Source organism: Shewanella sp. JNE2 (assembly GCF_023159115.1).
Taxonomy (GTDB): domain Bacteria; phylum Pseudomonadota; class Gammaproteobacteria; order Enterobacterales; family Shewanellaceae; genus Shewanella; species Shewanella putrefaciens.
Genome location: NZ_CP096169.1, coordinates 1,903,155 through 2,133,840, shown reverse-complemented (window position 1 = coordinate 2,133,840; position 230,686 = coordinate 1,903,155). Strand labels below are relative to the sequence as shown.

The following is a 230,686-nucleotide window of genomic DNA, read 5'->3' as shown; positions in this document are numbered from 1 at the left end:
GAACATACCTAAAAATAACAGGCTGCAAACGACAATCTTAAATAGCCGCCCGTGCTTGATAAGCCAAGGTAACTTTGCATGCTCCATACACTTCTCCTTGTTCACACGACCTAAAGTGTCAAGCGCGTCCCCACCAATCATTAAACTATTTCACGTAAACACATTTTTTGCTAGTGCATATAAAATTTATATAAAAGTATATTTTTAATTTCAATATATTATGGAATATTGGCTGTTGATAAGAGGTTAAGTGATTTGAGACGCTGAAATCCTCAGATGCAAAAAAGCCCCAACTATTGTTGAGGCTTGATGCTATTCCTACAGAATAATGGTACCCGAGGCTAGACTGCGCTTGTATTGAAAGTGGCACGCCTAGCGTGTCAGTCAAATCTAGCCAATGAAAAATTCATTAATCGCCAGAATGCAAAAAGCCCCGACTAATCTCGAGGCTTATCTACTATTCACTAAGAATAATGGTACCCGAGGCCAGACTTGAACTGGCACGCTGTTACCAGCGAGGGATTTTAAATCCCTTGTGTCTACCGATTCCACCACTCGGGCAAACTCTTCATATTAACAACGGGAATCGTGTCATTAATATTTTATATCTATGGAGGCGCGACCCGGAGTCGAACCGAGATCGACGGATTTGCAATCCGCAGCATAGCCATTCTGCCATCGCGCCATTATTCTAGCCAAAGACTAACTCAGCTTAAGTAGAATTAGACTTTTAGAATTTGGAGCGACATATCGGGTTCGAACCGATGACCTATACCTTGGCAAGGTATCGCTCTACCAACTGAGCTAATGTCGCCTTTTGTATCGCTGCTACATTGCCTTCAACATTCACAAAGGTATCGTCTATTAACCTTTATCAACTGAGCTAATGTCGCCTTTTGTATCGCTGCTATATTTGCCTTCAACATTGATAAAGGTATCGTCTGTTAACCTTTATCAACTGAGCTAATGTCGCCTTTACTTGTAAAAGTACCAGCTCTAAGGAATGAATATAAAGACCTTTCCCTTGACTGCGGATTGGCATTCTACCGATTTAGACCTCAGAGTCAATCAACAATTTTGAAATACTGCGCTAAGCCGCATCGTTTGCCCAATATTCACCCATAAACAAATTAGAACCATAATAGGAGGTGTTAATTTTCAGGATTATTTTTAGATGAGCTCTATGTAAAACAAAGCCCGTTAATGTGCGATAAATCTAAAAAATCAATCAAGCAGAAATAGAAAAGCAAAAGCGCCCAATCTGGGCGCTTCACTTAATCTCTGCATATCAATGTCGTGGTATACAACAGATGGGCAGCGTATTGATCAGTTTAACAGCAGTTAGGCTGGTAGAGACAGCGTGGTTAAACCTAACATGGTCTGCATCACACCGACCACTTGGCAGCTATAGCCAAATTCGTTGTCATACCATACGTATAGAATGGCGCGTTTACCTTCCGCGATAGTCGCTTGGGAATCAACCACACCAGCATAACGTGAACCGACTAAATCACTCGATACAATCTCAGTTGAATCAGTGTAATCGATTTGATTTTGCAGCGGTGATTGTAGCGCTGTATCTTTCAAGTACTCGTTTAGTTCATCTTTATTGGTTTCGGCATTTAGGTTCATGCTGATAATCGCCATAGACACGTTAGGCGTTGGCACGCGAATCGCGTTACCGGTTAACTTGCCTGCTAACACTGGTAAAGCTTTGGCAACGGCTTTGGCTGCACCCGTTTCAGTGATCACCATGTTTAAAGGTGCACTGCGACCACGGCGATCTGCAGTGTGATAGTTATCAATCAAGTTTTGATCGTTGGTATAAGAATGAATTGTCTCAACGTGACCATTCTCGATACCATATTTATCATTCACAGCTTTCAGTACTGGCGTAATTGCATTGGTGGTACAACTCGCCGCAGAAACAATAATGTCTTCTGGGGTAATGTCGCCTTCATTCACACCGTAAACGATATTCTTGATCACACCTTTTGCAGGGGCTGTTAGCAATACTTTGCTGGCACCAGGGCTCTTAAGGTGCAAACCAAGACCCGCTTCATCCTTCCAAATACCAGTGTTATCAACAACTAGGGCATCATTAATGTCGTATTTAGTGTAATCCACTTCATCAGGTGAATTCGCATAAATGACTTGGATATAAGTGCCGTTAGCGATAATCGCATTGTTCTCTTCGTCAACTTCCACAGAACCATTAAAGGGACCATGGACTGAATCACGACGTAATAAACTCGCGCGTTTTTCTAGATCGCCTTTCTTGCCGCCACGTAAAACGATAGCGCGTAACCTTAACTTATTGCTGCGACCTGTGCGTTCAATCAGCAAGCGTGCCAATAAGCGACCGATACGGCCAAAACCATAAAGCACGACGTCACGCGGCGCGACATCATCGGCATGGTCGATAGCATCGGCTAATTCTTTTGCCATATAGCTTTCAATTTCGCTGACATCAGTATGGTCGCGCCAGTAATTGACAGCGAGCTTACCAATATCCACTTTACATTGTTTAACTGCAAGTTTGCTCAAAGCTTGAACGAAGGGGAAACTCTCGCGTAAACGTAATTTTTCACCGACATGACGACGAACTAAACGGTGCGCTTTAATGATTTCAATCGTAGAAGCATTGAGTAACGGCTTACCATAGACCACGACTTCAACGCCTTGGTTACGATACAACTTGCCCAACAAAGGCTGCATTGCCTCTGCCATTTCAAAACGTTCTTGCCAACTTTGTAGGTGTTTATCAGCGCTCATTTACAGATCCTTTATCTCACTTTTCAATAAAATGTACTGAAAGGTTTGAGTAACATGACGAAAAGACCAATAATCTAATGTGGGTTTTAGGTAAAACCCTGTTTTGGTCGGCGCCATTGTAATGAAAGTCGCGCTTTGTTGCCAGTAAGATATTTTCTATAAATATGTAATTTTATTAGAAAATCTGCCATTTGGAGGGTGTTTTGCGTCAAAATCTAGTAATAATTACATCATTTACGCTCGGGATGAGCATTTTAGGTCTTTTCGGTTGCGATAATGGCCGAAATATCGCAATAATTTGTAAAAATAATCCTGAAATTTGTGCCGACTTGCATAAAGACAGTTGGTGTTTAGCTGAAAAAACGCAACTGATAAGAGATCGTTATACTTTAAAAGACACAACTCACCCCACAGGTAAACAGCTATATCTACAACTTACCTATCTTGAAGATTACAGTCGTTGTATCGAACTTGCCGCAGGTGTGCAGCATATCATCCACACAAGTCGTACTGCAGATAGAGCAAGAGCCTTTAGGTTAAGCACAGAGAATTTAACTCAACTTCAAGAACAAACGCGTGAACGGCAAGATCCTTTTATGTCCTACTACCAATGGACGCGTTTCGGTGATACCCAAGCACTAAACCGACTGCTAGAGCATGAAAATGCTGGCGAAGTGACTGACCCTTTTTTACTCGCGCAAATTGCCACCTATTACAGCAATCGAGATGCCATTAAATCGCAACAACTGTATCTTAAAATGCTCTCAGAAATTCAATACGATGACTTTGATGTGAATTGGCTATTAGGCTTAGCATCCACTTTTCGTCACACACAGCAGTTTGATAAAACTTACATGTTAACTAAGGCTAATTTACTCCTCACACAACAAAAATATTCAGAGGATAAGATGCTCGCCTTGCTCAGTAACAACAAAACGCTGGCAGCAAAACTGGATAAATATGCTCAAACACTCATAGATGCATTAAAAAATGGCAACTACTCAACAAGCTCAGTGCGAAAATGGCTAGAACCAGCCCCCCAAATCTTGCCAGCAGAAACAATAACCACAGAGCCAGTACCCGAAAAGTAACGCTCTATCGGATTGGCAAAATGTTTGCCATCTTGTAATTTTTTACCCAAATTGGGGGGTTAAAATGGTGATTCCGCGAGCAATGTAAAAAAATCACCTAAATTGTTAACCAAGTCTGCGGTAATACGCCGATTTAACTTGACGATAGCTGTCAGTTTGGTAATTTTACTACCAGTTGAATTTTATAATCACCAGAGGGATATGAGATGACTATCCGTGTAGCAATAAATGGCTATGGCCGTATCGGTAGAAACGTATTACGCGCTTTGTACGAAAGCGAAAAAGTATATCCAATCAAGATTGTCGCTATTAATGATTTAGGCGACGCTTCCATCAACGCTCACCTGACAAAATACGATTCTGTTCACGGTCGTTTCAATGCGAAAGTTGACCATGATGCCGAAGCTATTTATGTGAATGGCGATAAGATCCTCACTTTCCAAGAACGTGATCCTGCAAAACTGCCATGGGCAGAGCTACAGGTTGACGTGGTTTTCGAATGTACCGGTATCTTCACTTCTAAAGAAACCGTTCAACCACATTTAACCGCTGGCGCGAAGAAAGTCATTATTTCTGCTCCAGGTAAAAATGTGGATGCCACCGTAGTTTACGGTGTGAACAACAACGTGCTGACGTCAGACATGACAGTGATTTCAAATGCTTCTTGTACGACTAACTGTCTAGCCCCTTTCGCTAAGCCGTTAAATGACGAGATTGGTATCGAATCAGGTTTGATGACCACCATTCACGCTTATACCAACGATCAGCGTTTATCTGACGTGTACCATACAGATTTACGTCGTGCCCGTGCTGCGGCACTGTCAATGATCCCAACTAAAACGGGCGCAGCTGCTGCTGTCGGTTTGGTTGTACCTGAATTACAAGGTAAATTCGACGGTTTAGCGGTTCGTGTACCTACAGTTAACGTATCACTCGTGGATTTATCTTTCATCGCTGCCCGTGACACGACAGTTGAAGAAGTGAATGCTATTATTGAACGTGCTGCCAGCGTTGCGCCATTGAGCGAAGTGTTAGCAGTCAACAAAGAGCCATTGGTGTCTATCGACTTTAACCACAATGCGTTCTCTTCAAACTTTGATGCCACTCAAACCCGTGTGAACGGCCGTTTAGTGAAAGTGATGTCTTGGTATGATAACGAGTGGGGATTCAGTAACCGTATGTTAGATAACGCGGTTGCCCTGATGAACGCCAAATAAGTCAGCGTAAAGCAGTCTAGTCACTAGATTCCGCGTTACTAAATTAAGCCTCGCATTTGCGGGGCTTTTTATTGCCTTGTATTTGAGAGTTTATAACTGAAAGAAAAAATCCCCGTCATACATAATGACGAGGATCCTATTTCACGCTAGGGGAAATCTTAAGCGTTGCCCTTCACTTTCATATTCAGTGTTTTGGCGAAATCCAGCATACGCGTTAGCGGAATAAGCGCTTTCACTCTTAAGTCTTCATCCACAAAAATCTCATGGGTGGTTTTATCGCTGTCGGCGAGTGACGCTTCAATTGCCTGCAAACCGTTCATCGCCATCCAAGGACAGTGGGCGCAGCTCTTACAGGTGGCACCATTCCCCCCTGTTGGCGCTTCAATTAAGGTTTTACCTGGCGCGGCTTGCTGCATTTTATAGAAAATGCCGCGATCGGTTGCCACAATAAAACGCTCATTTGGCATGGTTTGCGCCGCTTTGATCAACTGACTGGTCGAGCCAACGGCATCGGCCATCGCCACCACACTGGCGGGAGACTCTGGATGCACTAAGATAGCCGCATCGGGGTAAACACTTTTCATATCACGCAGCGCGTTCGCTTTAAACTCGTCGTGAACGATACAATCGCCCTGCCACATCAACATTTCGGCGCCTGTCTGTTTGGCAATATAGCTGCCTAAATGACGATCGGGTCCCCAAATGATCTTTTTACCTTCGCTGTCTAAGTGCTCAACGATTTCAAGGGCAATACTTGAGGTCACCACCCAATCGGCGCGCGCTTTAACCGCAGCCGAGGTGTTGGCGTAAACCACCACAGTATGATCTGGGTGCGCATCACAAAAAGCGCTGAACTTATCGATTGGACAACCTAAATCCAATGAACAAGTCGCTTCAAGGGTCGGCATTAAAATGGTTTTTTCTGGGCTCAAAATCTTGGCGGTTTCGCCCATAAACTTGACCCCAGCAACGATTAAGGTTTTTGCGCTGTGATCGCGGCCAAAGCGCGCCATTTCTAAAGAGTCTGAAACGCAGCCGCCGGTTTCTTCGGCAAGGGCTTGGATTTCAGGATCGGTATAATAGTGGGCAACCAGAACGGCATCTTTTTCAATGAGCAGTTGCTTGATACGCGCCTTGTAATCGGCTTTTTGCGCATCGGACAAAGGCACTGGCTTAGGCGGAAACGGGTAATCAATGGTTTCTATTGTTGGAGCAAATGGGCTGGGGGCTAACTGACTCATAACACATCCATCAGGATAACTACGTTCGGGAATTATACGTAATCGGGATCAAAAGATTAACCCATTTGTGCAAAGCAAATAAAAAAGGACGCTTTTAGCGTCCTTTTAGTGTCAGTTATTCGTGCCAGTGGCTTAGCGCATCGCTAATAACATCTCTTGAGGCTGCTCAAGATACTGTTTCCACAGATTACAGAAGCGAGCAATCGTACCGCCATCGATCACTCTATGGTCACCTGACCAGCTAACTTGCATGATTTGGCGAGCTTCGACTTCCCCTTTCGCGTTAAAGCGCGGTAGGGTTTGCAACTTACCTAAGGCCACAATCGCCACCTCAGGTTTGTTGATAATTGGCGTCGCCACTGTGCCACCTAAAGCGCCAATATTAGAGATGGAAATCGTGCCGTCTTTCAGATCCGCTGGCGCCACGCGGCCGCTACGGGCTGCTTGGGTCAGACGGGTGATTTCTGCCGCAATTTCTAAGATGCTTTTGTCCTGCACATCTTTGATATTGGGCACCAAGAGGCCGACTTTAGAATCCACCGCCATGCCGATATTGTGACGCGCCTTGTAAGTCAGCTCAGTGCAATCCGCATTCACTTGGCTATTCATCACAGGGAATTGACCTATAGCCAGCGACATAGACTTCATAAAGAAAGGCATCATGGTCAGCTTCACTTCATCTGACGAATACTTCTCTTTCATGCTTTCACGCAGTGCAACTAAGTCAGTTAAATCAAACTCTTCGCAATAGGTGAAGTGCGGAATGCTCGACACAGATTCCACCATCATGCGTGCCATCACAGCTTTTACGCCGCGGATCGGCTCAACCGTGTCAGCGCGTTGAGTCACTGTAGATGTTGGAACTTGGGTTTGAGATGTTTGAGTCGCTTGAACTGGCGCCTCTTTTACCTGAGCCACACTTGGAGCAGAAACATTGCTCACGCCTTGTTGGAAGCGAGTGATATCTTCCTTATACACACGGCCGTGCTTTCCTGTGCCAGGTACTTGGCTCAAATCGATATCTAACGACCGCGCCATACGACGAACTGCGGGGCTGGCTAAGGCTTTACCTTGACGAGCAGGCTCTGCACTCACAGCCTGCGCTGCACCTGCCACATTGGCCACTGTATCTGTATTTGTTGTCGCCGCAGGTGTAGAAGCCGCCTGTTCAACTTCAATGGCAAATAAAGGCGCATGTACTTTAGCTAGCTGACCTTTGCGATAATGCAGTTTGGCAATTTTACCCGCTTTAATGGCTGGAATTTGCACCAGCGCTTTATCTGTCATCACGTCGGCAATCGGTTGATCTTCCTCAACCCAATCACCTTCACTCACCAACCATTCAACTAGCTCACATTCAACAATGCCTTCGCCGATATCCGGTAGTAAGAATTCTTCAATGCTGACAGATGAACTGGATGACGTGGTCGCGTTTGTTACTGCCACTGGCTCAGCAGCCTTTGCGATTGTCGCAGCTGCAGCAGGTTCAGCCGCAACAGATTCTTCACCTGCGATTTCGGCATCTTCAATTTGTACGGCATAAAGCGGCGCATGCACTTTCGCAATATCGCCCTTCGCGTAATACAGCTTAGTGACCACGCCCGCAAAAGGCGCAGGGATTTGCACTAAGGCTTTGTCTGTCATGACATCGGCAATCGGCTGATCTTCAACGACAGTGTCGCCTTCTTTCACCAGCCATTCAACGAGTTCACATTCAACAACGCCTTCACCAATGTCCGGCAAAATAAAATCTTTAATCATACCGGACTCCTAGAAGGTCACTGATGCTTTGATGGCTTCAAAGGTCTTAAGCGCATCGGGCATATATTCTTTTTCATGGACGAGTGGATACGGGGTATCTAAACCACAAACGCGGCTAATGGGCGACTCTAGATACAAGAAGCATTCTTGCTGAATCGTCGCCGCAATTTCACCGGCAAAACCACCGGTTAATGGCGCTTCATGGTTAACCAATAAACGTCCGGTCTTTTTGACAGAATCGGCAACGGTATCGATATCCCAGGGTGACAAGGTGCGTAAATCGATAACTTCGCAGGAGATCCCTTCTTTAGCGGCCATGTCGGCGGCTTTTTCAAGGATTTCCATTTGCGCACCCCACGCCACTAAGGTGATGTCTTTACCTTCGCGAACCACTTCAGCCTTGCCCAGTTCGATTTCATAATCGCCCGCTGGCACTTCGCCAACCGATGCGCGATATAAACGCTTAGGCTCAAAGAAGATCACCGGGTTTTTGTCACGGATTGACGCCAACAGCAGGCCTTTGGCTTGCTCAGGGTTGCGTGGTACCACGACTTTTAACCCCGGCGTCTGGATAAAATAGGCTTCGGGTGATTGCGAGTGATAATGTCCGCCCGCGATACCGCCGCCATAGGGCGTACGGAACACTAATCCACCGACATCGAACTCATTACCGCTGCGGTAGCGGAACTTAGCCGACTCGTTGACGATTTGATCGAACGCCGGAAAGATATAATCGGCGAATTGGATTTCAGCCACGGCAGTCATGCCATTTGAGGCTAAACCATTGGCAAAACCGGCAATACCTTGCTCTGTCAGCGGCGTATTAAAGCAGCGAGCGCGACCGAATTTTTCTTGAAGACCGGAAGTGGCGCGAAATACCCCGCCAAAGTGGCCCACATCTTCACCAAAAACGACCATGCGTTCATCGGCTTGCATGGCAATCGACAAGGCCTCATTGACGGCCTGTAACATATTCATTTCAGCCACGGCTTATAGTCTCCCTGCACTTTTTGGATAGGCTTGCGGATATTTTTTGATATGTTCTTTAAGATCGGCAAGTTGCTTTTTCAGCACTGGCGTCGGCTTGTCGTACACATCTTCAATAATTTCATCCAGCATAGGCACAGGAATTTTTTCAGCCACTTTTACCGCAGCCAATACTTCTTCACGATATTTCTCATGCAGTTTCACATCATCCGCTTCTGCCAACCAACCTTTGTTGATAAGCCATAATTTGAAGCGTTTAACCGGATCGTGTTGCTGCCACTTGGCTTCTTCATCTTTCGAGCGATAACCAGAGGGATCGTCTGAAGAAGAGTGCGCGCCGAGACGGTAAGTCATGGCTTCAATCAGCACAGGCGCATTATGCTCAATCGCATAGGCACGGGCTTGCTGGGTTGCCGCTAACACGGCCAACATGTCATTACCATCAACACGAATGGTGTGCATGCCATAACCCACACCGCGGCTAGCAATACCGTTACCGGCAAACTGCTCTTCGGTGGGCGTTGAAATGGCGTAGCCATTGTTACGACAGAAGAAAATCACTGGGCATTTCAGTACCGCGGCCATGTTTAGGCCAGCATGAAAATCCCCTTCCGATGCAGCGCCTTCGCCAAAATAACAAACCGCGACTTTGCGCTTACCTTGCATTTTTAAGCTGTAGCCCACACCAGTCGCCTGCGGGATTTGCGTGGCTAACGGTGACGAAATCGTTTGATAATGCAATGCCGCACTGCCGTAATGGATTGGCATTTGGCGACCTTTACCAAGATCTTTCTCGTTACTGAACATCTGATTCATAAACTGTTCAGTGGTAAAGCCGCGATAACGCAGCGCCGCATGCTCGCGATATTGCGCGAGGATCACATCTTCTTGATCGAGTGCGGCCACACTGCCGACAATCGCCGCTTCTTCACCCGTACAGGTCATGTAGAAGCTGATGCGCCCTTGACGCTGGGCGCCAAGCATACGTTCATCAAGTACCCGAGTGAATACACAGGTATCGTAAATTTTAGTGGCTAAGGTTTCATCTATCACAGGCAAAACCGCGGTTTCATAAGTGGTGCCGTCGGCTTGTAGAATTCGAAGGATAGGAATGTGTAGCGATGCCTTATCCAAGAAGCCGACACGGTGCACTGTATCAGTGTTGAGTGTTGCTTTGCTCATATTGTGCTCTTGTTATCTCATTACGCATCAAAGCGTTTTGATGCGTCTGTTTATACGAATATGCCCGATGAACATTACGTTAACGTAAACTACCTATCAACCATTGGCATAGCTCAAACCACAAGTTATCCCTGCCTCGCATGTATATATTGCTTTACAAGCCTAACGCACGTCCGCATTCACCGCAGGGATCAGGCAAATCACAGTGCGATTGCCAATAGGCACTTTGGCATTAGGGAACACGACAGACTCAAACTCATGTTCCACTTTAATTTCTTGCCCACCTTCCCGCGCTAATACAAAACCTTTCGGGAAAGATCTGAAGTTTTCGACATCGGTTGCGAAGGTAAATTCAAAATCATCGAAATGTTTATTGATGACGCGGCACACTTGGTACAAGTTAACCTTATCGGCATCAAATGCATCTAACTCCAACGGCTTAGCGGTGATTAAACGCATAAACATTTCATGTGCCGCAATAAAACGCGTCATGTCGTTCTGCCCCATCGGATACACTTTGCCAAGCTCAATGGTAAAGGCATCGGCGCCGTAGCGTTCAGAGGAAAAATAGCTGAAGGTCGTGGTCGGTTCGTGGTGGAAAAGTACTGTATCGACGCCGCTTGCGGCTAAAAACATAATTTGCTCGCCGCTAAAGGCGCGCCTTGGACGATAGGGATAGATAGCGAACTTTTCATGCTTCGAGGCGCGCATCGCCGTGTGCAGATCATAATGGATGCGCTGACGTCCATCGGCAACCGTAGTATAAAAACGATCGACATAGGCTTCGAGTTTTTTCGCGCGTACTCGCTCAGGGTTCACTAACCCTGGTGGATTGGAATGCTCACCACTAAACAGACGATTCATGTTTTCGTCAATAATCCGCGTACCGTTATTAATCGCTAATGGGTTACCAATGAGAAATAAAGTGCGCTGCTTTGCAATGATCTTTTGCTGTAAAAGTTGTTTAATTAAGCTATTGCAGAGTTCAATGGGCGCGGTCTCGTTACCGTGAACACCGCAGGAAAACACAATATCTTTTCCTTCATTCTGTATTGGTTCGAAAACAATAACACCGGTATCCCACACTTCCACTTGAGTATGATCGCCTAAGTTAAATGAAAATTCGCCATCGAACTGTTCAGGATGGGCTAAGGTGAGCGCTAAAAAATCCTTTGAATCTAACAGAGCTTGTAACACAGAATTCTCCTTATAATGGTGTGTTAAAAGTAAGCGCTAAGCGCTAAATAAACCTACAACACCTAAGCACTTAATACTCACCTTCAAAAGCGCTTCAATACTAACACAAGTTTTTCACCTATATCTCTGACATTCTTGTTGAACTACGCAGTTTTGGGGTAAAAATTTTGATTTCTCTTGAGAGAAATTAAGCATCGCACACCACAACAATTGCATAAAATTTTACAGCCATACTTGCTTTTAATCCTCTGTTTAATCACAATCCTTAGCCATCTAGACTTCTATTGGATTTAATTATGGCGTTAGCAACCTTTGGTGCCGGCTGTTTCTGGGGCGTAGAGTATTTTTTTAGACAAGTAAATGGCGTACTAAATGCCACCTGTGGGTATATGGGTGGCAATAATGCCGCCACTACTTATGAAGAAGTGAAAAAAGGTAAAACAGGCCATGCCGAAGTGGTGCAAGTGGAATTTGACCCTGCCCTTGTCAGTTATGAAGACTTGCTCGATGTATTTTGGAAAAACCACAATCCAACGAGTCTGAACATGCAAGGCGGAGATATTGGTACTCAGTACCGCAGCACCATTTTCTTCCACAACCGTGAACAAAAGGCCGCGGCAGAAGCCTCAAAGTTGGCTTTTGCCCGCTCGGGCCGTTGGGGATTACGCCATATAGTGACTGAAATAGTGCCACTGCAACAGTTCCATGTGGCTGAGGAATATCACCAAAATTATATTGATAAGAATAACTTACCCAGTTGCCATATCGAGTATTAATACGAGTTGGCCTTAAATCGGGCCAAATAAAAAACGCACTCACGGATTAACATGAGTGCGTTTTTTATCTCTGAAAAGCTCACTTAAGCGTTTAGTGCCTTATCAATTAATGCTTGTGCGTCTTTGATAATCTCAGCCAAATGCTGCTCACTGATAAAACTTTCGCCATAGATCTTAAATAAGGCTTCAGTGCCCGATGGACGCGCCGCAAACCAGCCATTCGCTGTGGTGACTTTGATACCACCAATGGCGGCATTATTGCCCGGTGCATGGGTTAACACGCTTTCGATTGTCTCACCCGCAAGCACTGTGGCATTTAAGGTCTCAGCATTGAGCAAAGCAAACTTGGCTTTGTTTTCAAGACTGATTGGGCTATCGATACGCTTATAGAAACTTTGACCAAATTGTTTTACTAACTCTTGGTGACGCTGACCAGGGGTTTTACCTGTCACCGCAAGGATCTCTGCTGCAAGTAACCCTAGAATAAAACCGTCTTTATCCGTGCACCAAGTAGTGCCATCTCGGCGTAAGAAGGCGGCGCCAGCACTCTCCTCTCCACCAAAGGCAATAGTCGCCTCAGCTAAACCATCGACAAACCATTTAAAGCCGACAGGCACCTCGAGTAATTTTTTGCCGTGGAAGGCGCAAATTTTGTCGATAAGCGCGCTTGATACCAGAGTCTTACCAATAGCTAAGCTATCGCTCCACAGGGGTCGGTGAGTCAGCAGGTAATCAATCGCCACTGCTAAATAATGGTTAGGATCCATTAAGCCCGTACCCGGGCAGACTATGCCATGACGATCATAATCGGGATCATTCCCAAGGCATAAATCAAAAGATTCTTTATGGGCGAGTAAACCAGCCATCGCATAGGGAGACGAGCAATCCATACGAATTTTGCCGTCTTTATCCAGTGGCATAAAGCTAAAACTCGGGTCGACTTTATCATTCACTAAGGTGATATCAATGCCGTAATGCTTAGCAATCGGTGCCCAATAATGGATACCCGAGCCACCTAATGGATCGACACCTAACTTAAGCTTCGCTTTCGCGATAGCTTGCATATCAATTACATTTTCTAGATCGGCCACATAGGGAGTGATTAAATCGATGGCATGCACATAGCCCGAAGTCAGCGCATCGACATAGGCGAGTTTATTCACGCCCTTAAGCTGCGTGCGAAGATAATCATTAGCTCGCGATTCAATCCAAGCCGTGATATTACCTTCGGCCGGTCCGCCATGGGGGGGATTGTATTTGATTCCACCATCCTGAGGCGGATTATGTGAGGGCGTGATAATAAGACCATCGCTAAGTGCCGCGCCGTTAAGATTAGCTTCGCGATTGGCACAAATGACCGCATGGGAAACCACTGGCGTTGGCGTAAATCCATCGTTTTGCTGGATGTGCACAGTGACTTTATTCGCGGCCAGCACTTCAATTGCCGATAAGTAGGCAGCAAAGGATAACGCATGGGTATCAATCCCAAGGATCAGCGGCCCATCGATATTTACCGATTGACGGTAGTCCACCACAGCTTGGGTAATCGCCCAAATATGCTGTTGGTTAAAACTGCCATTGAAGGCGCAGCCTCTGTGGCCTGATGTACCAAAAGTCACTCGCTGCTGCACATCATCCATATTGGGGGTTATGCTGTAATAATGGCTCATCAGTTTTGGAATATTCACCAGATCCATCTGACTTGCTATTTGTCCTGCCCGTTGATGTATTGCCACCTGATCCACTCCTACTGGAAAATAGCTTAAATTACTTGTAAAGGTTTTAAACACGCTGGGAAATAGCGTAGGCAACTTCAGCATCACAACCAAACTGTACCAATACCTCGACCAAAATCGCCTGTTTTTTGGCAGTATTATTATTTGTCGTCACCCAAAAACCGCTGCTGCCAATTTCCTTCGGATTGGCCGAAGGACTTGCTTTCAATAATTCTTCACGTGAGCGTGCAAAATAAAGTCGATCGCGCCCTTGGATCTGTAAAATTTGTGAAAATTGCGATTGGCTTTGCTGATATAAACTTTCAAGCAAAAATAAGAAACGGCCAACAGCCCCTTTTTGCTGGGCTAACTTATGCTCATCCACTAATTGTTTAAAATCGCTGACAGGAACTGACGACTCTATGACTGGTACTGACGTAACCAACGGTTTCTGTTCAACGGCTTCTAAACTGGGTTGGCTAATTGCCTGTGGCTCAACTTGTTCAATCGTATTCACGGATAGGCCGAGTAATCGACGCAGAATGTCAGAGGCGCTCTCACCAATACGTTCTGTTTTGCTGGCAATATGACGATAGAGCTCTTCATCCACTTCGATATATTTCATAACCTTTTTATCCTTTGTCATTCGTTAGGCCTAACCGAAAAATGTACCACAGGCGATCCACAAATAGGATCCTTGGGATCGCACCCAGTGTATCTATGTCTATCAATCTGATAAAGCATCATTAATCTAAAATTGTGCAAAATTGCACATCAAATTATCAGAATCGCGGCAATCGCTGAAAAAGCAACCAAGTTAGTTCGGCTTAACCACAAGACTTGTCAACCTCATCATATTAGGGGCACAATTCGCGTCTCGAAAAGCAAACCTCCCATAGGAAAACCCATGAATTATGTTTCCTCAGGTCAAGGACATGCGGTGCTAATAATCCATGGCCTGTTTGGTAATTTAGATAATCTCAAAGGCTTAGGCCAAGTGTTAGAAAGCCAGCACCAAGTGATCCGCGTTGATGTGCCCAACCATGGGTTAAGTGAGCATTGGGATCATATGGATTATCCTCGCCTTGCCCATGCCATGATAGATTTGCTCGATAACCTTGACATCGCTCACGCGCACATCATCGGCCACTCTATGGGCGGTAAAATCGCCATGGCCACGGCATTAGCCTTTCCAGAGCGCATTATCAGCATGGTCGCTGCCGATATTGCACCTGTCGCATATGAGCCTAGACACGATATTGTATTTGCTGCATTAGAAAGCCTGCCCTTAGAAGGCCATACCGACAGACGCTTTGCCCTAAACCACTTAATCAACCATGGTATTGATGAAGCCACTGCCCAATTTTTGCTGAAAAACTTGCAACGTACCGATACTGGATTTCGTTGGAAAATGAACTTAAGTGGTTTAAAAACCTGTTATCCAAACATTATTGGCTGGCATAATCAGCCACCGAACCCCGTGCTGAGCTATTCTGGCCCAAGTCTATTTATTCGTGGCGGTGATTCAAATTATGTCAATAGCGAACATAGGGGCGCGATTATGGCGCAATTCCCTACTGCACAAGCAAAAACACTTGAAGGTTGTGGACATTGGTTGCATGCCCAAAAACCTGCGATTTTTAATCGAATTGTGTCTGAATTTATTGACAAACAGGCAATGTAAATGACAAGGATTCTCAACTCAAATCATATAGCAGCCTTCACGTTGATGTGATATATTCGCGCCTCTTTTGGCCTTAGAACACTCTAGAGGACTAAGAAAGTATGTTATCTCAGTACATGGAACAAATTGAAACGATTGGCCTAAACCTGTTTTTTGCAGCGATATTTTTCTTTATCGGCATGGCTATCCATGATGTCCTCAAGCAAGGTAATGTGCCAAAATTTGGTCGATTTATTGTTTGGTTAGTGTTATTTCTCGGCTGCGCCGGGTTTATTGCAAAAGGTATTATCCAGATTACTTGGGAAGGCTCAGGGATCGGTTAAACAACAAGAACATGGCAAAAGAAGCAACTGATAGAACTACCATTGACCTTTTTGCCAATGAAAAGCGTCGGGGCCGCCCACGAAGCAATCCTCTGTCCCGTAGCCAGCAGTTAAAGGTCAATAAACGCAATCAGATCCAGCGGGATAAAGCCAAAGGATTAAAGCGAATAGAGTTAAAGGTGTCACAAGATTTGTATGACGCCTTGAATGAGCAGGCATTGGCCAGTAACATCAGCCGTAGCCAGTTAATCGAATTAATTCTTCAGCGACAAATTGAGTGCTGAATAATCGATAGCCGCAAGATTAACGTATAAGTGAACTAGACATTAAAGGATAGACAATGGCAACTGTAGGTCTTTTTTTCGGTAGCGACACAGGCAACACCGAAGCCGTCGCCAAAATGATCCAGAAAAAACTGGGTAAAAAAATGGTTGAGGTGAAAGATATCGCCAAGAGTACCAAAGAACAGATCGCAGAATATGACCTGCTGCTGTTCGGCATCCCAACCTGGTATTATGGCGAAGCACAATGTGATTGGGATGATTTCTTTCCTGAGCTTGAGCAAATTGATTTTACCGATAAACTGGTTGCGATTTTTGGTTGTGGTGACCAAGAAGACTATGCCGAGTATTTCCTTGATGCCATGGGCATGGTAGGCGATATTGTTCAAGCTCGCGGGGGGATTATCATTGGTCACTGGCCTACTGCAGGTTACAACTTTGAAGCATCCAAAGGTCAAGTTGATGATGACCATTTTATCGGTTTAGGTATCGACGAAGATCGTCAACCAGAGCTGACCGAAGAACGTGTTGACGCTTGGGTTAAACAAATTTACGAAGAAATGTGTTTAGCTGAATTAGAAGATTAATTCTGTTGATCATTTAAAGGAAGCGGCTTAAACGCCGCTTTTTTTATGCATCGATTTTCATGCATAAAAATTAGATTGTTTCATCGCGGGATAACGAAAAACCACACTCATGATCAAAACGCCCTGCTCCAATCATTGGGATATCTTTTGCACTGTTGTCGATAACTACGGTGATATCGGCGTCACTTGGCGTTTAGCCAAACAATTGGTGAATGAATATCAGCTCCCCGTCAATTTATGGGTTGACGATCTTGCAAGCTTCTCCCATATCTTACCGACACTCGATCCACGAAAGGCGATTCAAACTTTCAATGACGTGAATATTATTTATTGGATAGAGCCTTTACCTATAGCGTTTGTCGCAGGAAGTGTGCTCATAGAAGCCTTTGCCTGTGAATTACCCGAACAGGTAAAAGAACAGCTGGTTTATTTACATCAACATGCTCCCAAATCTGTACCTGTCTGGCTGAATTTAGAGTACCTAAGCGCTGAGGATTGGGTTGAAGGCTGCCATGGTTTGCCTTCATTACAAGCCAATGGTTTGAAGAAGTATTTCTACTTTCCTGGTTTTAGCGCCAAAACGGGTGGACTTATCTGCGAACAAGATTTATTTGCAAAGCGTGATGTATGGCAAGCTAACACTGCCAATAAATTGCAGCTCTTTACTGATTTAGGTCTTAAGGGCATTCAGGAACAAGACACAGTGATTAGCGTTTTTAGCTATGAGACCGAGGCGCTACCCGCATTATGTGAGTTATGGCAGCAATCGACAGTAAAAATCCATGCACTGATCCCAAAGGGGCGTAGCTTAAACAGTCTGACTCATTTGCTGCCCTGTGAAATTGCCGCGCTAGTGCCGGGTCAACAGGTAAATCATGGCAATTTAACCCTGCATATTTTACCTATGACAGATCAACATGGGTTTGATCGCCTGCTCTGGAGCTGTGATGTTAATATCGTACGCGGTGAAGATAGTTTTCTTCGGGCACAATGGGCTGCTAAACCTTTTATTTGGCACATTTATCCACAAGAAGATGACTATCACCTCATAAAATTAGGAGCTTTTATCCAACTTTACTGCGATAATCTGCTCCCTGAAATTGCACAAACTTGGACTAACTTGAATTTAGCATTCAACCAAGGATTGCAATCTGCCGTGGTAAATCATTGGCAAAACCTTAATCCAGTCAGTTTGCCCTTGTTGCAACATGCTAAACAATGGCCAATTGACGCAATAAATGCTGCAGATCTCGCAACTCGGCTAGTCCAATTCGTTAAAAAAAGCTAAGATGCTGCGCGAAAATAGAAAATCTACATATAGGAAATAGTGTAATGAAAACTGCTCATGAAATCCGTCCTGGTAACGTGATCATGTTAGATGGCAGCCCATGGGTTGTACAGAAAACTGAAACAACTCGTTCTGGCCGTAACGCTGCTATCGTTAAGTTAAAGTTAAAGAACTTACTGCTTAACTCTGGTACAGAAACCACTTTCAAAGGTGAAGATAAGTTAGAAGACATCGTATTAGATCGTCTGGATTGTACTTATTCTTACTTTGCTGATCCTATGTATGTATTTATGGATGCAGAATACAACCAATACGACGTAGAAGCTGAGAACTTAGGTGATGCAGCAGCTTATATCGTTGACGGTATGGAAGAAACTTGCCAAGTGACTTTCTATGATGGCAAAGCTATCTCTGTTGAAATGCCAACCACTATCGTACGTGAAGTGATCTACACTGAGCCTTCAGCTCGTGGCGATACTTCAGGTAAAGTGATGAAGCCAGCGACTATCACTGGCGGCGGCACAGTGAGTGTTGCTGACTTCGTGAAAGTAGGCGATAAAATTGAAATCGACACTCGTACTGGTGAATTCAAGAAGCGCGTTTAATCGCCCTTCCCGTTTACCAGACGTTAATAGCCAGTGCTTGCACTGGCTTTTTTTATACATTGGTTTTATCTTATTAGCGGCTTAATCTATCAAACTCGAACGCTGAATATTGCAGCCAAAGCATGCGTATTTGATGAGTTCCTAGCCTAGCAAAAGATAATATTCACAGCCTTGCTCACAACTATATATACTTGGCAAAATATTCACCTATGGCTTCACGGCTGTATTTATCCTCGCCTCGCCAATACTCAGCAAAAACCCAGTCATTTTTGCCCCTTCTGGGTCTATCATAGTGACTTGGCTTTAATACCCCCATACTGGCTAAAATTTCAATTAACATCTCTCTTTCTGTTTTGCTGGATTTAATAACCGTCGCTAAGCGTTTTTCAAGCGTACTTGGATAATCTTCTGGCGCTGAATTTTCAATTGTCTTCAAGATTTCCTTAAAGCAGAAAATATCATCAGAAGTGGGTTCAGGAATATCCGTATTGTTGAATTGCTCTAAGTCAAAGAGCATATAAAGGATATTACCATGACGCACACCACCCCATTTAATTCGTTCAAAATTAAGCACATTAAGATCAGTGTTAACATAAGCTTCTGCACCCACAACCCCGTATTGAACATCCTTACAAATACAACAAGTATAAGAATGGGATGTTGCTATCCCCTCTTTATAGGAAGTTCCAGAGATAACTGGTGTATATTGATGTGCGGGTATATGTTTAGCCATTGAGTATGAAGACAACGAAGATCTCAAATCCAATCGGCGAGAAGTCAAGCTACTTAAAAAACCTTTTGCTATTTGCGCTTTACTTATATTTGCAACCAAATCAACAATCGATGCAATGCATTCATCATGGGAAATTGAAATCGGCTCAAACATGAGTCCCTTTGACTTTGCATATTCGAAATCATCAGCATTTAAAACTCTGTCTTTTGAATCTATCCAGCCGTTTTTCCAGTAAGTGGAAAACAGTATTTTTTTCGCTTTCTTATCCATTCTCGATCCTATTACTCCCTTAATAAATAATACATTTGCTCATTGTTGTAGATCAGCACTCACATCTCTCACTCGCAGAGAGCAAAAATACAAACTAGGGTAAATGTTTGGGCAATATACTATATTTCTAGTTAGGCGTACGCATCAGAGTTAGCAAAATATAAAAAACCAGCCGTAGCTGGTTTTTATATTCAAAGAATCCACAAAATGTGTTTTAGGCTATCAATATAAAGCCCACAAAAGCAAGCACCGCTGCGATAAGCGCATAAGGTAACTGAGTCACAGCATGACTGACTAAGTTGCAACCAGACCCCTGTGCCGCTAACACAGTTGAATCCGAGTAAAAACACGCTTGACTACCAAATGAAGATGCAGATAAAAGTGCACCAATTACTAAGGGGATATCAGCTCCAACAGATTGAGCCAATGGCATAACAATTGGAATTGTCACTGCAAAAATTCCCCAGCTTGACCCTGTTGCAAATGCAAGTACAGACATAGAGAGGAATACCACCGCAGGTAACAGCGAAGGTGTCATAAAAGGACTTAATGCGGTAATCACATACTGTGGTAATAATAACTGATCACACACATCCTTAAACACAAATGCAGCAATTACAGTACCTATCGCTGGCAACATGCCCTTAAAACCATCAATCATTTGATCCATCATTTCTGACAATGGCATTAAACGCTGCACCGCATAATAAGGAAGTGTAAACACTAAAGTGGCCAGCAATCCCTTCCAGACGTCGATGTCAAAGTACACGGTAAAAGCAACTAATAACCCAATAGGCACTAAAAAATTATGTAGCTTGCCATGATTGTCTGCATGCTTAAATTCTTCTTCGATCGCTTTAACCGCATATTCATCTGAGGTCTGCACCTGTTCAAAATCGACTTGTTCTTGAGCGGGTTCGCCTTGTGCTGCACGTAACTGCGCCTTTTTCATTGGACCAATTGCTGGAACAATACCTAATACAACAAGTAGTACCATAGCAACAGCTAACCAAGCATAGAGCATGTAAGGAATGGCTTGCATATACACAGCAATCCCCTGACCTTGTGCTGCCACCCCATTATCAACCAGTAAACCACCGAAGAATACGGCCCAAGTCGATAAAGGCACTAACACGCACACAGGTGCCGCTGTAGAGTCCACAACATAAGCTAACATTTCTCGGGATACTTTAAACTTATCGGTCACGCGCTTCATGGTTTCACCCACGGTCAACGCATTAAGATAATCATCGATAAAAATAACGATACCGAGAATAAACGTCATAAAAAGCGATGATTTAGGGCCTTTGGCAAATTTCAATGCATTATGACCAAATGCTAAAGCACCACCAGTGCGCACTAAGAGTGCAATTAAAGCACCAAAACAACCACATACTAAAATTAACCAACCAATGGTTTCATCACCCATAACCTTAAGGGATGCACTGGCAAAATTATTTAACACTTCACTTGGGTCGAGTAGCAGCAAACCACTTACTGCACCGATGATCAGGGACAAAATGGGACGGCGTAACCAGATGGCTAACACCAATACCACCAAAGGTGGAATAAGACTTAACGCTGTCGGTTCAGACATGCACTTAGGTCCTCTAATTTAAGTCGCCTAAAAGGCAAAAGGTTTTAGAACAGCGCCTGAAATCACCTCGATACAGAGCGCCAAAACTGCTGCTTCATAATGACTAACCTTATAGAAAAACTCGCTAAAAGCGTGCAATCTAAAGTGACTTGCCAAAAACATCGCGCAGAAAATAAAGCGCATCGAATAATGAGTCAACAATAAATTTAACGAGATAGAAAATAATTTTAACGACCGCGAGCAATATCAACATAATATATTGACTTTAAACAACTTTAACTCTCTAGCAACTTAGACATATATGATTCTCTTAGCTTAATAAGCATTCAATAAATATGCCTATTTACCACAATAGTAATATGCAGCTTGTATAAGATCATTTTATCAAAAATCTGTGATTAAAAATCAATCATTAAGCTTGGGCTAATATGCACTTTTCCCCAGCAAGGATTTGGAACGGATCAGGCAACAAATAGCAAGCGATGATAGCATCACCAATGACACTCATTTTTGTAGAACACTTTATTAGTTGCGCGACGTTCATTACCAGAACGCGTAAAACGAGTTTTAATAGACACAGGCTTTAGCTAAATAATCCTATATTCACAAAAAATTCAGAATATAAAACTTGATACAATTTCATTAATTGACTGTTAAAGCATATTTAACTGATATATTTTTTAAAAAAATGTGCTCATCAAAGCCTTTCCCCCTTCCTTAACCCACTAAATTTCGTTATGGTGCGCTAACTTAAGCCAAAATTTTATGCATGTTCCGAGGTGTAAATGCGCCCTATCATCAAATCCAACAAACTGGATAGCGTTTGCTATGACATCCGTGGCCCAGTGCACAAGGAAGCCAGACGTTTAGAAGACGAGGGGCATCGAATCCTCAAACTCAACATTGGTAATCCAGCCCCCTTCGGTTTTGAAGCACCAGAGGAAATTGTGCGCGATGTGATCCTTAATTTACCCAGTGCCCAAGGCTACTGTGAGTCAAAAGGATTATTCTCTGCCCGCAAGGCTATCGTGCAGTATTATCAATCCCTAGGGATTTTTGGTGTTGATATCGAAGATATCTATATCGGTAATGGCGTTTCAGAACTCATTATGATGGCGATGCAAGGTTTGCTGAATACCGACGATGAGATCTTAATCCCCTCACCAGACTATCCTCTGTGGACTGCGGCGGCCAACCTCGCGGGCGGCAGAGCGGTACATTATCGCTGCGATGAAGAAGCAGACTGGTTCCCCGATCTCAACGACATTAAAAGCAAAATCTCATCACGTACCCGCGGCATAGTGCTGATTAACCCAAACAACCCAACGGGAGCGGTATACAGCAGAGAATTACTGCTGCAAGTGGTCGAGCTTTGCCGTCAACATGATCTGATCCTATTTGCCGATGAAATTTACGACAAAATTTTATACGATGAAGCCAAACATATTCCTGCAGCAGGTTTATCAGACGATATTTTAACTGTTACGTTTAACGGTTTATCAAAGGCTTATCGTGCAGCAGGATTTCGTGTCGGTTGGATGATGTTGTCTGGCAATCTTAAGGCTGCTAAAAGTTACATCGAAGGCTTAGAAATGCTGTCCTCGATGCGCCTTTGTGCAAACGTGCCCAATCAACATGCGATTCAAACCGCGCTTGGCGGTTACCAAAGCATTAACGAGCTTATTTTGCCTAATGGCCGCCTTACGGTTCAACGGGATGCTTGTTATGAATTGCTTAACCAAATCCCCGGCGTGAGCGTGAAAAAACCAAAGGGTGCACTCTATGCCTTCCCCAAATTGGATATGAAAAAATTCAATCTGCGAGATGATGAACGTTTAGTGCTGGATTTACTCAGGGAAAAGAAAATTCTGTTAGTCCATGGTAGCGCCTTTAACTGGCCAGAGCCCGACCATTTGCGAGTGGTTTTCTTACCCTATAAAGAAGATCTCAACAAAGCGCTGACCGAGTTTGGTGACTTCCTCGAAAACTATCGACAGTAGAATATCCCTTTAACGGTTTGAGTCATAAAGCGATCCAAGTGGTCGCTTTATTTTTAGCGATTTCGACAAATCCTCCACGCCCATGCTCACGTGTCATCCAAGGCTGTGATAATCTAAGACTTCATTAGCGTCAATACTGCCTATTATCTCAATATCTTCAATCGCAGTTTGCCGCCTTCCGATTTCACTCATTTGCAGGAAAACTATGAGTCACTTATTTGCCCGCTTTTATAACACGAATGAAGCTTATCTAACGCTGGCCTTCGAATAAATAGGAAAACTATGAGTCACTTATTTGCCCATTTAGCTCGCATGAAGCTTATCCAACGCTGGCCCTTGATGTACAACGTGCGTACTGAAAATGTCCAAGAACACTCGTTGCAGGTGGCCATGGTGGCCCATGCGTTGGTGATCATCAGTAATAAAAAGTTCGGTACGACGCTCTGCCCCCATCAAGCCACCAGTTTGGCGATTTTCCACGATGCCAGTGAAATTCTCACGGGTGACTTACCGACGCCAGTGAAATACTTCAATAAAGAAATTGAAGCCGAGTATAAAAAGATTGAGGCGATTGCCGAGCAGCGCATGTTAGATATGGTACCGGAGGAATTTAAAGAAGATTATCGTAGTCTGTTCATCAGCGATTACGCCGATCCCGTTTACAAGACCATAGTGAAATCCGCCGATACGCTGTGCGCCTATCTTAAATGCCTTGAAGAAAACCGCGCTGGCAACAGTGAATTCAATACCGCCCGCAAACGACTTGAAGACATGCTGGCGACGAATCCCGATCCCGCGGTACAGTATTTTATGAACTGCTTTGTACCCAGTTTCACTTTGAATTTAGACGAAATTAACAAGATGCTTTGATTTTCCACTCTCGCTAGGAATGCATATGACTTCAAGTGTTTGGCAAGAACGCCGCCATGGTGAAGATAAACAAAGGCGCTTTGATCACCGCAGCCCCTACCAAAGAGACAGGGCACGTATTCTCCACTCGGCCGCCTTTCGCCGCCTACAGGCCAAGACACAAGTGCTCGGCGTTGGCATGAATGACTTCTATCGTACCCGATTAACCCACTCACTCGAAGTCTCGCAAATTGGTACCGGCATAGCTGCTCAGCTCAGGCGCAAATATCCACAACATAAACAACTGCTTTGCTCTATGAGCTTATTAGAGTCCTTATGTTTAGCCCACGATATTGGTCATCCACCCTTCGGCCACGGTGGCGAAGTGGCATTAAATTACATGATGCGCGACCACGGCGGCTTTGAAGGCAATGGCCAAACTTTTCGAATTTTATCGAAACTTGAACCCTATACCTTAGATTTTGGCATGAACCTATGCCGCCGAACTATGCTCGGCATTTTGAAATACCCTGCGCCGTACTCGAAGCTATTTGTCGCGGGTGAACATAATGAAATCACCAACCATAGACAACTCAAGCCGTCACAATGGCCGCCGGTTAAGGGCATTTTCGATGATGATAACGACATTTTCGCTTGGGTGCTTGAGCCTTTATCTGAAGCAGACCGCAGTCGTTTTACATCGACGCAGGAAGGATCACACCCCGCCCTGCACCACTATCCGCATCTGCGCACTCAGTTTAAATCCTTCGATTGCTCGATTATGGAACTGGCAGATGATATCGCCTATGCGGTGCACGATCTCGAAGATGCGATTGTGATGGGCATAGTCACAGCGTCCCAGTGGCATCAAGATGTGGCGCCGACACTGACCAACAGCAGTGATGCGTGGATAAAACAAGAGCTTGCCGATATTGGCAATAAGCTATTTTCCCATGAGCATCACCTGCGTAAAGATGCCATAGGCACACTCGTTAATGGTTTTGTCACCGCCATTGTGATCTCAGAAGATGACGTGTTCGAAGAGCCATTATTACGCTTTAATGCGACCTTAGAGCCCGAATTTGCTATTGCGCTCAATGTGCTTAAGCAACTGGTTTATAAATACGTTATTCGTAAACCTGAGATCCAAATGCTCGAATATAAGGGCCAGCAAATTGTGATGGGGTTATTCGAAGCCTTCGCTTCCGATCCTGAGCGTTTACTACCGCTGAACACCCAAGTGCGTTGGCGAGAAAGCGAGCAACAAGGCTTGAACAGTCACAGAATATTAGCGGATTATATTTCAGGGATGACAGATGAGTTTGCAGGCAGACTATATAAGCAGTTGTTTAGCCCTAAAGCGGGCTCGAATGTGGAACTGAGCAAGGAAATGTAGACAAGTGCTCATTTCACAACTCGACTTTCTATAAGGCCAGACTGTTTGTAAATGCTCGTGTTACTGTAAAAAAACAGACTTTCTACAGAGTCTGCTATCGCAGCCGTTCTTTATCAAAATGCGAAAGATAAAAGACAAAAAACCACCTCGCGGTGGTTTTTTATTTTGTCACTATTTCAAGCTCGATTTATAAAGCGCCGATGGCATCTTTACAAAGTTGAGTGATACGAGCCCAATCGCCCTGTTCCATTGCATCCGTTGGCGCAATCCAACTACCACCAATACAATCGACGTTTTTCAGCGCTAAATAATCTTTATAGCTGCTTGGCGTAATGCCACCTGTTGGGCAAAAACGAATATCCGCTAATGGGCCCGAAAAGGCTTTCAGTGCATCCACACCACCCGAGGCTTCAGCTGGGAAGAATTTAAAGTGGGTATAACCAAGTGCCATTCCAGCCATCACCTCAGAAATACTAGCAACACCAGGGATCAAAGGAATGGGTCCCTGCATACCCGCTTTGAGCAGTTCAACCGTAGCACCCGGTGTAATAATAAACTGCGCGCCAGCGGCAATGGCCTGTTCGAGTTGAGTCTCATTTAAAATGGTTCCTGCACCGACTAAAGCCTCTGGTACTTCTTTGGCGATTTTAGTGATAGCTTCGAGTGCGCAAGGAGTACGCAAAGTCACTTCTAACACGCTAATGCCGCCGGCAACCAGTGCTTTAGCGAGTGGCACCGCATGTTCAATCTTGTTAATCACCATCACAGGAACAATAGGGCTGCGTTTAAAAATATCTTGTGGCTGTAGTGACCAGTTATTCTCAAGCATTGCGTTATTCTTCCTTTGTATTAATAAAGTTCATCGATGGCATTAGTACAACGCGCACCAGTTTCTGGACTACTTAGATTTGAACGTAGTGCACTAAATAACTCGCGGCCCATGCCATAACGTGAGCGATGTAAATCCACAATTCCCGCGGCTCTGGTGGCAAGTTCAGCTTCAGAGACAAGCAGGCTCAGTTCGCCTGTTAACGCATCGACACGGATCAAGTCGCCATCTTGGACTTTGGCAATTAAGCCGCCATCTAAGGCTTCTGGCGTTAAATGAATGGCCGCAGGGACTTTACCCGACGCACCAGACATACGACCGTCAGTCAACAGTGCGACTTTAAAGCCTTTGTCCTGAAGCGTTCCCAATAATGGGGTTAACTTGTGCAGTTCTGGCATACCGTTGGCTTTCGGGCCTTGACCTTTAACCACCACAACACAATCTCTATCCAAAGCGCCCGCTTTGAACAAAGCATCGAGTTTGTTTTGATCGTCAATCACCACCGCGGGCGCTTCAACAACACGATGTTGTTCTTGTACCGCTGACACTTTGATCACAGCGCGACCTAAGTTACCTTTGAGTAATTTCAAGCCACCGTTGCCTTGGAAAGGTGATGCGACTGACGTTAACACTTCAGTATCTAAGCTAGTCGTTGGACCATCGACCCAGCATAGTTCACCGTCGAGCAACCTTGGCTCTTGGGTATAACGGCGTAAACCAAAGCCCGCAACGGTATTCACATCTTCATGCAATAGACCCGCATCAAGCAATTCTTTGATTAAGTACGCCATACCACCTGCGGCGTGGAAATGATTGATATCAGCATGACCATTTGGATACACGCGTGCCACTAATGGCACGGCATCGGATAATTCAGAAAAATCATCCCAGTTCACGATAATACCAGCAGCGCGTGCCGCAGCGACAATATGCATCGTCAAGTTAGTTGAACCGCCTGTCGCTAATAGCGCGACTATGCCGTTAACCACAGACTTTTCGCTAACCACTTCGCCAATTGGGGTATATTGGGTGCCCATTTCGGTTAAACGACACACTTGCTTAGCCGCCATCTTATTTAACGCTTCGCGCAGTGGATCATCAGGATTAACAAATGACGAGCCAGGTAACTGCAGCCCCATCACTTCAAGCATCAGCTGATTCGAGTTTGCAGTACCGTAGAAAGTACAGGTTCCTGCACTGTGGTAAGACTGGGCTTCGGCTTCTAACAGTTGTGCGCGATCCACTTTACCTTGAGCAAATTGCTGACGAATACGGGCTTTTTCTTTGTTCGGGATACCTGATTTCATCGGCCCTGCGGGCACGAATAACATAGGTAAGTGACCAAAGCTGAGCGCACCGATAAGCAAGCCTGGAACGATTTTATCGCAAATGCCGAGCAGTAAAGCACCATCAAACATGTTGTGAGACAAGCCCACAGCCGTTGCCATCGCTATCACTTCGCGGCTCAGCAGGCTCAACTCCATACCGGGTTGACCCTGAGTCACACCATCACACATGGCCGGCACACCACCCGCCACTTGTGCAACACTGCCGACTTCCTGACAGGCTTTTTTAAGCAATTCAGGATAGCTTTCATAGGGTTGGTGGGCAGATAACATATCGTTAAATGCCGTCACTATGCCGATGTTCGCCTTATTCAATTGACGCAATGCATTTTTGTCGTCTGGTTTGCAGGCAGCAAAACCATGGGCTAAGTTGCCACAGCTCAATGAGCTACGGTGTACGCCATGATGACGGGCATCATTCAATGCGGCTAAATAACCTGCACGTGACGCTTTGCTACGGGCAATAATTCTGTCGGTAACAGCTTGAACTACCGAGTGTATTTCTACTGAGTGCATAGTGACTCCTTAAGCGCTCCAGAACACATCAACGGGCGTTTTACGCTGCGCTAATACGGCTCTGATAGGCATAGCATGGACATCATCACTTTCTAACGCTTGACGATATACGGATAATTTCTGTTCCCCGACCAAGTGCAGATAAATTTGTCTGCTGTTCAGAATCGCATTCTTAGAGAGCGTCATCCTGCCGTGGGGTGCTGTGGTGGGGTTCGTCGCCACGCACAGGTCTTGGGTTGTGAGCGCATGTTCAAGTTCGGCACTACAGGGAAACCAAGAACAAGTATGACCATCATTCCCCATGCCTAACACCACCACATCAAAAGGACGTGGGAAATTAGACAAGGACTCGGCGGCCATATCGGCGCCCGCTTCTGCGGTCGAAAACATATTTTTTAAACCGCGGAATTTAGCATTGGCTGCACGATGTTGTAACAAATGTTCACGCACAAGACGCTCATTTGATGCATGATCTTCCACATCAACCCAGCGCTCATCGGCAAGCGTGATATAAACATCACTCCAATCGATGGACTTCATACTCAATAGTTGAAATAACTTAAGCGGCGTTGAACCACCGGAAACCACTAAGCTCGCTTTTCCGCGGGCATCGACGGCTTCCTGTAGCTGACTTGCAATTTTGTTTGCAAGCTGTTGCTCTAACGCACTTGGTGTGTCGAATGATTTGAATACGGTTTCTTTAATCATCAACGTCTCCTACTCATCCCACGAACGGCCATCTTTGGTGATCAAAGCCACTGACGCAACAGGACCCCAAGTACCCGCAGGATAAGGTTTTGGTTTTTCGTTGCTTTGTTCCCACGATTGGATAATGCCATCCACCCAAGTCCATGCCTGCTCGACTTCGTCACGGCGAACAAATAGCGCTTGGTTGCCGAGCATAGCTTCAAGTAATAGACGCTCGTAGGCATCGGCGATACGTTCATTTTTAAAGGTATCGGAGAAACTCAAATCGAGTTTAGTGGTTTGTAGACGTTGTTTTTGCTCTAAACCTGGCACTTTGTTCATCATCTGGATTTCAACCCCTTCGTGGGGCTGTAGACGAATGGTTAACTTGTTCGGTGGCAGATTACGGTAGCTTGAGCGATATAAGTTATGGGGTGGGTTTTTGAAATACACCACAATTTCAGAGCTCTTAAACGGCATACGTTTGCCACTGCGTAAATAGAAAGGCACGCCCGCCCAACGCCAGTTATCGATATCGACTCGGATCGCCACGAAGGTTTCTGTGTGTGATTGAAGATTGGCACCTTCTTCTTCTAAATAACCCGGTACGGGGCTGCCCTTTAAGAAGCCTGCGCTGTACTGACCGCGTACGGTATTTTCATACACATTGTCTGAATTAATCGGACGCAGTGATTTAAGGACTTTAACTTTTTCATCACGGATACTGTCAGCGTCTAAGTTAACAGGTGGGTCCATGGCAACGAGCGTTAACACTTGCAGCAAATGGTTTTGGATCATGTCACGCATCTGACCCGCTTTGTCGAAGTAACCCCAACGGCCTTCGATGCCCACTTCTTCTGCGACAGTGATCTGGACGTGGTCAATCGTACGGTTGTCCCACTTAGAGGCAAATAAAGAGTTAGCAAAACGCAGTGCAATCAAGTTCTGTACGGTTTCTTTACCTAGGTAATGGTCGATACGGTAAACCTGACGTTCTTTGAAGTAAGCGGAAACTTGATCATTAATAACGCGGGAAGATTCTAAATCTGAGCCGATTGGCTTTTCGAGTACCACACGAGAGTCTGGGTGGATAAGATCTTGTTCATGCAGACAACGGCAAATATCGCCGAATATCGCTGGCGGTGTCGCAAAGTAACTGACCATAACTCGCTCTTCTGGTTTGAGCAAATCATGGAAGGCGCTGTATCCAGCAGAATCGGTAAAATTGGTGCCTATATAGTGGCAGCGTGACAAAAAACGTTGGAGAGTTTCTTCACAAAGGGATTCTTTGACAAAGGTGTTTAACGCAAGCGTGACTAATTCTCTAAATTCTTCCTGACTAAACTCGTCTTTCGCGACACCGATCACTTTCGTATCTTTATCGAGTAATTCAGCCTTATCTAACTGGTATAAAGAAGGTAACAACTTGCGTCGTGCCAAATCGCCTTTAGTACCAAAGAGTACGAAGTCACAAGCTTTGGCGCCTGATGTTGTTTTGCCCATTGCGTTACGCTCTCCTTTGTATGTCGTGTCTCTTCATGTCGCTGAAGAAATCCACATTTTGTTGTAATATAACAACAGAATTTATTAAATGCATCTATTTTTATCAATATTAACATTCTGGCTAACTAGGCACCTTGGGCACAAATCTGATATGCTTTTTGTGCTTAAATTACTGAAGGTAGTAAAATCTTATTTCAAAATTGTACTAAAAACTTACTACAAAGCATCGATTAGTGGAATAACAGGTTTGATCTAAGCCACTAAACAAAAATAAATAAAATTACATTCTCAATTTAGCGGACGTACGCGTATGAATACCCTAGAAAAGGTTCAAAAAAGCCTCACCCATTTCAGTAAATCAGAACGCAAAGTAGCAGAAGTGATCTTAGCATCACCACAAACAGCTATACATTCTAGCATCGCCACACTCGCTAAGATGGCAGATGTCAGTGAACCTACTGTGAATCGTTTCTGTCGCCGTTTAGATACGAAAGGCTTCCCTGATTTTAAGTTACATCTGGCTCAAAGTCTTGCGAACGGCACGCCTTATGTTAGCCGTCACGTTGAAGAAGATGACTCCACAGAGTCATATACAACAAAAATATTCGAATCTTCAATGGCTTCGCTTGATACTGCAAGGCAAAGTTTAGATGTTTCTGCGATAAACAAAGCCGTTGATATTCTGACTCAAGCTAAGACAATTTCCTTTTTTGGCCTAGGAGCATCCGCTTCAGTTGCCCATGATGCGCAAAATAAATTCTTCCGCTTTAATGTGCCTGTCATCTGTTTTGACGATGTTCTAATGCAACGCATGAGTTGTATCAACAGTAATGAAGGCGATGTAGTGGTATTGATTTCCCACACTGGCCGTACTAAGTCATTGATTGAAATAGCGCGTTTAGCAAGAGAAAACGGTGCCGCCGTTATTGGGATTACCGCGCGTAACTCGCCATTATCAATGGAATGTACCTTACCCGTAACCATGGAAGTCCCTGAAGATACCGATATGTATTTGCCCATGGCCTCGCGTTTAGCCCAATTGGTGACTATAGATGTATTGGCAACCGGTTTTACATTACGCCGTGGACCACGTTTCCGTGACAATCTAAAACGCGTTAAAGAAGTGCTAAAAGAGTCTCGTATCAATAAAGATCCGATACTGTAATTCACTTCCTATCCTAAAAATGGCTAGTGCGAATGTTCAGCCTAGCCATTTTTAGTGTAATTTTCAGCGATACCTCACAAAATTGAAACATAACTTTAGATCAATTTGTTTGTAACTTTACTACATAATTTGGAATGGCATGGTAATATAGTCTCAAGATTTTTTAACTTTAACGGAGTATCTTATGTTCCGCAGAACCAAAATCGTCACCACACTCGGCCCCGCCACTGATCGTGATGATAATCTACGTCGCATTATCGCGGCAGGTGCAAATGTTGTACGTCTTAACTTTTCCCACGGCTCCCCCGAAGATCATCTCAAACGAGCAACTCAAGCTCGTGAAATAGCAAAAGAATTAGGTGTTCATGTTGCTATTCTTGGTGACTTACAAGGACCTAAAATCCGCGTTTCTACTTTCAAAGACAACAAGAAAGTTCAGCTCAAACTCGGTCAAGCCTATGTTTTAGATGCTGAGCTCGCTAAAGGTGAAGGTGACGAGACCCAAGTCGGTATCGATTACAAGCAATTGCCAGACGACGTGACGGTCGGCGATATCCTGATGTTAGATGATGGCCGTGTTCAATTACGTGTTGAAGGTGTTGAAGGCCGTAAGGTTCACACCACAGTGACGGTTGCGGGTCCTTTATCAAACAATAAGGGGATTAATAAGCAAGGTGGTGGTTTATCTGCCGCGGCGCTGACCGAAAAAGATAAAGCAGACATTCTGACGGCCGCAATGATCCAAGTGGATTATTTAGCCGTGTCTTTCCCACGTAGTGGTGCTGATCTCGATTACGCCCGCGATCTTGCCCGTCAAGCAGGTTGTAATGCACTGATTGTTGCTAAAGTTGAACGTGCAGAAGCCGTTGCCACTGATGAAGCGATGGATGATGTGATCTTAGCGTCTGATGTTGTTATGGTTGCCCGTGGTGACTTAGGCGTTGAAATTGGTGATGCTGCACTCGTTGCAGTGCAAAAGAAACTTATCGCCCGTTCACGTCAACTCAACAAAATCGTCATTACAGCGACACAAATGATGGAGTCGATGATTTCAAGCCCAATGCCAACCCGCGCCGAAGTAATGGACGTGGCAAACGCAGTGCTCGACGGGACTGATGCCGTAATGTTATCAGCCGAAACCGCTGCGGGAGATTTTCCTGAAGAAACCGTTAAGGCGATGGCAAATGTGTGTGTCGGTGCAGAGTCTCACCCAAGTGTTAAAGTGTCTAAGCATAGATTAGATGCACGCTTTACTTCTGTGGAAGAGACCATTGCCCTATCGACTATGTATGCGGCAAACCATTTAGAAGGTGTTAAAGCGATTATCGCCTTAACCGAATCGGGTGCAACACCTCAGATGATGTCGCGCATCAGTTCTTCACTGCCCATCCTTGGTTTATCACGCCATGCGACAACACTCGCTAAGATGGCATTATATCGCGGTGTATTACCGATTTACTTTGATTCAACTATCTATCCAGCCGATCTATTAGCACAAAAAGCCTTAGAGTCACTGACAACCGCCGGTTATTTACAAAGCGGCGATTTAGTTTTGATGACCAAGGGCGATGCAATGGAAACTATCGGTGGCACTAACACTTGTAAGGTGTTGATTGTTGCTTAAGTTTCTTATCGTCACTAAAACAGTGTTAGAAAATTAGCCAATAAAAAACCACCTAATGAAGGCTGTCTTTTATACAGAAGTCCCTCATATGATATGAGGGATTTTTTTTGAACTAAATTCTTGGCTCACGATCAGATCTTTAACGGCTTTAATTGAGGCTCCCTGAGATGATAAAAAGCAATAATGATTGGGCTGAAGAACAATTTGGTCATGCTAAACTTGGTGACCCAAGAAGAACGGCTAGGCTCGTAAAAATGGCGTCAGACTTAGCTCAGCATCCCGGTAAGTCGGTAGTAAAATCGTCACCTTCACCAGCAAGTATGGAGGGCGCTTACCGGTTTATTCGAAACGATAATGTATCAGCAGACGATATTGCTGAAGCCGGTTTTCGTGCGACAGTCAATCAAGCCCACCGTTACCCCCTCCTTCTCGCTATTGAAGATACAACCACCTTAAGCTACAAGCATCGCTCTATTCGAGCGGACTTAGGACATGTGAACCAAGGTAATCGTTATCGAGGTCTGCTTGCCCATAGTATTTTGTTGTTTGCTCCTGAAACTCTTGACGTTGTTGGATTGATTGAACAACACAGATGGACCAGAGACATCAAGACTCGAGGTATCCGCCGTGAGAATTTAAAACGACCTTACGAAGAAAAAGAAGGTTATAAATGGGAAAGTGCATCACGTAATATGGCTGCACGTCTAGGAACCGCGATGGCTAACGTGATATCGGTTTGTGATCGTGAAGCCGACATCTACGATTATCTCCTTTACAAGATAGCGAACCAACAACGTTTTGTTGTGCGGTCAATGATGAGTCGTCATATAGAAGAAGGTTCAGATAAGCTTTATCATTTTGCATCAGAGCTTAACAGTGTGAAACAACGCCAAATCCAGATAGCTCAAAGGGGCGGTCGTAAAGCTCGAGAAGTCACGCTGGATGTTAAATATGCGGCAGTAACGTTAAAAACCCCGGCTAACAAAAAAGGCTCCCCCATTTCTCTGAACTATGTGGGTTGCTCCGAAGTCGGTGATGAAGAGAAGACGCTCAATTGGCATATTCTGACCAATGAGCCAGTAAACAGTGCCGAAGATGCTTTAAAAATTATCGGTTATTACGAGAAGCGCTGGCTGATTGAGGAGTATCATAAGGTCTGGAAAAGTGAAGGGACCGGAGTTGAAGACCTTCGAGTACAGAGCAAAGATAACTTAGATAGATTAGCGACTATTTATGCCTTTTTAGCGGTAAGGATCTTCCAATTGAAATTTGCCAATGAGCAAATCGAAGACATTAGCAGTGAGAAAATCTTGTCACCAAGAGCGTGGAAGTTACTTTGGCTTAAAAGAATAAAGACGCCACCTCCAGAGGAAGTACCCACTGCAAAATGGGCATATGAGCACCTGGCAAGGCTTGGTGGTTGGAAAGACAGTAAAAGAAATGGAAGAGCATCAGTAAAGACGCTCTGGGAAGGATGGCTCAAATTGCAAGCAATCCTTGAGGGTTACGAACTTGCTCTGTCTCTTGAACAGGACTTGTGATCAAGAGACAGCCTAATGAAGGTGGTTTTTTATATCTACAATCTACTTAAGAGAACAACTCTAACAGCTTATTAATAGTGCAACAGCGCAACTCGATTAAACTGTCTGACCTACCATATTTACAGGGTTTCAAAGTCATTCACATGAATAGCCGCCAGTCTCAACTTATCAGCATGCTGCAACTTTTGCTCTTCATCGGCGGTAATAACACCGGTTTCTAACGCCTTTGCAAACAAGACTAGATTCGGCACTTTTGCGGGTAACTCACCTGCACGCTGTGCTTTTTTCAACTTTTTGTAAATCTCTTTACAAGCATATTGCGCAACAAATGCCTGTTCAACTTCAGCAATGCCGCCCTTATCCCCTTCAAATTCCGGGCATAGGAAAGTAATACGCTCACGTGCAGGACCCGGCTTTAACATACCACTGGCTAATTCCGTTGCCATTTTATCGCTCGGTGCATTGAAGTGATTACCAAGCGGAAAGATTAAAGCACGAAGTAGCCATGACACTGGACGGTTAGGGAAGTTACGAATCGTATCTTCCAATGCTTTAGCCGCTAAGTGCAAGCGATTGGCCATCACATATCGTACCGCAGGCAAATCATCTTGCTGGCGACCATTATCTTCAAATAACTTCAAGGTCGCTGAACCTAAATATAACTGGCTAAGCACATCGCCCATACGTGCAGAAAGCATTTCTTTACGCTTTAAATCACCGCCCATGATCAACATGGATAAATCCGTCATTAAGGCTAAAGCCGATGAAATACGCGACATATCTTTATAATATTGCTTCGTTTCACCGCTGACAGGTGCATTACCGAAGACACTCCCCGTTAATGCATTAACCAAAGCACTAAAGGCATTGCGAGTGGCATAGCCCATATGTCCCATTAAGAGTGAATCGAAACGCTCTAAGGCTTCATGTTGATTTTCCATCGCTGCGGCTTCCATTTCGGCAAGCACGTAAGGATGGCAACGAGTCGCACCTTGACCAAAAATCATCAATGAGCGAGTTAGAATATTCGCGCCTTCCACTGTGATCGAAATTGGGTTGGACATATAAGGGTGACCTAAATAGTTTTTAGGTCCTAATTGAATGCCCTTGCCCGATTGAATATCCATGGCATCGTTCATTACAGAACGGCCTAATTCAGTCATATGGAACTTAGCTATTGCAGTCACAACTGAAGGTTTAACTTTAAGATCAATGCCCGTAGTCGTTAAACGCCTCGCCGCCTCTAATTGATAAGTGTTAGCAATAATACGTGCAAGCGCTTCTTGCACCCCTTCAAACTGGCCAATCGCCATACCAAACTGGTGGCGCACGTAGCTGTAAGCTGTAGTGGTTTTTGTCGCCATATGCCCCGAGGCTGTGGCTAATGCTGGCAGTGAGATACCACGGCCTGCCGATAAACACTCCACCAGCATACGCCAGCCTTTACCCGCAAAATCAGGGCCACCGATAATCCAGTCTAATGGAATAAATACGTCTTTACCTTGGGTAGTACCGTTCATAAACGCCATGCCCAGCGGATTATGGCGACGCCCTATAACGACACCAGGATGATCTGTTGGGATCAACGCACAGGTAATGCCTAGATTTTTCTTATCGCCAAGCAAACCTTCAGGATCACGCATTTGAAACGCTAACCCCAAAACGGTGGCTACTGGTGCCAGCGTGATATAACGCTTATCCCATGTGAGCTTAAGCCCAAGCATTTCCTCGCCGTTAAAAGTATCACGACACACAATACCCACATCAGGAATAGCGCCCGCATCACTGCCTGCTTCAGGGCCGGTTAATGCAAAACAAGGAATTTCATCACCTTTTGCTAAAGCAGGTAACCAACGTTCCTTCTGCTCGTTCGTACCATAGTGGGTTAGCAACTCTCCAGGACCTAAAGAGTTTGGCACCATTACAGTTACAGCTGCGCTCACGCTACGGCTGGCTAATTTGCTCACAATGGTCGAATTAGCATAGGCAGAAAACGCTTTACCACCGAATTTTTTCGGAATGATCAGCGCAAAGAAACCTTCTTTCTTAAAGTATTCCCATAACTCGGGCGGTAAATCTTTACGATTATGCACTATGTCGAAATCATCGATCATTGTCAGTGCTGTCATCACTTGATTATCGATAAAATCTTTTTCTTCCGCACTCAGCGTTGGCTTGCCATAGCTATGCAAGATATTCCAGTTAGGGTTACCACGAAATAACTCACCTTCCCACCAGACATCGCCCGCTTCCATTGCTTCACGTTCTGTATCGGATAATGGCGGTAATACTTTTTTAAAAAAGCTAAACACTGGCCGAGTAATAAATTGCATTCTGATATTTTTTACCGCAAACAGCACGACAATCGCTATCAGGGCAAGGATTATAATCGTCAACATAATCAAGACCTTTTATTGAGGTGAAACAGGGACTGACACACCAGCCGCCATATAAGGGATCACTTTACGGATAACCGCTTCGATATCGTTATGCTCGCCAAATTCAGCTTTCGCAATATCATTTAACGCATCAGCAGATGCCATAGTGAATACGATGGTGCCTAGGGTAAAGTGTAAGCGCCAAAACATTTCTGCGGGAGGAATATGTGGCGCACTTGCTGACACAGCACTCACAAAGGTATCTAAATGCTGACCATAGTGGGTCGTGATGAACCAACGTAGGTGCCCTTGACTTTCGATATAGCCACGCCCAAGTAACTGCAGAAAAATCGTCGTGCCTTCCGTTCGTAACTGATTAAGCTCTAACAGCGGCGCGACCAGCGACGATAAAATCTCTTCTAAAGTCGCTTGTGCAGGTATGGCATCTAAGCGTTTAATTTCTGTTGAAGCTGCAGGCATAAACACATCTAAATATCGAGCCAAAACAGCACGGATCAGTTCTTTTTTAGAACCAAAATGATAATTGACTGATGCAAGATTCACTTCCGCTTTGCTGGTAATAAGTCGCAAGGAGGTCTCAGAAAAGCCCCTTTCGGCGAACAGTTTTTCTGCGGCATCAAGTATTCTAGTTTTTGTATCGGATCGACTTGCCATTCCGTGACCTTGGATTAATTTAAAACACTCGTTTAAATTAAACATTGGCAAAGAGGATGTCAAACTAAAAATAATGAAATACCCCCATTGGCCTTAATAAGATCAAAGCACGTAAATTTTATTAATCCCAATGTTAAACAATATCTTTAGATATGGTGATTACCCATATTACTCTTAGCACAATGAACAGATTAATGGGTATAAGGTCAGTTTAGGTGTTTACTCTTCTCTGCCAGCAGTGAGCATGTTGACCAAAGGGAAAAATAAAGCGTTCATTAACGCCATCCCATCCCTTTGCGATTCGCTTCTCGATTCTCTAGTTTGAGTTGTTCCGATTTAGTCAGCATGACATATAAAGCTCCAGTCCCTCCCTGCTCTGTTTTGGCTGAGTGATAGGCTAAAACCATATCAAGTTGAGATAACCAATGGCAAACGGCTGATTTCAGCAAACCTGCGAAGGGCTTACTTTGATGTCCTTTCCCATGAATTAACATGACACAACGCTCACCGTGGTTCTGTGCCGCTAATAAATAATTCAGAACAGCGTTACGCGCCTGATGTAATCGATAAGCATGAACATCAAGTTCCATTTTTATCGGATATTGTCCAAGGCGTAAACGCTTAAACACCGCACCTTGTACTCCCTCTCGCTTAAATCCCACAACATCATCAGGGGCAAGAACTGGAATAAGACTTAAATCTAGAGGCATACAGGCCAAATAGGTCTCTCGCTGTAATATTTCGCGCCGTTGCAATTGCTCCGCAGTTAGCCCTGTTGGCTGTAAATTAACCACAGGTCTATCCCCTTTTAGTGGCACTACCCCAACCATTTCTTCAAAAAACAGCGCTGTTCCATCTTCGAGCATGGCAAGCACCTCCCGCTATATTGAGTTCAATGCACTTTTATTGTGCAGAAACACACTTTGTAAACATTCAAACCTTTAGTTCACAGTGCGCCTCCATTATAGTGGCGCCATGATTGTCAGATTAGAATAATGTAATGAGATTTTTGCTGCTAGCCCTGATATGCCTATTGTCGCCCCTAAGTTTGGCTAATCCAAATAAAAACCAATCGATTGAATCTGTAGATCGATTAATTAACGCCAATTATCCGCAATTTATCCAAGCATTTACCACATTAGACGCCGAAATTACCCGTGGGATTTATGCTGAAGATACGAGCTATCTTTCTGAAAGCCAAAGTAAAGAAATCTATTATGGCCGAGAAAATATTGTGGGTATTTATCAGAAGTTTTTCGATAAAATCAGGGCTAAAAAAGCACATATCGATGTCGATTTTCGTATTTTAAATCGCAAAATCGTGGATAATAGCGCCATAGATACTGGCTATTATCTAGTGCGGTTTTACCCCGCTGAGGAAACAGGTGAACCTGTGAGTGAATTTGCAGGCAAGTTTGCAATCGGTACTCAAAAAGTGGCAAAAGATCTTTGGCAAATAACACTAGATACTAATAATCGTGCAGAACCGAGTTTCTATCACAATGCCAAACCGGTGCCGAATTTATACTATGGCCGGCAATTTCCACCTTTGCCTGCTAACAACAAAAAAGTACCCAAGTCTTAATCGGTTACCACATAATTTATTATAAGTAATGACAATGAGCCCAGAATATATCTGCCCATGTGGTACGGGGAAATACTATCGAGACTGCTGCGAGCCACTGCACCTTGATAGCACTTTCGCCCATAGAGCGGAGCAACTCATGCGCTCTCGCTACAGCGCTTTTGCCTTGAAAAAATTTGATTACATAATCAAAACCCAGCACCCTGACTTTCTTGGAGGCCTTACCTTAGCCAACCTTAATCTAGGCCCTCACCCACACTGGCTTGGGCTAGATCTGATAGCGAGCGAAGAATTTGTCAATTCAACTGCACTAAAACAAGGTACAGTCACCTTCAAGGCTTGGTATAAACTTGAAGGTGAAATCGATGCAATCTATGAACATTCTGAATTTATTTGTCAGGATAGCCGTTGGTATTACACAAAGGGAGTACAAATGGCTGCCAAACTACCGAGTAGAAATGATCCTTGTATTTGCCATAGTGGTAAAAAATTCAAGCAATGCTGTTTGAATTCCCTCTAATTTGTCGGCATTAAGAATCTCTATAATGTGATTGTTGTTTTTATTGAGGTGATATTTATTGCCTAATTTATGCTACCAATGAACCAACATTCAATGTGTCAGTACAGAAGAACGATTTGCTGAAAGTAAAAATTGAGCAAATTCAGGTTCTCTCAGTGCAGGACTGTATAAATATCCCTGAGCCTGATGGCAGCAACTTTTTGCCAAAAAGGCCTCTTGTTCAATGGTTTCGACCCCTTCTGCCGTTAAAGAAATATTCAACGCATTCGCCATAGCGATAATCGCCGAAACAATTTCACGACTTTCACGACTAATGGTGAGATCGGAAATAAAGGAACGGTCAATTTTCAACTTACTAATGGGGAATTGCTTTAAGTAACGCATCGAGCTATAACCCGTCCCAAAATCATCAATAGCAAGTCCAACACCTAATTCAGCTAACTCTTGACATAATAACGTGGCATGACGGATATCCCCCATCAGCTCTGTTTCAGTAATTTCTAAGATTAAGGTTTTAGGCTTTAACCGATAACGGGTAAGTAATTGCCATACTTGTTCGTATAAATTACCGCTAAAGAACTGCCGTGCAGAGACGTTTACATGCATAGTCAGATCGGCATTATGATGCTGCCAAAGATTGAGTTGCCGACAAGCGGCCTCCAGTACCCAACTACCAATCGCATTGATCATTCCTGACTGCTCAGCAATATCAATAAAAGCACCGGGATATAGAACCCCTTTTTTGGGGTGATGCCAACGGATCAACGCTTCGGCACCGATATAGGTTTGTAATCCAAGATCCCTAAGCGGTTGGTAATAAAGTTCAAATTGACGTCCACGAATGGCACTGTGTAAATCACGCTCTATCTGTGCATCTTCCTTAAAAGCGCTGAACAAAGTGCTATTAAACACTTGAATCGAAGTACCTTTTTTCTTCTTAGCGTATTGCACTGCAATATCAGCACAGGTAAGTGGCGCAAATAAATTGGCAACGGAGGCAATATCCACCACCGCTAAAGCAGGTTTAGGTTCTATTTGCTCTCGACCGATTAACATTGGCGCTGATAGATGTTGATATAAACGGGTACTGAAATAATCAAGATCATAGACGGCATTATCATCCGTCAACAGCACCACAAACTCATCACTCCCTACACGGGCAATTTCCGTGGCTTTATTGATCTCAGAGAAATGTTTCAAACGGCGCGCAATTTCGATTAATAAACTATCACCATGTTCATGGCCATAGGTATCGTTAAAACGTTTAAAGCCGACAAGATCAACTAATAAGAGCAGCCCTTTACTGGTTCGCTCTAGCACTCGGTTAAAATGACTGCGGTTATGTAATCCCGTTAAACTACAACGCCAAGCAAGCCGCTCTAGTTCTATTTTGTAATTATGCTCATCCGTGCTTTCTTCACCGGACACTAAGGCGTAGTGATTTCCTCGTTCAGTAATAAATTGGCTAACCACATACTTAAGCCAATAATAACTGCCATCTGCACGGCGAAATTGTACTTCACCTTTTGCCTGCTCTCCCCTAAAGATTTGTGCAAGCGTTTCCTCTGCGAGTTGGGGATGTTGCTTAAAGAAGGTTAACTCTCGCAAATGACTACCAATGCTTTGCTCACGCGTTAGCCCAGTGATCTCACCATGTGCTTGATTCACATATTCCACTTTTTCAGTATGCAAATTGATCAACATACTCATTTGTTGGGATTGTTCTGTTGCACTGCGAAATAGGCTTAGCCGCTCTTCTTTATCATAAGCGTGTTTTGTGGCAAGGGTTAATGCAAGCTGATCGGCCATCTGACAAGCCAAATGTATCTCACTGTCATGCCAATGGGGTGTAACTTGGGTTCGTTCAATACAGAGAACACCTTCAAGATGTCCATTAATGCGAATTCCCACATCAAGGCAGGAAAATACTTGCCGAGGATTAAAATACACTTGGGATAGTTCACTCAGACGCGGATCGATCAACGTGTTACCCGCATCAATATGACGACGGGTTTTAAGTTCATATAAATAACGAGGGCACGCCTGCAATAATTTAGGTCTATGGATATCTTGCAACATCATAGCGCCAAATTGTGCTACGAGAGATTGACTTTGTTGATCTGGAGAGAACGTCCATACAGAAACTGAAGAAACCGTTAAATTCTGACACAACAACTCTGTCGCTAATTCTGCGGTCTTAGCAAAATCCCCCTGCTGTTTTGCAGTTGAATGCACTAAAGACTCTAATAAATGCTGATGCTGACGTCGCTTCACGCTGATCCCTACAAAACTTCGTGTTGGGTAACTGATTTTTAGCAACAATTAATGCACTTTTTAAAGCACATTAATTGAGCCAATTGAGAATTTTTATGTTGACGCAGATTACACTATCTCACTTAAACACAGCAACATGACGCACAATTTATTACAATTTTGGCAACATTGATGTCGAGCCTAATGCTTTTTAAAGACCATTTTCTAGCTGAAAGATCATTTTTTCCGCACTAACATCAAACACTAACTGTAAACTAACGCCCGTTTCAACCGTGACAAACTTCGCTTGTGTCTTGCCAAAGCGCGCTTTGGCACGCTCAGCCATGTTTTCAGCATCGTCTTTAGCTGATGCGCCCGTAAACTGTATTTCTAATACAATATCGTGTTCATCAATCACAGCGCCAATATCGACAAAACTACCGCAATCTGTGCATGTGTCATTTACGGTTGGGGATTGCGCAGCAATAATACCTTTCATTTTGTCTTCCTCTGAATTTGGAGTAATAACAATACCGTTCCACGACATCTGTCGTAAACACCGCTATCGAATAAGTTAAGGTAAAGTGGGTGGTAATTATAGATAATTCGAATCAGATTGACTCGGTTTTAGCTCACGCTTGTGACGTTTGAATCATTTGTCATCTCGAAAAATGGATTACAGCAGCTCAATTTACGCAATGGCTTGAAGAGGGATTAGATTTCGTTGAATGGCTAATTGATCAGCAAAGTGCATAAGTTCAATCTGAGGTGAAGTTAAGCGACCACGCTGACGCAATTGAGTGGTTAAATCACAATTACTCAGAGCTTCAGCCATCGCCGTAGGTTCAGCGCCACGGATAACTAACGCCTCAGGTTGCAAAGCCTGCTGTAGTTGAAATGCTCTTGCCCCTTGCGTGATAAACACTTGGCTATTATCAACAACAGGCTCAAATAAGGATAAATCTGCCAGTAAGGGCTGCTTAGGTGGTAACTCAAACTGTTGCTGTAATTTTTGAGCAGTATCAAGGTCTTTTTGCCATTGAAACTGCGCCATATCCCTCGCATCAACCGATAATAAAGACAACAGCAGCGCAAACTCACCTCGTCTGTTGTGCTCTATCGCCGCATTTAAGCGGGTGCCAATTTGGGCTTCGTTGACTAAAGGAACATCAATTTGCATAAAAAAACATCATTAAAACAATTCGTTGTTAGTTAATCGACCACTTGAGATATAACTTTAGGAATATTTTTAAGTTGGGTATTTACATGCAAAAGGTTTCTGACTACTATGGCCGCCGCAATTGAGGAGGGGTTCCCGAGTGGCCAAAGGGATCAGACTGTAAATCTGACGGCTCAGCCTTCGAAGGTTCGAATCCTTCTCCCTCCACCATTTGCGTTGAAAGCTAGTTGAGTGAGTTAGTAAAAGTTAAGTAAAAGATATTTGTGGAGGGGTTCCCGAGTGGCCAAAGGGATCAGACTGTAAATCTGACGGCTCAGCCTTCGAAGGTTCGAATCCTTCTCCCTCCACCATCTTATATTTACTCTCTGCATTCAATCGTTTCAAACTCGTTTTAACACTTAAATCAGGCCAAAATATTTAAGTGAATCTACAAAGTGTATAGAAAATCACGTGGAGGGGTTCCCGAGTGGCCAAAGGGATCAGACTGTAAATCTGACGGCTCAGCCTTCGAAGGTTCGAATCCTTCTCCCTCCACCATTTCTACGCATATTTTCTTTGAATCTCTTACTTCCTCTGTGATATCTTTCTGATTTATATCTATAAATACGATTTTAAAATATTTTTATTCCTTATTTAAATATTGCATTGTTACCTATCTGCAATTTCAATTGATAGCACCATAAAAATATCGCCCCATAAAATGAGGCGATATTTATCCTAACTTCGCCAAACCTTAGTCAATATCTAAATATTTGTGAGTTTGGATTGATAAGCGCCAATTACGGGCAATACACACTTTCATCGCCAGTTCGGTCGCTCTATGCTTTTGACTGATCGGCTGCAGGCAAATCGTTTTAGCCGAAATATCGATATCTTGCAGTAACTCATCAAGTTCATCGATGTGATTTTCAGTCGCGATAGGATGCTTAATCTCATTGGCGCGGTTTAGCGCCTGCGCTAATACCGGATAGCCCCCTTTCATGTTCACCTTGGGTGATACTGTCACCCAAGTGTTATCAGCACAATTCACTTCAAAGGTGCCGCTGGTTTCGATTTGAGTCGCAAAGCCTTGACTGTGCAAGGTCTCGGTTAATTCGCGTAAATCGTACATGCAAGGCTCACCGCCGGTGATCACAATATGACGCGCGGTAAACCCTTTGGCATTAAAAGCAGCAATCAAGCTATCCGCCGTATGTTCAGCCCAGCGTCCAATCGTACCATCCACGGTAATGACTTGCTCTGGCGAGACCTTATTAGCTTCAAGCACATCCCATGTCTGTTTCGTATCACACCAAGCACATCCCACAGGACAACCCTGCAAGCGGACAAATATGGCGGGCACTCCGGTAAAGACACCTTCACCTTGAATGGTTTCAAATACTTCGTTGACTGGGTAGTTCATGCTGGCGTTCCACTTTTCTGGGGCGGCATTTATAGTGGATTTTAGCTTGAGCTGCAAGTTTTTGCGCCAAAGCAGCCCATTTCACCAGTATCCCCAGAGTTTGCAAGCCCTATGGCCTGAGTTACACTAACGCTCTATTGATACCTGTTCTACGGTGAAGTGAAATCCTTTATGTCAACGAGCATATTGCAAAAAACATTCGAGTCAAAAACTGCCACATCCAAAGCCGTGGTTGTCTTCAGTGGCGGACAAGACTCAACAACCTGTCTTATTCAAGCCCTAACCCAGTACGATGAAGTACATGGGATCACCTTTGACTACGGCCAACGTCACCGCGAAGAAATTGAAGTCGCCAAATCCTTAGCAAAACGCTTGAAGATCACCAGCCATAAAGTCATGGATGTCACCTTACTCAATGAGTTAGCTATTTCAGCCCTCACCCGTGATGCGATACCTGTTTCACACGAGTTGATGGAAAATGGCCTGCCCAATACCTTCGTGCCCGGCCGTAATATTTTATTTTTAACGCTTGCAGGCATTTATGCCTATCAATTAGGCGCTGAGGCGATTATCACAGGCGTGTGTGAAACCGATTTTTCAGGCTACCCTGATTGTCGTAACGATTTTGTCAAAGCGATGGAATCCGCCTTAGTTCAAGGCATGGATAAACAACTAAAAATCATCACGCCTTTGATGTGGCTCAATAAGGCACAAACCTGGGCACTGGCGGATAAATATCAGCAACTCGATCTGGTTCGCCACCATACTCTCACCTGTTATAACGGTGTGATTGGCGATGGCTGCGGTGATTGCCCTGCCTGTCATCTTCGCAAACGTGGATTAGACGACTATCTACAGAATAAAGCGGCGGTTATGGCTGAGCTTGACGCTAGCGAGCCTAAAGCATGATACGCAGTCCCTATTGGGTCGCACTGATGGTGAGTCTTCTTTGTGCGGGTTTGTATGTCGCAGGCTTAGCAAGCCCTGCTGTCGATAACCTACTCGCCTATCGCCGCAGTGCCATTAGTGAGGGGGAATGGTGGCGATTAATCAGTGGAAATTTACTGCACACGAATCAATGGCATCTATTGATGAACCTTGCAGGGCTCTGGGTGGTGCTATTTTTGCACCATTTTCATTATCATCTCAAAGGCTTAAGTGCACTATTTTTCGTGTTATGTTTACTCGAAGGTATAGGCTTGTATTTAGGCTATCCGCAATTGCTTGGTTATGTCGGCTTAAGCGGTATGTTGCATGGCTTGTTCGCCTACGGCGCAGTGCAGGATATTGTCCGTAAGCTGCGCTCAGGCTATCTGCTGCTCGTTGGCGTTATCATCAAGGTCGGTTACGAACAGCTTTATGGTGCCAGCAATGATGTCACCGCCATGATAGGTGCGCGCGTAGCAACCGAGGCGCATTTGGTCGGCTTAATCTGCGGGCTGATTTGCGCTTTAGCGGTGTTTATTAAGCTTAAATTAGAACACTCGAAAGGCACCATTTAGCCCCCATCTGCGGATATTAAAAAGCCGTCGTAGCATGATTGCTAGACGGCTTTTTAATAATGTTAACCGCAATAATATCGCTACGCTTTGATCAACAATTCCCGCAGGTGCTTGACTTCATCACGCATTGCCGCCGCTTGTTCAAACTCTAAGTTGCGCGCATGTTCGTGCATCTTTTTCTCAAGTTGATCGATTTGATGGCTCAACTCTGCCGCATCGGCTTTATGGTAATGGGACTTAGGCTCAGCCACTTTGCCATACACAGCTTTACTGTCGCGGCCATCATCCACATCCATCACATCGGTAATACGCTTAACGACGCCTTTGGGGACTATACCGTTTTTCAAATTATGAGCACGTTGCTTCTCGCGGCGACGGTCAGTTTCCCCTATCGCTTTAGCCATTGAATTAGTGATGCGATCGGCATAGAGGATCACTTTACCATTGACGTTACGTGCAGCGCGGCCAATGGTTTGGATAAGCGAGCGTTCAGAGCGCAAGAAGCCCTCTTTATCAGCGTCTAAAATACACACCAATGACACTTCTGGCATATCTAAGCCCTCACGTAATAGGTTGATGCCGACCAACACATCAAACTTACCTAAGCGCAGATCGCGGATGATCTCAACCCGTTCAACAGTGTCTATGTCCGAATGCAGATAACGCACTTTTACCCCATGTTCGTCGAGGTATTCAGTCAAATCCTCCGACATGCGCTTTGTTAGTGTGGTGACTAACACCCGCTCATTGACCGCGACACGTTTGGCTATTTCAGATAATAAATCATCGACCTGTGTCGCCACAGGGCGTACTTCCAGCTCGGGATCGAGCAATCCTGTGGGCCGGACAACTTGTTCAGCTATCTCTCCTTCACTCTTTTCCAGCTCATAGAGGCTAGGCGTCGCCGACACATAAATCGTTTGCGGCATTAACTGCTCAAACTCTTCAAATTTGAGCGGCCGATTATCTAATGCCGATGGTAATCTAAAGCCATATTCCACTAAGGTGGTTTTACGGGAACGATCGCCTTTATACATAGCGCCAATTTGCGGCACAGTCACATGGGACTCATCAATAATGAGTAAACCATCGGCAGGTAAGTAGTCGAGCAAGGTTGGAGGCCCTTCCCCCGGTGCGCGGCCAGACAAATAGCGCGAGTAGTTTTCAATACCAGAGCAGTAGCCCAATTCGACCATCATCTCCACATCGTATTGCACCCGCTCATGGATCCGCTGGGCTTCAATCAGTTTATTATTATCCAGTAGATATTGTTTACGCTCCCGCAATTCCTCCTTAATTAACTCGGTTGCCTCAAGGATTTTTTCCCTTGGCGTGACATAGTGAGTCTTAGGGTAAACGGTTGTACGTGCAATACGTTTGATAATTTGCCCCGTTAAAGGGTCGAATTCACTTAAACGCTCAATTTCATCATCAAACAGCTCAACCCGAATTGCATAACGATCAGAATCTGCTGGAAAAATATCAATCACTTCACCACGCACGCGAAACGTACCGCGCTGCAATTCAATATCATTACGCGTATATTGCAGCTCACTAAGACGCTTTAACATATCGCGTTGTCCCAGACTGTCACCTTGGCGTAGATGCAACAACATTTTCAAGTAGGAATCGGGATCACCCAAACCATAAATAGCTGACACTGAGGCAATCAGCACTACATCTTTACGTTCTAATAAGGCTTTTGTGGCCGACAAACGCATCTGTTCAATGTGAGCATTAACAGAGGCATCCTTTTCAATAAAAGTATTTGATGCGGGCACATAGGCTTCAGGCTGGTAGTAATCGTAATAAGAGACAAAATACTCAACCGCATTATGGGGGAAAAACTCTTTCATCTCGCCATAAAGCTGCGCTGCCAAGGTTTTATTGGGCGCCATAATAATGGTTGGCCGTCCTAATTTGGCAATGACATTGGCAATCGTAAACGTCTTACCCGATCCCGTGACCCCAAGTAAGGTTTGGCAGGCAAGTCCCGACTCTAAACCATCAACTAACTTTGTAATGGCCGCAGGCTGATCGCCAGCGGGAGCAAATTGCGATTCAAGCTGAAAAACAGATTCTGACACGCGTACATATCCTTTTGGTTAGTCGAGTCATTCTAATCAAGTCGCGAACTAAGCTCCAGCACTTATCCAAATGACGTCACAATCCCAACACCCTCACTAACTTGCTAAGATGACAACTTGATGGAGAAAATATGAAACTTTTATACCACGATAACTCAGGGCTTTAAATGTCGATAAAATGCGCTAAAACTCAGTAGAAATGCCAATTTAATACACAAGAACGGGGTTTTACTATATTACAAAAATGCAACGACATTGAGTCTCGGTAAAAATCGCGATTGCTTTTGCTATCAATTTGATTTTATTGATCTAATTTTTTAACAACCAAAATGGTACAATTTAAGTCTTTCGCCCACAGCACAAGGCTTTGCCGCTTGTTTTTTCATACCGCCCACAGGGTTATCCACAGAATTTGTTGATAAGTCGAAATAACCTAGCGTCCATGCGGGATTGAGCCCTATTGGCTTGTTCAGCAACAGCAAAGCAACATTTGGTAATAAAATTACATTTGATAAATGTTGCCACTTTTCTAATTTCACAATCTGAAATGATGCCGACTTTATGCGATGCTACTACAGAGTATTAAAAGTCACTTCACTTAATACCCCGTTACTGTCACTCTGCATCGCCATAAGTTTGTTCGTTGCGTTTATTTACGCTTAAAGTCTACAAATCATCGCGGCAATAAGTGCTATCTTCCGAAAAGATAAGTTAATTATTCAGAAAAATGTCGATTTCTACACCACGATGCACATTAGATGAGCACTTAACAGCATAATTACACTTTTTTTAGTAACTCGAGTTGACTCATCCAACAGAGCGTTTTACTATGCGCTCCGTTCTCAACGAGTCAATATGACCGAGCGAAACGATTCCCCTGTAGTTCAGTCGGTAGAACGGCGGACTGTTAATCCGTATGTCACTGGTTCAAGTCCAGTCAGGGGAGCCATTATTTGCTGGTCGTAAAAATGAGTAAGAACAGGCAGTAAAGTAAAATGTAGATAAACGATTCCCCTGTAGTTCAGTCGGTAGAACGGCGGACTGTTAATCCGTATGTCACTGGTTCAAGTCCAGTCAGGGGAGCCAATTACGCTACTTATATTTTTTATTGCCGCTGCATTAAAATGATTCCCCTGTAGTTCAGTCGGTAGAACGGCGGACTGTTAATCCGTATGTCACTGGTTCAAGTCCAGTCAGGGGAGCCAATTTTAATCCTATAAAAGTCGATAGTCATATCGCACCCTCTACTCCCCTGTAGTTCAGTCGGTAGAACGGCGGACTGTTAATCCGTATGTCACTGGTTCAAGTCCAGTCAGGGGAGCCATTTACTTTAAATGATAAAAAGTCGATAGTCATATCGCATCCTCTACTCCCCTGTAGTTCAGTCGGTAGAACGGCGGACTGTTAATCCGTATGTCACTGGTTCAAGTCCAGTCAGGGGAGCCATTTACAGTAAACTATCAAAAGTCGTATCCCACTAAACCATTCATTCTTTACCTATCCACTCTCAGCAATTCGATTTTGTTTTAAATCAAATGCAGTTACACTGTGATCAGTTTGTTAAATAAAATAATGAGCATCTTCACACAGAGTATGGTGTTGAACAAAAACTCACCCAATAGACTGTTGCAAGACTCGCCTGAAGTGAGAGCGGATTTATATGACCATGTCAAAATCATATCCAGTCTTTTTATTACTGATCTTTTTAGCATTATTTGCCGGCGTTTTTCAAAATGAAAATAGCCAATTGCAAATCCAGCAGCAACAAGAGCTCGAACGCTTCAAAAGGGATTTAACGGCTTACTCCCAATGGCAAGGCAGTGGTAAAGATCTTTTTAACGCCTTATCAATCAAGTATCCATTTCAATTTTTTCAGTATATTAATGATACTGATGGTGAGCTAAATCATACCGAAGGTAGCCTGACATCTGACAATGCACATCCACTAGCTGGATTATTCTCCGTCGATTTATCACATACCCAGAAATTAGCCACAGGCCGATTGCAGGTCAAACTCAGTGCGAACGCACAAATAGCTCAATCTATCTCAAATACAGAAAAACTCGGGTTAATGTTGTTGCTGAGCTTCATCATTCTGCTGGCCATTTTTACGTTTTTAATGGCAAAACTCAAAACGTCGATTCAATATGCCGCCGATTATGTCTCACATATTTCCGATATGAGTTTTTCCGCACTCGCCGCCTCTAAACTCAATGGCGAATTAAATCCACTTAAGCAGGCATTAGAAGATTGCCGTCATCAGCTTAAAGTACAGCTTGACACTCTCACACAAGAAAATGAGAAACTGCATAAAGTCGCCTATCAGGATCCAATAACCGGCTTTGCTAGTCGGCCACGCTTCACGAATAAACTTGAAACCATCAATAATCCTGATATCCCTCAATTTGGATTGATGGTCATGGTTAAAGCAACCGAACTTGCCAATATCAATCAACACCAAGGACGTTCTGCGGGAGATGATTATTTAGCCCGAGTAGCCAACTGTATCCGTAAAACCTGTACTAAATACCCTGACGCACAATGTTACCGAGTGTCCAGCGCTGATTTTGCCGTATTTATACCAGATACAGTGCTTAAAGATGGGCCAAAATTTTTAGATGAGTTAAAAGTGTATCTTGATGAATATCAGCAAATGACCAAAACGGAATCTGTTGCTCATATAGGTTTAGTCCCCTATCAACAGGGTGTAGAGGCTATTCATTTACTGACTCTTGCCGATACGGCGGTCAGTATTGCACAAACATTGGGCCCTAATAGTTACCATATTCAAGAAAAACTCGATGGTAATGAACAATTTGGTGATGATCGTTGGAAACTTGCCATCCATGACTTAATTAGTCGTAAGGCTCTTAAATTCTATCAACAACCCATCCAACCCTGCCGCACTGAAGTCGAGGTTTACCGCGAACTGTTAGCCCGTTTTTATAACAGTGAAGGTAAGTTTCTGCCGACAACCACTGTGATTGCTATGGCTGAGCGCCATGGAATGAGCACAGAGTTAGATAAACTAGTGGTGATCAGTGCATTAAAGATGCTTAAGGAAAATCCAACCATCAATGGCAATTTTGGGGTAAACATTAGTGCTTTTTCAGCCCACCAAGAACTCTTTGCCGGGTGGCTAAAAGATATTTTAGGCAAACAAAAATATATTGCTTCTCGCTTAGTATTTGAGATTAACGAATCAGGTATGCAATCCAATTTAGGCGCAAGCCACAAGTTTGTGCGTTACGTGCATAGCGTGGGTTCTCGAGTCTCTATTGAGCGTTTTGGCATGAGCTTCACTTCTTTTAAATTCTTCAGTGAGGTACGCCCTGACTACATTAAGCTTGATGGTAGCTACACTTCAAATATCGATGAAGATACCAATAATAAATTTTTCGTGCGTATGATGGTCGACGTGGCAAGGCGAATAGGTATCAGAGTGATTGCAACCAGTGTTGAGCGACAAGAAGAAAAACTGACCCTAGAAAAACTCTTAGTCGATGGTCTTCAAGGCTATTATATTGCTCAGCCCCAAGCGATCACTAGCAGAGATCAAATTTAGTTAAGATATCGGTGAATTCATCAGCATTCTTTACAGTAAAGATGCTTAACCCTGCATTCTATATGTTGTTTATGCAAACGGAAAAGTCGATAATACGGCCAAGATCCGTTTAGACAAGTATAGAGATGACTGAATATCTCCTGTTGTTGATCAGCACTGTACTGGTCAACAATTTCGTTTTAGTGAAATTCTTAGGTTTATGTCCTTTCATGGGGGTCTCCAGTAAATTGGAGTCCGCTATTGGTATGTCTATGGCAACCACTTTTGTGTTGACCTTAGCCTCCATCCTCAGTTACCTAGTAAATCAATACTTATTATTGCCCTTTGATCTGAGCTACTTACGCACGATGAGTTTTATTTTAGTCATTGCTGTTGTAGTGCAATTTACTGAAATGGTGGTGCAAAAAACCAGTGCAGCCCTGCACCGAGCGTTGGGAATTTATCTGCCACTCATCACCACCAACTGTGCTGTATTGGGTGTCGCCCTGTTGAACGTGAACGAAAAGCACGATTTTATTCAATCGGCTATCTACGGTTTTGGTGCGGCGTTAGGCTTCTCATTAGTGTTAATCCTCTTCTCAGCTATGCGTGAACGATTAGCCGCAGCCGATGTGCCCCTACCTTTTAAGGGCGGCGCAATTGCCATGATTACCGCAGGTTTAATGTCCCTTGCCTTTATGGGATTCACAGGATTGGTTAAGTAGTATGTCCACCATTTTAATCGCTGTCATATTATTGACCCTGTTGGCATTGGTCTTTGGGGTATTACTCGGTTTTGCCGCCCTTAAATTTAAGGTTGAAGGTAACCCGATTGTCGATGAACTCGAAGCCATTCTGCCACAAACCCAATGTGGTCAATGTGGTTACCCAGGTTGTCGTCCTTATGCCCAGGCCATCGCCAATGGCGACAAAGTCAATAAATGCCCTCCAGGCGGCACAGCCACAATGGAGAAACTAGCCAATTTGATGGGTGTTGAGCCTGAGCCTCTCAATGCCGAAGCGCAATCACAGGTCAAAAAAGTAGCTTTTATTCGTGAGGATGAGTGTATTGGCTGCACTAAGTGTATTCAGGCCTGTCCCGTGGATGCCATTATCGGTGCAGGTAAATTAATGCATACCGTGCTCACCACAGATTGCACAGGTTGTGACCTCTGTGTTGAACCCTGCCCTGTCGATTGTATTGATATGATCCCCGTAACCCAAAATCTTAAAAATTGGAATTGGCGTTTAAATGCCATTCCAGTGACGCTGCTCCAAGAGACTGGGGATAACGAGACAATGTTAGAAGAGGACAAGCGGTGCTAACTTTATTAGATCAATTAGATAAAGGAACCCTTTGGCGCTCGCATGGTGGTATACACCCTCCAGAAGTCAAATTTCTCTCAAATGGCACTCCTATAGCAACACTGCCATTAGCAAAAACCTATTTAGTCCCTATACCTCAGGTGGGGGAAAATTGCACACTTGCGGTAAAGCTCGGCGATAAAGTGTTAAAAGGCACGCCATTAACTCAAGGCCCCTCTATTTGGCATTTACCTGTGCATGCGCCGACATCAGGTACTATCGTTGCTATTGAGCCAAGAGCCAGCAACCATGCCTCAGCCCTCCCCGTTAATACGTGCGTTATCGAAGCCGATGGGAAAGATACTTGGTGCGAATTAGCCTACAACGATCTCGATAGCCTAAGCCATCAGCAAATTATCGATAAAATACATCAAGCGGGTGTTGCGGGTATGGGCGGCGCGGCTTTTCCGAGTCATATCAAACTCAATCCCGCGAGCGAAATTGATTTAGTCATTATCAATGGTGTTGAGTGTGAGCCTTATATCAGCTCAGATGACAGATTAATGCGCGAATACAGCCAAGATATTCTGGCAGGTATTGGGATTATTTATCGGTTATTAACACCCAAACGTATCGTTATCGCCATTGAAGATAATAAGCCTGAAGCGATCAAGGCCATGCAAATGGCTGTAGCGCAAAGTGCGCTACCGAAAGGCAGTACTCGAGTTACCGTTATCCCCACCAAATATCCTTCGGGCGGTGAAAAACAGCTTATTCAGATTATTACTGGCCGTGAAGTGCCCTCTGGCGCTATTCCTGCCAAACTCGGTATCGTTGTCCATAACGTCGGCACAGCCTTTGCCATACATCAAGCCGTTGTCCAAAATAAACCGCTGGTTGAGCGCGTTGTCACAGTGACAGGTAAAAATGTGGGTAAACCTGGTAACTATTGGTTGCCAATTGGAACCCCCGTTGAGCATGTACTCATGCAAACCGAGTTTAAACCTGAAGCAGAGCAAAAGATCATCGTTGGTGGGCCTATGATGGGCCATGCACTACCGACCATTAATGTACCTATTTTAAAAGGTACTAACTGTATTTTGGTGCCGAGTAACCAAGAGATTGGGGTGACACCAGAGGAAAAAGCGTGTATTCGCTGCGGTGAGTGCGCCAATGTCTGCCCTGCACTGCTATTACCACAACAACTCTTTTGGCACGCAAAAGCCGAGGAATATGATAAGGCTGCCAGTTTTAACCTAAAAGATTGTATTGAATGTGGTTGCTGTAGTTATGTCTGCCCGAGTGATATTCCTTTAGTCGAATATTACCGTATTGCCAAATCAGCCTTAAAACAAACTGCCGATGAAAAGCAACAGGCAGAACGTGCCAAACACCGTTTTGAAGCACGTTTGGCTCGTCTAGAAGAAGAAAAACTCGCCCGCGAAGCCAAAGCAAAAGAAGCCGCAGAGCGTCGCCAGGCAACGATGACGGGCACAGATAAAAATGCCGTTGCTGAAGCGATGGCACGTATTGCAGCCAAAAAAGCCGCTGCGACGCAGGCACCCAGTGAGACTGCAATAGCCCCCACTGCCGTGGTCGAAGTACCAAGGGAAAAGGCAGCCGTTGCCGCAGCAATTGCCCGTGCCAAAGCCAAGAAAGCCGCCGCGGCCACAGCTTCTCAAGTTATTGATGATGAACCGGATTCATCTATGGAAACCGAGCAAGCCGAGCCTTTATCGCAAAAAGATAAAGTTGCGGCCGCCATTGCTCGGGCCAAAGCGAAAAAGGCGACGATGAAAGCCGGCTCGGATGTTAACGAGGATATTGATGCCGCTAAAGTCGACGCCGAAAAGCGGGTTACGGGATCCGCAGCTAGTACTGAGGTGGATGATAAAAAGGCCAAAATCGCCGCGGCCGTCGCCCGTGCTAAAGCCAAGAAAGCGGTCCAGCAAAGTGGCATCGTAAGCGAAGATCAAACGCCAGCGCCTCAAGCACCTGAGGATCAAGCGACAAAAACTCCAGTAGTGAATACGCCTGTCGCCGAGCGAGAGTCAAGCACTGTTACACCGAGTCCTGAGGATGATAAAAAAGCCAGAGTTGCGGCAGCCGTTGCCCGGGCTAAAGCCAAAAAAGCGGCCGCCCAAGCCGATTCGAGTGAGGTTGCTGAAGTTCAGCCAAAGCTAGAGGCAGAATCAGCTCAGCCAAGTGATACGCCGCTTAAGCCTGAACCCATTACTGAGCTTAGCTCAGAACTCAGCTCAGAGCCGAGTCATCAACTCAGTCCCGAAGATGAGAAAAAGGCTAAAATCGCTGCAGCCGTTGCCCGTGCAAAAGCGAAAAAAGCGGCAAGGGCCGTGGATGCGACAAGTGATTCAAATGAATAACATAATTAACATAAGAATCAGCAACTTAACGGTTAACGACTCAAGATTAGATAAAAGGGAACAGAATGGCGTTTAAAATAGCCTCATCACCCCATGTAACACGAAATCTGCATACTTCAACTGTGATGCAGCGGGTGATTTTATGTTTACTGCCAGGCCTTGTGGTGCAGTGCGCCTTTTTTGGTTGGGGCACGCTCGTTCAAGTACTACTAGCAATTATCGTCGCATTAAGTGCTGAAGCTGCGGTAATGAAACTGCGTCAGCGCAGTATCAAAGCCAGCTTAAGTGATAACAGTGCCATGCTGACCGCGATCTTGATTGGTGTGGCCATTCCCCCACTCGCCCCTTGGTGGATGATCGTTATCGGGACAGCTTTTGCTATCATCATCGTCAAACACCTTTACGGCGGTTTAGGCCATAACTTGTTTAATCCAGCCATGGCCGCTTATGTACTACTGCTAATTTCCTTTCCAGTGCAAATGACCACTTGGATCGCTCCAAGCACAGTTGCCATGCACTCGCCGAGTGTGCTTGATAGCTTGCAGCTTATCTTCAATATCGGTGCCAATGTGAATATGGACCAATTTCGCCTAAGCATTGACGGTGTTGCCATGGCAACACCGCTTGATACCCTAAAAACCGATTTATCCATGGGATTAACCCGCACAGAAAGTATGACAAAAGCCATTTTTGATGGCGCTACAGGTGTAGGTTGGTTTTGGGTCAATTTAGCTTATCTTGCTGGCGGTTTAGTGCTGCTCAAACTTAAGGCGATTCGCTGGCATATTAGCACTGGCGTATTAGCAGGGCTCTTTATCGCTTCGAGTGTCGGTTTTTTACTGTCACCCGATACTCAAGGCAGCCCATTATTCCATCTATTTTCTGGCGCGACCATGTTAGCGGCATTTTTTATTGCGACGGATCCTGTCACCGCCGCAACGAGTCCCCGTGGTCGAATTATCTTCGGGACGTTAATAGGTATATTGGTCTATATCATTCGCACTCAAGGTGGCTACCCTGATGCTTTCGCCTTTGCCGTATTACTGGCAAACCTTTGTGCTCCCTTTATTGACTATTACGTTCGTCCACGTAGCTATGGTCATTCAGCGGGCTAGGCCTTTGTGTTAAGCATCAAGTGACGCTTGAAGAAAGACTCTTGAGGAAAGAAATTGAATAATCCAATGATTAAAAATGGACTGTTACTCGCTCTGTTTGCCCTGCTCTGCACTGGCTTAGTCGCAGTGGTTAATGAACAGACCTTAGATAAAATTAAAGAGCAAGAACAGCAAGAATTGATGAAAGTGTTACATCAATTGATCCCAGATGACATCCACGACAATGAGCTCACTGCACAATGTACTTTGCTGCAGGATAGAGCGGCGTTAGGCACTGAAAATCCAATGCCTGCCTATATTGCAACCAATGCGGGTCAACCAGTTGCAATTGCGCTGGAGGCCATCGCTCCCGATGGTTATAACGGTAATATTAAACTGATTGTGGGGATAAACACCCAAGGTGAAGTCCTTGGTGTTCGCACCCTATCACACCAAGAAACGCCAGGACTTGGTGATAAAATCGATCTGCGTAAATCCGATTGGGTGATGCAATTTGTGGGTAAACGCCTGAACGCTGAGGATGACAAACAATGGCTGGTGAAAAAAGATGGCGGGGATTTCGATCAATTTACCGGCGCCACCATCACACCACGCGCCTATGTTAACGCGGTTAAGCGTGCAGTATGGTACTTTAACAATAACCAAGCACAAATTTTCAGTCAGCCACTGAATTGTGAGATAAAACATGACTAATTATCGCGAAATTGCTTGGCAAGGTCTGTGGAAAAATAACCCCGGCTTAGTACAACTATTAGGCCTATGCCCGCTCCTTGCTGTCACAGCAACCATAACCAATGCCCTAGGGCTAGGTGTAGCCACTATGTTAGTGCTAATAGGCTCTAATATTCTTGTGTCACTTGTACGCGACTATGTGCCTAAAGAAATCCGTATTCCCGTATTTGTAATGATCATCGCCGCGCTAGTCACCACAGTTCAGTTGCTCATCAATGCCTATGCCTATGGTCTGTATTTATCCCTTGGGATCTTCCTGCCGCTAATTGTAACGAACTGCATCATCATTGGCCGCGCCGAGGCCTTTGCCTCACGTAACAATGCCTTTAGCGCCGCCTTCGATGGTTTAATGATGGGGCTAGGGTTTACCTTAGTGCTCGCCGTTCTTGGGGCAACACGGGAATTATTAGGTCAAGGCACACTATTTGATGGCGCCGATCAATTGCTAGGCCCTTGGGCTAAATCCTTAACTATTCATGTATGGCAAGTGGATACCCCCTTTTTACTCGCTATGCTGCCACCCGGCGCTTTTATTGTGATGGGCTTATTGATTGCATTGAAGAATGTAATTGATAAAAAACTCAAAGAACACCAACCACAAGTCGCCACCGAGCCAAGTGTGACACGCGCACGGATCACTAAGGTCAGTTAACGAAGAATAGTGAATATGAATCAAGCAAAACGTATCCAGATCCTCACTCGTCTTCGTGATAACAATCCGAAACCCGAAACTGAGCTCAACTTTACTAGTCCTTTTGAGTTATTAGTCGCGGTAACCCTCTCAGCACAAGCGACCGATGTGAGCGTGAATAAGGCGACAGATAAACTGTTTCCTGTCGCCAATACTGCCCACAGCATTTATGCCTTAGGGGTTGAGGGATTAAAGGAATATATCAAGACCATTGGCCTTTATAACAACAAAGCCGTTAATGTGATCAAAGCCTGCGAAATCTTAATCGAGAAGTACAATGGTGAAGTGCCAGAAGATAGAGAAGCCCTTGAAGCACTACCTGGTGTGGGCCGAAAAACCGCGAACGTGGTGCTCAATACCGCCTTTGGCTGGCCAACCATTGCCGTAGATACTCATATTTTTCGTCTTGCCAATCGCACTAAATTTGCCCCCGGTAAAAACGTGGTCGAAGTAGAAGAACGGATGCTAAAAGTTGTGCCGGATGAGTTTAAAGTGGATGTACATCATTGGTTTATTCTGCACGGCCGCTACACATGCTTAGCACGAAAGCCACGCTGTGGCAGTTGCATTATTGAGGATTTGTGTGAGTTTAAAGAGAAGGTTTATCCCGAAGAATAAACCTATTGAACAGACAATCCCATTACACATGGAATTGTCTGTTTAAAATGCTAAATCAGCAACGCTTCCGGTATTGGCCACTTTGCCACGAGCCACTCCCCTTGCCATGTTTGAATAGAGATCCATAAACTATCACTCGATGACAGTTTTGCCCCCGCAATGGCATGCACATGTTGTCCATATTTACTGCCATGGAGCACACCATTTTCCCCTTGTTGTAGCTGGCTAATTGGTAATGCCTCAGGCCCAATATTGGCATAACCTTGTCGAATTAGCCCTGTCTCCCCTTTTTCAAAAATCAACATAAAATCCTTCACATATTCATCGTGATGTTGATAAGGAGCCTTCATATTCAATGGCATAGGCGCAATTTTAAACTCACCTAATTCCTGTGCCTGCCATGCGGGAGGAAAGTTCGGTGTTAATGATTGGTACAAGAATAAAAATGGCAAGACTAAGATCAATCCATTTAATTTATATTTATTCTTTTGCCAAAACAGTGCTCGATTAAACGCCATTAGCGAATCTCCCCTAACATATCGGCAGCTAAGTCATCAGATCCTGCTTTTTTAAAGGCTCTGACATGACGTAATCCCCACATCATAAAGCCCGTAATTGACATACCCGACAAAATTAAACCAAACACAAACCAAATAAACTTGGTCCAAATTCCCCCAATCGTGCCGTAGTGCAGCGGATCGGCAATGTGCATGATGGTTTGCATGCCCGTCATGGTTTCGGGTGATGATGCTTTCGCTATTTCCCCCGTCCAAGGATTAATACTCAGGCTATAGGAATGTTGGTCATAAAAAATATGATCACCACTACCGCTAAGGTGATACATATCCCGGTTATGCTCTGGCAGCATCACATAACTAGGTTGAAAATCAGGGAAACGCTCCTTTGCAATCATAAGAGCTTGATTAAGTGATACCGCAGGAATGGGTATAGTTGTCTCTCCCTCTTTAAGCAAGGGAACTTGCTCCGCCACAATTAACGGCGCATGAGGCTCGATATCAATATCAGCATGCCAAAAAACAGCTTGGACTAAATACCATAATCCTGTTGCACTCATAATGGCGATAAACCAAATTGACCAAACACCAGATAATTTGTGTAAATCCGCTAGCAGTGTTTTTTTCCCTTGCGTAATACGCACTTTAGGTGCCAAAAAACTACGCCAAAACCGCTTATAAACAATTAATCCGGTAATTAAAGACGCCAGCATCAATACCGCCATAGAGCAGACAAGGTAATACCCTACGCTATAACTACCAGGCCATGGAAATAATAACCAACCATGTAATGAACGCATAAAACCAATAAAAGTCATCCCTTCGTTAATTTGCTGAACGTCACCCGTGTATTGATTCACATAAGCAATCGCATAGGGTTTATCCACATCGGTAAACATCACTGCATTGACAAGATAAGGCTCGAAGGTCATAGCCCCACTGATTTCTGCTGTAGGATGAGCCTTTTTTACCGCCGCCATTAATTCATCAACCGACTTTGCTGGCAAATTGTTTGGATTAACGGCGCGGGATGCAGGATTAGTGAGCCACGTCAGTTCGTGGCTAAGTACTGCAATTGTCCCCGTCAAACAGATAAAACTAAATAACAACCAGATTGGGAGTGATACCCAACCATGCAACATAAACCAAAATCGGTTACTAACCTTCGCCATATGTGATTATCCCAACACTTTTACAATTTGGTGAGTGTAAATGTAATACGAATTGTTATCAATACGGTGTATTGATAATTGTTTTCAATTAGAATGCAGCTCACAAAAAACAATGATGGGGAATCATGATGCAAAAATCGCTGTTAGCTACACTCATTTCAAGTCTTTTATTAGCGCCAAGCTCCTACGCTAATGAGCCTCAGTCCACTACTGATATTGAAGTCATCAGTATTAAGGGAAGTCGTTTAGATAAAGCCGCAACGGCAACTGGGTTGCCCTTAACGCTGCGGGAAACGCCACAATCAGTCACCATTATTGATCAAGAGTTTATTCAAAGTTTCTCACTCAATAGTGTCGCGGACTTAATGTTTTTAACCCCTGGCATTTATGCTCAAAAAGCCGAGACCAACCGCTATTTCTTTAGCTCCCGCGGTAATCCCATTACTAATTTTCAGTTTGATGGCGTCCCCGTTAACTACTCGAGTTTCTTTAATGACGCCTCAACCGACACCATATTATTTGACCGCGTTGAAGTTGTCCGCGGTGCAACAGGACTCTTAACGGGTGCGGGTGAACCATCTGCAGCAATTAACCTTATCCGTAAACGTCCTAAAGCGGCACCTGGCGGCTATGTCAGCGCAAAAGTCGGTGCATGGGATAGTTACCGTGTTGAAGGCGATGCCTCCGTTGATGTAACAGAGAGTGGTGATGTGCAGGCACGCTTTGCTGCCGCCTATGAAAAATCAGATAGTTATATTGATCTAGCCGAAGATGAAAACCTGCAAATTTATGGCGTGATCACGGCAAAACTCAGTGATAATACCCTATTTACCCTAGGTGCTGATTACAGTGACCGAGATCCTAAAGGCTCTACTTGGGGTGGTCTTCCTCTATTTTATGCTGATGGCAGCTTAGCTAATGATTTATCCCGTTCGACCACAACAGCAGCCTCTTGGTCAAGTTGGCAACGCAATGGTGCAAACGTCTTTGCTACGCTTGAACATAATTTTGATAATAATTGGGACGTCAAATTTGACGTGGAACATCGTGAAGATGAGATGGATGGGCACTTGCTTTATCTCTATGGTGCGCCAGATAAAACCACAGGTTTAGGTATGGAGGCATCGGCGATGATCTATCAATCAACCCGTAAACAAGATGCCGCGCGGCTATTTGCCTCTGGGCCATTCGAACTCTTTGGTCGTGAGCATAAACTTACCGCAGGTTTACTATACTCTAAGCAAGATACGACCGCAGATTCCTATTACCCATTAAATAGCATAAGTATTGGTAACTTCTTCGAATGGGATGGCTCCGTCGCTGAACCCAGTTATCCGTCTACGCCAATCTATCAAGAAGGTGAGGAAACTCAAAAAGGGGCCTATCTCGCGACACAAATTAATTTACACGATCAATGGATGCTCTTACTGGGTGGCCGCATTAGCCAATATAAATTTGAATCAAACGCGGCGGCTGACTACAACAATAGCGATGTCTTTACGCCCTATGCAGGTCTGATATATAACCTCAACGATAGCATCTCGATTTACACCAGTTATACCGAAATATTTCTGCCACAGGATGCAAGAGACGCAAACAATAAGCGCTTAGAGCCTATGACCGGAAATAATATTGAACTGGGCGCAAAAGGGGATTTCTTCGATGAAAAACTGACCGCCAGTATCGCCGTATTTAAAGTGCAAAAAGAAAATGTGGCAGAACCCGATGATAACGCCCTTCCCTTACCTGGTGGCAATTATCCAATGCACTTGGTGGATGGCACCAGTAACCAAGGTTATGAAGTTGAGTTAAACGGTAGACCAGTAGAAGATTGGGATCTGTTTTTCAGCTATACCCATAGTAAATCAGAAGATCAAGATGGTTCAGCCTTTAGCACCTATCTACCAAAGGATCTGATTCGTTTATCCTCCCTTTATCACTTTGACGGTGCACTCTCGGATCTGACAGTCGGCGGTAACTTAAGCTGGCAGAGTAAAATTTACAAAGACAAAGCAGGTCCCAATGGTGAGCGTTCCGAGCAAGACAGCTATTACCTCGTGAATCTGATGACAAGCTATCAACTGACAGACGATGCGAAAGTTCAACTAAATATCAATAACTTATTTGATAAAAAATATTACTCTAGCATTGATTTTTACAATCAAGGTTTCTTCGGCGAACCCCGAAATATTGAGTTAAGCCTAAGCTATAATTTCTAGAGCAAGTTTCTAGCAAGTTAACCCATAATGCCGTGTCATAACGTACACGGCATTTTTATGTTCAATGAAATAATGACATCCGCAATTTAGCTCACCCATAGCAGCCATGAGTACGCATTACACCTAAGGTTGATATTGCCATTGAGTCTTTCTCTACGTGCATCATTCGAATACTCAAGAATGAGCGGGTTATTTTGCCAACGCGATTCCCAAAGGTTCAAAGTAATCGAGCAACGCTGTAAAAATCCTCTGCCGATGTAACTCATCTGGATAGGCGCCCTCCTTCGCCATTGCTGAAAAAGACGTACCAGAGACTAAGTAGGGATTAGAAATATCCCGATAAGATTCAATACACGCTTCAAATGCCCTCGCCATCATTTCCGTTGGTTGTGAAAAATACCGAGTGCCATAGCGTTTATCCAGCGCTAATGCGCGGCGCACATAATCGCTCGGCTCTTTTCCATCAGGGCTTAATAGGGTCACCTTAAAAATTTCAGATAATCGCAAATTAAGGGGATGCTTAATCAAGGGTGAATCGGCAAGCCAAAGATCACTGGCACATAAAAAGTGTCCTTCGCTCAAGTTAAAAGCTTTAGGCGCAATGTAATGGTCAAACGCATGCCAAAACTCGTGAGCTAATGCACCCGCGCCCGCATTTTTAGCTAATGCAAGTTCCCTTGTCGCTGGAGCATAGTGGGCTTGAACCCCTTTTTGACCGCCATGACCAAAGGCAAGACTTAAGGTTTGTCGCAATCCTAAGGTTAACGGTGGCAATTTAAGGATAAAGGCAAGATCGGCAAGCGAGTCAAATACCAGATTAGCCGCAATACGGGACTCTTCCCGTGTCACCCAACGGCCAACACGAACATGACTAAAGCCAAAGGTTTGTTTGATATCCAAAAAAGAAACCGGTTCACTAAAGCGATAATCGGGGCCGTTACGAATATATTGTTGACGGATTAACAAAGGTACCTACAACCAGTTATAAAGAGGTCATTAAGCCCGCCATTCTATGCGAAAAAGGCTTAGAACAAAAACCCAAGCATTTGTCTACTCGCATCTTACGCGGTTAATCTGTATACTCCGCGGCCTTATTATGTTGGCTTTGCGCTTAGTCATCTTGTTGCCTTAAGTCCGCTCATTGGTCTACAGCCCTTTACCTTTATTACCCAAATTAGGAACGTTCCTTTTGATCTCTACCGCAAATATCACAATGCAATTCGGCCCCGAGCCTTTATTTGAAAATATCTCGGCAAAATTTGGTAACGGCAACCGCTACGGTCTGATCGGCGCTAACGGCTGCGGCAAATCCACCTTTATGAAAATCTTAAGTGGTGCACTCGCCCCAACCTCAGGCAATGTGTCCATCACACCGGGATTAAAGGTCGGTACCTTAAGCCAAGATCAATTTGCCTTTGAGCAATACACTGTTATCGATGCGGTGATCATGGGTGATGTTCAGCTTTGGAAAGTCAAACAAGAACGTGACGCAATTTATGCCAAAGCCGACATGACCGAAGAAGATGGTATGCGCGTTGGCGATCTTGAAAGTGAATTTGCCGAAATGGATGGCTATAGCGCCGAAAGTCGGGCGGGCGAAATCCTGATCGAAGCGGGTATTGAAGAATCCTTCCATTACGGCCCAATGTCCCAAGTCGCTCCAGGTTGGAAATTGCGGGTGTTATTAGCCCAAGCCCTATTTGCTAACCCCGATATTTTGCTGCTCGACGAACCGACCAACAACTTGGATATTCATACCATTAGTTGGCTTGAAACCGAGCTGAACAAACGCAAATGCACCATGATCATCATCTCCCATGATAGGCATTTTTTAAATGCCGTTTGTACCCATATGGCGGATATTGATTATGGCGAACTGCGCATTTATCCCGGCAACTATGAATACTTTTTAGCCCAATCTTCCCTGCTACGTGAACAGCTATTGGCGGGTAACGCTAAAAAGAGTGCTGAGATTGAAGAATTACAGGACTTCGTAAACCGTTTTGGTGCTAACGCCTCTAAGGCCAAACAAGCCAGTTCTCGAGCCAAACGTATGGATAAAATTAAACTCGATGAAGTGAAATCATCGAGCCGCATTACGCCTTCCATTCGCTTTGCTGCCGGTAAAAAAATGCACCGCCAAGCCTTAGTGCTGGAAAATCTCGGCCACGGTTTTGACGGTGAACTCCTCTTCCAAGGCGGCGATTTAATTCTCGAAGCGGGCGCTAAGCTAGCGATAATCGGTGAAAACGGTGTTGGTAAAACCACCTTACTGCGCTGTTTAGTTAATGAGTTAATCCACAATGAAGGCACGATTAAATGGTCCGAGAATGCCTCTATCGGTTATTGCCCACAGGACAGCACCTCAGATTTTGATAACGATCTCACCATCATGGAATGGATGGATCAATGGCGCCAACCTAAGCATAACGATTTGATGGTACGCGCCATGCTTGGACGCCTACTGTTTACCGAAGATGATGCCAATAAAAAAGCGAAAAACTGCTCAGGCGGTGAGAAAAACCGTTTAATCTTCGGCAAGTTAATGATGCAAGACATTAACGTCATCATCATGGATGAACCCACCAACCATATGGATATGGAAGCCATTGAAGCCTTAAATAATGCACTCAAAGACTTTGAAGGCACCTTAATATTCGTCAGCCACGACCGTGAATTTGTTTCATCATTGGCAACGCGGATCATTGATATTAAAGATAAAAAACTGATTAACTTCCAAGGCACCTTCGATGAATATCTTTCAAGCCAAGCTGACATTATGGCAAGACAGCGCGCTTAATATGGCGTGACTCACTCATATCGATTAACGCGGGGTTAGCACATTAAAAGCCGTCATTGGATAACCAATGACGGCTTTCTTATTAATACAGCCCGTTATCAATATACCGAGTCATTTTCATAAACTATGGGCGGTAAATGAGCTTATTGATTTTTTTGACTAATCCCTCGCGATTTTTAGCCAGTTTAAAAACCGTTGGCAAATGTCGAATGACGATTGGCTCAGACGCAAATACCGCGTCGCGATCTTTAGCCTGAATATAATCACGGATCTGCTGCATCATCATTTTATTGAATGCCCAAAGTAAATGGCCTTTAAATTCAATTGAATAAAATGCATCTTGGGGCCATTCAAGTTGATGTTTCTGTTTTGCCATACATTGATGACAACAAATAAGGCCAAGATCTGTGCCGTCCGTAAAAGCACTATTTGCCCTATGCTCCCAAGTCGAAGCACCTTGGTATTTTTCTGGCAATTTTTCCCGCCAAGACACTGCACCGAATAAGGGAGGAAAAAACAGCACGCCGGGCCATTTATGGGCAAATCTTTGGTTAAACAGTTTGATCTCAAACTGCTCGTTTTCAAATAAATGGGCATCTTTTTTTTCTATTTGTAAAACATGAGCATAGGTGAAAGTAGCACAACCATCACATAAGGGACAAACAACCTCAACCCTATCGGGTAAACTAAAAAACTCGTAAAATCCTGTCATTGCTACCACTGCCAAATGTATTAGAAACGGATTTGAATATCATCAACACTGAGTTTATCAAACCTGTTATCCACTCGGTAACTTCCTTCAGTAAAACGGACTCAATTCATCATATAGTCTTAGTAGATACAGAAACTTAACTGTGCAGCCATCAAACCCTAGGTTACACTGAAAGCGTCATTGATTGGGATGGAATCGCTTATGAGTCAACGTACATTAAACTCCTTATTTAAACCGACTTCCGTTGCCATTATTGGCGCCTCGAATACCGAGAAACGCGCTGGTAATGTGTTGATGAAAAACCTGCTCTCCAGTGGTTTTTCTGGGCCAATTATGCCTGTTACGCCTAAATATCGGGCTGTGATGGGCGTGCTTGCCTATCCCAATATTGAGGCCCTTCCGATAAAACCCGATTTAGCCGTGATTTGTACCCGTGCTTGCCGCGTGCCCGCTATTGTTGAAACCTTAGCTCAGTTTGGTTGTAAAGTGGCCATTATTATGGCCTCAGGTATGGCACAGGAGTTTAATGAGGAAGGTGTGAGTTTGCTCGAACTTACGATGCAACATGCTAAGCGTTATGGCATGCGTATCCTTGGGCCGAATAGTTTAGGTATGTTATTGCCGCCACTTGGTTTAAATGCCAGTTTAGCCCATGCCAGCGCGCTTCCTGGGAAAATTGCTTTCGTGTCTCAATCCGCCGCCATTTGCACGACGGTACTCGATTGGGCCAATAATAAAGGCATAGGGTTTTCTTCTTTTATTTCTCTTGGTGACGCCACCGATATTAACTTCGATGAATTACTCGATTACTTAGGCCGCGATAGCCGCACCAGCGCCATTATGTTGTATATCGATTCAGTCAATGAAAAGCGCCATTTTTTATCAGCCGCCCGCGCCGCCTCCCGCAATAAACCCATCCTCGTCATTAAATCGGGCCGAAGCCCTGAAGGTGCCCGCGCCGCAAAATTGCACACGGGTGGTGTAGGTGGTAATGATGCCGTGTATGAAGCGGCATTTCGCCGCGCAGGTATGTTGCGGGTTAATGATTTAATTGAACTTTTTGCGGCGGTAGAAAGCCTGGCTCATTCAAATCCACTCCAAGGGGAACGCTTAGGTATTATCAGTAATGGTGGCGGCCCTGCCGTATTAGCAGTCGATGAGTTAATTTTACGTGGTGGAAAGCTGGCCGAACTCACAGAGGACACCATTGCTCAGCTTGAGGCCGTGTTACCCAGCACTTGGTCACGGCAAAATCCTGTCGATATTATCGGTGATGCCGATGCGACTCGTTATGCTAAGGCATTGAGTATTTTGATGGATTGTAATGAGTTAGATGCCATATTAGTGTTACATTCACCGTCAGCACTTGGTGAGAGTGTTGAAATCGCTGATGCATTGATCAAGACCATACACACCCATCCCAAAAAGAATCGGTTGAATATTCTCACCAACTGGAGCGGAGAAGATTCGGCCTATCAGGCGAGAAAGCGATTTACAAAGGGCGGCATTCCGACCTATCGCACACCTGAAGGTGCCGTGGGTGCGTTTATGCACATGGTTGAATATCGCCGTAACCAAAAATTACTGCAGGAAGTCCCCCAATCCATTCCCGATAATATTCCAACCGATAGCCAAACCGCGCGAAAATTACTGCAAGCTGCGCAAGCTAAAGGAAAATCGGTACTCGAAACCCATGAGGCGATCCCCATTTTGCGTGCTTACGGCCTCAACACTATTGATACTTGGTTTGTTAAAGATGCCGATGAAGCCGTTGCTATCGCCAATGAGGCGGGTTATCCCTTGGCTTTAAAAGTCCAATCGCCCAATATTTTGCATAAATCCGATGTGCATGGGGTCATGCTTAATTTAACGTCGGCTGAAGATATCCGTCATGCGGCGAACGCGATTACGCAAAGGGTGCATCAGGCGAATCCCGACGCCATTATCGAAGGTATGATAGTGCAAAAAATGGCGCTAACGGCGGGTGCACAGGAGATCCGCGTGGCCGTGATAAGCGATCCCGTCTTTGGCCCTGCCATTTGTTTAGGTGAAGGCGGCTCAGAATGGGATCCCACAAACGATGCCGCTGTTGCCCTGCCCCCACTCAATATGGCATTAGCGCGCTATATGGTGATCCAAGCATTAAAGACCCACAAACTAAAGGACCGGCATTTACCCTTAGGTTTAGATATGAATGCCCTGTGTGTGATGCTAACGCAGATCTCCCACATTATTATCGACTGCCCCGAAATTGCCTCATTAGATTTAAATCCCGTATTAGCAGCGGGAGAAAAGATCACCCTGCTCGATGTGAATATTCGCTTGCATGATGCTAATACCGACAGCACTTCCCGCCTCGCGATCATGCCCTATCCCAAGGAATTAGAAGAAGAAGCCGAACTTAAAAATGGCCTAAAGGTGATGCTAAGGCCAATTTTACCCGAGGATGAACCTAAGCATTTGGCCTTCGATAACTCGCTATCCGATGAAGACAGGTACAAACGCTATTTTGGGGTACGTTCTAAAATGACCCATGAGGAAATGGCGGTATTAACCCAAATCGATTACGCCCGAGAAATGGCGTTTATCGCGACCGCAAAAGGCCCAGATGGTGATGATATCACCCTAGGCGCAGTAAGGGCTTCTATCGATCCCGATAATACAGAAGCCGAATTTGCCATGGCAGTACGCGGCGATCATCAAGGCATAGGTCTAGGCAAGTTACTACTCGAAAAACTCATTAAGTATTATCAAGCCAACGATACGGCAGTGCTCACAGGTTTTACCATGTTTGAAAACCGTAATATGGCAAGCCTAGCAAAAAGTTTAGGATTTAAAGTCACCTTCGATATGGAGGAACATTTGATCAAAATGCATATGGATCTTAAACAAAACCAATAACAAACTGATTTACGGCGATATTAGCAACTGGAATACCGTCAATAATTTGCTTAGCCCGTATTTACCGTTGTAAAACTACTCTGGGAAATTCAATGGCATGTATTAAAACGTGCCATTGAATCCCCATAACCTGACGAATATCAAAGAATCATTTCCCGATTTGTATCACACTTAACATTAGCGTAACCAAATTTAACGATTTGCCCATAATATTATGGTGACGGGGTAAGCTAAATCCAAGGGTCATCATAATGCCTAAAGGAGTGATAACACTATGTGTAAAGACTGCGGCTGCTCTCTTACCCGCCACGAACATGATCATCTCGGCGCGCATTCACATAACCACGAGCACCACCATCCTGAACTGCACACGAATCCCCAGTTAAACGATAAAAAAACCTTATCGGTTATTCACAAAATTCTCGACAAAAATGATGTTGAAGCGGGCCATAATCGTGCTCATTTCGAGGCGCATAATATTACCGCCTTTAATTTGATGAGCAGTCCTGGCAGTGGTAAAACCACGCTTTTAGAAAACCTCAAAGAATACACCACGCTTAACTATGCGGTGATTGAAGGCGATTTAGAAACCTCGCGCGATGCTGATCGTCTCATCGCGAAAGGTATTAAAGCCTACCAAATTCAAACCGGATCGGCTTGTCACCTTGATGCCTTCATGGTTCACGGCGCCCTGCACCACTTACCCCTTGAAGGCTTAGATATTTGTTTTGTGGAAAACGTCGGCAACCTCGTTTGTCCTGCAAGCTATGATGTGGGCACCCATAAAAATATCGTGCTGCTATCCGTACCAGAGGGCGATGATAAGATTGAAAAATATCCGGTAATGTTCCGCCGCGCCGATGTCGTTTTTATCACTAAGTGCGATCTACTGCCCTATTTTGATTTCAATCTAGCCGAAGCCAGAGCCCAGCTTAAAAAACTCAATCCAGATACCCAAATTATTGAAGTCTCAATTAAAGATGGCGATTCAATGCAGGCGGTTGCCGCTTGGCTTAAGGACAATCTTCGCCAAACATCTGTGGGAGAGTCGCAATAATGTGCTTATCCATTCCTTCCCAAGTCGTGGCAATTGATGCCGAGCGCCAGAGTGTCACCGTCGACACCTTAGGGGTTCGCCGCGATGTCAGTAGTCATTTAATGACTGAGCCGCTTGAAATTGGTGACTATGTGCTTATTCATATTGGCTTTGTGATGAATAAAATCGATAAAGAAGATGCACAACAAAGTCTTGAACTTTATCAAGAAATTGTCACAAAGCTTGAAAACGAAGCCATGCATTAACCCACATTAAATCCTTTTTCGATAAAAGGCGTGCGCTCAATCAGCGCACCAAGGAAAGAGAATGCTTGAACTAAAACACCTCTACCAAGGCTTTCGCGATCCCCAGACTATCGCCAATTTGGCGCGGGACATTCAGCTAACGGCTAAAACGATCAAGCAACAAATCAATATCATGGAGGTGTGTGGTGGTCATACCCACACAATCATGAAATACGGTTTACTGGATTTACTGCCTGATAATATTGAATTTATCCACGGCCCAGGTTGTCCAGTATGCGTGATGCCCAAGGAACGTATTGACCAAGCTGCCGCGCTTGCCTCCCAAGAAAATGTGATCCTTGTGACGCTGGGCGATATGATCCGCGTACCCGGTTCTCAAGGCTCTTTAGCCAGTTTTAGGGCCAAGGGCTGCGATATTCGCCCAATTTACGATCCCTTAGATACCCTCAAAATCGCCCGAGATAATCCCGATAAAATCGTTGTTTTTTTTGCCATTGGTTTTGAAACCTCAACACCAATGACAGCGATTCTGCTCCAACTGGCCGAACATGAAAAACTCGATAACCTGCTTTTCCATATCAACCATGTATTAGTGCCTCCAGCGATAGATGCCGTGATGCACGATCCTAATGCGCGAGTGAATGCCTTTATTGGCCCGGCCCATGTCAGTGTGATAAGTGGCGCTAAAATCTACCGCCCAGCGGTCGCGCAATATGGCACGCCCGTAGTGGTCTCAGGTTTTGAACCTGTCGATGTAATGGAATCCATCCTGCGTATTATCCGACAAAAAGCGGCAGGGAAAGCCGAGCTTGATATCCAATATAGCCGGGCCGTATCAGAGGATGGCAATCTCACAGCACAAGCTAAAGTGAACCAATTCTTTAGTGTTAGACCACAATTTCGCTGGCGCGGCCTTGGCCCAATACCCAATTCAGCGCTGCAACTCAGACCTGAATATGCCCATAGAGACGCCGAACTACGGTTTAAAGATCGCTTGCCCGTGAAAGAAATTGATGATCATAAAGCCTGCCAGTGCGGAGATATTCTTCGCGGCCTCGCGAAGCCTAAGGACTGCAAAGTCTTTGGCCGAGGTTGCAACCCTGAAACGCCATTAGGCAGTTGTATGGTCAGCTCTGAAGGCGCCTGCAATGCCTATTACCGCTACCAAGGTGTCGATATCAAGGAGCCACATCATGGCTGATTCTCCAAAGGATAAATCCATTCAACTTAGCCACGGCGGTGGTGGCAAAGAGATGAACAAACTCATTCGCGAGCTGTTTTTTGCTGAGTTTGATAATCCAATTCTGCGTAATGAAGAGGACGCTGCAAAACTCGACTTACATGGCGCCAATGCTTTTACCACAGACTCTTTTACCGTATCACCGTTGTTTTTTGCCGGCGGGGATATCGGCAAGCTTGCTATCGCGGGCACTGTTAACGATCTCGCCATGATGGGCGCTGAACCTCAGTATTTAAGCTGCAGTGTTATTATAGAAGAAGGTTTTTCTATCAATGACTTAACCACAATCGTCCGCAGTATGGCCAAAGAATTAAAACAAAGTGGTGCACGGATTGTTTGCGGCGATACTAAGGTTGTCCCCAAGGGCTGCGCCGATGGTTTATTTATTAACACATCAGGTATTGGCCGCATCCTGCGTCCCAATATCTCGGCTGCAAATCTCACTGCGGGCGATACGATTATTGTCTCCCGTGATATTGGCTGTCACGGTGCGGCCATTTTAATGGCTCGTGAAGGTTTAGTGCTCGAATCAGCGCTGCAAAGCGATTGCGCGACGCTCTGGCCCGTCGTGGAGCAGTTGATTGCCGCCAATATTCCCATTCATGCGATGCGTGATGCCACCCGCGGTGGTTTATCAGCGGTATTAAATGAGTGGGCGGTTGCCTCCAATGTGGGGATCACAGTGAATGAGGCGAGTATTCCTGTTTGTGATGAAGTCAAAGGCTTATGTGAACTCTATGGCTTTGAAGCCATGGATCTCGCCAATGAAGGCACCTTTGTCCTTGCTGTACCTCAGGAGATCGCCTTAGGCGCGCTCGAGATTATGCAGCGTTTTGGTCACTGTGAACAGGCTGCCATTATCGGCACGGTTACAGATGAAACCGCAGGGAAAGTGATTTTAAAAACCCCGTGGAATACCAAGCGCTATCTCGATCTTCCCCAAGGTGAACTGCTGCCAAGGATTTGCTGATGCACGAATATTCGATTGTGAGTGCCCTGATTGAGCAATGTGAACAACACGCGCTCGCCAATCAGGCAAATAAGATCACTCGGGTAGAGATTAAACTTGGGGTGATGAGTGGGGTTGAGCCCGCATTACTGCAAACGGCCTTCGATACCTTTAAACTCGATGGTATATGCAAAGAAGCTCAGCTCAATATGCAATTACAGCCCTTGGTGATTGAATGCCTCGATTGCCAAACATCGTCTGAACTGAATGAACGCTCCATCGTCTGCCCTGCTTGTCAAAGCTATCGAACCCGCGTTCTCGACGGCGAAGATATGTTACTGATGCAACTTGAAATGGAGCAGGAATAGGCATCTGTATCATTGATTGTATCGAGATTGAAAACATGTCGATGTTCGGTGCTGATATTTCTAGTTCCTTCCCCAAAGTACAAAAGGCTTTGAGCTAACCGCCTCAAAGCCTTTTTAGATCCATCATCAAAAGTTTTTAGTTACCATAAATAGAAGCCTCTCCCTCTGGACGCGTTTTTAATAAGCGCAGAAACCACATATATTGCTCTGGGTAAGCCAAGATCACCTGCTCTACAACCTTATTGAGTGCCAAGGCTTCATTCTCTTTCCCCAGCATATCTTCCGGAGCAATAGCAGGCATCACAGTCAGTTCAAACCGATATTGAGCTTGGTTATAGCCAATCTTTACTGGTAATACTTGAGCATTACCCGCCTGCGCTAAACGTCCAACCACAGGAAGCGTCGCTTTAACCGTCCCAAGAAAAGGCGTAAACACACTTTGTTCTGGACCTAAATCCTCATCAGGCAAATAAAAAAAGCTGTTATTCTGTTTAAGCTCGGCCAATAAGGCCCGAATACCCGCCTCACGCATATACACATGGCCGCCACAGCTACTGCGCACCCGATTACTAAACCAATTAAACAAACCGTTTTTATGGGCTTTTGCCATAGTCACCAGAGGCATCTCACAATTGATGCGTAATCCGGCATAATCTATCGGCCAGACATGGGGCATGATAAAAATAATCGGTTGTCCCGCTGCCTGCGCTTTTTTCACATGCTCAAATCCAAACAGGCTCACACGGCGGCGTAAATGTGCTTTCGAGCGAACTAATAACTCACCTTGGGATAAAAGCACCAAGACGAAGTGTTCTACGTTATCTTTGATCAATGCTTCAATTTCAGCGGCAGATTTTTCAGGAAAACAGGCTTTCAAATTCGCTCTTGCCACTCTAATCGGCTTTTTGGCAATTGGAATAACCCATTTTGCTAATAATCTTGCAATGGGATCACGCAGCCATGCGGGCATAAGTCCAAAAATAACCAGTAAACCAATCGCTAACCACGAGCCCCAATATTTAGGGTGTAGCAAGGAGAGTGTAAAGCGACGGTCAAAATATTTGGGCTGTCTTGACAAAGAAATCACCTCAGACAGTGGATAGGATAATGTGGCGAAAAAAATAAACAGGAAAGCCACTCGCTATGGAGTGGCTTTCCCATCAAACAAACGAAATTATTTACCCGTATTTGCAGCTTCTACACGAGTTTTCAGCTTCTGGCCGGGACGGAAAGTCACGACACGGCGAGCAGAAATAGGAATATCTTCGCCTGTTTTTGGGTTCCTTCCCGGTCTTTGATTCTTGTCCCTAAGGTCAAAGTTGCCAAAGCCAGATAACTTGACCTGCTCACCACTTTCAAGTGCGCCCCGAATTTCTTCAAAGAACGACTCAACCATCTCTTTGGCGACACGCTTGTTCATTCCCAGTGTTTCAAAAAGATGTTCTGCCATTTCGGCTTTGGTAAGTGCCATACTTTAATCCCTCAACGATGCGTTGAACTCGGTCTTAAGGGCAGAAACAACTGATTCAACTGTCTCAGCGATCTCTTTTTCCTCAAGTGTACGAGTAGTGTCTTGTAATGTAAGTGCTATCGCCAGGCTCTTCTTGCCGGGTTCAACACCTTTACCTAAGTATACATCGAACAAGTTTATGCCAACCAACTGATTTTCGCCAACTTTTCTTATCACTTTCATTACATCGCCTGCAGATACACTCTCATCTACTACAACTGCGATATCACGACGATTAGCTGGAAACTTAGATACAGCTTGGGCTAGCGGTAAACTGGTATGCAATAAAGCATCCAATTCCAACTCAAAAACGATGGTTTTACCATTGAGTCCAAAAGGCTTCTCCAAACTAGGATGGATTGCACCTATATGACCGATCACTCGATCATTTCTCAATATTTCAGCACATTGCCCCGGATGGAGGGCAGAATGCGTTGCTACTCTAAAGCTAAATTCTGACGCGGAAACTGTCAAGCCGATAATTGCTTCTAAATCACCTTTAAGGTCGAAAAAATCAACGGTTTTCGATTCCATAGCCCAATGTTCATCATTTTGAAGCCCTGTAATGACACAAGCGAGCATAGCTTGCTGTCTTACACCGGATTCTGCATTGATATCAGGAACAAAGCGCAGGCCAGTTTCAAAAAGTCTCACTCGACTCTGCTGACGACTTTGGTTGTAGCCAACGGCGGCCAATAAACCAGTGAACATTGACAGGCGCATGGCCGACATTTCACTGGAAATGGGGTTGGGTAACACCATAGCCTGCTCACCGGGATGCACCAGATTTTGCAATTTCGGATCAACAAAGCTATAGGTAACCGCTTCTTGGAAGCCGCGAGCGACCAGTAAGGCACGAACGCGTTTTAGGCTTAGGTCTGATTCTTTATGATCTGACATACGCAGCGCGGCAACAGGCGCCGTATTAGGAATATTGTCATAACCGTAGATACGCGCCACTTCTTCGATTAAGTCTTCCTCAATCGCCATATCGAAGCGATACGTGGCCGTGGTCACCTGCCAGCTATCTTGGCTAGCAACCACACTAAAGCCTAGACGTTGCAGAATCTCAACCACATCAGTGTCTGGCACATGGTGCCCCAAAATTCTATCTAACTTGCTACGACGTAACAGGATTTGTGCAGGTTTGGGTAAATCAGCATCCGATTTCGCTTCCACCACTGGGCCCGCTTCGCCGCCACAGATATCAAGTACTAAACGGGTCGCACGGTCGATAACCTTGTGTTGCATCTCAGGGTCAACACCACGTTCAAAGCGGTGTGATGAATCTGTGTGCAAACCTAAGCGACGTGATTTACCCATAATCGCTAAAGGCGCGAAGAAGGCACATTCAAGTAGAATATCTTGGGTCGTGTCGCTTACCCCTGAGTATTCGCCGCCAAACACGCCTGCAAGGGCTAATGGACGCGCATCGTCGGCGATCACTAAGGTATCGCTTGGAATCGTCACTTCGCTGCCATCAAGCAGAGTGATTTTCTCATCACCGTTACCTAAACGCACTTGGATATCGCCCGTTAATTTGGCCAGATCGAAAGCGTGCATCGGTTGACCAAATTCAACTAACACAAAGTTAGTGATATCAACGATAGGATCGATAGAGCGAATACCGCTACGGCGCAATTTTTCCTGCATCCATAAAGGCGTTGCCGCTTTCACATTGACGTTTTTCACCACGCGACCTAAGTAGCGGGGGCATGCCGCTGGCGCCTTAACGTTAATGGTTACTTTAGCATCTATCGTTGGTGTAACGGCTTGCCACTGTGGCTCAACCACTGTTTGGCGGTTTAACACGCCCACTTCACGGGCAAGACCTACCATGCCTAAACAATCGGCACGGTTAGCGGTTAAATCCACTTCTATCACGGCGTCATCAAGTTTGAGATACTCACGCAGATCCGTGCCTAATGGCGCGTCCAATGGCAGTTCGATAATGCCATCGCTTTCGACGTTAATGCCAAGCTCGCTGTATGAACACAACATGCCTTCTGATGGCATGCCACGCAGCTTGGCTTTCTTGATTTTGAAATCGCCAGGTAATACGGCACCAACCATAGCCACGGCCACTTTAAGACCCTGACGGCAGTTTGGTGCACCGCAGACGATATCGATAAGCTCGCCTGTGCCCACGCTGACTTTGGTCACGCGCAATTTATCGGCATCGGGATGCTGACCACATTCAACCACTTCACCCACTACCACACCATTAAAATCGGCGGCAACAGGATCTACGCCATCAACCTCAAGGCCGGCCATAGTGATCTGGTGGGATAATGCTTCACGGCTGACTGGAGGGTTTACCCATTCACGAAGCCAAGATTCGCTAAATTTCATGCTATTACAGCTCCGTTATTTAAATTGCTTCAGGAAACGTAGGTCGTTTTCGAAAAACGCACGTAAATCGTTTACGCCGTAACGCAACATAGTTAAGCGCTCGACACCCATACCAAAAGCAAAACCAGAGTATTTTTCTGGATCTATGCCAACGCTGCGCAGCACATTTGGGTGTACCATACCGCAGCCTAACACTTCTAGCCATTTGCCGTTTTTGCCCATCACATCCACTTCCGCTGAAGGTTCAGTAAAGGGGAAGTAAGATGGACGGAAACGCACTTGCAGATCTTCTTCGAAGAAATTACGCAGGAAGTCATGCAAAATGCCTTTCAATTCAGCAAAGTTAACATGCTCATCCACGAGCAACCCTTCCACTTGGTGGAACATAGGCGTGTGAGTTTGGTCGTAATCGTTACGATAAACACGACCCGGAGAAATAATGCGCAGTGGCGGCTTTTCAGTTTCCATAGTACGAATTTGCACGCCCGAAGTTTGGGTACGCAGCATCAGTTTAGGATTGAAATAAAAGGTATCATGATCGGCACGCGCTGGATGGTGCTCAGAGATATTCAAGGCATCGAAATTGTGGAAATCATCTTCAATTTCAGGCCCCTGCTTTACCGAGAACCCTAATTCCCCAAAAAAGGTTTCGATACGCTCGATAGTGCGCGTCACGGGGTGCAAACCACCGTTCTCTTGAGTGCGGCCAGGCAAAGTCACATCAATCTTTTCAGCGATTAATTTGGCTTCCAGCTCCGAACTCTTCAGACCATCGATGCGTTCAGTTAATTTTTGTTGAATCGCCTGTTTAGCATCATTGACCGCTTGGCCAAAGGCGGGCTTTTCTTCAGGGCTTAAGCTACCCATCATTTTCATCATGTCGGTGATCTTACCTTTCTTACCAAGGTAATCGACACGGATATCATCCAGTGCTTTTAGATCACTGGCCTGGTCAATAATGACTAAGGCTTGTTCTACGATCTCAGTTAACTGCTGCATTTTCTCTTCCACTGCATAGTCGCGCTTGATAAACAAGTGCTATGGGCGCCAAACTTTCAGGCTATTTGGGTGCTCAGGTTATCGGGCGTTAATGCCAGACGCTTTGCTAGCTATAACGAAATAAAAGGATAGAAATTTTACGCGAGCGAGCGGCATATTACTAGGGCTTATTGGGGGTTTTTATCATGCAAATTCATGTGTTACCCCAAAACAGTGGATGAGTTTTGTTCAAGTTAAAAGTTAACCTATATTCTCAGGCAAGATTTTCATCTTCAACACGACTAGCACTAGCCGCGAATGTAACTAAACTGTAAACTCAAACCTGTACCTTGCCAAAATTGCAGCAATCAACACAAATAGACTGTAATTGGACAACATTAATGTAATACCTAAGCCTTCAAAATACGCGTTTCAGCATCTTGGGATTGTTTAGGCATTAATACTTACAAAACAGAAAACTATAAAGTCTATGGCAAACTGACCGATACAGATTCGGTTCCAGCCTAATTTAATGAGGCGCTAATGAAAGAAGTAAAATTTCGTTGGATAGATCAATATCTTATCCACATGACCTTAAAAACTAAATTCGCTATTCTCGCCCTTGTCCCCATGATTATGATTGTGGGATTAGCGGTTTTTCTTAATATCCAGTTTCAGCAAACCCTTATTGATACACATTTCAAGACACTGCAAAACTCAGCACAACAAATTAATCAGATAACTGCCCAGCTCCATAGCAAATTACCAGACCAAGAACGCCAACAGCTACAAAACCAACTCAGTCACGGTAACGTAAACGTCATTGCCCTGAATAATGCTGATAATAAAGCACAATCCATCGCCCGCAGTGGTGGCGGTATTGATGATAGTCAATCCCAAAGAGCAATAAGTGGCGTTAATGATCAAAATCAGATCACGATTATTTCCATTGATAATAGAGAGATAGATGCCCTGCTCGCCAAGGATAACCTGTTGGTGTATGGGCTGATGGCGGCACTGTTGTTTGTGCTATTTTTGTTTAGCTATTACATTTCAACTTTTGTCGGTGGCGCGCTTTACACCACTGTCATGGCGTTAAAAAGAGCGGCCTCAGGCGATTTAACCGGACGTTTAAACTTTTTCGAAGTGAAGGACGAATTCAGTATCTTAGCCATCAGCATTGATACCTTAGTCGAACGGCAACATACCTTAGTGAAGCAAATTGCGGAGTCGACCAATAAAATTCGCGAGGTGGTGTCATCGTTTCGTAGCACCGCGCAGCAAGGTCAATCTCTTGCGGTAAATCAACGTCAACATCTCGATTCTTTAGCGACTGCAATGGAAGAAATGACCGCCGCCGTAAAAGAAGTCGCCCGCAATGCCGAGCAATCCTCTGCCGAAACTCAAGAAGCTAATCAGCAAGTGAGTGCGGGTGGTAAAGACATTGAAACCACAGTCAAAGCCATTGATCTGCTATCGGATGAAATTTCTGACGCCTCAAATGCCGTCAATATTCTCAATGATAATGCCAGCAAGATCGATGAAGTCGTTTCAAGCATTAATGCCATTTCCCAACAAACCAACCTACTCGCTCTCAACGCCGCGATTGAAGCGGCACGCGCGGGTGAACAAGGCCGCGGGTTTGCTGTCGTTGCTGATGAAGTAAGAACCCTCGCAAGCCGCACTCAATCGGCTACCGTTGAAATTAAAACCATGATTGAATCGTTGCAATCGGGCATACGTAACCTAACGCAAGTCATGTCGCGTACTGTGAACCAAGCCAATGAAGGCAAGCAACACGTACTGCAAACAGGTAAAGACTTAGAGTTTATCGCCCACCATAGCAACAAAGTATTTGAAATGAGCGTACTTATTGCGACTTCCGCCGAAGAGCAATCGGCAGTAGCCAATGAGATAGCCACCAATCTGATGGAAATTCGCAACCAGTCACACGATGTAGAACAATCGGCAAATCAATCCGTTTCCGGTTGTGATGAACTACAAGCAACGGCAGGACAACTCGACCAACTTATGGTGGGATTAAAAGTCTAATGATTAAAGCAACAAGGGAGCCCATACTCCCTTGTTGCTTAATTATGCATCACTATTCCACTTATTATTAACTAATTCATTTTCATACGTAAAACTTACAATAGATTTACATATAATGGTGAGCCATTCACTTGTTGCCTCCATTAAGAATAATTATCATTCGCCCAATTTTATCAAAGGAAGAATGATATGTTTACTTTACAACGTTTATGTAAGAGCCGGATAAATTGTCCATCACTCCCCCGTTTTACCCCTTCGGTTTTATCCTGTGCGGTTGCCATTGGATTATCGCTCTCAACAACCTTAGTTAATGCGGCAGAAACGACCTCAGTCAATCCAGACATGGAACGAATCGTGGTGACAGCAACTCAAACTAAGCACTCTGAACTTTCCGCCCCTGCATCGGTATCGGTGATTAATCGTGCAGAACTGGATGCGCTGGTCATCGACGACCTTGCTAGCGCGGTGCGTTATCTTCAAGGGGTGAATATTAGCGAAGGCACATCCTATGGTCGCAATGAGATCAGCCTACGTGGATTAGATTCTGATTACACACTGATTTTAATCAATGGCCGTCGAATCAACTCGCGCGAAGCACTCACATCATCTTATGGCAACGATTTTGACTTGTCTTCTATTCCCATGTCAGCAATTGAGCGTATTGAAGTTGTGCGTGGTCCTATGTCATCTTTATATGGTTCAGAAGCCCTAGGTGGGGTCATCAACGTCATATTGCGTCAACCGACTGACGACTGGCAAACCAGTGTTGGTGTGCAATATGACACACCAACAAAAGGTGACGGCGGTGATACCACTAAATATAATTTTTATACCAGTGGCGCACTTATCAAAGACAAGTTATTAGCAAATCTGATTGTGGATAGCAGCAAACGTGATGCATGGCGCTCAGATTTAAAACCTAAGCTAGATGCCCTTGAAGACCGAGATGAAATTAGTGCTATCGCCAATTTACAATGGCTTATTGATAGCAGCCAAGATTTACAGTTTGACCTCAGCTATGCCGATGATGAACGCGAATCCGATTGGAATAACTATGGTGCTATCCTCACAAACTACCAACAAGCGGAGCGGATAAGTTCAGGGTTAACCCATAATGGTCACTGGAATTGGGGCGATACTCGCCTACGCTATTACTATGAAAATGTTGAAGTAACTGATAACTCAGCCCTAATTGCCGAGATTGGCAATATCACCCAAACCAACCATAATCTCGATGGGCAAAGTACCGTACTACTTGGCGATCATATGCTCACTGGTGGTGCTGAATATCGCTGGACTAAACTTGAAAATAGCCGCAACGTCTTAGGTGACGGAGTATTAGACGATAATCAATCGGCCCTTTATTTACAGGATGAATTTAACCTAGGCGAACTCAATATCACCCTAGGTGGCCGTGTGGATCACCACGATGTTTACGGCACAGAATTCAGCCCTCGCCTGTATTTGGTCTATAACCTCAGTTCTGAGTGGGTGATTAAAGGTGGTGGCGGTAAAGCGTTTAAAGCCCCCAATATGTCACAATCGCAAGCTGATTATATTATTTCGTCTTGCCGTGGCTCTTGTACCCTTGCGGGTAACCCAGAATTAGAACCTGAAACCTCAGTCAACTATGAGTTATCAACCCAATACCAAACTACGGATATTGGCGGCTCGATCACTTATTTCCATAACGATGTTGAAAATAAAATCATCACAGAAACTTGGAATAGGGTTCCCGGCGCGGTATTAACCTACCAAAACGTAAATGAAGCGAAGATAACAGGTTGGGAATTACAAGCATGGTACGATTTGACCGATGATCTCAGCTTAAGTGGTAATTACAGCAAAACCGATGCAAAAGATAAACAAAACGGCACGCCATTTACCCTAACGCCAGAGGATAGCTACAACATTAAACTACAGTGGCAAGCATTAGATGGCTTATCGACCTTTGTCGCCTACCACTATACTGATGAGCAATATCTGCGAGCAAACGTCAAATCTGATGGTTATGGCTCATTAGACATTGGAGCCAATTATCAAATAAACCCAATGTTTAGGCTTAAATTAGGTGTCACAAACCTCACGGATTCAGAACGAGATGATGCTGCAACGGACCTTGACTACATTCAAAAGAGCCGTAGCGTATACGCAGGGATCACCGCGAGTTTCTAAACCCTGTAAGCACTAATGGGTTTAAAACACTCGTAATTAGCCATAAATATAACGGGTGAAAATGCATTTTGCGTTTCACCTGTTATATCCAATACATTATTACATTTTCTACAATTTAGAATTCTTGAAATAAATTTAATTAAGTTGATTTCTAACTTTGAGATTTTAAATATTAACTTTAAAACTTCAGGACACCATCTAGATCAAATTTTTAAACTAAAAAAGTCATTCATCCATTCACATTTGATAACGATCAACGTTTTATCACTTCAAAAACTTATTATACCTTCGAAAAGTTAAACATAAATCTCTGGATTATTATTAATTTAACCTTAATTTTGGCGAATTAACACCTGATGTATTAAGCGATATTAATCATAAAACAGCGACATCAATGAAGCATAAGCTTTCATTGATATATCATCTCGTTTTTTTAAATAAACAGTAATGATACCTACATCATATTCACACAACATGCGCTTTATTACCAAAAGCACAGGTTTTATTGGATAGTTATCATAACGACATAGATGATTTAACTCACTTGAGATTGATGATTTACCCAACAATAAAGAAGGAAAATAATATGCTTAAAAAGATGATGCTAATGTCTGTACTGTGCTTTTCGACTAGTTTAATGGCGGCATCACTTGCCGACAGCCATTCAGAACGCTCTGATTGTGAATCCTGTCATAAGGATAAAACCCCTTCTGCGGATTATGTTTTTGAAAATGAGCAATGCGTAGCATGTCATGGTGAAATGAAAACCCTTAAAGGTGATGCCCATACTAAACATGATGGCGTTCTCACATGCACTAATTGCCATATCGCCCATGAAGAAAAAGCACCTGCTGATTCCTGTAAAGAGTGTCATTGATTTATTGTTAAGTGAATAAAAACCAACCGTGTTGAATGGATTCACTAGGCAGTAACGCCTTTTAAAACCTATCTCCAAAGAAATTTGCCACCTATGCCCACAGGTGGCAATTTTTATTTAAGCTATAACGCCTAAATAGTCAGTTGTCCGCCAATATTATTAATAAGATGTTTTTATGGGATGGTTCTTAAAAACGCCAATGCTTTATCTAAGTCGCGGGTACGCGCCATTGGCGGCAGTGAATTTAAAAAGGCTTGGCCATAATAGCGATTCACAATCCGATTATCGCAAAGGATTAATACACCACGGTCTTTTTCATCACGAATAAGACGTCCAACACCTTGTTTAAGCGCAATAATCGCCTGAGGCAACGACACTTCAGTAAAAGGATCGCCCCCTTGACGACTCACGTTGTCGGCTCGTGCGCGATACAGTGGTTCATCAGGTGAGACAAAAGGTAATTTATCGATAATCACGCAACTTAATAGCTTGCCGCGCACATCCACTCCTTCCCAAAAACTGCTAGTACCGAGTAATACCGCATTACCAAGCTGACGAAACTTAGTTAACAAACTCTGCTTTCCCGCTTGCCCTTGCACTAACAATGGATATTGAGTACGAGCCCGCAGTGCCAACGCAGTTTGCTCCAGCATGTTATGGCTGGTAAATAGAATAAAAGTACGTCCTTGCGCCGCATCTATGGCTTGCACACACACATCCACCAGTTGTTTTAATGCTTGCTGTTGATTTGCCACATTCCCAAGTTGCCTCGGCACACAAAATACGGCTTGGCGCGGATAATCAAAGGGACTATCGAGAATACTTTGGGCCGCATCGACTATCCCCATTTCACGGGCAAAATGCGCAAGGCTGCGATTAACTTGCAACGTTGCCGAGGTAAATATCCAACTGGTTTCTGGCACAAATAACTGCTGACACTCTCGGGCAATATTAATTGGCGAAATACGTAGCACGACAAAGCGACTACCAAATTCAACGCTATAGGCGGCCTGATTATTATCGCAATGAAAAAACACATTGAGTTTATTATTTAACTCAGCCAACTGAATCGCGATATCATCTAATAACTCACTACGGCCAATATGAGCCATTAATAAATTTTGCAGTGCAGTTAACTCTGCCAGTAAATCCCATGAGGCAGTAGCGAGTAATTTATTGCCTAGCACCAATCGCCAATCTGACTCACCAGCCGAATATAACTGATTATGCCAATCACTTAATTTGGTAAGACAACGCTGACAAAACTGGGCAATTTGCCCAGTATCACTCAGTTCTGTTTGATAAATGGCAAGTAGCTTTTGAATAAGATCATCGATAGTACGACTCGAACATTGTTGACCAAAATAGTTAACACAAATATCGGGTAATAAATGTGCCTCATCGAAAATAACCACATCGGGATCGGGCAATAACTCAGCAAAGCCCGTGTCCTTCAATACGCTATCAGCGAAAAATAAATGGTGGTTAACGACGATAATCTTAGCATCCATGGCACGGCTACGCGCTTTACGGGTAAAGCAGACCTCATAAAAATCGCAGCGCTTGCCAAGACAAGTCTCCTTGGTACTCACCACTAATGGCAGCGCAGAAGAATGCTCAGGAACAGAGGTAAGCGCACCAATATCACCATCCTGACTGATACCCGCCCACTGATTAATTTTTAATAAATCATCCAGTAAACGAGCTTCAATATGGCTTGCCTCTCGCATTTGTTTATCCAGTCGCCACTGGCACAGATAATTATTACGCCCCTTGAGTAAGGCGAGTTTAGGCTCAATCCCAAACATAGAGGTAAGTGCAGGTAAATCTTTAAAAAATAATTGCTCTTGCAGATTTTTACTGCCCGTACTAATGATAACTTGTTTGCCGCTCAATAACGCAGGGATCAAATAGGCAAAGGTTTTTCCAACCCCCGTGCCCGCCTCAATCACCAAATTACCTTTAGATGCAATGGCCTCACTTACCCCTTGTGCCATCTGCATTTGACTTTCCCGAGCACTAAATCCTTGAATATGCGTCGACAATACCCCTCCTTGCAAAAATGCACGTTGCACTTCAGTCGAGAGTCGACTTACCGATACAGAACCGTTTGAGGCTAAAGGCTTAACCACTGAGGCTTGAGTGGTTGATTGGCGGGAGCGAGTCAAAGGGGAAATCTATCCTTTATCAAGGTGTTATAAAATATTCAAAAAGTATCGTAAGGCCGTAATCAATTATTGAACTCATCAATAGCCGATATGGGCTAGCACTCTCTAGCTGACGCCATACATCACAATACTAGGCTTAAAGTTAAAAGGGAGTTCGAAGCATTATGCTGATTTAAGATAAGACTACAAGTTAACAACGACATTAACGCCAATATTAGCACTCACCCTTACCGCTATATCTACAAGCCGCCAGTGCGGCGGTGAACTTGAATTTTTAAATACTTCGCCTTCTCTTGTGTTTCTAAGCCGCCTGTGTGGCGGTGAACCCGCATTGCATCGAGTGATAAGGCCCTTTCCTTTTCTAAGCCGCCTGTGCGGCGGTGAACGGTGGTGGGTGTTGCGCACTCTCTTTGCTTTTTTTCTAAGCCGCCTGTGCGGCGGTGAACAACTAACTATCTAGTGGAGTTCTGCAAAGAACTTTCTAAGCCGCCTGTGCGGCGGTGAACCTTAGGTATAGATGCCGCTGACGACTTAGCGCTTTCTAAGCCGCCTGTGCGGCGGTGAACCGAGTCACCAACGATATTGCCGTTACCTGAGTTTTCTAAGCCGCCTGTGCGGCGGTGAACTTAATCCTGAATTACTCGACTTGGCGGCGAAATTTCTAAGCCGCCTGTGCGGCGGTGAACCCTCAAACCAATGTGGGGTTAACTAGCTTTGATTTCTAAGCCGCCTGTGCGGCGGTGAACGTGTCGGTGCAACTGGCGCTGGCGACTTCTCGTTTCTAAGCCGCCTGTGTGGCGGTGAACATGGTGTTGTTTATGGTGGGAGTGCGGGGGTATTTCTAAGCCGCCTGTGTGGCGGTGAACTCCTGCTTCCTGCTGCAGGTTTTATCACGCTTTTTCTAAGCCGCCTGTGTGGCGGTGAACTGACACGTGACGAAGACCAGTCGATTCTTGCATTTCTAAGCCGCCTGTGTGGCGGTGAACGGATTCGCAATGGTGAAAACATTCTCATAGACTTTCTAAGCCGCCTGTGTGGCGGTGAACAGCCGATAGCAGGTAACGAGGATTTAATTTTGTTTCTAAGCCGCCTGTGTGGCGGTGAACATATCAGGTACACGCTGGGTAAGAAATGATGATTTCTAAGCCGCCTGTGTGGCGGTGAACCTAAAAGCCTAGTGACTGAATTGCTCGCCTTTTTTCTAAGCCGCCTGTGTGGCGGTGAACGAAATCGGTAATCGTTGCAACATCGGATAACGTTTCTAAGCCGCCTGTGTGGCGGTGAACATGGTGCAATTGTAGCGACAATTAATACATCGTTTCTAAGCCGCCTGTGTGGCGGTGAACACAAAGGCGCCGTGGGTATCGCTTACGGTAAATTTCTAAGCCGCCTGTGTGGCGGTGAACTGGTATGTTTATGGCCGCTATCATTCACGTATTTTCTAAGCCGCCTGTGTGGCGGTGAACTACACTTCCAAACGCCTTCATATCTCCAGCTATTTCTAAGCCGCCTGTGTGGCGGTGAACAATTAAGGGGCGCAAGTAATGTTTGAAAACGTTTTCTAAGCCGCCTGTGTGGCGGTGAACTGAACATGGAGCGAATGAATCAAGCGTATGCTTTTCTAAGCCGCCTGTGTGGCGGTGAACGAACTGGGAAACCAAGACGCTTCAACATGCGATTTCTAAGCCGCCTGTGTGGCGGTGAACGAAAGAACGCGATAAAAAGTGGGCTCTGGAGTTTTCTAAGCCGCCTGTGTGGCGGTGAACATTGTGGAGTTAATCGCGCTGTAATTCACTTTTTTCTAAGCCGCCTGTGTGGCGGTGAACTAGAGACAGAGGGGCAGGCTGGGCCTTAGTAATTTCTAAGCCGCCTGTGTGGCGGTGAACGCATACGCAAAACAACGCAATATTTTGACCACTTTCTAAGCCGCCTGTGTGGCGGTGAACAACTGTCGGCGCATCTGGTACTTACTGTGATGTTTCTAAGCCGCCTGTGTGGCGGTGAACTGGCGACTTGCATTTAGACGAATGCGCTATTTTTTCTAAGCCGCCTGTGTGGCGGTGAACGCTTCCGAACCATTGTTAATACGTCGCGAATTTTTCTAAGCCGCCTGTGTGGCGGTGAACCTAGATTACAAAACCTAAAACGTTACTTCACATTTCTAAGCCGCCTGTGTGGCGGTGAACGTGGTATCCCGGTTTTAATGATTACCCTTTGGTTTCTAAGCCGCCTGTGTGGCGGTGAACGCCATCAAAATCTGCTGGCCACTCTAGCCTCATTTCTAAGCCGCCTGTGTGGCGGTGAACTCAAGTCCCTTGGCGGGAATATGCTCTATACTTTTCTAAGCCGCCTGTGTGGCGGTGAACGAATGTTCTGAGGGTGATGGTACTGAACCAGATTTCTAAGCCGCCTGTGTGGCGGTGAACCAGAAATGAAAAAACCCCCGTTCTGTCTTACGTTTCTAAGCCGCCTGTGTGGCGGTGAACTTTGATGGCCAAGCCGATTGGGTTGGTAAAAATTTCTAAGCCGCCTGTGTGGCGGTGAACAATAGCTTATCTGCAAAAAAATAAGTTACAACAGGCAGATAGGTAAAAAAACGTACTTTTACCTTTCTAAATATCAACTGTTGTAACTTTTTGTTTTAAAACTAATTTTTTAAAGAGCAAAAATAAAGGGTATTTTAGGTCTCTAAATTAACCTTCAAACCAAGGGACTGCGGCTTGTTCTGTTTGAGCACGACGGCTAAGCCCGTAGCAATTAAATAGCCCATTATTTTGACTAGGTTTGGTGACTTTTTCACACTCAATAAACAATAAAAACTTTCTGCGATCTGCGGGACCGACATCTTTCTCCGTTGATAAACTTCGCAAGTTGATAAACGGCAATTTAGATTTAGTATCGAGATTATCTATCGACGCTAATAAACGCGTCTTAACTTCAATAATATCAAAGCCATTTTTTTGGGCGATCACTATCGCACGAGCATCGATATTTCTGCGCAGTTTGTCAGGTGACTTAAAATGGCGGCGTTTAAAGTAAGCATATTCGGAGACATTATCAGGCACCGCTTTAATTGCTTTTATGTGTACATAATCCGCTAAACGCGCCAACCATTGCGCAACCTTAAGATCTGCTAGTTGCTGCTCTGTTCCAGCGAATAATCTTAACTTATCCCCTAACGGAAACTTTGTATTATCACTGAATGACTTAGCATCATATTTAGGGAACGACAATCCAATGGCGGAATTTTCCGCACTGACTTTATGTTCAACCAACATCAAGTGGATCTGCTGGTAAACTTTGTGCCACAAAAAACCAAGATTGGCTTCGGCGTCGGGCAGTAAAGTGATATCGAGGTAGTATTTCATTACTACTCCTTATCACTTTCGCCAAATACTCCACCGCGCACTAATACCGCCATCACATAGTGCTCATCTTCAATTCGGCTTAACTTTTCACCCCGCGCCCACAGATCAAAAAAACTGTAAAAATCTTGTTTGGCTGCAGGAGTACGATAGGCCTTACCTAGATTAGTAACTGCGCCATAGGGTTCGATGGCAATGGCCCCCGCACTAGTTTCAGGATCGGTAAATTCAGGATACCAAGTATCGATAGTACGCAGCGCATTACCGAGCTTTTGTGAGTGCATAGCCGCTAACCCATTAACATTATAGAGAATTTTGCTTTTCTCGCCTTTACCTTTATCTAAAACCAGTTCTTCGCTTGGGTAGACTTCTTGCGCTCTCCCTACCTGTGCAAAACAGTTGATATCTAATAATAAAAAATCATCCTCACTGGAAAGTACTGTGGCGATATGGTTAGCCAGTGCGTTGATTTGCGCATCGTTATTATCAAAGCTTTTGGTACTAAATTGAGTGGCGTCGAATGTCCAGCTTTGATCAAGCGTGCTATTTTTTGCCCTTACTTGCACTTCAATGTTCTCTGCACCGACGCGGTTACGCCATAAAAAGCGAGCATTGGCTATATTAGTGGCGTAACGGCGAGCTAACTCGGTAAAACCTTGGTTTTCAATGTAGGCTGCTGCCGCTGCGCGGTAACTTTGTTTGAACAATGCATTGTTACAAGCGGATGGCTCGGTAATACCCCCTAAGACTTTAATGGTGAATTGCAAATTCAGCGTATCGTGCTCTGGCGCCAGCGCACAGGCATCCACACGTTGTAAATTGGCTTTTTCCACTTCAGCATTAAGCTTGGCGGGGTCATTTTTTATCGCTGCTTTTAAACGGTTGGAAATGGTGCCTCGCACCGATTTCTCCCTCAATGCCAATGGCACTATTTGACTCCGTTCGGTCCATGAGGTGCCATACATATAGCCATCACTCACCACTAACTTTTTTTCAAAGGCTAATACTGATGCCACATTTTCTTTTTTCGCCATGATAAATATCCTTTTCTATTAACGATTAAAATTCTGATTCGATTGAAGTTAAGCCCGAACTTGCAGATTTAGGAGATTCGCTATGTTTTTGCTGACAAAGGTATAAGTCACCATCGATGTGATAACGCCACAGCATCTGCTCTACACTATGTAAGCGATGTGGCATTTTAAATTCACCTAAGGTTACAAGACTTTCAGCGAACCGATGTGACGTGTTCGGATCGCGCTGATTTTTAGCATCACTCAACTCACTTAGCGCATGATATCCGGTAGCTATTGGCACTACCCACCCAGCCGGTTTGTTTTCGAGTGTTTTACGGTAGCTGCGCCACTCGATGTTACCTTCTTCGTCCTGATCACAACTATGATGAACGGCAAGGTAGTCAATTAACGCATTCAGGGCATCCACACCCTCTGCCATAGCGGCTTGCATCAAATCGCGACGCTCAATCAATACATAACCCGGCATCAAGTGACGCTGTAGTTTGCGTAAATCTTTATCATCACCTTCACTGTTGTTGATACAAAAAGGCGGCTGAAAACTTTTTATATCGCCACCCGCTAACTTCATCTTGGCGTGCAATAACTGGGTTACCGCACTTAATAAGTGCTCATGTTCATCAATAGTGATCCCATTTAACTCAATCACTAAACTGATCTCAAGATGACAGCGTGCCTCTTCAATGAATGCGGATCTCGCACCGGTTTTATCCAGAGGATTACCTGTACCTACAATGGAGTGAACATAGTCATTGTCTCCTTTGTAGGTTTGCAAATTGACATCGTGGCTGACCACACCAGTCGCTAAAAAATTTACTGGGATATCTTGTGCATTTACATGCCGTTGCAACGCATGTACACCTCCCAACCAGGCCGTCATTGCCGGAAACCCTATGGTAAATGGGCTGGATAAGGCATTGGCGTTATGCACCTTAATATGAGGAATAATAAGTAGTTTTTTAACTTCACCTATCATCGCAATGCCTCCTTATTGCTTAAGACGATTTTCTGCATCTGCCGATATTCAGCATCACCAAACTTAATGGCTTTGCTACCCAAGGTTTTTTCATAACCATGGAATAAAAAGCCTGTGATGGCATTGCAAATAACATCTAACCAGTCGTCGGTTGTCTCACGTAATATTTTGGTGTGTTCACAAAGCCAGGTTTGTTGCACCGTTGGAAGCAGACTATCTTCTCGTCGGAATTGAGCCTGTGCAACAGAACGCACCTGCCACATTTTTTCAATGACGTGATCAATTACACTTTGGTAATAGTCATCCCGCTGCACCCGAATATGCATATTGTTATCATCGCCGCGATAGAGTTGATGTAAGGCCTGAAACTGATTTTTACATTGGGTGTAACGTAATGTCTGACTAAAAAAATCACTGTGGGGGAAATGTACATCGCGATTTTTAAGGTTAGGAGGCAGACTCAACAGCAAGTGCGCTTTACCGCCATTTTGATTATTTAACACACTAATATTTTGAGGTTTAGTGCCGCCATAACCTATGGTGGTGAGGTTATAGATTTCTTTGTATCCCTGATGAAATTGGTTGGTTTTCTTTTTATCACGCGCCTCTTTTATGGTCTCGCCAAAACGCATGGCATCCAGCCGCTGCCTCAGTTCAAACACTATGCCAGAAGCGGTTAACAGAGAGAGCTGATGATATTCGATTGAGGCTAAATGACCATTAACTGAGTTGCCGCGATTCAGTGGAAAATACACCTGCTTTATTTTCGAGCTGGTAATACTTTCACTGCTTGTTGCCGTCATCGCTAAAAACGCTTGCTTTAACGTCTGGTAATCTGGGTAGGTTTCTTTATTCGCGGCTGCCAGTAAATTTACGGCTTGCTCACTATCGCGTGCTAAGTGCTGAATAAGCGTTTCACCATCGTCCATCACTAAGGTTAGAAATTTATACACATCCAGCGCAGCGGCGTTGCCCAGAGCATCTGCGGCCACTTCAACATTACCGCTGCGTAAAAAACCATCATTGGCTTTTTCACTATGAGCAATAATGGATGTCACGTAACCATTTTTATTTTTACGCGCGCTGGGATGGCTAAAGGTACAAGGATGGGTAGAAATGGCGATTTGCCCAGCCCGACTGGCTGCATTAGGTAGCCAATTTGCCAAGCTAAACTGTGTTTCACACTCGATTTCCAACGCCTTTATCTCAACGTCAGACATAGATGCTTTAATATTTTTCTTTAACCACGCCGATTTTCGGTCAGCGAAGAACTCGCTTATTGCTCCATCAATCATTCTTTCCCCCACTCCATATCAATGACATTAAGAATTTAAAAATCCGCCTCCAGATTGCAATGGTATGAGCATCTGGAATTGATTCACCTTCATCAACAAAACTCACTTCTTCAGTCCTGCAGATAGTGACAATCTCTTTACGTATGTACTTTCTACTCATACCCACCACGCACAATGTTGCTTAACATTTATGCATGTTAGTATTAAAAGCCACCAGCATCAACCATGTAACAACGAGCAAAACAGTGCTAACGTTATAATGTTTTTATTGCGCCTTCAGTGTAAACTAGTGCCACTGCCGCATAGGCAGCTTAGAAAATGTAACAACGCATGTTTACTGCCGCACAGGCAGCCCTTAAGCCAGAGCCATAAGCTCTGGCTTTTTCTATAGTTTTACCAATCCTAATTGATCGTTATAAGCGTATTGTTGCTTTTCATTATGGGGGAAGTTCAACTCGCCATAACGAAGTGACACACGCCTTTGACTCAATGGCTGCTGACTATCTAGGCTTTTATCGGCAAATTCAGCGCAGGCTCTGTCATAGTCACGTACCAGCCATAACCTACTGCGAGCCTGCGGGGCTAACCCGATACGCTGAATATTAAGAATATTCTCACGATCATCGGCATAACCTTCTTCATCCTTTTCGCAAAAGCGACTGGTGTTCTGGTCGTTATCGAACACTAAAAACACTTTAATACTGGGTTCACTGTGCCTAAATGGCGTGAGCTGCTGTGCTAATGCGGTTAAAAACCAATGTTGATTTAACCAGCCTTGTAAAGTTGCTGGGCTGGTTTGTGCACCTTCACCCTGCATTTTATAGTTAGACAACCAACTCCAAGTCGCAATATGTTCTAGCTCAATTAAACTGCCACAAAGGCTCACATGACGCATATAGTCCGCAGTTAACTGTACTGGTTTGTGAATACGAGGAATGGCATCTAGGCGCTCTGCGATATCGAGGGTATTGATCAGACGAGTCAGATCATGCGTTTCCAACGAGCAAACATCTTCATAGCCGGGACGATTAAAGACTCTGACACGTTCAAGGTGGTTATCTCGGATCCCTTTCCAGTTATATTGCAGCAAAGCAATGTTTGCTGTAGTCACTTCACCTTCCCTGTGTCGCTTTACACGTCCGGCTAATTGAATAATGGAACGATAGGATGAAGGCTCAATCACAGCCCAATCAAAATCATGGTCCCGCCCGACTTCCTCCACAGGTGTTGCAACTAATATAAACAACACATTGCGTATAGCGGTAGGCTGCGCAGCTATCGCCGCTAAATGCTGACGAATAACAGGATCTGACAATGCCTGTGGCGGTTCGTTTTCAGCTTCTTTACGTTTAAGCACTTTATCTAAGTGTTGCTCTTGTATCGAGCGCAGCAATAACACTTGCTGACTGTGATAAGCCATCACTCTTACCTCAGTATCAAGCGGCCATTCTTTGGCTAATAAATACTGCGTCAATGCAACACAAGGGGAAATATTGGCAACGCGCACCACGCCAAAAGATATATTTAGCTGGCTCTTGCTATCATGAAAATGGTGCTGTTGATGCTTTTGTAGCGCGCTTTGGGCAATCACACTAAAATACGCCTGCTGCTTACTTTCAATCACAGTTTGCTGTTTATGGCTTTGTCCTTGATGCTGCTCGATAATCACTTGGCAATCACTGATATCGGCTTTGCGTTTGGCTGGCTGTTGTTTTAACTTAGCGACCCGCTTAGTAATAAAGGCTTCATGTTCCTGCCGATATTGACCTATTGATCTTGCAGGCTGCTGTGTATCAGCCGACTCACTACAATTATTGCTGGTAACTTGAGTAGAAAACTCATCTATCCACGCACAACCAATCATATTGTGAGCACTACGCGTTTTACAATAAAGCTGCCAACCATCGCGATAGGCCTTGAAATAGCCTTCGGCCATAAAAGGTGGAATAGTGGCGGAGGAAATCATCACCTTACACCCAAGCATACCCGCTAGATGAATCAGCCTGCCGATGGCAATCAAATCATCTCCAGTAAAGTCATCAATCTCGTCAATCACTAAATCTGACGACATCAAGCGCAGAGTCGGCAAAATATAGCGGCCACCACGCTTGGTTTCTGTTGCCGCCATCAAATGATCAATAGTGCAAGCCAGAACTGGCGCATACAAGAACTGTTTATCTCTGTTACAGGTTAACACTGTACTTAACCCTTGCTCTGGAATCGCACAGTCAAAATCTATCTCTTCATCCAGCAAGGTCTCCTGTGACGATGACCCCGTGTGTTCCACATTTTTTTTATCCAATTCAGCTTTACGCTGTTGGTGCAACTCCATGACCGCTCTAGAGCCAATAAGTACAGCCAGTTCGCTGTTATCTAAACCCACACGCTCACGGTATTCATCACCTGTTTGCAGTGTTAATGTGCGCAAACCTAAGGCCAAAATAAAGCGCAAGCTTTTACTGTCACCCGATAACGCTCGCATCACTTTGGCGTTTGCAAAGGTTTTACCACAACCCGTACTGGCCATATTCACAGTAAAAAAACCATATTTCTGTTTAGCTTGCTTATCGATGGCATAACGCCAAGTGGTGATTTTATCCACCGCTTTATCCTGCCATTGATAGGGTTTAGGGCTAGGTTTGTGCAAACTATGAATATCTTCTGCAACCGGCGGTTCTTGCTCAAATGCAGGCAATAAATGTGCTGTATTTAATGCACAGCGGGCAACACCCACTAAATGCTCATCCAATTTTTGCTTTAAGGTGTTAGTCGCTCTGTCGGTATTAGCATAAAGACCTGTGGTGTCCTGCCACTTTTGATCGGCTTGCTGTGAAGAATAAAAGTGATCGCCTAGCATTAGGCATAAACGGGCATGATTGAGTACAAGTCGATAACTACCATCAGTTAAACATTGCTGTACCTGCGTTTGTTGCTGCAATAACCGCGCTGACCATTTTTTGACTTGCTGTAACCAAGGTTTTGAATTACTGAGTAATCCATTAGGAAAACGAAAGCAGCTCTTTAGGCGTTTCTCGTAATCCTGTTCGTCATAGCGATTCTGATATCCCCACTCTTTGCTGATACGAGCAAGCATAATATCGAGTGATGCTGCACTTTCCGTTTTGTAATCAGTACACAGATCTTTATCCGGCAATGGTAACCTGTGGTGCGATACGATTAACCATGCCACCAATTTAGCTATTGGCGGTAAAGCATTAAGTGGTTTAGCTGTGTCCGCCTGAATAAACTGTTTTAAGCGAGATTCGTCAATATCAGCTTCACTTAATCGGCTCAGCCATTGCTCATCGGTATCAGCATCAGTCGTGTGAATAAAGGCATGTAATAGCAGTAAAGATATCCACTCATGACGAATAGGATCACCTTTAAATCGATGTTGACTACTCGGATTTAATTTATCCTGAAACAACGTAGTTGCCTTACCCCAGTCATGTAATAGTGCCGATAACCCCGCCAGTGCTTTAATTAACGGTAAATAGTGCCAATCATTTTCAATATCGCTAGCTAATAAATTCCTACGGGTACTATTCACTGGCACTATGCCTTGTTCATTAAATTTCAATCGATTTCCTACGACCCAAAGTAATTGGCTTCTGGCACGCGAACGGATCCAGTGACAACTCACCGCCGTACTTTTACTGGCGGTTTGTTTGAGCATTTTCTTAACCGTTAATAGGCCATCTTCGGTGATCAGGGTTTGCCAAGTGTTATCGCCTATGCGGTTAGCAAAAGCATCCAGCACGCGGCGGGTCTTTTTGAGGGCATTTTTCTCGCACTGACTGATGAATGTCACCATCATAGCTGTTGTACCTTATAAGCCTTGGGCTGCAATTTGCTCGGCACTGTAGTCCTGTAGTGCAACGCCTTTCACCGTATTGAACATAAAATCTAAGGCGTTATGGTCGGTAAAGGCTTGTAACACTTGCTGGCGAAACTCTTGTTCGCTGGCCTTTTCTTTGGCGCAGACGAATGCCCAGGGTAATACGATGGCGTCTTTGATGAGATCGGCGACGTCGAAAATCAAAGCCCCGCGGCGGGTCTTTCCATGCATCACGGCAAAACCGTGGGGAATGCCCAGAACCCAGAGACAACTGGCGGCGAGTCCATAGGCTAAATAGTTGCCGTGGTTTAAAAAGTCGTTCGCGATATCTGTGCTTTGGTGTTGGCGGGTAAAATCTTTGAGTTGGGTATTATTGGCGGCGTGCTTGTACAGCACTTTGGTTAACTGGGCTTCGGTCAGTAGCAGATCCGACTGTTTAGTTGCCGCATAGGTACGAGCATGAAACGTCTCGAGCGCGGCTTGGATTGCAGGATCTTTAAAGATAAAGCCCTCCGTTTTGAGCTCGCGATCCCTCTGCCACACTTGCTCGATAAATTGGATGCGGGCTTGCTGGAAGGTTTTCGCGGCGAGTAATCGTTTTTCATCATCAAACCAAAATTGCATCCAGCCGTGTAAATATTCAGTGGGCCGATATTCACTCTGTGGTGTCAGCCATTCCACTTCGCAGGTCATATAAAGTGGTGTGCCGCCACCGCCACAAAAGCCGACTAATACCCCCGCCTGCGCAAGCATTCGCATAGCCGCTTGGGTGATGGAAGTGCCATTACCTAATAATAGGACTGTGGTGTTAGCGATAGGGATATTGAAATACTGATTGTCTTGCTTGGCTTCCGTTAAATACAGCACCCGGCCATCTTTTTGCATCACTCGACAGTATTCAAGGTAATACATGTTCGCGCGTTTTGAGTGCAAAATGTTTTTTAGATCCGATGGGCTAAAATCATCCATAACTCACCTCAGTAAAAATGGTGGAGGAAAATCCACCATAAGAAGTATCCCTGTGTTATCCATACTAACTGTAGAATCGTTTATTCACTATACAGTTTCAGTGTTATCTAGTTCACAATTCTAAATAAAATCAATATGAAAATGGATAAAACAACCATTAAAGATGAGATAGCTTATTTTGCTAATTACGCAATAACAGTGGTTAGAATAAGAAATGATAGGTTTTAATGCGGATATGAGCGGACTGGAAAATGCAGATTTTGCCCCAAAACAACAAAGGTAACCAGTAAGCTACTGATTCCCTTTGCTTTAATTTGGCGGTGAGAGAGGGAGTCGAACCCTCGAATCACATCTTTTTCTAACAACCCCTATAAAATCATAGTGTTGTGCACCTTGATTTTTTCAGATTGTACCAGCTTTTTGTACCACTTGAAACACCTAAGGAGCATGACTAACAAGTCGACTCCTTCGCCAAACCTCACAAGTAACAAAATCTAAACTAGATAGTTTTGATTACTTAATTTTCCTAAGGACCTTCTTTATCTGTTTTATCTTCTTGCCCTAGGGCATTACCAAAAACACTACCAAAGGATTTTCCAATCATAAATCCAGCGGAAGCACCGATTACAGTTCCAAAACCTGGAATAATAGACCCTACCATTGCCCCGACTTTAGCCCCTGCAATTCCGCCACCGATACCACCAAATGTTTCCCCTAATCTTGCTTGTTTTTCATCGCAAGCACCATTTATCATTCCTAAATCTTTCCTCAACAAAATATATTCAGATAGTGAAGCATCTTTGGCAATAAGCTGTTCACTTACATCATAAAGCAGTGACAAAAGTTCTTTAGGGTTAGTACCTCTACAAATAAGTTCGTCAAATGCTCCTAAAACTAAATCCAACCCAAAAGTTCTATAGATTCGCATCAACCTTTTATATTCTGCTGAATCAGTAGTCTCAACCATCAATTCTTTTACAAACTTTCCTATAGGATTGAATATTGAGGAATACGTAGATGCGACGGTTTTAAGAGTAGACTCTGTAGGCGTAATCGCTGATAGAATGAACGCCTTACCTTTAGAGAATTGCAAATCCGAAGGCTTTACGAATTTATGGATATCTTGGCCAAAATATTCGGACACCATCTCGACTAAATTATACGGAGCGAGCGTTAAGCATTCGGATGCTTCCTTAAGACTATATGAACCTTTATTGTTGTCGTTATTGAAGTCCGTTTGAGAAAGTATCACTTCAGCATAAAGTGATAGGTATGTATACGCAGTTGCTTCTATATGTTCAAAAATATCACCAAATTCATTTTCTATCGAAGAAATTATGCTTTCTTTACTCATAGTATGCTCTAGATGTCATTAAAAAAACTTGAAAAATGATCTACATCTAGATGATCAAAAATAGAATTAGTATCAAGATCATGGAAATCTCTTCCAAAATCATGAGTTGGAATCTCTCCGAACGTATGATTGTCAACCCCTGTTAGACTATCCGAAGAGTAGCCAATCATGTTATGCATAGCATCGTAGTGTTCTTCAATCCCTGTCACTGGATTTAATCGATGAAACCCTATTGTGTTACCGATTGAATCTGTATCTACTATTTGATCACCAAACTCAAAACTACTCCCAACCCGATTTCCTATGGAATCAAAAACTTCAGTGAGATTTCCAAATGGGGAACTCAAAGAGGAACCAACAAAATTCCCATTGTTAAACAAAGCTGTACGGTTAGCAAAATGTATAGTGCTGTAAATATCCATATATTATTTCCACACAATGTTACTAAATTGTTCAAAAGAATTTTATATCTGATAACTTTGATAAAGCGTGATCATTTTCTCATATTGAATAAAATCAACGCTCTGAATTTGCTACACAATTATCTTACTAGATTAAATAGAGTAACTTCCGACGCCTGATTGACTGGTATCAAAAGGTCTATCCTCTGACTAAGGATACTGCCCTGTTAACACATAAACAGCAGACCTATAAGTTGGATCTGCTGAAACCTCTTTATGAACAATATCTCTATCTCTGCTGTCACACACTGCTTTGCTAATTAAATGCTCAGCCAATACCTCACTGCTACTATGAAGAGAAGCAAATATTCCCTTAATTTGCGGTAAGGTTTTTCCTGCATATTGCAGTTGATTGATTGCTTTGCCCCCCCCAGTATCCCCCCTGATATTTCAAAACACTTTCAATGAGCTCCCAATCTTCCTGCAACTCAGTTGGTGCCTTACCCTTGCAAAATGTAGCAACCTGTTCCCACATATAAATCTGTTGATATCGCTTCACGACATCATCAATTGAAGCAGATACTTGTGCTGATAATATTGTCCCTATAAAGGCAATGAGCAAAGCTAAGATACTTGATTTACGCATAATTTATCCAAAAAAAAAGCCATCAATAGAATCTGATGGCCTTGTCGATTAGTTACTTAGAGTGTTGCTATCTGATTGTTCGGCTTTACCTTGCTCTTCAGCCATCCACTCTAACCTTAGCTGAAGCTGCCAAATGGCAATCCCTGAAAGAAGGCATAGTAAGAACCCTGTCACCCCCGCTCCTGAAGTGGCTATCTTGAAGATATTTCCATTGTGATAACTGAGGATTGAGAACATCAAAATGACACCATAAATCAACAGATATGCGGCTCCACCAATCCCCGTTTTGATGAACAGTTTTCTCTCCCGATAATTAACCTCACTATCTAATGGTGCTTTTTGAGCATCCTCCTTCAACCAATCCAATCGCTCAGACAGATACCACATCCCGATATAGCCCACCCCCATCACCACCACCGAGATAGTACCTTGAAGTGTGAATGACATATGGAGGATGAAATAGTCCAAAGAGCCACCAATTAAATCCTCAAGGGCAACCAGTGATAAGGCACTCAAGATTGTTAGGGCTATCAATATCACGAAGTACATCTCTAAGCGGTTTTTCTGTTTCTTATTCATAACTTATCCTTAGATGTTAATTGTTTTGCTATCCGTTGTACGCTGGACAAGCTGATATTCAGCCTCTTAGCCACTTCTGGCTTAGGTAAACCTTCCGCAAGCAATGGGGCAGCGTCTTTCGCCTTAGTGATTGCTGTGGGTTTACGTCCTTTATATTTTCCCCGCTGTTTTGCGAGAGCTATCCCTTCTGCTTGCCGCTCTAACATCAGCTCTCGCTCAAATGTTGCGATGGCACCAACCATAGTCAGCATGAGCTTGCCTGTTGGAGTTGCTGTATCTATGCCTAGATTCTGGATTTGCAGTGAAACCTGTTTCTTGGCTAAGAACTCAGCTATCTCCAACAAGTGACGAGTGTTGCGAGCAAGCCTGTCGAGCTTAGTGACAATCACAATGTCACCCTCTCTGACAAACTCGAGCATGAGTTGCAGTTGCGGACGGTCATCCTTTGCACCACTTACCTTTTCTTGAAACACTTTGTCGCAGCTCATCAATGCCTTTAGCTGGGCATCAAGGCTTTGTCCCGTGGTCGAGACTCGGGCATATCCGATTTCTGCCATGTATGACTCCTGTTCAATAGAGCAAGGTATACTGACCAAGCCCTTCAAAAGGTCGAAAACAACCCATGTGACATGGTTTATGAGTCAATCCTCAACGTGTCACATGGGCTTGGTTTATTGACTATGAATACAAAGAGTTACTCAGCTTCTTGATCTGAGTCACTCTCCACGTTTTCCCATCGTTCTTCATCTGCTAAATACCGCTCGACAAAGGCTTGGATGAGGATCGGCACTATGGTCAGCAGTGCGGCTTTAGCGACCTTCTTGAGTAACTCGCTAATGTTGTTTCTCCTGTAGGGTTGGCATTCAGGCAGCCGAAAGCTCACCACATGAACCCATGTAGTGATTTTCTAGTTAGTGCTGAATGGAATGGTGTGGTGGGATCAGTCCCAACTGATGGTTATCTGATAGAGATCATCAACCACATAACTTCTGAAGTTGGCTTCCCATAACCGATAAAGACCACTGAAATGGCTTAGCGGGTGAAATCCAACATAAGCCTGATACCCTGAACCCTCTGCGAAGTTGAAGTCGATATCCTTTTCGAGTTCAGGGAAGTAGCGTCCTTGGTAGGCAAAGTCGGTGATATAGCAAACTTGCCACATGCTGGTGGCCAGTGAGTATTCCAAGCGGATTTCGACTGGATGAAAGCCACCAGCATCGGCAGAGTAACTCGGGTCACGAAAGTTAATCGTCACACCGTTACTCACAATGGGCGGCAGATTATTGAGCAGCAACCGCCGAATGATTTGCGTCAAACTTAGCGTCATCGGCAATAAACTTCTGGCGGCCTTGAGATCGATTTGAATTGTTGTGGTCATATCCAGCCCCTCTCAGCAAAAGACACAACTTCATGGTGACCAATCACAAAATGATCTAAGGCTGCTACATCAATAGTTGCTAATGCTGACTTTAAACGCTCTGTAATGCGTTTATCGGCCTGTGATGGCTCAGGTATGCCAGAGGGATGGTTATGGGCAAATATCGCGGCAGCGGCGTTTCTATGAAGGACCAATTTTACCACCTCTCGTGGATAAACTGAGGCGGCATCAATGGTGCCAAAGAACAGTTCTTCATAGGCTATCAAACGGTGCTGACTATCAAGCAATAGTACTGCAAAGACCTCCCGTTCATAGGCAGCCATCCTTAGCCTAAGGTAGTCCTTAACAATTTGTGGCGAAGTAAATACCTCATGATTAACTCCGAGGCTATAGCGAGTTTCCAAGATAGCTATCGCCTCCCGAATAACTGAGTCTTGAGCGTTATCGTGCTGTTGATTCTTGAATGTATGAATAGACATATCCTCTCCTTTGTATTTGATTTACATCAGGTTTCTTATGCCTTAGTTCATGGTGAAAAATGACGGTATAAGTCAGTTGAAACGGTTCCCCACCGATTAAAATAGAAATATGGGGGTGACATATTATGCCCCACTCAACTACCGCAGGAGAAAATCATGCAAAACGAACAAGCTCTATCTTATCCAGTATTACTTGTAGAAGGCCGTTTTACCCCCGAAACCAGAGAGCATCAGATTCGAGAAGCCATCAAGAATCACAGCCCCTTCTTTTCCGTCGAGATAATCCCTGATAAACGTGGCACCAATCAGAAGATGATACTCCTTCAAGGGGAAGTAGCTATGGGGAACGATGTCTTTAGGGAACCAGAGGCGATCAGGGCGTTTCTAATTGAGCAAGGTTTTATCCCTGAGTCTATCTCAATCACTAAGGGCGGCAATCTCTATGCGACTCACCCAAGAGAACATCTGCCGTACATGCACTGGATTGTCAGGCTGTTAGTCCATTTTCAGACTTTTGGGGAGTGGCTTGCGGTTAAGTACTGGTATGGCGATTACCCTGACAAATAAGCAGATTGGGTGCTTCGCGGGGCAAACTAAAAGGTAGCCGTATAGGCTACCTTTACACAAATCATTGAATACGATTACCGGATTGCAGCGGCTCGTTTCATCACTTTTCGTTGTTTGGCGGAAGTTACTCAACAACCGTGTACATGGTAACGAGTCCCTTTACAGGATCATGTGTTGGGATTTTCTTGAAACCGTGTCGTTCATAATGCTGAATTAATCGGACAACATCTTCACATTCAAGGATTATCACCCGCCCACCCACTAATGCCCTAGCCTCATCAATCACGGCATAAACTTCATTCAGGATGGTCTCTAGGTCGACAGGATTGTCATCGATTGCTAAGTTTTTCCCAATCTGCCCAATCAAATATGCCTTAACCCGTTCGGCCCGCTTATCGAAGCCATCAAGTTTTTTTATGGCAGTAAGCGAAAGCCCTCTGTCGATCAGTTCAATTTCTTTGAATGATAAAGAAAAATAAGCAAGAATCTGCCCGATATCATCAAGCATCAGGTAAGTTCTGGCAGTATCCCTAACCTCGAATTCAACGGCTTTACTATGCAGGAAAAGTTCAACGTCTTGATTTTGGGGGCAGGTAAATGAACGAAGGAGCTGCGAGATATCCTCTCTAGACAGCTCTTCGTCATTCAATAGGTCACTGATTTTGACAAGCGTCGTTTTAATAGCTTTATTCCTTTTTCGGCATCTTTGCGATGATCACGTTGAGCAACAGTCACTTTCCTTGGTGCTCGTATATCATGCTTGATGTTGGAAATTGCTACGCTATCTTCAACAATAAAGGCTCGGTCAAATGATGCTGTAGACATTTGGCACCTCCTTAGATTAATGACGGCACATCATATAGCAACGACTGATTAATGACCAGACCGTCACTATAATAGTTTTAGCATATAGCACAAACCCCCACAATCACTAACTTCTCAATTCTCGCCCTAGCCCTTTAAGCAAGATATCCAGCAGAATATTTTGAATAGCTTTGGCCGCTTCGGGGCGAGCAAGATAATCCATCGACATCCCATGCTGAATGTCCATTCGTTCAATCACAGCTTGATCGGCCGCTTTAGGGAAGTCCCCCTGCATAATGGATTTACGGTCATTGTTGTGGATCTGGTCCATCACGACCTTATCTTCTGCAATTTTACTCGCCATGCCATGGAGCCAATCTAGCTTGTCGCCATCGGTAATGCCTTCGCCAAACAACTCATTCATCTTGACGAGGATTTCAGAGAGAAAGTCCTTTTTGTCTTTCTTAGGCGTCGCACTACCTAACCCTGTAATCCCATCAAGCCCTTCACCTCTGCCTTCCCTAAGCTCTAGGTCTTGAGTCCGTTTCTCCTTCAACTGGTAATGGCTAAGGACCAATCCATCAAGGTCAATCTCATCATCTTCCAACACCTCTTCTCGCAGCAATGGCAGTAAATGTTTAGCAAAGGTACTGAGCTGCTCTAAGTCGATAGCATCAAACTGGGTTATCTGTGAGGCAAACTCATAGAAGCGGATATAGCTGTTAAGGTCCTTCTTGAACATCACCAACTGATTTCTAGCCTCTTCCGCTTCTGCAACACGTTTCTCGGCATTCGCTTTATCAACGTCTGTCCCTGCTTGCTTTATCTGCTTGAGTTGCTGCTTAGCGGTTCTCAAGGCATCGGTGGCCAGCAGATAGCGTTTACGGAAACGGTCTCTCGCCGGAGCAAGATAATGCAGCATATAATCGGTGCCGCGTTTGGGGTCGAAGTAACACCCTGCAAAGGCTTCGACTTCACTCCACAGGAATATGCCTTCATTCACAAGCTTGTGCTTCAGGTCATACACCAAGTTAGGATCAGAGACAGTCTCAAGCTCTGCCGTTTCGTAATACTTTTGGAACTCTTCCAACACTTCCTGCGGCTCATTCACAAAGTCGAGTACAAAGGTACGATCCTTACCCGGATAAGTCCGGTTAAGCCGCGAGAGTGTCTGAATACAATCCACACCAGTTAACTTTTTATCCACGTACATGGCACAAAGTTTTGGCTGGTCGAAGCCCGTTTGGAACTTATTCGCCACCAGCATCAGTTGGTAGCCATCGGTGTCGAATGCTTTACGCATATCTTGACCATTAAGATCTGGATTCATGCTCCGCTCGGTATGCCCAACAGCAGTCTCAGGGTCAATCACTTCACCCGAAAAGGCCACCATTGCCTTTATCTGGTGATAGCCTTGCTCCTTAACGTATTTATCAAATGCAAGCTTATACTTGACGGCTTCAAGGCGGCTGCTCGTTACCACCATCGCTTTGGCTTGATGATTCAGTAAATGAGCCACATTCGCCTTAAAGTGCTCAACTATCACTTGCACCTTTTGGCCAATGTTATGTGGATGCAGCCTCATCCAACGGTTAAGGGTTTTCTTGGCTTTTTTGCTATCGACTTCCTGCTCGGCGTTACCGCCTGCCATCGCCATCCGATAAGCCAAGCTATAACTGGTGTAGTTACGCAGCACATCGAGAATATAGTTCTCCTCAATCGCCTGCCGCATACTGTACACATCAAAAGGCTTAGGTTTGTTGTCATCACTAAGCGGCATCATAGGGTTTTCTGGCCGCCCAAATAACTCTAACGTCTTACCCTTTGGGGTCGCCGTAAAGGCAAAGTAGCTGATGTTTTTGCTGCCACCACGGGCGGCTAGCGTCATATTCATCACATCTTCAGCACTGAGTTCTTCATTATCCTCAAGCTGCTCGGCCATCAACACTTCACGCAGTTGTCTTGCCGTGCTGCCGCTTTGGCTCGAATGGGCCTCATCGGCAATCACCGCAAAGGTACAATCCTTTAAGCTGGTGGCTTCCTGAATCGCCTTTAGCACATAGGGGAAGGTTTGAATTGTCACCACAATAATCGGTGTACCACTTGTCAGCGAAGCGGCTAACTGTGCCGATTTACTGCCATCACCATCATCGCGGTTAATCCGGCTAATCACGCCCTCAGCATGCTCAAATTGCGAGATAGTTTCTTGTAGCTGGCTATCAAGTACTGTCCTGTCAGTAATCACAATCACCGACTTAAAGATTTTATTGCCACCATGGTCGTATAACGAGGCGAGCTGGTGGGTTAGCCAAGCAATCGAGTTAGACTTACCCGAACCTGCCGAATGCTGAATAAGGTACTTTTGGCCAGTCCCTTCTTGCTCAACCTGTGACAATAGCTTTTGCACTACATGCCATTGGTGATAGCGGGGAAATATCATGGTTTCTTTTTTAGTGACTCGGCCTAGGGCATCCTCTTCCCGCTTCACTTCAAGGTGAATATAACGCCCTAAAATTCGCAACCAGTTATCCGGTGAAAATATTTCACCCCATAAATATTCAGTGGCAAATCCTTGGCCATTTTCGGGCTGTTCGTTCCCCGCACCACCCGCTTTGGTTCCCTTGTTAAAGGGCAAAAAGTAAGTGTTTTCGCCCGCCAGCTTGGTCGTCATCGCGATTTCAAACTGATTCACAGCAAAATGCACTAACGCCCCACGGCGAAACTTCAGTAGCGGCTCATCCTTATTACCAGTTTTGACTTGGCGATCTTTACGGTACTGCTGCTTGGCATTCTCAAGGCTTTGCTTAAAGCACGACTTAAGCTCTAAGGTCGCAACGGGTAAGCCATTAACAAATAAGGTGAGATCTAAACGGCCATCATAACCATTAGGGCTATACACCAGTTCAGGCACCACCCGTAAGCGATTGGCGTGATAACGGCTCAGTAACTCAGGGTTCAGCCCATGATCAGGCTTAAAGGTGGCTAAACGAAGTCTGGCACCACGGTCTTCAAGGTGATTGCGTAGCAGCCAAAGCGTGCCTTTATCGGCATGGTCTAAATGCCTAACCACGGCATTGAGTAGATGTTTTTCGGTTTCTTGCGGATAAATCTTGGCGTATTTATCCCATGCTTCCGGTTGGCTTTGCTGCACATAAGCGAATACATCTTCAGGGTAGAGAGCACGTTCACGGTCGTAATGGGCAGAATCCCCCAGTAACCATCCCTGCTTTAGCAATGCTTGAATGATATAGTCCTGAAAGGCTTTTTCACGGGCTTTCGCATCCATGCTCATAGGGTTTGTTTCTCCTGTTGTGCTAACCAATTAATACCTTGATGGATAAAATTAAAGAGGACTTCGGTCTCGTTTCGAGCAATCATATTGGGGATTATCTTAGGGTCAAGATCCTGTGATTGATGGATTAGATCGTCCCTAAGCTCAATCAACTTCCCCCAATAATCTAAGGTAGGCATTGGTAAGGCATTACCCCTACTTATCTTCTCGTTTAGGCACTCAAATGCCTGATAGACATCTTGCGGGCAATCGCCCGTCATCGCCTTAGCCCAATGCTTGGCTACATTAATACAACTCACTAGCAGTAGTTGCACCAGTCGCTCAGCGGCTCGACATTCCAGAGCCGATAACACTCGCTGACTCTGTAATAACCTCAGCTCCACCAGCTCAGATTGATAAAGGTCTAGGTTTGATCGTAACGATAAGATATAGGTATTAACGGCCATCACTTATTTAGCTCAAAATTGGCAAAACACCGTAGCGAAAGCTTTTTGTTATCGAGCATCGGAGCTACCCTTAAGGTTTAGACTTGGCAGATAATTGACAAGCCACATCATCACATCGATAAGAATCCCACCAATTTATTAACTGGCGAGTTGTTAGTTCACCTTTATTATGCTTTTTGATTTCATTTAGATAGAAGCATATGTTTTTCTGAGCTTCGTCAGCAATCGATTGGCATAAAGTTGGATCTGGCGTTCGTTTCAAACTATCGACGTGCCTTGTGACCTGTTCCCTAATTTTCTTGTTGTATTGGTTGAGTAAAGCTGCATCGATTACATTTAACGATTTTCCGCCCCTCTTTAATGGGGCATCTAATCTATCTTCTGCTTTCTTGACCGAGCTAACACGGTCAGTAACATCCATCGCAGCTTGATAAACCGAAGCTAATGCCGAAATGGCACTAATCACAAGATTAGGTAATTCGTAACTCATGCAACAGCATCCTTAACTGGTGGTCGCCATTCTCGTAAATCAATCTTGCCAGTGACGGCGGCGGAGATAAGAGCTATACGGCGTTCTTGTAATAACTCTACAGCTAATATCGCCTTATCAATTAAATAGGAAAACTTAACATTGTGACCATCGATTAATTCAACAATCTCATCCTGTTCTTCCTTTAGTGGTATTGGAAAATACTGAGGAGATATATGTTTATTATTTATCTGCGGTACTGTAGATACATCGGCAATATCATCAAGTTTTCTTACTTTTAGGCAATAAGCAACATAAGTTGTATTGAAAGAGCGATCTATTTGCCATCCCATTAAATTAGGGTCTAACACAGATGGATAATCCACAATATTCACTTTATTCGTGAAAATAGCAGCCCCACGTTTAGGGAATACTATATAATTCTTTTTTGATTTAGACTGAGCATACTTCAACGAACAAGTATAGGACTCGGGCTCTCGTGTAACTAAGCTATCTAAGCTGAGTGTACTCACTTTTATAAAAGCGACATCGCCATTATCTGTCAAGTCACCTTCTGAGACCGTCTCAGACCCAAACAATTTACCAATCCAAGCTCCTTTTAATACTTGCCAATGCTCTGGTACTTGGCCGAGCCACTCGACGCCGGAGTCTTTCATGGGGGCGTCAGGGTTAAGACCTTTAGTGACGGCGTGGGAGATCACTGCTTGGCGTTTCTCTTTAAGCAGTTCAATCAGCCGTTGCTGCTTTGCTATCAACTGGTCAATTCTGGCGGTTTCATAGTCGAGAAAAGCGGCGATGGTGCGTTGTTCTTCAAGAGGAGGAACAATAACAGGCAATCTTCTGAAGTCCTCAAACTTCATTGACTGACGCAAGCCTCCTCCCATTCCATAAAATACCTTAGTCGTATCGTATGAATGAAGGAGCTGATAAGCAAATCGATTGTCGAGTTGGTGTAGGCAAACTAGCTTCATGTAGGCTGATGTAATGATTCCTTTTTGCGTGGAACGCCCTACTCTTAGGCTTCTCTTATCATTTTGTAAATCAGTTAATCGCAAAACTATGTCACCATAATTAACCAATTGATACGTATTAAAAGATTCTGGAAGCAATCCAGCATTACTTTCTACGTCCCTTTGCTTAATAGCACCATAGCTAAGCGAAAGAACATTAGTTTCTGCACCGTCTAAATTTCTTATACATTCTTCTCTAAGCACTGCAAATGCTGGAAGAACGTTCCAATTAATAGGAATGTCACCAACCCACTCTATATCAGAATCCTTATACTCAGGATATGCTGCAAATTTCTTATTTATTGCAACCGGACTGCTCACGAGTGCACCTCCGCCAATAGCTGCATAATATCCTTTGCTACGGCATCCAGATCGGCATCGATTTCCTCTAATGAACGTGGTGGCTGATACTGGTAGAAATGGCGGTTAAAGGGGATCTCATAGCCCACCAGCCCGACTTTGCCGTCGAGCGGGTCGGTTTTGCTGGTATCAATCCACGCATCGGGCACATGGGGCAATACTTCCCGCGAAAAGTAATCGTCAATATCCTCGTTAAGCGGTACGTTTTCGTTATCCCTTAGCTCTGTGGCAGGTTCAGGCTCACCCTTGGTCTTACAAACTTCGGCGGTATCATCCTGCTCGCCTAGATTGCCGAAAATCAGCTTTAACACGGTAACTGGTAGCTTGCTGGTGGACACAGATGCAAATGCCTTGCTAAATGCCTTTTTGAAGGCATCGCGAGATAAGTATTTATCCAGTGGCATAGCCGCTAAAGCGGACAAAATACCTTGCTGTAGCTCAGCATCCAATTTTGCCCACGCATTTTGCTGCTTAAGACTATTAAGCCGCTCTGCATCATGGGGATAGAGGGCTAACTTTAATGGCCGCTCAACGGTGATACGGCGATAGCCAAAGTCGGTAGTATTGAAAATCTTGGCGATGGGGCTTTGCTCATAACGGCTGTAGAGATCGACAATAGTACTAATAGCATCATCGTCGAGGAACTTACGTTTGCTTCCAAGAGATTTACGCATGCTGGAATGCATATCGCTGGCATTGATCAGCAATACCTTGCCTTTACGTTCTGCTGGCTTATGGTTTGACAGCACCCAAATATAGGTCGCAATGCCAGTGTTATAGAACATATCGGTCGGCAGTGCGATCAGGGCATCGAGTAAGTCTCGCTCCAGAATATAACGGCGGATCTCACTCTCACCACTGCCCGCTCCTCCGGTAAATAACGGTGAGCCGTTGAGGATAATCCCAATACGGCTGCCTTCGGATTTATCGGTTACGGGCTTCATCTTACTGATAAGGTGCATCAAGAACAGCAAAGAACCGTCAGACACACGAGGCAAGCCAGCCCCAAAACGGCCATTAAAGCCTTTGAGCTTATGCTCATCGTTAATGCGTTTTTCGACCTTCTTCCAGTCCACCCCAAACGGTGGGTTAGACAGACAGTAATCGAAACGCTCAAATTCGAGTTGGTCATCCGACAGGGTATTACCCAGCTTAATGTTGCTAATGTCCTGCCCTTTGATCAGCATATCGGCTTTACAGATAGCGTATGACTCAGGGTTTAACTCTTGGCCATAGGTGGCTAAACGGGCATTCTCATTGATTTCTTTGAGGTATTCCATCCCCGAGGATAAGAAGCCACCCGTCCCCGCAGTGGGGTCGTAGATTGAACGCACAACGCCGGGCTTAGTTAGGGCCGCATCGTCACCGCTAAACACTAAGGAAGTGGTCAAACGCACGATATCCCTAGGGGTAAAGTGTTCCCCTGCGGTCTCGTTAGAACTCTCGGCAAAGCGGCGGATAAGCTCTTCAAACACTAAGCCCATATGGTAGTTGTCTACAGCGTCGGGTGACAGGTCAACCTCGCGGAACTTCTGCACCACTTGGTAGAGGATGTTGGCATCGTCAAGGCCGTAAATAGTGTTGACAAAATTGAAGTGTTCGAAGATTTCCCTTGCATCTGTAGAGAAGGCTCGCACATAAGCGTCAAGGTTATCCCCCGTATTGTTCTCACCGAGGCGATTGAGGTTAAGCGGTGATGCGTTATAGAAGTTTTGCCCCGCTGCATTCAAAAGCAGTTTCTCACGGGCATTTTCGGGCAAGGCTTTAGTAGCCTCAGCTTGAGCCAGTACATTGTCTTTGGTGGCTTCTAATACGCATTCAAGGCGACGTAACACAGTAAACGGCAGAATGATGCGACCATATTGAGACTGTTTGAAATCGCCGCGAAGAAGGTCGGCAACTGACCAGATAAAACTGGCAAGAGAACTGATACTGATATGTTCCATAATGGCCCTGTTGGCTGCTTTGCTTATTCCGTGAGCAGCTCTATAAAAAATAACAAAAAGTGCAGTGAGTCTATCAATCATCCCCTTGAGTGAACAGTTGTTATTTCACAGTTTGCGGCAAATTTCCCGCTTGATGACTGCTATTTCCTCCCTGCCGATTTCGCTGCCGATTTTCCTCAACACCCATTCCCACAAAACAAAGCAATCTTGCCCCATATGATTGATTTATAGAATTATTATGCTGATTTCTATTTGATTTCATAAAAAATACTAAAGGAAAAGTAAGTAGAAATACTTTAGCCAGTCTGCTGATTTATTGGCAGTGGATAGAGCTTAGGGGAATCGAAGGAGAAACCGATGGTGGTAACCAGAAGCAGAATTGAAGTTTCATAGAGACATTAAAGATATTCCCCTAAGGAATAACATATAGCATCAACATGAATAAATACCATATCTAATATTATCCACAATAATTCGCCACTATCTCAGATTTGTCATTTTCTCGGGAAATCAAGGTGTTTAGCTCACCAAAAAAACACTAAATTATAGATATGGGTGTGACACATTATGTCATCCAGAGGAGATCCAAGTGCGAAACCAAGACATCAGCGAAGACAACATTATTCATTCCACTAGCAGCCATCAGGCTCATTATCGATTGCCCTTTGAGCTGTTCAATGACCAGTTTAGGCAGACCGTTTATGAGATCAGCAGAATGCCGATTATCGATGGCTACTTGTTAGGGGGAGAAGTGAGTCTTGCGAGTGCTTTGGTAAGACGTTGCGGTTACTCATCAAGAACGGCAAGAAGACATATTCGACGCTTGGAACAATCAGGGCTGATTATCAGCACCCCACGACTAAACCTAGATGGGATGAAGGGTACTAATCTCTATCGTCGATTATTCGACTAGGAGATAAATGCCCCGATAGCTCTTTGCAGGAAACATTGAGCTATCGGGGAAGAGCCAAAATGTAGGCTCGACGGCCAAGCAATAGACTAAATCAATTACATATCTATTTTAGTCTGCGGCCATTCTTTTGTATGGAGATGACCAAAATGGCATCAGAAAAAGTTTTTTTAGCTAAGAATGAAGTTGTAACACCCAATGACGAAATCGACTTTGCGGAGGTAAAGAGCCAATTCTTTCTACCAGAGGCCATATCAGCCGCTCTTGGCACCAGCTATAAGTCATGTGGGACAGACCTCTATCAACTTGATCCTGACGAATGCCCATTCTGTGGGCATAAAGGATGCTTTAAGTTCCATTGTAGTGATATCGAAAATCAACATTTCAAATGTTATTCCGGCTATTGTGGGAAACGTGGTGATATTTTTGATTTTCTAGTTCATTTCGATCAGGCAAAGCATTCTAGAGATGCTGCTATAAAGCTCATTAATGGTGAGATCGATGGAGTCACTATTTTACCCGCTTCAAGAGCTAATAAGTCCAAAGTTGAAGCTGAAACAGTAGAACTCACAGCAGAGCAATTAGCTCGTCGTCAAGCCCTGTTCGAGGCGGCATATCAATATTACGTAGAGCCTATGTTAGTAGATAACAGCAAGCCTCTTGCTGTTCTGATGGAAAAGCGAAAACTCCGCAAAGAAGTATTGATCGATAACGACGTAGGTTATTCCCACGGCCAACTTTGGAGGGCGTTAAGAGCCAATGGTTTTAGCCTTGAGGAAATGTATGCATCAGGATTGGTTAAGGCAGGTAAATCTAATCCTACAGACTTTTTCCCAAGAGATGTCTATATCTTTCCCCATTATGATGAGGAAGGTAATCTTTGCCGCTTTACTTTTAAAGATCCCAAAAAAGAAAAGCAATATCAACTGCCTAAGCAATATTGGTTGAATAACATTCAGTTTTATGGCCAGCATCTCCTTGGTAACTTTGATAAGGTTGCCATTGTTGAAGGAGAACACGATCTACTTGCGTTGCTTTCACATAATTGGGATGGAGCAGTACTAGCAACCAACGGCCAAATTAACCAAGCACAACTGGCGTGGATTAAGGACAATCTACATGACAGAAATGTAGTGACCTTCTTCGACAGTGACCCTGCGGGTGATAAGTATCGGGAGAAGCTCGCTCTACTGGGCTTACCAGCACTTGTCCAAGTTACCTTACCAGAAGGGCAAGGTAAGGATATTGATGATTATTTGCGGCAAGACAACGCCCTTTCTATTGAGGTATTGCTAGAACAATACGGTGTTGTAGCCCCACAAGCGTCGATAGAGACAACTTCAGAAACGATGCAAGATGGAAGTCCTGCTAGCCACCAGCAAACTAAGTTGTCTATGGACATCATTTCAGCTATTTGGGGTTCGTTCGATGAAGATACGCTAAATGACGTTGGTAATGCGGATAGGCTGACAAAAGTAGCTGACGGAAAATTAGTCTATGTGCCAGAACTCAACTGTATGTACGAGTTTAATGAGCAGTGTTGGAGGCCTATAGGTGATAAAGAATTGGCACTAGCTCGATGTATTGGTGAGGGAATTATTGCTCAAGCGAATCGTATGCTAGAAGATCCCGCGACGCTTAAGGACAAAACGAAGCGGCAACAAGCAGATAAGTTATTAGCATTTGGTAGACAGTCACTAAATCGCAAAAAACTTGCCGATATGTTGGAGATCTTCAAGTCTAGCAACTTGATTTCTGCAAAAGCCTTTGATGCAGACAAAATGCTAATGGGGATTAACAACGGTGTGCTCGACCTCGCAACCGGAAAACTGCTTGCTGCAAATAAGGAGATGTATATCAGCCGTTATAGTGATATCAACTACAAGCCTGATGTCACTTGCCCACGTTGGCTTCAGTTTATCGATGAGATCACCTGTGGCGATGTCGAATACGCTATGTTTTTGCAGCGAATGGTAGGCTATATCCTAACCGGACGGACTGATGAGCAAGTCTTGTTTTTCCTCTACGGTCATGGTTGTAATGGTAAGAGTACCTTCATGAGTATCATTCAGCGATTAATAGGGAGCTATTACCACCAGATAAGCAGCGATGTCTTACTGCAATCGAATAACAGTGGTAAAGGCCCTAACCCATCCCTAGCCAAGCTGAATGGTAGTCGTCTAGTAGTTGCCAATGAATTGCCAGAGGGCTCTCGAATGGATGAGAACCTTGTAAAGTCGATGACAGGTAATGATGTGATTGTCGCCCGTCAGTTGTATGCCAAGGTGGAGCTTGAATATATCCCCATGTTTAAGCTCATCATGGTCGGCAACCATAAGCCCGTCATTCGCGATACCAGCCCCGGCATGTGGCGACGGATGATTTTACTGCCCTTTAACGCCAGTTTCAGCCAGCAGCAAATGGACCCGCAATTAATGGATAAGCTCTATAACGAGCTATCAGGTATCCTCAATTGGGCACTTGAAGGCGTGCAGATGTGGCTAAAGGATGGCATTAAGGCATCTATCCCTAACTCAATTAAGTCAGGGATTGCGGAATATCGCCACGAGTCAGACTTACTTGCGATGTTCTTAGAGGAATGTACGAGCAAAGGTGATTTTGTGTATACCGATGAGCTTTACGATGCCTTTAGGAAGTGGGCAGAACGGGATGGCGACTGGAAAATGACCCGCAATATCATGACCAAACGGCTGGTGGAGAAAGGCTTCGAAAAAGGCCGTCACAATAGCAAAGCCATGATTAAGGGGATTAAGTTGAAGTCGATTTATGACGATACCTCTGAGCCAATTCCACAAGCTAGCATGGGGATGAGGCATGCGACACCTACAAACCCAAACTCCGAGTATAGCGTTTAGGTATCTGATAACGAAAAACGTAAAGAGAGGCTTTAAGCCTCTCTTTTGCTATCAATCACATCAACACATTGGCTTGTGTATCTACCCATGGAGAAATCACATCAGATCACAAGGGATAAATAACTTACAACCCCTTGAGATACTGAGCATAAAGAATGTCAGCAAAGTCAGTCTCGGTAATCTCTTGAAGCACTAAGTCTCGGATAGCATTCGCTAGCAGTTCATTATCCTCTGTGATTTCATAGTCGTTTAGAGATAAGTATTCGAGTGCTACTGCTAAACCAGTTCGCTTATTTGCATCAGGACAAGCGTGAGATACCGCTATACAAGCAGTGTATTTTGCAGCAATCTCAAACACATCATCTAAGCCTTGGTAGACAATCGCATTGTCAATACGGCTCAACGCTCCCTGAAGTTTAGGAATATCAACCGCACCTTTCATGCCGGGCTCTGTCGAAAGGATTAACGCATTAATTTCGACCACACGTTCAAAAGGAAAACAGATGATATCCATTACATATCAGCCAACTTTTGGAAAGTTTTGGGATGGGTTCTTAATGCTAGTTTGGTTTCTGACTTAACGATTTGACGTCCAAAGTCACCTGATAAATCAAGTTGTTTGGTCGCCTTGATCTTCGGTCTAGTTACCACTTGAACACCGTAAACTTCTAATTTTCGATTCATAATCTCATACCTTTATGATCTTCGACTTGCCAACAGTATAGCCTGAGACAACAAGGAAAAATACAGTAACGAGCTAAGGCTCGTACACTCGGGTACTAAGCCTTAGCGATTAAGCCACCTTGTTATTATTGAGCACGCCACTTCGGAATATCTATCACAGGCATCTTATCTATCTCCTGATGCAACTCTGAGTAGATACCATAGTTTCGCCCCGTATTCCCCGCATTTGAGTGCCCTGTTATCGCATTTTGGACATCCTCACGCATGACCTTTCTGGCTTCGGTGATAAAGCGATGGCGGAATGCATGTAGCGGTTTTAGGAAGTCAAAATGCTCGATATCGAGTGTCTTAAAGGCGTCTTTCAGATAACGTGCGACCGCGAGGTGATACTTAGCCTTTTTGTTGGCCTTGAGTATTGGGAATAATCGTCCATCTGCAGGCAAGGTATTCAAGTAATCCAGTAACCCTAACTGAATGAGAGCCTGACAAATTGGCACCCTTCTCGACTCCCCCGTTTTAACGGATTGGTCATCGCGTAGCTCCTGAATATGGAAATACCATCGCTCGCTATTATCGCTATCTTGCTTGATATCTTTCACGTAAAGCTGAGCAATCTCCTCTGCCCTTGCTCCTGTATAGGCCAGAATAACAGGCAACCAGTAAGGAGCTTCACCGTATCTTGCCTTTTGAGCATTGGTACGTTGCCTAAAGAGTGGCAGGGAGAAAATCTTTGTCAGTTCGGCATTTGAGTAGCCCGGATCTCTAATCACCCTCACCGTTTCTTTGCCGGGCGACACTTGATGGCAAGGATTCTTCGGCAAAATGTCTAACTTGACCGCCTGTTGGAAATACCCCGAAATCAGCTTAAGTTCCTTATCTGCAGTATTGATGCTCACACGAGCCAAGCCTCGTTTATCCGCGATATCGATTTGCTTGTTGAAGGGTAATGCTCGTATCTCTTGGCTTGGTTTACTCGGACAGCGAATAATCCAACTGAAGAATTTACGCATATCTAGCTTTTGGATTTCACCAATAGGCTTATCGGCAAAAAACTCTATCAGTCGCTCACAAGGGCGATTGCGGTCACCTTGCCATGATCTGAAGGCAACTTCTGAGCTCAGAGCCTTCTTCTGATTATTCACCCAGTCAATCAACTGCGAAACGCTAGAAGATACGGATAATTCAGCTTCCTTTTGTTTGCTTGGAGCTGTACTGCTGGTGGTCATGGCCGTAACGATAAACCCTAAATCCTTAAGCTGCTGTAACGCATCACCGCTCGGATCTGTAGGTTGGATATTCGTATCAGGTAGGGTCGGCTCAAAGCCTCGGTTTAGCTCCCGCCGAATGAGTCCTTGTTTACGCCGAGCGAGTTCTTCATGGTCGATTGCAGAGTTACAGAGCCTGATACAGGCATTTGCCAATTGGATTGCGAGATACAATCTTAATGAATGGTCGTAAAGTCGGCATTGAGAAAGCTCAAGGGCTTCATCAACGAATGCACTCATATGCCGCACAAAGCGTTGTTCTTCTGTTTGTTGGCGGCTTGTTCCATTAGCCTCATGGAGCACTTCTAGCGGCTCGCTGAACCACTCAGTCATGCTTGCAAGTCCTTCGGGAGTTTCGAGCAGATATCTTGCTTGAATGTCTGCTTGCGTTAGCCGTCCATGCTCATGAGCCACCCAATAGCTGACAATAGCATCTAACTGAGATGCAGATATTCTCTGCTCGTTCTCTTGATTGTCGAAACGTGACTGAGCACGAGCAATCGCAGACTCGAACTCCGCAATCACTCCAGCAGCCCTTGTTTTGGCTTCATAGGCATCCTTAGTCTCTAGGCTTCGCTTAAGCTCAACTTTGCCATCAAGAAAGGGCCGTAAATGCTTAGGAATACCCTTGCGGATTTTCCAGATTCCAGACTTTGGATCGCTGTATGGTTGAATCATAAATGCCATCGTTTTGTACCACCCTTTTGTACCACCTTAAGGTGCCAAAGGTTGGTGAGCCATTGGATTTAGCAACTATAATTCATAGGTTTATGATAGAAAAGAAAAAACCCGACCATTTGATCGGGTTCTTAGAATTTGGCGGTGAGAGAGGGAGTCGAACCCTCGATACGTTTCCGTATACACACTTTCCAGGCGTGCTCCTTCGGCCACTCGGACACCTCACCGTATTTTGTTGATTTATGTTTACGTGGTTAATCTTTCACGATTGAACGGGTTAACGCAATATCAGTCTTGCCGAGGGACTTTTTGCCGTTAACGGAGCGGTACTGTACGCAAAAGCCTTATGGGGGTCAAGTAAAAAAGAATCGATTTCAGGCGGTTGCACAATTGCTAAGCAAACCGCCTTTCGTTTGAGCAGTGTTATAAAGTTAACGTATTAATTCACCGTAAATTTATGCACTTCTTTAGACATAAGATCCGCGTCAAATGTGAGTGCTTTTGTTAGCTCACGTAATTCATCGGAAATTCTTTGGGTATTGAGATAAATCTCACTTATCTTCAACGCATTACGATTCACATCTTCAGATACAGCGGATTGTTCATGGGTTGCTGTGGCAATTTGTTCGTTCATACGATCAATAATGTCCACTTGTTCTACAACACGCTTAAGTTCTATTCCCGCTTGCTCTGCTTCTTGAACACTGATATTGGCTTGCGTTAACCCTCGCTCCATTGCTTTTACAGCAATACTCGCTCCCGATTTTAACCTGTCTGTCATATTTTTAATGTCTGCCGTCGACGTTTGCGAGCGTTGCGCTAAATTTCGAACCTCATCGGCGACCACGGCAAAACCACGCCCCATTTCACCTGCACGGGCGGCTTCAATCGCGGCATTGAGTGCGAGTAAATTAGTTTGTTCTGCAATACTGCTGATCACATCTAATACCACCACAATACCGTGAATTTCGCGATCTAATTCATTGATTGCTTGAGAAGCGCCACTGATGTCATCTGCAAGGGCTTTAATGGCGTTGCTTGTTCGGCCTACTTCAATATTCCCTGCCTTGGCCTCTTGATTCGCTGCACTTGATGCTTCAGAGGCTTGCACTGCGTTGCTTGCGATTTCAGCGACGGTGGCACTCATTTCTGTCATCGCCGAAGCGACTTGTTCAGCTTCGCTGTGCCCTTCCATGACATCCTGCTCCATAGCATGAGTACACAAATCCATTTGCTTAACGGCTTGTTGTAATTTAGCGCCACTGGCACGCACCTGCAAAATCACATTTTCAAAATCGCTCATCATGTCATTAAATGCAATGGCAAGCTCACCAAACTCATCGGAACTCGAATGAGTTAAACGTACGCTTAGATCATAATTTTTACGGGCTTGGGTAATGGTTGAATATAAGTGATGAACACTATCATGTAAGTAGCGGATCACTGATAAGCTAAAAATCAATACGAGTGTGAGTACCAATGTTAATGTCGCCAACACAAAAAACATATGCTCATTGGCAGATTGCAGTCGTTTATGGGTGGTTTTGAGTAAATCTGTTGATACCTGCTGTTCAAAATCTCGCAAGCTATCAATACGCGCCGTTGATTTAGTGAACCACTCTTCAGGACTTTGTTGTTGGATTTTTTGGTTATCTTGCTCAAGCGCAATTTGACGTAATGCTTCAACTTCACGTACTTCATTAGAGTTTTGAATGCGGCTCACTGCTTGCACAAGTTCTGGAGTAGCTAAGGCTTGAAAACGCTCTAGATAGCTATTTTGCTCAGAAACGAGTGTAATAAATCTTGCGTAAACCTGTGGTTTAAAACCATATTGTCCAAAGGTTGAGCTAAGCACAGCACGCTCAATTCCTGCTCGCTCTTTCATCTGTAGGTATGCGCTAAACGCCGCAGCTTTAATCGCAATTTCTTGGTTAGCGCCCGCCTTGGCAGTCTCATCCACTATGGCTAATAAGATCTTATTCAGATCTGTGTAGTACGCGACTTCCTCTGCCACACTAATAGACAAACTGTCTGTTTGGGAACGGATCCCCGCTAATCGACCTAACTGAGTGTTTAATTCTCTTAGCTTTGGAGCAAATAATTCAGGTAATGCATTTTCAGCAATAAAAGATTGATAAAGCTTGAGTTGGCTATCGGTCAAGCGTCTCTGTTCAGGTATCTTTCCAGCAAAAGCCTTTCCACCTGAGCCAATAAAACCAGCACTCATACCGCGTTCTTTCTGTAATTCGTGCACTAAATTACTGTTCGTCACCGCCAGTTCACTCAACTGTACAACAAGTTGTAAATCTTGACGGTACTTAAATTTTTCAGTGAGAAAGAGTGCACCGTAAAGAAAGCACGCAATTAACGGTGGTAACACAACCATAAGCAACTTCTGTTTTAAGCTGAGATTACCAATCCATTGCCATTTCATAAAAATATTCCTTGTTTAGCGAGGTTAAACCTAATGGGCACTTATTATATAGCATAGGTTTGGGGTTAGAACGATTCGACATCACTACTTTAGAGAGTGCTAAGTTTTAAAAAACAGGTGCTTGTCACTGTAACACGGGTAATGTTGGAGCTCTCGAGCCCTGAATGGGTTAAATGTTTAAAAATGCTGAATGGAGAAAAAAGCCCCAGTACTCACTGAATAAATGAATATTAGGGCGTTAATCCGTTAGCTGAACAATTGAGGGAAAAGCCCTTTAATACCTGCCGCGATCACTTCTATTCCGATAGATAACATCAAGAGTCCCATCAAACGGGTAATCACGTTAATACCTGTTTTACCTAAAATTTTATAAATAATAGAGGCCATTCTAAACAGGGCAAAACTCACTAGGCCAAAAACAATCACAGTAATAAACATCGCAATAATATTGGACACTGAATTATGTTCAGCGGCAAACACGATAACAGAGCTAATGGCACCGGGCCCTGCCATTAAAGGTAACGCTAAGGGCACCACAGCAACGGATTCCATCGCAGAGGATTCGCGGTCTTCCTCTTGGTTGCGTTTCACCTCGCCTAACTTACCCTGCAACATCGACATGGCAATAATGGCTATCAAGCTACCGCCCGCAATCCTAAAAGCCGAAAGTGAGATACTGAACATATTTAAAATATGCTGACCCGCAACGATGGTCACCAGCAAGATAACCACTACCGCAAAGTTAGCCACTTTTCCGGTATGGTTTCGCTCCGCTTCTGTTTGATGACTGGTCAAACTCACAAATACGGGCAGCAATCCAATCGGATTGATGATGGCAACGAGGCCAAGAAAAAATTTAACGTAAAGTGTTAACTCCAAGTTGCGATCCTTATATGCGTGTCACGCCATGTTCATCAAAGTAAGCTCAAGGGCCAGTATAGTATCTCAAGCTCAGATGACTGAAAAATGAGATTTTTGAGGTTTAATCACAAGTTTAAATAATATTTGATTATTCCATTTGAGTAGCACATACCGATAGTTATAGAAACAGATCACTATTATTGTAGTTTTATTACAAATAAATTGCATATTGATAGTATGCTCACACTTTATGAGTGAGTTTAAGTGTAATTTTCTACCATAAAGAAGATTTAGTGAACATGAGCATTCCCTAAATCTTTTTAGGAGTGTTAATCATGTTAGTGACCAATGCACAAGAACTGGATCTGATGGTCGAGCGTGTCGCCAAGGCACAGGCCGAGTATGCAACCTTCAGTCAAGAACAAGTGGATGCGATATTTCGCGCAGCCGCCCTCGCCGCTGCGGATGCGCGTATCTCGCTAGCCAAAATGGCAGCGGCAGAAACACGTATGGGTGTTATTGAGGACAAGGTGATCAAAAACCACTTTGCCTCTGAATATATTTACAACAAGTATAAAGATGAGAAAACCTGCGGTATTTTGTCTGAAGATCTCACCTTTGGCACAATCACTATCGCCGAGCCCGTTGGCATTATTTGCGGCATAGTGCCCACGACTAACCCAACATCTACGGCAATATTCAAGGCCTTGATTAGCCTTAAAACCCGCAATGCCATTATTTTTTCGCCCCATCCAAGGGCTAAAGCCTCAACCACCACTGCCGCAAAATTAGTGCTTGATGCTGCCGTGGCCGCTGGCGCACCGAAAGATATTATTGGCTGGATTGATGAGCCTAGCGTCGCACTATCAAATCAGCTAATGACTCACCCTAAGGTTAATTTGATCCTTGCCACGGGCGGCCCTGGTATGGTGAAAGCCGCCTACTCCTCAGGTAAACCTGCCATTGGTGTGGGCGCAGGAAATACCCCTATCGTTATCGATGAAACCGCCGATATAAAACGCGCGGTGAGTTCTATATTGATGTCCAAAACCTTCGATAACGGGGTGGTTTGCGCATCTGAGCAAGCAGTGATTGTCGTCGATAGCATTTATGAGCAAGTGAAAGAGCGCTTCGCAAGCCATGGGGGTTATATCTTATCGGCAAGTGAAACCGCGGCAATGCAAAACGTCATCCTCAAAAATGGTGGCTTAAATGCCGATATCGTGGGGCAAAGTGCGGCGAGTATTGCCAAAATGGCGGGGGTTGAAGTACCTCATTGGACTAAGGTGTTGATTGGTGAAGTGACTGATATTAGTGAAAGCGAAGCCTTCGCCCATGAAAAATTATCGCCACTGCTTGGTATGTACCGCGCTAAAGACTTTAACGATGCCGTCGATCAAGCCGAAGCCTTAGTTGCACTTGGGGGGATTGGCCATACATCAGGACTTTACACCGACCAAGACACTCAAACCGAACGCGTTAAAACCTTTGGTTTTAGAATGAAAACCGCACGAATTTTAATCAACACTCCCGCTTCACAAGGTGGTATTGGCGATCTCTATAACTTTAAATTGGCCCCATCTCTCACCCTCGGTTGCGGCTCTTGGGGCGGCAACTCGATTTCAGAAAACGTGGGTCCAAGTCATTTGATCAACAAAAAAACCGTCGCTAAGAGGGCCGAAAACATGCTGTGGCACAAGCTTCCTTCATCTATTTATTTCCGCCGTGGCAGTCTTCCTATCGCCCTTGAGGAATTAAGTGATAAAAAACGCGCGCTGATCGTCACAGATAGATTTTTGTTCAACCAAGGTTATTGCAACGAAACCATTCGTATTTTAAAGGCTCAGGGCTTAGAAACTGAAATTTTCTATGATGTCGAAGCCGATCCCACCTTAGCCATTGTGCGCCAAGGGGCAAAGGTTGCCTGTAGTTTTAAACCCGATGTCATCATCGCCCTCGGCGGTGGCTCACCCATGGATGCCGCCAAGATTATTTGGGTGATGTACGAACATCCTGAGGTTGATTTTGCCGATCTCGCATTGCGCTTTATGGATATCCGTAAACGTATCTACAAATTCCCCAAAATGGGCACAAAAGCCATGATGGTGGCTATTCCGACAACCTCAGGCACAGGCTCAGAAGTCACACCTTTTGCGGTAGTTACCGATGAGCAAACAGGTAAAAAATACCCCATTGCTGATTATCAACTGACGCCCAATATGGCGATTGTTGACCCCAATCTTGTGATGGATATGCCCAAGTCACTCACCGCCTTTGGTGGCATTGATGCAGTAACCCATGCACTTGAAGCCTATGTTAGCGTAATGGCAAACGAGTATAGTGATGGCCAAGCACTGCAAGCCCTCGATTTATTGTGCAAATATTTGCCGGATGCCTATAACTTAGGTGCACAATCCCCAGTCGCCCGTGAAAAGGTTCATAATGGTGCCACCATTGCGGGTATCGCCTTTGCTAACGCATTCCTTGGGATTTGTCACTCGATGGCCCATAAACTCGGTGCCGAGTTTCATCTCGCCCACGGCTTAGCCAATGCGCTGCTGATCAACAACGTGATACGTTTTAACGCAACGGATCTGCCCACAAAGCAAGCGGCGTTTAGCCAATATGACCGACCCAAAGCCTTGTGCCGTTATGCAGCCATTGCCGACCATTTGAAACTAGGCGGAAAATCGGATGAAGAGAAAGTGGAAAAACTGCTTGAGAAAATCACACAGCTCAAGAAGACGATTGGCATTCCTGCTTCTATCCAAGAGGCCGGCGTCAACGAAGCCGACTTCCTCGCCAAGCTAGATGTACTCGCCGAAGATGCCTTTGACGATCAATGCACAGGTGCCAACCCACGTTATCCATTGATTAACGAGTTAAAACAGTTATTACTCGATAGTTACTATGGTCGCGATTATAGCGATAACTATACGACTAAATAAGTTGTGAGAAGAGTTAACGCGACTGATAGCGAGATTTAAGCGAGAGTTAGAAGTCGCTAAGCCTCAAAGAGAATGAGGTATCCAAAAGTATTAAGCCTTAAAAACCTTAAGCAAAAGCCCTCACTACGAGGGCTTTTTATTAGGCCGTGTTTACTTGATATTGATCCACGCAAAAATAGTAAAAATCTAACGTTAAAAATCTAACGCTGTGTTAGCACGTAATCGATAGCGCTAGTGATTGCCGCTACCTGTGCCAAATTACATTCCGCTGGCGTTGTCGATGGGCTATCAGGGTAAACTTCTGTCGTAGTGTTATAGGCACAACCCGTCACGCTGCTGCATAAGCCTAGCTTTTTCAACGGGTAATTGATCACTCCGTGCTGAACCACAGTCGAGCCAATGATCTCCCCTTTCTCATCGGCGGGTGCAATATGGGTCACTTTGCTCACACCGTCGATAATGGCCTTTTGGAATGCATCCATTGGATTTTCGGTATCACCCACGACATAAAAACCATCAGGGATTGTGCCTTTTTCATATTCAATCCCATCACGGGCGCAAAGCGCTGGGCGAAATTCTAATTCGTCTGAATCGGTAGTTTCATGTAAATCCACATGCAGATTAAAACCTTGTTCGACTGAAGCGACCAGAGCCATCAAGGCTGCCGATTCTTCTGCTGGACTATTGGCATAAAATGAACGATTAGGATCGATAGCCTTAGGATTCCAGCGATTAATCGTCTCATAACCCCAAGGGCTCACGCACACGGCAACCACTAAATTCACCTGTTGCACATAATTCGCCGCTTGATTGGCTAAGAAGGCTAATGCACCGTGAACGCCACTGGTCTCGTACCCATGCACACCGCCCGTCACCAGCACGGTTGGTTTTTGGCTATCAAATTTCTGCGTTGTAACTGCAAGCAATGGATAACGCAGTGGATCAATCGAAAGCGAGCCATATTGCACTGTGGCAAGCCCAAGTGCCGTAAGCTCAGCCTCCATCCTCTTAAGTGGCATCACGACATCGTCCTGATATGAACGCTTGATTTGGGTACTTGCAAGCCAAGCGGCTTTTTCGGCCTCGCCCCATTTTTCGCCAGCTGTGCCGATGGGATAAAAGGTTAAATTTGCCATAATTCCTCTATTTTTAGTTCTATTAGCTCAAATGAGAGTACTAATGTTTGGATGAATGAGTGCTGCCAACCTAAAGCGTCAGCTGCATGGGAATATCGCGGATCCCGCCGCGCTCTCGCTCGGGTCCTAGGGGCACAAAGCCAAAGCCTAAATACACAGCTTGCGCATTCAATGCCGAGTTCACGGTAAATATGCCCGGATTGCCTTGGGTTAAACATTGAGTTTTAGCATGTTCCCACAACATTCGCGCTACGCCTTGCCCCTGTGCATGGGAGGCGACAAAGAGATGGTATAAGTGACTATTCGCCTTCATCCCCACCACACCTGCGAGTTGGCCCGAGTCGGTTATAGCGACATGGTACTGATAACCCATAGCAAAGTAGCTACCAATCGCTTCAATCGACATGGCATTAACTAAGATTGCAGCACCCTCTGCAGTGCAAGTTGGGGCGATAAAATCTTGGGTTAATTGAGTGATTAATATGCTTATTTCAGGGATATCAGTTAAGGTTGCGGCTCGAATATTCATCTTAACTCCTTGATTAAAAATAAAGCCATTACATGACGCAATAAAAAGCCAGAACAGAGTCCTGGCTTTTTAAGACGTTTGAAAAATTCAATAGTCACTCACATCAAACAACTCGCCGATGATGACGCTACTAGGGCGAGCCTTGCATCTTTTATTACACAGTCATTCACTGTCTATTATTAAACAGTCTGTTATTAAACAGTCTGTTATTAAACAGTCTGTTATTGCGCTGGCAGTTACTGCTTAGTCCAGCTATCCATCCAACGGAATACGTTGGCATACCACTGCTCTAAGTTTTCAGGTTTTAGGATCCAGTGGTTTTCATCGGGGAAAATCAGTAACTCCGATGGAATACCCTTACGTTGCATATAGCTAAATGACGCTAACCCTTGACCATAGGGTACACGGAAGTCTTTCTCACCGTGGATCACTAACATGGGCGTTTTCCAGTTTTCAACATAATTCACTGGGTTAAACTTCTCATATAAGGCTTTGTTATCTGAGTAAGTGCCACCAAATTCATACTCTGGGAACCACATTTCTTCGGTCACATAGTACATAGAGCGCATATCGAACAGACCAGCATGGTTAACGAGGCACTTAAAGCCATCGTTCCAGTTACCTTGGATCCAGTTCATCATGTAACCACCGTAGGAACCACCGAGCGCACAGGCGTTTTGCGGATCGAGCCATTTTTGTTGCTGGCTCACCGCGGTTAGGCCTTTTTGCAGATCTTCTAATGGCTTACCACCCCAATCTTGGCTGATTGAATCAGTAAAGGCCTGACCGTAACCAGTAGAACCGTGGAAATCCACCATGACGACGCCATAACCTGCACCCGCCCATAATTGGGCATTCCAACGCCCGCTAAAACTATTGCCAAATGAACCTTGTGGCCCACCATGCACTAAGTAAGCAATCGGGTATTTTTTACCTTCTTGGTAGTTGGCAGGTTTGATCCAATAGCCATAAACGTCTTCGTTGTTCCAACCTTTAAAACTAAATTGTTGAAACTCGCCGAATTTAATCTTAGCCAGCTTATCTTTGTTGACTTCAGTTAAACGCTTAAGACCTTGACCATCGGTCGTGATGCTATAGAGATCGCCAGGCTCAACTAAGGTTTTGCTATCAAAAATTAATTGATCATTAGTCACGGCGATCAAGCTGTTAGTACCGTCACTATAGATGGATTGCACATCACCAAATTGGGTATTAATTTGGAAAATAGAGACTTGCCCCATATCCTGTGCTGTAACGTATAAAGTACGATTATCAGGGCCAAACATCAGTGAACTTGGGCTTCTGTCCCAAAGTGGCGCTACTTCCTTAGACTGGCCGGTATTGGTATCACGTAGCATTATCGCGTAGCGATCCGCTTCAAATCCGGGCTTTTTCATCGCTAAATAGGCCATATAACGGCCATCGCTCGAAAAGGTCGGCTGCGCATCCCATGCCAAATTGTCTTTGGTTAAGTTAGTTGCCGTCCCACCCGTCACTGGCACTTGCCATAGATCGTAGTTAGTCGTCCACGCTTGATCTTTACTCGGCGCTTTAGCGCTATAAACCACATATTTACCGTCTGGGGTAAAGGTCACTTCCTCCATACCTGAAAAAGGCTTTGGTGGTGTTTCAGTGTCTAAACCTTGGGTAATATCCACAACCTTGGTGAGTTTCTCGCCGTTTAATGCACCCACAAATAAGTGGTTGCGGGCATGATCTTCCCAAGTGTCCCAATGGCGAACCATCAACTGCTTGTATTCACGCCCAGTCGATTTACGCTCAGATTCGGCGGTAAATTTATCCTTAGAACAGGCTAAATCTTTACATTCAGGAAAGACACGCATGCTAAGTACGATTTGTTTACCGTCATTTGATAGCTTATAGCTATCAATATCCAAAGGTAAATCAGAAACTTGTACCGCTTCACCGCCCGTTAATGGCAGTTGAAAAAGCTGGCTTGAACCATTGCGGCTCGCAAGGAAATAAATCGATTTATCGTCACTTGCAAAACTCACATCGTGCTCAGTACCCGCGGCAGAGGTCAGTTGCAACGGCTTTGCATTGGCTTGAGTCAAATCTAACAAATATAAATCTGAACTGGCCTCTCCCTTTTCATTTACCGTTTTAAGGCCATAGACCAACTTAGTCCCATCGTGGGACACCGTTGTTGAATGCATTTTATTGAGTTTAATCAGCTGTTGCACAGAAAAAGGCGTTGGTTCAGCCGCTTGGACTGAGTACGCCAAACCTGTAGCGCTTAACGCGATGAGGAGAGGAGCTATTTTCATTGTTATGTCCATCTTTTGTTATAAACGTTCGGTCATTACCATCGAACGAATGTTAAAAGCGATCAGTGATCGTATCTTCGAAGATAAGCTTGCCACACTAACGAAACAAAAACGCTCAGGCAAGCCAAATGGCGAACCTGAGCGTATTTTTTTGTGACAAAATGTCAGTGACGCAGCGTTTTACCTCAAGAACAGATATCAGAACTCAAACTTAAGCTATTTTGCTTAAAAAGCCATCAAGTTCAATCCACTGCATCCTCACCTTTACGCTTTCGCGTTGGCGATATTCACTTTCCAAATCGCAGGACCCGTTTCATGGGCGTTCACGCCATGTGAATCCACTGCCACAGTCACTGGCATATCTTGCACATCAAACTCGTAAATCGCTTCCATGCCTAGATCGGCAAAGGCCACCACGCGAGAATGTTTAATCGCTTTCGATACTAAATACGCAGCGCCGCCAACGGCCATTAAATAAACCGCTTTATGTTTCTTGATAGATTCAACCGTCGCAGGGCCGCGCTCAGCTTTACCTATCATGCCCATCAAGCCCGTTTTCTCTAACATTAAGTCAGTGAATTTATCCATACGAGTTGCAGTGGTTGGGCCCGCAGGACCGACAACTTCAGTGCCAACGGGATCAACTGGGCCAACGTAGTAAATAAACTTACCGGTAAAGTCCACGCCTTCTGGCAGACCTTCACCGCTTTCAATCAGGTTTTGAATGCGTTTATGAGCAGCATCACGACCAGTCAACATTTTACCGCTGAGCAGAATGGTTTCACCGCTCTGCCACTGCTCGATATCCGCTTGAGTCACTGTATCTAAGTTAACACGGCGCACATCATCACCCACTTCACGGGTAATTTCTGGCCAATCGGCCAATGATGGCGGCGTGAGATCCGCAGGACCCGAGCCGTCTAAATGAAAATGTACGTGGCGAGTCGCTGCACAGTTGGGGATCATCACCACTGGCTTTGACGCCGCGTGGGTGGGCGCCGATTTAATTTTAACGTCTAACACTGTGGTTAAACCGCCAAGACCTTGCGCACCTATACCTAAATTATTCGCACGCTCAAAAATGTCTAAACGCAGTTTTTCTTCGGTCGTTTGCGCGCCACGGGCGAGCAACTCATGGATATCCACGCTTTCCATCAGCGCTTCTTTGGCTAATACGGCCGCTTTTTCCGCCGTGCCGCCAATACCTATACCCAGCATACCCGGTGGACACCAGCCCGCGCCCATGGTCGGTAGCGTTTTTTCTACCCAAGCGGCGATATCGTCAGATGGGTTTAACATCACCATCTTAGCTTTGTTTTCACTGCCGCCGCCTTTAGCCGCAATCGCCACTTCGATGTGGTTACCAGGCACCATGTCGATATGCACCACAGATGGGGTGTTATCTTTGGTATTTTTACGGCTGCCCGCAGGATCTGACACTATTGATGCGCGCAGTGGGTTATCAGGATTGGTATAGGCACGACGAACACCTTCGTCGACCATTTCCTGAATCGTCATATCGGTTTTGTCCCACTTTACACCCATACCCACTTTTACAAACGTGGTCACAATCCCCGTGTCTTGACACAAAGGACGCTTACCTTCGGCCGACATACGCGAGTTAATTAAGATCTGGGCAATCGCATCCTTCGCCGCAGCACTTTGTTCACGCTCATAAGCTTCGCTCATGGCATCAACAAAATCCTTTGGGTGGTAATAAGAAATGTATTGCAGGGCATCCGCCACACTTTCAATAAAGTCGGCTTGTTTAATAACAGCATTTTCAGACATTTTAGGGTGAGATGACATAGTAGGAGCGCTCCAGCAGCCTATGTGGCCTTACTTGTTTTTGTTTAATTCTTTCTGGGCCAATATGATACTCTTTCACATCTTTTTGGGCTACATCACATTTTAGATAGGATTAATCGATGGCAATTAGGGCGTCAATACCGCTTGCATCACGCCAACTTGACTGGACATTAAGCACCACAGAAGTATTCGAATACTTTGCTAAAGACGAGTGGGCAATTCTGCTCGATTCTGCTAGTGCGTCGCATCAAGATGCAAAATTCGATATTATTTGCGCGGCACCTATTGCCACTTTAGTCACCAAAGGTGAGCGAAGTGAAATAACCCTTATGCAATCAGATCTGACGTTGCCGGCAAAGACCAACGTAACAGATGATCCATTTGAACTCGTTAACTCATTATTAAATCATTGGTATCCAAACGCCATTGAAAGTGGCTTCCCCTTTGCAGGAGGCGCCATGGGTAGCTTTAGTTACGATTTAGGGCGTCGTATCGAAACGCTGCCAACAACGGCCAAGCAGGATATTCAACTGCCAGAAATGAATATCGGCTTTTACGACTGGGCGCTTATCTTCAATTACCAAACCCAGTGTTGGCATTTGTTGCACTATTTAGGCGAGAAAGCCCTCGAGATTGAGTTGAATAAAATTCAACATAAACTCACTAAAAAGCCAAACTCAGCGGCCTTTATGCTCACTAGCCCATGGGCAACACAGATAAATAAAGCCCAATACACGAGAAAATTTGAAGCTGTACAAGCCTATTTACACAGCGGTGATTGCTATCAAATAAACTTAACCCAACGATTTGAGGCAAGTTACCAAGGTGATGAATGGGCGGCGTACTGCCAATTACGTAAGGCCAATAAAGCCCCCTTCTCGGCCTTTATGCGTCTACCGCAAAACGCTATTTTGTCGATTTCACCCGAGCGTTTTATCCAGCTTCGCGGTGATGATATTCAAACCAAACCCATCAAAGGTACGATGCCACGTCATGCTGATCCACTGCTTGATACCAAGGCTGCCAGCACACTGGCAAACTCGCCAAAGGATCGTGCTGAGAATGTGATGATTGTCGATTTGCTGCGCAACGACATTGGCAAAGTGGCCGCAGCCGGTTCAGTACGTGTACCCCATCTCTTTGAGATTGAGAGTTTTCCCGCTGTGCATCACTTAGTCAGTACCGTTACCGCCAAACTCGCTAGCCAATTCACGGCGAGTGATTTACTGCGCGCCGCATTCCCAGGCGGCTCGATTACCGGCGCACCCAAAATTCGCGCCATGGAAATTATCGAGGAGCTAGAACCGTCACGCAGAAGTTTATACTGTGGTTGTATGGGATATTTAAGCCAAGATGGACAAATGGATACCAGCATCACCATTCGCACACTGATTGCCGAACGGGGTAAACTCTATTGCTGGGCGGGCGGTGGCATAGTGGCGGATTCAGAAGTGAATGCCGAATATCAAGAAACCTTTGATAAAATCAGCCGTATTTTACCTTTGCTTGGCGCTGAATGAAAAAACCTTAATTTTGATACTGGATAAACGAGAACTTCGATGGATCAAGCTGAATTTAGATTGAGATTTAATCTACATCCTTTAGCTCGGCAAGATCCGGCTGCTTTCCCTCACCTTGGATTACGCAAAGCGGCGGTATTGCTCCCTGTTCAAGACATTGCAGGTGAACTGAGTTTGATCTTAACCCAAAGACCTATGCATCTGCGTGCCCACCCAGGGCAAATTAGTTTTCCTGGCGGTAAAATTGAACCAAGTGATACGAATGCAATTGCTGCTGCACTAAGAGAAGCCGAAGAGGAAATCGGCCTGTTACGGCACAATGTGGATGTTGTAGGCACTTTTCCTGCTCACAATACCTTTACTGGATTTGAAATCACCCCAGTGATAGGTATCGTCAAGCAAGCATTTGTGATGAAACTCGATCCGGGTGAAGTCGCCGATTGTTTCTCTGTACCGTTAAGTTTTTTTATTGAACCAACCCATCGTCACCAGAAACGTTTTTTACGTCAAGGCCGTTATTACAATGTGCATTTTATCCCCTACCAACAGCGATTTATATGGGGAGCAACGGCAGCAATCATTGATCATCTCTGCCGCCATTTAAGTATCCCTTCGCAAATTTAGCCCCGCTAAATAACAAAAAGTTAAATGACAAAGCGAATATATAAGCCAGCGACAATCGAGGTGAGCAGTAATAGCGGAATGTTGAACCAATAGCCTAATTTACTGTGTTGGGCGACATAATAGTTAACCGCTAAACTCAAAAGGCTGATCCCACCGCAGGTCCAAATTAAATATTCTAGCAATTGCGTTCTATGGGGATCCCATTCAGCCCGTAACACCGCACCACGGCTAAGATAAGTCCCTACCTCGCGATCTGGCCTTGCCTCGCCAAAAACCAATAATGCGTATACGGCGAATATCCAGCCTAAAATGGACAATGTTGCGAGGATAATCTGAAATGTTCTCACTTTACTCATATCGCCTCCTGCCGTTTGAGTCACTATATCGCTAAATATTAGCAATATTAACCTCAGGATACCTTTTTCAGCTTGAGAAAAGCCACCAGCAAGGTAATATAAACCTCCAAAATTTTCATATAAAACGTTTCGTTGGAGAACTAAGCAACAATGAGCATTGCATCTGTCGCTTCTGTATTTAAAGGTGAGCACGCGGTCGGTTCTAAAGTCACAGTACGTGGCTGGGTCAGAACTCGTCGTGATTCTAAAGCCGGTATTTCTTTTTTAGCTGTCTATGACGGTTCCTGCTTTAATCCGATCCAAGGTGTCGTGCCCAATAGCCTCGAAAATTACGACAACGAAGTGTTAAAGCTAACTGCAGGCTGCTCTGTCGTAATGACAGGCGACGTGGTTGAATCTCCTGGCGCAGGCCAGGCATTTGAGCTACAAGTGACTGAACTTGAAGTCACTGGCTGGGTTGATGATCCAGACACATACCCAATGGCCGCTAAGCGTCATTCGATTGAGCATCTTCGTGAGCTCGCTCACCTGCGTCCACGCACTAACATTATTGGTGCTGTTGCCCGCGTTCGTAACTGTTTATCCCAAGCGATTCACCGTTTCTACCACGAAGAAGGCTTTATTTGGGTTTCTACACCACTTATCACTGCATCAGATTGCGAAGGCGCGGGTGAAATGTTCCGCGTATCGACTTTAGATATGGAAAACCTGCCCCGCACCAGTGAAGGCAAAGTCGATTACGATAAGGATTTCTTCGGTAAAGAGGCTTTCTTAACTGTATCAGGGCAATTAAACGGTGAAACTTACGCCTGTGCACTGTCAAAAATTTATACCTTTGGCCCAACATTCAGAGCAGAAAACTCCAATACTAGCCGTCACTTAGCTGAGTTTTGGATGGTTGAACCCGAAGTTGCCTTCGCGACCTTAAGCGATATCGCAGGTCTTGCCGAAGCGATGCTGAAATACGCCTTCAATGCCGTATTAACCGAGCGTATGGATGATTTACAATTCTTCGCACAGCACGTAGATAAAACGGTTATCGAGCGTTTACAATCTTTTGTGTCGAGTGATTTTGCCCAAGTGGACTACACCGATGCGGTTGATATCTTGCAAAAATGTGGCAAAACCTTTGAATTCCCAGTTTCTTGGGGTATTGACCTTTCTTCTGAGCACGAGCGTTATTTAGCCGAAGAACATTTCAAAGCCCCAGTTGTGGTGAAGAACTATCCAAAGGACATTAAAGCCTTCTACATGCGCTTAAACGAAGACGGCAAAACCGTTGCCGCAATGGACGTATTAGCACCCGGCATTGGTGAAATTATCGGGGGTTCTCAACGTGAAGAGCGTTTAGATGTGCTAGATATGCGTTTAGCCGAAATGGATCTGAACAAAGAAGATTACTGGTGGTATCGTGACCTTCGCCGTTATGGCACAGTGCCACACGCGGGCTTTGGTTTAGGTTTTGAGCGTTTAGTGTCTTATGTGACTGGCGTCTCTAACATCCGTGATGTGATCCCATTCCCACGTGCACCACGTACAGCAAACTTCTAATTCACTTTGATATTACTGGTGAATACTAAAACGCGCTTCGGCGCGTTTTTTATTGCGTTTGAAGTCATCCTAATCACCTGAAAACCTGATGAGTAATACCGTAGGTAATGAAGCACCCTACAAGATTAGTTACTCTAACTCCGCCGATAAACCGTAAAAATCATAGATCTCTTTCACTCGTCCAGAGCGAACCATTTCAATTAATACGCTATTCAATGACTCAAAAGCAGCAAAATGAGCCGACTTACGTGACATCCCAAAATAGTTGTCAATTTTATTTATTTGCCGATACTGTGCATAGCTAAAATCATGGAAACCAAGACTATTGAGTTGATATTCAATCGAGGCGCGGTCGAGGATAATCATGGTATCAAAACGACCTTTAATAAACATCTTATCCATATTTTCATCATCAATTGACTCCATTTTATTGATGGCCGTGTCGTCATTAAAACGCTCAAAATAGACGGTTTGGCGTTTGACTCCCACGCTTAATTTATATAAATCCTCATAAACTTGAATGCTCGACTCTTTACCTGCTTTGACCAAAAATAAAATATCTCTCGTTTGTGTCGACACAGGTCCAAGAAAACGGATAAAGGTTTCCCGCTCGGAGGTTTTTATGGTGCGCGGAACAATATCAACCTTACCGACTTGTAAATCATGGAGACTGCGAGCAAAAGGACTAATCGTCCAATGAATGCGATAACCAATTTTCTCTGCAGCCTCCTCGATAATGTCTTTTAAAGGGCTCGACATTGTCATAGTACGTTCATCAACGATCATTTCAGGAGGTCGATGGCGAAAATGAGCGTATAAAACCTTAGGCTCGACAGTGGCAAAAGCAGGAACTAAAGCGCCATACACAGTAAGACTAACTAGCAAGAGAAGAATTAAATGCCGCTTAAAAAACATACAGATGCATCATGTTGCGTATGAATAAACTTATTATAGTCACCATTTTTAGCATTGCGTTGAGTCGTATCTAAGTTAGTAAGCTGCAATGTGTGATCTCAACATCAAACCATGCAAATAAATGGTCAGTTAGCAAGGAGGTCTAAGCTTGTCATCCGCCCGAATATTTACCTCAATGTGGTTTACCACAGGTGATTAATGCGTTAAAAATCACCACTCGGTTAAGGTTCAATACCGCAGAACTTGCACTCATAGGGATAACAAAACTAAGATGGCTACGGCTATTTTATAGGATGATTGACCAACACATGGCTCTCATCTGATTTTGCTCAATTGAGGAATGACAATGTCTAAAATTAACTTACTTTTGCTGTGCGGCGGCGGAAGTGCTGAACACGATATTTCACTAATGTCGGCTAACTATTTTGAATCCTCATTGGCAAAATCCGATCAATTTTCCGTGTTACGGGTAGAGCTTGATAAATTGGGTCAATATCGCACCGCGGCAGGCGATGATTGTGAACTGACGAATAATCGCGAAATCCGTTTTCGCGATGAAACTAAAGCGCCTTGGCCTGTGGACTATGTTATTCCTTGCATCCATGGTTATCCCGGCGAAACAGGTGATATCCAGTCCTATTTCAACCTTATCCAACTGCCCTACTTCGGCTGTGAATCCGAAGCCAGTAGTAATTGTTTCAATAAAATCACCGCCAAAATGTGGTTTTCAGCCCTAGGGATCCCCAATACTCCCTACATTTTTCTACACCAATATGATGATGAGGCGATCAGCCAAGCACAAACCGCCTTGGCTAATTGGGGTTCAATCTTTATTAAAGCCGCGTCGCAAGGATCATCTGTCGGTTGCTATAAAGTGGATGACAGCAGCAAAGTGGCACAAGTACTCAAAGATGCCTTCGGCTACGCACCCTATGTTGTAGTGGAAAAAACCATTAAAGCCCGTGAATTAGAAGTCGCAGTATACGAATACAATGGTGAGATTGTGGCAACCCTACCAGGTGAAATTATCTGTGATACCAATACCTTCTACACCTTTGATGAAAAATACGCCAAAAGCAGTAAGGCACGCACCGATGTGGTTGCAAAAGATGTTTCTGTAGAGATCAGTGAACAGATCCGTGCTTATGCTATCAAGGCATTTAAGGGGATGAAGCTGCGTCACCTGTCACGTATCGACTTTTTCTTAACCGCTGAAAATGAAATTCTGCTCAACGAAATCAACACATTCCCTGGTTCGACACCGATTTCAATGTTCCCTAAAATGTTGCAAAACCACGGCCATGACTTTACCGAATATTTAAGCCTAGTGATCAACAGCCAGTTATCGGCAAAGGATTAAATCCGTTTTATTGTAGGTTATGTGAAAGAGCGCCAATGGCGCTCTTTTTGATGTTGTCATGCAGTTTAGTTACACATAAATGCGAACACACTAATGTGGCTTAGCTTGCTTAGCCAATAATTCAAAAAATGCGGCCTTAGGCATAGGTTGGTAATAGAGGTAACCTTGAATTTCTTGAATGTCATTTGCCATCACAAACTTCAACTGGGACTCTGTTTCTACCCCTTCAGCAGTCACACTCAAATTTAAGGCATGACTTAAGCGCACTATGGCCTCAACCAGAGCCTCGTGGCGTTCGCCTTCTGCTAATCTATCGATAAAGCTTTTATCTATCTTAATTTGATCTATGGGAAAATTCGCTAAATAAGATAAAGAGGAATAACCAGTACCAAAGTCATCTAAGGATATTTTCACACCTCGAGCACGCAGTTCATTGAGCACTTTAATTAAATGTACATGTTGTTTCATTAATAAAGATTCGGTAATTTCCAGCGTGATCAATTCATAGGGAAAATCAACTAAGCCTAATTCTTCAATTATGTCAGCAAAAGAGTCACAAAATGCATCCTGCAACTCATGGGACCAGAACTCAAAAGTAGACACATTCACCGCTAAGCTAATACCCCAACCATGGTCTTGCATCTCCTTAATCGTTTGCATCGCACATCGGCGGACATTTCGACCGATATCAACAATCAATCCACTATTTTCAGCGATGGGAATAAACTCATCTGGAGCAATAAACTGGCCTTCATGTTGCCAGCGTAATAGTACCTCTGCACGCACGATCAACCCCGTTGTCGCATTAACGATTGGCTGATAATAGAGCTCAAAGGCTTGTTGATCTAAGGCTTGCTTTAGCAATGTATGTAAATTCGCTATTCGTTCGGCATTCTGCTGCATTTGCTCAGTAAAGAAATGATACCGATTGCGCCCATTCGCCTTGGAGATATACATGGCTTGGTCAGCGCAATTAAGCAATTGCTCCAAATTAAGTGCATCCTCAGGGAAACGTGCAATTCCAATACTAACCGAACTGTAAACGCCTTTATCCTTTGATAGCTCATAACGCCGATAGACATTTTTAATGATTTTTTCGGCCAATTGTGAGAGTGCTTTTTGTGTAACAACCCCGGGTAACAGTAAGGCAAACTCATCACCACCTAAACGCGCAAACATTATACTGCTGTCTAAACAGGTTTTTATCTGTCCAACAACCTGTAACAACAACATATCGCCCTTATCGTGCCCATAGGTGTCATTGACTTGCTTAAAGTTATCTAAGTCCATCAACATAAAACTAAAGCCCGGCGTTAAACAGTCAGAAGTGATTAAGGTTTGGATTTGTCTAAAGAGGGCATTACGATTTGCAAGCCCTGTAAGTGAATCATTATTCGCTTGATACTTAATTAGTTGTGCGGCTTTTTTACGTTCACTGATATCGGAAAATAACCAAGCGAAGCCATTGTAATTGCTGTGAGGCTCACGAAATACCGTTACAGTAAGATCAAGGTAGAAGGTTTCACCATTTCCCCTGAGTCCAACTAATTCCCCTTGCCACATTTTTCCTGCTGATAGGTGCTGAAAAAGCATATCAAGTTCATGGGGTTCTGACTGAGACAAAAAGGTTTTTGGGTGAAAATTAGATGATTCTACTGTTTGTGGTTGTACTATTTGCTTAAATGCTGCATTTGCATATAACACGGCATCGAGGGAATTGGTGATCACAAGTGCTAAAGGCAAGCGATCAAATATTTTCACCGCTAAACGCTGAAACTCCATCGAACGGCTACGTTCAATCGCAAGGCTCGCCAATCTTGCAGCTTCCGATATCAAGGTTAAATCCTGCGGCATAGGTGATTTTATGACGTCATAATACATGGCGAAAGTCCCGAGTACTTTCCCATGATTATCTTTGATGGGTTCAGACCAACAGGATTTAAGGCCCGCACTGAGAGGAATTGCTTTAAACTTTTCCCAAAATGGATGGTGCGCGATATCTTCAACAATAACACGTTCCCCCAAGTAGGCCGCAGTACCACAGGAGCCTACGTCTGGGCCAATTTCAATGCCATGAATTGCTTGGTTATAGTTATCTGGCAAGTGGGGAGCAGCACCAAAAAGTAACCGTTTACCATCATCACTCAACAGTAGGACGGAAGCCTTTGTCCCTATTTTTTGAGCCTCAATTTTAAGGACGAGCGCGTGAAGAATCTCACCTAGAGGCGCACCATTTAACAACATAGATAAAATGCCGCTATAGCAATCTAAGCTAACATCGTGATCTAGTTTAAGTGAGGATTCGAAAAGTCGTCCCATAACATTAGTGCCTTCGTCCATATCTTCCTTCGCCGTGCAATACTGTTAGGCTCAAGTAAAAACATTATAAACTCAGAAGAATTCTAGGCACTAAGGTGCCCCAAAGCAACTCAGCCTTAAATAGACTAAAAGTGCTTTAGAGCAGTATTGAAAGGAGTTTATTCTTGAATTCGTTCAATTTTCGCAAGATAAAAACCATCAAAACCTGTATCGGCAGGGCTTATCGTTTCATCTTCTATTAGACGAAAGTTTGGATTTTCCGCCAAAAATGCATCCACTTGACCACGGTTCTCGCACGGAAAAATAGAACAAGTGGCGTATACAAGGATCCCGCCCACTTTCACCATACGGCTGTAACTGTTCAAAATATGTTTTTGCAGTTCCATCAGAACGGGTAAACGCTCTGCGGTATCACGCCATTTTGCATCAGGGTTACGCTTCAGTACTCCAAGACCCGAACAAGGAACGTCGAGCAACACACGATCGGCACTGAGTTTAAGACGTTTAATGGTTTTACTACTAGCAATTAAGCGCGTTTCAACATTATAAGCCCCATTACGACGGGCACGCTCTTTGAGCTTATCGAGTTTCCATTGCTCCACATCCATAGCTAATAGGCGCCCTTTGCCCTGCATTTGTGCGGCGATGTGTAAGGTCTTACCGCCCGCGCCAGCACAAGCATCGATGACTTTCATACCCGGTTTTGCATCCAGTGCAGCGGCCACGCGCTGAGAACCCGCATCCTGCTGCTCAAACAACCCCTCTTTAAAACTCTGGGTGCGAAATAATGCAGAATCTGAGGTGACTTCTAGCGCAGAATTAACTGTATCAACGGGTAGCGTACTCACATATTCTGCAGCAAGTTTTGCCATTAACTCATCACGGGTAACCTTGAGGCCGTTAGCGCGTAAAAAACGCTTAGGCGCAGTGCTTAAGGCTGCGCGCTCCTTTTCCCAAGATTTACCAAGTTGCTCACGGCCCATGGTATCAAGCCATTCTGGACAACCATCCCAAAGCACAAGTTGAGTTTTTGCTTGCTCAATACGCTCAGCCAGACGTTGTTCATCCACGGGTAAGGAATATTGCATCTTAGGTAATGGTAAGTCATGGAATAAATGCCAAGCATTGAGTAGCTTGGAGCCATATCGTTCCATTTCATCAGGACTGATTTCAGCCAAATAACAGTACAGATTTAAGCGCCTAAGAATATCCCCCGTCACCAGCGCAATACGCGCTTGTTCAGCTGGCACCAATTGCAACCCAGAAAAATGCTGAGAATAGGCTCGATCTAAGGGTTTTCCTTGGCTCAACACCATAGTTAAGATACTGATCACTAATTCGTTAGAGCTGGCAGAAAGCGGAGAATTCAACATTTAAAGGTTACCGTGAATGATAAAACCGGAGGATCATAGGAGGTCAAGCCCGAATACGCAAGCATGCTAGTACCGAGTTAAGGCTAAAGCCATAAAAAATCACCCACATTGGTATATTGTCACTTGTGGTCACGGCGATAACGATAAGCTAGGCCGCTAAGATGCGGATGGTTGCTCATCACCGCATATACACCGACATCAATAGCAAAAACCTGAGCCGGTTTAAGCATTTGTGGCTCTACCCACTCGCGTCTATGGTCCTAGTTGTTACCTAAAAAAGGGGGCTTCACACATAAATAGGCACGCCTAACCACCCGACTACAACATCGTATATCTCTACACTCAACACTCATACCACAATAGGTTGATACAAGATCTCAGGCACCCCACGCTTCTTAAGAAAATATTGCGCCGTCTTTGTTATTTTTTCAGTATGAGAAACTGTTTTCACCTGATAATAACCGCTTAAAATTCGCTTAGTCAGCATGACCGCGAAATCATAATGTTCCTGTTGATAAGGTTCTATTACCTCATTTGTTGGAATTAATTCATTTAGCTCATTCATTTCTAACCAATCCATCGCTTCAGCAAGCCAAAATAGCTTTATGGCAATGGCTAACTCGCATAATGGATGATCCGCAATTGCAATAGGAATCTCATTACCATCATCCCAATTATAATGGTTCAATAAGGCATACAATTCATGTGCTGACGAGATAGTTTTTACAAGGTTTACCGCCTCTTCAACATCCTCGATGTCATAAACAATTCTATCAATAATGTCTGTCATTATATTTAAGTCCTTAATGTTTCAATCAGCCCATTTAACATAGGGTAAAGGAGTGATAAGAACTTAATACAAAGCCCGAAGTAGAAATATCCAAAACATTGAAACTCCTTTTCATTCACCTCACCCCTGATAAATGGGTTCAACTATTCTCGGCAGATGGTTAAACGGCGCACAGCAAAAATCCCCAGTAATGAAAGTATCAATAGCGATAAGCTGCCACCGCCGCTGTAACCTTGTTTATGTTCTATGGTGGCGACGTGCTCTTCCTTAACCCGAGTTTTAAAACGGGCAAGCTCGTCATCTAAATTGACTATCATATCGTTCACCGCGAGATCAAAGCCCTCGTAGGATTTTTCTCTTAAGGTTGTCGTCACGCCAACAGCGGTTGAACTTTCAGTTAACTGATTAATACCTGGCGCCCTAAATAACATCTTCTGGCTACGCATATCGAAAACGGCGGTATCAACAAAGGTTTGAATCGCATTTTCATTGCCAGGGATTAAATACATGCCCACAATCGTCCAATAAAGAATGGCGGATTTGTTCTCGTGGCTTTGCATCAATTGATCGTAAGACACCAATGCCATCACATCGACATCATGCAAACGCGCAACCTGCTGCAAGGTTTCAAAACCTTTACCATTTTTAAGATAGGTACTTGGGATCACTTCGATACGATCGATATAGTCATATTTGACAAAGGATTTTTTAACCTTATCAAGTAAGGCCATCTGAGTTCGGCTATCAATTGCATCATGTTGCCAATGGGATGATGGCAAAAAAGCGATGCCGACGGTAATCGGTAAACGTAGCACAGGTAAGGATGGCTGCTGGGCTTGGCGACTCTTCTCATCAGGGTATAAATATTCGACTAAGCTACTCGATACCGCATTTTTCTCCGTAGTATTACCGTTAAAAAATGCACTACAGCCACCCAGTGAAAGCATTGCGAATGAGGCTATGCCACAGGCTATTACCTTAAATTTCATTTGTTTCCCTACCGTATCCATACTCTTGCTGTTAATGGTGAAAACTGAACCTACAACTAATGCAGATTTTGGGTTACCTTATCCACTCATCAGAGTAAAAACAAGCTGTTATGTTCACATATCACAGTATTAATCTTCTTTGACTAGATTTCAAATACAAAAAAGCCGCACTATAAATGCGGCTAGTCAATAGGTACAACCATTCTGTAAAATACAACTTAAGTCAAAAGTTAAGCGTATTTACGCACTTTTTTAAGGGCGATTTGTTGTTTTAGCATGGATAAATGTTCGATAAATACTTTGCCATGCAAATGGTCGATTTCATGCTGCAACACTATGGCTAAAAACTCATCGGTTTCGATTTCGATAGCTTTGCCAGTTCTGTCTAAGGCGGTCACTTTAACTTTTTCAAAACGTGACACTTTAGCGCGATAACCTGGGATAGACAGACAACCTTCTTCACCAACGAACTCACCTGACTTTTCAACAATCTCAGGATTAATCAGCACTAAAGGCTGGTCGCGACCGTCAGATAAATCGATCACGATAATTGCATCTGTACTGCCGACTTGAGTTGCCGCTAAACCGATACCATCGTCCGTGTGATACATGGTTTCAATTAAATCATCGATAAATCCCTGAACAGCTTCAATATCTTTTACAGGTTGCGCTTTACGTTTAAGGCGCTCATCGGGAATGGTTAGAATATCGAGTACAGCCATGCCAGTTATCTTCTCTCATCGAGTCAAAAAAATTGGCGCTATTATGGACTATTTGACTATTTACACAATATTCCAAGCAAAAATAGTTTAATCGCCAAGATTACAATCGAGTTAGCAGATATACTCAAGCCACCTTAAAAATAAAGTTAAGCGTCCCTAAAATGACTCATACGAGCTAACAGCAAGATTTCGCAACTGAGCTATTTAGCGTTAAACTGGCTAACCTAACACTTTAGCAGGTATGAAATCTTAATAAGGGCACTTGTTCATGTCGCCGTTTCCTAAAGATAAATCTGTGCACTACCCCTATCTGAAACTAGATGAAAAGATTTTAGACACGATACCTATGCAAGTAGTGTCGTCCCCTATGGCGAGAATTTGGCATATTGTTGGTATGATCCCAGAGGGAAAGATCAGCAGCTATGGCAAAGTCGCTGATCTTGCAGGCTTACCAGGGCGAGCACGTTATGTATCCAAAGCGCTTAAACTAGCACCAGAGCAGTTATCACTGCCTTGGCATAGAGTGCTCAATAGCCATGGCAAAATATCCTTCGAACAAAACTCATCCGCGTTTCAAGAACAGATGGAATTATTACGAATTGAAGGAATAGTAGTGAACCGAGGCAAAGTTAACTTGTCTGAGTTTGAGTGGCGTCCCGATCTAGCAACCTTAGTGATGTCGATGCCATTTTAGTTTAATCTACTGAACTATCATCTGTTTACATAGGTTAATCCCTCGGTTATAACCTAAGTTAACGCAATAAATGCTATCTTTTTAACAATGAAAACTGTGTAAGTAAGATGCGACTCGACACTTTTTTATCCACTGCGGCACATGTTAGCGCCGTCATACAAGGTGAAAACCTGCGACATTAAGGAGCATTATTTGCGCACCATAACAGCATTATTAATGAGCATTTCCGCACTCTCCCACAGTGTATTTGCCATGGCACCGCCTACGCCACTCACCCCACAAACTGCTGAATATCAGGTCAATTATGGTGATATTCAATTAGGCAAAGCCAAATACGTACTCCCCAGTGCAGAAAACGGCGTATTTAAGTATCGTTTTGATAGCGATCTTAGCCTTTTGCTACTGACCGATGTCCGCCATGTACTGAGTGAATTTACCCAAGAGGAAGGAAAGCTGACTCCACTACGCTATTTACACCAACGTAAAGGTGTTGGCCCCAATTACACTGAGCAAACCGCCTTTGCTAAAGCGCAAGGATTTATCCATACCCGATATAAAGACGAGAAAGGTAAGTTTCCCTATGAGGACGAAATATTCGATCCCCTAATGGTACAACTGCAATTCAGATTGGATATCAGTACAGGCAAAGAAGTGCTCGATTATAAAATGATCAAGGACAACGAGGTGGATGACTATCAATTTCATGTCATAGGTAAAGAGCGAATGACAATAGAAAGTGGCAGTTATGACACGGTAAAAATCGAAGTTGTACGCGATAATAAAAAGCGTCAAACTTTTTTTTGGATGGCACCTGACTTAGCTTATCTTCCTGTTCGTTTATCTCATTTTGAAAAAGGCAGTAAGCAGCTTGATATTAAATTACTCAAATATCATTTCGATGAACAACAAGCTGTTACACCCGAACCAACCGAAACACTTACACCACAAGCAGCACCAAAACTCTTAGGGACAACTGACAAAGGGACGACTGAAAACTAACGGTTTATCTCAATTGCAAAAATTGGGTTAATTCTATAGTGACAAACTCAGTATTGTTAATGCGGAGTTTGTCACCCTCAATATGCGAATAATTTAAAATAAACAGTGCGTTATTGCAGATAATCGCTGAACTGTAACCATGTAAGATAAAACACTTGGCAACATTAGCAATCAACCAATAACTCACCGAATCGAAATAACTTCCAATCGCCAGACTGCATCACATGCCAGTTCTCATTTTCAGTTAATGGCCGAGTGGCAATCACTGTCACGACATCATGGGGGGTTGTTTCTTTATCAAAATCAATCACTACATCCGTATCGATCAGTTTCGCTTTGCCAAACGGCGCGCGGCGCGTGATATAGCACAAGTTGTTGCTGCAATAGCTCATCAAATACTCACCATCGCTTAAGATCATATTAAACACGCCTAAGGTTCGAATTTGTTCGGCTAGAGTCGCAACAAAATGAAATACTGCCAGCATATCTTGGGGTTTAGCATCACCAAACTTTTGGGCAACTTGTTCTAAAATCCAGCAGAAAGCGAGTTCGCTGTCGGTATCGCCTACGCTCTGATAGCGCGAGACTTGAAACATATCCTGATAATCCGTCAATTGACCATTATGAGCATAAGTCCAATAACACCCCCATAGTTCGCGGGTAAAAGGGTGCGTGTTTTCCAAAGACACACAACCGCGATTGGCTTGGCGAATATGGCTTATCACCACTTCACTCTTAATGGGGTAAGATTGGATCAATTTTGCAATATGGGATTCACTGCTCGGGCAAGCATCCTTAAAAGTGCGGCTACCTTTCCCTTCGTAAAAAGTAATACCCCAACCGTCAACATGGGGACCCGTTACCCCACCACGTTGTGCTAATCCCGTAAAACTAAACACAATATCGGTCGGCACATTGGCACTCATCGCCAGTAATTCACACATATCTCTCGCCTATTTGCTCTCAACTCTCTACGGTTTTGCATTGTAACTAGTTGATGACATTTGTGGAATGATCAGATCTGACAAAAAATTTAAACAATTGTTTGAAAAATGCTTGTATTAAAATTCTCTTAGGTTTAACTTTTATGCGACACAGGTCTGACCACAAACTATAATTGTGATCGCCATCAATAAAACTCGCTATGACCTGTGGTTGGCACTCGGTCATACTTAAGGAGAATTACAGTGACTACCCTACTTTGGATCATCGCTATGATCTTAGTGTTAGGAGCCCTAGCTTACCTTCGGGTTTCTTTGCTCACTGCCACTATCGCAGCCGCTGTTGTGATGACAGCAGGATGGACACTCGATGTTGTCGGCCCTATCTCTTGGATCGTTTTCCTTGTGATTGCCTTGCCACTTAACATCAGTGCATTTAGACAAAATGTAATCAGTCGCCCACTGATGAAGATATATCGTGGCATCATGCCTGAAATGTCTTCTACCGAAAAAGAAGCGATTGAAGCCGGTACCACTTGGTGGGAAGCCGATCTGTTTGCAGGTAACCCGAACTGGAAAAAACTCCATAACTACCCAGTTGCGCGTTTAAGTGCAGATGAGCAAGCCTTCCTCGATGGCCCTGTAGAAGAAGTGTGCCGCATGGTAAACCAACATCAGGTATCACACCAACTCGCTGACTTACCTGCAGAAGTATGGCAATACCTCAAAGATCATGGCTTTTTTGCTATGATCATCAAGAAAAAATACGGCGGTTTAGAGTATTCAGCCTATGCACAATCCCGTGTGTTGCAAAAACTAGCAGGCGTCAGCAGTGAGTTAGCTTCAACTGTTGGTGTACCGAACTCTTTAGGCCCTGGTGAACTATTGCAACATTACGGCACGCCAGAGCAACAAAACCATTATTTACCGCGTTTAGCCAAAGGGTTAGAAGTGCCCTGTTTCGCTCTGACCAGCCCAGAAGCTGGTAGCGATGCAGGCTCGATTCCTGATTTTGGTATCGTGTGTAAAGGTCAATGGGAAGGCGAAGAAGTTCTTGGTATGAAGTTAACCTGGAACAAACGCTATATCACCTTAGCACCGGTTGCCACTGTATTAGGTTTAGCCTTCAAACTGCGCGATCCTGATCATCTACTTGGTGATAAAGAAGAGCTCGGCATTACCTGCGCACTGATCCCAACCGATGTTGAAGGTGTTGAAACGGGTCGTCGTCACTTCCCGCTCAACTGTATGTTCCAAAACGGTCCGACTCGCGGCAACGAAGTATTCGTACCATTAAGCTTCATCATTGGCGGCCCGAAAATGGCTGGTCAAGGCTGGCGTATGCTGGTGGAATGTTTATCAGTGGGTCGTGGTATCACGCTGCCATCTAACTCTGCGGGTGGCGTGAAAACCGCAGCACTGGCAACGGGTGCCTATGCGCGCATTCGTCGTCAATTCAAACTGCCCATTGGTAAGTTAGAAGGCATTGAAGAACCAATGGCTCGCATCGGTGGCAACGCCTACCTAATGGATGCGGTCACTTCGCTAACAACGACAGGTATTGATTTAGGAGAAAAACCATCGGTTATCTCTGCAATAGTGAAATACCACCTGACCGACAGAATGCAGAAATGTATCATCGATGCCATGGACATTCATGGCGGTAAAGGCGTGTGTCTTGGCCCGAATAACTATTTAGGCCGTGGTTACCAAGCTGCGCCTATCGCAATTACTGTTGAAGGTGCAAACATCCTCACCCGTTCGATGATCATCTACGGCCAAGGCGCGATCCGTTGCCATCCGTACGTGCTTGCCGAAATGGAATCCGCGTTTGATACTCAGTCGGGTCAAGGTTTAGCCAATTTCGATGCGGCAATTTTCGGTCATATTGGTTTTGCGACCAGTAACTTTGTTCGTAGCTTCTGGTTAGGTCTGACATCGAGCCGTTTCTCAAACGCGCCTTACTCAGATAAAACCAAGCGTTATTATCAACATATGAATCGTTTCAGTGCCAACCTTGCCCTACTCTCTGACTTAGCCATGGCAACGTTGGGTGGTAACCTTAAACGTAAAGAACGTATCTCTGCCCGTTTAGGTGACTTATTAAGTCAACTGTATCTGGCATCAGCCACACTGAAACGCTATGAAGATGAAGGCCGTCAAACCGACGACTTGCCATTAGTACAATGGGCCGTTGAAGATGCGCTGTACAAGCTGCAAGCTTCTTTAGACGATTTACTGGATAACTTCCCTATGGGCCTTGGCGGCGTATTACGTGTGGTGATGTTCCCATTCGGTCGTCCACTGAAACGCCCAAGCGATGTGTTAGATCATAAAGTCGCTAAGATCATGCAAACACCCTGTGAAAGTCGTGATCGTTTAGGTAAAGGCCAGTTCTGGACTAACTCGGAGCACAATGCTGTAGGTATTCAAGAGCAAACGCTTAAGGATATTCTGGCTGCCGAACCTTTATTCGACAAAGTCTGTAAAGCCAGTGGTAAACGTCTACCCTTTATGTGGTTAGATAAAGTGGCCGCTGAAGGCAAAGCCTTAGGGGTATTGAGCGATAGCGAAATACAACTGTTGGAAAGAGCCGAGATTGGCCGCATGAAGTCAATCAATGTGGATGACTTTGACCCAGCAGAACTGCGTCCAGAAGTAGTTTCTGCTACTTCACAAGAGCGCGCAGCCTAATAGCCACATAGGATTGGTTATCACACAAAGAAAGGAGGCTGTATAAGCCTCCTTTCTTTTGTTCATCACTAAACGCTAACGCTTCACTTTGGTCAAGACTCTTTAGTCAAGTATCTTCCCACATTGTAACGGTACAAACCAACCCCTGAAAAATAGAATGTATTTTAACGGGATGATTACAATCAACTCGTCCGGTCTTATCAGCTATTCATTGGTTGAATTGAAAAAGCGGGGAAGAAATCCCCTGCTTTACTATCTGTTAATCCCACTGACTACCATAGTAATCGTGCAGATTTTTTCCCCATTCAACATCTGTCATATTAGGCCAATGACCTTTGTCAAAACCTGGCGCCGTTTTTAGTCGTTCTAATGATATGTCCATAACAAAACATTTTTTCTCTGTATTAAGAGTCAGCATTTTCCAAGGTACCGCAAAAAGCTTTTCTCCAAAACCAAAGTAAGTACTGAATGACAGTACCGCATAACCGACACGGCCAGTTCCAACTTCAAGCATAATTTCTTTGATGTCCCCTAAGGTCTCATCAGCATGGTTAACAACACTGTTGCCGATCAGAGTTTCAGCACCCATCAGATATGGACCGGGTCCCTGTGTCGATAATGTCTCGGCGAACTGGGGATTCTTGTAAATACCGTAAATATCGCGATCATGATAATTCATTTTGTTGACCTCTGTAGCGCTGCCCATGGAACTGAGCAACTGGATAAGTGAAGCACCAAACCTTGGGCTCTACTGAACATGTCCGTCAACGGACATTGGTCAAAGTATGTCCCCCTGCAATCACAATCTCTGTTCGGCATACCGCTTATCGGGTCATATGGAGATAACAATGAAACAAGTCAATTCATCACTTCCTATACGTGCGCCAGCGTACCGACATACGGTTTATTAGGGTACAAACTTGATATTACCCGGTGCAAGAATTGCTCCGACATCAGGAAGACTCGCCATGTCAATTGCTACTATATTATTGATTATTTTAATTTTGTTATTTCTCGGCATGCTCCCCACTTGGCCTCATAGCCGCAACTGGGGTTATCGTCCCGGTGGCGTTATAGGCATAGTGCTACTGGTGCTGATTATATTGCTGTTAACCGGTCGCATCAGTTAATGGGCCATTATCATTCTTACTATTTATCAAAAGGATAATCTGATGAAAACAATTAAAGTGTTAAGCATCTTTCTGCTTGCCATTGGGCTAGTCGCCGTCGCCAGTTGCAGCTCCAATTACAACAAAGAAGGCACCGGCGAATATTTCGACGACAGTGTGGTGACGACTAAAGTTAAAGCTGCAATTCTAGGTGAAAAAAGCTTGAGCGTAGCTGAGATTAATGTTGAAACATTTAAAGGTGTGGTTCAGCTCAGCGGATTTGTCAAATCACGCGAAGATATCAATACAGCAGTCAAATTGACAAGCAAAGTCCCTGGTGTCATTTCAGTCAAAAACGATATGCAACTAAAATAACCCTTCATTCCACCTCAACTAGACAGAGAATTATTTAACGTCAATCATTCCGTAGCCCATTCTGGTGTTACGGATCTTCTTTTTTGCAGCAGATTTTCTGGTGTTAGGCCTGTACCACCAGTGGTAGGAATAGCAATGTCAACAATAATTCAAAACACACTAGCACCAAAGGTTCAGAATCAATTGATCCATCACCTACCCGCTTTAGAGCAAGCTGAATTATTATCACAAGCTAAATTAGTCCAACTTAACTTCGCTGATTTACTGTGTCAGCCAGGGGAGTCATATCAATACGTTTATTTTCCGTTAACGGCATTTATTTCATTGATCGCTAAACTACCAAAACACCCTGCATTAGAAATGGGCTTAATTGGCTATGAAGGCATGCTTGGTGCAACAACGTTGTTGAGCACTCGACAAGTCCCTTCTGAGGCAATTATCCAAGGTTCAGGTAAAGCTTGGCGTATCCCAATTGCAACGTTTGAAGACTTACTTGCTCAAAGCAGCAGTCTGAGACAGATATTGGAAACTTACCTATACCAATTATTATGCCAATTATCACAAAATGCCGTCTGCGCACATTTTCACTCAGTCGAATCTCGGCTTGCACGCTGGCTATTAATGAGTCATGACCGCATACAGACTAATGAGCTGTTTCTCACCCATCAGTTTTTATCTGATATGTTGGGTGTTAGGCGAAGCAGTATTACCGAGGCCGCGGGAGAATTGCAGGCCAGCGGCTGTATTTCATATAACCGTGGGCGGTTATATATCCTCGACAGACAAGGTCTGCTGGCTCGTTGCTGCAGTTGTTATCATTTAATGCGTACTTAACCGTATCTTTTTTACTCCACAAACCAACAAAAATGCCATTATGTGCGCTAGCGTACATAGCATTGATACTTTGCGCTGTAACCTCTATAAACGACACTAAAGCACAAGGACACACTATAAGTCATGGACACACAACAATTGAAAGCGGTGCCAGAACAGGCACTGAAAAAGGCTAATGCCCCCCCCCGAAAACAACCGGTTACTAAACGACTTACCTGATGAAGTCAAACAGCGTATTTTCCCGCATCTAGAACTAGTGTCATTAGAGCTTGGTGACGTGGTCTGCGAAGCTGGCTCGAAGCTGCGTTATGTCTATTTTCCACTGGACTCCATTATTTCACTGCTCTATGGTGATGGAAAATGGTGCATCTGCTGAAATTGCAGTCGTTGGCAATGATGGCATGGTCGGCGTTGCACTGTTTATGGGGGGAGAAAGCACCACGAGTCGAGCCGTAGTACAAAGCGCTGGCGTTGCCTATCGGTTGTTTGGTCAACGGCTCAAAGACGAATTTAACCGCCATGGTGCTCTGCTCCACCTCTTGCTACGTTATAGCCAAGTATTGCTCACCCAAATGGCCCAAACGGCAGTTTGCAATCGCCACCATAGTATTGAACAGCAACTATGTCGCTGGCTGTTACTCTCTATCGATAGGCTATCGGATGATCGCGTATTGATGACGCAGGAATTAATTGCCAATATGCTTGGCGTACGCCGAGAAGGCGTCACCGATGCTGCTGGAAAACTGCAACGAATGGGAATAATCAATTACAGTCGCGGTAATATTGAGGTACTGAACCGCAAATTGCTGGAGCAAACCTGTTGTGAATGTTACTCAGTCGTTAAGCAGGAGTCAGAACGTCTGATGCCACAAAAAAATGGCACTAAAAAATAGTCAACCTCGCAGGCTATTTCAGTCATACATACTCTAGATAAACTTTACCGTTGTAAAACCCTATTTTACTAAGGTGAAAGTTCAGACTTCAGATAGCAAAGCTGTCTGTGGTACACCCTAAATAAATCGGGCAGTCATCAAAACTAGATACGCAAGGATAGCGTGTACTGATACTGCCAATCCCAAACGCCTGCACAACCACCGCAATTCCTTGCACTTATCATCAAACGACTTTCCTTTAAATCCACAAAGTGCCTACATCTAAATGCTAATGTCACGGACTGCATGCGCGCTAACGCACAGACGTTCAATATTTAACAGGTCATTCTGAATATACGGTTCATGCACTCTTGCACTGCACCGGATTACTTGAGGTTTATATGAATAAATTCACTGAACAAAATAAAACCATCGTTAAAGATGAACAGAATACTAAAACCAACAAAGCCAATCCTCCGGTCACCGCTAGCAACAACCAAACTGGCAAAATTATCGCAGGAGATAAAGACAAACAGGAGGTTGGCACGAGCAAAAATACCGAAAATCAGCAAAAAGATGCCTTTAACGGTAAATGGCAAGACCAGATCCAAGCAGCAAAAGGTAATTGGAGCAAAATCAGCGAAGCTGAATTGGTTAAATCAAACGGCAATGAAGCCAACCTAAATGAACTCGTGCAAAAGCATTATTCATTGAGCCGAGATGACTCGAGCAAACAGGTAAAAAGCTTTATTGATAAATGTAAATGCTAAACCTTGCGGTTGTACTGAATAACAACCGTATTTAGCTTAGGCCAGTGTCGCTATTGCTGCACTGGTTCTCTTTCTGTTAGGGAGTACCATCATGAATTTATCGTATCGCAAATTTATTTTTACCTTAGCCATCTTACTCACCCTGTCACCACTACAGTCAGCATCAGCCGCTGATACGGCAACGAAAGCAATGGATGATGTACGCCAAGAAAGCCAAATTGCAACAAGTTATGCCCTCAACCCCTATTTACGCGCTAATGATCTAAAAGTCACAGTACAAAAAGGTAAAGCAGTGTTGACAGGTCAAGTGGACGAAAAAATTAGCAAAGAACTCGCGGGTGAAATCGCTCAGGGCGTATCAGGTATTAAAGATGTTGATAACCAGATAGTCGTTGACGCTAATTACATGCCGAAAGCTAACTCAAATGGTTTTGGTGACAAAATTGATGATGCCAATATCTCGGCCGCTATTCGCTCTAAATTGCAATGGAATAAAGATGTCGATGACGTCGGCACAGAAGTCATGACTAAATCCGGACGAGTCACGCTAAATGGCACTGTAAACAACCAGAATGCAAAAGACATTACTCATCGATTGGCACTCAATACTCGCGGCGTAAAATCAGTCACCAATAATTTGAAAATTCAAAGCGCAACGGTAAGCAAAGACGAAAAAGCAAAACTGAAAAATGAAACAGAAAGTCACAATATTTCAGATAGTTGGATAACAGCCAAAGTAAAATCCAGCTTTATGTATTCAAGCAATATTAATGGCTCTGACATTGATGTCAGCACCAATAACGGCATAGTAACACTGACAGGTAAAGTTGCCAGCGGCAGTGAACAATCATTAGCTGTTGAAACAGCACAGAATATCCGTGGTGTTAAAAGTGTCACATCCAAAGCATTAACATTCTAATCAATATCGACACTCTCAAAAATAGTGCTATTCACCAATATGATTAACGGTGAATCGTTGGATAACTGACGTTAGAACCACACTCGGTAGTTTGTGTCTTGTAAAGGAGTTACAAATGAACATCAAAAAAAATCAACAACCACAACCGTTATCAATCAGTCTGCTACGAGCAAAGCACTTTTTATTAGCAGGCTTCATTGCTATAGCGATTAGCGGCTGCAGTTCATCCCCTTTGGCTAAAACGGCAGAAATGGAACGTGCAGAACGAACCATTGCTCGTGTCGAACAAGCAAGAGCGGGTCAATATGCATCAAATGAACTTGCACAGGCTAGGCAGAAACTGCAAGCCGCAAACAGTGCATTGTTAAAAAAGGATACCGTCAACGCCGATCGTTATGCCATTGAGGCAAGCCTTGACGCAGAGCTTGCGCTAGCCCGTGCTGAACTGGCACAAGCCAACAGCGTCAATGATGAAATGAAAAACAACATCAGCATTCTGCAACAAGAAATGTTGCGCCGCACAAAAGGAATTCAGCAATGAAAATGCCTAAAGCTTCGTCGGTTTCCCCCTTGCGTTTTAGCCGTCAATTGCTGTCATATAGCCTGCTGCTGACCACAGTAGCAGCCTGCAGCAGCGCACCTAAGATGGCTGAAGGCATCAGCGATATACGTGCAGAACTTAACACTCTGCAAGCAAAGAATGAGCTGGCAATCCTCGCACCTGCTGCAATCAGTCAAGCCGAAGAAGCGGTACGTGCCGCTGAGCAACCAGTAAAAAACGAGCAACTATCACAACATCTCGTGTTTGTTGCTGACCGAAAAGTCAACATTGCCTTAGCCCAAGCGCAAAGTCGCTTTGCAGAGGATCAGCAAAAGGTTCTCGCAAAAAACCGTGATGATGCCAGACTCGATGCAAGGACGACAGAGGCCAATCAAGCGCATCAGGATGCGCGCCTAGCCCGTGCTGATGCAGCAGATGCTCGCCAGGAAAGTGATGATGCACAAGCACAGCTTGCTCTACTTAATGCCCGAGAGTCAGAACGTGGTTGGGTTGTGACCTTGGGCGATGTCTTATTCGATACTGGAAAAGCCAATCTTAAGTCATCGACGAGTCAGCATCTCACAAACCTAGCAACCTTTCTGGGTAAATATCCACAACGTGGCGCCATCATTGAAGGGTATACCGATAGCGTAGGTACTGAGGAGTACAACCTTGGCCTATCGGAGCGCAGGGCTGATAGTGTTAGCAATTTTTTGCAGGCACAAGGAGTTCAATCCAGTCGACTCAGCAGCCAAGGTAAAGGTGAAAGCTTTCCGGTTGCAAATAATGAGTCCGCTAGTGGTCGCCAGCAAAACCGTCGAGTTGAAGTGATTATTACCAACGCACCACAGGCACAACGATAAATCTTGCTCGATGATTTATCGTTGAAGTTTAGGATAACGTAATAAAAATAAGTACAATAGAAAAGCAAAAAGCCCCATCTTTCGATGGGGCTTTTGCAATTTGGCGGAGCGGACGGGACTCGAACCCGCGACCCCCGGCGTGACAGGCCGGTATTCTAACCAACTGAACTACCGCTCCAAATTTTTCCGTATCCATTATCTGACGAGTATCGAACCCGCTAACCCCGACGTGACAGGCCGCCGATGTCAAAACGATAGTCTAACCAACTGAACTACCGCTCCAAATTCTTCCGTATCCATTATCTGACGAGTATCGAACCCGCTAACCCCGACGTGACATGCCGCCGATGTCAAAACGATAGTCTAACCAACTTAACTACCGTTTCATAGCTATAATAATGTCACATTATAGACTATTTTCAAATACTTGACTGGCGGAGCGGACGGGACTCGAACCCGCGACCCCCGGCGTGACAGGCCGGTATTCTAACCAACTGAACTACCGCTCCACTCAAGTTGCACAGCATAATACGGATGGGTTTAACGAGCGTCAACCGTTTTTTTCACACTCTGAGATCGTTTAGTTAAAAATTCGCCACACTGACTGAAACCATCTGATTTAAGAGTAAAATATTACGTCATTACAATATTTCAGCCGCTACAGGTTAAAATTCAACTAACGCTCCTTACTATCAAATTCATCAGGCATAGTAAGATCAATTTCATCGAAGGATGGCATCGCTGATTTATTCTCCGTTGCTTCATCTAAAAGACGCTGCTCTGCGGCGGCCAGTGCTTGAGCAAGGCTTTGACGTTTACGCCATACAACCAATGCCACAATTCCTAAAACCAGTAAGACTGCATTAATGGTAATAATCCAAAAGATGGCATCCTTTTTTGCAAGAGCTTCTTCTTCTGCCGCTTGTTGTGCGGCCACAGCCGCAAGTTCTTCAGCACTCGGGGGAGGCTCTGGCGGCTGAACTAAATTGAAAAAGAGTTCTGGTAGATCAATCACTATCTCCCGCCCTGTTACTGTGGTTGTCGCCACAAAACCTTTAATGCGGTAACTACCAAATTCAGACATTGGCGGTAATGGCAACTCAGTATTAGGCTCTGTTAACCCGTTGAGTATAATGGGAAGCTGCAATCCCGCAGGCCCGACTAACTCAAATGAAAAGTGTGTCTCTGCCAACTGTAGGACACTGTTATCGGCATGAAGCATGATTTTCCATTGACCCGTTAAAGGATCATCAGGAATGAGCACTTCGGCATTAATCGGTCGTGGCGACAGCTTAAAAGGAAATGACACTTGGCGCTCAAACACGTTATTACGTGCTTTAACCACAAAATCATATTCTCCCCATGGTTGCTTAATATTGATATTACTGGTGAAAATTCCATCGTCAGGCTTTTCATCAAAACTCTCACCGTTATCTTTATAGGAACCAACAATAATATCCCCAACGGCAAAGTTTTCATCACCTGCACGATGCTTACTCACAAAATGCGCTGTCCATTCCACTAAATAATCTAAACCAGGCATACGAACACGCTCGGCATCACCCATCAGTTGAGCAATGATCTTAATTTGTTCGCCTTGAAATAGCGGCTGCGGCAGTGCTTGCACTTCAATTTCAAGCTTGGAGATTTTCTTAATGGTTGAAGTCGGCACCACTTTCCCCAACAGTTGCCATGGGCCCACTGGCGGAGATTCAATATGAATGATGTCACCTGTAATACCATCAACCCATTTTACCGTCTCAGGGTGACGATTGGCATACCATTTACTGCCATCTGGCAACACTATGACCACAGGCGCTGAACCATACTCACGCTCAATCAATAGCGTCATACTGCTAACCATATGGTCGACTCTAAAGCGATTTTTAAGCTCAGATGCCGTTTCTAATGGCACCACTTTAATCATCGGTGTTGAAGACTTCTCCGGTGCTGGCGGGTTAGCAGCCCAAGCGTTGGAGCCAAGCAATAAAGTGCCGAGCATTAAAACAGTGTTGAATAGGGGCGTAGGAAGCGAAATCGTCATAACAGATTATTTATCCTCTCCAGAGGCATTTTCCCGATTTTGCGACTAAATCAAGGCGTTGTTCGTGCATAGCTAGTTCATCGGCCGATGCTGAGATCACTTTAAGATTAAGTGAATTGGGAGCAAACCGCTGGATCCCCCCTGCTTCCTGTCCTACTTCTTCGTTAGATAAATTAAACTTCGTTTGCCCACCCGTCATGATCAGGTAGACATCTGCAAGGATCTCGGCATCGAGTAATGCGCCGTGATAGTGACGACGTGAGTTATCAATACCATATCGCTTACACAGGGCATCAAGGTTATTTTTTTGCCCCGGATGTAAAAATTTAGCTATTTCTAAAGTATCGAGAATATCGCAGATATCCATCGTTTTCGGGCCTTTAGAAGGCAACATCGAAAACTCGTGATCCATAAAGCTCACGTCGAAGTTTGCGTTGTGGGCCACGATTTCAGCACCATCAATAAATTCAATAAATTGCTGTGCTATTTGGTGAAAACGTGGTTCGTTTGCAACTCTCTCATCGGTAATACCGTGGACAGCTATCGCTTCAGGATCAATGGCCTGTCCTGGGTTGATATATTGATGAAAGTAACGTCCAGTCAGCCGACGATTGATAACCTCTACACAGCCAATTTCAATAATTCTATGACCCAAATAGACTGCACCGCTGCCTTGATTCATACCTGTAGTTTCTGTATCCAACACAATCTGGCGGCTGGCGTTTGAAATAATATTCATACTTTTATGCGCTTCTTATGACAATTTTTGGTTATACTCGGCCGAAATTCACGGCAATGGTAACAACTTGATGACTGAACGAAAACTGATCCACATCTTCACTGACGGCTCTTGCTTAGGCAACCCCGGCCCCGGTGGCTATGGCATTGTAATGAATTATAAGGGTCATACAAAGGAGATGTCCGACGGTTTTGCACTTACCACCAATAATCGCATGGAATTGTTGGCACCAATCATCGCCCTAGAAAGTCTTAAAGAACCTTGCAGAGTCGTTCTTACCAGTGATAGTCAATATATGCGCCAAGGCATAATGACGTGGATCCACGGTTGGAAGAAAAAAGGGTGGATGACCTCAAACCGTACGCCTGTCAAAAATGTGGATCTTTGGAAACGCTTAGATAAAGTATCGCAAATGCACACTATCGATTGGCAATGGGTAAAAGGCCACGCTGGCCATGCTGAAAATGAGCGTTGTGATATCCTAGCACGCTCCGCGGCTGAAGCGAATCCAACCCAAATCGATGAAGGTTATCAACCTTAAGCACACTCCTCTAAATCACTAGAGATAACGAGATAATAAATATTCTGTTTTACGCACTCACTTATCGTAAACATTGTGTGGTATCAATCTCTAAAAGCCTCCTTCCCATATAGCGTTAGAGGGGCTTTCAGTTGATATCACTTCAGATGTCACGTATTTACCCTAGTGAGCAATATTGAAGAAATTCCCGCAAAACTGCACAAACGCTTGCCCTAAAGAGGTCGCTTGACGGCTTTTATGGGTAATGCGATAAAACTGCCGCTCTAGGACCAGCCCTTCAACTGTCACCATCGCCAATTCTTTTCGGCTTATCTCCTTATCTAGAGCAAGCTCTGATAATACGCCTAATCCTGCACCTTGCTTGACAGCATGTTTAATCGCATCCGGCGTAGAAAAGCAGAATTTAGCCTCGGGACGTATATCTAACTCATTGGCAGCATTAACAAAATATTCTCGAGTGCCAGATCCTTCTTCTCGTAGCACCCAAGATTGTCCTTTTAGTGCGGCAGGTTTTACGATTTTGCCAGCAAGCGGGTGCGCAGGATGACAAAACACGAGTAATGTATCCTTATGCCACACCTCAACCTTCAATCGACTATCAGTACAATAGCCTTCAATAAAGCCCATTTCTGAACGAAATTGTGCTACCGATTGGATCACATCTTGGGTATTTGTGATTGCGACATCCACGTGGGTTTGAAGATGTTGCTGACAAAAAGCCACTGCTGCTTTGGCGAGTAAATAATTACCGATTGTCGAGCTAGCCCCCACGCTTAAATGCCCAATAAGATCGCCATCTTGCTGAGTAAAAGCTTGTTCAATCTGCTCGACTCTATGTAATAAATCCGTTGCCAGAGGTAGTAACAAATTGCCTTGGGAATTTAATTGTAAACGATTGCCAATTCGTTCAAAAAGTCTAGCATTTAGCTGTTTTTCTAATTCTGCCAATGCCATAGAAGTCGCTGGAGGAGAAAGGTTAACTTGCTCCGCGGCTTTAGCAACCTGACCGCTTCGCGCTACGGCTTCAAATACAGCCAGTTGCCTCAAGGTTATTCGCATATCATACTCGTTTTTACACGCGGTTATTTGGAATGTTCCGATAAATGTCCAGAACGGCCTGCGCTTGATGCGGTGCTCCAGTTAGGCTGTAATACTTTACGTTTATCACGGATCGGGGTTAATGGGGATTCTAGCTTACGCGCTACGATCAAATATAAGCTCCCAGTGCTAGGCAACCAAGATGCTAATGTTTGTTGTAGAAAACGTCCTTCATTAAATTCACCAATCAAAGGGTGGTATACCAAACGCTCATCACTTACCACTTGATATCCTAAAAGTCCGAGCCAATCCCTCACCCGTGATGGCATAAAAAAACGGCCATTCCAAGGTAAACAATCTTGATATTTAGGCCACAATTTACCTAAAAAAACAGGGCTTAGCGGGTTAAATCCCACAATAAATAAATAGCCACCAGCGATAAGTACTCGGTCAGTTTCACGTAAAATACGGTAGGGATCAGGTTCAAATTCCAGCAGTAAACTCATCACTACAGCGTCAATCACACCATTTTGCAGGGGAAGATGACAAAAATCGCCAATAATTGAAGCATCTTGGCTTGAAGATAAGGAAAAGTGATGCGCGACAGGAGATTCCATACTGGATAAGGCAGCACTTAAGGGGCCGAGCTTTAGTAAATGATAACCAAATACCCGCGGCCACCAGTGAGCTAATTTCTCTGCCACTGCAAATTCTAGCGCAGCACCATTGGGTAAATCTTCCCATTGTTCAGGTTTGCATTCAGCACTGAAATACGACACAACGTTTCTCCATTACCCTTGTACGATAGCAATTCAACCAAACCCTTGCTGACTGATATAACCATGTACAGAACACTATGCCATTATGGCAAAAGTCGCCAAGGTGTATCGACTTGTGGATAATAACCTTATCTATAAATTGAAATACAGCCATAAGGTGGTTCTATGCTCACTATAACAGCGATTAAAGCCTTTAATGACAATTATATCTGGGTGTTACAACAAACTCCCCACTCGCAGGTTTATGTTGTCGATCCTGGTGATGCTAAGGTCGTTATTGCCTATCTGGTCTCCCATCAGTTAGCACTCGCTGGTATTTTGCTCACGCACCATCACCAAGATCATACTGGCGGTGTCGGGGAACTTAAACGTTACGTTGAGCAAACTTCATCACAAACACTGCAGGTTTACGGACCACAAAAAGAAAATATTGCTCATGTCAATGTACCACTTAATCCTGAAATGCGAACTGAACTCACCCTTCCTTTCCTTAACGCTCAAATACAAGTGCTGAACGTGCCAGGCCATACAGCTGGACATATTGCCTATGTCATTGAGGATGCGCTTTTTTGTGGTGATACTTTATTCAGTGCAGGCTGTGGTCGACTATTTGAAGGCACCGCGGAGCAAATGCTTAGCTCTCTTACACTATTAGCCAAACTTCCTGCGAATACTCGAGTTTTCTGCGCCCATGAATATACCCTCTCCAATCTTAAATTTGCTCTAACAGTCGAGCCTAACAATCTAAATTTACAGGCATATATGCAAAAAGCCACAGAAATGCGTGCTCAAAATAGCGCTACAATTCCCTCAAGTATTGCCTTGGAGCGAGCTATCAATCCTTTTTTGCGCGTGGGAGAACAAAGCATTATTGATAGTATAAAACAGCATTTTGATGATCCCGATCCTATCAAACTAGATGAACTCACTTGTTTTACCCGCCTTCGGCAGTGGAAAGATATTTTTTAGCACCAACCGATCGTTTTTAGATTGAAATTTATACAGTTTTTTCCACTTTTGATGATGTAAGTCAAAAATAGCCTTACAAGATGTACGATAATTAAGGGACAAGATCGAAAAGATCCCATAGAATGGCTCGTTTTTGCGTGAATACTTTGCGCTCTGTGTTGTCATTATCCTATTAAAAATCATGCTTTTAATCTACAAGCATGGCGCACTGACAATGCACTAACAGAGGACTACCGTTTTCCATGAGAGTATCACTTTATATTGTAGTAGGGGGATTTGCCCTACTCGCGGGTTGTCAGACATTGGATAACCCTGAGGTTACTAAGCCAGAAGCTAAAGCCGTCACAAAACCAAATACCGTCACTCCCTTTTATCTCTCATCAGAGGTTGAATCGGCGCAAATTACCGATGTGTGGGAACGAATTCGTCAAGGAATGCAATTACCTATCCCTGACCAAAAATTAGTCAATCAATACCGTGATTGGTATATCAAGAATCCGAAACATCTCGAAATTATTTCTGAGCGTGCGGCTCCTTATATGTATATGATTGTGGAAGAACTTGAGAAACGTCATCTTCCGATTGAGATTGCACTACTGCCCATTATCGAAAGTGCCTTCGACCCATCTGCCTCCTCTGCCAGTGCTGCTTCGGGGTTATGGCAATTTACCACACCTATGGCCAATCATTTTGGATTAGAAATGAACTGGTGGTATGACGGTCGCCGTGATGTACCTGCCTCGACGATTGCCGCATTGGATATGTTGGAATATCTCTATGATAAAACAAATAATAATTGGCTCTATGCTTTTGCAGCTTATAATTCTGGGGAATCACGGGTTCTCAATGCAATAAAAAATAATGAGGCAAAAGGGTTAAAAACGGATTTTTGGTCACTTAATCTACCTAAAGAAACTAAACGCTATGTGCCTCAGCTTCTCGCGCTTGCAGAGGTTATTAAGCATGCCGACGAGTATGGTATTACTTTAGCACCAATAGAGAATACCCCCTCAATTGAAGTTGTTGATATTGATAGCCAAATTGATCTTGCTATGGCTGCAGGACTTGCCAATATGACAACGATGGAATTACAAAAACTCAACCCTGGCTATCATCGCTGGGCAACGTCGCCCTTGGGACCACACACCTTAGTATTGCCTATAGATAAATCTGAAGAGTTTAAAAAAGCACTGGCGGAGACAGAGAGCGAAGCAAGAATGAGCTGGTTGCGATATACCATCAAATCCGGTGACAGTATTGGCGTGATCGCTAAAAAGCACCATACAACTGTAGCAGCAATTCGCGCCGCTAATGGTATGAAAAACAATACGATTGTTGCAGGTAAGCACCTGATTATTCCAGTTTCTGCGGATGATAAACAGTTATACGCTCAATCGACAAGCCAGAAATTACCGAAGAAATTACGCTCTTCAACAAATACTCAACTGACGCATAAAGTGCAATCCGGCGACACCCTGTGGGAAATTGCAAAAAAGTATAATGTGACAATCAAACAACTGACTGTATGGAATCACTTAAAGGAAGATAGCAAACTGCAAACAGGGCAAAAGCTGGCCGTTTTAGCGCCTAAACACACTGAAACTACCGAAAAAACCCGTACCGTCAGCTATAAAGTAAAATCCGGTGATTCATTGGCTCGAATAGCTAGCAAGTTTAACGTCACCGTCACTGAATTGTTGGAATGGAACAGCTTAACTCAATCGCAATACTTACAACCTGGCCAAGTATTAAAACTGGTTGTCGATGAAAGCAAATTAAACGCTTAGTGACAACGCTATTTAAGACGGGTCAAACCCAAAAGATAAATCAAAAAAGGCAGCGAGTCCTTGAAACGCTGCCTTTTTCAGTACTACATTCAACACAATCTCGCCGTTATTCCCATTGAAGCAACACCACCACGGGGATCATAACTGGCACCTCTGACTCAATGACCTTGGCCGCAAAGTGGGCTTCTAAACGAGCCCCATCGGTTGAAATAGCGGCAAGGATGTTTTCAGGAATGATAAACTTCTCCGTTATAGAAGCTCCAGCATCAAGCCGAGTATCACGAATGGCCTGTGTGAACATCATCTCATCCGACCAAGCCCATAAACGCTTTCCTTCCATAGTGACAAGCCAGAGATCCGCGGTCATTCCCGAGTTATATCGTAACGGCACGGCATAAGATTGTGGATTCGTCACGGTAAAAGTGACCGTTAATGGCTGCTTAACTCCCACAAAGGGATCAAACAATAACTCCCCCTGTAGTAGCCCTTGTACCTTATCAGATTTCACTTGCTCGACCTTTAATCTTGAGGCTCCCATAGCAAGCTCGAGCACAGGATCCGCCGCACGAACAAACTCCGACTGAACAGCCGTGTTCTCTGTGATAGCGGAAACATTTGTATCTGCTATTTCGGGAGCCGAGCAGCCAACCAATTGACTACTGATTAAAATACTTGCACAGATAAGACAAGCACCACGCGCCACTATAAACCCCCAAGCTTTTTCAGCAGAGAATCTTTCAATTTTTCCTTCGCTTTATCCGTTTCTTCCTTCAGTTGATTATTCAATAAAGCTTGAGTATCCAATGCATACTCTGGTTTTTGGAAAGTGCCAGTTATCGCTAATGGAATATCAACCCCCGCAAGAGCATCTTTCTCACTGCCTCCCTGTCCTTTTAATGAGTTAACAAGGCTAGCCGTCAATCGATAATCGAGGGCCTCTGTTATTAAATTTGCATTCCCTTTACCCGCAAGACGCAATAATGGAGATGCCATCGATAAATCAGGATTCGTAGCAACACCATTTTCCAATGAAAAAGTGCCTGTCAGACTCGAAAAGTCTGTTTTACGCTCTTCTTTCGTATCAGCCGATAAATCACCTTTTAACTTAGCTTGTGCACTGCGGATCATCTGCGCAATATTGACGCCATAAAGCGCACCATCCGTGATATCAAAACGACCATTAGCGAGTAGATTTTTCTTTAGCGCCTCTGGAAGTAAGCTTTTTCCTCTTCCTTTCAGATTGAAATTTGCCATCCCTGCTAACAAGTCAATATCGGCTGCATCCTTCAGTAATGGCTGAATTTGCACGCCTGTTATTTGTTTATCAAATTGATAACTGGCGACAGTTTGGCGAGCATCAACTTGAGCACTCATCAATAACTTTCCTTGATATAAATCAGCCGTTAATTGTTTAAGATCGAGTATGCCATTTTTAACCCCAAGATCGAGTAACCAATTTTGGGTCGACAAATTAGCGACTTTAATTGATTTCACCGCCAGTTTAACACTGAGATCGAGTGATTTTAGTGCACTAAGATCCGGCTCCGTTGCTTGCTCAGCCCCTGCCGATACTGGAGCGCCATTTGCTGTTGCCTCTGATTTAGGTAAGAGACTATCGACATCTATATCACCAACTTGGAAATCAGCCTTAATTTGTGGAACCTTTGTTCCATAATTCACCGTTAACTTACCAGAAGCATTAATATCCGCAGCGTTTAACTGGGTTATATCCGCCAATAGTTGCTTTTTATCTAAGGCGATTTCGGTATTGACACTTAACGCTGTAGTCAATTTTTGATTGGGAATACTATTGCCTTCCACCACTGTGTCGATTTTTAGTTTCTCTATCACCAACTGATTAAAATCACGACTTAGCTTAAGTTCACCTTCACCTTTACTGGTGATTTTCATATCGGATAACGTGGCAGTGAATTCGTAAGCAATAGGGGCAAATTTGTCTAAAGAAAATGTACCTAAAGTCAAACTGTCTAAAGTGAATGTTTGAGTTTCGCCCTTTGTCTCATCAATCATATTAATTTGTGTGTTGGTAATTGACACGCCACCCACTTCAACACTCGCAAGTTGGGCTGGAGAGGAAGCAGGCGCAGCTGTGGAGCTAGATTTGACACTGGGATCAGTTCCCGTTAGCCCATCTAAGCTGGAACTGCCATTTTTACGAGTCACAAGATTAATGTTAGCGCCATCCAAACTTAATTGAGCAACTTGGATCTCTTTACGAAACAATGGTATTAAGGCTACTTCCGCTACAGCTTTGTTCACATCAAGCATTGATTTAGGCGTAAACCCTTCAGGATTTGATAATGAAATGCCTCCAAGGTTAATGCCAAGCGCAGGAAAAAACGTCCAAGATAGATCATCAGCAATAACGAGTTCACGCCCCGTTTGTTTTTTCACAGCATTAACAATTTCGGGTTTAAAATCATTAGGGTCGAAGAAAACGGTAAGGTATAGGGTGACTAACAAGGCTAATGTCACCAGAATAGCTAAAAACCACTTAATGAGTTTCATACAAACATCCTTATCAATAATATCTTGAATTTTGAGCGAATTTTAATTTAAAAAAGCAAAGTTTAGCGACTCCTCGCTGATTGCTATCCCATTCTCATCGGCATAAATCATCATGCCGGGTTTAACGATAACGCCTCCCATGTCGATAGGCACATTGATTTGTCCTTGATTTAGCTTTTCAGTCTTAATGGGCATGGCTCCGAGAGCACTCACCCCTAGATTAAAGGTCGCCAATCTAGCAACATCACGCACATACCCATTAATCACAACGCCTTGCCAACTATGATCTAAAGCACTTTGCGCGATAAGATCGCCTAATAATGCTCTACGCGATGAGCCACCGCCATCCACAACGAGTACTTTACCATGACCATCTTGGGCCAATATTTCCTTCACTTTAGAGTTATCTTCAAAACATTTTACCGTTACAACTTCCCCCCAAAACAGGCGCTTACCACCGTACGCCTTAAACTCTAAGGGTAATAAAGTCAGTTTTGAAGGGTAGTGGTCGAACAAATCTGGTAATAGATCAAGCATTTGTATCTCCGCGCAGACTAAAACTTTAGACTACTCACAATTCTAAGTCCCGACAAGCTGAAATAAGAAACACCCCCCATTTTTATTGGTTTTAAGCAACTAAGCACTTGGTGAATATTGGCATAACCACTATAATCTGCGATAGTTAACAGCCCATGACACCTTCTTGGGTTTCTACCTAAGTGATTTCGTAATTAAATTCCTATACTTCCTTGTTATAAAGCGAAAACAAAATGACTACTGATATTGATTTACAGAGTGCTATCGCAGCTCTTGATGAATATGGATATGATAAAAAAGTCTCCGCGGATCTTGAGCAAGCACGCAATAAACAACAGATGGGAAAATATATCAAATCTCTCGACTATAGCTTACGTCGATTATTGATATTGCAAGAAACCGTCAACGAACTTGTTGAAGAAAAGAAACATCAACTCGCTCAGAAAGAAAACATCCAAACTTATAAAACAAGAATCATTAATTTATCAAGAGAATTTAACATTTCCTACGAGGATGTGTTAGCGCTTATGGCTGAAAATGCCCGAAATAAATAACATTATTGCTGAAATTTAACTCTCTTTTTATAGACAAATTAAATTCGAATATCACTGTTATAGTAATGACAAATATTGGTATTACGCCATGTAACGTCATCAATCATTAGATGGCTCGGTTGATTATTATGACAATAATCAATATCCCTATTTACAGCCATTGATTTACAGTTAGGATGTCAAACTGTGATTTTGGGTGAATATCGTTATCATTTGGGTGACTATCGTTATCAGTAGTCACCCAAACGAGTCAGTATTGATTATTTAGCTTGCATCAACTGACGAATATATTTGACGGGTGCACTACCATAACTTAGAAACTGTTCGTGGAAGGTTTTAAGATCAAAATCCTTGCCTTTTGTCTGCTTGTACTCTTCTCGAAAATCATATATTTCACGGTAACCAGAGTAATAGCTTGTCAATTGCACTTGGCTTAATGTTGCACGGCGCCATTTTCCTTCTGCTTCAGCCTGTTGTTGGAATGCCTCTTCCATCATCAAAGCAATGGCTTCGGCCTCAGTCATCCCTTTAACATGAATGCTGTAATCTAAAATAGTGTTACAGATAACCCTAAGATTCCACTTATAGTACATTAACCACATTTCAGGCTCGAAATTCCCGTACCCCTCCTCGAGCATCATACGTTCCGTGTATACCGCCCAGCCTTCAACCATGGCGCCATTACCAAATAGACTTTTAATAAGGCTGGGCGATTCATTAGAATAAACTAACTGAGTGTAATGCCCTGGAATGGCTTCGTGAATATTCAAGATCTGCAAAATCCAATGGTTATATTCTCGTAGGTAACTTTCAGCGGACTCATCCGTCATGCCATCAAGTGGCGTGACGTTATAATAGGTATTACCGAGTTTTTCATAGGGACCAGGGGCACTAATTGAAGCCCCCGCATATCCGCGCATATATTCTGGTGTTTCACGAACAACAAGGGGCTTGTTAGGATCAAGTGTTACTAACTTTTTCTGATTAACAAAATCGATAAGTTCGGGAATTTGTTTACGGACTTCGTCTACAAATTCATCACGCTTAACGTGTTTGGTTGATAATTTATCAATCAACTGACGAATGGCAATTTTATTATCTGATGGTTTCGGCGTAGAGAAATATTGAGGCCAAAGCTTATCGGTAATTTTTGCCATTTCAGCTTGAACCCTGTCTTTATCTGCGACTGCTTTTTGATAAAGCTGTTTTGCAGTCATACCAGCTTGAATATCAAAGGCAAATTTTTGCTCGTATAAATCTTCACCAATTCTAAAACTACGAGTGCCCTCTTTTTTAAGCGTTGTCACCAAACTGTTTAACCATGAAATATGGTTATTAATGGCCACTGTCGCCGCATCAAAACGGGTCTTGAATAATGCTTTCTCAGCATCACTCAAGCCAGAGTTGGCAACTTGTTTCAATAAATCATCAGAAAATACCGAAAATGCGCCCTGATTTTGCAACACAGCAAGCTCGGTATGTTCAAGGGTCGGCTGGCTAATATTGGCTTGAGCTGCAGCATAATAAGCAGGAATATTTTCCATTCTCGCGAGCACTGAGCGTAATCTATCATCCAACGGTGCAAAGTTTTCATTGATGATTTGAGCAAAGCCGCCAGCAACATTGTAATTAGCTGGATCCCACTGCCAAGATTTAAAGGTGGTAATATCCCAAGCTAGGCTATTCAGTAAATTATCTATCAGGTGATAATCAATCACCTCATTAGAGGTTAAGGTTTTTTGATCGAACTGTGCCAATTTTGCCTGTTGTGCTTTCACAAAAGCTAAGGTCTTGGCTCGACTAGCATCATCGGGGATCTCTAAGTAGCCATCATTCACATGCTTACCACTGTAAAGTGCCCACGTGGGTGATAACGCCCATAATGAGTCAATAAATGCGGCGCTGAATTGTTCAAATGATGTGGCTTGTACTTCACCAGAGGTAGAAGGAACCGTTGTACTCGTCTGGGATTGACAGCCAGCAAGACCAGCTAGCGATAATACAATCGCAAGGGAGAGCGTCGTTTTTTTCATTATTTTTCGTCCTTTATTATTGTGATAAACGATATTGTGATATTCGAGCTAAGGTGCTAAACCAGATCACTTGAACAGTGCAACAAGCAAAGTGACCTAAATGAGTCTTGGTTAAAAATGCACTAAGTTAATCATATCGCCTCAATAATTGCAGCAATGTTACCCGCGAATACATGCTCAGTTACAAATTTGTGCGCCAACTATTAAAGGGATATTTGAATAATAAAGGACTGAATACGGCTTACATTATGGATAGCGATTGCTACTGAATTTGAGATATTCGCCTTTTCTGCCATAGCTACTGCTATAATATGAGCCTGCTTTACTGTTAAACCCATTTTAACAGTTTGCCCACGACATTCTTTATTTGAGACACCCCATGCCATTTTCCAAACTTGGATTAAGCGATCCGATTGTAAAAGCCATCACAGAACTCGGTTATGCAAGCCCGACCCCCATTCAAACCAAAGCGATACCTGTGATCCTAAGCGGTAAAAACGTACTCGGCGCTGCACAAACAGGCACAGGTAAAACCGCCAGCTTTGTGTTACCTCTATTGCAAATGTTTGCTGATGCCCCAAAAATTCGCCCCAAACGTGTACGTGCCATTATCCTTACACCGACCCGTGAACTTGCCGTTCAGGTTGAGGAAAATATCCGCCAATACGCTAAATATCTGCCACTCACCTCTATGGCGATGTACGGAGGTGTCGATGCCGCACCTCAAAAGAAAAAACTGATTGAAGGTGTAGATATCTTAGTCGCAACACCGGGTCGACTGCTTGATATGTATACTCAAAGAGCGATCCATTTCGATGAGCTTTCAGTACTTGTACTAGATGAAGCTGACAGAATGCTCGATATGGGATTTATTGAAGATATCAATAAAATCATCGAGAAATTACCGACACAAAGACAAAACCTATTATTTTCTGCCACCTTATCAAAGCAAGTTCGAGTATTAGCGAAAACTGCCGTTGAAAATCCTGTTGAGATTGAAATTTCACGAAACACGGCCACTGCACCACAAATTGATCAGTGGCTCACCACAGTTGATAAGGATAAAAAGTCTGCGTTACTCAGCCATCTGATTAAAGAACAAGCTTGGGATCAAGCATTAATTTTTATCCAGACCAAACAAGGTGCCGCCAAATTAGTTAGTCAGCTTGAAAAGCGTGATATTAGCGCCGAAGCCTTCCACAGTGGCCGCAGTCAAGCGGTTCGTGAGCAGCTTTTAGCCGATTTTAAATCCGGTAAACTGGCATTTTTAGTGGCGACAGGAGTTGCATCACGCGGAATCGATATCGATGCCCTCACCCGCGTTGTGAATTATGACTTGCCCGATGAAGCCGATGATTATATTCATCGTATTGGTCGAACAGGCCGCGCAGGAGAGCATGGTGAAGCGATATCTTTTGTGTCAAAGGATGATTTTAAGAACCTCTGTGCCATTGAGCGCCGTTTAGGTCACCTTATAGTGCGTAAAGAAGTCGAAGGCTTTGCTCCTAAAAAAGAAGTGCCAATCTCCATTCTCGATTTTGTGCCAAAACATAAGCCGGAGAAAACATTTCGCCCAACAGAGTCTGCTGCGGGAACTTACCGCAGTGCAAAGGAAGGGACTTTTGAAACGGCTAAGGCGAAAAAGCATCGCAGTGCAAAGTCGCAACCAAAGCCAACGACAAACGCGACTTTACGTCCAACAAGAACGGCAGAGGGAAGTCCAAAACAACAGGACAGTGGTGCCCCTTTTAATCCATGGGCCAGCGGACCTAAAACCAAGTAATTCAATCGAATAGAAGCTAATACTATGATTATTTTCACTACCAATATCGGGGATATCAGCATCGAACTCGATTTTGAGCGAGCGCCTGTCACTGCCAAAAACTTTCTCCGTTATTGTGAAGAAGGGTTTTATGAGCACACTATTTTTCATCGCGTGATCAAAGGCTTTATGATCCAAGGTGGTGGTTTTACCGCCAAGATGAAAGAAAAACCGACCCACGACCCCATAGTCAACGAAGCCAATAAAGGTCTTTCCAATACCTTAGGCACGATTGCCATGGCACGGACTGACGCCCCACATTCCGCCACGGCGCAGTTTTTTATCAATACCTCGAATAATGATTTTCTCGATCATACGGCCACAACAAACAACGGTTGGGGTTATGCCGTATTTGGTAAAGTGGTCGCGGGACTTGAGGTAGTACAGCAAATTGAAAAGGTCAAAACCACTAAAGTCGCAGGCCATGAAGATGTACCGCGCGAACCTATTATTATCGAAAAAGTAACCATTACAGGGTAATTTTCACGGAATAAGGTGGGTAAAACAACAAAGGGAGCTTATCGCTCCCTTTGTTTTTCATCGTGGGTCAATCAATATCCTTGAGCGGCCACAACACGATATGATCTTCAATATCTTTTATCCTGCGCTCATCAATCACTTTACCTTGAATCGACATCCCCGCATGATGCATCGCTTCTTTAGAGCCTGTGATTAAGGGGTGCCAGCTTGGCAAGTCACGCCCAGCGGCAAGCCGGCGATAGGCGCAACTATCGGGCAACCATGTTAGTTCATCGACATTATCAACTGAAATCACTGTGCATTGAGGTACATGGGAAAAACGGTCGGTGTAATGCTGACAACTCGCCGTTTGATGATCCAGTAATAAACAAGCCGCATTGGTGTAATACAGATCTTCTGTTTCATCATCAATCAACTTATTCAAACAACATTTTCCGCACCCATCACAGAGGGATTCCCACTCAGTTGGGCTCATCTGTGCTAATGTCTTGCTCTGCCAAAATGCCATGTTCAACGATTTCTTCTCAATAAAATCCCGCATAATGCGGGCTATTTTACACTAATTTATACATGGATACTGAATTCTCTACTGACGATAATACACAATAGAAATACCAAAAGAATTACCGCGCAATCAATCAAACGGGATCTAATCACCCTTTCAATGACCCATCCGGCAACAATTGTTGTATCGACTAATCTTGGAGCCCAAGATTGCGTTTATGTTCAGCCAATAAATTAACTTGAGGAGGTGGAATTTGCAGGTAGTAGCCATTTTCATCGATCGCGGCTCTGACTTTATGAATATCGGCCATTCCTAAAGATTCTCGTTTCGCAATAGGAAAGACCATCACTAATTGAGGTGTACCAAACATTGCCATTAAGGCTTCAGGCACATCGTCAAAACAATCTCGTTTCTTCACAAATAAATATGTATCAGCCTTTCGGGTACTTTTATAAACGGTACATAACATAAGAGTATAAATATCCAATAGTTCAAACTTGCCAGCCAATGGGGCACACTATAACATGGTCGCCTAATAATTTAATTGCAAAATCAGCGAACCGACTGATGATTTCTTAAGAAGAGTGCCGGGATGTCAAAACCTAGCTTAGAGTTAAAAGGAGCTTCTTTTACTCTTTCAGTGCTTCACATTAATAGCAGTGACTTAAATGCAGTCATGGCTGAATTAGATAGCAAATTGGCACAAGCCCCACAATTTTTTCTGGGCGCGCCTTTGGTGGTCAATCTCAGTGCCATCCAGCATAATGATTTTAATTTACATGGCCTCAAGGAACTACTGCTCTCTCGTCAATTAGTGATTGTTGGGATAACGGGCGCGACAACCGTTCTCAGTAAGCAGGCCAAAGACTTAGGTCTTGCCATAGTCAAAGCGGGTAAACAAAGCACAACGCCTCCCCCTGCGCCACGCCAAACTAAAATCGTTAAACAAAATATCCGCTCCGGGCAGCAGGTCTATGCAAAAAATGGGGATTTAATCATATTTGGTGCGGTAGGCAATGGCGCTGAAGTCATTGCTGATGGTAGCATTCATATCTATGGCGCATTACGAGGGAAAGCCATGGCGGGCGCGGCGGGCGATCCCACAGCCGTCATCATCGCCCACTCTCTTGAGGCCGAACTCGTTTCGATAGCAGGGCAATATTGGCTCGCTGAAAATCTACAACAACATAGCTCAGATAAAAGCGGCTGTATTCGCTTAAATGGCGAGTCGCTTATGGTTGAATCATTGCCCCTCTAAATGGCAGAAAAAAGGATAGAGAGAAACATGGCACAAATTATTGTTGTCACTTCAGGTAAAGGCGGTGTAGGTAAAACCACATCGAGTGCTGCTATTGCGACTGGCCTTGCAATGCAAGGGCACAAAACTGTTGTTATCGATTTCGATATAGGTTTACGAAATTTAGATTTGATCATGGGCTGCGAACGTCGGGTAGTTTACGATTTCGTCAATGTGATCAATGGTGAAGCGAATCTTAATCAGGCACTCATCAAAGACAAACGCTGCGAAAAACTGTTTGTTTTACCGGCCTCACAAACCCGTGATAAAGATGCATTAACTAAAGAAGGCGTCGGCCGTGTTCTGGACGATTTAGCCAAAGACTTTGAATTTATTATCTGTGACTCACCTGCGGGCATTGAACAAGGTGCAATGATGGCGCTGTATTTTGCCGATATTGCCATTGTGACCACTAATCCAGAAGTCAGCTCAGTGCGCGACTCAGATCGTATTCTGGGAATGCTGCAAAGCAAATCACGCCGTGCAGAACTGAATCTAGAACCGATAAAAGAATATTTGTTACTGACTCGCTACTCACCAAGCCGTGTAAAATCGGGGGAGATGTTAAGTGTTGATGATGTTCAAGAAATTCTTGCTATTGAGTTGTTAGGCGTTATTCCAGAGTCCCAGTCGGTTCTGAAAGCCTCTAACTCAGGTGTGCCAGTGATTATCGATCAAGAAAGTGATGCGGGTTTAGCTTATAGTGACACAGTCGCGCGTTTATTGGGTGAAGATGTCCCACTACGCTTTATTACGGAAGAGAAGAAAGGTTTCTTACAACGGATATTTGGTAGCTAATTATGTCTTTACTCGACTATTTCAAAAGCAAGAAAAAGCCTAGCACTGCGGTAATGGCAAAAGAGCGCTTACAAATTATTGTGGCTCATCAACGTGGACAACGGGACACCCCCGATTACTTTCCACAGATGAAACAAGAGATTATTGCCGTGATCCGTAAGTATGTGCAGATTTCTGATGATCAAGTGTCTGTGCAGTTAGATCAGAACGACGATAACTTATCGGTACTCGAACTTAACGTGACTTTACCAGACAGATAAGTCGAGTTTTAGCGTCATCCTCAAGTGAGGATGACGCTTTTTGCTGCATGATTTTCAGTTAGACAGTTAGACCTAAACGTCAAGCTTTGCGAGGGATTGTGCGGCGATTTCGCCACGCCACCCAGTTAAGATTATCGGTAAATCGCCCTGCTCTGCGTCCCATCTCCATTGTAAATACTCATGGATATGTCGCTTAGAACCTAGCATTTCCAGTGGAACTTCATACTTTTCACACAGTTCAGTCAAACAGTTTTTGATCAGCTTAAAAGCAGATTTATAGCCCGGCTTAAGTGCAAGCACATCGACAAGCTCTGGTAGATTGACCAAATCCACGGTTTGCATTACTCGCAAAATCTCTTTACCGTGAATACGCTTTTCCTGCTCGGTTAGGTCGTTTAGCTTAAGCAACTCGGTCATACTTTTAGGCTGTTTTTTAGCTAATGCAATCAGTCCATGATCTTTAATCACAAATCCCAAAGCTAAATCACGTGCTAAGGCTTTTTCAAGACGCCATTTGGCAAGTACTTTCAGGTAAGCCAATTGAATTTCAGTCAACTGAAAGGCATTTTTAACTTTTAAATAAGCGGTATCGAGATCTGGCGTATCTAGCCGCCCTTCCGTCATCCTCACCCCTTCCTCATATAACCAATTTAGGCGCCCCTGAGCGACCAATTTAGCTTCAAGCTGAGGGTAAAGTTGATGCAGATACAATACATCATTTGCGGCATAGGCAAGTTGCGCTTCGGTTAATGGCCTGCGGATCCAATCGGTGCGTGACTCACCTTTATCAATCACTTCGCCAAGACAGGTTTCAACTAACTTTGCATAACCAACACCATGCCCCATACCACATAAAGATGCCGCAATTTGGCTATCGAATAAAGGTACAGGTTGACACTGACCATAGTGCGCGAATACTTCTAGGTCTTCACTACAAGAATGCACTAATTTAATAATATTGGGATTCGCCAACAAAGCCCAGAATTTGGCGAGATCGGGTAGCGCGACAGGATCAATCAACGCCAAGGTTTTTCCATCATAAGCTTGGATCAAACCTAACTTTGCATAATAAGTACGGGTACGAACAAACTCGGTATCTAACACGAGTATTTTACTTTGCTGATATTGAGCAACGAGGGCGTTAAGGCTCACTTCATCACTCACATAGTGGAACACTGACAAATTCTTCTCCAGATCCCGTGGGGTCAATCACAGTCCATAAAAACAAAAGCCGGCAATTGCCGGCTTCAATCTTACGTACGCTTAACTTCGTCTCTAAGCTCTCGTCGCAAGATCTTACCCACATTGGTTTTAGGTAACTCGTCCCTAAATTCTACCAGCTTCGGCACTTTATATCCCGTTAAATGAATACGACAATGCTTAATGATGTCATCTGCGGTTAACGATTTATCTTTTGCCACCACAAAAACCTTCACTAATTCTCCGCTAGCCTCATTTGGTACACCTACAGCCGCGACTTCGATAACCTTGGGATGCAGGGCAACGACCTCTTCTACTTCATTAGGGAAGACGTTAAATCCTGAGACTAAAATCATATCTTTTTTACGGTCAACGATATAGAAAAAGCCTTTTTCGTCCATATAACCAATATCGCCCGTAGCTAACCAACCATCTTTATCAATGACTTTGGCCGTTTCTTCTGGACGCTGCCAGTAGCCTTTCATCACCTGTGGGCCTTTACCAAATAACTCACCGGTTTCGCCTTGGGGCAACACATTACCCGCATCATCACGTATTTGGATCAAGGTCGATGGCGCTGGAAAACCAATAGAACCGTTGTAACCATCTAAATTATAAGGGCAACAAGTGAGCAGAGGTGAAGCCTCTGTCAAACCATAACCTTCCAGTAAGCGGGTTTTAGTAATATTTTGCCATTTATCCGCAACCGCTTTTTGTACTGCCATACCACCACCGATAGACAGCTTTAAACGGGAAAAATCAAGTTGCGAAAAATCGTCACTGTTCACAAGCGCATTAAATAACGTATTCACCCCAGTTAATGCGGTGAAAGGGTATTTTTTAAGCTCTGCCACAAAGGCTGGAATATCACGGGGATTGGTGATCAAAAGATTCTGACTGCCCTTGTGTAAAAACAATAGGCAATTCACCGTTAACGCAAAAATATGGTACAGAGGCAATGCTGTGACGACAAACTCACTACCATCTTTAAGGGTTGGAGAATACGCACCATCGGCTTGGAGCACGTTTGCAACCACATTTTTGTGGGTCAACATGGCACCTTTAGATACCCCTGTTGTGCCACCTGTGTATTGTAAGAAAGCCAAATCATCATTAGTGATAATTGGCTTAATATATTGCAAACGGCGCCCCCTTGTTAAGGTATCGCGCATTGATAAGGCATGGGGCAAATCATATTTAGGCACTAGCTTCTTAATGTATTTAACAACAAAATTCACTAAAGTTCGCTTCGGTGCGCTGAGTAAATCACCCAGCCCCGTAATAATGACACTTTTGACTGGCGTTTGATCCACGACTTCTTCTAAGGTACGGGCAAAGTTTGATACGACGACAATGGCTTTGGCGCCGGAATCAATTAACTGGTGCTTAAGCTCACGGGGAGTGTAAAGCGGATTGACGTTAACAACCACCATACCTGCACGTAAAACACCAAACAATGCAATAGGATATTGCAAAAGATTCGGCATCATAATCGCAACACGATCACCCTTTTCGAGCTTTAACTCATTTTGCAGATAAGCGGCAAAGGCACGGCTGCGCTCTTCCAATTTACGATAAGTGAGTGTGGCACCCATATTGATAAATGCAGGTTGATCAGCATATTTAGCTACCGCTGTCTCGAACATATCGACAAGCGATGAATACTGATCAACATTGATTTCAGCAGGCACATCTTTTGGCAAATGATTAATCCAAGGCTGGTCCACAACTCTCTCCTAAATCCCCACAACTGCGGAAACGGTATCCATACAACCGTCAACACTCGGTAAATACCGAGTTAAAATACCGACTTACATTTTTGTTATTGATTAACTCGCCATAAATCATACGAGCGTTTTAATTTTGATCATCATCACATAAAAAAAACAAAAAACCTAGTGTCTTTTTTGCATTAGCAAAAGCCACTATTCAATAAATGATTTGATCAACTCGGCAACCCCTAAAGCATTACCCATATGAACATGGTGATCACCATCGATGGTTTGTTCCGACAAATGTTTGAACCACATGCGCGCCTTTGGCAACGCGCTTTGCAACTGATGAAATCCTTGTCGCCCACAAATCAGTAATGTGCTCACTGAAATGTCCTGCATCAATGCATCAACCTGAGCAAAAGTTAAACGCTGCGGCGAATCTAATCGCAATCTTGGATCGCTACGCCACCCTATTCCCCCACCTTCAGTTCGCATGTTGCGCTCAAGCAATAACCGACACCAAGGTTCGGCAAGACCGGTAAGATGTGATCTCGCCCTAACAGCGGTATCAATAGTGTCGTAGACTTTAAGCTGCCGCTGTTTTTGGGCAAGATATTTCTCATGCTGATAAAAGCTCTTTCTTAATCGTGATTTTGCCTGAGTTACTGGCTCAAATAATGGACTCAGCGCTTCTATAAGGATGAGTTTATTGACCTTCTCAGGAAATACCGCTGTATAAGCCGAGGCAATAATACCACCAAGTGAATGACCGATAATGGCTACAGGCTGCACAGGTAAAACCCCGAGTAAGGCATCTAAGTCATATAAATAATCAATCCAATGTAACGGATAATGACCTGGCCTATGTGCAGAAAAACCATGCCCTGGCCAATCGATAGCAAGCACTTGATAATCCATCAAATAGGCGGCAAGAGGTTCAAAACTATTGGCATTATCTAACCAGCCATGTAAAGCAAGTAACAGTGGTCTATCTTTCGCCCCCCATAACCGTCCTGCAAGTTTGATATGAGGTAAAACAAACTCAATTTGATTTTCGGGGGCGGAAGATTGCCACATAATGCCTCTAATGTCAGGTAATTAGCGTGATTTTTTGACAAATTTGAGTGTCATGCGGTCACTCTCTCCAATTGCTTGGTACTTATCTTTATCAGTATCACCTAACGCATATGACGGTGGTAATGTCCACACTCCCTTAGGGTAATCCTTTGTATCCTTTGGATTTGCATTAATTTCAGCACTTTGTTCTAAGGTAAACCCAACCTTTTCGGCTAAGGTGACCATGGCCGCTTGATCCATATAGCCACTGCTAACATTCATTCCCTCGTTTGCTCTGTGTTCAACAACACCAAACACACCGCCCTCTTTCAACACCTTATAAGAGGCCGCAAATACATTTTCCAATTGATCGCTCGATGCCCAGTTATGCAAATTCCTAAAGGTTAAGACTAAATCGGCACTGCCATCGACACCTAGGTTCATTTTATTGGGTGGATCAAAGGTTAAAATTTTCGCATTACCCAACACCGCTTTATTCGCCGTCATCCATGCTTCAAATTTAGTCCCCGCATTGGAGCGATAACGATTTCCAGGGGTATCTGTGGTCGGTGAAGTTTCAAAACTCGCGGCAATATATTGACCTTCTTTGGCTAAATAAGGACCCAGAATTTCGGCATACCAACCATTACCCGGCCATAGTTCTATCACGGTTTGATTAGGTGCAATACCAAAAAAGCTCAAAGTCTCAGCAGGATGGCGATATATATCACGGCTGACATTTTTAGCTTGGCGAAAATCGCTTTTTAAGGCTTTTTCTAGACCTTCATCAGCATAGGTAAGGCTTGAACATAGGCTCGCAACGAGCATACTGGTAACTAATGCGACTTTTTTCATTGTAATTCTCCATGAATACCGAAGGCTTAACCTAGCAGCCAAATGTTCAAAAATCCAAGAAAATAGAAGAGTCTTTGGCTTAAGTCCTGCAAATGTTGAGGGGAAACTGTCAATATTGGATAACAATGTTTGATGACAAGATATGAAAACTACTTACCTAATATGACGGTAACCCTTGATAAAAAATGAAATAAATGAAGTATTAATGGTACGCTCTCGAATCAACTCGACGCCAAGCCAAGAATAAAGCACAGGCACTCGTCAATAACCATAGCATCACCCAAATCCATGCGGGGATCCATGAAAGTTCAGCCAATAATACGGCATCACCTTGACCATCAAGTCCTAATAGCACCGTTGGACTAGCAAGGGCATTAAGCATGATCATCAAACCCACAACCCGAAGAAACTGAGTTAATACTTTGTTTTGGTTGAGCTTTAATGGCATTAAAAAAATAACAGTCAATGAAGCTAAAATCGCCAAAGTAAGGATATCCCTTCCCCACAGTAATCCGCTTAACACTACTAGCCCACCAAGCAAAGCAAAACTAACGCGGATCCCCCGAGGCCAAGTAGCAAGTAAATAAATCAAGTATCCCCAACAGGCTGCACCAAAATACCCTGCAAAACCAATAAATAATGGCGAACCACCTTGGCTAAAGCAAAAACCCGCCCCATTAGGAAACAATTGAATATGGCTAACAATCCCGCCACTTAATAGCGTCGCAATACCATGGGATAACTCATGGAAATAACTTTCGAGCCATTTAAACGGTACACTGAGATAAGGTATACGGGTGAGCAGTAAGGCTAACATCAATTCAATGATAAATAGCCCACGGCTAGGGACTCCAGAAGACAAACTATAGGCTGAGTCTTTTTTTACCACGGAAGAGGCACTATGTTGAGGATCAAGCATAAATATCCACACCGACCATTTGCTGAATTTCTTCACGCTTGGCGGCATGTTGTGTTTGTAAATATTGAGCGATAGCACCTTGATGTCCACGAGTATCTTGCTCATATTCAAGGTGAGCACCCAGTCTTGACTGTAAGCTATCTGCAGTGTTCGGGGTGTCATCTAGACTTAATGCTTCGATATCATCTCGTTCAATCACTGGATGCAACTTTTCAGCCGCTGCTAGCCCCGGAATAATGGCGGGGCGATTGCTTGCAACGGCCTGCGTCAAACTGGTTTGATTAGTATTAATCTGCATCAAGGTGCCTACATTCATACTCAATTTACGTTAGTCTTTATGTTCTGCCATTCGTTATTTTCAATCCACACCCCGACAGAGCATGAGTTACAATAATCACCTACAACACCGATTAAGCTGTATTTCATTCACGGCCCGGTAATTTTTTCCACGTCACAGTATCACGCAAATAAACCGGTTCGAGTTCATCCACTGTCGTACTAAACCCTGATTTAATTCCTACATCGGCAAGTGTTAGCATAGCCCGTGCATCGGGATATTTCACGGCATCAATGACTAAAATCCCCTTTCCGATAGCCAGTAATTCTGGATAGGCATCAAAACCCGTACCGCATCCATAAATAGGCTTGAGTGGATCTAAACTAAGGATAACCTCAGAGGGTGCACTCACCACTTCTTGAGCAACTAAGCTCGCAATGCCGTTAACCGCGGCAAATTGTCCCCAATATACTTCGCCCATGCGCGCATCGATAGCACAGAGCACTTGTTCGGCGTTATGTTCAGCTATCGCCATTTGGGCCATTGCCGCTAAGGTTGAAATACCAATCACAGGTAAATCTAAGCCCAGTGCCAGACCTTGAGTCATACTGGTACAAATACGTATCCCAGTAAAGCTTCCTGGGCCGCGACCATAGGCAATTGCTTCAACCTTATCTAGACCAATGCCAGCCTCTTTTAAAACGGAATCTACCATAGGTAATAGCCGCTGACTGTGCTCACGGGGTGCGTCAGCCAGTTCAGAAAATATTTGTCCTTGATAATACAGCGCCGCAGAACAGGCTTCGGTACAAGTGTCTAAGGCAAGAATACACGCTGAAAGTTTGTCTGTTGTCATTTAAAAACCGGATAATCGGGCAAGCATTTGCACTATATTCAGTGGTTCGCGACGGGGCGAAATACTGTGCCAATGCACCATTAAAAACTGGCGCAAATGATAACATCAAATTCACGAAAACAAAGGGCAAAGCCCTATCCACGGTAAAATAGTCATAATGTATCCCATCATTCATTTCGCTGGCCTTGATTTGCCAGCTTTCAGCCTTAAACTATCAGCCAAAATCCAATACCAATGTCGTGTAATGCAATGTGATATAAGTCACTTAACGGCAAATGCAGTAAAAGATCTCGATAAAATGAGGAAACTTTTTAGCTTATATCTGTCAGAGCTAACACCTGAACCTAGATTGAACCACAGTATTACGCTCCACCTTCGATAAGGAAATGTCATGTTAAACACGCCTCCATTGCGTCGCCTAAGACGCTTACGTAGCTCAGAAGCGATGCGCGATCTGCTGCGCGAAACCCAAATATCATTATCAGATTTAATCCACCCGCTATTTATTGAAGAACAGATCAATCATGCGATACCCATTTCGACTCTTCCTGGAATTAGTCGTCTTCCTGAAAGCGCATTAGCCGATGAGGTTCGTGAACTTTATGCACTCGGTATTCGCTATGTGATGCCCTTTGGAATTTCCCATACAAAAGATGATAAAGGCAGCGACACTTGGGATGACAATGGGTTACTCGCCCGTATGGTGCGCGCAATTAAAACCGCAGTGCCCGAGATGATGGTGATCCCCGACATTTGCTTTTGTGAATACACAGATCACGGCCATTGCGGCGTGGTGCACAATAATGAAGTCTGCAACGATCTCACCGTCGAAAATTTAGTTAAGCAATCGGTGACGGCCGCCAAAGCTGGCGCCGATATGTTAGCGCCATCGGCCATGATGGACGGACAAGTGAAAGCCATTCGCCAAGGGCTCGATGCCGCAGGTTTTGAACATGTGGCGATTCTGGCCCACTCGGCAAAATTCGCCTCTTCTTTTTACGGTCCTTTTAGAGCGGCGGTAGATTGCGAACTCAGCGGAAATCGCAAGGGATATCAACTGGATTATGCTAATGGTCGTCAAGCCCTGTTAGAAGCCTTATTAGATGAAGCCGAAGGCGCCGATATCCTGATGGTTAAACCCGGCACGCCCTACTTGGATGTGTTAAGCCGGTTAAGACAAGAAACCCACCTACCACTCGCCGCCTATCAAGTCGGCGGCGAATATGCTGGCATCAAGTTTGCCGCCCTTGCAGGCGCCTTGGATGAGCGTGCCGTGGTGACAGAAACGTTTATCGGCTTAAAGCGGGCGGGTGCAGATTTGATTGTCAGCTATTACACCAAACAGTATGCCCAGTGGTTAGCTGAAAACCATTAATGACGGTGTTTTCACTTAACAACTAACAAAACGCCACCTTAATTGGGTGGCGTTTTTATTGCTTTAGCCTTACATGTCTTGAGGAATGGCGTAAATTAAGCCTTCTGCAGTGCTGCAAATAGGGCTTTGATTTTCTCCACTTTAGGTCGAACCGCTATTTGGCAATAGGGTTCCTCGCCATGTAAAGCAAAATAATCATAATGATAATTTTCAGCAGGATAAAAAGTTTCAAAGGCTGAAATCTGCGTCACAATAGGCGCATCAAAAACTTTAGCGGACTCTAATTTTGCAATCATTTCATTAGTTTGTTCTATTTGATCCGCGTTATGAGCAAAAACGACCGAACGATATTGTGGCCCCTTATCATTACCTTGGCGGTTAAGCGTGGTTGGATCGTGACTTTCAAAAAACACTTGCAACAATGTCGTAAAATCAATTTCCTCTGGGTTAAACTCAATATGCACAACCTCAGCATGGCCGGTTTGGCCTGAGCAAACAGATTTATAATCGGCATCATGGGCTTCGCCACCACAATACCCTGAGGTCACATTGACAACGCCCTTCAGATTTTTAAAGATGGCCTCAACACACCAAAAACAGCCCGCCCCCAAAGTCGCAAATTGGTTCGATGACGGCGTGTAGGTCTGCTCCAATCCCTGAAATATAAGTGAAATCGAGTTAACACAATGACGAACATTTTTAGGCGTCAAAAACTCCCCTTCAAATACATGACCTAAGTGACCACCACACTGACTACAAACGATTTCTGTTCTATGACCATCGGCATCGATATGGCGAGTTACAGCGCCTTGAATCTCATCATCAAAAGCTGGCCAACCACAATGAGCATTAAATTTATCATCAGATCGATAAAGAGGAGCGTGGCATTTTTTGCATAAATATAATCCCTTAGCGTCGTGCTTATAATATTCGCCACTAAAAGGGCGTTCAGTGCCTTTCTCTTCGATAACATAGCGTTCAAAATCGGTCAGTTTGTTCATATTTATGCCCTTTCGACTCACGTCGTTGTCTATTTCGATATTCTCAATTAAGTTGATTAAGAAGCTGATTTATAAGGAAGCCAACATAAGACCCACTCCAAGCAAGATTTCTTGCACTCGGCTTCAAAATGCGGCTGACATCAATCCAATCACAACAAATCTAATGCCCATACTAACGGATTTGGTGACTAAAATCTTACCACTCAAGTAAGTACTAATATAAGTGACCATATTAAGTACTCAATATAAGCGACTGCATAAATGACGGAAAATACGGCAGTTGATCCAGATCACAGTCGCTGAGTATTTGCACCCACATCAGCGCACGGCTACACTTGCTGCGGGTCAAATTACAACTAAATATAACAAGTAGAAACCAAAATGAAATTAGAAACCATTGATTACCGCGCTGAAAACAGTGCCCAGCAATTCGTTGAATCACTTCGGGAAACTGGCTTTGGTGTTTTATCTAATCATCCGATTGATAAGCGCTTAGTTGAAGACATCTACACCGAGTGGCAAGCCTTTTTTAATTCAGAAGCCAAAAACGACTATATGTTTAAAAAAGAAACCCACGACGGTTTCTTCCCTGCATCGATTTCTGAAACCGCCAAAGGCAACACAGTCAAAGACATTAAAGAGTACTACCACGTGTATCCTTGGGGCCGTATACCCGACTCACTACGTGCCAATATTCTCGCCTATTATGATAAAGCTAACGCGCTGGCTGCAGAACTATTAGAGTGGATCGAAACCTACTCACCAGAAGACGTAAAAGCCAAGTTTTCAATCCCATTGCCAGAAATGATCGCCAATAGCCAAAAAACCTTACTGCGTATTCTGCATTACCCACCGATGACGGGCACTGAAGAAATGGGTGCCATTCGCGCTGCAGCCCATGAAGATATCAACCTTATTACAGTGTTACCTGCAGCCAATGAGCCTGGATTGCAAGTAAAAGCCAAAGATGGCACTTGGTTAGATGTTCCAAGCGATTTTGGCAACATTATTATCAATATCGGCGACATGTTACAGGAAGCCTCTGGCGGCTATTTCCCATCGACCTCTCACCGCGTCATCAATCCTGAAGGTACGGATAAAACCAAGTCACGGATCTCTTTGCCATTATTTTTACATCCAAACCCTGCAGTAGTGCTATCGGATCGTTATACCGCCGACAGTTATCTGATGGAAAGATTGCGCGAACTCGGGGTGATCTAAGCCCTAATTCAGCCTATTAATCCAAGTGACAATCGCAAGAGACAGTCACGGATTAAGCAATTAAAGCGCCTTTGGGCGCTTTTTTTATGACATTCACCACCATCAAGGTAGAATAGCCGTTCTTTAAGTTATTTAGGACAAGGCGTTATCATGGCAATTCAGTGGTATCCGGGGCATATGCACAAGGCACGCAAGGAGATTGAAGAGGCAATGCCTCAGGTCGATCTTGTTATCGAAGTGCTGGACGCGCGTATTCCCTACAGTAGCGAAAACCCCATGGTGGCTCAGCTTCGAGGCGACAAACCTTGTATCAAACTGCTCAACAAATCTGATTTGGCCGATCCAGAGATCACCGCACAATGGATTGAATATTTAGAGCGTGAGCAAGGCGTCAAAGCCACGGCGATCACCACACTTCAAGCGGCAATGGTGAAAAAAATCCCTGATCTCTGCCGTAAGCTAGTGCCGAGTCGCGATAAAACCGAAAAAGACATTCGCACTATGATCATGGGGATACCCAACGTTGGGAAATCTACCATCATCAATACCTTAGCTGGCCGTGTTATCGCCAAAACCGGTAACGAACCTGCGGTGACCAAAACCCAGCAACGGATCAATTTACGTAACGGTATCGTGTTATCGGATACCCCAGGTATTTTGTGGCCTAAAGTGGATAACGAAGCCAGCAGCTATCGCCTTGCCGTCACTGGCGCCATTAAAGATACCGCGATGGAATATGAAGATGTGGCCCTGTTCGCCGCCAAGTATTTCTTAACCGCTTATCCAAAAGAGATTTGTGAGCGCTATAACTTAAGTGAATTACCCAAGGATGATGTTGCACTTCTCGAGGAAATCGGCCGTAAACGTGGTGCGCTGCGTCCCGGTGGCCGCATCGATATGCACAAGGCATCAGAGTTATTACTACATGAATATCGCTCGGGGAAAATAGGCTTACTCTCGCTAGAAACGCCTGCGATGGCAGAGCTTGAAAAGATTGAAGTCGCCCGTATCATGGCCGAAAAAGAAGCAGAGAAAGAAGCCAAACTGGCAGCAGAGAGACTGAAGCGTTCAGGCAAACGCCATAACGATTAAGGCTGCTGATGAGAAATCTTAAGCGATTAAACCGAGCCTAAGATAAGGTCTGAGTGAGTACAGCTAAGCGACCTGTGCGACTCCAGCGGTTGGTATCTTAGCGCTGGATGATATCCATTTACACAGGCGAGCCATGGTATTCGCTCATCGACACGGTGAATAGAAACCTAGGATTTCTCAGTTTATGAACGAGAGCCATGGAGGGCCAACTAGCAGTAAAACAAGGATGTTGTTTCAGTCCCTCCCTAGATGCTAGACCGCCCCGTCCATGGGGCGGACGGCCGTCTCGCAAATCACCCTGACTCACCTTTTTAGCACTCGTGTAACCTGTAGATTTAAAAGACATACGCAACACACTCAGGGACATTTCCGTGTTAGATTTTTAGCTCGAATTAGTGAGTTTCGGATTTAATATTTGTAAGGTAGGTTATTTAAGATGAGTATTAGAACTTGTTAAAGAGCAAACCAACTTAGCTTTTATAACTCCCTCTTAAACACAGAAGTCTCGACACTTACCAATATCCTTAACCACGTAGACAATCATCCAACTTCGTTCAGAAATCTCAAATGACAAATTTTTGAATGTTCATAGAGGCAGCACTGATAGTAGCTTAAGCGGTCTGAATCGCTTGAGCTACTTAGGTTATCCCGCCAAAAAATCTGAAATTACCAGCAATAAAATGTCGCAATTACATATTAGTTTTACGCTGTTTGTAATTTGAACACATTGACAAAAAATGATCAAAAAACTACACTTTGCGCACCATGAACATAAATTCATTTTTGCACCATCATGGTGCTTAGCTTTTTGAGGTATAACATGCGTTGTCCATGCGTTAAAGCTTTGTTACTTTCAACTCTTACAATGGGGCTCACTATTGAAGCTTCTGCCAGCGATTCACCTTGGTCCTTGGGTGTAGGAGCTCTCAATCTATCATCGCCTTACATTGGCGTTGAGAGTAAGAACTATGGCCTACCTTTGGTTAACTACAACGGCGAGAGATTAAGGGCAAGTATCTTCAATCTCGAATATGATATTTATGAAATTGAACGCCTAAAACTATCTTTTGCTACAGAGTTGGGTGAAGACTTTTTAAAGGCTTCCGATTCCAAAGATTCAGCCATCAGAATGCTCGAAGATAGAAAAATCTCAATATACTCAGGAGCAAAACTGTCTTATCACTCTCCAATAGGGATTTTTAATACATCAGCGTTATATGATATTTCAGGTCATAGCGAAGGGAGCATATTTAAAATAAACTATAGTTATCCTATACGTCTAACAAATGACTTAACCTTTATTCCTTCTGTTGGTACTACATTTAAAAGTGCTGACGTTGCTAACTACTATTATGGCACTGACAACTATAATGTTGGTAACACTACCGATTTATCCTTAAACATGATTATTTCATATAAAATTTCAGAGTCGTTAAATGCAACTGCATTTTTAAGGCATATTGTTTTAGATAAAGACATTAGTAACTCCCCAATTGTAGAAAATGACAGCGTCACTATGGCGATGTTATCGCTTACATATAAATTTTGAAATCACATAAAGGCTAAGTGATGAAAACAGTCATAATTACAATATTAACATTGCTAATGATATTCACCTCGTGGATGACTAAAGCTGATAATAATTCCAAAGAATATAAACTTGGTGCGTTTTCAGGTGCAATGAAGTACTGCGAAGATAAATTTGATGATACTGAACGGTACAAATGGGCTCGTCTGCGTGCGGCTGAAGAGTTTAAGGATATGTCGGGCGCCGAAAAATTTAGTTACGGACTTGGCAGAGATAATGCTAATCGAAAAGGACAGTATTTCGGGAAAAAATTAGACAAAAACGAATGTCGCTCTTTGTTAAATCTTAGTGAATGGAAACGCTTCAAGCAGCGGTAATAACTAAGATCGGCACAGTCAAAGCACCTTCATAGGTGCTTTTTCTGTTAATCTCACCCAAAACCCACATTAACAAATTTGCAATGCAGCGATTAAATATCCATCACGCTATGGATATCATGTAACCACTTAATTTAAAAGTCATTAGGATAAATTATGCATAAGTTTACAACTAAAAAGATTCGAGTTAAATCATTACTGATCATAGCATTGACGGCCGCTATCAGTGGCTGTGAGCAACCTCCAGAAACTGTCGCTGTAGATATGTCGTTTTCACGTCCTGCGATGATAGAAGAAATTACGGCCTCTGATATTTCTGGACTCAGTTTTACTGGCACTGTCCGAGCAGCACAAATAGCTGAACTTTCCTTTAAAACATCGGGGAAAATCATCAAGATTTACTTACAAGAAGGTTCATCTGTCAGCCAAGGTCAGCTTTTAGCTGAACTTGATAATACAGAGCAAAAAATTGCGTTAAACTCGGCAAAAGCCCAGTACGACAAAGCTGAGTCTGACTACCAACGTGGGCTAACAATTTTTAATTCAACCCAAGCTATATCAAAAAGTGATTTAGAAAAACTTAAAACTGAACGTGACTTGGCCAAGAATAAATTCAACACTGCCCAAGAGACACTAGATTATACAAAAATTACTGCTCCCTTTTCTGGGGTCATTACAAAAAAACTTGTAAATGAATTCTCTGTTATCCAACCAAATCAACCGCTATTTGTATTACAAAATTTAAACAACTTAGAGGCAGTAATCGATGTTCCTTCTAAGCTTTTTGCTGAAGGCAGTCGAAATACGAATGCTGTTGGCGAAGTTGAAGGTATTAGTAATGTTAAGTTCCCACTCTATTTTCGATATTTTACGCTAGATGCCGAAAGGTCAACACAAACTTATACTGTTGTCTTAGCCTTTTCAGATTTAAAAAAGCAAAATGTATTGCCTGGCATGTCAATTACAGTATCACCACAGACAAATGAATCAGCAGCAATCAATGTTTCTATACCGATAAGCGCCATTATTCCAGATAATATGGGAAAGGAATTTGTATGGATAGTTGATGGCAACAATAAAGTTTCAAAACAATATATTGAAACAGGTACATTACTCGGGAACAGAATTGTTATTAATAATGGCTTAAAACCCAAAGATAGAATCGTTATTACTGGCGTAAATGCGTTAAAAGATGGCGATCTTGTAAGACCACTTAACGCTGATGGAGTAAGCAAATGAGCATTGCAGCCTATTCAATAAAGAAAAGGAATAGCCTTTGGGTTATGATCTTTCTGCTATTAATTGGAGGTTTTATCAGCTACAAGGGGTTAGGAAGATTCGAAGACCCTGAATTTATTATTCGACAAGCAGTCATTATTACTCCCTATCCAGGCGCTTCAGCTGTTGAAGTTGCAGATGAAGTTACTGAAGTGATTGAAACAGCTGTGCAGTCTTTACAAGAACTCAAAGAAGTTAAATCCATTTCTAAACAAGGGAGTTCAGAGGTTACCGTAGAAATCAAACTCGATTTTTCGAAAACGAAAGCTGAACTAGACCAAGTTTGGGATAAGCTGCGGCGAAAAGTATCGGATGCACAAAGGAATCTCCCCAGCGGGGCCGGTCCTTCATTTGTGAATGATGATTTTGCAGATGTCTATGCCCTCTTTTACGCCATAACGGGTCAAGGTTATACCGATAAGCAGCTCAATGACTATGTTAAGTTTTTGCAGAAGGAACTGGCATTAGTAAAAGGTGTCGCGAAGACAGCTACTTTAGGCACAAAATCAGAACAAATCTTTATTGAGCTTTCTTCAGAACGTTTGCAACAGTATGGTATGAGCCTTGAGCAGGTATATCAAACACTGAAAAACCAGACATTAGTTACCTTGGCAGGAGACCTTGAACTCGATGGTATGCGTATTCCTGTGCTCCCTAATAATACAGTATTGACTATTGATGACTTAAAAAAGCTAAAAATAGGTATCAATACAAATGGCAACTTATTACAACTCAATCAGATTGCACATATCTATAAGGGATATAAAGAGCCAGCCAGTGTTTTAATGACATACAACGGTCAACATGCTATCGGCTTGGGCATTTCTAATGTTTCTGGTGGAAATGTGGTTGAAATGGGTGATGCTGTTAAGCAGCGTTTATCCGAACTTGAATCACAACGTCCCTACGGCATGGAACTGAATGAAATCTCGATACAATCCGATTCAGTTCGAGCATCTGTTGCTAACTTTGTTGATAACCTTATCGCAGCAGTCGTAATTGTATTTCTAGTGTTATTAGTCTTTATGGGAGTGAGATCAGGCATCATTATCGGTTTTGTTTTATTGTTAACCGTCGCAGGTACATTAATTATCATGTTGATTGATGATATCGCCATGCAACGGATATCACTTGGTGCCTTAATTATTGCGCTTGGCATGTTAGTCGATAATGCCATTGTGGTAACTGATGGCGTATTAGTGCGTCTACAAAAAGGACAAGAGAAACTCACTGCAATAAATGAGGTAGTAGATTCAACCATTTGGCCACTGCTCGGTGGCACTGTAGTGGGTATACTTGCTTTTAGTGCAATCGGTTTGTCCCCAAGTGATATGGGTGAATATGCAGGTTCCCTTTTCTGGGTAATTTGTTACTCAATGTTTTTAAGCTGGTTGTTTGCTATCACTATTACCCCTCTTTTGTGCTATCAATTTTTAAGTGTTGATAACAATAAAACAGCAGCTAAAGAAAGCCGTATTTTAGCTTTTTATTACAAAATTCTTATCTTGGTTTTACGTAATAGATTAGTCTCCGGTGCAGTATTGCTTGGGTTGTTAGTGCTCGCCGTTGCGAATATGGGGCGAATACCACCTGGTTTTATGCCGGAATCACAAAGAGCTCAATTTGTCGTTGATGCATTTTTACCTCAAGGCACTGATATCAGTAAGACCAGCAATATAATGGTAAACATGAGCCAGCTTGTTAAGCAGAAGGAGCACATTACCAATGTAACATCTTTCATTGGCAGTGGTGGCTTGAGGTTTATGTTAAGTTATGCCCCTGAGCCAAGAAATTCAGCCTATGGTCAATTGTTGATAGATGTTGATGATTACAGAAACATCAATAAATTAGTTGACGAGTTACAAACCGAATTGTCGCAACAGTTTCCCAATGCATCGATTAAAGTGTGGAAGTTTATGCTTGGCCGCGGTGGCGGTAAGAAAATAGAGGCGGGATTTTCAGGGCCTGATCCTAAAGTACTCAGAGCGCTTGCAGAAGAAGCCAAAGCACTCATGAACTCTGATAATAATCTGATAGCTGTTCAGGATGATTGGCGCCAACAAATCCCGGTCATCAAACCCCATTACCTACCAGAGATAATGCAACAACAAGGCTTAACCGCAAGAGACCTAAATCAAGCTATCGCTCAATCATTAAATGGACGGCAAATCGCACAGTTCCGCCAGAATGACGAGCTTATTCCGGTTGTGGTAAGAGCCCCAGAAAATGAGCGGAGACATGATAGGGTCATTGAAAATATCAGTGTATACAGTAATCAAAGTCAGGCTTTCGTCCCGATTAGTCAATTCGTTTCTGATGTAGGCCTCGAATGGGAAGACTCCTTAATCCGTAAAATCAACCGTATGCCGACTATTCTTGCACAAGCGGATCCTGCGCCAGGCGTTTTAGCAAGTGATGCTTTCAATAGTATTAGGCATAAAATCGAGCAAATCGCGTTACCTGATGGTTATCAGTTGACTTGGTATGGCGAATATAAAGCCTCAAACGATGCCAATGAAGGGATAGCCATTTCTGCGCCTTATGGATTTGCAGCAATGATCTTAGCGGTCATTTTTATGTTTAATGCCTTCAAACAACCCATCGTTATTTGGATGACAGTACCGCTGGCTGTGATTGGTGTTGTCGTAGGGTTAATCATATTTCAAACCCCCTTTGAATTTATGGCAATCTTGGGCTTTTTAAGCTTGATAGGCATGATGGTCAAAAATGCCATTGTACTGGTTGATCAGGCTGATAATGATATTCGAGAAGGAACAACACCCTTTGATGCCGTGGTCGGGGCCGCCCTGAGCCGTGCTAAACCTGTAGTATTAGGTGCTGCAACCACCATTATGGGCGTAGCTCCCCTACTTTTAGATCCCTTCTTCAAAAGCATGGCAGTCACCATCATGTTCGGATTGTTGTTTGCAACAGTATTGACGCTGATTGTGATCCCGTTGCTCTATGCCGTGTTATTTAGAATCCAAAGATAATTCAAACGGGAGCCTTCGGGCTCCCCTCCCCATATAGGAGAATTAGATGTTTTTTCAAGTCACATGACTCGCTTTTACAGCCTTGCTTCCCATGGTAAACCCACCACCAACAACAGCAACATTATTACTCGGATTAACGCAAGGATGAAGCCAATCTGTAAATTCATGGGTAAAACAGGTATTGATGCATTAACAAGAATAATGGGATTTCTCCTAGTCAGTATGGGAATGCAATTTATGATAAATGCCGTAAAAGATTTGCTCACAGATCCTGCATTTCAAGTTCTATGTAATGTTAACTAATGTTGTCTCGTACATCTGACTACTTTTCTCCTATGTGCTCAGGAGATATAGTAAGCATTTTATCTCCTTCAAACGCTTAAAAGGTTGTATTTATGTTATCTAAGAAAGATCAAATTCTGGCTGCAGCTGAAAAAGTCATCGCCCAAAAAGGATTTGATGGACTTTCTATGCAACAAGTTGCTAAGGAAGCAAACATATCCACAGGAGGCATTTATCTCTATTTTAGCTGTAAAGATGAACTTGTAGTGGCGTTAAGAAAAACTGTTATCACAAATTTAGCTCAAGAACTTCTTCATGGAATTAGTGATAACTACTCTTCATGGGAGAATTACCGTATCGTGTGGTTTAATATCGTGAAATACGGCAAAATACACAGTGATAATAAAATCAGCTTTGAACAATATCAGAAACTACCTCAATTATCCTATGATAGTGTTAATCAGTATGAAAAATTGCTGTTTGCCCCACTTTACCAAATATACCTTAAAGCAATTGCAGAGGGCGAGATCCTCAATATTGATGTCAATTATCTTGTTGCACTTTCTTTAGAGTCTGCTGCAGCTTTAGCACGTTATATCCGCCGCGAATCAATACCCTATGATCCAATCAAACTCGATGAAATCTGCAGAATGAGTTGGCAAGCAATTTGTTATAAAAGCTGATTTTTAATATACTAATTGCAGATTATTAATACCCGAATTCAACGCCAAAGTTCTACATTCGACGGTCAAGCAGCTAATTGGTGAAACACTACCGTAGGCTGCTTAACTTCAAATACTTTTTGGCCAATAGTTAATTTTATTCTGATAAAACTCAATTAATCCATATTACCTAAGGAAATAGGCCATACTCTCACAACACAGGGTATATCAGATTGATACGTTTTTGTCTTGAATATTTTTAAGTAATGCTGTCACCCTATATCATTGTCAATTAGCCAATATGATATTTCCTTCAATCATCCAACCTTTTGAATAAAAGGGTGCAATTAGCGCAATAAATTCACTTGATTTTTTAGGTTTACTAATTTTTACATACTTTCATTATGCCTTTTGAATATGCTTGATCTGTGTGGCTTCACACATTGCTTAGTCAGCTCAATAGTACACTTAGTTGAACAAGAGAAATGCACCACCGTTTTACCTTCCATTTGACATGGTATAAATGGAGTTCTCTATAATACGCGTGCACTTTCCACTGTTTGAATCGCCACTTTTGTAGTAGCCACTGTGTAACATTACTAAAATTTGGTCAACATACGCTCTTTTCAACAAAGCTCTCGGATAGCCCTCAGCTAGTTTGGGACAATAGCTTTTTAGGGCAGACTTTGAAATAGAGAACTTGCCTAAGATTGGCATTGTTGCACCTGTGACCTTCTAAAACAGAGATGTTTTAGAAGAGCCTTCTGGGATACTTCTTTTAAAAGAAATAGACGGCGTGTCACTGGGGAAGCAATGTCAATTAATGCGTAATGCGCGTAACTCAACTGTCTTGCTTTGGGGCATTTTAGAGTTAACCGATTTTAAGCACGCCACGCTTTAATCGCTCCTGTTGCTAAACCAGCTAGCTGTTTTGAAACTTCACGACCTTTGTAAATTGACGTTGTGTCTTTTGCGATTGGAACAGAATAGTGAATATCGTGAGCAAGATTATTTAGATACTCGCGGCCACCACCTTCATAATTTTGCAGTTCCTGATCATTGAGCTGGATCATATAGCTATAGCCAAATGCACTCATGTTGCAATTTGCATTCAAGTACAAACGACCTTCATGCTCCAAAAGGAACCATACTCGGTTTTCAGAATCCATTACTTTCATCGTCATCTCGCATAAGGGGATTTACCCGAACTTATCATAAAACCCAAACCGTAAATGGCAATACGCATCTTAACGGAACTTTTCGGTCAATTGATCTAATAAAGCTTCCATACTCTGCTCGAGGAGATCGAGCACTAGTTCAAAACCCTGTGCGCCGCCATAGTAAGGATCTGGTACTTCCGTTATTTGCGTATCAGCATAGGACAACATTAACTGTAACTTGTGTTGATACTCAACCGGACAACGGCTAAGCAGTTCCGCCAAATTGGCATTATCCGCAGCTAGAATTAAATCAAAATGCTCAAAATCAGCATTCACCACCTGCCGCGCCCGCATGCCCTCGAAACTAAAACCCCGCTTTTTACCAGCCTCAATAGCGCGGCTATCGGGCTTATCCCCTTGGTGATAACCAATAGTTCCCGCCGAGTCGACTTCGATATTAAGGTGACGCTCACGAATTTTAGCGCGACAGACGGCCTCTGCTGTGGGCGAACGGCAAATATTACCCATACATACCATCAAGATCCGATAATTATATTGCATTTTTAACACTCGTTTTCCTTTAAGACTCGCAGCCTAGTTCGTATGGGCAAGGGTATATAGGCTTATTGCCCAGAACGGTCAACACCGCCGTCCAATGGGGACTCGACTATATCGGTTCTTACCCGTAAAAAACTGGCAAACCGCGGTAAACCGTTAACGGTAAGCCCAAGGTATTTATAGGTGATGATAGTGCCCACTGCGGGGGGATGTTGACGCTCAGCATGACTAAAGCCTGTGCCGATACTAAAAATCCGTCCATCGGATGTTTGTACTTTTAATGCCCCCATCTGTCCCGTAAATTGACCTTTACCTGCAATATGTGCAATGACTTTAGCTTCTGCATCAAAGTAGGGTTTTAACTTCATCAAGTTTGGATTTCGGCCTGCAATATAGTATGCACTGCGGCGATGGAGCATTAACCCTTCAGCACCTAAAACCACAAGGCTATCGAGTTTTTGGTATAAAGCCTCAATACTATCAAGCTGAAATTGCTCAATGACCTCAATATAAGCAGATTTACCTGCAAACATCTTTATCGCCAATCGATAGCGCTGCTCAAAATTCCCCTCCGCTTTGGGTAAGTCAAATATCATAAAGCGTACATTACGCCATGCGTCCTCTTTGGGAGAGGATTGACGGATTAAACTTGAAATAGCTTCAAACTGCCCTCGCCCAAGCCACAACTCTCCATCAATAGGAATTGCCGGAAAATCAGCAGTAAACCATACGGGTGCATTAATGGGATATCCTTGACGGGTGACTAACCTATGCCCAGTCCAGTATCCACGAACACCATCTAACTTTTCACTGATTAAAAACTCGCGAATATCATAACTCGTCTTGTCGGCAGTCAGATCTGTGGCAAGTTGGATCTTAGGCGCACTGGAGTTGGCATTAACCGATAGACATACCAGCAGCAAGGAAACTAATAATAACCGCAACAGAATGAAAGGATTAGAGATTAAAAGAAATAATTGGCTTGTATGAGTCATTCCCATGTCCTTATGGTGAATTACGTCCCATTACCAAGCTTAGATTGAAGTCTCCAAGATGGCTAGCGGATAAGCGCTAACACCTAGAGGTATCCTGATAATTTGCACAGTTAACTATTTATGCGGTTTTCAACTCGGGCTATACTGCGGCCACTTTTATGCATTCGTTTAAATATCCCAATGTTATAGGCCTATTTTAACAGCTTTATTTGAACGACTCCCCTTAGCAACCAATAAGCTAATGTTAATGGAAACACAATGAAACCAGCCAATAATCATGGTATTAAGCGTATTTTTAGAGCGACTGGATTTTCGATGAAAGGGTTAAAAGCGGCCTGGACTCACGAAGCCGCATTTAGACAAGAATTAGTACTGTGTCTAGTGATGTTACCTATCGCGTTATTGGTCGATATCAGTACTATTGAACGTCTAATGCTGATTTTTACACTGTTTATCGTATTGATTGTTGAGCTATTAAACTCCGCAATTGAAGCTGTAGTTGATCGCGTCGGCAGTGAAATTCATCCATTAAGTGGCCAAGCTAAAGATATTGCATCGGCGGCAGTATTTATAAGCCTGACGCTGTGTGGTATTACTTGGTTGATTATTTTAGCGCCCTTATTTATCTAAAATATTGATCTGGTGCTCTGCTAATAAAAAATACCTTTAGCTAAAAAACTAAAGGCATTTTTATTTATAATCATTTTTTAATTTATAGCCCATCATCAATAAGAAACGTGATGGCCTGTTTTATCTGCTCTAACCTGTCATTTTCAGCCCAATAGGCTACATACACGCTACGGGAAATGGCATTGGCTCCATGTACAAGGTGTAGCTCCCCTTTATGCAGTAACTGCTGCACTAAATGTTCGGGTAAAAATGCGCAGCCACCATTATTTAAAATAAAATCTAAGGCAATACGTGCAGAACTGGTATGTAGGCTAGGAACAGGCAACGCGGCATATTCCTGCGCATGGATAATATTAAAAGCCGTGCCCCAATCCACCTTTACATATTGCCCAGAAGATACCCCATCGACAGCCATATCGGCCAAGCTGGACACCAACAATAAATTAATCTGTCCTAATTGCACTAGCTCAAATTGATCAAGTTTGGGTGGGTCGAAGGAAATCGCAATATCCAGCGTTCTATCCATCAATTGCCGAGTCATTACCGTCAGTGGCAATACTTCCGTGCGCAAAGCGACACCCGGTAAGCCAATATGCAAATCCTGCAAATGTCCTTGAAGGTACGCATCCCAAATATTGGGGCCCGCTCCTATTGCCAATTGAGTCGATTGTAACTGACTCAAGGAGACATCTTGTTTAGCACGCTCCCACGCGGTTAACACGGCTTCGGCGTGGCCTAACATTCGCTCCCCGGCAGGCGTAGGTTGAATATTGTTACGTTGCCGTTCAAACAACGCAACGCCAAGTATCCCTTCGAGCTGCTTAACGCGAAAACTCACCGCACTGCGCGTGAGATACAAATTTTCAGCCGCCTTGCCGAAATGGCGAGTACGGGAAACTTCGAGAAATGTCTTGAGTAAATCAGTATCCATAAAAATTCTTGACCAACATTGGCAAATTTTTTTGATTTATAAATCAATAATACTAGCCAATACTCCAGTTGCAAATCTTTGTTTATCAAAAACTAGAAGGTAACTGCCATGTCTGAACAGTCTATTTCAAACGCTAACAAGGGTTCTGAGACGGTTAACGGCTCAGCTGCCAGTTTTGTATCGCACAAACGATTCTATGACGATACAAACTTTCCCAAGGGCTTTAAACGCAGTGGTGACTTTACCAGTAAAGAGGCTGAACTCCTTGAATTGCATGGTCATGCAATGAAAAATCTCGCCGAAGGAAAGGCACTTCCTTGTACTGCCGACGAAGCACAATTTGTTGAAGTCGCTAAAGGAAATATCGCTCCCAGTAGCTTGTTGGAGCAGATCTGGTTAAAGTACCGCAAACTCGCCCAAGGTAAGCCTTTTTATGCCGTGGTTGGTACGGTGCATTTGCCTGCAACTAAGCCTGAAGTCGAGCCAGAAGTGATATTTGATGTTGATATTGAAGATGACGTTCAGGATGAGCCTGAACCCGAGGATAAAGCATGAAAATTAAGGTTTGCGACTAAATGCGCGGTTGGATTTTATATAAAGAAACCGCGACTCAGCTAAAACCTGAATGGTATGAAATTGAGCGTCTGCTGGCTGCGGCTAAGGCTGACAATATAGAGCTAACAGTTTACGCCCCTGATGAATTTGATCTTACGGTCACTAGAGAAGATAACAAGAGTATTTTATTGAATGGGCAAGCCGTTGAGCTGCCTGATTTTATCATTCCAAGAATGGGTTCAGGGACGACCTATTTTGCCCTGGCCATTATTCGCCATTTAGAGCGTTTAGGGGTGTATTGCCTTAACCCGTCTAAAGCGATCGAAATTGTAAAAGACAAACTCTTCTCCCAGCAGTTGCTGGCCGAGAAAAACTTGCCAACACCCAAAACCATGTTGGTTAAATTTCCAGTCGATATCGATCTCGTGGAACGCCATTTAGGGTTTCCTGTGGTGATAAAAACGCTGTCAGGATCGCAGGGCAGCGGTGTGTTTTTATCCCATAAGGCACGGGAATTTGACGACTTGATGCAATTGATTGAAGCGACGAATAAAAACGCTAACATCATTTTGCAGGAGTTTATTGCCAATAGCCATGGCCGCGATTTACGGGTCTTCACTATCGGTGGCAGAGTCGCAGGTTGTTATGAAAGACGTGGTCAGGAAGACAGTTTTAAAGCCAATGTCAGTGCTGGAGGTTCGGCACGTCCCTTTCAGATAACCCCTGAAATTGAATGGCTAGCCACACAAACAGCAAATATTCTCGATCTTGATGTAGCAGGCATCGATCTCTTATTTGATAATGGCCATTATAAAATTTGTGAGGCAAACTCATCTCCGGGATTTGAAGGGTTAGAATCTTGTTTGAATGTCGATATTGCCGCGCAGATTTTACACTTTATTCGCATCCGTCTAGGAATGTTCAATAAAGATGACTTGAGCAGTACTGATGGCTCGATGACTCAGACTGAGCCAACTTCACCCGAGGCAAAACTCGTATCACTCAAGACGAAATAACCTCCATTAAGTTTTACTCTAATAATCTGCGATGATTAGCAATGTGATCATCGCAGATTGCTATCAATCCAGTTAACCTCCCCTGATTTCTATCCTTTGGCAAACCTCAGCTCTACTTCACTATTTGCTGTGATCTTAAACGCAACTTTACTGTTAACGGTTGCGCAAGCGTGCGACCTTTGGCTTTCATCACAAAAAAGCATAAAAATAAATACATTTTGTTCACACACAAAAAATTACTGATACACTCCGGATGTCTTTTTTATGGCATTAAAGTTTGATGTTAGCGCCAAATACAATAAGAAAATATTGGAGTAACGCTTGTGATGTTAATCCGCTCGTGCCCACTATTGATCGCGACACTTGTAAGTGCCCAAGTGCAGGCGAGTGATTTTACTGTCGAGTTAGGTGGTTTTTACTCACAATCTGACACACGCATGGATGTGACTAATCCCATTTCCGAGAGTAATTACACTTTGGATTATGAGTCTGATCTGCAATTAACCGAAAATAAGTTCTTACCCTTTATTGAATGGAATTATCACTTTAACGAACGTCATAACATCTACCTAGACTGGAAACAACTTCACCGCAGCGCAGAAACACAAGCCCTAAGTCAACCCTTTCAGATTGAAATTAACGATACCATTTACGATATCAAAATGGGTGGCAAACTTAATTCTACCCTAAATATCGATATCCTACGTATCGGTTATGGTTACGATGTTTTCCAAGGCAGTCACTACAATATTGGCCTTTCTATTGGCCTGCACACTATGTTTATCAAAACAGGGTTTGAAGGTGTTATTGGCGTTTGTAATGCCTCCGAGTTGTTGAACAATGTTTGTGCAAGCCAAGCAATCCCCCGTATCGTGGACGAGAATGTTACTGCGCCATTACCCAATTTAGGACTCTATGCAAACTATGAATTCATTGCCGGTTGGAAAGTAGCGAGTCATTTCCAATACTTCTCTATCACTCTGAATGATATAAAAGGTGAATTGATAGATATAAAGGTCGGTATCGACGCACAAATTACGGCCAATTGGCGTATGAGTGTGGCCTACAACTACTATAAAGTAGACGTCGATATTGCCCAAAAATCAGACAGTAAAGACACAAAAATTGCTGATTACAATATTGATTACAGTTTTATAGGCCCGATGCTTTCAGTGAGCTATACCTTTTAAAGGGTAATTTCAAAGAAGAGCGCCATATGCGCCCTTCTCAATCTGTAGAAGTAACGATTAGTTACGGCCATCCTGTTCGCGCTTAGCTTTAAAATCAGACGACTCTATCCAACGGGGCCAATCACGACTATTCGCCAACATTGTTAACATCTGCGCCATTAGCTCTAAATCTTGGCTTACCCCAGCTAATGACCAATTAGGATCGTAATCATCCGCACCTTGGTGGTATTTATGGGCAATATAATCGGGATCGGTATCCCCAAGGCTCATAAATAACAATCCAGGAACCCCTTGTTGTGCTAGTGCAAAATGGTCAGAGCGAAACATGAGTCCATTTTGTGGCCTAGGATCCGCTTTGACTAGACGACCTTGGGCTTTGGCCGCTTTATCCAAATATTGCTCCAACTCAGAAACGCCGTCACCATAACGTAGAATATAATCAACACTCTGTCCCACGTTCATTCCATCGATATTAAGGAATGCGACGATGTCTTTAGTGGGGACACTCGGATGTTGCGCAAAATGCTGTGCACCAATCAAACCCGTTTCTTCCGCGGTAAAAGCACTGAAAATAATCGAACGCTCCAAGGGGGCGATTTCGGCTTGTTGCTTAAAATACCGAGCAAGAGCCAAGACCCCAGCAACACCACTGGCATTATCAACCGCACCATTGAGGATTTCTGGCTTACCATTTTCAATGATAGTGCCTAAATGATCCCAGTGAGCATGCATCATCACCACTTCATCTGGCCGAGTTTTTCCTGGTAATAACGCGGCCACATTATGGGACTCAGCCCGCTCGATAGTATTATTTAAAGTCAATGTCGCCCGCAGTTTAAGCGGCAACGCTTTAAAATTGGGTTTTGCCGCTTGCTGTTTTAAGTTATCAAAATTCATTCCCGCCTTGGCAAAGATGTTCTGGGCAACCTCATATTGCACCCAGCCCATAACACCTACTTGCCCTTGGTTATTATTGGTGTCAACCAAGGCAAACTTAGTGCCCGTATTGGAGTTTTGTACAACGCCCCAACCGTAAGCTGCTGGCGCGGTTTCGTGCACAATAAACACGGCCTCAGCCCCTTGGCGCGCCGCTTCTTCGTATTTGTAGGTCCAGCGACCGTAATAGGTCATCGCATTGCCTTTAAATACGTTTGGATCTTGGGTAGCAAAACCAGGATCATTGACTAATACGATCACTGTTTTGCCTTTTACATCGAGGCCTTGATAATCGTTCCAACCGTATTCAGGGGCGTTAATGCCATAACCCACAAACACAACATCACTATTCTTTAAGCTGACTTTTTCGGCAATCCTTTGGGTTCTGGCGGTAAATTCACTGCCATTGGCCAATTTAAGGCCACCAATATCAAGCTGCATATTTTGATCCGCGCTAATTTTAGCTAAAGGCACGGCTTGTAAATAACTGTCACCAAAAGCGGGTTTAAGCCCCATCTCTTTAAAGGCTTTTTCAAGATAATCTAAAGTTAATTGTTCACCTTCAGATAAAGGTGCCCGTCCACCAAAGGCATCACTGGCGAGGGTTTTCACATCATTACGGTACTGGGTCAGATCTAGGCTATCGGTAAAGGATGTGGCTGCGTCAGCGGGTACAGTTAGCAAGGCGCTAAGAACACTGACTAGGATGAAATTTTTCACGACTTTCTCCCAAGTTATTATCATTATTTAATTTTGCGGATAAACTTTATCATATACATCACAGCTTGTGATGGATCTCTTGGGATATGTTTTACATCGGTGGCATGCTGTTTAACATCAGCGATAAATGGCGCTAACGACTCAGTCCACCGCTCTTATTGGTCGTTTTTATTGATTAAGGTCACTGCATGTCACGAGAATTATTACAAACCGCCGCATTAAATTTAAAAAAAGCCGTTCCGCTAATGCTAAAACATAAAATTCCCACGACACCTGTGAATTATGCACTCTGGTACACCTATGTCGGGGAGCAAAATTCAGCATTAAATGAGCAGCTTGATACTGTTATCGCGCAATACAATACCTGTCCGCCAGTGAGTAGTGAGTTGCTCTACCGCCAATATGTGGCCGATCCCGTCGAATTGGACGTACGAGAAATGCGCCAAAATTTAGATGCCATGGTGACTGAGCTTTCGCAATCGCTCAAAGACACCAATCTTGATACCCATGAGTTTCAATCCCGTATTGAGAGCAATTTTGAGAAACTCCATCGTATTGAAGATGAAGGTTTTAGTGTCGAGCAAGTACTCGATTTAGTGCGGAGTTTAGTAAAAGAATCCGACAATATTCGTTCTAGCACTGAATTTTTCACCGGACAATTACAAAAGGCACAAACGGAAATCGATGCCCTTAAGAAAAAACTCGAACAAACGGAAAAAGATGTACTTTACGATGCGCTCACAGGGTGCCTTAACCGCCGCGCATTTGATGCCGACTTCAGCGGTATGCTAACCCAAGCTCCCGAAGGGACTTGCGTCATTTTGGTCGATATCGATCACTTTAAAGTGTTTAACGACTCCTATGGTCACCAAATGGGCGATCAGGTATTGCGTGCCGTTGCTAAGCGCTTACAAGAATCCTGCCGTGATGGAATTAAACTGTACCGCTTTGGCGGTGAAGAGTTCGCCATTCTCGTGCCTAAGAGCCAATTACGCATTGCCCGTCAATTGGCTGAAGCCATGCGCCGAGGGCTTGAAAAGCTCAGCTTAAAGGACAGACGTAAAGATGAACGCATCGATAATATCAGTGCCTCTTTTGGTGTCGCGCAATGGCAAGAAAAACAAACAGGGCTTCAACTGATTGAAAAGGCGGATAAGTTACTCTATGAAGCCAAACGACTCGGCCGTAATCGGGTGATGCCAATAAGTAACTAGGCGTGTTGATATTTCAGATGGCTTTAGCACTTGAAACATCATCACGCCTTAGCTGAAACGAGGTGATTTACGAGGATAAAACGGGCACGGCTTGTACCACAAATCGTAGTTCGGCTCCGCCTTGAATGTCATTAAAAGGGTAACATGTAATAAGGGTGAGCCTTTCATCTTCTGAAGGTGCCATAAACTCCGTTTGTGACTCGTGCACAACCTGCGTTGCCACTACTTGGTAAAGAATGTCTTTTCCCGAAGCCGTTTGTAGGGATATTTTTCGTCCAACACTCATCCCATTTAATATCGTAAAATGCGTGTCCCTATGCCCTGCAATAACCGTATTCCCTACTTGGCCTGCTGACGCACTGGATAACACTAAACTTGGACCAAACGCAAGGTTACGTCCCGACGCTCCCGCAAGCACATATAAGCTATCGTTTGCGGCAATCTCATCAAAATGTGTCAATTTATGGTTTTGATAAATAGACAATTTAGCAACAGGATAGGTATCGGCCCATGACCAAGGTTTGTGGGATTGTCCATCGGCCAGAGTCTTAGTCCATGCTTGTTCTATCAAATATTGTGCGAAATGTGCTTTAGCTTGCATATAGAGTCCTTTTCCTAACAATGTACCGCCGAGCAATAACAATCCCACTAGCAAAATTCGCCGTGTCTGCTGTCTACTCATAAGGTTAAATGCTCATAATGTTTGTTTGTAGGGGATAGCGAGAATGACAGTTCTCTCTTTGCGGCGTTGACGCAGCATTGAGCCTGCTAACAGCAATGCTAATATCAAAGTGACAGCACCAAGTAGCATATCGAAACGACTCGATGTGGCCGTTTGTGGTAATACACCAAAGGGTTTCCAACCTAAGGGTAAGTGTTGGCGTACAACGGCATCACGCGTCATGGCGCTGGAATCAATAGGCGTTAAATCTACCGCCACTAGGCTGGTATAAGGGCTGACTAAGTGGTAATTCATGGATAGTGCCGTAACCTGCTGTTTTACTTTGTCATCATTTGCGCCATTTTTACTCAGTTCCAATGCTGCAATTTGCTTTCTGGCCCAGAGTAAATCTAAACCTGCATCGGGTTCGGTAATGGCTCCACCATGGCTATCTTTAAGCGAAAGTGACTGTTGCCAGTTTTTATGGCCCTGACGACCAGAAATCACAAGTTCCTGCGGCTCACGCTCACTGCGTTTTAGGCTGACAACAACAGGCTCACCACGGTACAAATCTGGGATGGGTGATGGCCAATAATCAGGCACCCCGCCATCGTCAAAGCGCACGTTAATATCGGTTAATACTGGATATTGGATTTTACTTAGCAGCTGGCTTATCTTCTGCTCAACCTCATCCACATTACCTATATAGGTAAAAGTACCTCGACCTAGTTCTGCAGCTCTTTGCATAAAATGCGAATTAGGCGCAGAGCCAATACCCACAGTAAACAAGCGACTCTCACCTATTTGATAACGGATCAGATCAAATAAGGCTTGCTCATTACCCACCGAACCGTCAGTCATAAAAATCACCTGACGCAAGGATTGAGATGATTCCGACAAGCGGTTTATACCCCGAGGCAAGGCAGCATTCAGTGCTAACGCCATCTCTGTGCCACCATCAGCCTGTAATCGATGAATAAATTGCCTTGCACGGGCAAGATGTGTTTGGCTTGCTGGCAATGATGTTGGCGATAATTGCGTCAATTCAGAATTAAACTCAATAATATTAAAACTGTCTTCAGCCTTTAATCCATTAAGCGCATAGAGAAGCGCACTTTTGGCCTGTACTATCGAATCCCCCGCCATGGAGCCAGAGGTGTCAATTACTAGAATTAATTCACGGGGTAATGTGGACAACGCGTGTTCATCAGTCTTGGGTGGTAACACCATCACAAGACTGTAGTGATCATCTGATTGGCGGTTTTCAGAGACGTTATCTTCAGAAGCACCATCGCCATGGGTTTTGCCCTGCTGATTAAAGACTAAAGCCATTGGGCTCATGCCTTGTTTAGCACGCCATTGCAGCACAAAATCACGATTTGCGACCACGCTATTGGTAAGTGATACATTGATGATGCCGTGATGCGGCTCATCCAGTTTGATCTGATGGTAAGGACTTGCAATGGTTGATTTATCAACACCCTTAGCAAGACGCACCTCAATATTGGCGTTAAGCACAGGATCTTGTTTGCTATTGGCTCTTCTTAATGGCGCAACGATACGTTCAGCATCAAAAACTTCGCTACTGGTGACACGCGAGTTAGCCGCATTGTCATTGGCAGAAGCCTTATCGTGGATGAAACCTGGTATATAGCGCGGCGCCACTACCATAGGAAAGCGCAAACTAAATAGGCCATCCTCATATTTGATGTTTTCCTGGTAACTAATTTCGACAACTAATTGTTCATTTGGCGCAAGGTTTGCCACGTCAGTCGTAAACATATTGGGGCGTTCTTGGCTGACAAGACTGGCGCGTTTCCCCTCAGCTTTTGCCTGTTGAAAGATCTGCTTAGCCTCAGCTTTGGGATGAATTTGCCCTTCTATTACCCGCTGACCTATGTGCATACGTAGCGAATCGACTGCGGCCTCGTTTGGTAAAGGAAACAAATACTGGCCGTTTAACACAAATTCGGTGTTATTAGTAAAAATCTGCTTCACGCTAACGCGATTATTTAAGCCTGACACTTGCATCGACACCTGTGTATCGAGGGGTAAAGAAGGCAATAAGGCACCATTTGGCATGAAATACAACAGCATCCCCTGAGTAATATCATCGTAATCTAATGTTTGTTGCTGCTGCGGAATGTGTACTTCCAATGCAGGAGTTGCATCTTGTTGCCCAAATAAGGTTACTGCTGTATTTGGCGATGCTAGGACTGCAAATGGTAACCCCAAAAAAATAGCAATGCTGACAACAACCATCAGGACTGCTTCAACGACTTCTTTTATCCTTTTCCCTGTGACCATCACAAAGGCTTCCTTCTTGTAAGTATGGATATTGGTTCTATTTAATCTTTAGTTGAGCTTGCACTCGCATCGATACCCACAACTCAACATGCGGGGTGCAAAACTGAATGGGGCTATTAAACACAGTTAGAATGGCACGAGCAGGGATGGAAAATGGCAATGCAACTATCAATTGTGGCAACAAAATGGCAATTGCATTTAGGCACTTTTTTCTCAGGTAAAATCCTGTATAGTCACGAAAACTTAATCCCCCAAGTCAATAGGAATATGGCTCTATGAAGCGTATCGCCATAGTGGAAGATGAAGCCGCCATTCGAGAAAATTACAAGGATGTGTTGCAGCAACACGGTTATAGCGTACAAACCTATGCCGACAGGCCATCGGCTATGTTAGCCTTTAATACGCGATTACCCGATTTAGCGATTATCGACATTGGCTTAGGCAATGAGATCGATGGTGGCTTTATGTTGTGTCAATCCCTACGCGCGATGTCGAACACCTTGCCGATTATCTTTTTAACCGCCCGCGACAGCGATTTTGATACCGTGTGCGGCCTGCGCTTAGGTGCCGACGATTACCTAAGTAAAGAGGTGAGTTTTCCACATTTGACCGCACGCTTAGCCGCATTATTTCGCCGTTCAGAACTCGCCGCCAGTCAAACGCCACAGGAAAACCTACTCGAACGAGGTCCCTTAACCATCGATGCTAATCGCATGCAGGTCTATTGGAACCAGCATCCTATCGAACTAACCGTAACCGAGTTTTGGATGGTACATGCGTTAGCAAAACACCCTGGCCATGTCCGTAGCCGTCACGAATTAATGCAAGAGGCAAAAATCTTTGTTGATGACAGCACTATCACTTCCCATGTGAAACGGATCCGGAAAAAATTTATCGCCTCTGCTCCTGAATTTGATTGTATCGATACGGTTTATGGCATGGGCTACCGCTGGGACAGCCTAGCCTAAGTAATGATGGGATCTGCTTTGATGTATAACCTATGACACGTTTTCCCTTCGGCTTACGCACAAAAGTCATTGGCCTTAGCCTATTTTTACTCTGCCTACCTTGGCTTGGGTATCAATATGTTTGGGAGATGGAAAAGTACTTACGCCATGGTCAAGAACGTACTTTAGAAGGAACCACACAGGCGCTTGCAACTGCGCTGCACGAGCGCCCAAAGCTGTTTGATGGCCAAGCGAGCTTTTTAAAGCAAGTGGAAAAAAGTCGCGATCTCTACGCTTATCCACTGGCGGGAGCAATATTACTCGATGGAAAACTTAACGAGTGGCAGGAATATCAGCACAGATTTATCCAATACGGAGAGGCGAATCAAATCATGCGCGCCGATCCAACTACACCCTTAACCTTAAGTTTTACCCATATGGTCGGCCAATATGATGGTTACCTGTACGCCTTTTTCCAAGTAGTTGACCCTAATGTGGTGTTTCGTGGCAAGAATGCCCTCAGTGTCGATAGAAATGATCACTTATCCATCGCCACATTGTCACCCGACAATAAATTCAAACGCTATATTGTTGCCACCACTCAGCCAGGCTGGATCAGCGCCTTCGAATTACCCGCTAATCCTAAGCTGACGGTGCCTGTCACCCCGGAAGTGCGTATCCAAGGACAATGGGCAACAACCGATGTGGGCTACAATATTGAGCTGCGTATTCCCCTTAATATGGTCGGTAGCAAACTCGGCTTTGCCATTGCCGATGTGAATGACAGTAAATATCGCGACATCACCGCAATTGTGGGTACATCCGCCTTGGACACCGTCGATAAACTCGGCACTGTATTAGTTCCATCACCAGAAATTGAAAGTATTATCAAAGGGATGAGTCACTATAGCTCAAGAGTATGGGTGGTAGACAAACATGGGCGGGTATTAGCGAAATCCGGAGATCTGCGCGCGAATAGCAGTGTCTGGACCCGCACCTTAGAAGATGAAACACCAGGCTCACTCTGGGGAAGCTTTAAACGGGATTATCTGCATCCCCTGTATTACAAAATTCTGACAAAACCACCCAAGGATTTTATTGATTCGCTGCAGGATTCTACTGAACTTGATGGCAGCCATATCCAAAAAGCGCTCTCCGGTCAGCAAAGCTCGACTTGGCGCTTAACCCCAGATAACAAAGCGGTAGTACTCGCCGCTGCGAGCCCTATCTGGATTGATAACAATGTGATGGGCGCCGTCGTTGCCGAAGAAACCACCCACGGTATTCGTACTCTACGTAACCGTGCCTTGGAAAAACTCTTTAACGTGATCTTGACCATTATGAGCATGGGCACACTGGCGCTGTTCTTCTTTGCTTCGAGTATTTCAAACCGAATTCGCAAACTGCGGGATGAGGCAGAAAATGCCATCGACAGCCAAGGTCGAGTGCGCAATAACCTTAAACCGTCAAAGGCTCGGGATGAAATTGGCGATCTTTCGCGTAGTTTTTCGAGTATCGTCGGACGCCTAGGCCAATACACCCATTATTTGGAAAATATGTCGTCGCGCCTCTCCCACGAACTCCGTACCCCCGTCGCCGTAGTGCGATCGTCCCTTGAGCATTTAAACCTGCAAACCTTAGATCAAGATGCGCAAAAATATGTCGACCGCGCGCAGGAAGGCGTGAGCCGCTTAAGCATGATGCTCAATAATATGAGCGAAGCAACGCGCCTAGAGCAAAGTTTATTGCAGGCTGATATCACTAAGTTTCCACTGTCTCAAGTGATCAGCGGTTGTATGCAGGGGTATCAAATCACTTATCCTGAACAACGATTTAGCGTAAAAGTGCCAGAACAGCCGCTGATGATGCAAGGCGTACCCGAATATATCGCTCAGTTAATGGATAAGCTTATCGCCAACGCGATTGAGTTTTGTCACAAGGATAGCGCCATTGAAGTGACGCTCACCCAAGTAGGTAAACAAGCCACATTACTGATCAGTAACTTAGGGCCTGAACTCCCAATTGATATGTCGGAGCAGATTTTCGATTCTATGGTGTCAGTGCGGATAAATCAGGCTCAAGATAAACCGCACCTCGGCTTAGGCTTATATATTGCGCGGCTAGTCGCTGAGTTCCATCAAGGCAAAATTCTCGCCCGTAACCGTAGCGAACACGATGGTGTGGATATCCTAGTCACACTGCCATTAAATTAACAAATTAAGTAGGTCCTTGGTCAAAGTGAGGCTTCCTTTAGAGCAGAACCTATCGACAAATGGCACAGGAGCGAAGAACATGAGCCAAACTCATCACTTCGTCTCTGCCATTTGTCAGAGTAAATGCTAAGATGACCGCCATAACAAGGGATGAGTAAAAATTTGCCCAACCTACTGATTCAGCCTACTGATCCAACCTACATGCCAAGGTAATGCTTCTATGACAGACAAACATCGTCAAGCCACCCAAATCGTCAGCTTAGGTCGAGACAAAAAATGGACTAAAGGTGTGATTAATCCACCCGTATTTCGCGCTTCGACTATCGTCTTCGATACCATGGAAGACATGCGCCACGCCGCAAAAAATAAAACCAATGGCGAGATGTTTTACGGCCGCCGTGGCACCCCAACCCATTTTGCCTTTCAAGCTGCGATTGCCCAATTAGAAGGCGGGGTCGGTACTGCGCTCTACCCTTCAGGCGCGGCAGCGATCAGTGCCGCACTACTGTCATTTTTAAAAACGGGCGATCATTTGTTGATGGTCGATAGCGTGTATGAACCCACGCGGGATCTGTGTACGCATATTCTCGCGGGCTTTGGTATTGAAACCACTTACTACGATCCCTTGATTGGCGCGGGCATTAGCGACCTTATTCGTCCCAATACTAAGGTGCTGTTTTTAGAGTCTCCGGGCTCTATCACCATGGAAGTGCAAGATGTGCCAACTTTGTGCCGTATCGCCCACGAACATGGGCTTGTCACTATACTAGACAACACTTGGGCCTCGCCCATCAACAGCAAACCTTTCGAAATGGGAGTCGATATTTCCATTCAAGCGGCCACTAAATATATTGTCGGTCACTCGGATGTGATGATAGGCACCGCCACCGCTAACGAAAAATACTGGCCGCAACTGCGTGAACACAGCTATTTGATGGGGCAAACTACCTCGCCAGATGATGTATACCTTGCCGCGCGCGGCCTGCGCACCTTAGGCGTGCGTATGGCGCAGCATGAAAAAAATGCAATGCAAGTCGCTAATTGGTTGAAAACCCGCCCAGAAGTGGATCATCTGCGTCACCCCGCGTTTGATACATGCCCTGGGCATGAGTTCTTTAAACGCGACTTTAGTGCCTCAAACGGTTTGTTTTCCTTTGTATTAAAGCGAGGTGATGCCGATGCGGTCACCGCGCTGGTGGAAAATATGAGCCACTTTAAAATGGGCTTTTCTTGGGGGGGCTACGAGAGTCTAATTTTAGGGATTTTCGGTATTGACAGGATCCGCTCGGCAACGAAATGGGATCCGAGTAAACCCTTAATCCGTTTGCATATTGGTTTAGAAGATCCCGCCGATTTAATCGCCGATCTCAGTGCTGGATTTGAACGCTTTAACGCCGTTCTGACAGCTAAAGCGAAGTAACTATGTCGCTTAGGCGCTCGATGCTAGCGGCATAAAACAAAAGGGGCGGAATGAAAGTTCCGCCCCTTTTTATGCTTATGCAACAGAAGATCTAAGCTATTCACTTTGCTGCAATTAATTAGCTTTAGTGCCTACATTTAGTACAGGGTCAACCCAAGCCTGTGAACCATAAAGCGGCACAGTTGAGAGCGCATGCTTATGGCTGCCGTTAGTCTCTTTTGTTGAATAAGATAAATACAGCAGTGTCTGGTTTTGTGCATCATAAATTCTGCGCACTTTTAATGACTTAAATAAAATACTCAAGGACTCAGTGAAGATGACTTCACCGTGTTTTCCCATATCAATGTTAGCAAGATCGGCACGAGTAATAGGCCCAGTCTGGCGGCAACTAATGCTCATATCTGATGGATCGGCAAAATCTAAATTGGCTTCGATACGACTAATATGACAGGTCACCCCCGGAATTTTAGGATCCTGCTTAGCATCGATAATCACATCCTTTGTGGTGAAAAGCCCAAGGCTCACCTTACCCACATCGTCACCACAACCCGCGAGCAATAGACCCACAGTGGCTACAAACGCACACTTCAACAGAGTTTTCATTTATACATCCTTTTATGTTATTGCTTATAGGTTAGTGCTTAGCAAATAGCTTTTGCGCCCAGCGAGTAAGTCCTGCTGTCACAGAGCCAAAGTGATCGCCGACCACCACGGGAATATCGGGATAAATGCCAGCAATTTTCGCATAAATGGCAGGACTTCGTGCAGTCCCGCCCGTCACGTAAATCACATCGGGTTTACATTCAGCTTCAGCGGATAAATCCTCTGGTTCTGGACCGTCTACTGCGACATTTGTTGCTACCAAGGTTTTTGCGGCTTGCGCAAGCGCTTGGTGCATCAGGGCTTCCACTTTCGTTAATGAGGGTTCGATGGCATTTTCAAACAATTTACGACTGACCCCAACCTGTAATGCCGCATCGACAAAATCCAGATTAATATCAGTATGCTCGGTGTCCGACAGTCCAATTTTAGCACGCTCCGCTTGGCGAACTAACTGATAGCTTAACTGCTGTTGCTGCACTTTTAATAAGCGATGCAGTAAATGGGGCTGCTCGGCATCTTTAATTAATTCGTCGATCAATTTGCGGCTACTTAAGGTGCTAAATTCACGTTGGGCACTGATATCATTTACCGCAACCGCATTCCAAAATGGGTTACTTGGCATAGGCTTACCATTAAGCATTAACGAACCTAGTCCAAAATGCGGCATAAACGCATGCATGGCAAGGGCGATATCAAGATCGTTACCACCAATACGCTGACCACTGTGACCAAGACAATCCGCTGCGCGATCGAGGTTCGCTTTATGGGCTGGCCCCATCTTAACGACTGAACAATCCGTTGTACCGCCGCCAACGTCAACCACCAGCACGGTTTGGTTGTCGATAAGGCTCGCTTCATAATCCATACCCGCAGCCAGTGGTTCAAAGAGAAAGGCCACATCGATAAACCCCGCGCGTTTTGCCGCTAAAGTTAGAATCGCCTCAGCCTGTCTATTACTTTCCTCACCACCGATACCTTGGAAGTTTACTGGACGACCTATCACCGCATGGGTAATGATTGACTCATCGCCCTCTTGAGCTAATCCTTTTTTAATTAACACAGCTTCTGCACGGGTTTTAATATGCTGCATCATCAAGGTGACAATATCCTCAAACAACGCAATTTGCTCAATCCTTAATCCCGAGGCTCCTAAAAATGATTTTGGCGAACGGACATAAAATCCTTCCTCCGGCATCTCTAAATAGGCGCTTATCGCCTGCTCTCCAACAAACACAGCTTGGGTATCGGTATCAAGATCTAATTCATGGCGCACTAAACGTGCCCGACTTAATTGAGCCGCACGTTTTTTGGCATAATCAGCTTTAAATTCAATAGGAAGCCCACGATACACTGCCTCAGCGATAAGCTCTCTATCCATCGCATAGAGCGTAGAAGGTAAATACGCTGACTGCTCTGATAAAGATAACAACTGGACATTCTCGCCTAGCATAATGCCGACGGCGCAGTTGGCACTCCCATAATCAAATCCGACAAACATACCTTTCACTCCCGCGATAAAAAAGCCGAGCAAGGTAACATAGTTTGTGTCGATCCCAAAGAAGTTAGCTTATATACCGACACGAGCCCCCCATTAATGAGTACTTAGTGCGCTTTCATTCAAGGTATATGAGCGAATGCCAAAGCCCTTTATTGCGTTGATACCACAAGCCGTGGAATGTCATCAAAATAACCCAACACGATGGCTCTAAAGCAAATCAAGTGGCTTTCATATTAAGGTCATATTTCTGTCATACTCGTCATCAATCTGACATATTTCCCTCGTATCTTTAGCCGAGATAAATTCCAGACCGATTTTGGCGCTTGTACAATATTTATCATTGAAATTCCTTCACTTGTCAGCCGTAAATCTGATTGCACAACGGCGGATGAATGCTATTGTATAGTGCGCCATGACGCTTGCTTAAAGGAGCTGTGCAGTGTCCCCGAATACCGATAAATTATCGATTGATAAAGAACTCTCCTGGTTATCTTTTAATGAGCGGGTATTGCAAGAGGCTTGCGATCCTAATGTCCCCCTTGTTGAACGGGTACGTTTTTTGGGGATATTTTCCAATAATATGGATGAATTTTTCCGCGTGCGCGTTGCTGCTGTTAGGCGATCTATTTTACTTTCAGCCTTACAGGAAGGCCGCAGTAATAGTCGCCATTTAATGGCCAAAATCCAATCTAAGGTGATGGCATTACAGGAACGATTCGATAGTATTTATACGGATTTAATGCGAGAACTCGTTCGTCGTAATATTTTGTTAATCAATGAGAAACAACTCAGTGAGTTTCACAGTAATTGGCTTAAAAAACATTTTAGAGACCATTTTAAACGCCATATTGCCCCGCTGATCGTCAGTAATAACCGCGATCTGGTGAAACATATCAATGATGATTCAACCTATCTGTGTGTGTGCTTATACACCAAAGCCCGCCGTCAGTATGCCCTAGTAGAAGTGCCGACAAAAAATGTACCACGGTTTCTCGAGCTTCCCGCGGAAAAAAGTAAAGCGAAAAAGTATCTTATTTTACTCGATAACATTATCCGTCACTGCGTAGATGAACTTTTTGGCCCCTTCTTCGAATACGATGCGATTGAAGTCTATTCAATGAAACTTACCCGTGATGCTGATTTTGATATCACAGACGAGTTAGAGCAAACTCAGCTTGAAAAAATGACTAAGGGCTTAAAAAAACGTCTTACGGCTGAACCCGTGCGCTTGGTATATGACAAAGAAATGCCCGAACATATGTTAGTCATGCTCAAAGAGAATCTAAATATCAGTTCAACCGAATGCCTAATTCCCGGTGGGCGTTACCACAGTTTTAAAGACTTTATCGGTTTTCCGAATCCTAGCCGTGATTACCTCGAAAACGAAAAACTCCCCGCGCTCAATAGCGCAGGATTTGGCCGCTGCGCCAACAGTTTTGATGCGATAAAAATGGGCGATATTATGCTCAACTACCCGTACCATAAGTTTTCCCACTTTACCGAAATGGTGCGCCAAGCCGCTTACGATCCTGCAGTGCGTTTTATCCGCATTAATTTATATCGAGTGGCAAAAAAATCCCACGTGATGCAGTCACTAATCGATGCGGTTAAAAATGGCAAACAAGTTACCGCCGTGATTGAACTTAGGGCAAGGTTCGATGAGCAATCCAATATCGAGTGGACTCGTATTTTGGCCGAAGCAGGCGTAAAAGTGCACCACGGGATCACCAGTTTAAAAGTGCATTCCAAGCTCTGTTTAATTGGTCGCGAAGAACAAGGAGAAATCAAACTCTACTGTCACGTGGGATCTGGCAACTTTAACGAAGGCACAGCGCGGGTCTACACTGACTTATCATTGTTTACTGCAAACCAAGAAATTGCCCGTGAAGTTGAACAGGTATTTGACTTGATTGAACACCCATATCGCCGAGATAACTTCCAACATTTGATCGTGTCGCCCTACGATGCACGACAAAAGCTCACCTACTTAATCGATAAAGAAATCGTCAACGCACAGAGTCACATTAAGGCAGCTATTACCTTAAAATTAAATAACTTACTCGATGATGCGTTAGTGCAAAAACTCTATGAAGCCTCTGCTGCAGGCGTAAAAATTAAGTTGTTAATCCGCGGAATGTGCTCGCTGATCCCGCAAATACCAGGCATCAGCGACAATATCGAAGTTTACAGTATTGTGGATAGATTCCTCGAGCATTCCCGCGTAATGTTGTTCCATGCGGGGGGCGAAAATAAGCTCTTTATCTGTTCGGCCGACTGGATGAGCCGTAATATTGATAACCGTGTTGAAGTCAGTGTACCTATTTATGATCTGCGCCTAAAACAAATGGTGATGGATATTTTATCTTTACAGTTTAATGACAACACTAAGGCCCGAATAATCAATAAGGAGCAAAGTAATCCTTATCGAAACCGCGGCAATAAACGTAAAGTGCGTTCTCAAATTGCCATTTATCAATATCTGATTAATTATGAGAAGCGACAACAACAGGAATTTAACGCCCAGATGGAAGCATCACAAGCGACTTCCTCCGGGGAGTTTACCCTAGAGAAAAAACCAGAATTACAGGACAAAGCCAGTTAATCACTGGCTTTATTATCATCTCGATTGCCTAAGGATAATCCGATTGGTTGCCACACATTCACAACCGCGACACTTTGTCGCCATCGACATGGGATCAAATAGTTTTCACCTTGTTATTGCCCGTGAGCAAGATGGCAGTTTGCAGATATTACACAAAGAAAAACAACAAGTTCAGCTAGCTACTGGGTTAGATACACAAAATATGTTAAGCCAAGAGGCGATGGAACGAGGCCTAAATTGCCTGCGTGATTTTAATCAACGCTTTTCAAACCTTGACCAAGCACAAGTGCGTTTAGTAGCAACTCATACCCTTAGGGTGGCTAAAAATCGTGAGCAGTTTATTGAAGCAGCGCTTGCCATTTTGCCCTATCCAGTGGAAGTCATTTCTGGCCATGAGGAAGCGCGCTTAATTTATAACGGTATTGCCCAAAGCCAAGTATTGGGGAAACGTAATCTCGTTATCGATATTGGTGGTGGCTCTACCGAGGTCGTGCTTGGACAGAAAAATACTCCCACCCATTTATCCAGCTTGCGCTGTGGCTGTGTCAGTTTCAACGAACGCTTCTTCCCAAATGGACATATTACACCAGCCTCCTTTCGCGCCGCACAAAGTGCTGCCGATAAGCAGTTTGCTTCCTTATCAAAAGAATACTTCAGCGGTCATTGGGACTTAGTGCTGGGCAGTTCGGGAACCGTCAAAGCCATATGTGAAGCCGTTCAAGAAGATCACGGTGATGAAGTCATTACCTTAACGCGGCTGAAACAACTCAAGTTGAAATTAATCAGATTTGGGCACATTGATCATGTCCAATTCGCCCATGTGGATAACAAACGCACACCGTTAATCTCCGCAGGTCTTGCTATTTTAATTAGTTTTTTTAGACGCTTACCTGTTGAAAAGTTGGAGTTTAGCCCTGGGGCGCTGCGAGAAGGCGTGTTATATGAGTTAGCTAAAATTGGCCAATATCAAGATATACGCCACCGCACTGTGGATAGCATTGCCCAGCTTTACCATATCGATATGCCCCACGCGATTAAGGTACGAGATACTGCGATGGCATTGTTTGAACAGGTTGCCGATGAATGGCAATTAAGGCCCCATGCTCGATTACTCGCCTATGCCGCCACCTTACATGAGATAGGTTTACACATAAATTCAAGGGCATTGCATAAACATGGCGCCTACATCATCAGTAATAGCGATATGCCAGGGTTTAGTGAGGCATTACAGCAAGATCTAGCGCGACTGATTGTCAACCATCGTAAAAAACCCTATGAGTTAATGCTTGCTGAATTAGAGCCAAATCATAAATTGACGCTCATTCGCTTACTCTGTCTATTACGCCTTGCTGTTCTGCTCAATCTTGGCCGTATCGCCAAATCATTGATTTTGGAGCAAATTCAAGTTATTCCAGATGGCGTTATGTTAGTGCTACCCAGCCATAAACGAAAAATAAGCCTTTTTATGAAAGACTTACAGCGAGAGCAAAAGCAAATGGCCGCTCTTGGAATAAATCTGCGTTTAGTGTCGAGTATCGCCTCCCACAACGATAAACACTCACTTGAACCAGAAATCACCACTGACACTGTGGGATAATCATCGCCATTCTCACAAAAGAAAAAGGCTCGTATTACAAAACTAGCGCCGCATCATACGAGCCTTTGGACGACATTCGTTTAGTATTGCAACGGCTTATCGCTCCTGCAGCAAACGCAATCTCAGCGACATCATTAAACTAACACCCTGTTAATATGTGTCTGATGATAATGCAAACGCGTAATCGCTAAAGCAATCAAGGCTAATAGAGTCAAAGATCCCATTACCACACCACGCCACATCGCCTCATGCCAAAACAGCATTAAATATGGGCCACCCATCGCAGCGCCCAAATAATAACAACATAAATAGAGTGAGGTAGCCTTAGCGCGATCGCGGCTTGCACGCATTGCTACAAAGGAATTGCAACAACTGTGAGTCAGAAAGAACCCACAGGCCGTCATTAAAAACCCCGCACAAATCGTCAACGTCGTATCAAACAAGGTCAGTAAACTGCCCAATAACATCAACCCCCAAGACCATTGATATAGCTTGTGTTGACCAAATTTTGCCAACCATTTTGCGGTAAAATATGACGCGACAGTCCCACTGGAATAACACAGAAAAATCAAGGTTGCTTGAAAACGGCTCCATTCATAGGGCGGTGCCATCAAATGTAACTGGATAAAACTAAACTGATTGACCATCATCATAAAAGTAAGACCACCAATAGCGTAGACTAAACGCATTTGAGGATCGGTTAAATGATAGCTAAAACCATGAAAGTCTTGCATTAAACGTGCACGTTTGGACAGGCGCTCAGGCTTATGGACTTGGGACATCGCTTGAGCATCTGCACCTGAGGGTAATAAATAACTGGTCAACGCCACCCCGGCTAAGGTCACTAAAAACAATAACCACATTGATGCTTGCCAAGATAAAAACTGCGACATCATTCCTCCCAGTAAACGCCCCACAATACCACCAATACTGTTAGCCATAATGTAAATGCCCGCGGCTTTAAGCATAGTGCTGGGGGATAACTGCTCTTTAAAATAGGCCATCGCAATAGCAGGAACAGCAGCCAATACAAAACCTTGCAGCAATCTCACCAAAAGTAAACCATTAAAATCCGGCGTCCAAATTAGCAATAGATTTGAAAGCGCTAATAACCATAAACTCACAACAATAGGAGCATGCCGGCCAATACGGTCAGATATTACCGCGTAGATAAGTAATGAAAACGCTAAAGAAAAACTAGTGACGGAGAGGATCAAGGTCGCCTTAGAGCCGGATACCGCAAAGTGTTCGGCAATTAAGGGCAACATGCCTTGCATTAAATACAAATTGATATACACCACAACGGAGGCCACGCACAGGGCCCACATTAATCGGGTATCACGCTGTTTATTGTCAATCATAGTGTCCAACACGGCTTGCACGCTAGCCTCGATACATCTCACTCATAGGATAGACAAAGGTTAGCACTGGGCATAACATAACAATAATAGATAATTAGTATCGTAATTATTGATTTTTGTTATAGATAGATTTCATTAATAACTCTGTGTGAGCCAATAGATGGATATACGTCAACTCAAACATTTAGACGCCCTTGCTAACACTGGCAGCTTTACTGCCGCGGCTAAAAAACTCAATATGGCGCAACCTGCGCTCAGTCAGAGTATTAAACGTCTTGAGCAATCCCTAGGTGTTACCTTAATCAATCGTACTAGCCATAAAAATGACAAACTACTGGCCCTCACCGCTGAAGGTTTAGTACTCCATCAACATGCCACGCTTATCCTAAAGCAAATCAAACAGGCCGAGGCACAAATCCATGCAATGGCCAATCTCACCTCGGGTGAAGTGCGTATTGCAGTGCCGGGTATGCTCGGTTCCTTCTATTTACCCTCGCGGTTAATGGCCTTTCGCCATCAATACCCCGAGCTAAAACTGTCACTGTTTGAAGGCGGCACCCGCGATGCACTACGTATGTTACAGCAAGAAGAAGTGGATATTGCGATTATTACCGCCCAAGATCTACAGAGTGATTTTGACAGTCAACTGTTAATCCGTGAACAAATGGTGATTGCAATGGGGACAGAACATCCATTAGCAGAACATAATGCTGTTAGCTTGAGCGATTTTTTTGACCATGAATTAGTGATGTTTAAGACAGGTTATTTTCACCGTGAATGGATACTGTCACAGGCAAAAGTGTTAGGAAAAAAGCCCAATATTGCCTTTGAAACCAATCTGATTAACTTGATAAAACAAATTGTATCCCAAGGCTTTGGTATCACCAGTGTGCTGGAAATGGCGATCAGCCCGAAGGACGATATTTTAGCTAAACCCTTCGATCCACCCGTCTTTTTAAATCTGCATATTGCGTGGAAAAAACAGCGTCCAGTCAGTCAAGCCGACCGTGCTTTTGTCGAGTTTCTGATGAAGAATCGCTAATAAAAAAGCCCTTTCAAATCTAAAAGGGCTTAATCACTTATCAGTTTTATCGGTTAGCCATAACGGCTTTCATCAACACTTCAGTAGTATATTTATCATTATTGATCACAGGATAACGGTCATAGGTTTGGAATATAACCTGATCTTGATACTTGATCATGGCAACAACACCGTACTGAATTCGTTTATCAATAGACTTCGCGGGTAATGAAAATTTAAATGGCACGGGGGCGCGGGCAATATTAAAGGTCTTTTGTGCTATCACAACCCCTGGTGTATTAAGATCAATAATGGCAATAGTAATTTCACAACCTTGAGGCAAGAGAATTTTCTCTAAATAACCCGCTGCACCATTAATAATCACCGGTGGTTCAGGCTGTACAGTCACACAACCATTAAGCAAAATAGCCATCAGTGAACATATTACAAACGACTTGATTTTCATAACCATATCAACTTCCCTTTACCATACGTATAAGACCTTCTTGAGTAGAAGAAGCCACTAACTCGCCCTGTTGATTAAAAAATTGCCCTCTAACATAACCCCTACCACCACTGGCATTAGGACTATCGATACTGTAAAGCAACCATTCACCCATATTGATTTGTCGATGGAACCAAATAGCATGATCTATCGTCGCCATTCGTACACCTGGACTTAAAAATGAGACACCGTGGGGCTGCGCTGCCGTCACTAAAAAGTTAAAGTCGGAAGCATAGGCAAGTAAATATTCATGGATATGGGCATCATTTGGCATAGGGCCATTAGCTCTCATCCAAACATAACGGTACGGCTCGGTTTCTTTAGGCGCAAAAGGGTGCAGTGGATTGACCAATCGCATCTCAATTGGTGCATCGGCCATAAACTTTTCCAGCATTTTAGCCGGAACTTTATCCCGCATCGTCATCGCAAGTTCTTGTTGATTCAATAAACCTTCAGGGCCAGGAACCTGTGGCATCATTGCTTGATGACTAAAGCCTTCTTCAGGTTCTTGGAAAGAACAGGTCATATGAAAAATAGGGCGTCCTTTTTGGATAGCACTCACACGCCTTGCACTAAAACTACCGCCATCGCGCATATTCTCCACTTCATAAACAATCGGCAGTTTTTCGTCGCCCGCACGTAAAAAATAGGAATGCAAAGAATGTACGTTACGTTCAACAGGAACCGTTTGTTTAGCAGCACTTAAGGCCTGCCCCATCACTTGGCCGCCAAACACATGGCCAAAACCCAGATCTTGGCTTTGACCACGAAAGAGGCCAATTTCAATTTGCTCAAGGGAAAGTAATGATAAAAGATCGTCTAATACCTGACTCATGGGATCCTACTGACCTACAGAATAGTTAACCATTAATACTAAAGGGTAACTCAGTTCTACTAGGGCTGACCAGCATTGAGTAAATAATGCTAAAACGAAAATGCTGTTCACTCAGCACTAATCAATTTTAATATCGTGCTCTAATGCGCTGAGCTTTGACCAAGAAAGCACTTTATCCTCACCACAAGCATGTAAACTCACGGGAAACGCTTGATAAATTTGATGCCAACATTGAGCCAATTTATGGGGTGTGCATAATCCTTCACAAAAATACATCGGCAAAAACTCAGCAAACATGCCATGGCTGACACTCCCTGCCCCCGCCAAAATATGCTGGCCGTTGGGTGCATGTTCGCTGACTAAAAAAGCGGTCGTGGCGGTCAGGGTATCGAAGGAAAATAAGGGTTGAATTGCTGTTGCCAAATGCTTTTCTGTCATTGCTGTGACCGCCTGTGGACATAGGCTGTTCACTCGAATATTGTGCATTTCTCCTTCGATAGACAGACTGTTAACCATACCAACTAGAGCCATTTTGGCTGCACTAAATCCTACTTGATGTAAATCACCAAATAACCCGGATACTCCTGTGGTCATCACAATACGGCCATAGTTTTGCAATTTCATTAATGGCCATACCGCTTGAGTCAAATAAAAACTGCCATTTAAATCCACATCTAACTGTCGCTGCCATTGTTCTGGTGTGATCCTTTCAAAGGCACACGCCCCATAAATACCCGCGTTATTAATTAAAATATCAATCCGTTGCCAGCTTTTCGCGACGGTATCAACCATACGATCTACAGCCGCTTTGTCACTCACATCGAGGACAAACTGGAGGCAATCACAACCTAATTTAATAATACTATCATATGTTTGATTCAAGTTGTCATTGATGGAGTGAGTAACAGATTGAGCATCTGTACTGACTTCAGCACAGTGAACTGTAGGTTGATCGATAAGTACGACTTTTGCACCCCGCTCTGCCAGCATAATAGCGTAAGCTCGGCCAAGTCCTGAACCCGCTCCGGTGATCAGTGCCACTTTCTTATCGAAACGCATCTGAACGTATCCTTATTGATATAATGCAAATTCACATTATCTGGAGTGTGGACCTTATGTAAAATCAATATAGATACCTAAGTGCTTCTCTTTAGATAACACTTGGGTATACATGGCATCTTTGATGTTTACAACCTAATGAGTGCATTGAACAATTTACCTAAATTAATAAAATCTTAGGTAAATGCTTATTTAACCCTTGTGCTATAACAACACAGACTTTTATGATTTTCTTTGAGCTTGGCGACAAATATCATTCCATATAAGTCAACATATGTGCGCCAATTCAAACTCTGTTAAATGCGTTTATTAGATAGTGCTCACTTTCGAGCAAAATATTGTTATGCTACTCCTAATTAAATATCGATTTCATTTTCGAGATAACGACTGGACGCCATGAATCCTTGGATTTTAGCCATAAGACCGCGCACGCTTCCTGCGGCAATAGGGCCATTATTAATTGGTAATATACTTGCCTTACACCTTAACAGTTTTAGCTGGTTAATTGCTGCAACCTCCATGCTCTGCGCCATATTGTTGCAGGTTGCCGTTAACCTTGCTAACGACTACTTTGATTTTAAAAATGGTATCGATACAGCTGAACGTATTGGCCCCATTCGCGTTACCCAAAGTGGTATGATCCCCGCAAATAGTGTGCGTAATGCCATGATATTGTGTCTTATCCTTGCTCTCGCTGTCGGTTCGTATCTGATTTGGCACGGAGGCTGGCCCATCGCCATTCTCGCCGCAGCCGCTATTTTAGGTGCTCTTGGCTACAGTGGTGGCCCCTATCCCCTCGCCTCCCATGGGCTCGGTGAAGTAGCGGCATTTGTCTTTTTTGGCTTAGTGGCAGTGGTGGGCAGTTATTATCTGCAGGCGGGCGATACGACAATCAATGCTTGGTTATTAGGCTGTGCGATTGGCTTATTTAACGCTGCGATTATGTTGGTAAATAACACTCGCGACATCCGTACCGACACCCAAGCGGGCAAGCATACTCTAGCGGTACGTATCGGCGAAGCTCAGGCAAAAGTGCTTTATCAAGCCTTAATCTATTTGCCCTTTGGCTTAGTCATCGCTGGCTTTTTATTCGGTATTTTACCCGGCTTACCAGTGCTACTTGCGGGATTATCTCTGCTTATTGCCCGCAAACTCAGTAGCGATTTTTATGCCGTTTCTGGTGAAGCCTTAAATCCGTTACTCGGCCGCACAGCTAAGTTAACCATGATTTTCAGTACCTTGTTTAGCGTGGGTTTAGTGTTTACCGCATAAGAGTAAATCCGCTAAGCTAATGCTACACCACAGCTCAATGCTGAATATAAAAAGGTTCATATCTTCGATAGATACGAACCTTTTTTATTGGCCGCAGCACGACTTCAATTTGGCTTAATATCGACGAGGGAAATCCTCCCCCCCATTTATTGCCAGATATAACCAGAGATCAGCGTGTTTAACAAAATACCATTAAAGTTACGTTCGGCATGGGATGAACCATGATGGCCTGCACCAAAACACACATGTAGCGGTAATAAATGTTCTTCCCGCGGATGACTAAAACGCGCTTCAGGGGCTGATTGCCAATGAGTTAACGCTATTTTTACCTCGGCAGAACTAACACTTGCCGTTAAAGTTTGCGTCAGCCAATAGTCAAACTCTGCGCTGCGGCTTTGGACCGTGGGATCGCTTGAAAAAAACGCCCGCATATTGTGAAACGACATGCCAGACCCCACGATCAACACCCCTTGGTCCCGCAGCGGCGCTAAAGCCTCCCCAATCGCTATATGGATTTTAGGATCGAGGCTGTGGACTAACGACATCTGCACCACGGGAATATTCGCTTCAGGATACATCAACTTAAGTGGTACAAAGGTACCGTGATCAAATGCGCGTTCGCTATCTAAGCGGGCGGCGATGCCCTTATCTGCTAGCATATTCGCAATCTGTTCGGCTAATTCTGGCTCACCGGGTGCAGGATATGTCAGCTGATAAGCCTCAGGTGGAAATCCATAGTAGTCATACAAAATACTTGGCTTTGGGCTACTCGACAAAGTCACCACAGATTCTTCCCAATGGGCAGTGATCAACACAATCGCCTTCGGAGTGGGCATTGGTGCTGTCACTGAAGTTAAAAATGCACGCAACTCCCTATGATTAACATCATTGAGCAAAGGCATAGGGCCACCACCATGGGGCACAAATAGCACAGGCATACGACTCGCGTTAACTTGCATCATAATTCTCTCGTGTTGATTAACTTATATCTGTACTACTGGCTTTAAACTCAGCATTTTTCGCTTAACTCACTGTTCTACATAACACTTCAATGCACGCTTAAAATGCGAAGCGATTCAGCACCAACTGCCGCTGAAATCGCACTAAACGCTCCACAATTTCATCGAGTTGAATAATCGCATCGCACACACCCCATTAAACCTGATATTTGCCGTCAGTCTGGGACATAAATGCACAACAACGAGCAAGAATGGAATCGATTATGAGCCGATAAAAGATAAATAAATATGGAATAAAATCTAATATCTCATAAACTAATAGTTTATAACTTGCGAGTAATATTTGTGACCTTAGACCAACTGCTGATGTTTAAAACCGTAGCTGAGGCGGGCTCACTCAAAGCTGCCAGTAACAAGCTACATAAAACCCAACCCGCCATTAGCCAAAGTATCAAACAGTTAGAATCGCAACTCGATCTTATCCTGTTTAATCGTGAAGGTTATCGACTCGCCATCACAGAACAAGGTCGAAAACTGCTGCAACATACCCTGCGGGTACTGAATGAAGCGCAAGAAATGAAGCAAGTAGCGAAGCATTTAGCCAAAGGTAACGAAGCAAGCATCACCTTAGCTTTTGAAGCCTCCTTTAATCTCGCTCGAATTTTGCCGATTTTAGAGCTGACTCAAAATGAGTTTCCTTATACCCAAATTATTCTCAAACAAGAGTTTTTAACTGGTGCACTCGAAGCGCTAAATCAAGATAAAGCTGAAATCATCATCTCTGCGGGCGGAATTGAACCCATACGTTCGAGCCATTTAGAATTAGCCTATTTATTTTCAGGTAGCCTTCTCGATGTTGCCGCACCGCGCTTACTCAGCCGTTATCCCAACCTAAGCCATGTACGGGAGTTAGTGAACGAATACCAAATCGTGATCCAAGATACAGGGACGGGAACAGCCAATATTGAATTTGGGGTACAGGCGGGGCAACGACGTTGGTATGTTAATGATTTTTATACCAAGAAAATGCTTATTCAAAGTGGTATGGGCTGGGGCAAGCTGCCGCACTATATGATTGAAGATTCACTCAAACAGGGCGCATTGATTGCACTGGATCTGCGTGAAAGACAAAATAATATTCAACTCGATTACTATGTGATGCGAAAACCCCACTCACCTTTAGGCCCCGTGGCACAAGCACTCTGGGATAATTTAGCGCAACTAGCCACAAAACTGATGTAAAAATTAACAATGCAAGCCTCGCTTTTCACACCATTGATTCAGTGTTTAAGATCTACCTATAGCAAAACGAATCTAATAAATAAGTCACCTCACGCTATGTTAAACAATAGTAAAAGGGCCTTTCGGCCCCTTAATTCCATTTTTTGTCACCACCTTGCTTATTGGATTTCTTGCTTGGCGAGTGCACGGTCTAACTTGGCACGCTCAACCTCTGGAGAGGCTTTAACCGCTTGAATAAGACCAATAAGGTCTGTGCCTTCTTTGGCGGCAAGCAGCAGTAAGTTATTGTTATTTTGCCAATCGACTTTCAGGCCATGGGCTTTAGCAAAGTCGGTCGCAGAGACACCAGGCTTTAATTTAACCACCAACTTACCCGTCATTTCAGCGAAAGGTGTACCTGACTGAGTCACGACTTTTTGGCCTTTAACCAATTGCTTAGCCTGTTTAATACCAGTCTCTGTTTTGACGTAATACTGAATATCTGTGCCCAAAAACTCACCGCGGCTCATTTCTTTAGACTCAGCTTGAGGTTCTGTGAAATCCACTTTGTTATGTGCCATTGCTTGTGCGGACAGAGAAAGAGCAACAGCCACTAATGATAAATTTAACGCTTTCATTGATTACTCCTTAAGATGCAGATTTGGCAGCATGACCATGGAAACGAATTGACCAACCTTTTAGCTTGCCATCAGCTTCGTTCGGGATTGCAATTGGTGTACTACCTTTATCAAACTTAATAAAGGAGTAATCACCACTATTCACATCGATCAGTTTGATTGTCCATTCACCCTTTGATGATTCGCCATAAAACGCATTCGATAACATAGGTGTTGCATCGTAGCCTTTGACAAGATCATCCGGATCATTCTTATCCATCACACCTTGGTAAACGAAACCGTTGTAGGGTGTCATCAACACACTCTTAGTTCCTGCTGGCGAAATCAGTTCGACCGCTAAATCCGGTAGACGCAGGTGATCGGCCGTTAGCTCAATTTGCACCGCTTCGACAATTAAATTTTCTTCAACCACCTGAGTATCTATAACACCATTGATATCGGCATCGGGAATCGCTTTCGTCAAGGCTGGGCTTGTTTGCCACTCAGTCACCACATAATCACCCAAATTTTGGGCATAGGATTTAGCCAGTTTGACGGCCTCACTCACATTCACGCGGCCAAAACCGTAGAGGTTATGGAACGAAAATCCTGCCGCGTTTTGTTGCCAAGCTGGAATCGCTACATATTCGGGCGCGCCTTCACCCTCACCAATAGTCACTTTTTTTGCGGCAATATCTGCATCTACTTTGGTTGATGTCTTCGCCAAAATATAACGCACATCGCGCCAAGTTAAATCAGGGTTAGCACTCATAATGACAGCCACAGCACCTGAAGTATTTGGTGCCGCAGAGGAGGTTCCGTTCATTGTCGAGTTGTAATCACAATTCGGGTTTAATGGATGTAAACCACCGTGGAATGGCGTGCTTGGTCTATCTTCTGCAATTGCATAACCATTTTCACAACCCATACGATCCGTCGTCACAATTGCCGGATCATCATCTCCATACTCACCACCAGGTGCAGTCACGAAAATATTTGACCCAACGGATGAGTAGCTAGAGAGTTTACCCTTAGCATTAATTGCACTCACCACTAAGTTATAGACGTTAGCATTGTCAGTCGACATGTTAGAGTTGTGGAATGGTAAACCATAGTTAGCAGGTTTATCTGCCGTAGCGGTGAAGTAATCCCCCGGTAACCAGAAAGTACGGAAACGATAATACTGATAACCGTTACCTGCCGACTTTACAAAAATACTGCCTTTACCATCGAAGCTTTGGGTCGCAATATCTTGATAAACCTCAGTTTCATCCTCATCAAAACTATGGGGAAATGGCACGCTGTAGCCATAACTTTGGTTAAAGACGCGGGCGCTATCACTATAGGCACTCGCACCATGGGATTTGGCAAAGTTTTCAAATGTTTGTACGTTCGCCACTTTACCCGTTGGGTCTTGATCTAGAAAGTTGAAGCCTATCAATTTTGCCTTAGGCGCTACACCGCGACCACCGATACCATTCCAGCCTTCGGCCGCAATAATCCCACCCACTGAAGTACCATGGGCGGCTTCGCCAGAGAAAGGTGTTGGGTCAACAGTACCCGTAATTAAATTATATGAACCACCATCCACAGTGTTGTTCATCAAATCTGGATGCGCAATTTCTAAGCCATCATCTACCACTGCGACGATCACGCCTTGTCCCATCGCTTGGGCAGAAATCGCACCACTTACATTCATATCTTCACCAGCAACACCGCGGTTGGCGGCAAAGGCATTCTGTCCCGTGTTTTTTAAATGCCATTGATAACTAAACAGCGGATCACCATGTTTAATGTTGATGGTCAAATTAGCTTCTGCCTGTAACTGACCATCTGACACTTTAAATCTAACGACCTCAGTCCCTTCGCTCGCATCGGAAGCATAGGTAAATTCTCCCGTGTTTTTATTCACTAGCGTAAAAGTACCTAGCTTAAGATCAGCAGGATCCACTAAAGAAAAAGTCAAACCACCTTCAGCATCTGTCGCCTCAAGTTTTCCAGAAAAAAGCATCGACTGCGACACATCAACAGTCATATCCGCTGTTGTGGGTGCCGTATTTACTTTCGGCTCAGGCGCTGGGGCTTTTTTATCATCACTGCCACAGCCAGCCAATAAGGCCGCCGTGATGCTTAATGCAACAATGGACATACGCATAGTAGACATTCCTTCTTGTCATTACTTCTTGTAACTTAATTTGGTTTCAATCATTAATTGACATTATTCCGAATTAAATTCTGTTATTTTAGTTATACCCTACCTCTCCTTGTTAAAAGCAAGAAGAATAGGAAGCAAACTTTTAACACAATAGAAACGCATGTGAAAAGGAATATAAATAGAATGGCAGACTGAATAACTTAACGAGATTATTTTTGGAACAAAAATAATCCCAAAAACAACAATAACGCAATAAACATAGCTTACTTAAAATAAAAAATATTTATTAAAAATCATAAACATAAATTAATCTAAAACTAATGAAAAAATACAGACCAGCAGACTGTAAAATAAAAACATTTTTTTACACTTTACATAGCCTACTTTACATAAATCGTTAACTATTTAGCTCTAAACCAATATTTTACAGTATAAAGAACAGTTTAATGAACTTAATATAGACAACAGTCTTACACAAATTTGTTTTAATTTAATTCATAAAAAACGGCAAATAAAAAAGCTCCAATAACATATTGAAGCCTTATTTATTAATAACCTAGCACAATAATGTATATTAAATTTTAATTAAAACCCGCTCTTTGGCACTCCAATCTAAGTGATATTTCTCGCCTGCTGGGGTATCGATACGCTCAAATGTATGGGAACCGAAAAAGTCACGCTGACCTTGGAGCAAGTTTGCCGGTAATGTTTCGCAGCGGTAACTGTCGTAATACGCCAGAGCCGAGCTAATACAAGGTGCTGGAATGCCTTGCATCACCGCAGTGGCGACTGCGGTACGCCATAGGCCTTGCTTTTCAGACAAGGCAGACGCAAAACTGTCCGCCATCAACAAATTGCTAAGATCAGATTTGTCTTCATAGGCTTGAGTGATGGATTGCAAGAAAGTCGCGCGAATAATACAACCCGCACGCCAAATTTTTGCAATTTGCGCAAAATCTAACTGCCATTTTTGCTCATGGGCCGTCATCGCCATTAACTGGAAACCTTGGGCGTAACAACAGACTTTTGCACAATATAACGCGCTTTCAAGGGCTTCAATCAATTGCGCTTTTTGCGCATTATTAATAATTGTTGGATTTGGCCCCGCTAATTTCTGGCTAAGTTGCAAGCGTAAGGATTTTTGGGTACTCACGGCGCGAGCATACACAGCCTCAGCAATCGTCGGCGCCGGACAGCCAATTTGTAAACTGCTCACGGCCGTCCACAAACCCGTGCCTTTTTGGCCCGCTTTATCTAAGATCATTTCCACCAGCGGTTTACCCGTTAAGGGATCGGCCTGTTTTAATACTTCGCTGCTGATCTCCATCAAGTAGCTGTTCAAGCTGCCTTTGTTCCAGCGTTCAAACACATCGCCCACTTCAGAGGCGCTCATGCCTAAACCGTCATGCAGCATTTGATACGCTTCGCAAATCAACTGCATATCAGCGTATTCGATACCGTTGTGCACCATTTTCACATAATGGCCAGCACCCGCGGGACCAATATAAGTCGTGCATGGCTCGCCTTCTGTCACGGGATTACCCGGCTCGAAGCGTTCGATAGGTAGCCCAGTTTTGGCATCAACCTTAGCGGCAATGGCTTTCCAAATCGGCGCAACATGATGCCATGCATCGATATCACCGCTAGGCATAAGTGAGGGGCCGAAGCGCGCACCGACTTCGCCGCCCGAAACGGCAGAACTAAAAAATACAAACTGGCCTTTGTATCGCGCTTCACGCTCAACAGTGTCAGTCCATAAACTGTTACCTGTGTCGATAACAATATCATCGGACTCAATTCCGGCAGAAATCAAGGCACTACAGACACCATCGACGGGGGCTCCAGCAGGAACAGAAAGCACAAGAATACGGGGTTTTGTGAGACTGGCTAACATTTCGGTAAGATTAGCACAGCCAAGAATGCGAGATTCGAGTCCAGCACGTTCCTGTTTTTCTTGCTGTATAACACCATTAACTTTAACAGGATCGAGGTCAAATGCGCTGACGTGATATTGGTTATCTGCGATGTTTAGCGCGAGGTTTTTACCCATAACACCAAGGCCAATTACGCCGATATCATTAAGATTGCTGTGGTTTTGCATTATATTATTCCCACGGGTCACAGAGGTTAGAGTTAACCAATTTTGTGGAGGAATTATAGCGATCTTTGTAACTTAATTACCAGAGACATACGATTGGCAATTTCGATTGTGCCGAAAGTGCCAATCGTTTAGGTCTCATTTTATCTACAATTAATGGGCGAGTTTAAGCCCTAAAACACCCAGTAATATCAATATCAAACTGGCGATTTTAAGTAAGCTAACGCCTTCTCCTAAGAGGATAATTCCCGCAATCGCCGTACCCATAGCACCAATGCCGACCCACACGCCGTAAGCCGTACCAATAGGCAAATGCTTAACCGCGAGTCCTAACAGCAACACACTCACAGCCATCGACGCCACTGTAAAGATACTTGGCCACAAACGCGTAAAACCGTCGGTATATTTAAGGCCAATAGCCCAACCAATTTCAAATAAACCCGCAAGAACTAATAAGAACCAACTCATAGTGAACTCCCATAAAAGGGTCGTCCCCATGTTAGATTAGGCGTATTTAGGGTCGTCCCTAAGCCATTTGATTACAGTCAAACTGTAGGTGATATAGCTGTACGTAATAACTGTACGTGATGAGAATGCAAGACTAGCAAATTTGTGGTGAAAATTTCAATCTTTGATTTTGCCGAAATAAGAAATGCCATGCGCAAAAAGGCGATAGCAAGCTTGGTCAGTTTACTATCGCCTTGATATTTCAACTCTCGATAAGACCTTTACACTCTTTCTATAAAAGCCTTTACGCTCTATTTCTTACACTAAGGCATCGGCATAACCCATGCGAGTGAGCGCGGTACGCACTAACTCTAAGGTCAGTGGATCTTCTATGGTCGCTGGGGCGGTATATTGCTGATTATCGGCAATTTTTCGCATAGTACCGCGTAAAATTTTACCAGAGCGCGTTTTAGGTAATTTTTGAATGGCACTCACTAACCTAAAGGAGGCGACGGGACCAATTTCTTGGCGTACCAAGGTTATTAACTGTTTATGCAGCTCTTCATCACTAATAGTTACGCCTTTCTTGAGTACCACTAATCCGAGGGGAACTTGGCCCTTAAGCGCATCATCTACCCCAATTACCGCGGCTTCGGCCACATCAGGGTGTTGACATAACACTTCTTCGAAGCGCCCCGTCGATAGCCTGTGCCCCGCTACGTTTATGATGTCATCGATACGACTCATAATGTAAAGATAACCGTCTTCATCGGTATAACCCGCATCACCAGTTAAGTAGTAACCCGGATACATCGACAAGTAACTATCTTGATAGCGTTGATCATTTTGCCACAGTGTCGTCAACGTCCCCGGCGGTAGGGGCAATTTAATCACCACATTGCCCGAAGTATTGGGTGCAACTTGCTCACCTAATTCATCCAATACTTCAACCGCATAACCCGGCACAGGTAAAGCGGGCGAACCTGGTTTAATAGCAACGGGCGCAGTCCCCATCAAATTTGCCGCTACTGGCCAGCCGGTTTCGGTTTGCCACCAGTGATCGATAACAGGTTTAGCAAGTTTTGTGTGTGCCCAAACTAAGGTATCGGGATCGCAACGCTCCCCCGCCAAAAACACATTTTTAAGACAGGTTAAATCAACACCTTGTAGATATTCACCGTCAGGATCTTCACGCTTGATTGCGCGAATGGCTGTCGGCGCTGTGAAAAAACTTTTGACTTTATATTTGGCAATCGTACGCCAAAAAGCACCGGGATCGGGCGTACCAACAGGTTTGCCTTCATACATTAAGGTGGTTGCGCCCACCAATAGAGGTCCATACACAATGTAAGAATGACCGACAACCCAGCCCACATCGGACGCCGCCCAAAACACATCGCCCGCTTGAATATCGTAAATATGCTGCATCGACCAAGCCAGAGCCACGGCATGGCCTCCATTATCGCGCACCACACCTTTAGGCTGACCCGTGGTGCCTGAGGTATAAAGCACATACAAGGGATCGGTAGCCTTAAGCGCGACACAATCGGCCTTAGGTGCAGTTGCTAATGCGGCTTGCCAATCTAAGTCACGGCCCTCAAGTAAATCGGCCTGATACTGGCTACGATTCAAAATTAGGCAGTGATCAACCTGATGCACAGACTGAGCCAAGGCTTTGTCTAGTAAAGGCTTATAAGGAATGACGCCCGAGGGCTCAATACCGCAGGATGCCGACAATACCAATTTGGGTTTAGCATCATTGATCCGAGTCGCGAGTTCATTGGCGGCAAAGCCACCAAAAACTACCGAATGAATCGCGCCGATGCGGGCACAAGCCAGCATAGCAAAGGCGGTTTCCGGCACCATAGGCATATAAATCACCACACGGTCGCCCTTTCTTATACCAATAGATTGCATAAAGCCAGCGAGTCGGCTCACTTGAGCCTGTAACTCACCATAGCTAATGCCATATTCAGTATCCGTTACTGGACTCACATACTGGATAGCCACTTGGTCACCGCGCCCAGCCAACACATGGCGGTCAACGGCATTATAACAAGTGTTCATCTCACCATCGGCAAACCAGTGATAAAACGGTGTCTGCGATTCATCGAGCACCGTTTGCACCGGCTTAATCCAATCGAGCGTCTTCGCCGCTTCTCCCCAGAATTCGGCTTTATTAAGCAAGGATGCTTGGTGCAACGCTTGATGTTTTTGTTGGTTCTGTTTTTGATTTGTGGCTTGCGCTACAGATGCATTTTGCTGTTCGGTCAACATATGTCCTCCAATCAGGACTGCGGCTTTAATTAGCAGCCGCAATAACGACAACTACCCCTTCCTTCCTGCTTCTATTATTAGCAAGGAGACCTCAAGCCCACTATTAGACGTTAGCCTATAACCAGAAGGTATTTGTGGTTTTATGAGCTTTAAATCCAGCCGCACAGGCCGATGGCAATTGGGATTGACACTTTTTTGCCAACAGAATAAAAGTCAAAATCTTTACCTTTACGTAAACTTCATATATCTTGCTTAAAACTGATTATTTAGGGTACATGAATGAGCGCAACACACACAGTACAAACAACGTACTCGATTAGTGATCTCTCAAAAGAATTTGATATCACCACACGGAGCATTCGTTTCTACGAAGACCAAGGCTTGCTTAAGCCAAAACGTCGCGGTCAAACCCGTATTTACAGTCTTAAGGACAGGGTTCGACTCAAACTTATTCTGCGCGGCAAGCGCCTTGGGTTTTCCCTTGCGGAGACCCGACGCCTGTTCGAACTTTACGATGCCGATAAGAGCAGCACCACTCAGCTCAATACCATGCTCGCCCTCGTGGAAGAGAAAAAATCCGCCCTGCAGCAGCAAATGGACGACATCAAAGTGGTACTGATGGAGCTAAATTCGGCCGAGCAGCAATGCCGCCTCGCCCTTGAAGAAAGCAAGACCAAGGCCTAATGCCTTCGAGCTTGCGAGCATAGCATTAACGAACACCTCAGTTGGTACGACCGCGTGACAGGGACATATCACGCTAAGCAAGACAGTTTTAAAGACTCAAGCACCTAATAATCATAACAATATAAATTAGAACATCTGAAAGGACACAAGCAATGAACTCACTCTACACCAGTCTTAATTTTGGCCTAGGCGAAGATGTCGATATGCTGCGCGATGCAG

At 44.1% G+C, this 230,686-nt stretch carries 199 protein-coding genes, 14 tRNA genes, 3 pseudogenes and 1 CRISPR repeat array (2 of these 217 only partly in view); of the genes and pseudogenes, 99 read left to right on the top strand and 117 right to left on the bottom strand.

Features of this window, described 5'->3' with window-relative positions; all coding sequences use genetic code 11:
- The 5 genes from MZ182_RS09620 to MZ182_RS09600 all read right to left on the bottom strand — a co-directional run.
- Positions 1-87 carry the 5' end (the start) of a L,D-transpeptidase family protein gene (locus MZ182_RS09620; protein ID WP_248068130.1) on the bottom strand. Its footprint begins 1,368 nt before the window's first position, so only the first 87 of its 1,455 coding nucleotides appear in the window; it begins with the start codon at positions 85-87; its stop codon lies beyond the left edge, outside the window.
- A 387-nt stretch (positions 88-474) separates the two neighbouring features.
- A tRNA-Leu gene (locus MZ182_RS09615) sits at positions 475-561 on the bottom strand.
- A 50-nt stretch (positions 562-611) separates the two neighbouring features.
- Positions 612-685 (bottom strand) — tRNA-Cys (locus MZ182_RS09610).
- A gap of 53 nt (positions 686-738) precedes the next feature.
- Positions 739-814, bottom strand: a tRNA-Gly gene (locus tag MZ182_RS09605).
- A gap of 527 nt (positions 815-1,341) precedes the next feature.
- A complete protein-coding gene (locus tag MZ182_RS09600; protein WP_011919258.1) occupies positions 1,342-2,775 on the bottom strand; it encodes a glyceraldehyde-3-phosphate dehydrogenase in 1,434 nt (477 codons plus the stop codon).
- A 203-nt stretch (positions 2,776-2,978) separates the two neighbouring features.
- Here MZ182_RS09600 and MZ182_RS09595 point away from each other — a divergent pair, with 203 nt between their 5' ends.
- On the top strand, positions 2,979-3,866 hold the full coding sequence (locus tag MZ182_RS09595; protein ID WP_248069507.1) for a DUF2989 domain-containing protein: 888 nt from the start codon (positions 2,979-2,981) through the stop codon (positions 3,864-3,866).
- Between the two features lie 206 nt (positions 3,867-4,072).
- Positions 4,073-5,083, top strand: a complete 1,011-nt coding sequence (gene gap / locus MZ182_RS09590; protein ID WP_014610629.1) for a type I glyceraldehyde-3-phosphate dehydrogenase — start codon at positions 4,073-4,075, stop codon at positions 5,081-5,083.
- Positions 5,084-5,241: 158 nt separating this feature from the next.
- Here the strand turns inward: gap and nadA are convergent, their stop codons facing one another.
- The 5 genes from nadA to astE form a co-directional block, all read right to left on the bottom strand.
- Complete coding sequence (gene nadA / locus MZ182_RS09585; RefSeq protein ID WP_011789419.1) at positions 5,242-6,324, bottom strand: quinolinate synthase NadA; 1,083 nt, start codon at positions 6,322-6,324, stop codon at positions 5,242-5,244.
- A gap of 132 nt (positions 6,325-6,456) precedes the next feature.
- Positions 6,457-8,085: a dihydrolipoyllysine-residue acetyltransferase gene (locus tag MZ182_RS09580; protein WP_248069510.1), complete on the bottom strand. Its 1,629-nt coding sequence runs from the start codon at positions 8,083-8,085 to the stop codon at positions 6,457-6,459.
- A 9-nt stretch (positions 8,086-8,094) separates the two neighbouring features.
- Complete coding sequence (locus MZ182_RS09575; RefSeq protein ID WP_248069512.1) at positions 8,095-9,072, bottom strand: alpha-ketoacid dehydrogenase subunit beta; 978 nt, start codon at positions 9,070-9,072, stop codon at positions 8,095-8,097.
- Positions 9,073-9,075: 3 nt separating this feature from the next.
- Positions 9,076-10,254, bottom strand: coding sequence for a thiamine pyrophosphate-dependent dehydrogenase E1 component subunit alpha (locus tag MZ182_RS09570; RefSeq protein ID WP_006081586.1), 1,179 nt, complete (start codon positions 10,252-10,254; stop codon positions 9,076-9,078).
- 162 nt (positions 10,255-10,416) lie between these two features.
- Entirely contained in the window at positions 10,417-11,451 is a 1,035-nt protein-coding gene (gene astE / locus MZ182_RS09565) for a succinylglutamate desuccinylase (RefSeq protein WP_248069514.1), read from the bottom strand.
- A gap of 296 nt (positions 11,452-11,747) precedes the next feature.
- Here astE and msrA point away from each other — a divergent pair, with 296 nt between their 5' ends.
- The gene (msrA, locus tag MZ182_RS09560; protein ID WP_248069516.1) at positions 11,748-12,227 is read left to right on the top strand and encodes a peptide-methionine (S)-S-oxide reductase MsrA; all 480 of its coding nucleotides are present in this window, start codon (positions 11,748-11,750) and stop codon (positions 12,225-12,227) included.
- Between the two features lie 83 nt (positions 12,228-12,310).
- On the opposite strand, the gene pgm is transcribed toward msrA, so the two are convergent.
- Positions 12,311-13,963, bottom strand: a complete 1,653-nt coding sequence (gene pgm / locus MZ182_RS09555) for a phosphoglucomutase (alpha-D-glucose-1,6-bisphosphate-dependent) (RefSeq protein WP_248069518.1) — start codon at positions 13,961-13,963, stop codon at positions 12,311-12,313.
- Between the two features lie 46 nt (positions 13,964-14,009).
- On the bottom strand, positions 14,010-14,567 hold the full coding sequence (gene seqA, locus MZ182_RS09550; RefSeq protein ID WP_011919251.1) for a replication initiation negative regulator SeqA: 558 nt from the start codon (positions 14,565-14,567) through the stop codon (positions 14,010-14,012).
- A gap of 282 nt (positions 14,568-14,849) precedes the next feature.
- On the opposite strand from seqA, the gene MZ182_RS09545 reads away from it, so the two are divergent.
- The 6 genes from MZ182_RS09545 to efp all read left to right on the top strand — a co-directional run bounded on the left by MZ182_RS09545 (position 14,850) and on the right by efp (position 18,710).
- Positions 14,850-15,626 (top strand): alpha/beta fold hydrolase, encoded by a 777-nt coding sequence (locus tag MZ182_RS09545; RefSeq protein WP_248069520.1) that lies wholly within the window; start codon positions 14,850-14,852, stop codon positions 15,624-15,626.
- A 101-nt stretch (positions 15,627-15,727) separates the two neighbouring features.
- Complete coding sequence (locus MZ182_RS09540) at positions 15,728-15,949, top strand: DUF2788 domain-containing protein (RefSeq protein ID WP_011789427.1); 222 nt, start codon at positions 15,728-15,730, stop codon at positions 15,947-15,949.
- 11 nt (positions 15,950-15,960) lie between these two features.
- A complete protein-coding gene (gene ybfE / locus MZ182_RS09535; protein ID WP_011789428.1) occupies positions 15,961-16,233 on the top strand; it encodes a LexA regulated protein in 273 nt (90 codons plus the stop codon).
- Positions 16,234-16,289: 56 nt separating this feature from the next.
- Positions 16,290-16,817: a flavodoxin FldA gene (gene fldA, locus MZ182_RS09530; protein ID WP_011789429.1), complete on the top strand. Its 528-nt coding sequence runs from the start codon at positions 16,290-16,292 to the stop codon at positions 16,815-16,817.
- Positions 16,818-16,926: 109 nt separating this feature from the next.
- Entirely contained in the window at positions 16,927-18,105 is a 1,179-nt protein-coding gene (earP, locus tag MZ182_RS09525; RefSeq protein WP_248069522.1) for an elongation factor P maturation arginine rhamnosyltransferase EarP, read from the top strand.
- Between the two features lie 44 nt (positions 18,106-18,149).
- Positions 18,150-18,710 carry an elongation factor P gene (gene efp, locus MZ182_RS09520; protein WP_011789431.1) on the top strand — a complete coding sequence of 187 codons (561 nt, stop codon included), beginning with the start codon at positions 18,150-18,152 and terminating at the stop codon, positions 18,708-18,710.
- Between the two features lie 181 nt (positions 18,711-18,891).
- Here efp and MZ182_RS09515 read toward each other — a convergent pair whose 3' ends face one another.
- The gene (locus MZ182_RS09515; RefSeq protein WP_248069524.1) at positions 18,892-19,713 is read right to left on the bottom strand and encodes a hypothetical protein; all 822 of its coding nucleotides are present in this window, start codon (positions 19,711-19,713) and stop codon (positions 18,892-18,894) included.
- A gap of 214 nt (positions 19,714-19,927) precedes the next feature.
- The gene (locus MZ182_RS09510) at positions 19,928-21,310 is read right to left on the bottom strand and encodes a Na+/H+ antiporter NhaC family protein (protein ID WP_011789433.1); all 1,383 of its coding nucleotides are present in this window, start codon (positions 21,308-21,310) and stop codon (positions 19,928-19,930) included.
- A gap of 785 nt (positions 21,311-22,095) precedes the next feature.
- On the opposite strand from MZ182_RS09510, the gene MZ182_RS09505 reads away from it, so the two are divergent.
- From MZ182_RS09505 to MZ182_RS09495, 3 genes are all read left to right on the top strand, one after another.
- Complete coding sequence (locus MZ182_RS09505; RefSeq protein WP_248069527.1) at positions 22,096-23,310, top strand: pyridoxal phosphate-dependent aminotransferase; 1,215 nt, start codon at positions 22,096-22,098, stop codon at positions 23,308-23,310.
- 282 nt (positions 23,311-23,592) lie between these two features.
- On the top strand, positions 23,593-24,180 hold the full coding sequence (yfbR, locus tag MZ182_RS09500) for a 5'-deoxynucleotidase (RefSeq protein WP_011789435.1): 588 nt from the start codon (positions 23,593-23,595) through the stop codon (positions 24,178-24,180).
- A gap of 25 nt (positions 24,181-24,205) precedes the next feature.
- A complete protein-coding gene (locus MZ182_RS09495) occupies positions 24,206-25,555 on the top strand; it encodes an anti-phage deoxyguanosine triphosphatase (protein ID WP_248069529.1) in 1,350 nt (449 codons plus the stop codon).
- 187 nt (positions 25,556-25,742) lie between these two features.
- Here the strand turns inward: MZ182_RS09495 and MZ182_RS09490 are convergent, their stop codons facing one another.
- The 4 genes from MZ182_RS09490 to zwf are packed head-to-tail and all read right to left on the bottom strand — an operon-like array spanning position 25,743 to position 30,436.
- Positions 25,743-26,384, bottom strand: coding sequence for a bifunctional 4-hydroxy-2-oxoglutarate aldolase/2-dehydro-3-deoxy-phosphogluconate aldolase (locus tag MZ182_RS09490; protein ID WP_041408186.1), 642 nt, complete (start codon positions 26,382-26,384; stop codon positions 25,743-25,745).
- Between the two features lie 20 nt (positions 26,385-26,404).
- Complete coding sequence (edd, locus tag MZ182_RS09485) at positions 26,405-28,231, bottom strand: phosphogluconate dehydratase (protein ID WP_248069533.1); 1,827 nt, start codon at positions 28,229-28,231, stop codon at positions 26,405-26,407.
- A 24-nt stretch (positions 28,232-28,255) separates the two neighbouring features.
- Entirely contained in the window at positions 28,256-28,954 is a 699-nt protein-coding gene (gene pgl / locus MZ182_RS09480; RefSeq protein ID WP_248069531.1) for a 6-phosphogluconolactonase, read from the bottom strand.
- Positions 28,955-28,963: 9 nt separating this feature from the next.
- Positions 28,964-30,436 (bottom strand): glucose-6-phosphate dehydrogenase, encoded by a 1,473-nt coding sequence (zwf, locus tag MZ182_RS09475; RefSeq protein ID WP_011789440.1) that lies wholly within the window; start codon positions 30,434-30,436, stop codon positions 28,964-28,966.
- 310 nt (positions 30,437-30,746) lie between these two features.
- On the opposite strand from zwf, the gene MZ182_RS09470 reads away from it, so the two are divergent.
- From MZ182_RS09470 to MZ182_RS09460, 3 genes are all read left to right on the top strand, one after another.
- Positions 30,747-31,601: a MurR/RpiR family transcriptional regulator gene (locus tag MZ182_RS09470; RefSeq protein WP_011789441.1), complete on the top strand. Its 855-nt coding sequence runs from the start codon at positions 30,747-30,749 to the stop codon at positions 31,599-31,601.
- Positions 31,602-31,785: 184 nt separating this feature from the next.
- Positions 31,786-33,225, top strand: coding sequence for a pyruvate kinase (pyk, locus tag MZ182_RS09465; protein ID WP_011789442.1), 1,440 nt, complete (start codon positions 31,786-31,788; stop codon positions 33,223-33,225).
- A gap of 167 nt (positions 33,226-33,392) precedes the next feature.
- Positions 33,393-34,766 carry an IS4-like element ISSpu9 family transposase gene (locus MZ182_RS09460; RefSeq protein WP_014610643.1) on the top strand — a complete coding sequence of 458 codons (1,374 nt, stop codon included), beginning with the start codon at positions 33,393-33,395 and terminating at the stop codon, positions 34,764-34,766.
- Between the two features lie 119 nt (positions 34,767-34,885).
- On the opposite strand, the gene MZ182_RS09455 is transcribed toward MZ182_RS09460, so the two are convergent.
- The 3 genes from MZ182_RS09455 to smrA all read right to left on the bottom strand — a co-directional run bounded on the left by MZ182_RS09455 (position 34,886) and on the right by smrA (position 38,685).
- The gene (locus MZ182_RS09455; protein WP_061782839.1) at positions 34,886-37,165 is read right to left on the bottom strand and encodes an acyl-CoA dehydrogenase; all 2,280 of its coding nucleotides are present in this window, start codon (positions 37,163-37,165) and stop codon (positions 34,886-34,888) included.
- Between the two features lie 12 nt (positions 37,166-37,177).
- Positions 37,178-37,819, bottom strand: a complete 642-nt coding sequence (locus MZ182_RS09450) for a TetR/AcrR family transcriptional regulator (protein ID WP_011789444.1) — start codon at positions 37,817-37,819, stop codon at positions 37,178-37,180.
- Positions 37,820-38,094: 275 nt separating this feature from the next.
- A complete protein-coding gene (smrA, locus tag MZ182_RS09445) occupies positions 38,095-38,685 on the bottom strand; it encodes a DNA endonuclease SmrA (protein WP_011789445.1) in 591 nt (196 codons plus the stop codon).
- A 134-nt stretch (positions 38,686-38,819) separates the two neighbouring features.
- Here smrA and MZ182_RS09440 point away from each other — a divergent pair, with 134 nt between their 5' ends.
- Both MZ182_RS09440 and MZ182_RS09435 read left to right on the top strand, forming a co-directional pair.
- Entirely contained in the window at positions 38,820-39,404 is a 585-nt protein-coding gene (locus MZ182_RS09440) for a nuclear transport factor 2 family protein (protein ID WP_248069815.1), read from the top strand.
- Between the two features lie 34 nt (positions 39,405-39,438).
- Positions 39,439-39,924 carry a YchJ family protein gene (locus MZ182_RS09435; protein WP_248069817.1) on the top strand — a complete coding sequence of 162 codons (486 nt, stop codon included), beginning with the start codon at positions 39,439-39,441 and terminating at the stop codon, positions 39,922-39,924.
- Between the two features lie 90 nt (positions 39,925-40,014).
- On the opposite strand, the gene MZ182_RS09430 is transcribed toward MZ182_RS09435, so the two are convergent.
- The 3 genes from MZ182_RS09430 to MZ182_RS09420 form a co-directional block, all read right to left on the bottom strand.
- Positions 40,015-42,198 carry an EAL domain-containing protein gene (locus tag MZ182_RS09430; protein ID WP_248069819.1) on the bottom strand — a complete coding sequence of 728 codons (2,184 nt, stop codon included), beginning with the start codon at positions 42,196-42,198 and terminating at the stop codon, positions 40,015-40,017.
- 190 nt (positions 42,199-42,388) lie between these two features.
- Positions 42,389-42,676 carry a DUF406 family protein gene (locus MZ182_RS09425; protein WP_248069821.1) on the bottom strand — a complete coding sequence of 96 codons (288 nt, stop codon included), beginning with the start codon at positions 42,674-42,676 and terminating at the stop codon, positions 42,389-42,391.
- Between the two features lie 192 nt (positions 42,677-42,868).
- Positions 42,869-43,357 carry a VC2046/SO_2500 family protein gene (locus tag MZ182_RS09420; protein WP_025008757.1) on the bottom strand — a complete coding sequence of 163 codons (489 nt, stop codon included), beginning with the start codon at positions 43,355-43,357 and terminating at the stop codon, positions 42,869-42,871.
- 125 nt (positions 43,358-43,482) lie between these two features.
- Between MZ182_RS09420 and MZ182_RS09415 the strand changes: the two genes are divergently transcribed.
- From MZ182_RS09415 to MZ182_RS09405, 3 genes are all read left to right on the top strand, one after another.
- A tRNA-Tyr gene (locus tag MZ182_RS09415) sits at positions 43,483-43,567 on the top strand.
- Between the two features lie 55 nt (positions 43,568-43,622).
- Positions 43,623-43,707: transfer RNA gene (locus tag MZ182_RS09410), tRNA-Tyr, on the top strand.
- Between the two features lie 102 nt (positions 43,708-43,809).
- Positions 43,810-43,894, top strand: a tRNA-Tyr gene (locus tag MZ182_RS09405).
- 196 nt (positions 43,895-44,090) lie between these two features.
- On the opposite strand, the gene queE is transcribed toward MZ182_RS09405, so the two are convergent.
- Complete coding sequence (gene queE / locus MZ182_RS09400; RefSeq protein WP_248069823.1) at positions 44,091-44,759, bottom strand: 7-carboxy-7-deazaguanine synthase QueE; 669 nt, start codon at positions 44,757-44,759, stop codon at positions 44,091-44,093.
- 171 nt (positions 44,760-44,930) lie between these two features.
- Between queE and queC the strand changes: the two genes are divergently transcribed.
- Together queC and rrtA are read left to right on the top strand one after the other, a co-directional pair.
- Entirely contained in the window at positions 44,931-45,668 is a 738-nt protein-coding gene (gene queC / locus MZ182_RS09395) for a 7-cyano-7-deazaguanine synthase QueC (protein WP_011789452.1), read from the top strand.
- Entirely contained in the window at positions 45,665-46,261 is a 597-nt protein-coding gene (gene rrtA, locus MZ182_RS09390; protein WP_014610650.1) for a rhombosortase, read from the top strand. Before queC ends, rrtA begins: the two co-directional genes overlap by 4 nt.
- 80 nt (positions 46,262-46,341) lie before the next feature.
- On the opposite strand, the gene uvrB is transcribed toward rrtA, so the two are convergent.
- Together uvrB and MZ182_RS09380 are read right to left on the bottom strand one after the other, a co-directional pair.
- Positions 46,342-48,348: an excinuclease ABC subunit UvrB gene (uvrB, locus tag MZ182_RS09385; RefSeq protein ID WP_011789454.1), complete on the bottom strand. Its 2,007-nt coding sequence runs from the start codon at positions 48,346-48,348 to the stop codon at positions 46,342-46,344.
- Positions 48,349-48,665: 317 nt separating this feature from the next.
- Positions 48,666-48,887, bottom strand: coding sequence for a hypothetical protein (locus tag MZ182_RS09380; protein WP_248069824.1), 222 nt, complete (start codon positions 48,885-48,887; stop codon positions 48,666-48,668).
- Positions 48,888-49,221: 334 nt separating this feature from the next.
- Here MZ182_RS09380 and MZ182_RS09375 point away from each other — a divergent pair.
- The 13 genes from MZ182_RS09375 (at position 49,222) to nth (ending at position 58,737) form a co-directional block, all read left to right on the top strand.
- A tRNA-Asn gene (locus MZ182_RS09375) sits at positions 49,222-49,297 on the top strand.
- A gap of 61 nt (positions 49,298-49,358) precedes the next feature.
- Positions 49,359-49,434, top strand: a tRNA-Asn gene (locus MZ182_RS09370).
- 43 nt (positions 49,435-49,477) lie between these two features.
- Positions 49,478-49,553: transfer RNA gene (locus MZ182_RS09365), tRNA-Asn, on the top strand.
- 43 nt (positions 49,554-49,596) lie between these two features.
- A tRNA-Asn gene (locus tag MZ182_RS09360) sits at positions 49,597-49,672 on the top strand.
- Between the two features lie 46 nt (positions 49,673-49,718).
- Positions 49,719-49,794, top strand: a tRNA-Asn gene (locus MZ182_RS09355).
- A 214-nt stretch (positions 49,795-50,008) separates the two neighbouring features.
- Entirely contained in the window at positions 50,009-51,913 is a 1,905-nt protein-coding gene (locus MZ182_RS09350; RefSeq protein ID WP_248065836.1) for a GGDEF domain-containing protein, read from the top strand.
- Between the two features lie 125 nt (positions 51,914-52,038).
- Complete coding sequence (rsxA, locus tag MZ182_RS09345) at positions 52,039-52,617, top strand: electron transport complex subunit RsxA (RefSeq protein WP_006081543.1); 579 nt, start codon at positions 52,039-52,041, stop codon at positions 52,615-52,617.
- A 1-nt stretch (position 52,618) separates the two neighbouring features.
- Positions 52,619-53,218 carry an electron transport complex subunit RsxB gene (gene rsxB / locus MZ182_RS09340; protein WP_011919236.1) on the top strand — a complete coding sequence of 200 codons (600 nt, stop codon included), beginning with the start codon at positions 52,619-52,621 and terminating at the stop codon, positions 53,216-53,218.
- The gene (rsxC, locus tag MZ182_RS09335; protein ID WP_248065837.1) at positions 53,212-55,581 is read left to right on the top strand and encodes an electron transport complex subunit RsxC; all 2,370 of its coding nucleotides are present in this window, start codon (positions 53,212-53,214) and stop codon (positions 55,579-55,581) included. Before rsxB ends, rsxC begins: the two co-directional genes overlap by 7 nt.
- 65 nt (positions 55,582-55,646) lie before the next feature.
- A complete protein-coding gene (rsxD, locus tag MZ182_RS09330; RefSeq protein WP_014610653.1) occupies positions 55,647-56,696 on the top strand; it encodes an electron transport complex subunit RsxD in 1,050 nt (349 codons plus the stop codon).
- A 54-nt stretch (positions 56,697-56,750) separates the two neighbouring features.
- Positions 56,751-57,389 (top strand): electron transport complex subunit RsxG, encoded by a 639-nt coding sequence (gene rsxG / locus MZ182_RS09325; protein WP_081429790.1) that lies wholly within the window; start codon positions 56,751-56,753, stop codon positions 57,387-57,389.
- The gene (locus MZ182_RS09320) at positions 57,382-58,080 is read left to right on the top strand and encodes an electron transport complex subunit E (RefSeq protein WP_011789460.1); all 699 of its coding nucleotides are present in this window, start codon (positions 57,382-57,384) and stop codon (positions 58,078-58,080) included. Before rsxG ends, MZ182_RS09320 begins: the two co-directional genes overlap by 8 nt.
- A gap of 15 nt (positions 58,081-58,095) precedes the next feature.
- Positions 58,096-58,737 carry an endonuclease III gene (gene nth / locus MZ182_RS09315; RefSeq protein ID WP_011789461.1) on the top strand — a complete coding sequence of 214 codons (642 nt, stop codon included), beginning with the start codon at positions 58,096-58,098 and terminating at the stop codon, positions 58,735-58,737.
- A 50-nt stretch (positions 58,738-58,787) separates the two neighbouring features.
- Here the strand turns inward: nth and MZ182_RS09310 are convergent, their stop codons facing one another.
- Positions 58,788-59,255, bottom strand: a complete 468-nt coding sequence (locus MZ182_RS09310) for a hypothetical protein (protein ID WP_014610656.1) — start codon at positions 59,253-59,255, stop codon at positions 58,788-58,790.
- On the bottom strand, positions 59,255-60,424 hold the full coding sequence (locus MZ182_RS09305; RefSeq protein WP_248065838.1) for a PepSY-associated TM helix domain-containing protein: 1,170 nt from the start codon (positions 60,422-60,424) through the stop codon (positions 59,255-59,257). The genes MZ182_RS09310 and MZ182_RS09305 overlap by 1 nt, the downstream gene beginning before the upstream one ends.
- Positions 60,425-60,552: 128 nt before the next feature.
- Here MZ182_RS09305 and MZ182_RS09300 point away from each other — a divergent pair, with 128 nt between their 5' ends.
- Positions 60,553-62,643, top strand: a complete 2,091-nt coding sequence (locus tag MZ182_RS09300) for a TonB-dependent siderophore receptor (RefSeq protein WP_248066011.1) — start codon at positions 60,553-60,555, stop codon at positions 62,641-62,643.
- Between the two features lie 189 nt (positions 62,644-62,832).
- On the opposite strand, the gene MZ182_RS09295 is transcribed toward MZ182_RS09300, so the two are convergent.
- Positions 62,833-63,609 (bottom strand): CLCA_X family protein, encoded by a 777-nt coding sequence (locus tag MZ182_RS09295; protein WP_248065839.1) that lies wholly within the window; start codon positions 63,607-63,609, stop codon positions 62,833-62,835.
- Between the two features lie 223 nt (positions 63,610-63,832).
- Between MZ182_RS09295 and MZ182_RS09290 the strand changes: the two genes are divergently transcribed.
- Positions 63,833-65,443, top strand: coding sequence for an ABC-F family ATPase (locus tag MZ182_RS09290; protein WP_011789466.1), 1,611 nt, complete (start codon positions 63,833-63,835; stop codon positions 65,441-65,443).
- 124 nt (positions 65,444-65,567) lie between these two features.
- Here the strand turns inward: MZ182_RS09290 and MZ182_RS09285 are convergent, their stop codons facing one another.
- Complete coding sequence (locus MZ182_RS09285; RefSeq protein WP_014610660.1) at positions 65,568-66,155, bottom strand: hypothetical protein; 588 nt, start codon at positions 66,153-66,155, stop codon at positions 65,568-65,570.
- A gap of 201 nt (positions 66,156-66,356) precedes the next feature.
- Between MZ182_RS09285 and MZ182_RS09280 the strand changes: the two genes are divergently transcribed.
- The 6 genes from MZ182_RS09280 to hypA all read left to right on the top strand — a co-directional run bounded on the left by MZ182_RS09280 (position 66,357) and on the right by hypA (position 72,915).
- Positions 66,357-69,056 (top strand): acetate--CoA ligase family protein, encoded by a 2,700-nt coding sequence (locus MZ182_RS09280; RefSeq protein WP_011789468.1) that lies wholly within the window; start codon positions 66,357-66,359, stop codon positions 69,054-69,056.
- A 274-nt stretch (positions 69,057-69,330) separates the two neighbouring features.
- On the top strand, positions 69,331-70,113 hold the full coding sequence (gene hypB / locus MZ182_RS09275; protein ID WP_248065840.1) for a hydrogenase nickel incorporation protein HypB: 783 nt from the start codon (positions 69,331-69,333) through the stop codon (positions 70,111-70,113).
- The gene (locus MZ182_RS09270; protein ID WP_011789470.1) at positions 70,113-70,358 is read left to right on the top strand and encodes a HypC/HybG/HupF family hydrogenase formation chaperone; all 246 of its coding nucleotides are present in this window, start codon (positions 70,113-70,115) and stop codon (positions 70,356-70,358) included. The genes hypB and MZ182_RS09270 overlap by 1 nt, the downstream gene beginning before the upstream one ends.
- Positions 70,359-70,419: 61 nt before the next feature.
- Positions 70,420-71,559, top strand: coding sequence for a hydrogenase formation protein HypD (gene hypD, locus MZ182_RS09265; protein WP_248065841.1), 1,140 nt, complete (start codon positions 70,420-70,422; stop codon positions 71,557-71,559).
- Positions 71,552-72,568 (top strand): hydrogenase expression/formation protein HypE, encoded by a 1,017-nt coding sequence (gene hypE / locus MZ182_RS09260; protein WP_248065842.1) that lies wholly within the window; start codon positions 71,552-71,554, stop codon positions 72,566-72,568. Before hypD ends, hypE begins: the two co-directional genes overlap by 8 nt.
- The gene (gene hypA, locus MZ182_RS09255; protein ID WP_011789473.1) at positions 72,568-72,915 is read left to right on the top strand and encodes a hydrogenase/urease nickel incorporation protein HypA; all 348 of its coding nucleotides are present in this window, start codon (positions 72,568-72,570) and stop codon (positions 72,913-72,915) included. The genes hypE and hypA overlap by 1 nt, the downstream gene beginning before the upstream one ends.
- A 136-nt stretch (positions 72,916-73,051) precedes the next feature.
- Here the strand turns inward: hypA and lpxM are convergent, their stop codons facing one another.
- From lpxM to pheS, 4 genes are all read right to left on the bottom strand, one after another.
- Positions 73,052-73,993 carry a lauroyl-Kdo(2)-lipid IV(A) myristoyltransferase gene (gene lpxM, locus MZ182_RS09250; RefSeq protein ID WP_115017976.1) on the bottom strand — a complete coding sequence of 314 codons (942 nt, stop codon included), beginning with the start codon at positions 73,991-73,993 and terminating at the stop codon, positions 73,052-73,054.
- Between the two features lie 96 nt (positions 73,994-74,089).
- Entirely contained in the window at positions 74,090-74,386 is a 297-nt protein-coding gene (gene ihfA, locus MZ182_RS09245) for an integration host factor subunit alpha (protein ID WP_006081370.1), read from the bottom strand.
- Between the two features lie 3 nt (positions 74,387-74,389).
- Positions 74,390-76,777: a phenylalanine--tRNA ligase subunit beta gene (gene pheT, locus MZ182_RS09240; RefSeq protein WP_248065843.1), complete on the bottom strand. Its 2,388-nt coding sequence runs from the start codon at positions 76,775-76,777 to the stop codon at positions 74,390-74,392.
- A gap of 15 nt (positions 76,778-76,792) precedes the next feature.
- On the bottom strand, positions 76,793-77,776 hold the full coding sequence (gene pheS / locus MZ182_RS09235; protein WP_011789476.1) for a phenylalanine--tRNA ligase subunit alpha: 984 nt from the start codon (positions 77,774-77,776) through the stop codon (positions 76,793-76,795).
- A 522-nt stretch (positions 77,777-78,298) separates the two neighbouring features.
- Here pheS and MZ182_RS09230 point away from each other — a divergent pair.
- From MZ182_RS09230 to MZ182_RS09220, 3 genes are all read left to right on the top strand, one after another.
- Positions 78,299-79,807: a methyl-accepting chemotaxis protein gene (locus tag MZ182_RS09230; RefSeq protein ID WP_248065844.1), complete on the top strand. Its 1,509-nt coding sequence runs from the start codon at positions 78,299-78,301 to the stop codon at positions 79,805-79,807.
- Positions 79,808-79,996: 189 nt separating this feature from the next.
- Complete coding sequence (locus tag MZ182_RS09225; RefSeq protein WP_248065845.1) at positions 79,997-81,982, top strand: TonB-dependent receptor domain-containing protein; 1,986 nt, start codon at positions 79,997-79,999, stop codon at positions 81,980-81,982.
- 586 nt (positions 81,983-82,568) lie between these two features.
- Positions 82,569-82,859: a cytochrome c3 family protein gene (locus tag MZ182_RS09220; protein WP_011919229.1), complete on the top strand. Its 291-nt coding sequence runs from the start codon at positions 82,569-82,571 to the stop codon at positions 82,857-82,859.
- A 173-nt stretch (positions 82,860-83,032) separates the two neighbouring features.
- On the opposite strand, the gene MZ182_RS09215 is transcribed toward MZ182_RS09220, so the two are convergent.
- The 16 genes and pseudogenes from MZ182_RS09215 to radC all read right to left on the bottom strand — a co-directional run bounded on the left by MZ182_RS09215 (position 83,033) and on the right by radC (position 101,341).
- A complete protein-coding gene (locus MZ182_RS09215) occupies positions 83,033-85,027 on the bottom strand; it encodes an ATP-dependent DNA helicase (RefSeq protein WP_011789480.1) in 1,995 nt (664 codons plus the stop codon).
- A 238-nt stretch (positions 85,028-85,265) separates the two neighbouring features.
- Positions 85,266-87,573: a CRISPR direct-repeat array (repeat unit 28 nt; unit sequence TTTCTAAGCCGCCTGTGTGGCGGTGAAC).
- Positions 87,574-87,720: 147 nt separating this feature from the next.
- Positions 87,721-88,395 (bottom strand): type I-F CRISPR-associated endoribonuclease Cas6/Csy4, encoded by a 675-nt coding sequence (gene cas6f, locus MZ182_RS09210; RefSeq protein ID WP_248065846.1) that lies wholly within the window; start codon positions 88,393-88,395, stop codon positions 87,721-87,723.
- Positions 88,396-88,397: 2 nt separating this feature from the next.
- Positions 88,398-89,426 carry a type I-F CRISPR-associated protein Csy3 gene (gene csy3 / locus MZ182_RS09205; protein ID WP_025008608.1) on the bottom strand — a complete coding sequence of 343 codons (1,029 nt, stop codon included), beginning with the start codon at positions 89,424-89,426 and terminating at the stop codon, positions 88,398-88,400.
- 25 nt (positions 89,427-89,451) lie between these two features.
- Entirely contained in the window at positions 89,452-90,402 is a 951-nt protein-coding gene (gene csy2, locus MZ182_RS09200) for a type I-F CRISPR-associated protein Csy2 (RefSeq protein WP_248065847.1), read from the bottom strand.
- Positions 90,399-91,697, bottom strand: coding sequence for a type I-F CRISPR-associated protein Csy1 (gene csy1 / locus MZ182_RS09195; protein ID WP_248065848.1), 1,299 nt, complete (start codon positions 91,695-91,697; stop codon positions 90,399-90,401). The genes csy2 and csy1 overlap by 4 nt, the downstream gene beginning before the upstream one ends.
- Before the next feature lie 385 nt (positions 91,698-92,082).
- The gene (gene cas3f / locus MZ182_RS09190) at positions 92,083-95,514 is read right to left on the bottom strand and encodes a type I-F CRISPR-associated helicase Cas3f (RefSeq protein ID WP_248065849.1); all 3,432 of its coding nucleotides are present in this window, start codon (positions 95,512-95,514) and stop codon (positions 92,083-92,085) included.
- Positions 95,515-95,526: 12 nt separating this feature from the next.
- Positions 95,527-96,504 carry a type I-F CRISPR-associated endonuclease Cas1f gene (gene cas1f / locus MZ182_RS09185; protein ID WP_248065850.1) on the bottom strand — a complete coding sequence of 326 codons (978 nt, stop codon included), beginning with the start codon at positions 96,502-96,504 and terminating at the stop codon, positions 95,527-95,529.
- Positions 96,505-96,819: 315 nt separating this feature from the next.
- A pseudogene (locus MZ182_RS09180) lies at positions 96,820-96,933 on the bottom strand.
- A 97-nt stretch (positions 96,934-97,030) separates the two neighbouring features.
- Positions 97,031-97,858 carry a hypothetical protein gene (locus tag MZ182_RS09175; protein ID WP_248065851.1) on the bottom strand — a complete coding sequence of 276 codons (828 nt, stop codon included), beginning with the start codon at positions 97,856-97,858 and terminating at the stop codon, positions 97,031-97,033.
- Positions 97,859-97,866: 8 nt separating this feature from the next.
- Positions 97,867-98,280 carry a hypothetical protein gene (locus MZ182_RS09170; protein ID WP_248065852.1) on the bottom strand — a complete coding sequence of 138 codons (414 nt, stop codon included), beginning with the start codon at positions 98,278-98,280 and terminating at the stop codon, positions 97,867-97,869.
- Positions 98,281-98,632: 352 nt separating this feature from the next.
- On the bottom strand, positions 98,633-98,905 hold the full coding sequence (locus MZ182_RS09165) for a hypothetical protein (protein ID WP_248065853.1): 273 nt from the start codon (positions 98,903-98,905) through the stop codon (positions 98,633-98,635).
- A 48-nt stretch (positions 98,906-98,953) separates the two neighbouring features.
- The gene (locus MZ182_RS09160) at positions 98,954-99,484 is read right to left on the bottom strand and encodes a hypothetical protein (RefSeq protein WP_248065854.1); all 531 of its coding nucleotides are present in this window, start codon (positions 99,482-99,484) and stop codon (positions 98,954-98,956) included.
- Positions 99,481-100,041, bottom strand: a complete 561-nt coding sequence (locus tag MZ182_RS09155) for a recombinase family protein (protein WP_248065855.1) — start codon at positions 100,039-100,041, stop codon at positions 99,481-99,483. The genes MZ182_RS09160 and MZ182_RS09155 overlap by 4 nt, the downstream gene beginning before the upstream one ends.
- 137 nt (positions 100,042-100,178) lie before the next feature.
- Positions 100,179-100,367: a hypothetical protein gene (locus MZ182_RS09150; RefSeq protein ID WP_248065856.1), complete on the bottom strand. Its 189-nt coding sequence runs from the start codon at positions 100,365-100,367 to the stop codon at positions 100,179-100,181.
- A 57-nt stretch (positions 100,368-100,424) separates the two neighbouring features.
- Positions 100,425-100,862, bottom strand: coding sequence for a DUF2787 family protein (locus MZ182_RS09145; protein ID WP_248065857.1), 438 nt, complete (start codon positions 100,860-100,862; stop codon positions 100,425-100,427).
- Positions 100,859-101,341: a RadC family protein gene (gene radC / locus MZ182_RS09140; RefSeq protein ID WP_248065858.1), complete on the bottom strand. Its 483-nt coding sequence runs from the start codon at positions 101,339-101,341 to the stop codon at positions 100,859-100,861. Before radC ends, MZ182_RS09145 begins: the two co-directional genes overlap by 4 nt.
- A gap of 156 nt (positions 101,342-101,497) precedes the next feature.
- On the opposite strand from radC, the gene MZ182_RS09135 reads away from it, so the two are divergent.
- The gene (locus tag MZ182_RS09135) at positions 101,498-101,908 is read left to right on the top strand and encodes a hypothetical protein (protein WP_248065859.1); all 411 of its coding nucleotides are present in this window, start codon (positions 101,498-101,500) and stop codon (positions 101,906-101,908) included.
- A 124-nt stretch (positions 101,909-102,032) separates the two neighbouring features.
- On the opposite strand, the gene MZ182_RS09130 is transcribed toward MZ182_RS09135, so the two are convergent.
- From MZ182_RS09130 to MZ182_RS09100, 7 genes are all read right to left on the bottom strand, one after another.
- The gene (locus MZ182_RS09130) at positions 102,033-102,557 is read right to left on the bottom strand and encodes an acetyltransferase (RefSeq protein ID WP_248065860.1); all 525 of its coding nucleotides are present in this window, start codon (positions 102,555-102,557) and stop codon (positions 102,033-102,035) included.
- The gene (locus MZ182_RS09125; RefSeq protein WP_144345513.1) at positions 102,554-102,733 is read right to left on the bottom strand and encodes a hypothetical protein; all 180 of its coding nucleotides are present in this window, start codon (positions 102,731-102,733) and stop codon (positions 102,554-102,556) included. The genes MZ182_RS09130 and MZ182_RS09125 overlap by 4 nt, the downstream gene beginning before the upstream one ends.
- Before the next feature lie 106 nt (positions 102,734-102,839).
- Positions 102,840-106,004, bottom strand: a complete 3,165-nt coding sequence (locus MZ182_RS09120; protein WP_248065861.1) for a type I restriction endonuclease subunit R — start codon at positions 106,002-106,004, stop codon at positions 102,840-102,842.
- On the bottom strand, positions 106,001-106,450 hold the full coding sequence (locus MZ182_RS09115) for a HepT-like ribonuclease domain-containing protein (protein WP_248065862.1): 450 nt from the start codon (positions 106,448-106,450) through the stop codon (positions 106,001-106,003). Before MZ182_RS09115 ends, MZ182_RS09120 begins: the two co-directional genes overlap by 4 nt.
- A gap of 70 nt (positions 106,451-106,520) precedes the next feature.
- Positions 106,521-106,940, bottom strand: a complete 420-nt coding sequence (locus MZ182_RS09110) for a hypothetical protein (protein WP_248065863.1) — start codon at positions 106,938-106,940, stop codon at positions 106,521-106,523.
- Positions 106,937-108,271, bottom strand: a complete 1,335-nt coding sequence (locus MZ182_RS09105; RefSeq protein WP_248065865.1) for a restriction endonuclease subunit S — start codon at positions 108,269-108,271, stop codon at positions 106,937-106,939. The genes MZ182_RS09110 and MZ182_RS09105 overlap by 4 nt, the downstream gene beginning before the upstream one ends.
- The gene (locus tag MZ182_RS09100; RefSeq protein WP_248065867.1) at positions 108,268-110,256 is read right to left on the bottom strand and encodes a type I restriction-modification system subunit M; all 1,989 of its coding nucleotides are present in this window, start codon (positions 110,254-110,256) and stop codon (positions 108,268-108,270) included. Before MZ182_RS09100 ends, MZ182_RS09105 begins: the two co-directional genes overlap by 4 nt.
- A gap of 589 nt (positions 110,257-110,845) precedes the next feature.
- Here MZ182_RS09100 and MZ182_RS09095 point away from each other — a divergent pair.
- Positions 110,846-111,169 carry a winged helix-turn-helix domain-containing protein gene (locus MZ182_RS09095; RefSeq protein ID WP_248065869.1) on the top strand — a complete coding sequence of 108 codons (324 nt, stop codon included), beginning with the start codon at positions 110,846-110,848 and terminating at the stop codon, positions 111,167-111,169.
- Between the two features lie 146 nt (positions 111,170-111,315).
- A complete protein-coding gene (locus MZ182_RS09090; protein WP_248065871.1) occupies positions 111,316-114,042 on the top strand; it encodes a phage/plasmid primase, P4 family in 2,727 nt (908 codons plus the stop codon).
- A gap of 124 nt (positions 114,043-114,166) precedes the next feature.
- On the opposite strand, the gene MZ182_RS09085 is transcribed toward MZ182_RS09090, so the two are convergent.
- From MZ182_RS09085 to MZ182_RS09060, 6 genes are all read right to left on the bottom strand, one after another.
- Positions 114,167-114,556 (bottom strand): type II toxin-antitoxin system death-on-curing family toxin, encoded by a 390-nt coding sequence (locus MZ182_RS09085; protein WP_172591132.1) that lies wholly within the window; start codon positions 114,554-114,556, stop codon positions 114,167-114,169.
- Entirely contained in the window at positions 114,556-114,726 is a 171-nt protein-coding gene (locus tag MZ182_RS09080; RefSeq protein WP_172591131.1) for an acetyltransferase, read from the bottom strand. Before MZ182_RS09080 ends, MZ182_RS09085 begins: the two co-directional genes overlap by 1 nt.
- Before the next feature lie 125 nt (positions 114,727-114,851).
- Positions 114,852-116,678: a site-specific integrase gene (locus MZ182_RS09075; protein ID WP_248065872.1), complete on the bottom strand. Its 1,827-nt coding sequence runs from the start codon at positions 116,676-116,678 to the stop codon at positions 114,852-114,854.
- Between the two features lie 130 nt (positions 116,679-116,808).
- Positions 116,809-116,896 (bottom strand) — tRNA-Ser (locus MZ182_RS09070).
- Positions 116,897-117,108: 212 nt separating this feature from the next.
- Positions 117,109-119,103: a methyl-accepting chemotaxis protein gene (locus MZ182_RS09065; RefSeq protein ID WP_011919219.1), complete on the bottom strand. Its 1,995-nt coding sequence runs from the start codon at positions 119,101-119,103 to the stop codon at positions 117,109-117,111.
- A 246-nt stretch (positions 119,104-119,349) separates the two neighbouring features.
- Entirely contained in the window at positions 119,350-119,982 is a 633-nt protein-coding gene (locus MZ182_RS09060) for a YchE family NAAT transporter (protein WP_115014540.1), read from the bottom strand.
- Positions 119,983-120,299: 317 nt separating this feature from the next.
- Between MZ182_RS09060 and adhE the strand changes: the two genes are divergently transcribed.
- Positions 120,300-122,912, top strand: a complete 2,613-nt coding sequence (adhE, locus tag MZ182_RS09055) for a bifunctional acetaldehyde-CoA/alcohol dehydrogenase (RefSeq protein ID WP_011919217.1) — start codon at positions 120,300-120,302, stop codon at positions 122,910-122,912.
- 200 nt (positions 122,913-123,112) lie between these two features.
- On the opposite strand, the gene MZ182_RS09050 is transcribed toward adhE, so the two are convergent.
- The 3 genes from MZ182_RS09050 to MZ182_RS09040 form a co-directional block, all read right to left on the bottom strand.
- Positions 123,113-124,048 (bottom strand): M14 family metallocarboxypeptidase, encoded by a 936-nt coding sequence (locus MZ182_RS09050; protein WP_248065874.1) that lies wholly within the window; start codon positions 124,046-124,048, stop codon positions 123,113-123,115.
- Positions 124,049-124,118: 70 nt separating this feature from the next.
- On the bottom strand, positions 124,119-124,577 hold the full coding sequence (locus MZ182_RS09045; protein WP_248065875.1) for a GNAT family N-acetyltransferase: 459 nt from the start codon (positions 124,575-124,577) through the stop codon (positions 124,119-124,121).
- Between the two features lie 236 nt (positions 124,578-124,813).
- A complete protein-coding gene (locus tag MZ182_RS09040) occupies positions 124,814-126,865 on the bottom strand; it encodes an alpha/beta hydrolase family protein (protein WP_181811380.1) in 2,052 nt (683 codons plus the stop codon).
- A 4-nt stretch (positions 126,866-126,869) separates the two neighbouring features.
- On the opposite strand from MZ182_RS09040, the gene MZ182_RS09035 reads away from it, so the two are divergent.
- On the top strand, positions 126,870-127,022 hold the full coding sequence (locus tag MZ182_RS09035; RefSeq protein ID WP_156471683.1) for a hypothetical protein: 153 nt from the start codon (positions 126,870-126,872) through the stop codon (positions 127,020-127,022).
- A gap of 107 nt (positions 127,023-127,129) precedes the next feature.
- Here MZ182_RS09035 and MZ182_RS09030 read toward each other — a convergent pair whose 3' ends face one another.
- Positions 127,130-128,674 carry a fumarate hydratase gene (locus MZ182_RS09030; protein ID WP_248065877.1) on the bottom strand — a complete coding sequence of 515 codons (1,545 nt, stop codon included), beginning with the start codon at positions 128,672-128,674 and terminating at the stop codon, positions 127,130-127,132.
- Positions 128,675-128,793: 119 nt separating this feature from the next.
- Here MZ182_RS09030 and pabB point away from each other — a divergent pair, with 119 nt between their 5' ends.
- Positions 128,794-130,194 carry an aminodeoxychorismate synthase component I gene (gene pabB / locus MZ182_RS09025; RefSeq protein WP_248065879.1) on the top strand — a complete coding sequence of 467 codons (1,401 nt, stop codon included), beginning with the start codon at positions 128,794-128,796 and terminating at the stop codon, positions 130,192-130,194.
- 39 nt (positions 130,195-130,233) lie between these two features.
- Positions 130,234-130,818 (top strand): CoA pyrophosphatase, encoded by a 585-nt coding sequence (locus tag MZ182_RS09020; protein WP_011789511.1) that lies wholly within the window; start codon positions 130,234-130,236, stop codon positions 130,816-130,818.
- 20 nt (positions 130,819-130,838) lie between these two features.
- On the opposite strand, the gene MZ182_RS09015 is transcribed toward MZ182_RS09020, so the two are convergent.
- Entirely contained in the window at positions 130,839-131,174 is a 336-nt protein-coding gene (locus MZ182_RS09015; RefSeq protein ID WP_011789512.1) for a hypothetical protein, read from the bottom strand.
- Between the two features lie 150 nt (positions 131,175-131,324).
- On the opposite strand from MZ182_RS09015, the gene asnS reads away from it, so the two are divergent.
- On the top strand, positions 131,325-132,725 hold the full coding sequence (gene asnS / locus MZ182_RS09010; protein WP_011789513.1) for an asparagine--tRNA ligase: 1,401 nt from the start codon (positions 131,325-131,327) through the stop codon (positions 132,723-132,725).
- A 129-nt stretch (positions 132,726-132,854) separates the two neighbouring features.
- Here the strand turns inward: asnS and MZ182_RS09005 are convergent, their stop codons facing one another.
- Entirely contained in the window at positions 132,855-133,640 is a 786-nt protein-coding gene (locus tag MZ182_RS09005) for a substrate-binding periplasmic protein (protein ID WP_248065881.1), read from the bottom strand.
- 346 nt (positions 133,641-133,986) lie between these two features.
- Here MZ182_RS09005 and MZ182_RS09000 point away from each other — a divergent pair, with 346 nt between their 5' ends.
- A complete protein-coding gene (locus MZ182_RS09000) occupies positions 133,987-135,000 on the top strand; it encodes a D-alanine--D-alanine ligase (RefSeq protein WP_248065883.1) in 1,014 nt (337 codons plus the stop codon).
- A gap of 90 nt (positions 135,001-135,090) precedes the next feature.
- Here MZ182_RS09000 and MZ182_RS08995 read toward each other — a convergent pair whose 3' ends face one another.
- The 6 genes and pseudogenes from MZ182_RS08995 to def form a co-directional block, all read right to left on the bottom strand.
- The gene (locus MZ182_RS08995) at positions 135,091-137,340 is read right to left on the bottom strand and encodes an EAL domain-containing protein (RefSeq protein WP_248065884.1); all 2,250 of its coding nucleotides are present in this window, start codon (positions 137,338-137,340) and stop codon (positions 135,091-135,093) included.
- Between the two features lie 137 nt (positions 137,341-137,477).
- Positions 137,478-138,692 carry an RsmB/NOP family class I SAM-dependent RNA methyltransferase gene (locus MZ182_RS08990; protein WP_011789517.1) on the bottom strand — a complete coding sequence of 405 codons (1,215 nt, stop codon included), beginning with the start codon at positions 138,690-138,692 and terminating at the stop codon, positions 137,478-137,480.
- Positions 138,693-138,850: 158 nt separating this feature from the next.
- Positions 138,851-139,045: pseudogene (locus MZ182_RS08985) on the bottom strand (hypothetical protein); the annotation flags it as partial.
- Positions 139,042-139,482 carry a DUF4274 domain-containing protein gene (locus MZ182_RS08980; protein WP_248065886.1) on the bottom strand — a complete coding sequence of 147 codons (441 nt, stop codon included), beginning with the start codon at positions 139,480-139,482 and terminating at the stop codon, positions 139,042-139,044. The gene MZ182_RS08980 and the pseudogene MZ182_RS08985, both read right to left, overlap by 4 nt.
- Positions 139,483-139,625: 143 nt before the next feature.
- Positions 139,626-140,471 carry a rhombotarget lipoprotein gene (rhlP, locus tag MZ182_RS08975; RefSeq protein WP_248065887.1) on the bottom strand — a complete coding sequence of 282 codons (846 nt, stop codon included), beginning with the start codon at positions 140,469-140,471 and terminating at the stop codon, positions 139,626-139,628.
- A gap of 230 nt (positions 140,472-140,701) precedes the next feature.
- Positions 140,702-141,193, bottom strand: a complete 492-nt coding sequence (def, locus tag MZ182_RS08970) for a peptide deformylase (RefSeq protein ID WP_011789520.1) — start codon at positions 141,191-141,193, stop codon at positions 140,702-140,704.
- A gap of 268 nt (positions 141,194-141,461) precedes the next feature.
- Between def and MZ182_RS08965 the strand changes: the two genes are divergently transcribed.
- Positions 141,462-141,887 carry an MGMT family protein gene (locus MZ182_RS08965; protein WP_011919205.1) on the top strand — a complete coding sequence of 142 codons (426 nt, stop codon included), beginning with the start codon at positions 141,462-141,464 and terminating at the stop codon, positions 141,885-141,887.
- Between the two features lie 192 nt (positions 141,888-142,079).
- A complete protein-coding gene (locus MZ182_RS08960) occupies positions 142,080-142,886 on the top strand; it encodes a DUF3108 domain-containing protein (RefSeq protein ID WP_082785958.1) in 807 nt (268 codons plus the stop codon).
- A 164-nt stretch (positions 142,887-143,050) separates the two neighbouring features.
- On the opposite strand, the gene MZ182_RS08955 is transcribed toward MZ182_RS08960, so the two are convergent.
- Positions 143,051-143,830 carry a class II glutamine amidotransferase gene (locus MZ182_RS08955; RefSeq protein WP_011789523.1) on the bottom strand — a complete coding sequence of 260 codons (780 nt, stop codon included), beginning with the start codon at positions 143,828-143,830 and terminating at the stop codon, positions 143,051-143,053.
- Positions 143,831-144,073: 243 nt separating this feature from the next.
- Here MZ182_RS08955 and fadE point away from each other — a divergent pair, with 243 nt between their 5' ends.
- Entirely contained in the window at positions 144,074-146,521 is a 2,448-nt protein-coding gene (fadE, locus tag MZ182_RS08950; protein WP_061783095.1) for an acyl-CoA dehydrogenase FadE, read from the top strand.
- 259 nt (positions 146,522-146,780) lie between these two features.
- On the opposite strand, the gene MZ182_RS08945 is transcribed toward fadE, so the two are convergent.
- On the bottom strand, positions 146,781-147,200 hold the full coding sequence (locus tag MZ182_RS08945; protein ID WP_011789525.1) for a PRC-barrel domain-containing protein: 420 nt from the start codon (positions 147,198-147,200) through the stop codon (positions 146,781-146,783).
- Positions 147,201-147,489: 289 nt separating this feature from the next.
- Here MZ182_RS08945 and MZ182_RS08940 point away from each other — a divergent pair, with 289 nt between their 5' ends.
- From MZ182_RS08940 to MZ182_RS08905, 8 genes and pseudogenes are all read left to right on the top strand, one after another.
- The gene (locus tag MZ182_RS08940; protein ID WP_011789526.1) at positions 147,490-147,651 is read left to right on the top strand and encodes a DUF3309 family protein; all 162 of its coding nucleotides are present in this window, start codon (positions 147,490-147,492) and stop codon (positions 147,649-147,651) included.
- A gap of 42 nt (positions 147,652-147,693) precedes the next feature.
- Positions 147,694-148,005: a BON domain-containing protein gene (locus MZ182_RS08935; protein WP_011789527.1), complete on the top strand. Its 312-nt coding sequence runs from the start codon at positions 147,694-147,696 to the stop codon at positions 148,003-148,005.
- Between the two features lie 135 nt (positions 148,006-148,140).
- The gene (locus tag MZ182_RS08930) at positions 148,141-148,839 is read left to right on the top strand and encodes a Crp/Fnr family transcriptional regulator (protein WP_011789528.1); all 699 of its coding nucleotides are present in this window, start codon (positions 148,141-148,143) and stop codon (positions 148,837-148,839) included.
- Between the two features lie 175 nt (positions 148,840-149,014).
- Positions 149,015-149,732 (top strand): annotated as a pseudogene (locus MZ182_RS08925) (Crp/Fnr family transcriptional regulator).
- A gap of 380 nt (positions 149,733-150,112) precedes the next feature.
- A complete protein-coding gene (locus MZ182_RS08920; protein WP_014610690.1) occupies positions 150,113-150,481 on the top strand; it encodes a hypothetical protein in 369 nt (122 codons plus the stop codon).
- Between the two features lie 91 nt (positions 150,482-150,572).
- Positions 150,573-151,400, top strand: coding sequence for a BON domain-containing protein (locus MZ182_RS08915; protein ID WP_011919201.1), 828 nt, complete (start codon positions 150,573-150,575; stop codon positions 151,398-151,400).
- Between the two features lie 115 nt (positions 151,401-151,515).
- Positions 151,516-151,941: a DUF4398 domain-containing protein gene (locus MZ182_RS08910; protein WP_011789532.1), complete on the top strand. Its 426-nt coding sequence runs from the start codon at positions 151,516-151,518 to the stop codon at positions 151,939-151,941.
- The gene (locus tag MZ182_RS08905) at positions 151,938-152,804 is read left to right on the top strand and encodes an OmpA family protein (protein ID WP_115014511.1); all 867 of its coding nucleotides are present in this window, start codon (positions 151,938-151,940) and stop codon (positions 152,802-152,804) included. The genes MZ182_RS08910 and MZ182_RS08905 overlap by 4 nt, the downstream gene beginning before the upstream one ends.
- A 101-nt stretch (positions 152,805-152,905) precedes the next feature.
- Here MZ182_RS08905 and MZ182_RS08900 read toward each other — a convergent pair.
- The 4 genes from MZ182_RS08900 to dnaQ form a co-directional block, all read right to left on the bottom strand.
- A tRNA-Asp gene (locus MZ182_RS08900) sits at positions 152,906-152,982 on the bottom strand.
- 254 nt (positions 152,983-153,236) lie between these two features.
- Positions 153,237-153,313 (bottom strand) — tRNA-Asp (locus MZ182_RS08895).
- Between the two features lie 167 nt (positions 153,314-153,480).
- The gene (locus MZ182_RS08890) at positions 153,481-154,848 is read right to left on the bottom strand and encodes a TIGR03503 family protein (RefSeq protein ID WP_248065889.1); all 1,368 of its coding nucleotides are present in this window, start codon (positions 154,846-154,848) and stop codon (positions 153,481-153,483) included.
- A 10-nt stretch (positions 154,849-154,858) separates the two neighbouring features.
- Positions 154,859-155,587, bottom strand: coding sequence for a DNA polymerase III subunit epsilon (dnaQ, locus tag MZ182_RS08885; protein WP_011789535.1), 729 nt, complete (start codon positions 155,585-155,587; stop codon positions 154,859-154,861).
- 70 nt (positions 155,588-155,657) lie between these two features.
- Here dnaQ and rnhA point away from each other — a divergent pair, with 70 nt between their 5' ends.
- Positions 155,658-156,128 carry a ribonuclease HI gene (gene rnhA, locus MZ182_RS08880; RefSeq protein WP_011789536.1) on the top strand — a complete coding sequence of 157 codons (471 nt, stop codon included), beginning with the start codon at positions 155,658-155,660 and terminating at the stop codon, positions 156,126-156,128.
- Between the two features lie 162 nt (positions 156,129-156,290).
- Here the strand turns inward: rnhA and MZ182_RS08875 are convergent, their stop codons facing one another.
- Positions 156,291-157,187 (bottom strand): LysR substrate-binding domain-containing protein, encoded by an 897-nt coding sequence (locus MZ182_RS08875; RefSeq protein ID WP_248065890.1) that lies wholly within the window; start codon positions 157,185-157,187, stop codon positions 156,291-156,293.
- Between the two features lie 23 nt (positions 157,188-157,210).
- Entirely contained in the window at positions 157,211-157,945 is a 735-nt protein-coding gene (locus MZ182_RS08870; protein ID WP_014610457.1) for a class I SAM-dependent methyltransferase, read from the bottom strand.
- A 165-nt stretch (positions 157,946-158,110) separates the two neighbouring features.
- Between MZ182_RS08870 and gloB the strand changes: the two genes are divergently transcribed.
- Both gloB and MZ182_RS08860 read left to right on the top strand, forming a co-directional pair.
- Positions 158,111-158,914 carry a hydroxyacylglutathione hydrolase gene (gene gloB, locus MZ182_RS08865; RefSeq protein ID WP_011789539.1) on the top strand — a complete coding sequence of 268 codons (804 nt, stop codon included), beginning with the start codon at positions 158,111-158,113 and terminating at the stop codon, positions 158,912-158,914.
- 242 nt (positions 158,915-159,156) lie between these two features.
- Positions 159,157-160,701: a LysM peptidoglycan-binding domain-containing protein gene (locus MZ182_RS08860; RefSeq protein WP_014610455.1), complete on the top strand. Its 1,545-nt coding sequence runs from the start codon at positions 159,157-159,159 to the stop codon at positions 160,699-160,701.
- Positions 160,702-160,807: 106 nt separating this feature from the next.
- Here MZ182_RS08860 and MZ182_RS08855 read toward each other — a convergent pair whose 3' ends face one another.
- Genes MZ182_RS08855 through MZ182_RS08845 form a run of 3 tightly spaced genes read right to left on the bottom strand, consistent with a single transcriptional unit; the run spans position 160,808 to position 163,767 of the window.
- Positions 160,808-161,404 (bottom strand): BsuPI-related putative proteinase inhibitor, encoded by a 597-nt coding sequence (locus MZ182_RS08855; protein ID WP_248065891.1) that lies wholly within the window; start codon positions 161,402-161,404, stop codon positions 160,808-160,810.
- Positions 161,404-163,230 carry an AsmA family protein gene (locus tag MZ182_RS08850; protein ID WP_248065892.1) on the bottom strand — a complete coding sequence of 609 codons (1,827 nt, stop codon included), beginning with the start codon at positions 163,228-163,230 and terminating at the stop codon, positions 161,404-161,406. The genes MZ182_RS08855 and MZ182_RS08850 overlap by 1 nt, the downstream gene beginning before the upstream one ends.
- A 42-nt stretch (positions 163,231-163,272) precedes the next feature.
- A complete protein-coding gene (locus MZ182_RS08845) occupies positions 163,273-163,767 on the bottom strand; it encodes a putative 4-hydroxy-4-methyl-2-oxoglutarate aldolase (protein WP_011789543.1) in 495 nt (164 codons plus the stop codon).
- Positions 163,768-164,000: 233 nt separating this feature from the next.
- Between MZ182_RS08845 and MZ182_RS08840 the strand changes: the two genes are divergently transcribed.
- Positions 164,001-164,321: a hypothetical protein gene (locus tag MZ182_RS08840; RefSeq protein WP_011789544.1), complete on the top strand. Its 321-nt coding sequence runs from the start codon at positions 164,001-164,003 to the stop codon at positions 164,319-164,321.
- Positions 164,322-164,581: 260 nt separating this feature from the next.
- Here MZ182_RS08840 and MZ182_RS08835 read toward each other — a convergent pair whose 3' ends face one another.
- Positions 164,582-166,354: a DUF885 domain-containing protein gene (locus MZ182_RS08835; RefSeq protein WP_248065893.1), complete on the bottom strand. Its 1,773-nt coding sequence runs from the start codon at positions 166,352-166,354 to the stop codon at positions 164,582-164,584.
- A 379-nt stretch (positions 166,355-166,733) separates the two neighbouring features.
- On the opposite strand from MZ182_RS08835, the gene MZ182_RS08830 reads away from it, so the two are divergent.
- The gene (locus MZ182_RS08830; RefSeq protein ID WP_248065894.1) at positions 166,734-168,137 is read left to right on the top strand and encodes a DEAD/DEAH box helicase; all 1,404 of its coding nucleotides are present in this window, start codon (positions 166,734-166,736) and stop codon (positions 168,135-168,137) included.
- Between the two features lie 24 nt (positions 168,138-168,161).
- Complete coding sequence (locus MZ182_RS08825) at positions 168,162-168,656, top strand: peptidylprolyl isomerase (RefSeq protein WP_014610451.1); 495 nt, start codon at positions 168,162-168,164, stop codon at positions 168,654-168,656.
- A gap of 67 nt (positions 168,657-168,723) precedes the next feature.
- Here MZ182_RS08825 and MZ182_RS08820 read toward each other — a convergent pair whose 3' ends face one another.
- Both MZ182_RS08820 and MZ182_RS08815 read right to left on the bottom strand, forming a co-directional pair.
- A complete protein-coding gene (locus MZ182_RS08820) occupies positions 168,724-169,164 on the bottom strand; it encodes a YcgN family cysteine cluster protein (protein ID WP_025008110.1) in 441 nt (146 codons plus the stop codon).
- 187 nt (positions 169,165-169,351) lie between these two features.
- Positions 169,352-169,630: a YcgL domain-containing protein gene (locus MZ182_RS08815; protein WP_011789549.1), complete on the bottom strand. Its 279-nt coding sequence runs from the start codon at positions 169,628-169,630 to the stop codon at positions 169,352-169,354.
- Between the two features lie 123 nt (positions 169,631-169,753).
- Here MZ182_RS08815 and minC point away from each other — a divergent pair, with 123 nt between their 5' ends.
- Genes minC through minE form a run of 3 tightly spaced genes read left to right on the top strand, consistent with a single transcriptional unit; the run spans position 169,754 to position 171,516 of the window.
- Positions 169,754-170,419: a septum site-determining protein MinC gene (minC, locus tag MZ182_RS08810; RefSeq protein ID WP_011789550.1), complete on the top strand. Its 666-nt coding sequence runs from the start codon at positions 169,754-169,756 to the stop codon at positions 170,417-170,419.
- A 27-nt stretch (positions 170,420-170,446) separates the two neighbouring features.
- Positions 170,447-171,256 (top strand): septum site-determining protein MinD, encoded by an 810-nt coding sequence (gene minD / locus MZ182_RS08805; RefSeq protein ID WP_011789551.1) that lies wholly within the window; start codon positions 170,447-170,449, stop codon positions 171,254-171,256.
- Positions 171,257-171,258: 2 nt separating this feature from the next.
- The gene (minE, locus tag MZ182_RS08800) at positions 171,259-171,516 is read left to right on the top strand and encodes a cell division topological specificity factor MinE (protein ID WP_007648439.1); all 258 of its coding nucleotides are present in this window, start codon (positions 171,259-171,261) and stop codon (positions 171,514-171,516) included.
- Positions 171,517-171,588: 72 nt separating this feature from the next.
- Here the strand turns inward: minE and rnd are convergent, their stop codons facing one another.
- The 7 genes from rnd to tsaB form a co-directional block, all read right to left on the bottom strand.
- Complete coding sequence (gene rnd, locus MZ182_RS08795; protein WP_025008109.1) at positions 171,589-172,698, bottom strand: ribonuclease D; 1,110 nt, start codon at positions 172,696-172,698, stop codon at positions 171,589-171,591.
- Positions 172,699-172,769: 71 nt separating this feature from the next.
- On the bottom strand, positions 172,770-174,443 hold the full coding sequence (gene fadD / locus MZ182_RS08790; protein WP_025008108.1) for a long-chain-fatty-acid--CoA ligase FadD: 1,674 nt from the start codon (positions 174,441-174,443) through the stop codon (positions 172,770-172,772).
- A gap of 198 nt (positions 174,444-174,641) precedes the next feature.
- On the bottom strand, positions 174,642-175,508 hold the full coding sequence (locus tag MZ182_RS08785; protein ID WP_011789554.1) for an alpha/beta hydrolase: 867 nt from the start codon (positions 175,506-175,508) through the stop codon (positions 174,642-174,644).
- A gap of 21 nt (positions 175,509-175,529) precedes the next feature.
- Positions 175,530-176,342 carry a class I SAM-dependent methyltransferase gene (locus tag MZ182_RS08780; RefSeq protein ID WP_014610447.1) on the bottom strand — a complete coding sequence of 271 codons (813 nt, stop codon included), beginning with the start codon at positions 176,340-176,342 and terminating at the stop codon, positions 175,530-175,532.
- Positions 176,343-176,544: 202 nt separating this feature from the next.
- On the bottom strand, positions 176,545-177,261 hold the full coding sequence (locus MZ182_RS08775; RefSeq protein WP_011789556.1) for a M50 family metallopeptidase: 717 nt from the start codon (positions 177,259-177,261) through the stop codon (positions 176,545-176,547).
- Positions 177,254-177,559, bottom strand: coding sequence for a hypothetical protein (locus MZ182_RS08770; protein ID WP_011919192.1), 306 nt, complete (start codon positions 177,557-177,559; stop codon positions 177,254-177,256). Before MZ182_RS08770 ends, MZ182_RS08775 begins: the two co-directional genes overlap by 8 nt.
- Positions 177,560-177,683: 124 nt before the next feature.
- A complete protein-coding gene (tsaB, locus tag MZ182_RS08765; protein WP_248065896.1) occupies positions 177,684-178,394 on the bottom strand; it encodes a tRNA (adenosine(37)-N6)-threonylcarbamoyltransferase complex dimerization subunit type 1 TsaB in 711 nt (236 codons plus the stop codon).
- A gap of 391 nt (positions 178,395-178,785) precedes the next feature.
- On the opposite strand from tsaB, the gene hemB reads away from it, so the two are divergent.
- A complete protein-coding gene (hemB, locus tag MZ182_RS08760) occupies positions 178,786-179,769 on the top strand; it encodes a porphobilinogen synthase (protein ID WP_011789559.1) in 984 nt (327 codons plus the stop codon).
- A 95-nt stretch (positions 179,770-179,864) separates the two neighbouring features.
- Here the strand turns inward: hemB and MZ182_RS08755 are convergent, their stop codons facing one another.
- Positions 179,865-180,770, bottom strand: coding sequence for a bifunctional methionine sulfoxide reductase B/A protein (locus tag MZ182_RS08755; RefSeq protein WP_248065898.1), 906 nt, complete (start codon positions 180,768-180,770; stop codon positions 179,865-179,867).
- Between the two features lie 381 nt (positions 180,771-181,151).
- Between MZ182_RS08755 and MZ182_RS08750 the strand changes: the two genes are divergently transcribed.
- The 8 genes from MZ182_RS08750 (at position 181,152) to MZ182_RS08715 (ending at position 190,224) form a co-directional block, all read left to right on the top strand.
- On the top strand, positions 181,152-181,991 hold the full coding sequence (locus MZ182_RS08750; RefSeq protein WP_248065900.1) for an isopenicillin N synthase family dioxygenase: 840 nt from the start codon (positions 181,152-181,154) through the stop codon (positions 181,989-181,991).
- Positions 181,992-182,141: 150 nt separating this feature from the next.
- Entirely contained in the window at positions 182,142-183,083 is a 942-nt protein-coding gene (ylqF, locus tag MZ182_RS08745; protein ID WP_011919190.1) for a ribosome biogenesis GTPase YlqF, read from the top strand.
- 820 nt (positions 183,084-183,903) lie between these two features.
- Positions 183,904-184,632, top strand: a complete 729-nt coding sequence (locus MZ182_RS08740; RefSeq protein ID WP_248065902.1) for a MipA/OmpV family protein — start codon at positions 183,904-183,906, stop codon at positions 184,630-184,632.
- Between the two features lie 20 nt (positions 184,633-184,652).
- Positions 184,653-184,988 (top strand): hypothetical protein, encoded by a 336-nt coding sequence (locus MZ182_RS08735; protein ID WP_248065904.1) that lies wholly within the window; start codon positions 184,653-184,655, stop codon positions 184,986-184,988.
- Positions 184,989-185,144: 156 nt separating this feature from the next.
- Positions 185,145-186,227, top strand: coding sequence for an efflux RND transporter periplasmic adaptor subunit (locus MZ182_RS08730; RefSeq protein ID WP_248065906.1), 1,083 nt, complete (start codon positions 185,145-185,147; stop codon positions 186,225-186,227).
- Positions 186,224-189,259 (top strand): efflux RND transporter permease subunit, encoded by a 3,036-nt coding sequence (locus MZ182_RS08725; protein WP_248065908.1) that lies wholly within the window; start codon positions 186,224-186,226, stop codon positions 189,257-189,259. Before MZ182_RS08730 ends, MZ182_RS08725 begins: the two co-directional genes overlap by 4 nt.
- A 63-nt stretch (positions 189,260-189,322) precedes the next feature.
- Entirely contained in the window at positions 189,323-189,562 is a 240-nt protein-coding gene (locus MZ182_RS21295; RefSeq protein ID WP_317233106.1) for a MarC family protein, read from the top strand.
- Between the two features lie 92 nt (positions 189,563-189,654).
- A complete protein-coding gene (locus tag MZ182_RS08715; RefSeq protein WP_014610438.1) occupies positions 189,655-190,224 on the top strand; it encodes a TetR/AcrR family transcriptional regulator in 570 nt (189 codons plus the stop codon).
- Positions 190,225-191,084: 860 nt separating this feature from the next.
- Here the strand turns inward: MZ182_RS08715 and MZ182_RS08710 are convergent.
- The 3 genes from MZ182_RS08710 to MZ182_RS08700 form a co-directional block, all read right to left on the bottom strand.
- Positions 191,085-191,381 (bottom strand): hypothetical protein, encoded by a 297-nt coding sequence (locus MZ182_RS08710; RefSeq protein WP_041408194.1) that lies wholly within the window; start codon positions 191,379-191,381, stop codon positions 191,085-191,087.
- Positions 191,382-191,450: 69 nt separating this feature from the next.
- Complete coding sequence (locus tag MZ182_RS08705) at positions 191,451-191,924, bottom strand: low molecular weight protein-tyrosine-phosphatase (RefSeq protein WP_041408393.1); 474 nt, start codon at positions 191,922-191,924, stop codon at positions 191,451-191,453.
- Between the two features lie 62 nt (positions 191,925-191,986).
- A complete protein-coding gene (locus MZ182_RS08700; RefSeq protein WP_248065910.1) occupies positions 191,987-192,916 on the bottom strand; it encodes a DNA ligase in 930 nt (309 codons plus the stop codon).
- Positions 192,917-193,174: 258 nt separating this feature from the next.
- On the opposite strand from MZ182_RS08700, the gene MZ182_RS08695 reads away from it, so the two are divergent.
- The gene (locus MZ182_RS08695) at positions 193,175-193,546 is read left to right on the top strand and encodes a diacylglycerol kinase (RefSeq protein WP_248065912.1); all 372 of its coding nucleotides are present in this window, start codon (positions 193,175-193,177) and stop codon (positions 193,544-193,546) included.
- Between the two features lie 82 nt (positions 193,547-193,628).
- On the opposite strand, the gene hdfR is transcribed toward MZ182_RS08695, so the two are convergent.
- Positions 193,629-194,477 (bottom strand): HTH-type transcriptional regulator HdfR, encoded by an 849-nt coding sequence (gene hdfR / locus MZ182_RS08690; protein WP_248065914.1) that lies wholly within the window; start codon positions 194,475-194,477, stop codon positions 193,629-193,631.
- Between the two features lie 108 nt (positions 194,478-194,585).
- Here hdfR and MZ182_RS08685 point away from each other — a divergent pair, with 108 nt between their 5' ends.
- The 3 genes from MZ182_RS08685 (at position 194,586) to MZ182_RS08675 (ending at position 197,238) form a co-directional block, all read left to right on the top strand.
- On the top strand, positions 194,586-195,032 hold the full coding sequence (locus MZ182_RS08685; RefSeq protein WP_011789569.1) for a DUF413 domain-containing protein: 447 nt from the start codon (positions 194,586-194,588) through the stop codon (positions 195,030-195,032).
- 20 nt (positions 195,033-195,052) lie between these two features.
- Complete coding sequence (locus MZ182_RS08680; RefSeq protein ID WP_011789570.1) at positions 195,053-196,048, top strand: ATP-grasp domain-containing protein; 996 nt, start codon at positions 195,053-195,055, stop codon at positions 196,046-196,048.
- A 326-nt stretch (positions 196,049-196,374) separates the two neighbouring features.
- On the top strand, positions 196,375-197,238 hold the full coding sequence (locus MZ182_RS08675) for a hypothetical protein (RefSeq protein ID WP_248065916.1): 864 nt from the start codon (positions 196,375-196,377) through the stop codon (positions 197,236-197,238).
- Positions 197,239-197,295: 57 nt separating this feature from the next.
- Here MZ182_RS08675 and MZ182_RS08670 read toward each other — a convergent pair whose 3' ends face one another.
- Entirely contained in the window at positions 197,296-198,918 is a 1,623-nt protein-coding gene (locus MZ182_RS08670) for a M28 family metallopeptidase (RefSeq protein ID WP_041420545.1), read from the bottom strand.
- A 164-nt stretch (positions 198,919-199,082) separates the two neighbouring features.
- Here MZ182_RS08670 and MZ182_RS08665 point away from each other — a divergent pair, with 164 nt between their 5' ends.
- Complete coding sequence (locus MZ182_RS08665) at positions 199,083-200,108, top strand: GGDEF domain-containing protein (RefSeq protein WP_011789573.1); 1,026 nt, start codon at positions 199,083-199,085, stop codon at positions 200,106-200,108.
- A 67-nt stretch (positions 200,109-200,175) separates the two neighbouring features.
- On the opposite strand, the gene MZ182_RS08660 is transcribed toward MZ182_RS08665, so the two are convergent.
- Both MZ182_RS08660 and MZ182_RS08655 read right to left on the bottom strand, forming a co-directional pair.
- Complete coding sequence (locus tag MZ182_RS08660; RefSeq protein ID WP_248065918.1) at positions 200,176-200,790, bottom strand: class GN sortase; 615 nt, start codon at positions 200,788-200,790, stop codon at positions 200,176-200,178.
- 12 nt (positions 200,791-200,802) lie between these two features.
- On the bottom strand, positions 200,803-203,076 hold the full coding sequence (locus tag MZ182_RS08655) for a marine proteobacterial sortase target protein (protein WP_248065921.1): 2,274 nt from the start codon (positions 203,074-203,076) through the stop codon (positions 200,803-200,805).
- Between the two features lie 275 nt (positions 203,077-203,351).
- Here MZ182_RS08655 and pdsR point away from each other — a divergent pair, with 275 nt between their 5' ends.
- The 3 genes from pdsR (at position 203,352) to MZ182_RS08640 (ending at position 207,656) form a co-directional block, all read left to right on the top strand.
- Positions 203,352-204,044 carry a proteobacterial dedicated sortase system response regulator gene (gene pdsR / locus MZ182_RS08650; protein WP_011789576.1) on the top strand — a complete coding sequence of 231 codons (693 nt, stop codon included), beginning with the start codon at positions 203,352-203,354 and terminating at the stop codon, positions 204,042-204,044.
- A gap of 32 nt (positions 204,045-204,076) precedes the next feature.
- On the top strand, positions 204,077-206,236 hold the full coding sequence (pdsS, locus tag MZ182_RS08645; protein WP_011789577.1) for a proteobacterial dedicated sortase system histidine kinase: 2,160 nt from the start codon (positions 204,077-204,079) through the stop codon (positions 206,234-206,236).
- Between the two features lie 220 nt (positions 206,237-206,456).
- On the top strand, positions 206,457-207,656 hold the full coding sequence (locus tag MZ182_RS08640; RefSeq protein ID WP_248065923.1) for a cystathionine beta-lyase: 1,200 nt from the start codon (positions 206,457-206,459) through the stop codon (positions 207,654-207,656).
- 114 nt (positions 207,657-207,770) lie between these two features.
- On the opposite strand, the gene MZ182_RS08635 is transcribed toward MZ182_RS08640, so the two are convergent.
- Together MZ182_RS08635 and yegD are read right to left on the bottom strand one after the other, a co-directional pair.
- The gene (locus MZ182_RS08635; RefSeq protein ID WP_011789579.1) at positions 207,771-208,259 is read right to left on the bottom strand and encodes a CreA family protein; all 489 of its coding nucleotides are present in this window, start codon (positions 208,257-208,259) and stop codon (positions 207,771-207,773) included.
- Positions 208,260-208,290: 31 nt separating this feature from the next.
- The gene (gene yegD / locus MZ182_RS08630; protein ID WP_248065924.1) at positions 208,291-209,757 is read right to left on the bottom strand and encodes a molecular chaperone; all 1,467 of its coding nucleotides are present in this window, start codon (positions 209,755-209,757) and stop codon (positions 208,291-208,293) included.
- 439 nt (positions 209,758-210,196) lie between these two features.
- On the opposite strand from yegD, the gene ppk1 reads away from it, so the two are divergent.
- Together ppk1 and ppx are read left to right on the top strand one after the other, a co-directional pair.
- Positions 210,197-212,359 carry a polyphosphate kinase 1 gene (gene ppk1, locus MZ182_RS08625; protein ID WP_248065925.1) on the top strand — a complete coding sequence of 721 codons (2,163 nt, stop codon included), beginning with the start codon at positions 210,197-210,199 and terminating at the stop codon, positions 212,357-212,359.
- A 43-nt stretch (positions 212,360-212,402) separates the two neighbouring features.
- Positions 212,403-213,956: an exopolyphosphatase gene (gene ppx / locus MZ182_RS08620; RefSeq protein ID WP_248065926.1), complete on the top strand. Its 1,554-nt coding sequence runs from the start codon at positions 212,403-212,405 to the stop codon at positions 213,954-213,956.
- Positions 213,957-214,090: 134 nt separating this feature from the next.
- On the opposite strand, the gene MZ182_RS08615 is transcribed toward ppx, so the two are convergent.
- Positions 214,091-215,338, bottom strand: a complete 1,248-nt coding sequence (locus tag MZ182_RS08615; protein WP_248065927.1) for an MFS transporter — start codon at positions 215,336-215,338, stop codon at positions 214,091-214,093.
- Between the two features lie 139 nt (positions 215,339-215,477).
- On the opposite strand from MZ182_RS08615, the gene MZ182_RS08610 reads away from it, so the two are divergent.
- A complete protein-coding gene (locus MZ182_RS08610) occupies positions 215,478-216,359 on the top strand; it encodes a LysR family transcriptional regulator (protein WP_011789584.1) in 882 nt (293 codons plus the stop codon).
- A 46-nt stretch (positions 216,360-216,405) separates the two neighbouring features.
- Here MZ182_RS08610 and MZ182_RS08605 read toward each other — a convergent pair whose 3' ends face one another.
- From MZ182_RS08605 to MZ182_RS08595, 3 genes are all read right to left on the bottom strand, one after another.
- A complete protein-coding gene (locus MZ182_RS08605) occupies positions 216,406-216,810 on the bottom strand; it encodes a YbaY family lipoprotein (RefSeq protein ID WP_011789585.1) in 405 nt (134 codons plus the stop codon).
- Between the two features lies 1 nt (position 216,811).
- Entirely contained in the window at positions 216,812-217,678 is an 867-nt protein-coding gene (gene tesB / locus MZ182_RS08600; RefSeq protein ID WP_011789586.1) for an acyl-CoA thioesterase II, read from the bottom strand.
- 117 nt (positions 217,679-217,795) lie between these two features.
- Complete coding sequence (locus tag MZ182_RS08595; protein ID WP_011789587.1) at positions 217,796-218,737, bottom strand: SDR family NAD(P)-dependent oxidoreductase; 942 nt, start codon at positions 218,735-218,737, stop codon at positions 217,796-217,798.
- Positions 218,738-219,133: 396 nt separating this feature from the next.
- On the opposite strand from MZ182_RS08595, the gene MZ182_RS08590 reads away from it, so the two are divergent.
- Positions 219,134-220,009 (top strand): 1,4-dihydroxy-2-naphthoate polyprenyltransferase, encoded by an 876-nt coding sequence (locus MZ182_RS08590; protein ID WP_011789588.1) that lies wholly within the window; start codon positions 219,134-219,136, stop codon positions 220,007-220,009.
- Between the two features lie 146 nt (positions 220,010-220,155).
- Here MZ182_RS08590 and MZ182_RS08585 read toward each other — a convergent pair whose 3' ends face one another.
- Positions 220,156-220,971 carry a DODA-type extradiol aromatic ring-opening family dioxygenase gene (locus tag MZ182_RS08585; protein WP_248065930.1) on the bottom strand — a complete coding sequence of 272 codons (816 nt, stop codon included), beginning with the start codon at positions 220,969-220,971 and terminating at the stop codon, positions 220,156-220,158.
- Between the two features lie 342 nt (positions 220,972-221,313).
- Between MZ182_RS08585 and MZ182_RS08580 the strand changes: the two genes are divergently transcribed.
- Positions 221,314-222,210: a LysR family transcriptional regulator gene (locus tag MZ182_RS08580; protein ID WP_248065933.1), complete on the top strand. Its 897-nt coding sequence runs from the start codon at positions 221,314-221,316 to the stop codon at positions 222,208-222,210.
- A 158-nt stretch (positions 222,211-222,368) separates the two neighbouring features.
- Here the strand turns inward: MZ182_RS08580 and MZ182_RS08575 are convergent, their stop codons facing one another.
- The 5 genes from MZ182_RS08575 to MZ182_RS08555 form a co-directional block, all read right to left on the bottom strand.
- A complete protein-coding gene (locus MZ182_RS08575) occupies positions 222,369-222,827 on the bottom strand; it encodes a hypothetical protein (protein ID WP_248065935.1) in 459 nt (152 codons plus the stop codon).
- A 10-nt stretch (positions 222,828-222,837) separates the two neighbouring features.
- A complete protein-coding gene (locus MZ182_RS08570; RefSeq protein WP_248065936.1) occupies positions 222,838-224,961 on the bottom strand; it encodes a S8 family serine peptidase in 2,124 nt (707 codons plus the stop codon).
- A gap of 574 nt (positions 224,962-225,535) precedes the next feature.
- Positions 225,536-227,062, bottom strand: coding sequence for an NADP-dependent phosphogluconate dehydrogenase (gene gndA, locus MZ182_RS08565; protein WP_248065938.1), 1,527 nt, complete (start codon positions 227,060-227,062; stop codon positions 225,536-225,538).
- Positions 227,063-227,212: 150 nt separating this feature from the next.
- Positions 227,213-227,527: a quaternary ammonium compound efflux SMR transporter SugE gene (sugE, locus tag MZ182_RS08560; RefSeq protein ID WP_011789592.1), complete on the bottom strand. Its 315-nt coding sequence runs from the start codon at positions 227,525-227,527 to the stop codon at positions 227,213-227,215.
- Between the two features lie 297 nt (positions 227,528-227,824).
- Complete coding sequence (locus MZ182_RS08555) at positions 227,825-229,783, bottom strand: propionyl-CoA synthetase (protein WP_248065940.1); 1,959 nt, start codon at positions 229,781-229,783, stop codon at positions 227,825-227,827.
- Between the two features lie 279 nt (positions 229,784-230,062).
- On the opposite strand from MZ182_RS08555, the gene MZ182_RS08550 reads away from it, so the two are divergent.
- Together MZ182_RS08550 and MZ182_RS08545 are read left to right on the top strand one after the other, a co-directional pair.
- Positions 230,063-230,467 carry a MerR family transcriptional regulator gene (locus MZ182_RS08550; protein WP_011789594.1) on the top strand — a complete coding sequence of 135 codons (405 nt, stop codon included), beginning with the start codon at positions 230,063-230,065 and terminating at the stop codon, positions 230,465-230,467.
- A 152-nt stretch (positions 230,468-230,619) separates the two neighbouring features.
- Positions 230,620-230,686, top strand: partial view of an isovaleryl-CoA dehydrogenase gene (locus MZ182_RS08545; RefSeq protein WP_248065941.1) — the 5' end (the start) only. Its footprint extends 1,103 nt past the window's final position; the window shows 67 of its 1,170 coding nt (coding positions 1-67); the start codon lies at positions 230,620-230,622; its stop codon lies off the right edge, out of view.

Coding starts and splice junctions, on each gene's coding strand:
- MZ182_RS08585 (WP_248065930.1), bottom strand. CDS start 220,971: ATGATGCAAGTTAACGCGAGTCGTATGCCTGTGCTATTTGTGCCCCAT.
- hypB (WP_248065840.1), top strand. CDS start 69,331: ATGTGTAAAGACTGCGGCTGCTCTCTTACCCGCCACGAACATGATCAT.
- radC (WP_248065858.1), bottom strand. CDS start 101,341: ATGTCTATTCATACATTCAAGAATCAACAGCACGATAACGCTCAAGAC.
- MZ182_RS09490 (WP_041408186.1), bottom strand. CDS start 26,384: ATGCTTGAGAATAACTGGTCACTACAGCCACAAGATATTTTTAAACGC.
- pdsR (WP_011789576.1), top strand. CDS start 203,352: ATGAAGCGTATCGCCATAGTGGAAGATGAAGCCGCCATTCGAGAAAAT.
- MZ182_RS08715 (WP_014610438.1), top strand. CDS start 189,655: ATGTTATCTAAGAAAGATCAAATTCTGGCTGCAGCTGAAAAAGTCATC.
- nadA (WP_011789419.1), bottom strand. CDS start 6,324: ATGAGTCAGTTAGCCCCCAGCCCATTTGCTCCAACAATAGAAACCATT.
- yegD (WP_248065924.1), bottom strand. CDS start 209,757: ATGTTTGTCGGATTTGATTATGGGAGTGCCAACTGCGCCGTCGGCATT.
- MZ182_RS09540 (WP_011789427.1), top strand. CDS start 15,728: ATGTTATCTCAGTACATGGAACAAATTGAAACGATTGGCCTAAACCTG.
- cas6f (WP_248065846.1), bottom strand. CDS start 88,395: ATGAAATACTACCTCGATATCACTTTACTGCCCGACGCCGAAGCCAAT.
- MZ182_RS08830 (WP_248065894.1), top strand. CDS start 166,734: ATGCCATTTTCCAAACTTGGATTAAGCGATCCGATTGTAAAAGCCATC.
- queE (WP_248069823.1), bottom strand. CDS start 44,759: ATGAACTACCCAGTCAACGAAGTATTTGAAACCATTCAAGGTGAAGGT.
- pgl (WP_248069531.1), bottom strand. CDS start 28,954: ATGATTAAAGAAACCGTATTCAAATCATTCGACACACCAAGTGCGTTA.
- yfbR (WP_011789435.1), top strand. CDS start 23,593: ATGAGTCACTTATTTGCCCATTTAGCTCGCATGAAGCTTATCCAACGC.
- MZ182_RS08735 (WP_248065904.1), top strand. CDS start 184,653: ATGAAAACAGTCATAATTACAATATTAACATTGCTAATGATATTCACC.
- MZ182_RS08680 (WP_011789570.1), top strand. CDS start 195,053: ATGCGCGGTTGGATTTTATATAAAGAAACCGCGACTCAGCTAAAACCT.
- MZ182_RS09110 (WP_248065863.1), bottom strand. CDS start 106,940: ATGAGTTACGAATTACCTAATCTTGTGATTAGTGCCATTTCGGCATTA.
- asnS (WP_011789513.1), top strand. CDS start 131,325: ATGAGCATTGCATCTGTCGCTTCTGTATTTAAAGGTGAGCACGCGGTC.
- seqA (WP_011919251.1), bottom strand. CDS start 14,567: ATGAAATATATCGAAGTGGATGAAGAGCTCTATCGTCATATTGCCAGC.
- MZ182_RS09065 (WP_011919219.1), bottom strand. CDS start 119,103: ATGAAATGGCAATGGATTGGTAATCTCAGCTTAAAACAGAAGTTGCTT.
- cas1f (WP_248065850.1), bottom strand. CDS start 96,504: ATGGATGATTTTAGCCCATCGGATCTAAAAAACATTTTGCACTCAAAA.
- MZ182_RS08915 (WP_011919201.1), top strand. CDS start 150,573: ATGAATTTATCGTATCGCAAATTTATTTTTACCTTAGCCATCTTACTC.
- MZ182_RS09280 (WP_011789468.1), top strand. CDS start 66,357: ATGAGTCAACGTACATTAAACTCCTTATTTAAACCGACTTCCGTTGCC.
- MZ182_RS08555 (WP_248065940.1), bottom strand. CDS start 229,783: ATGTTGACCGAACAGCAAAATGCATCTGTAGCGCAAGCCACAAATCAA.
- MZ182_RS08935 (WP_011789527.1), top strand. CDS start 147,694: ATGAAAACAATTAAAGTGTTAAGCATCTTTCTGCTTGCCATTGGGCTA.
- ihfA (WP_006081370.1), bottom strand. CDS start 74,386: ATGGCACTTACCAAAGCCGAAATGGCAGAACATCTTTTTGAAACACTG.
- MZ182_RS08730 (WP_248065906.1), top strand. CDS start 185,145: ATGCATAAGTTTACAACTAAAAAGATTCGAGTTAAATCATTACTGATC.
- gloB (WP_011789539.1), top strand. CDS start 158,111: ATGCTCACTATAACAGCGATTAAAGCCTTTAATGACAATTATATCTGG.
- MZ182_RS09220 (WP_011919229.1), top strand. CDS start 82,569: ATGCTTAAAAAGATGATGCTAATGTCTGTACTGTGCTTTTCGACTAGT.
- MZ182_RS09470 (WP_011789441.1), top strand. CDS start 30,747: ATGAATACCCTAGAAAAGGTTCAAAAAAGCCTCACCCATTTCAGTAAA.
- MZ182_RS08665 (WP_011789573.1), top strand. CDS start 199,083: ATGTCACGAGAATTATTACAAACCGCCGCATTAAATTTAAAAAAAGCC.
- MZ182_RS08670 (WP_041420545.1), bottom strand. CDS start 198,918: ATGATAATAACTTGGGAGAAAGTCGTGAAAAATTTCATCCTAGTCAGT.
- MZ182_RS09030 (WP_248065877.1), bottom strand. CDS start 128,674: ATGTCATCTCACCCTAAAATGTCTGAAAATGCTGTTATTAAACAAGCC.
- MZ182_RS08695 (WP_248065912.1), top strand. CDS start 193,175: ATGAAACCAGCCAATAATCATGGTATTAAGCGTATTTTTAGAGCGACT.
- earP (WP_248069522.1), top strand. CDS start 16,927: ATGATCAAAACGCCCTGCTCCAATCATTGGGATATCTTTTGCACTGTT.
- def (WP_011789520.1), bottom strand. CDS start 141,193: ATGGCTGTACTCGATATTCTAACCATTCCCGATGAGCGCCTTAAACGT.
- MZ182_RS09155 (WP_248065855.1), bottom strand. CDS start 100,041: ATGGCAGAAATCGGATATGCCCGAGTCTCGACCACGGGACAAAGCCTT.
- MZ182_RS08930 (WP_011789528.1), top strand. CDS start 148,141: ATGTCAACAATAATTCAAAACACACTAGCACCAAAGGTTCAGAATCAA.
- rnhA (WP_011789536.1), top strand. CDS start 155,658: ATGACTGAACGAAAACTGATCCACATCTTCACTGACGGCTCTTGCTTA.
- MZ182_RS09350 (WP_248065836.1), top strand. CDS start 50,009: ATGACCATGTCAAAATCATATCCAGTCTTTTTATTACTGATCTTTTTA.
- MZ182_RS08845 (WP_011789543.1), bottom strand. CDS start 163,767: ATGCTTGATCTATTACCAGATTTGTTCGACCACTACCCTTCAAAACTG.
- MZ182_RS09170 (WP_248065852.1), bottom strand. CDS start 98,280: ATGGATATTTACAGCACTATACATTTTGCTAACCGTACAGCTTTGTTT.
- msrA (WP_248069516.1), top strand. CDS start 11,748: ATGGCGTTAGCAACCTTTGGTGCCGGCTGTTTCTGGGGCGTAGAGTAT.
- ylqF (WP_011919190.1), top strand. CDS start 182,142: ATGGCAATTCAGTGGTATCCGGGGCATATGCACAAGGCACGCAAGGAG.
- MZ182_RS08755 (WP_248065898.1), bottom strand. CDS start 180,770: ATGAACAAACTGACCGATTTTGAACGCTATGTTATCGAAGAGAAAGGC.
- MZ182_RS09460 (WP_014610643.1), top strand. CDS start 33,393: ATGATAAAAAGCAATAATGATTGGGCTGAAGAACAATTTGGTCATGCT.
- MZ182_RS09085 (WP_172591132.1), bottom strand. CDS start 114,556: ATGGATATCATCTGTTTTCCTTTTGAACGTGTGGTCGAAATTAATGCG.
- nth (WP_011789461.1), top strand. CDS start 58,096: ATGAATCAAGCAAAACGTATCCAGATCCTCACTCGTCTTCGTGATAAC.
- pdsS (WP_011789577.1), top strand. CDS start 204,077: ATGACACGTTTTCCCTTCGGCTTACGCACAAAAGTCATTGGCCTTAGC.
- MZ182_RS09320 (WP_011789460.1), top strand. CDS start 57,382: ATGACTAATTATCGCGAAATTGCTTGGCAAGGTCTGTGGAAAAATAAC.
- MZ182_RS08875 (WP_248065890.1), bottom strand. CDS start 157,187: ATGCGAATAACCTTGAGGCAACTGGCTGTATTTGAAGCCGTAGCGCGA.
- MZ182_RS08710 (WP_041408194.1), bottom strand. CDS start 191,381: ATGAAAGTAATGGATTCTGAAAACCGAGTATGGTTCCTTTTGGAGCAT.
- MZ182_RS08775 (WP_011789556.1), bottom strand. CDS start 177,261: ATGCTTGATCCTCAACATAGTGCCTCTTCCGTGGTAAAAAAAGACTCA.
- MZ182_RS09145 (WP_248065857.1), bottom strand. CDS start 100,862: ATGACCACAACAATTCAAATCGATCTCAAGGCCGCCAGAAGTTTATTG.
- smrA (WP_011789445.1), bottom strand. CDS start 38,685: ATGCTCGAAGATGGAACAGCGCTGTTTTTTGAAGAAATGGTTGGGGTA.
- rrtA (WP_014610650.1), top strand. CDS start 45,665: ATGATACGCAGTCCCTATTGGGTCGCACTGATGGTGAGTCTTCTTTGT.
- MZ182_RS09045 (WP_248065875.1), bottom strand. CDS start 124,577: ATGAATATTCGAGCCGCAACCTTAACTGATATCCCTGAAATAAGCATA.
- MZ182_RS08850 (WP_248065892.1), bottom strand. CDS start 163,230: ATGAAACTCATTAAGTGGTTTTTAGCTATTCTGGTGACATTAGCCTTG.
- MZ182_RS09450 (WP_011789444.1), bottom strand. CDS start 37,819: ATGGCAAGTCGATCCGATACAAAAACTAGAATACTTGATGCCGCAGAA.
- dnaQ (WP_011789535.1), bottom strand. CDS start 155,587: ATGAATATTATTTCAAACGCCAGCCGCCAGATTGTGTTGGATACAGAA.
- MZ182_RS09505 (WP_248069527.1), top strand. CDS start 22,096: ATGCGCCCTATCATCAAATCCAACAAACTGGATAGCGTTTGCTATGAC.
- rhlP (WP_248065887.1), bottom strand. CDS start 140,471: ATGAAATTTAAGGTAATAGCCTGTGGCATAGCCTCATTCGCAATGCTT.
- MZ182_RS08640 (WP_248065923.1), top strand. CDS start 206,457: ATGACAGACAAACATCGTCAAGCCACCCAAATCGTCAGCTTAGGTCGA.
- gap (WP_014610629.1), top strand. CDS start 4,073: ATGACTATCCGTGTAGCAATAAATGGCTATGGCCGTATCGGTAGAAAC.
- MZ182_RS08590 (WP_011789588.1), top strand. CDS start 219,134: ATGAATCCTTGGATTTTAGCCATAAGACCGCGCACGCTTCCTGCGGCA.
- minD (WP_011789551.1), top strand. CDS start 170,447: ATGGCACAAATTATTGTTGTCACTTCAGGTAAAGGCGGTGTAGGTAAA.
- pheT (WP_248065843.1), bottom strand. CDS start 76,777: ATGAAATTTAGCGAATCTTGGCTTCGTGAATGGGTAAACCCTCCAGTC.
- MZ182_RS09580 (WP_248069510.1), bottom strand. CDS start 8,085: ATGATTAAAGATTTTATTTTGCCGGACATTGGTGAAGGCGTTGTTGAA.
- MZ182_RS09080 (WP_172591131.1), bottom strand. CDS start 114,726: ATGAATCGAAAATTAGAAGTTTACGGTGTTCAAGTGGTAACTAGACCG.
- zwf (WP_011789440.1), bottom strand. CDS start 30,436: ATGGGCAAAACAACATCAGGCGCCAAAGCTTGTGACTTCGTACTCTTT.
- MZ182_RS09300 (WP_248066011.1), top strand. CDS start 60,553: ATGCAAAAATCGCTGTTAGCTACACTCATTTCAAGTCTTTTATTAGCG.
- MZ182_RS08955 (WP_011789523.1), bottom strand. CDS start 143,830: ATGTGTGAATTACTGGCGATGAGTGCCAATGTGCCGACCGATATTGTG.
- MZ182_RS08675 (WP_248065916.1), top strand. CDS start 196,375: ATGTTAATCCGCTCGTGCCCACTATTGATCGCGACACTTGTAAGTGCC.
- MZ182_RS09160 (WP_248065854.1), bottom strand. CDS start 99,484: ATGAATAAGAAACAGAAAAACCGCTTAGAGATGTACTTCGTGATATTG.
- MZ182_RS08780 (WP_014610447.1), bottom strand. CDS start 176,342: ATGAAAAAAGTCGCATTAGTTACCAGTATGCTCGTTGCGAGCCTATGT.
- MZ182_RS09515 (WP_248069524.1), bottom strand. CDS start 19,713: ATGGATAAGAAAGCGAAAAAAATACTGTTTTCCACTTACTGGAAAAAC.
- MZ182_RS09040 (WP_181811380.1), bottom strand. CDS start 126,865: ATGAAAATAGCTCCTCTCCTCATCGCGTTAAGCGCTACAGGTTTGGCG.
- MZ182_RS09090 (WP_248065871.1), top strand. CDS start 111,316: ATGGCATCAGAAAAAGTTTTTTTAGCTAAGAATGAAGTTGTAACACCC.
- MZ182_RS08660 (WP_248065918.1), bottom strand. CDS start 200,790: ATGAGTAGACAGCAGACACGGCGAATTTTGCTAGTGGGATTGTTATTG.
- MZ182_RS08570 (WP_248065936.1), bottom strand. CDS start 224,961: ATGCGTATGTCCATTGTTGCATTAAGCATCACGGCGGCCTTATTGGCT.
- csy1 (WP_248065848.1), bottom strand. CDS start 91,697: ATGATTGATGGAGCAATAAGCGAGTTCTTCGCTGACCGAAAATCGGCG.
- MZ182_RS08705 (WP_041408393.1), bottom strand. CDS start 191,924: ATGCAATATAATTATCGGATCTTGATGGTATGTATGGGTAATATTTGC.
- MZ182_RS08785 (WP_011789554.1), bottom strand. CDS start 175,508: ATGTGGCAATCTTCCGCCCCCGAAAATCAAATTGAGTTTGTTTTACCT.
- MZ182_RS08890 (WP_248065889.1), bottom strand. CDS start 154,848: ATGACGATTTCGCTTCCTACGCCCCTATTCAACACTGTTTTAATGCTC.
- tesB (WP_011789586.1), bottom strand. CDS start 217,678: ATGAGTCAGGTATTAGACGATCTTTTATCATTACTTTCCCTTGAGCAA.
- pyk (WP_011789442.1), top strand. CDS start 31,786: ATGTTCCGCAGAACCAAAATCGTCACCACACTCGGCCCCGCCACTGAT.
- hdfR (WP_248065914.1), bottom strand. CDS start 194,477: ATGGATACTGATTTACTCAAGACATTTCTCGAAGTTTCCCGTACTCGC.
- MZ182_RS09270 (WP_011789470.1), top strand. CDS start 70,113: ATGTGCTTATCCATTCCTTCCCAAGTCGTGGCAATTGATGCCGAGCGC.
- pabB (WP_248065879.1), top strand. CDS start 128,794: ATGGCAATTAGGGCGTCAATACCGCTTGCATCACGCCAACTTGACTGG.
- MZ182_RS09600 (WP_011919258.1), bottom strand. CDS start 2,775: ATGAGCGCTGATAAACACCTACAAAGTTGGCAAGAACGTTTTGAAATG.
- MZ182_RS08610 (WP_011789584.1), top strand. CDS start 215,478: ATGGATATACGTCAACTCAAACATTTAGACGCCCTTGCTAACACTGGC.
- MZ182_RS08990 (WP_011789517.1), bottom strand. CDS start 138,692: ATGTTGAATTCTCCGCTTTCTGCCAGCTCTAACGAATTAGTGATCAGT.
- MZ182_RS08860 (WP_014610455.1), top strand. CDS start 159,157: ATGAGAGTATCACTTTATATTGTAGTAGGGGGATTTGCCCTACTCGCG.
- MZ182_RS08945 (WP_011789525.1), bottom strand. CDS start 147,200: ATGAATTATCATGATCGCGATATTTACGGTATTTACAAGAATCCCCAG.
- MZ182_RS09545 (WP_248069520.1), top strand. CDS start 14,850: ATGAATTATGTTTCCTCAGGTCAAGGACATGCGGTGCTAATAATCCAT.
- MZ182_RS09015 (WP_011789512.1), bottom strand. CDS start 131,174: ATGAGTAAAGTGAGAACATTTCAGATTATCCTCGCAACATTGTCCATT.
- MZ182_RS08685 (WP_011789569.1), top strand. CDS start 194,586: ATGTCTGAACAGTCTATTTCAAACGCTAACAAGGGTTCTGAGACGGTT.
- MZ182_RS08655 (WP_248065921.1), bottom strand. CDS start 203,076: ATGGTCACAGGGAAAAGGATAAAAGAAGTCGTTGAAGCAGTCCTGATG.
- MZ182_RS08905 (WP_115014511.1), top strand. CDS start 151,938: ATGAAAATGCCTAAAGCTTCGTCGGTTTCCCCCTTGCGTTTTAGCCGT.
- MZ182_RS09075 (WP_248065872.1), bottom strand. CDS start 116,678: ATGGCATTTATGATTCAACCATACAGCGATCCAAAGTCTGGAATCTGG.
- MZ182_RS09230 (WP_248065844.1), top strand. CDS start 78,299: ATGAAAGAAGTAAAATTTCGTTGGATAGATCAATATCTTATCCACATG.
- rsxD (WP_014610653.1), top strand. CDS start 55,647: ATGGCGTTTAAAATAGCCTCATCACCCCATGTAACACGAAATCTGCAT.
- MZ182_RS09120 (WP_248065861.1), bottom strand. CDS start 106,004: ATGAGCATGGATGCGAAAGCCCGTGAAAAAGCCTTTCAGGACTATATC.
- MZ182_RS08840 (WP_011789544.1), top strand. CDS start 164,001: ATGACTACTGATATTGATTTACAGAGTGCTATCGCAGCTCTTGATGAA.
- MZ182_RS08635 (WP_011789579.1), bottom strand. CDS start 208,259: ATGAAAACTCTGTTGAAGTGTGCGTTTGTAGCCACTGTGGGTCTATTG.
- MZ182_RS09570 (WP_006081586.1), bottom strand. CDS start 10,254: ATGAGCAAAGCAACACTCAACACTGATACAGTGCACCGTGTCGGCTTC.
- MZ182_RS09125 (WP_144345513.1), bottom strand. CDS start 102,733: ATGTCTACAGCATCATTTGACCGAGCCTTTATTGTTGAAGATAGCGTA.
- cas3f (WP_248065849.1), bottom strand. CDS start 95,514: ATGATGGTGACATTCATCAGTCAGTGCGAGAAAAATGCCCTCAAAAAG.
- MZ182_RS08835 (WP_248065893.1), bottom strand. CDS start 166,354: ATGAAAAAAACGACGCTCTCCCTTGCGATTGTATTATCGCTAGCTGGT.
- efp (WP_011789431.1), top strand. CDS start 18,150: ATGAAAACTGCTCATGAAATCCGTCCTGGTAACGTGATCATGTTAGAT.
- MZ182_RS09305 (WP_248065838.1), bottom strand. CDS start 60,424: ATGGCGAAGGTTAGTAACCGATTTTGGTTTATGTTGCATGGTTGGGTA.
- MZ182_RS08700 (WP_248065910.1), bottom strand. CDS start 192,916: ATGACTCATACAAGCCAATTATTTCTTTTAATCTCTAATCCTTTCATT.
- MZ182_RS09135 (WP_248065859.1), top strand. CDS start 101,498: ATGCAAAACGAACAAGCTCTATCTTATCCAGTATTACTTGTAGAAGGC.
- ybfE (WP_011789428.1), top strand. CDS start 15,961: ATGGCAAAAGAAGCAACTGATAGAACTACCATTGACCTTTTTGCCAAT.
- MZ182_RS08820 (WP_025008110.1), bottom strand. CDS start 169,164: ATGGCATTTTGGCAGAGCAAGACATTAGCACAGATGAGCCCAACTGAG.
- MZ182_RS08770 (WP_011919192.1), bottom strand. CDS start 177,559: ATGCAGATTAATACTAATCAAACCAGTTTGACGCAGGCCGTTGCAAGC.
- MZ182_RS09440 (WP_248069815.1), top strand. CDS start 38,820: ATGAGATTTTTGCTGCTAGCCCTGATATGCCTATTGTCGCCCCTAAGT.
- minC (WP_011789550.1), top strand. CDS start 169,754: ATGTCAAAACCTAGCTTAGAGTTAAAAGGAGCTTCTTTTACTCTTTCA.
- MZ182_RS09495 (WP_248069529.1), top strand. CDS start 24,206: ATGACTTCAAGTGTTTGGCAAGAACGCCGCCATGGTGAAGATAAACAA.
- queC (WP_011789452.1), top strand. CDS start 44,931: ATGTCAACGAGCATATTGCAAAAAACATTCGAGTCAAAAACTGCCACA.
- MZ182_RS09435 (WP_248069817.1), top strand. CDS start 39,439: ATGAGCCCAGAATATATCTGCCCATGTGGTACGGGGAAATACTATCGA.
- MZ182_RS08550 (WP_011789594.1), top strand. CDS start 230,063: ATGAGCGCAACACACACAGTACAAACAACGTACTCGATTAGTGATCTC.
- MZ182_RS09050 (WP_248065874.1), bottom strand. CDS start 124,048: ATGGCAAATTTAACCTTTTATCCCATCGGCACAGCTGGCGAAAAATGG.
- pheS (WP_011789476.1), bottom strand. CDS start 77,776: ATGCAGCAGTTAACTGAGATCGTAGAACAAGCCTTAGTCATTATTGAC.
- MZ182_RS08825 (WP_014610451.1), top strand. CDS start 168,162: ATGATTATTTTCACTACCAATATCGGGGATATCAGCATCGAACTCGAT.
- sugE (WP_011789592.1), bottom strand. CDS start 227,527: ATGAGTTGGTTCTTATTAGTTCTTGCGGGTTTATTTGAAATTGGTTGG.
- adhE (WP_011919217.1), top strand. CDS start 120,300: ATGTTAGTGACCAATGCACAAGAACTGGATCTGATGGTCGAGCGTGTC.
- hypA (WP_011789473.1), top strand. CDS start 72,568: ATGCACGAATATTCGATTGTGAGTGCCCTGATTGAGCAATGTGAACAA.
- MZ182_RS09020 (WP_011789511.1), top strand. CDS start 130,234: ATGGATCAAGCTGAATTTAGATTGAGATTTAATCTACATCCTTTAGCT.
- MZ182_RS08605 (WP_011789585.1), bottom strand. CDS start 216,810: ATGGTTATGAAAATCAAGTCGTTTGTAATATGTTCACTGATGGCTATT.
- MZ182_RS08725 (WP_248065908.1), top strand. CDS start 186,224: ATGAGCATTGCAGCCTATTCAATAAAGAAAAGGAATAGCCTTTGGGTT.
- MZ182_RS08965 (WP_011919205.1), top strand. CDS start 141,462: ATGTCGCCGTTTCCTAAAGATAAATCTGTGCACTACCCCTATCTGAAA.
- MZ182_RS09510 (WP_011789433.1), bottom strand. CDS start 21,310: ATGTCTGAACCGACAGCGTTAAGTCTTATTCCACCTTTGGTGGTATTG.
- rsxB (WP_011919236.1), top strand. CDS start 52,619: ATGTCCACCATTTTAATCGCTGTCATATTATTGACCCTGTTGGCATTG.
- MZ182_RS09285 (WP_014610660.1), bottom strand. CDS start 66,155: ATGACAGGATTTTACGAGTTTTTTAGTTTACCCGATAGGGTTGAGGTT.
- MZ182_RS09000 (WP_248065883.1), top strand. CDS start 133,987: ATGTCTAAAATTAACTTACTTTTGCTGTGCGGCGGCGGAAGTGCTGAA.
- rsxA (WP_006081543.1), top strand. CDS start 52,039: ATGACTGAATATCTCCTGTTGTTGATCAGCACTGTACTGGTCAACAAT.
- MZ182_RS08920 (WP_014610690.1), top strand. CDS start 150,113: ATGAATAAATTCACTGAACAAAATAAAACCATCGTTAAAGATGAACAG.
- MZ182_RS09035 (WP_156471683.1), top strand. CDS start 126,870: ATGTCCATCTTTTGTTATAAACGTTCGGTCATTACCATCGAACGAATG.
- MZ182_RS09005 (WP_248065881.1), bottom strand. CDS start 133,640: ATGTTTTTTAAGCGGCATTTAATTCTTCTCTTGCTAGTTAGTCTTACT.
- MZ182_RS09165 (WP_248065853.1), bottom strand. CDS start 98,905: ATGCGTAAATCAAGTATCTTAGCTTTGCTCATTGCCTTTATAGGGACA.
- MZ182_RS08595 (WP_011789587.1), bottom strand. CDS start 218,737: ATGCGTTTCGATAAGAAAGTGGCACTGATCACCGGAGCGGGTTCAGGA.
- hypD (WP_248065841.1), top strand. CDS start 70,420: ATGCTTGAACTAAAACACCTCTACCAAGGCTTTCGCGATCCCCAGACT.
- MZ182_RS08995 (WP_248065884.1), bottom strand. CDS start 137,340: ATGGACGAAGGCACTAATGTTATGGGACGACTTTTCGAATCCTCACTT.
- MZ182_RS09175 (WP_248065851.1), bottom strand. CDS start 97,858: ATGAGTAAAGAAAGCATAATTTCTTCGATAGAAAATGAATTTGGTGAT.
- gndA (WP_248065938.1), bottom strand. CDS start 227,062: ATGCAAAACCACAGCAATCTTAATGATATCGGCGTAATTGGCCTTGGT.
- MZ182_RS08575 (WP_248065935.1), bottom strand. CDS start 222,827: ATGAAAGCGTTAAATTTATCATTAGTGGCTGTTGCTCTTTCTCTGTCC.
- MZ182_RS09310 (WP_014610656.1), bottom strand. CDS start 59,255: ATGGCGTTTAATCGAGCACTGTTTTGGCAAAAGAATAAATATAAATTA.
- MZ182_RS21295 (WP_317233106.1), top strand. CDS start 189,323: ATGACTCGCTTTTACAGCCTTGCTTCCCATGGTAAACCCACCACCAAC.
- MZ182_RS09425 (WP_248069821.1), bottom strand. CDS start 42,676: ATGAAAGGTATTATTGCTGCGCAATCCCCAACCGTAAATGACACATGC.
- MZ182_RS08815 (WP_011789549.1), bottom strand. CDS start 169,630: ATGTTATGTACCGTTTATAAAAGTACCCGAAAGGCTGATACATATTTA.
- MZ182_RS08980 (WP_248065886.1), bottom strand. CDS start 139,482: ATGACAGACATTATTGATAGAATTGTTTATGACATCGAGGATGTTGAA.
- hemB (WP_011789559.1), top strand. CDS start 178,786: ATGTTAAACACGCCTCCATTGCGTCGCCTAAGACGCTTACGTAGCTCA.
- MZ182_RS09100 (WP_248065867.1), bottom strand. CDS start 110,256: ATGGAACATATCAGTATCAGTTCTCTTGCCAGTTTTATCTGGTCAGTT.
- csy2 (WP_248065847.1), bottom strand. CDS start 90,402: ATGATAGGTGAAGTTAAAAAACTACTTATTATTCCTCATATTAAGGTG.
- fldA (WP_011789429.1), top strand. CDS start 16,290: ATGGCAACTGTAGGTCTTTTTTTCGGTAGCGACACAGGCAACACCGAA.
- tsaB (WP_248065896.1), bottom strand. CDS start 178,394: ATGACAACAGACAAACTTTCAGCGTGTATTCTTGCCTTAGACACTTGT.
- MZ182_RS09420 (WP_025008757.1), bottom strand. CDS start 43,357: ATGCAAATTGATGTTCCTTTAGTCAACGAAGCCCAAATTGGCACCCGC.
- MZ182_RS08750 (WP_248065900.1), top strand. CDS start 181,152: ATGAAATTAGAAACCATTGATTACCGCGCTGAAAACAGTGCCCAGCAA.
- MZ182_RS09115 (WP_248065862.1), bottom strand. CDS start 106,450: ATGGCCGTTAATACCTATATCTTATCGTTACGATCAAACCTAGACCTT.
- MZ182_RS08910 (WP_011789532.1), top strand. CDS start 151,516: ATGAACATCAAAAAAAATCAACAACCACAACCGTTATCAATCAGTCTG.
- MZ182_RS09455 (WP_061782839.1), bottom strand. CDS start 37,165: ATGTTGACGATTATAATCCTTGCCCTGATAGCGATTGTCGTGCTGTTT.
- MZ182_RS08940 (WP_011789526.1), top strand. CDS start 147,490: ATGTCAATTGCTACTATATTATTGATTATTTTAATTTTGTTATTTCTC.
- MZ182_RS09225 (WP_248065845.1), top strand. CDS start 79,997: ATGTTTACTTTACAACGTTTATGTAAGAGCCGGATAAATTGTCCATCA.
- hypE (WP_248065842.1), top strand. CDS start 71,552: ATGGCTGATTCTCCAAAGGATAAATCCATTCAACTTAGCCACGGCGGT.
- minE (WP_007648439.1), top strand. CDS start 171,259: ATGTCTTTACTCGACTATTTCAAAAGCAAGAAAAAGCCTAGCACTGCG.
- MZ182_RS08740 (WP_248065902.1), top strand. CDS start 183,904: ATGCGTTGTCCATGCGTTAAAGCTTTGTTACTTTCAACTCTTACAATG.
- csy3 (WP_025008608.1), bottom strand. CDS start 89,426: ATGGCGAAAAAAGAAAATGTGGCATCAGTATTAGCCTTTGAAAAAAAG.